Origin of the sequence: Neisseria sp. 27098_8_158 (assembly GCF_041433145.1) — a bacterium.
In the GTDB taxonomy this organism is placed as follows: Bacteria; Pseudomonadota; Gammaproteobacteria; order Burkholderiales; family Neisseriaceae; genus Neisseria; species Neisseria subflava_E.
Map to the genome: position 1 here is coordinate 229,320 of NZ_JAPWAZ010000002.1, position 228,034 is coordinate 457,353.

229 protein-coding genes, 4 tRNA genes and 3 pseudogenes (1 of these 236 running past the window's edge) are annotated in these 228,034 nt (G+C 49.6%); 140 read left to right on the top strand and 96 right to left on the bottom strand.

The genetic code is table 11. From position 1 onward, the window contains the following. Positions 1–383, top strand: partial view of a pyridoxamine 5'-phosphate oxidase family protein gene (locus O3681_RS06575; RefSeq protein ID WP_371459565.1) — the 3' portion only. Its footprint begins 52 nt before the window's first position; the window shows 383 of its 435 coding nt (coding positions 53–435); its start codon lies beyond the left edge, outside the window; it ends in the stop codon at positions 381–383. Between the two features lie 53 nt (positions 384–436). Here O3681_RS06575 and ppk2 read toward each other — a convergent pair whose 3' ends face one another. Further along, positions 437–1,366 (bottom strand): polyphosphate kinase 2, encoded by a 930-nt coding sequence (gene ppk2, locus O3681_RS06580; protein WP_004519010.1) that lies wholly within the window; start codon positions 1,364–1,366, stop codon positions 437–439. 167 nt (positions 1,367–1,533) lie between these two features. Here ppk2 and O3681_RS06585 point away from each other — a divergent pair, with 167 nt between their 5' ends. The 11 genes from O3681_RS06585 (at position 1,534) to O3681_RS06635 (ending at position 11,483) form a co-directional block, all read left to right on the top strand. Further along, complete coding sequence (locus O3681_RS06585; RefSeq protein WP_371459566.1) at positions 1,534–3,318, top strand: chorismate-binding protein; 1,785 nt, start codon at positions 1,534–1,536, stop codon at positions 3,316–3,318. Between the two features lie 101 nt (positions 3,319–3,419). Further along, positions 3,420–4,280 carry a ParB/RepB/Spo0J family partition protein gene (locus tag O3681_RS06590; RefSeq protein ID WP_371459567.1) on the top strand — a complete coding sequence of 287 codons (861 nt, stop codon included), beginning with the start codon at positions 3,420–3,422 and terminating at the stop codon, positions 4,278–4,280. 280 nt (positions 4,281–4,560) lie between these two features. After that, complete coding sequence (locus O3681_RS06595; RefSeq protein ID WP_049331704.1) at positions 4,561–4,914, top strand: ATP synthase subunit I; 354 nt, start codon at positions 4,561–4,563, stop codon at positions 4,912–4,914. Then, entirely contained in the window at positions 4,904–5,770 is an 867-nt protein-coding gene (gene atpB / locus O3681_RS06600) for a F0F1 ATP synthase subunit A (protein WP_003748099.1), read from the top strand. Before O3681_RS06595 ends, atpB begins: the two co-directional genes overlap by 11 nt. 64 nt (positions 5,771–5,834) lie before the next feature. Beyond that, positions 5,835–6,071 carry a F0F1 ATP synthase subunit C gene (gene atpE / locus O3681_RS06605; protein ID WP_004519005.1) on the top strand — a complete coding sequence of 79 codons (237 nt, stop codon included), beginning with the start codon at positions 5,835–5,837 and terminating at the stop codon, positions 6,069–6,071. A 73-nt stretch (positions 6,072–6,144) separates the two neighbouring features. After that, entirely contained in the window at positions 6,145–6,615 is a 471-nt protein-coding gene (locus O3681_RS06610; RefSeq protein ID WP_003708446.1) for a F0F1 ATP synthase subunit B, read from the top strand. Positions 6,616–6,619: 4 nt separating this feature from the next. Further along, a complete protein-coding gene (locus tag O3681_RS06615) occupies positions 6,620–7,153 on the top strand; it encodes a F0F1 ATP synthase subunit delta (protein WP_107723813.1) in 534 nt (177 codons plus the stop codon). 10 nt (positions 7,154–7,163) lie between these two features. Continuing rightward, on the top strand, positions 7,164–8,711 hold the full coding sequence (gene atpA / locus O3681_RS06620) for a F0F1 ATP synthase subunit alpha (protein WP_003676111.1): 1,548 nt from the start codon (positions 7,164–7,166) through the stop codon (positions 8,709–8,711). A gap of 24 nt (positions 8,712–8,735) precedes the next feature. Beyond that, entirely contained in the window at positions 8,736–9,611 is an 876-nt protein-coding gene (gene atpG / locus O3681_RS06625) for a F0F1 ATP synthase subunit gamma (RefSeq protein WP_371459568.1), read from the top strand. Positions 9,612–9,649: 38 nt separating this feature from the next. After that, positions 9,650–11,047: a F0F1 ATP synthase subunit beta gene (gene atpD / locus O3681_RS06630; protein ID WP_003683789.1), complete on the top strand. Its 1,398-nt coding sequence runs from the start codon at positions 9,650–9,652 to the stop codon at positions 11,045–11,047. 10 nt (positions 11,048–11,057) lie between these two features. Then, positions 11,058–11,483, top strand: a complete 426-nt coding sequence (locus tag O3681_RS06635) for a F0F1 ATP synthase subunit epsilon (protein WP_049331696.1) — start codon at positions 11,058–11,060, stop codon at positions 11,481–11,483. Between the two features lie 366 nt (positions 11,484–11,849). Here the strand turns inward: O3681_RS06635 and O3681_RS06640 are convergent, their stop codons facing one another. The 5 genes from O3681_RS06640 to O3681_RS06660 all read right to left on the bottom strand — a co-directional run bounded on the left by O3681_RS06640 (position 11,850) and on the right by O3681_RS06660 (position 16,191). Further along, on the bottom strand, positions 11,850–13,562 hold the full coding sequence (locus O3681_RS06640) for a flotillin family protein (protein ID WP_070826409.1): 1,713 nt from the start codon (positions 13,560–13,562) through the stop codon (positions 11,850–11,852). A gap of 206 nt (positions 13,563–13,768) precedes the next feature. Then, the gene (locus O3681_RS06645) at positions 13,769–14,434 is read right to left on the bottom strand and encodes a YqiJ family protein (protein ID WP_371459569.1); all 666 of its coding nucleotides are present in this window, start codon (positions 14,432–14,434) and stop codon (positions 13,769–13,771) included. A 98-nt stretch (positions 14,435–14,532) separates the two neighbouring features. Next, positions 14,533–14,967: a hypothetical protein gene (locus O3681_RS06650; protein WP_371459570.1), complete on the bottom strand. Its 435-nt coding sequence runs from the start codon at positions 14,965–14,967 to the stop codon at positions 14,533–14,535. Between the two features lies 1 nt (position 14,968). Next, positions 14,969–15,637, bottom strand: coding sequence for a PspA/IM30 family protein (locus O3681_RS06655; RefSeq protein ID WP_371459571.1), 669 nt, complete (start codon positions 15,635–15,637; stop codon positions 14,969–14,971). Between the two features lie 53 nt (positions 15,638–15,690). Beyond that, positions 15,691–16,191: a hypothetical protein gene (locus O3681_RS06660; RefSeq protein WP_371459572.1), complete on the bottom strand. Its 501-nt coding sequence runs from the start codon at positions 16,189–16,191 to the stop codon at positions 15,691–15,693. A 181-nt stretch (positions 16,192–16,372) separates the two neighbouring features. Between O3681_RS06660 and polA the strand changes: the two genes are divergently transcribed. From polA to O3681_RS06680, 4 genes and pseudogenes are all read left to right on the top strand, one after another. Then, on the top strand, positions 16,373–19,168 hold the full coding sequence (gene polA, locus O3681_RS06665; protein WP_371459573.1) for a DNA polymerase I: 2,796 nt from the start codon (positions 16,373–16,375) through the stop codon (positions 19,166–19,168). A gap of 45 nt (positions 19,169–19,213) precedes the next feature. Then, a complete protein-coding gene (locus O3681_RS06670) occupies positions 19,214–21,334 on the top strand; it encodes a sel1 repeat family protein (protein ID WP_371459574.1) in 2,121 nt (706 codons plus the stop codon). Between the two features lie 115 nt (positions 21,335–21,449). Beyond that, positions 21,450–24,792: pseudogene (locus O3681_RS06675) on the top strand (DUF2339 domain-containing protein). A 261-nt stretch (positions 24,793–25,053) separates the two neighbouring features. Beyond that, a complete protein-coding gene (locus O3681_RS06680; RefSeq protein ID WP_036493928.1) occupies positions 25,054–25,434 on the top strand; it encodes a putative zinc-binding protein in 381 nt (126 codons plus the stop codon). A gap of 142 nt (positions 25,435–25,576) precedes the next feature. On the opposite strand, the gene uvrD is transcribed toward O3681_RS06680, so the two are convergent. Both uvrD and gap read right to left on the bottom strand, forming a co-directional pair. Further along, positions 25,577–27,784 (bottom strand): DNA helicase II, encoded by a 2,208-nt coding sequence (uvrD, locus tag O3681_RS06685; RefSeq protein WP_371459575.1) that lies wholly within the window; start codon positions 27,782–27,784, stop codon positions 25,577–25,579. A 100-nt stretch (positions 27,785–27,884) separates the two neighbouring features. Beyond that, positions 27,885–28,913 carry a type I glyceraldehyde-3-phosphate dehydrogenase gene (gene gap / locus O3681_RS06690; RefSeq protein ID WP_371459576.1) on the bottom strand — a complete coding sequence of 343 codons (1,029 nt, stop codon included), beginning with the start codon at positions 28,911–28,913 and terminating at the stop codon, positions 27,885–27,887. A 775-nt stretch (positions 28,914–29,688) separates the two neighbouring features. On the opposite strand from gap, the gene O3681_RS06695 reads away from it, so the two are divergent. From O3681_RS06695 to O3681_RS06705, 3 genes are all read left to right on the top strand, one after another. Beyond that, positions 29,689–31,224, top strand: coding sequence for a sodium-dependent transporter (locus tag O3681_RS06695; protein WP_371459577.1), 1,536 nt, complete (start codon positions 29,689–29,691; stop codon positions 31,222–31,224). Next, positions 31,224–31,316 carry a methionine/alanine import family NSS transporter small subunit gene (locus O3681_RS06700; RefSeq protein ID WP_036493939.1) on the top strand — a complete coding sequence of 31 codons (93 nt, stop codon included), beginning with the start codon at positions 31,224–31,226 and terminating at the stop codon, positions 31,314–31,316. Before O3681_RS06695 ends, O3681_RS06700 begins: the two co-directional genes overlap by 1 nt. A 309-nt stretch (positions 31,317–31,625) precedes the next feature. Continuing rightward, positions 31,626–32,003 carry a hypothetical protein gene (locus O3681_RS06705; protein ID WP_036493933.1) on the top strand — a complete coding sequence of 126 codons (378 nt, stop codon included), beginning with the start codon at positions 31,626–31,628 and terminating at the stop codon, positions 32,001–32,003. Between the two features lie 80 nt (positions 32,004–32,083). Here the strand turns inward: O3681_RS06705 and O3681_RS06710 are convergent, their stop codons facing one another. Both O3681_RS06710 and O3681_RS06715 read right to left on the bottom strand, forming a co-directional pair. After that, complete coding sequence (locus tag O3681_RS06710) at positions 32,084–32,779, bottom strand: LrgB family protein (protein WP_314458775.1); 696 nt, start codon at positions 32,777–32,779, stop codon at positions 32,084–32,086. Between the two features lie 15 nt (positions 32,780–32,794). Further along, a complete protein-coding gene (locus O3681_RS06715) occupies positions 32,795–33,268 on the bottom strand; it encodes a CidA/LrgA family protein (RefSeq protein ID WP_250615074.1) in 474 nt (157 codons plus the stop codon). Between the two features lie 14 nt (positions 33,269–33,282). Between O3681_RS06715 and O3681_RS06720 the strand changes: the two genes are divergently transcribed. After that, positions 33,283–34,176, top strand: a complete 894-nt coding sequence (locus O3681_RS06720) for a LysR family transcriptional regulator (protein WP_371459578.1) — start codon at positions 33,283–33,285, stop codon at positions 34,174–34,176. A 244-nt stretch (positions 34,177–34,420) separates the two neighbouring features. Next, positions 34,421–35,893, top strand: a complete 1,473-nt coding sequence (gene mgtE / locus O3681_RS06725) for a magnesium transporter (RefSeq protein ID WP_371459579.1) — start codon at positions 34,421–34,423, stop codon at positions 35,891–35,893. A gap of 149 nt (positions 35,894–36,042) precedes the next feature. Here the strand turns inward: mgtE and O3681_RS06730 are convergent, their stop codons facing one another. After that, the gene (locus O3681_RS06730) at positions 36,043–36,309 is read right to left on the bottom strand and encodes a SemiSWEET family transporter (RefSeq protein ID WP_004518970.1); all 267 of its coding nucleotides are present in this window, start codon (positions 36,307–36,309) and stop codon (positions 36,043–36,045) included. A gap of 218 nt (positions 36,310–36,527) precedes the next feature. Between O3681_RS06730 and O3681_RS06735 the strand changes: the two are divergent. Beyond that, positions 36,528–37,057 (top strand): annotated as a pseudogene (locus O3681_RS06735) (IS1595 family transposase); the annotation flags it as partial. Between the two features lie 20 nt (positions 37,058–37,077). On the opposite strand, the gene O3681_RS06740 reads toward O3681_RS06735, so the two are convergent. Beyond that, on the bottom strand, positions 37,078–37,461 hold the full coding sequence (locus tag O3681_RS06740; protein ID WP_004518967.1) for a hypothetical protein: 384 nt from the start codon (positions 37,459–37,461) through the stop codon (positions 37,078–37,080). A gap of 207 nt (positions 37,462–37,668) precedes the next feature. On the opposite strand from O3681_RS06740, the gene thiE reads away from it, so the two are divergent. The 4 genes from thiE to O3681_RS06760 are packed head-to-tail and all read left to right on the top strand — an operon-like array spanning position 37,669 to position 39,718. Next, positions 37,669–38,286 carry a thiamine phosphate synthase gene (gene thiE / locus O3681_RS06745; RefSeq protein WP_371459580.1) on the top strand — a complete coding sequence of 206 codons (618 nt, stop codon included), beginning with the start codon at positions 37,669–37,671 and terminating at the stop codon, positions 38,284–38,286. A gap of 42 nt (positions 38,287–38,328) precedes the next feature. After that, positions 38,329–38,523, top strand: a complete 195-nt coding sequence (gene thiS / locus O3681_RS06750; RefSeq protein WP_004518965.1) for a sulfur carrier protein ThiS — start codon at positions 38,329–38,331, stop codon at positions 38,521–38,523. A 58-nt stretch (positions 38,524–38,581) separates the two neighbouring features. After that, positions 38,582–38,875 (top strand): YciI family protein, encoded by a 294-nt coding sequence (locus O3681_RS06755; RefSeq protein ID WP_371459581.1) that lies wholly within the window; start codon positions 38,582–38,584, stop codon positions 38,873–38,875. Positions 38,876–38,929: 54 nt separating this feature from the next. Further along, complete coding sequence (locus O3681_RS06760) at positions 38,930–39,718, top strand: thiazole synthase (RefSeq protein WP_371459582.1); 789 nt, start codon at positions 38,930–38,932, stop codon at positions 39,716–39,718. A gap of 71 nt (positions 39,719–39,789) precedes the next feature. Here O3681_RS06760 and O3681_RS06765 read toward each other — a convergent pair whose 3' ends face one another. The 9 genes from O3681_RS06765 to O3681_RS06805 form a co-directional block, all read right to left on the bottom strand. Then, complete coding sequence (locus O3681_RS06765) at positions 39,790–40,551, bottom strand: uracil-DNA glycosylase family protein (protein WP_371459583.1); 762 nt, start codon at positions 40,549–40,551, stop codon at positions 39,790–39,792. Continuing rightward, positions 40,545–40,988 carry a ribosomal protein S18-alanine N-acetyltransferase gene (rimI, locus tag O3681_RS06770; protein WP_371459584.1) on the bottom strand — a complete coding sequence of 148 codons (444 nt, stop codon included), beginning with the start codon at positions 40,986–40,988 and terminating at the stop codon, positions 40,545–40,547. The genes O3681_RS06765 and rimI overlap by 7 nt, the downstream gene beginning before the upstream one ends. After that, a complete protein-coding gene (tsaB, locus tag O3681_RS06775; protein ID WP_371459711.1) occupies positions 40,985–41,692 on the bottom strand; it encodes a tRNA (adenosine(37)-N6)-threonylcarbamoyltransferase complex dimerization subunit type 1 TsaB in 708 nt (235 codons plus the stop codon). Before tsaB ends, rimI begins: the two co-directional genes overlap by 4 nt. A 129-nt stretch (positions 41,693–41,821) precedes the next feature. Then, entirely contained in the window at positions 41,822–42,496 is a 675-nt protein-coding gene (locus O3681_RS06780; RefSeq protein WP_371459585.1) for a glutathione S-transferase family protein, read from the bottom strand. Between the two features lie 8 nt (positions 42,497–42,504). Next, complete coding sequence (locus tag O3681_RS06785; RefSeq protein ID WP_371459586.1) at positions 42,505–42,900, bottom strand: hypothetical protein; 396 nt, start codon at positions 42,898–42,900, stop codon at positions 42,505–42,507. Next, a complete protein-coding gene (locus O3681_RS06790) occupies positions 42,901–44,067 on the bottom strand; it encodes a beta-ketoacyl-ACP synthase III (protein ID WP_371459587.1) in 1,167 nt (388 codons plus the stop codon). It lies immediately after the preceding gene. Positions 44,068–44,086: 19 nt separating this feature from the next. Beyond that, complete coding sequence (locus tag O3681_RS06795) at positions 44,087–44,332, bottom strand: GNAT family N-acetyltransferase (protein ID WP_036493959.1); 246 nt, start codon at positions 44,330–44,332, stop codon at positions 44,087–44,089. A gap of 34 nt (positions 44,333–44,366) precedes the next feature. Beyond that, positions 44,367–45,275, bottom strand: a complete 909-nt coding sequence (locus O3681_RS06800; RefSeq protein WP_314596119.1) for a dialkylrecorsinol condensing enzyme — start codon at positions 45,273–45,275, stop codon at positions 44,367–44,369. Between the two features lie 308 nt (positions 45,276–45,583). After that, positions 45,584–45,659, bottom strand: a tRNA-Phe gene (locus O3681_RS06805). Between the two features lie 204 nt (positions 45,660–45,863). Here O3681_RS06805 and O3681_RS06810 point away from each other — a divergent pair. Next, positions 45,864–46,424, top strand: coding sequence for a hypothetical protein (locus tag O3681_RS06810; RefSeq protein WP_315039560.1), 561 nt, complete (start codon positions 45,864–45,866; stop codon positions 46,422–46,424). A 47-nt stretch (positions 46,425–46,471) separates the two neighbouring features. Here the strand turns inward: O3681_RS06810 and coaD are convergent, their stop codons facing one another. The 3 genes from coaD to O3681_RS06825 form a co-directional block, all read right to left on the bottom strand. Then, positions 46,472–46,984: a pantetheine-phosphate adenylyltransferase gene (gene coaD, locus O3681_RS06815; protein WP_371459588.1), complete on the bottom strand. Its 513-nt coding sequence runs from the start codon at positions 46,982–46,984 to the stop codon at positions 46,472–46,474. 106 nt (positions 46,985–47,090) lie between these two features. Continuing rightward, positions 47,091–47,777, bottom strand: a complete 687-nt coding sequence (locus tag O3681_RS06820) for a Bax inhibitor-1 family protein (protein ID WP_371459589.1) — start codon at positions 47,775–47,777, stop codon at positions 47,091–47,093. Between the two features lie 164 nt (positions 47,778–47,941). Then, positions 47,942–48,217 carry an oxidative damage protection protein gene (locus O3681_RS06825; RefSeq protein ID WP_039861863.1) on the bottom strand — a complete coding sequence of 92 codons (276 nt, stop codon included), beginning with the start codon at positions 48,215–48,217 and terminating at the stop codon, positions 47,942–47,944. A 128-nt stretch (positions 48,218–48,345) separates the two neighbouring features. Between O3681_RS06825 and glnE the strand changes: the two genes are divergently transcribed. The 5 genes from glnE to O3681_RS06850 all read left to right on the top strand — a co-directional run bounded on the left by glnE (position 48,346) and on the right by O3681_RS06850 (position 56,017). Continuing rightward, positions 48,346–51,030 carry a bifunctional [glutamate--ammonia ligase]-adenylyl-L-tyrosine phosphorylase/[glutamate--ammonia-ligase] adenylyltransferase gene (gene glnE / locus O3681_RS06830; protein ID WP_371459590.1) on the top strand — a complete coding sequence of 895 codons (2,685 nt, stop codon included), beginning with the start codon at positions 48,346–48,348 and terminating at the stop codon, positions 51,028–51,030. A 282-nt stretch (positions 51,031–51,312) separates the two neighbouring features. Continuing rightward, the gene (locus O3681_RS06835; RefSeq protein WP_371459591.1) at positions 51,313–52,407 is read left to right on the top strand and encodes an FAD-dependent oxidoreductase; all 1,095 of its coding nucleotides are present in this window, start codon (positions 51,313–51,315) and stop codon (positions 52,405–52,407) included. 167 nt (positions 52,408–52,574) lie between these two features. Then, entirely contained in the window at positions 52,575–54,638 is a 2,064-nt protein-coding gene (gene glyS, locus O3681_RS06840) for a glycine--tRNA ligase subunit beta (protein ID WP_003748191.1), read from the top strand. 164 nt (positions 54,639–54,802) lie between these two features. Next, a complete protein-coding gene (apbC, locus tag O3681_RS06845; RefSeq protein ID WP_003748192.1) occupies positions 54,803–55,882 on the top strand; it encodes an iron-sulfur cluster carrier protein ApbC in 1,080 nt (359 codons plus the stop codon). Between the two features lie 59 nt (positions 55,883–55,941). After that, a tRNA-Lys gene (locus O3681_RS06850) sits at positions 55,942–56,017 on the top strand. Positions 56,018–56,199: 182 nt separating this feature from the next. On the opposite strand, the gene O3681_RS06855 is transcribed toward O3681_RS06850, so the two are convergent. From O3681_RS06855 to O3681_RS06875, 5 genes are all read right to left on the bottom strand, one after another. Next, a complete protein-coding gene (locus O3681_RS06855) occupies positions 56,200–57,453 on the bottom strand; it encodes an ABC transporter permease (protein WP_371459592.1) in 1,254 nt (417 codons plus the stop codon). Continuing rightward, a complete protein-coding gene (locus O3681_RS06860; RefSeq protein WP_107723782.1) occupies positions 57,450–58,364 on the bottom strand; it encodes an ABC transporter ATP-binding protein in 915 nt (304 codons plus the stop codon). Before O3681_RS06860 ends, O3681_RS06855 begins: the two co-directional genes overlap by 4 nt. Before the next feature lie 27 nt (positions 58,365–58,391). Further along, positions 58,392–59,135, bottom strand: coding sequence for an SH3 domain-containing protein (locus O3681_RS06865; RefSeq protein ID WP_107723781.1), 744 nt, complete (start codon positions 59,133–59,135; stop codon positions 58,392–58,394). An 81-nt stretch (positions 59,136–59,216) separates the two neighbouring features. Next, positions 59,217–60,215: a BtrH N-terminal domain-containing protein gene (locus O3681_RS06870; protein WP_070606141.1), complete on the bottom strand. Its 999-nt coding sequence runs from the start codon at positions 60,213–60,215 to the stop codon at positions 59,217–59,219. A 70-nt stretch (positions 60,216–60,285) separates the two neighbouring features. Then, entirely contained in the window at positions 60,286–61,134 is an 849-nt protein-coding gene (locus O3681_RS06875) for an RnfABCDGE type electron transport complex subunit B (protein WP_371459712.1), read from the bottom strand. Positions 61,135–61,344: 210 nt separating this feature from the next. Between O3681_RS06875 and O3681_RS06880 the strand changes: the two genes are divergently transcribed. Beyond that, on the top strand, positions 61,345–61,812 hold the full coding sequence (locus O3681_RS06880; protein WP_371459593.1) for a YchJ family protein: 468 nt from the start codon (positions 61,345–61,347) through the stop codon (positions 61,810–61,812). Positions 61,813–62,076: 264 nt separating this feature from the next. On the opposite strand, the gene O3681_RS06885 is transcribed toward O3681_RS06880, so the two are convergent. Then, positions 62,077–62,865: an inositol monophosphatase family protein gene (locus tag O3681_RS06885; protein ID WP_003684681.1), complete on the bottom strand. Its 789-nt coding sequence runs from the start codon at positions 62,863–62,865 to the stop codon at positions 62,077–62,079. A 180-nt stretch (positions 62,866–63,045) separates the two neighbouring features. Between O3681_RS06885 and O3681_RS06890 the strand changes: the two genes are divergently transcribed. The 4 genes from O3681_RS06890 to O3681_RS06905 all read left to right on the top strand — a co-directional run bounded on the left by O3681_RS06890 (position 63,046) and on the right by O3681_RS06905 (position 65,895). After that, entirely contained in the window at positions 63,046–63,771 is a 726-nt protein-coding gene (locus tag O3681_RS06890) for a 16S rRNA (uracil(1498)-N(3))-methyltransferase (protein WP_371459594.1), read from the top strand. A gap of 107 nt (positions 63,772–63,878) precedes the next feature. Then, entirely contained in the window at positions 63,879–64,169 is a 291-nt protein-coding gene (locus tag O3681_RS06895) for an acyl carrier protein (protein WP_003748215.1), read from the top strand. Next, the gene (locus O3681_RS06900; RefSeq protein ID WP_371459713.1) at positions 64,166–65,224 is read left to right on the top strand and encodes a beta-ketoacyl synthase N-terminal-like domain-containing protein; all 1,059 of its coding nucleotides are present in this window, start codon (positions 64,166–64,168) and stop codon (positions 65,222–65,224) included. Before O3681_RS06895 ends, O3681_RS06900 begins: the two co-directional genes overlap by 4 nt. Beyond that, the gene (locus O3681_RS06905; protein ID WP_107723775.1) at positions 65,206–65,895 is read left to right on the top strand and encodes a hypothetical protein; all 690 of its coding nucleotides are present in this window, start codon (positions 65,206–65,208) and stop codon (positions 65,893–65,895) included. Before O3681_RS06900 ends, O3681_RS06905 begins: the two co-directional genes overlap by 19 nt. 213 nt (positions 65,896–66,108) lie before the next feature. Here O3681_RS06905 and O3681_RS06910 read toward each other — a convergent pair whose 3' ends face one another. The 17 genes and pseudogenes from O3681_RS06910 to O3681_RS06990 form a co-directional block, all read right to left on the bottom strand. Beyond that, positions 66,109–66,549: a phage virion morphogenesis protein gene (locus O3681_RS06910; protein WP_049322359.1), complete on the bottom strand. Its 441-nt coding sequence runs from the start codon at positions 66,547–66,549 to the stop codon at positions 66,109–66,111. A 2-nt stretch (positions 66,550–66,551) separates the two neighbouring features. Continuing rightward, complete coding sequence (locus O3681_RS06915; protein ID WP_371459595.1) at positions 66,552–67,457, bottom strand: phage minor head protein; 906 nt, start codon at positions 67,455–67,457, stop codon at positions 66,552–66,554. Continuing rightward, positions 67,457–68,929: a DUF935 domain-containing protein gene (locus O3681_RS06920; protein ID WP_371459596.1), complete on the bottom strand. Its 1,473-nt coding sequence runs from the start codon at positions 68,927–68,929 to the stop codon at positions 67,457–67,459. Before O3681_RS06920 ends, O3681_RS06915 begins: the two co-directional genes overlap by 1 nt. A gap of 21 nt (positions 68,930–68,950) precedes the next feature. Then, complete coding sequence (locus tag O3681_RS06925; protein ID WP_254321784.1) at positions 68,951–70,465, bottom strand: terminase large subunit domain-containing protein; 1,515 nt, start codon at positions 70,463–70,465, stop codon at positions 68,951–68,953. Next, positions 70,462–71,007 (bottom strand): DUF3486 family protein, encoded by a 546-nt coding sequence (locus O3681_RS06930; RefSeq protein WP_371459597.1) that lies wholly within the window; start codon positions 71,005–71,007, stop codon positions 70,462–70,464. The genes O3681_RS06925 and O3681_RS06930 overlap by 4 nt, the downstream gene beginning before the upstream one ends. 2 nt (positions 71,008–71,009) lie before the next feature. Next, positions 71,010–71,327 carry a hypothetical protein gene (locus tag O3681_RS06935; protein WP_254321783.1) on the bottom strand — a complete coding sequence of 106 codons (318 nt, stop codon included), beginning with the start codon at positions 71,325–71,327 and terminating at the stop codon, positions 71,010–71,012. After that, the gene (locus tag O3681_RS06940) at positions 71,324–71,644 is read right to left on the bottom strand and encodes a hypothetical protein (protein ID WP_013448349.1); all 321 of its coding nucleotides are present in this window, start codon (positions 71,642–71,644) and stop codon (positions 71,324–71,326) included. Before O3681_RS06940 ends, O3681_RS06935 begins: the two co-directional genes overlap by 4 nt. A 2-nt stretch (positions 71,645–71,646) precedes the next feature. Continuing rightward, complete coding sequence (locus tag O3681_RS06945) at positions 71,647–71,856, bottom strand: TraR/DksA family transcriptional regulator (RefSeq protein WP_049332755.1); 210 nt, start codon at positions 71,854–71,856, stop codon at positions 71,647–71,649. Then, positions 71,849–72,067, bottom strand: a complete 219-nt coding sequence (locus tag O3681_RS06950; RefSeq protein WP_049322366.1) for a hypothetical protein — start codon at positions 72,065–72,067, stop codon at positions 71,849–71,851. Before O3681_RS06950 ends, O3681_RS06945 begins: the two co-directional genes overlap by 8 nt. Further along, entirely contained in the window at positions 72,048–72,443 is a 396-nt protein-coding gene (locus tag O3681_RS06955) for a hypothetical protein (protein WP_049322367.1), read from the bottom strand. The genes O3681_RS06950 and O3681_RS06955 overlap by 20 nt, the downstream gene beginning before the upstream one ends. Further along, the gene (locus O3681_RS06960) at positions 72,427–72,756 is read right to left on the bottom strand and encodes a hypothetical protein (RefSeq protein ID WP_070646918.1); all 330 of its coding nucleotides are present in this window, start codon (positions 72,754–72,756) and stop codon (positions 72,427–72,429) included. The genes O3681_RS06955 and O3681_RS06960 overlap by 17 nt, the downstream gene beginning before the upstream one ends. Continuing rightward, entirely contained in the window at positions 72,681–72,854 is a 174-nt protein-coding gene (locus tag O3681_RS06965) for a hypothetical protein (protein WP_049322420.1), read from the bottom strand. The genes O3681_RS06960 and O3681_RS06965 overlap by 76 nt, the downstream gene beginning before the upstream one ends. A 13-nt stretch (positions 72,855–72,867) precedes the next feature. Continuing rightward, positions 72,868–73,371: a glycoside hydrolase family 108 protein gene (locus O3681_RS06970; RefSeq protein WP_293198245.1), complete on the bottom strand. Its 504-nt coding sequence runs from the start codon at positions 73,369–73,371 to the stop codon at positions 72,868–72,870. A 77-nt stretch (positions 73,372–73,448) separates the two neighbouring features. Then, on the bottom strand, positions 73,449–74,456 hold the full coding sequence (locus O3681_RS06975) for a GTP pyrophosphokinase family protein (protein WP_293198248.1): 1,008 nt from the start codon (positions 74,454–74,456) through the stop codon (positions 73,449–73,451). Then, on the bottom strand, positions 74,453–75,532 hold the full coding sequence (locus O3681_RS06980; protein WP_371459598.1) for a nucleoid-associated protein: 1,080 nt from the start codon (positions 75,530–75,532) through the stop codon (positions 74,453–74,455). The genes O3681_RS06975 and O3681_RS06980 overlap by 4 nt, the downstream gene beginning before the upstream one ends. Positions 75,533–75,548: 16 nt before the next feature. Further along, positions 75,549–75,950 carry a helix-turn-helix transcriptional regulator gene (locus O3681_RS06985; RefSeq protein ID WP_371459714.1) on the bottom strand — a complete coding sequence of 134 codons (402 nt, stop codon included), beginning with the start codon at positions 75,948–75,950 and terminating at the stop codon, positions 75,549–75,551. A gap of 78 nt (positions 75,951–76,028) precedes the next feature. Beyond that, positions 76,029–76,196, bottom strand: a pseudogene (locus tag O3681_RS06990) (helix-turn-helix domain-containing protein); the annotation flags it as partial. Between the two features lie 142 nt (positions 76,197–76,338). On the opposite strand from O3681_RS06990, the gene O3681_RS06995 reads away from it, so the two are divergent. The 25 genes from O3681_RS06995 to O3681_RS07115 all read left to right on the top strand — a co-directional run bounded on the left by O3681_RS06995 (position 76,339) and on the right by O3681_RS07115 (position 90,953). Next, positions 76,339–76,539: a DNA-binding protein gene (locus O3681_RS06995; RefSeq protein ID WP_049322373.1), complete on the top strand. Its 201-nt coding sequence runs from the start codon at positions 76,339–76,341 to the stop codon at positions 76,537–76,539. Then, a complete protein-coding gene (locus O3681_RS07000) occupies positions 76,539–76,817 on the top strand; it encodes a DNA-binding phage protein (protein WP_049322374.1) in 279 nt (92 codons plus the stop codon). The genes O3681_RS06995 and O3681_RS07000 overlap by 1 nt, the downstream gene beginning before the upstream one ends. A 29-nt stretch (positions 76,818–76,846) precedes the next feature. Continuing rightward, a complete protein-coding gene (locus O3681_RS07005; RefSeq protein ID WP_141756559.1) occupies positions 76,847–77,689 on the top strand; it encodes a hypothetical protein in 843 nt (280 codons plus the stop codon). Positions 77,690–77,692: 3 nt separating this feature from the next. Then, a complete protein-coding gene (locus tag O3681_RS07010) occupies positions 77,693–79,471 on the top strand; it encodes a transposase (RefSeq protein ID WP_371459599.1) in 1,779 nt (592 codons plus the stop codon). 40 nt (positions 79,472–79,511) lie between these two features. Next, on the top strand, positions 79,512–80,657 hold the full coding sequence (locus O3681_RS07015) for an ExeA family protein (RefSeq protein WP_263341765.1): 1,146 nt from the start codon (positions 79,512–79,514) through the stop codon (positions 80,655–80,657). A 1-nt stretch (position 80,658) separates the two neighbouring features. Then, the gene (locus O3681_RS07020; RefSeq protein WP_371459600.1) at positions 80,659–80,871 is read left to right on the top strand and encodes a hypothetical protein; all 213 of its coding nucleotides are present in this window, start codon (positions 80,659–80,661) and stop codon (positions 80,869–80,871) included. Further along, entirely contained in the window at positions 80,868–81,062 is a 195-nt protein-coding gene (locus tag O3681_RS07025; RefSeq protein ID WP_293198286.1) for a hypothetical protein, read from the top strand. The genes O3681_RS07020 and O3681_RS07025 overlap by 4 nt, the downstream gene beginning before the upstream one ends. Continuing rightward, positions 81,059–81,346: a hypothetical protein gene (locus tag O3681_RS07030; RefSeq protein WP_293198289.1), complete on the top strand. Its 288-nt coding sequence runs from the start codon at positions 81,059–81,061 to the stop codon at positions 81,344–81,346. Before O3681_RS07025 ends, O3681_RS07030 begins: the two co-directional genes overlap by 4 nt. Continuing rightward, complete coding sequence (locus O3681_RS07035) at positions 81,343–81,828, top strand: hypothetical protein (RefSeq protein WP_371459601.1); 486 nt, start codon at positions 81,343–81,345, stop codon at positions 81,826–81,828. Before O3681_RS07030 ends, O3681_RS07035 begins: the two co-directional genes overlap by 4 nt. 4 nt (positions 81,829–81,832) lie before the next feature. Then, on the top strand, positions 81,833–82,273 hold the full coding sequence (locus O3681_RS07040) for a hypothetical protein (protein WP_371459602.1): 441 nt from the start codon (positions 81,833–81,835) through the stop codon (positions 82,271–82,273). Further along, positions 82,266–82,877 carry a DUF3164 family protein gene (locus O3681_RS07045; RefSeq protein ID WP_070712813.1) on the top strand — a complete coding sequence of 204 codons (612 nt, stop codon included), beginning with the start codon at positions 82,266–82,268 and terminating at the stop codon, positions 82,875–82,877. The genes O3681_RS07040 and O3681_RS07045 overlap by 8 nt, the downstream gene beginning before the upstream one ends. Before the next feature lie 175 nt (positions 82,878–83,052). Further along, the gene (locus O3681_RS07050) at positions 83,053–83,328 is read left to right on the top strand and encodes an HU family DNA-binding protein (protein ID WP_070646936.1); all 276 of its coding nucleotides are present in this window, start codon (positions 83,053–83,055) and stop codon (positions 83,326–83,328) included. Positions 83,329–83,475: 147 nt separating this feature from the next. After that, positions 83,476–83,955 carry a regulatory protein GemA gene (locus tag O3681_RS07055; RefSeq protein WP_315611709.1) on the top strand — a complete coding sequence of 160 codons (480 nt, stop codon included), beginning with the start codon at positions 83,476–83,478 and terminating at the stop codon, positions 83,953–83,955. Further along, on the top strand, positions 83,948–84,292 hold the full coding sequence (locus O3681_RS07060) for a Mor transcription activator family protein (RefSeq protein ID WP_079453739.1): 345 nt from the start codon (positions 83,948–83,950) through the stop codon (positions 84,290–84,292). Before O3681_RS07055 ends, O3681_RS07060 begins: the two co-directional genes overlap by 8 nt. 275 nt (positions 84,293–84,567) lie before the next feature. Next, on the top strand, positions 84,568–85,641 hold the full coding sequence (locus O3681_RS07065) for a 2-oxoacid:acceptor oxidoreductase (RefSeq protein WP_371459603.1): 1,074 nt from the start codon (positions 84,568–84,570) through the stop codon (positions 85,639–85,641). Between the two features lie 46 nt (positions 85,642–85,687). Continuing rightward, complete coding sequence (locus tag O3681_RS07070) at positions 85,688–86,623, top strand: hypothetical protein (RefSeq protein WP_371459604.1); 936 nt, start codon at positions 85,688–85,690, stop codon at positions 86,621–86,623. A 44-nt stretch (positions 86,624–86,667) separates the two neighbouring features. Then, positions 86,668–86,934 (top strand): Gp49 family protein, encoded by a 267-nt coding sequence (locus O3681_RS07075; RefSeq protein WP_070616079.1) that lies wholly within the window; start codon positions 86,668–86,670, stop codon positions 86,932–86,934. Beyond that, on the top strand, positions 86,935–87,267 hold the full coding sequence (locus O3681_RS07080; RefSeq protein WP_063068500.1) for a capsid cement protein: 333 nt from the start codon (positions 86,935–86,937) through the stop codon (positions 87,265–87,267). Between the two features lie 2 nt (positions 87,268–87,269). Then, complete coding sequence (locus O3681_RS07085; protein WP_063068501.1) at positions 87,270–87,536, top strand: hypothetical protein; 267 nt, start codon at positions 87,270–87,272, stop codon at positions 87,534–87,536. Continuing rightward, positions 87,536–87,964, top strand: a complete 429-nt coding sequence (locus O3681_RS07090) for a gp436 family protein (protein ID WP_070616075.1) — start codon at positions 87,536–87,538, stop codon at positions 87,962–87,964. Before O3681_RS07085 ends, O3681_RS07090 begins: the two co-directional genes overlap by 1 nt. A gap of 2 nt (positions 87,965–87,966) precedes the next feature. Further along, entirely contained in the window at positions 87,967–88,470 is a 504-nt protein-coding gene (locus O3681_RS07095) for a Gp37 family protein (RefSeq protein ID WP_049332827.1), read from the top strand. Beyond that, on the top strand, positions 88,470–89,864 hold the full coding sequence (locus O3681_RS07100; RefSeq protein WP_371459605.1) for a phage tail sheath family protein: 1,395 nt from the start codon (positions 88,470–88,472) through the stop codon (positions 89,862–89,864). Before O3681_RS07095 ends, O3681_RS07100 begins: the two co-directional genes overlap by 1 nt. An 11-nt stretch (positions 89,865–89,875) precedes the next feature. Continuing rightward, on the top strand, positions 89,876–90,391 hold the full coding sequence (locus O3681_RS07105; RefSeq protein ID WP_063068503.1) for a phage major tail tube protein: 516 nt from the start codon (positions 89,876–89,878) through the stop codon (positions 90,389–90,391). A 102-nt stretch (positions 90,392–90,493) separates the two neighbouring features. Further along, entirely contained in the window at positions 90,494–90,790 is a 297-nt protein-coding gene (locus O3681_RS07110) for a phage tail assembly protein (RefSeq protein ID WP_049322394.1), read from the top strand. A 22-nt stretch (positions 90,791–90,812) separates the two neighbouring features. Then, entirely contained in the window at positions 90,813–90,953 is a 141-nt protein-coding gene (locus O3681_RS07115) for a GpE family phage tail protein (RefSeq protein WP_232445004.1), read from the top strand. Here the strand turns inward: O3681_RS07115 and O3681_RS07120 are convergent. After that, complete coding sequence (locus O3681_RS07120; protein ID WP_371459606.1) at positions 90,950–91,156, bottom strand: hypothetical protein; 207 nt, start codon at positions 91,154–91,156, stop codon at positions 90,950–90,952. The genes O3681_RS07115 and O3681_RS07120 overlap by 4 nt on opposite strands. A 37-nt stretch (positions 91,157–91,193) precedes the next feature. Between O3681_RS07120 and O3681_RS07125 the strand changes: the two genes are divergently transcribed. The 14 genes from O3681_RS07125 to O3681_RS07190 all read left to right on the top strand — a co-directional run bounded on the left by O3681_RS07125 (position 91,194) and on the right by O3681_RS07190 (position 104,261). Continuing rightward, positions 91,194–93,464: a phage tail tape measure protein gene (locus O3681_RS07125; RefSeq protein ID WP_371459607.1), complete on the top strand. Its 2,271-nt coding sequence runs from the start codon at positions 91,194–91,196 to the stop codon at positions 93,462–93,464. Continuing rightward, on the top strand, positions 93,464–94,360 hold the full coding sequence (locus O3681_RS07130) for a phage tail protein (protein ID WP_263341268.1): 897 nt from the start codon (positions 93,464–93,466) through the stop codon (positions 94,358–94,360). Before O3681_RS07125 ends, O3681_RS07130 begins: the two co-directional genes overlap by 1 nt. Next, the gene (locus tag O3681_RS07135) at positions 94,357–94,575 is read left to right on the top strand and encodes a tail protein X (RefSeq protein WP_049322398.1); all 219 of its coding nucleotides are present in this window, start codon (positions 94,357–94,359) and stop codon (positions 94,573–94,575) included. Before O3681_RS07130 ends, O3681_RS07135 begins: the two co-directional genes overlap by 4 nt. Before the next feature lie 21 nt (positions 94,576–94,596). After that, positions 94,597–95,697, top strand: a complete 1,101-nt coding sequence (locus tag O3681_RS07140; RefSeq protein ID WP_371459608.1) for a phage late control D family protein — start codon at positions 94,597–94,599, stop codon at positions 95,695–95,697. Next, positions 95,663–96,289 carry a phage baseplate assembly protein V gene (locus O3681_RS07145; protein WP_371459609.1) on the top strand — a complete coding sequence of 209 codons (627 nt, stop codon included), beginning with the start codon at positions 95,663–95,665 and terminating at the stop codon, positions 96,287–96,289. Before O3681_RS07140 ends, O3681_RS07145 begins: the two co-directional genes overlap by 35 nt. Before the next feature lie 78 nt (positions 96,290–96,367). Further along, entirely contained in the window at positions 96,368–96,745 is a 378-nt protein-coding gene (locus O3681_RS07150; protein WP_049322400.1) for a GPW/gp25 family protein, read from the top strand. Then, positions 96,736–97,902: a baseplate J/gp47 family protein gene (locus O3681_RS07155; protein ID WP_049322401.1), complete on the top strand. Its 1,167-nt coding sequence runs from the start codon at positions 96,736–96,738 to the stop codon at positions 97,900–97,902. Before O3681_RS07150 ends, O3681_RS07155 begins: the two co-directional genes overlap by 10 nt. Continuing rightward, positions 97,895–98,473, top strand: a complete 579-nt coding sequence (locus tag O3681_RS07160; RefSeq protein ID WP_049332806.1) for a phage tail protein — start codon at positions 97,895–97,897, stop codon at positions 98,471–98,473. Before O3681_RS07155 ends, O3681_RS07160 begins: the two co-directional genes overlap by 8 nt. A gap of 2 nt (positions 98,474–98,475) precedes the next feature. Beyond that, positions 98,476–100,890 (top strand): tail fiber domain-containing protein, encoded by a 2,415-nt coding sequence (locus O3681_RS07165; protein ID WP_371459610.1) that lies wholly within the window; start codon positions 98,476–98,478, stop codon positions 100,888–100,890. Beyond that, entirely contained in the window at positions 100,887–101,510 is a 624-nt protein-coding gene (locus O3681_RS07170; protein ID WP_371459611.1) for a hypothetical protein, read from the top strand. Before O3681_RS07165 ends, O3681_RS07170 begins: the two co-directional genes overlap by 4 nt. Positions 101,511–101,512: 2 nt before the next feature. Then, the gene (locus tag O3681_RS07175; protein ID WP_371459612.1) at positions 101,513–101,980 is read left to right on the top strand and encodes a hypothetical protein; all 468 of its coding nucleotides are present in this window, start codon (positions 101,513–101,515) and stop codon (positions 101,978–101,980) included. Between the two features lies 1 nt (position 101,981). Then, positions 101,982–103,193: a hypothetical protein gene (locus tag O3681_RS07180; protein ID WP_371459613.1), complete on the top strand. Its 1,212-nt coding sequence runs from the start codon at positions 101,982–101,984 to the stop codon at positions 103,191–103,193. A 139-nt stretch (positions 103,194–103,332) separates the two neighbouring features. Further along, complete coding sequence (locus tag O3681_RS07185) at positions 103,333–103,440, top strand: Com family DNA-binding transcriptional regulator (protein WP_107831888.1); 108 nt, start codon at positions 103,333–103,335, stop codon at positions 103,438–103,440. A 50-nt stretch (positions 103,441–103,490) separates the two neighbouring features. Further along, positions 103,491–104,261, top strand: coding sequence for a DNA adenine methylase (locus tag O3681_RS07190; RefSeq protein WP_293198376.1), 771 nt, complete (start codon positions 103,491–103,493; stop codon positions 104,259–104,261). A 186-nt stretch (positions 104,262–104,447) separates the two neighbouring features. Here O3681_RS07190 and O3681_RS07195 read toward each other — a convergent pair whose 3' ends face one another. The 3 genes from O3681_RS07195 to cyaY form a co-directional block, all read right to left on the bottom strand. Continuing rightward, a complete protein-coding gene (locus O3681_RS07195; RefSeq protein WP_371459614.1) occupies positions 104,448–105,839 on the bottom strand; it encodes a hypothetical protein in 1,392 nt (463 codons plus the stop codon). Positions 105,840–106,023: 184 nt separating this feature from the next. Continuing rightward, positions 106,024–106,530: an S-ribosylhomocysteine lyase gene (gene luxS / locus O3681_RS07200; protein WP_004518928.1), complete on the bottom strand. Its 507-nt coding sequence runs from the start codon at positions 106,528–106,530 to the stop codon at positions 106,024–106,026. A 54-nt stretch (positions 106,531–106,584) separates the two neighbouring features. After that, on the bottom strand, positions 106,585–106,908 hold the full coding sequence (gene cyaY, locus O3681_RS07205; RefSeq protein ID WP_107723773.1) for an iron donor protein CyaY: 324 nt from the start codon (positions 106,906–106,908) through the stop codon (positions 106,585–106,587). 71 nt (positions 106,909–106,979) lie between these two features. Between cyaY and O3681_RS07210 the strand changes: the two genes are divergently transcribed. Both O3681_RS07210 and lysA read left to right on the top strand, forming a co-directional pair. Beyond that, positions 106,980–107,150, top strand: coding sequence for a lipoprotein (locus O3681_RS07210; protein WP_036472795.1), 171 nt, complete (start codon positions 106,980–106,982; stop codon positions 107,148–107,150). A 16-nt stretch (positions 107,151–107,166) separates the two neighbouring features. After that, positions 107,167–108,387 carry a diaminopimelate decarboxylase gene (gene lysA / locus O3681_RS07215; RefSeq protein WP_371459615.1) on the top strand — a complete coding sequence of 407 codons (1,221 nt, stop codon included), beginning with the start codon at positions 107,167–107,169 and terminating at the stop codon, positions 108,385–108,387. 102 nt (positions 108,388–108,489) lie between these two features. Here the strand turns inward: lysA and O3681_RS07220 are convergent, their stop codons facing one another. Next, entirely contained in the window at positions 108,490–108,717 is a 228-nt protein-coding gene (locus O3681_RS07220) for a SlyX family protein (RefSeq protein WP_004518924.1), read from the bottom strand. 1 nt (position 108,718) lies between these two features. Then, entirely contained in the window at positions 108,719–110,092 is a 1,374-nt protein-coding gene (locus O3681_RS07225) for a Na+/H+ antiporter family protein (protein ID WP_371459616.1), read from the bottom strand. 348 nt (positions 110,093–110,440) lie between these two features. Between O3681_RS07225 and O3681_RS07230 the strand changes: the two genes are divergently transcribed. From O3681_RS07230 to O3681_RS07245, 4 genes are all read left to right on the top strand, one after another. After that, positions 110,441–111,760: an MFS transporter gene (locus O3681_RS07230; protein ID WP_371459617.1), complete on the top strand. Its 1,320-nt coding sequence runs from the start codon at positions 110,441–110,443 to the stop codon at positions 111,758–111,760. A gap of 316 nt (positions 111,761–112,076) precedes the next feature. After that, positions 112,077–114,692 carry a bifunctional acetaldehyde-CoA/alcohol dehydrogenase gene (gene adhE / locus O3681_RS07235; RefSeq protein WP_371459618.1) on the top strand — a complete coding sequence of 872 codons (2,616 nt, stop codon included), beginning with the start codon at positions 112,077–112,079 and terminating at the stop codon, positions 114,690–114,692. Positions 114,693–114,817: 125 nt separating this feature from the next. Then, positions 114,818–115,072, top strand: coding sequence for a helix-turn-helix domain-containing protein (locus O3681_RS07240; protein ID WP_371459619.1), 255 nt, complete (start codon positions 114,818–114,820; stop codon positions 115,070–115,072). Beyond that, positions 115,059–115,757: a MutH/Sau3AI family endonuclease gene (locus tag O3681_RS07245; protein ID WP_371459620.1), complete on the top strand. Its 699-nt coding sequence runs from the start codon at positions 115,059–115,061 to the stop codon at positions 115,755–115,757. Before O3681_RS07240 ends, O3681_RS07245 begins: the two co-directional genes overlap by 14 nt. Positions 115,758–115,769: 12 nt before the next feature. Here the strand turns inward: O3681_RS07245 and O3681_RS07250 are convergent, their stop codons facing one another. From O3681_RS07250 to leuS, 3 genes are all read right to left on the bottom strand, one after another. Further along, the gene (locus O3681_RS07250) at positions 115,770–116,585 is read right to left on the bottom strand and encodes a site-specific DNA-methyltransferase (protein ID WP_371459621.1); all 816 of its coding nucleotides are present in this window, start codon (positions 116,583–116,585) and stop codon (positions 115,770–115,772) included. Next, the gene (locus tag O3681_RS07255; RefSeq protein ID WP_371459622.1) at positions 116,578–117,390 is read right to left on the bottom strand and encodes a DNA adenine methylase; all 813 of its coding nucleotides are present in this window, start codon (positions 117,388–117,390) and stop codon (positions 116,578–116,580) included. Before O3681_RS07255 ends, O3681_RS07250 begins: the two co-directional genes overlap by 8 nt. Positions 117,391–117,567: 177 nt before the next feature. Beyond that, entirely contained in the window at positions 117,568–120,198 is a 2,631-nt protein-coding gene (leuS, locus tag O3681_RS07260; RefSeq protein WP_371459623.1) for a leucine--tRNA ligase, read from the bottom strand. Between the two features lie 200 nt (positions 120,199–120,398). On the opposite strand from leuS, the gene O3681_RS07265 reads away from it, so the two are divergent. Then, on the top strand, positions 120,399–120,836 hold the full coding sequence (locus tag O3681_RS07265; RefSeq protein WP_254322264.1) for a hypothetical protein: 438 nt from the start codon (positions 120,399–120,401) through the stop codon (positions 120,834–120,836). Between the two features lie 216 nt (positions 120,837–121,052). After that, positions 121,053–122,204 (top strand): molecular chaperone DnaJ, encoded by a 1,152-nt coding sequence (dnaJ, locus tag O3681_RS07270; RefSeq protein ID WP_371459624.1) that lies wholly within the window; start codon positions 121,053–121,055, stop codon positions 122,202–122,204. A gap of 65 nt (positions 122,205–122,269) precedes the next feature. Here dnaJ and O3681_RS07275 read toward each other — a convergent pair whose 3' ends face one another. Then, positions 122,270–122,674: a MarR family winged helix-turn-helix transcriptional regulator gene (locus O3681_RS07275; RefSeq protein WP_049332004.1), complete on the bottom strand. Its 405-nt coding sequence runs from the start codon at positions 122,672–122,674 to the stop codon at positions 122,270–122,272. A gap of 188 nt (positions 122,675–122,862) precedes the next feature. Here O3681_RS07275 and O3681_RS07280 point away from each other — a divergent pair, with 188 nt between their 5' ends. The 4 genes from O3681_RS07280 (at position 122,863) to O3681_RS07295 (ending at position 125,046) form a co-directional block, all read left to right on the top strand. After that, positions 122,863–123,318, top strand: a complete 456-nt coding sequence (locus O3681_RS07280) for a hypothetical protein (protein ID WP_371459625.1) — start codon at positions 122,863–122,865, stop codon at positions 123,316–123,318. A gap of 30 nt (positions 123,319–123,348) precedes the next feature. Beyond that, complete coding sequence (locus tag O3681_RS07285) at positions 123,349–123,525, top strand: hypothetical protein (protein WP_293191805.1); 177 nt, start codon at positions 123,349–123,351, stop codon at positions 123,523–123,525. Positions 123,526–123,815: 290 nt separating this feature from the next. Next, complete coding sequence (locus tag O3681_RS07290) at positions 123,816–124,394, top strand: TMEM165/GDT1 family protein (protein WP_371459626.1); 579 nt, start codon at positions 123,816–123,818, stop codon at positions 124,392–124,394. 1 nt (position 124,395) lies between these two features. Further along, a complete protein-coding gene (locus O3681_RS07295; RefSeq protein ID WP_371459627.1) occupies positions 124,396–125,046 on the top strand; it encodes a TIGR01621 family pseudouridine synthase in 651 nt (216 codons plus the stop codon). 75 nt (positions 125,047–125,121) lie between these two features. Here O3681_RS07295 and O3681_RS07300 read toward each other — a convergent pair whose 3' ends face one another. Further along, the gene (locus tag O3681_RS07300; protein WP_003748251.1) at positions 125,122–126,048 is read right to left on the bottom strand and encodes a LysR family transcriptional regulator; all 927 of its coding nucleotides are present in this window, start codon (positions 126,046–126,048) and stop codon (positions 125,122–125,124) included. A gap of 175 nt (positions 126,049–126,223) precedes the next feature. Here O3681_RS07300 and O3681_RS07305 point away from each other — a divergent pair, with 175 nt between their 5' ends. The 6 genes from O3681_RS07305 (at position 126,224) to O3681_RS07330 (ending at position 131,084) form a co-directional block, all read left to right on the top strand. Beyond that, positions 126,224–126,973 carry a Nif3-like dinuclear metal center hexameric protein gene (locus O3681_RS07305; protein WP_107723764.1) on the top strand — a complete coding sequence of 250 codons (750 nt, stop codon included), beginning with the start codon at positions 126,224–126,226 and terminating at the stop codon, positions 126,971–126,973. Positions 126,974–127,095: 122 nt separating this feature from the next. After that, a complete protein-coding gene (gene petA, locus O3681_RS07310; protein ID WP_070504243.1) occupies positions 127,096–127,677 on the top strand; it encodes a ubiquinol-cytochrome c reductase iron-sulfur subunit in 582 nt (193 codons plus the stop codon). 18 nt (positions 127,678–127,695) lie between these two features. Then, complete coding sequence (locus O3681_RS07315) at positions 127,696–129,045, top strand: cytochrome bc complex cytochrome b subunit (protein WP_003681866.1); 1,350 nt, start codon at positions 127,696–127,698, stop codon at positions 129,043–129,045. Between the two features lie 14 nt (positions 129,046–129,059). Further along, positions 129,060–129,848, top strand: coding sequence for a cytochrome c1 (locus tag O3681_RS07320; protein ID WP_198341499.1), 789 nt, complete (start codon positions 129,060–129,062; stop codon positions 129,846–129,848). 214 nt (positions 129,849–130,062) lie between these two features. Beyond that, complete coding sequence (locus tag O3681_RS07325; RefSeq protein WP_039861850.1) at positions 130,063–130,668, top strand: glutathione S-transferase N-terminal domain-containing protein; 606 nt, start codon at positions 130,063–130,065, stop codon at positions 130,666–130,668. Positions 130,669–130,679: 11 nt separating this feature from the next. Beyond that, the gene (locus tag O3681_RS07330; RefSeq protein ID WP_107723763.1) at positions 130,680–131,084 is read left to right on the top strand and encodes a ClpXP protease specificity-enhancing factor; all 405 of its coding nucleotides are present in this window, start codon (positions 130,680–130,682) and stop codon (positions 131,082–131,084) included. Between the two features lie 146 nt (positions 131,085–131,230). Here the strand turns inward: O3681_RS07330 and O3681_RS07335 are convergent. The 3 genes from O3681_RS07335 to O3681_RS07345 form a co-directional block, all read right to left on the bottom strand. Continuing rightward, positions 131,231–131,306: transfer RNA gene (locus O3681_RS07335), tRNA-Ala, on the bottom strand. Positions 131,307–131,312: 6 nt separating this feature from the next. Then, positions 131,313–131,389 (bottom strand) — tRNA-Met (locus O3681_RS07340). A 106-nt stretch (positions 131,390–131,495) separates the two neighbouring features. Further along, complete coding sequence (locus O3681_RS07345) at positions 131,496–132,647, bottom strand: class I SAM-dependent methyltransferase (RefSeq protein WP_371459628.1); 1,152 nt, start codon at positions 132,645–132,647, stop codon at positions 131,496–131,498. Between the two features lie 401 nt (positions 132,648–133,048). Between O3681_RS07345 and mraZ the strand changes: the two genes are divergently transcribed. The 26 genes from mraZ (at position 133,049) to ftsZ (ending at position 158,864) form a co-directional block, all read left to right on the top strand. Further along, complete coding sequence (gene mraZ / locus O3681_RS07350) at positions 133,049–133,504, top strand: division/cell wall cluster transcriptional repressor MraZ (RefSeq protein WP_039861849.1); 456 nt, start codon at positions 133,049–133,051, stop codon at positions 133,502–133,504. Further along, positions 133,501–134,463, top strand: a complete 963-nt coding sequence (gene rsmH, locus O3681_RS07355; RefSeq protein WP_371459629.1) for a 16S rRNA (cytosine(1402)-N(4))-methyltransferase RsmH — start codon at positions 133,501–133,503, stop codon at positions 134,461–134,463. Before mraZ ends, rsmH begins: the two co-directional genes overlap by 4 nt. Before the next feature lie 61 nt (positions 134,464–134,524). Further along, positions 134,525–134,788 (top strand): cell division protein FtsL, encoded by a 264-nt coding sequence (ftsL, locus tag O3681_RS07360; RefSeq protein ID WP_003681879.1) that lies wholly within the window; start codon positions 134,525–134,527, stop codon positions 134,786–134,788. A 74-nt stretch (positions 134,789–134,862) separates the two neighbouring features. Continuing rightward, positions 134,863–136,611: a penicillin-binding protein 2 gene (locus O3681_RS07365; protein ID WP_150536900.1), complete on the top strand. Its 1,749-nt coding sequence runs from the start codon at positions 134,863–134,865 to the stop codon at positions 136,609–136,611. Between the two features lie 26 nt (positions 136,612–136,637). Then, positions 136,638–138,116: a UDP-N-acetylmuramoyl-L-alanyl-D-glutamate--2,6-diaminopimelate ligase gene (locus O3681_RS07370; RefSeq protein WP_371459630.1), complete on the top strand. Its 1,479-nt coding sequence runs from the start codon at positions 136,638–136,640 to the stop codon at positions 138,114–138,116. Between the two features lie 180 nt (positions 138,117–138,296). Beyond that, positions 138,297–138,818: a M23 family metallopeptidase gene (locus O3681_RS07375; RefSeq protein WP_308882145.1), complete on the top strand. Its 522-nt coding sequence runs from the start codon at positions 138,297–138,299 to the stop codon at positions 138,816–138,818. 24 nt (positions 138,819–138,842) lie between these two features. Continuing rightward, complete coding sequence (locus O3681_RS07380; RefSeq protein WP_107723757.1) at positions 138,843–139,697, top strand: peptidase; 855 nt, start codon at positions 138,843–138,845, stop codon at positions 139,695–139,697. A gap of 21 nt (positions 139,698–139,718) precedes the next feature. Beyond that, a complete protein-coding gene (locus O3681_RS07385; RefSeq protein WP_107723756.1) occupies positions 139,719–140,222 on the top strand; it encodes a hypothetical protein in 504 nt (167 codons plus the stop codon). After that, positions 140,219–141,583, top strand: a complete 1,365-nt coding sequence (gene murF / locus O3681_RS07390) for a UDP-N-acetylmuramoyl-tripeptide--D-alanyl-D-alanine ligase (protein WP_371459631.1) — start codon at positions 140,219–140,221, stop codon at positions 141,581–141,583. The genes O3681_RS07385 and murF overlap by 4 nt, the downstream gene beginning before the upstream one ends. Before the next feature lie 15 nt (positions 141,584–141,598). Beyond that, complete coding sequence (locus tag O3681_RS07395) at positions 141,599–141,748, top strand: hypothetical protein (RefSeq protein WP_049335337.1); 150 nt, start codon at positions 141,599–141,601, stop codon at positions 141,746–141,748. A gap of 101 nt (positions 141,749–141,849) precedes the next feature. Further along, the gene (gene mraY, locus O3681_RS07400) at positions 141,850–142,932 is read left to right on the top strand and encodes a phospho-N-acetylmuramoyl-pentapeptide-transferase (protein WP_371459632.1); all 1,083 of its coding nucleotides are present in this window, start codon (positions 141,850–141,852) and stop codon (positions 142,930–142,932) included. A 116-nt stretch (positions 142,933–143,048) separates the two neighbouring features. Next, complete coding sequence (locus O3681_RS07405) at positions 143,049–143,528, top strand: group II truncated hemoglobin (RefSeq protein ID WP_070633156.1); 480 nt, start codon at positions 143,049–143,051, stop codon at positions 143,526–143,528. Positions 143,529–143,846: 318 nt separating this feature from the next. Further along, positions 143,847–144,338, top strand: a complete 492-nt coding sequence (locus O3681_RS07410; protein ID WP_371459633.1) for a hypothetical protein — start codon at positions 143,847–143,849, stop codon at positions 144,336–144,338. A 22-nt stretch (positions 144,339–144,360) separates the two neighbouring features. Next, positions 144,361–145,434: a hypothetical protein gene (locus O3681_RS07415; protein WP_371459634.1), complete on the top strand. Its 1,074-nt coding sequence runs from the start codon at positions 144,361–144,363 to the stop codon at positions 145,432–145,434. A gap of 24 nt (positions 145,435–145,458) precedes the next feature. Then, positions 145,459–145,983 (top strand): hypothetical protein, encoded by a 525-nt coding sequence (locus tag O3681_RS07420; RefSeq protein WP_314513402.1) that lies wholly within the window; start codon positions 145,459–145,461, stop codon positions 145,981–145,983. A 61-nt stretch (positions 145,984–146,044) separates the two neighbouring features. Continuing rightward, positions 146,045–146,536 (top strand): tetratricopeptide repeat protein, encoded by a 492-nt coding sequence (locus O3681_RS07425; RefSeq protein WP_371459635.1) that lies wholly within the window; start codon positions 146,045–146,047, stop codon positions 146,534–146,536. Positions 146,537–146,579: 43 nt separating this feature from the next. After that, positions 146,580–147,917 carry a UDP-N-acetylmuramoyl-L-alanine--D-glutamate ligase gene (gene murD / locus O3681_RS07430; RefSeq protein WP_371459636.1) on the top strand — a complete coding sequence of 446 codons (1,338 nt, stop codon included), beginning with the start codon at positions 146,580–146,582 and terminating at the stop codon, positions 147,915–147,917. Positions 147,918–147,930: 13 nt separating this feature from the next. Beyond that, positions 147,931–148,491: a murein L,D-transpeptidase family protein gene (locus O3681_RS07435; RefSeq protein ID WP_371459637.1), complete on the top strand. Its 561-nt coding sequence runs from the start codon at positions 147,931–147,933 to the stop codon at positions 148,489–148,491. A gap of 204 nt (positions 148,492–148,695) precedes the next feature. Continuing rightward, positions 148,696–150,192 carry an amidase gene (locus O3681_RS07440; protein WP_371459638.1) on the top strand — a complete coding sequence of 499 codons (1,497 nt, stop codon included), beginning with the start codon at positions 148,696–148,698 and terminating at the stop codon, positions 150,190–150,192. 271 nt (positions 150,193–150,463) lie between these two features. After that, on the top strand, positions 150,464–151,726 hold the full coding sequence (locus tag O3681_RS07445) for an FtsW/RodA/SpoVE family cell cycle protein (RefSeq protein WP_107723745.1): 1,263 nt from the start codon (positions 150,464–150,466) through the stop codon (positions 151,724–151,726). A 4-nt stretch (positions 151,727–151,730) separates the two neighbouring features. Then, a complete protein-coding gene (gene murG / locus O3681_RS07450) occupies positions 151,731–152,798 on the top strand; it encodes an undecaprenyldiphospho-muramoylpentapeptide beta-N-acetylglucosaminyltransferase (RefSeq protein WP_063069305.1) in 1,068 nt (355 codons plus the stop codon). 165 nt (positions 152,799–152,963) lie between these two features. Beyond that, positions 152,964–154,373 carry a UDP-N-acetylmuramate--L-alanine ligase gene (murC, locus tag O3681_RS07455; RefSeq protein ID WP_070826291.1) on the top strand — a complete coding sequence of 470 codons (1,410 nt, stop codon included), beginning with the start codon at positions 152,964–152,966 and terminating at the stop codon, positions 154,371–154,373. 87 nt (positions 154,374–154,460) lie between these two features. After that, entirely contained in the window at positions 154,461–155,375 is a 915-nt protein-coding gene (locus O3681_RS07460) for a D-alanine--D-alanine ligase (RefSeq protein ID WP_371459639.1), read from the top strand. Further along, the gene (locus O3681_RS07465) at positions 155,365–156,084 is read left to right on the top strand and encodes a cell division protein FtsQ/DivIB (RefSeq protein ID WP_371459640.1); all 720 of its coding nucleotides are present in this window, start codon (positions 155,365–155,367) and stop codon (positions 156,082–156,084) included. Before O3681_RS07460 ends, O3681_RS07465 begins: the two co-directional genes overlap by 11 nt. 74 nt (positions 156,085–156,158) lie before the next feature. Continuing rightward, positions 156,159–157,412: a cell division protein FtsA gene (gene ftsA / locus O3681_RS07470; protein ID WP_003682483.1), complete on the top strand. Its 1,254-nt coding sequence runs from the start codon at positions 156,159–156,161 to the stop codon at positions 157,410–157,412. Between the two features lie 252 nt (positions 157,413–157,664). Then, positions 157,665–158,864, top strand: coding sequence for a cell division protein FtsZ (gene ftsZ, locus O3681_RS07475; RefSeq protein ID WP_003682480.1), 1,200 nt, complete (start codon positions 157,665–157,667; stop codon positions 158,862–158,864). 121 nt (positions 158,865–158,985) lie between these two features. Here the strand turns inward: ftsZ and ispH are convergent, their stop codons facing one another. From ispH to carA, 19 genes are all read right to left on the bottom strand, one after another. After that, positions 158,986–159,954: a 4-hydroxy-3-methylbut-2-enyl diphosphate reductase gene (gene ispH, locus O3681_RS07480; RefSeq protein WP_107723742.1), complete on the bottom strand. Its 969-nt coding sequence runs from the start codon at positions 159,952–159,954 to the stop codon at positions 158,986–158,988. A gap of 13 nt (positions 159,955–159,967) precedes the next feature. Further along, positions 159,968–160,474: a signal peptidase II gene (lspA, locus tag O3681_RS07485; RefSeq protein ID WP_167382871.1), complete on the bottom strand. Its 507-nt coding sequence runs from the start codon at positions 160,472–160,474 to the stop codon at positions 159,968–159,970. A 148-nt stretch (positions 160,475–160,622) separates the two neighbouring features. Continuing rightward, the gene (glyQ, locus tag O3681_RS07490; protein ID WP_004518869.1) at positions 160,623–161,522 is read right to left on the bottom strand and encodes a glycine--tRNA ligase subunit alpha; all 900 of its coding nucleotides are present in this window, start codon (positions 161,520–161,522) and stop codon (positions 160,623–160,625) included. A gap of 81 nt (positions 161,523–161,603) precedes the next feature. Further along, entirely contained in the window at positions 161,604–161,786 is a 183-nt protein-coding gene (gene yacG, locus O3681_RS07495) for a DNA gyrase inhibitor YacG (RefSeq protein WP_003682475.1), read from the bottom strand. After that, positions 161,783–162,403, bottom strand: a complete 621-nt coding sequence (coaE, locus tag O3681_RS07500) for a dephospho-CoA kinase (RefSeq protein WP_371459641.1) — start codon at positions 162,401–162,403, stop codon at positions 161,783–161,785. Before coaE ends, yacG begins: the two co-directional genes overlap by 4 nt. After that, positions 162,403–163,290 carry an A24 family peptidase gene (locus tag O3681_RS07505; protein WP_107723738.1) on the bottom strand — a complete coding sequence of 296 codons (888 nt, stop codon included), beginning with the start codon at positions 163,288–163,290 and terminating at the stop codon, positions 162,403–162,405. The genes coaE and O3681_RS07505 overlap by 1 nt, the downstream gene beginning before the upstream one ends. A 1-nt stretch (position 163,291) precedes the next feature. Then, positions 163,292–164,533: a type II secretion system F family protein gene (locus O3681_RS07510; protein WP_107723737.1), complete on the bottom strand. Its 1,242-nt coding sequence runs from the start codon at positions 164,531–164,533 to the stop codon at positions 163,292–163,294. Between the two features lie 79 nt (positions 164,534–164,612). Beyond that, positions 164,613–166,292 (bottom strand): type IV-A pilus assembly ATPase PilB, encoded by a 1,680-nt coding sequence (gene pilB, locus O3681_RS07515; protein WP_371459642.1) that lies wholly within the window; start codon positions 166,290–166,292, stop codon positions 164,613–164,615. A 392-nt stretch (positions 166,293–166,684) separates the two neighbouring features. Then, positions 166,685–167,746 (bottom strand): DNA polymerase beta superfamily protein, encoded by a 1,062-nt coding sequence (locus O3681_RS07520; protein WP_371459643.1) that lies wholly within the window; start codon positions 167,744–167,746, stop codon positions 166,685–166,687. Positions 167,747–167,760: 14 nt separating this feature from the next. Continuing rightward, positions 167,761–168,528, bottom strand: a complete 768-nt coding sequence (locus O3681_RS07525; RefSeq protein ID WP_371459644.1) for a DNA polymerase beta superfamily protein — start codon at positions 168,526–168,528, stop codon at positions 167,761–167,763. 51 nt (positions 168,529–168,579) lie between these two features. Continuing rightward, the gene (locus tag O3681_RS07530; protein WP_371459645.1) at positions 168,580–171,711 is read right to left on the bottom strand and encodes a type I restriction endonuclease subunit R; all 3,132 of its coding nucleotides are present in this window, start codon (positions 171,709–171,711) and stop codon (positions 168,580–168,582) included. Between the two features lie 78 nt (positions 171,712–171,789). Beyond that, positions 171,790–172,395: a restriction endonuclease subunit S gene (locus O3681_RS07535; RefSeq protein WP_371459646.1), complete on the bottom strand. Its 606-nt coding sequence runs from the start codon at positions 172,393–172,395 to the stop codon at positions 171,790–171,792. Continuing rightward, positions 172,364–173,017: a restriction endonuclease subunit S gene (locus tag O3681_RS07540; protein ID WP_371459647.1), complete on the bottom strand. Its 654-nt coding sequence runs from the start codon at positions 173,015–173,017 to the stop codon at positions 172,364–172,366. Before O3681_RS07540 ends, O3681_RS07535 begins: the two co-directional genes overlap by 32 nt. A gap of 163 nt (positions 173,018–173,180) precedes the next feature. Continuing rightward, entirely contained in the window at positions 173,181–174,191 is a 1,011-nt protein-coding gene (locus O3681_RS07545) for a virulence RhuM family protein (protein WP_371459648.1), read from the bottom strand. Beyond that, the gene (locus O3681_RS07550; protein ID WP_371459649.1) at positions 174,188–175,729 is read right to left on the bottom strand and encodes a type I restriction-modification system subunit M; all 1,542 of its coding nucleotides are present in this window, start codon (positions 175,727–175,729) and stop codon (positions 174,188–174,190) included. Before O3681_RS07550 ends, O3681_RS07545 begins: the two co-directional genes overlap by 4 nt. 200 nt (positions 175,730–175,929) lie before the next feature. Then, positions 175,930–179,145: a carbamoyl-phosphate synthase large subunit gene (gene carB / locus O3681_RS07555; RefSeq protein WP_371459650.1), complete on the bottom strand. Its 3,216-nt coding sequence runs from the start codon at positions 179,143–179,145 to the stop codon at positions 175,930–175,932. 6 nt (positions 179,146–179,151) lie between these two features. Further along, positions 179,152–179,811 (bottom strand): hypothetical protein, encoded by a 660-nt coding sequence (locus tag O3681_RS07560; RefSeq protein ID WP_371459651.1) that lies wholly within the window; start codon positions 179,809–179,811, stop codon positions 179,152–179,154. 290 nt (positions 179,812–180,101) lie between these two features. Then, the gene (locus tag O3681_RS07565) at positions 180,102–180,359 is read right to left on the bottom strand and encodes a SemiSWEET family transporter (RefSeq protein WP_016687622.1); all 258 of its coding nucleotides are present in this window, start codon (positions 180,357–180,359) and stop codon (positions 180,102–180,104) included. Positions 180,360–180,497: 138 nt separating this feature from the next. Then, complete coding sequence (gene carA / locus O3681_RS07570; protein WP_371459652.1) at positions 180,498–181,628, bottom strand: glutamine-hydrolyzing carbamoyl-phosphate synthase small subunit; 1,131 nt, start codon at positions 181,626–181,628, stop codon at positions 180,498–180,500. Between the two features lie 480 nt (positions 181,629–182,108). On the opposite strand from carA, the gene pilC reads away from it, so the two are divergent. Further along, the gene (gene pilC, locus O3681_RS07575; protein WP_371459653.1) at positions 182,109–185,600 is read left to right on the top strand and encodes a PilC family type IV pilus tip adhesin; all 3,492 of its coding nucleotides are present in this window, start codon (positions 182,109–182,111) and stop codon (positions 185,598–185,600) included. A 275-nt stretch (positions 185,601–185,875) separates the two neighbouring features. Here the strand turns inward: pilC and O3681_RS07580 are convergent, their stop codons facing one another. From O3681_RS07580 to tal, 3 genes are all read right to left on the bottom strand, one after another. Further along, the gene (locus tag O3681_RS07580) at positions 185,876–186,610 is read right to left on the bottom strand and encodes a LytTR family DNA-binding domain-containing protein (RefSeq protein ID WP_036493381.1); all 735 of its coding nucleotides are present in this window, start codon (positions 186,608–186,610) and stop codon (positions 185,876–185,878) included. A 238-nt stretch (positions 186,611–186,848) separates the two neighbouring features. After that, positions 186,849–187,736, bottom strand: a complete 888-nt coding sequence (gluQRS, locus tag O3681_RS07585; protein ID WP_371459654.1) for a tRNA glutamyl-Q(34) synthetase GluQRS — start codon at positions 187,734–187,736, stop codon at positions 186,849–186,851. Between the two features lie 152 nt (positions 187,737–187,888). Continuing rightward, on the bottom strand, positions 187,889–188,944 hold the full coding sequence (tal, locus tag O3681_RS07590) for a transaldolase (RefSeq protein ID WP_371459655.1): 1,056 nt from the start codon (positions 188,942–188,944) through the stop codon (positions 187,889–187,891). Positions 188,945–189,078: 134 nt separating this feature from the next. Between tal and O3681_RS07595 the strand changes: the two genes are divergently transcribed. The 7 genes from O3681_RS07595 to hpf all read left to right on the top strand — a co-directional run bounded on the left by O3681_RS07595 (position 189,079) and on the right by hpf (position 194,452). After that, positions 189,079–190,053 (top strand): SIS domain-containing protein, encoded by a 975-nt coding sequence (locus O3681_RS07595; RefSeq protein WP_371459656.1) that lies wholly within the window; start codon positions 189,079–189,081, stop codon positions 190,051–190,053. Between the two features lie 66 nt (positions 190,054–190,119). Then, positions 190,120–190,656, top strand: a complete 537-nt coding sequence (locus O3681_RS07600) for an HAD family hydrolase (protein WP_070645892.1) — start codon at positions 190,120–190,122, stop codon at positions 190,654–190,656. Continuing rightward, positions 190,653–191,234, top strand: a complete 582-nt coding sequence (gene lptC, locus O3681_RS07605; protein ID WP_070608492.1) for an LPS export ABC transporter periplasmic protein LptC — start codon at positions 190,653–190,655, stop codon at positions 191,232–191,234. The genes O3681_RS07600 and lptC overlap by 4 nt, the downstream gene beginning before the upstream one ends. After that, a complete protein-coding gene (lptA, locus tag O3681_RS07610; RefSeq protein ID WP_070748465.1) occupies positions 191,215–191,745 on the top strand; it encodes a lipopolysaccharide transport periplasmic protein LptA in 531 nt (176 codons plus the stop codon). Before lptC ends, lptA begins: the two co-directional genes overlap by 20 nt. A 70-nt stretch (positions 191,746–191,815) precedes the next feature. Beyond that, positions 191,816–192,550: an LPS export ABC transporter ATP-binding protein gene (lptB, locus tag O3681_RS07615; protein ID WP_003679854.1), complete on the top strand. Its 735-nt coding sequence runs from the start codon at positions 191,816–191,818 to the stop codon at positions 192,548–192,550. Positions 192,551–192,732: 182 nt separating this feature from the next. Then, entirely contained in the window at positions 192,733–194,088 is a 1,356-nt protein-coding gene (rpoN, locus tag O3681_RS07620) for an RNA polymerase factor sigma-54 (protein WP_371459657.1), read from the top strand. Between the two features lie 49 nt (positions 194,089–194,137). Further along, complete coding sequence (gene hpf, locus O3681_RS07625; RefSeq protein ID WP_003686778.1) at positions 194,138–194,452, top strand: ribosome hibernation-promoting factor, HPF/YfiA family; 315 nt, start codon at positions 194,138–194,140, stop codon at positions 194,450–194,452. A 73-nt stretch (positions 194,453–194,525) separates the two neighbouring features. Here hpf and O3681_RS07630 read toward each other — a convergent pair whose 3' ends face one another. Together O3681_RS07630 and O3681_RS07635 are read right to left on the bottom strand one after the other, a co-directional pair. Then, entirely contained in the window at positions 194,526–195,803 is a 1,278-nt protein-coding gene (locus O3681_RS07630) for an AmpG family muropeptide MFS transporter (protein WP_371459658.1), read from the bottom strand. A gap of 257 nt (positions 195,804–196,060) precedes the next feature. Beyond that, positions 196,061–196,234 carry a hypothetical protein gene (locus tag O3681_RS07635; RefSeq protein WP_224783520.1) on the bottom strand — a complete coding sequence of 58 codons (174 nt, stop codon included), beginning with the start codon at positions 196,232–196,234 and terminating at the stop codon, positions 196,061–196,063. A 913-nt stretch (positions 196,235–197,147) separates the two neighbouring features. On the opposite strand from O3681_RS07635, the gene ftnA (O3681_RS07640) reads away from it, so the two are divergent. Further along, complete coding sequence (gene ftnA, locus O3681_RS07640) at positions 197,148–197,633, top strand: non-heme ferritin (RefSeq protein WP_003686837.1); 486 nt, start codon at positions 197,148–197,150, stop codon at positions 197,631–197,633. A 16-nt stretch (positions 197,634–197,649) separates the two neighbouring features. Beyond that, entirely contained in the window at positions 197,650–198,147 is a 498-nt protein-coding gene (gene ftnA / locus O3681_RS07645; RefSeq protein WP_003686798.1) for a non-heme ferritin, read from the top strand. 171 nt (positions 198,148–198,318) lie between these two features. Here the strand turns inward: ftnA (O3681_RS07645) and pgi are convergent, their stop codons facing one another. After that, positions 198,319–199,959, bottom strand: a complete 1,641-nt coding sequence (pgi, locus tag O3681_RS07650) for a glucose-6-phosphate isomerase (protein ID WP_371459659.1) — start codon at positions 199,957–199,959, stop codon at positions 198,319–198,321. 251 nt (positions 199,960–200,210) lie between these two features. On the opposite strand from pgi, the gene O3681_RS07655 reads away from it, so the two are divergent. The 7 genes from O3681_RS07655 (at position 200,211) to O3681_RS07685 (ending at position 210,154) form a co-directional block, all read left to right on the top strand. Beyond that, positions 200,211–201,254, top strand: a complete 1,044-nt coding sequence (locus tag O3681_RS07655) for a LacI family DNA-binding transcriptional regulator (protein WP_371459660.1) — start codon at positions 200,211–200,213, stop codon at positions 201,252–201,254. 200 nt (positions 201,255–201,454) lie between these two features. Beyond that, positions 201,455–202,777: an MFS transporter gene (locus tag O3681_RS07660; RefSeq protein ID WP_107723718.1), complete on the top strand. Its 1,323-nt coding sequence runs from the start codon at positions 201,455–201,457 to the stop codon at positions 202,775–202,777. A 208-nt stretch (positions 202,778–202,985) separates the two neighbouring features. Next, positions 202,986–205,289, top strand: a complete 2,304-nt coding sequence (gene parC / locus O3681_RS07665) for a DNA topoisomerase IV subunit A (protein ID WP_107723717.1) — start codon at positions 202,986–202,988, stop codon at positions 205,287–205,289. Positions 205,290–205,359: 70 nt separating this feature from the next. After that, positions 205,360–206,946: a nitrogen regulation protein NR(II) gene (locus tag O3681_RS07670; protein ID WP_371459661.1), complete on the top strand. Its 1,587-nt coding sequence runs from the start codon at positions 205,360–205,362 to the stop codon at positions 206,944–206,946. Then, the gene (locus tag O3681_RS07675) at positions 206,939–208,567 is read left to right on the top strand and encodes a sigma-54 dependent transcriptional regulator (protein ID WP_063069330.1); all 1,629 of its coding nucleotides are present in this window, start codon (positions 206,939–206,941) and stop codon (positions 208,565–208,567) included. The genes O3681_RS07670 and O3681_RS07675 overlap by 8 nt, the downstream gene beginning before the upstream one ends. A gap of 48 nt (positions 208,568–208,615) precedes the next feature. Beyond that, positions 208,616–209,368 (top strand): class I SAM-dependent methyltransferase, encoded by a 753-nt coding sequence (locus O3681_RS07680; protein WP_371459715.1) that lies wholly within the window; start codon positions 208,616–208,618, stop codon positions 209,366–209,368. Positions 209,369–209,470: 102 nt separating this feature from the next. Beyond that, positions 209,471–210,154 carry a 2,3-diphosphoglycerate-dependent phosphoglycerate mutase gene (locus tag O3681_RS07685; protein ID WP_049337039.1) on the top strand — a complete coding sequence of 228 codons (684 nt, stop codon included), beginning with the start codon at positions 209,471–209,473 and terminating at the stop codon, positions 210,152–210,154. A 137-nt stretch (positions 210,155–210,291) separates the two neighbouring features. Here the strand turns inward: O3681_RS07685 and O3681_RS07690 are convergent, their stop codons facing one another. After that, positions 210,292–211,083, bottom strand: a complete 792-nt coding sequence (locus O3681_RS07690) for a DsbC family protein (protein WP_371459662.1) — start codon at positions 211,081–211,083, stop codon at positions 210,292–210,294. Between the two features lie 135 nt (positions 211,084–211,218). On the opposite strand from O3681_RS07690, the gene O3681_RS07695 reads away from it, so the two are divergent. Beyond that, a complete protein-coding gene (locus O3681_RS07695) occupies positions 211,219–213,408 on the top strand; it encodes a primosomal protein N' (protein ID WP_107723711.1) in 2,190 nt (729 codons plus the stop codon). Between the two features lie 80 nt (positions 213,409–213,488). Here the strand turns inward: O3681_RS07695 and O3681_RS07700 are convergent, their stop codons facing one another. The 3 genes from O3681_RS07700 to O3681_RS07710 all read right to left on the bottom strand — a co-directional run bounded on the left by O3681_RS07700 (position 213,489) and on the right by O3681_RS07710 (position 215,656). Continuing rightward, positions 213,489–214,163 carry a hypothetical protein gene (locus tag O3681_RS07700; protein ID WP_308882091.1) on the bottom strand — a complete coding sequence of 225 codons (675 nt, stop codon included), beginning with the start codon at positions 214,161–214,163 and terminating at the stop codon, positions 213,489–213,491. Between the two features lie 335 nt (positions 214,164–214,498). Then, positions 214,499–214,837: an iron-sulfur cluster insertion protein ErpA gene (gene erpA, locus O3681_RS07705; RefSeq protein ID WP_003680162.1), complete on the bottom strand. Its 339-nt coding sequence runs from the start codon at positions 214,835–214,837 to the stop codon at positions 214,499–214,501. Positions 214,838–214,969: 132 nt separating this feature from the next. Next, positions 214,970–215,656: a helix-turn-helix transcriptional regulator gene (locus tag O3681_RS07710; protein ID WP_070645871.1), complete on the bottom strand. Its 687-nt coding sequence runs from the start codon at positions 215,654–215,656 to the stop codon at positions 214,970–214,972. A gap of 261 nt (positions 215,657–215,917) precedes the next feature. Between O3681_RS07710 and O3681_RS07715 the strand changes: the two genes are divergently transcribed. Beyond that, entirely contained in the window at positions 215,918–216,193 is a 276-nt protein-coding gene (locus tag O3681_RS07715) for a hypothetical protein (protein WP_003680156.1), read from the top strand. Positions 216,194–216,268: 75 nt separating this feature from the next. Here O3681_RS07715 and argC read toward each other — a convergent pair whose 3' ends face one another. From argC to O3681_RS07735, 4 genes are all read right to left on the bottom strand, one after another. Beyond that, complete coding sequence (gene argC / locus O3681_RS07720) at positions 216,269–217,315, bottom strand: N-acetyl-gamma-glutamyl-phosphate reductase (protein WP_371459663.1); 1,047 nt, start codon at positions 217,313–217,315, stop codon at positions 216,269–216,271. Between the two features lie 383 nt (positions 217,316–217,698). Further along, entirely contained in the window at positions 217,699–219,402 is a 1,704-nt protein-coding gene (locus O3681_RS07725) for an ABC transporter ATP-binding protein/permease (RefSeq protein WP_371459664.1), read from the bottom strand. Positions 219,403–219,539: 137 nt separating this feature from the next. Continuing rightward, the gene (locus tag O3681_RS07730) at positions 219,540–221,747 is read right to left on the bottom strand and encodes a TonB-dependent siderophore receptor (RefSeq protein ID WP_371459665.1); all 2,208 of its coding nucleotides are present in this window, start codon (positions 221,745–221,747) and stop codon (positions 219,540–219,542) included. 430 nt (positions 221,748–222,177) lie between these two features. Beyond that, positions 222,178–224,382: a TonB-dependent siderophore receptor gene (locus tag O3681_RS07735; protein ID WP_371459666.1), complete on the bottom strand. Its 2,205-nt coding sequence runs from the start codon at positions 224,380–224,382 to the stop codon at positions 222,178–222,180. Between the two features lie 321 nt (positions 224,383–224,703). Between O3681_RS07735 and serB the strand changes: the two genes are divergently transcribed. Then, positions 224,704–225,534 (top strand): phosphoserine phosphatase SerB, encoded by an 831-nt coding sequence (gene serB / locus O3681_RS07740; protein ID WP_371459667.1) that lies wholly within the window; start codon positions 224,704–224,706, stop codon positions 225,532–225,534. 71 nt (positions 225,535–225,605) lie between these two features. Here serB and lpxH read toward each other — a convergent pair whose 3' ends face one another. After that, the gene (gene lpxH / locus O3681_RS07745; protein ID WP_371459668.1) at positions 225,606–226,313 is read right to left on the bottom strand and encodes a UDP-2,3-diacylglucosamine diphosphatase; all 708 of its coding nucleotides are present in this window, start codon (positions 226,311–226,313) and stop codon (positions 225,606–225,608) included. 156 nt (positions 226,314–226,469) lie between these two features. After that, entirely contained in the window at positions 226,470–227,855 is a 1,386-nt protein-coding gene (locus O3681_RS07750) for a PIG-L deacetylase family protein (RefSeq protein WP_371459669.1), read from the bottom strand. Between the last annotated feature and the right edge of the window lie 179 nt (positions 227,856–228,034).

A 228,034-nucleotide genomic window follows, 5' to 3' on the forward strand; every position in this document is an offset into this window, starting at 1 on the left:
TCAGTATTGCCGCTGCGGCAGACGGCGAAATTTGGGCGGCTTGCTGTTTTTATGTGTTTGATGAAGCCAATACCCGCCTAATTGTGCTGACTTCTTTGAAAACAAAGCATGGCGGACTGATGAGCCGTTCTGCCAAAGTAGCCGGCACCATCGCCGGTCAGCCTGACAGTATCACGAAAATCAGTGGTGTTCAGTTTGCGGCGACTGCCGCCTTGATTGAAGATGAAGCGGATTTGAAAGCGGCGCAGTCTTTATTTTACAAAGCGCATCCTGCTGCTCGAGTGATGAAAAGTGATGTCTGGGCGTTGAATTTGGACAGTGTGAAATTCACTGACAATAAATTGGTATTTGCACAAAAAACGTACTGGAATCGCGAGGATTAAGAAAAGGCCGTCTGAAAGATGAAATTTCAGACGGCCTTTGGTAATGTTACAAATTAATCGTGTCCGAGCTCGACAGTTTTGTCTTTGTAACGTGTATCAGGAACCAAAACGATTTTCTCGTCCACTTTGCCGATGGCTTTCACGTCTTTGCCCGGATAGTCCAGCTGGTGCAGGAAGTAGCGGATACAGTTCAAACGTGCACGTTTTTTGTCGTCGGAGCGGATGATGACCCAAGGCGCGTCGCCGGTATGGGTGTGGAAGAACATGGCGTTTTTGGCTTCGGTGTAGTCGTCCCAGCGGTCGAGCGACTGGATGTCCACAGGGGACAGTTTCCAGTGTTTCAGTGGGTCGTCACGGCGGGAGATGAAGCGACGGAGTTGTTCTTCACGGGATACGGAGAACCAGAATTTGAACAGGTGGATGCCGCTGGCAACAAGCATACGTTCCAATTCAGGGGTTTGACGCATGAAGAGCAGGTATTCGTTAGGTTCGCAGAAGCCCATTACGCGTTCTACGCCGGCACGGTTGTACCATGAGCGGTCGAAGAATACCATTTCGCCTGCGGTCGGCAGGTTTTGGATGTAGCGTTGGAAATACCATTGGCCGCGTTCGGTAGTGGTTGGTTTCTCCAAAGCAACCACGCGCGCGCCACGCGGATTCAGGTGTTCCATGAAGCGTTTGATGGTACCGCCTTTACCGGCTGCGTCGCGGCCTTCAAACAGGCTGACAATACGCTGACCGGAATCTTTAACCCAGCTTTGTACTTTCAACAATTCGATTTGCAGCTTCTGTTTTTCTTTTTCGTAAACAGAGCGGCGCATACGTTGTTTGTACGGGTAGTTGGCAGGAAGCGGTGCGCTGCTGGAATCTTCGTCAGTGCCGCGTCCTTCGTGTTCCAAAACAGCCTTTTCGAATACTTGCAGCTGGTCTTGTTTCTCGCCCAGTTCAACATTCTCGAACGGTTCTAATTGGTGGTCTGCCATAAAGTCTCCTTATCGATTAAGTTTTAAATGATATGGTGTGGTATGACTTGATTTTACCTCTTTATGCTGTGTTAGCCTACATAAAATTACACATAAGCGATTTTTTCCGACTTATTTGATAATTTTTGTAAAACCAGCGTATAATCAGCCTATTTGTATCATACATCATGCCTTATTTCGCCCTGTTCGACGATGCCGTGAGCGGCCGAGCAAAACTCTATCAAAATCATGTAGAAAGCCATCGGTTTTATCATAACGAACTGGATTCGTTAACAAGTATTTTGCAAGCCGGCTGGAAAAAGGGTTTGCATGCAGTGTTGTTTGTAGACTACGAATTTGGGTTGCCGCTGATGGATATTCCATCTGGCCGCAGTGGCAGTCTACGTTTGCACTGGTTTGCCGATTGTTCTGAAATCGATGCCGAAAGCTGGTTGGCCAATCATTCAGACGGCCTGGCGGCAGGTATCTCCACTCCCCGATTCTCCGTATCCGAAGCCGATTATCTCGAGCATATCAACCAAATCCACGAGGCCATCCGCCGTGGAGATACCTATCAAATCAATTACACCGAGCGCCTACACCTGCAAGCTTACGGCAATCCGATTCAGCTTTACCGCCGCTTGCGCCAGCCTGTGCCATATGCCGTTTTGTCTTGTCTGCCCGACGGGGCAGGGCAGGAAGCGTGGACTTTGTGTTTTTCTCCCGAACTTTTCCTCAAAATCGATTCAGACGGCCTGATCACAACCGAGCCGATGAAAGGCACTGCGCCGATTCTTCATGACGGACAAGATGAACGCCGCGCCGTTGAATTGCAAAACGATCCGAAAAACCGCGCCGAAAATGTGATGATTGTCGATTTGTTGCGCAACGACCTCGGCAAAATCGCGCAAACGGGCAAAGTACGCGTGCCTGAACCATTTAAAGTTTCACGTTTCGGCAGCGTTTGGCAGATGACCAGTGCCATCGAGGCACAGGCGCTACCTGATGTTTCGGTTGCCGATATTCTTCATGCAGCCTTTCCGTGCGGCAGTATTACCGGCGCGCCAAAACGCATGAGTATGCAGATTATTGAGTCTCTTGAATCCGAACTGCGCGGTTTGTACACAGGCAGCATCGGCTTTTTGCATCCGTGTGATACGGGTTTGGGATTTGAAGGCGTATTTAATGTTGTGATTCGTACCTTATCCCTGAAACCGGTTTTAGACGGCCTTTATCAAGGCGTTTATGGCGTAGGTTCGGGGATTGTGATTGATAGTGATCCTGAAGCCGAATATCGTGAGTGCGGTTGGAAGGCGCTTTTCCTCAATGACTTGCGGCCTAATTTCGGTATCTTTGAAACCATGCGCGTGGAAGATAAACAATGCCGTTTGCTCGATTTGCATTTAGGCCGTCTGAACAGCTCGGCACAAGCGCTCAACCTGCCTTGGCATCAAAATACGGCAGAGCAAATTCAACACTATATAGATGCGTTGCCAAGTAGGTTATTTAGAGTCAAAGCCGCCTTGTTTTCAGACGGCCTTGTATTGAGTCATGCGGCTGTTTCTGAATTAGATGGGCAGCAATACGTCATCTTGAGTGAGCACACATTAAGTCAACGCGATTATCTGCGCCGCTTCAAAACCACACGCCGTGAAATTTTTGACCAAGCATGGAAAACGGCAGAAGGGCAGGGCGCATTTGACAGCCTGTTTTTCAATTCAGACGGCCTTTTGTTAGAGGGTGGAAGAAGCAATGTGTTCGTCAAATATCAAGGACAATGGTTCACGCCGTCTTTGGATTTGGATATTTTGAACGGGGTAATGCGCCAAGCGGTATTGAAGCAGCCGCAGCTATATTTAGGTGTGGATACAATCAAGGAAACCCACATCACGCGCGCGATGTTGGAAAATGCGGAAGAAATCCGTTTGAGTAACGCTTTAAGGGGCATGTTTGCGGTTTCGCTCCGTAAATAAATGGCAATAGTCAAATCATAGTGATTCAAATTGTCGTAAAGCGGCAATATCCGATAGAATACGTCATTTCAACAATGAGGCCGTCTGAAAGGGAAAACAATATGGCAAAAGCAAAAGGTGGATTGGGGCGCGGTTTGGATTCGCTGATTTCCAATGCGGTGGACAGCAGCAGTAGCGACCGCCTGACAACGGTTGCCATCGCCGATATTCAGCCCGGCCGCTATCAGGCGCGTGTGCAAATGGATGACGAAGCCTTGCAGGAATTGGCCGATTCCATTAAAGCGCAAGGCATTATCCAGCCGGTTATCGTACGCGAACGTGGTCTGTCTCAATATGAATTGATTGCCGGCGAACGCCGTTGGCGCGCTTCCCAGTTGGCCGGTTTGACCGAAATTCCCGTCGTCATCAAAACCATCAGCGACGAAACCGCGTTGGCCATGGGTTTGATTGAAAACCTGCAACGCGAAAACCTCAATCCGATTGAAGAAGCGCAAGGTTTGAAACGCCTCGCCGACGAATTCGGCCTGACTCATGAAACCATTGCAAAAGCCGTCGGTAAAAGCCGTAGTGCCATCTCCAACAGCCTACGTCTGTTGAGCCTGCCTGAGCCGGTTCAGGAAATGCTTTACCAACGCCGTCTGGAAATGGGTCATGCCCGTGCGTTGTTGACCTTGCATGTGGTCGATCAATTGGAATTGGCGCAAAAAGCCGTCAAAAACGGCTGGTCGGTGCGCGAGGTAGAACGCCGCAGCCAATTGGCGCATCAAAAAGCCAAGCCCGAAGCGGCTAAAACCGTCAGCCCGGATATCCGCCGCATCAATGATGCATTGACCGAGCATTTGGGCGTTAATGCCGAAGTCAAAACCAGTAATCAGAAAAAAGGCAAAATCGTGCTGCATTTTGATACGCCGGAAACATTCGAATATTTGCTGAAGCAGTTGGGCATCAATCAAGCGTTCTAACGGCTTTATAAACAGAACGGGCCGTCTGAAAAAAGTTTTTCAGACGGCCTGAATTTTTGAAAAAGCGTAGAGCGTATAAATGTTTACAATACAAATCAAAATCTTCTGTAAAATCTATGTAACAACATGTAATTTGTGTTAAACTCCGTTCCAGCAAAGATTTGTTTTATATGTGTTAATCATTTATTTGTGAAAGGTTCACAAAGATTAACATATTGCTTGACGTTAACAAACTTCTTGATTATATTAGCCTGCCTTGCTTTTTGGGGTACAAAGTACAATGAATCAGATAGTCCCATTGCAAGTGATTGTATTATTAATAATTTCAGTTGTTTGTGCGTTATTTTCCGGATTGCCCGGCTTCCTCTCTGCTTTGGCGGGAGGATTTTCGTACATTTTGCCTACCCTAGTTGCAGTTTTACTTTTAAAGTTTTCCCGACGAAATCCCGATCTGCAAAGTTCGATGTTTATCGGCGGAGAGGTTTTAAAAGTAGTGCTGTCGCTGGTATCTATGTTGGTCGTTTTTGCGATATGGCATCGATCACTGGTATTTTACCCATTTTTATTGGCGTTTCTTGGCGTCAGTCATTTGGTTTTTTTAGTATTGTTGAGAGTAAAACACTATGGCAGGTGAAACTATGACCGCTGCCGACTACATCAAGCACCACTTGCAAAGCTTGACCAGTATGTCGGATGTTACTCAGGGTCAAGGACTGAAAAACATTGCTGATTTTTCGTTCATTAACCTTGATGCAATCTTTTTTGCTGTTCTGTTGGGCGTAATCGGCAGCTTCCTTTTGTGGCGCGGTGCCAAAAAAGCGACGGCCGGTGTTCCCGGTCGTTTCCAAGCGGCTGTTGAAATTCTGTTCGAATTCGTGGATGACATGTGTAAGAGCATTATCCATAACGAACAATCGCGTAAAGCCGTTGCCCCATTGGGTCTGACCTTGTTTGTCTGGATTCTCTTGATGAACGCCATGGATATGCTGCCGGTTGATTTGCTGCCGATGGCATGGCAAGGCATTACCGGTAATCATCATGCCCTGTTGCGCGTCGTGCCGACAGCTGACTTGAATACGACTTTGGCTCTGGCGATTGGCGTATTGCTGATCTGTATTTACTACAATGTCAAAATCAAAGGCCTTGGCGGTTGGATTCACGAGTTGTTCTGCGCACCTTTCGGTCCGTGGCTTGCTCCGGCCAACTTCCTGCTGAACTTGGTAGAGTTTTTGTCCAAAACCGTATCCCACGGTATGCGGTTGTTTGGTAATATGTATGCCGGCGAGCTGGTGTTCCTGTTGATCGCTCTGTTGGGCGGTGCATGGGCGTCAACCGGCAGTGTCGAAACTTTGGATCCGATTTTATTTGTGTTCCACCTGATTGCCGGTTTGGCTTGGGCGATTTTCCACATTTTGGTCATCACCTTGCAGGCATTTATTTTCATGGCGTTGGCGTTCGTATATATCGGACAGGCGCATGATGCACACTAATCAAGTAGTTTTTTTGTAGTTTGTTTTTTGTAGTTTAACCTTTACTATTTTAAGGAGTTTAAAAATGGGTTTGATTGCTATCGCATGTGGTTTGATCGTTGCCTTGGGCGCATTGGGTGCCTCTATCGGTATCGCAATGGTTGGTTCTAAATACTTGGAATCTTCTGCTCGCCAACCTGAGCTGATCGGTCCTCTGCAAACCAAACTGTTCTTGATCGCTGGTCTGATCGACGCGGCTTTCTTGATCGGTGTGGCTATTGCCCTGTTGTTCGCCTTCGTTAACCCGTTTAGTGGTGCGTAATCAAGACGGAGCGATCCGTTCAGATACAGGCTTGCCGTCTGTTTGATTAACCCAGATACGAAGGTTAAGTAACGTGAATATTAATGCAACCTTATTTGCGCAAATCCTAGTTTTCTTTGGCTTGGTATGGTTTACGATGAAATTCGTATGGCCTCCGATCGCCAAAGCATTGGATGAGCGTGCCGCAAAAATCGCCGAAGGCTTGGCTGCTGCCGAGCGCGGTAAGAGCGATTTTGAGCAGGCAGAGAAAAAAGTTGCAGAACTTATGGCCGAAGGGCGTAATCAGGTAACCGAAATGGTTGCCAACGCCGAAAAACGTGCTGCAAAAATTGTAGAAGAAGCCAAAGAGCAAGCTTCTCATGAAGCAGCACGCATTGCAGCCCAAGCAAAAGCTGATGTAGAGCAAGAAGTTAACCGTGCACGCGAAGTGTTGCGCGAACAGGTCGCTTCATTGGCTGTTAAAGGTGCGGAATCTATCCTGCGTAAAGAAGTCGATGCTTCCAAACATGCAGATCTGCTCAGTGCCTTAAAACAGGAGCTGTAATCTTATGGCAGAGTTCGCAACGATTGCCAGACCTTATGCGAAAGCATTGTTTAGTCTGGCTCAGGAAAAAAACCAAATCGAGTCTTGGTTGGGCGAACTGAAAGAACTCGCAGCGGTTGTTCAAGATGAGAAAGTCATTGCTTTCATCGAGCAACCGGAAACGGGAGCTTCCGAAAAAGCAGAAACGCTCAAAGGTCTTGTCGGTATCAAAAATGTCGAATTGGCAAATTTCATTACCGTTTTGGCCGAGCAAAAGCGTTTGCTGGTATTGCCGGAAATTTATGCCCAATATCAAGATTTGACCTTGATACACAACAATACGAAATCGGCAGTAATTTACAGCGCGTATGAGCTCAGTTCTCAGCAGCTGGCCGATGTTGCCGATATCCTGACAAAACGCTTTAACAGCAAATTGGATGTGGTAGCTAAAGTTGCCCCTGAATTAATCGGCGGCATCAAAGTAGAAGTGGGTGATCAGGTCTTGGATTTGTCCGTACAAGGCAAACTGAATGCTTTGTATGCGACTATGACAAATTAGGAGAGTTTTCATGCAGCTTAATCCTGCTGAAATTAGCGATTTGATTAAAGCCAAAATCGAAAATCTGTCCGTCAATGCAGAAGTGCGTACCCGTGGTACCGTTGTTTCTGTTACAGACGGCATTGTGCGCATTCATGGCTTGTCAGACGCGATGCAAGGTGAGATGCTCGAATTCCCCGGTAACACTTTCGGTCTGGCCATGAACTTGGAGCGTGACTCCGTCGGTGCCGTAGTGTTGGGTGAGTACGAACACATTAAAGAAGGCGATACAGTTACCTGTACCGGCCGTATTTTGGAAGTGCCGATCGGTCGCGAACTGGTTGGTCGCGTGGTTGATGCATTGGGTCGTCCTATCGATGGTAAAGGCCCAATCAATACAACATTGACTGCTCCAATCGAGAAAATTGCACCAGGTGTGATTGCGCGTAAATCGGTTGACCAACCAATGCAAACCGGCCTGAAAGCCATTGACTCTATGGTTCCGGTTGGTCGTGGCCAACGTGAGTTGATCATTGGTGACCGTCAAACCGGTAAAACAGCCGTAGCACTGGATGCCATCGTCAACCAAAAAGGTACAGGCGTTATCTGTATTTATGTGGCTATCGGTCAAAAAGCATCTTCTATTGCCAACGTAGTACGCAAATTGGAAGAGCATGGCGCGATGGAACATACTATCGTAGTTGCTGCAACTGCTTCTGAAGCCGCTGCACTGCAATACATCGCTCCTTACTCCGGTTGTACTATGGGTGAATTCTTCCGTGACCGTGGTGAAGATGCGTTGATCGTATACGATGACTTGTCTAAACAAGCCGTTGCATACCGTCAAATTTCTCTGCTGTTGCGCCGTCCTCCTGGCCGTGAAGCATATCCTGGCGACGTATTCTATCTGCACTCCCGTCTGTTGGAACGTGCGGCCCGTGTCAGCGAAAACGAAGTTGAAAAACTGACCAATGGCGAAGTAAAAGGCAAAACCGGTTCTCTGACTGCGTTGCCAATTATTGAAACCCAAGCTGGTGACGTATCAGCATTCGTACCAACCAACGTAATTTCGATTACAGACGGCCAAATCTTCTTGGAAACCGACTTGTTCAACGCCGGTATCCGTCCTGCAATCAATGCCGGTATTTCCGTATCGCGCGTAGGTGGTGCAGCACAAACCAAAGTCATCAAAAAACTGGGTGGCGGTATCCGTTTGGCGTTGGCACAGTACCGTGAATTGGCGGCATTCTCGCAATTTGCTTCCGATTTGGACGAAGCAACACGCAAACAGCTGCAACACGGTGAAGTGGTTACTGAATTGATGAAACAAAAACAATTCAGCACATTAAACACTGCCGAAATGGCATTGACTTTGTGGGCGATCAACAACGGTTCTTACGCAGATGTTCCGGTATCCAAAGCCTTGGCTTTCGAAGCAGAATTCTTGAGTTTCGTACGTACGCAACATCCTGAGGTTCTGGAAGCGATTAATGCATCAGGCGCAATGTCTGACGAAAGCGAAAAAGCATTGACCGAAGCCATGAAATCTTTCAAATCTTCTTACGCTTACCAAGCATAAGTATTGAGATGAAAGGAGTCTGAAATGGCAGTTGGAAAAGAGATTCTCACCAAAATCCGTAGTGTTCAAAATACCCAAAAGATCACTAAAGCGATGCAAATGGTGTCGACCTCTAAAATGCGGAAGACTCAAGACCGGATGCGCTTAGCGCGTCCGTACGCCGAAAAAGTGCGTACAGTGATGAGCCATCTTGCACAGACTAATGCCGATCATGGTATCAAATTGTTGGAGCCGCACCGCGAAGTGCGTCGTGCCGGTTTCATTTTGATTACCTCGGATAAAGGTTTGTGTGGTGGCTTGAACGCAAACGTACTGAAAAAGTTTTTGGCGCAAGTTCAAGAGTATCAGGAACAAGGCATCGAAGTCGAAGTCGTGTGCCTGGGTAGTAAAGGTTTGGCTGCATGCCAAAGCATCGGTTTGAATGTTATTGCCAGCGCAATCAATTTGGGCGATACCCCAAAAATGGAATTGCTGCTCGGCCCTCTGACCGAAATCTTCCAACGTTATGAGAAGCATGAATTAGACCGTATCCATATGGTTTACTCACGTTTCGTCAATACAATGCGCCAAGAGCCGCGTATGGAAGTTTTGCTGCCTATCGGTGAAAACGTTATTGACGACGGAACAGGTCATTCTTCATTTACTTGGGAATACCTCTACGAGCCGAGCCCTATCGCCGTATTGGAATATTTGGTTCGCCGCTATTTAGAGTCTGTGGTTTATCAGGCATTGAGCGACAACATGGCATCTGAACAAGCCGCACGTATGGTAGCGATGAAAGCCGCAACCGACAACGCAGGCAATGCCATTAAAGAATTGCGCTTGGTGTACAACAAATCGCGTCAAGCCGCGATTACCACAGAATTGTCAGAAATTGTAGCAGGTGCAGCGGCAGTTTAATGCCGTCTGAAGCCTGAACAGGAAATTAGGATACGATAATGAGCCAAGGCAAAATCGTACAAGTTATTGGTGCGGTGGTTGACGTGGAATTTCCACGCGACGCTATCCCGCATGTTTACGATGCCCTGAAATTGGACGAGAACGGTCTGACTCTGGAAGTTCAACAGCTTCTAGGTGACGGCGTTGTCCGTACTATTGCAATGGGTAGTTCAGACGGCCTGAAACGCGGCATGTCTGTAAGCAATACTGGTGCGCCAATCACTGTGCCGGTAGGTAAAGGTACATTGGGTCGTATTGTCGACGTATTGGGTACGCCTGTTGATGAAGCAGGTCCGATTGATACCGACAAGAGCCGTGCCATTCACCAAACTGCTCCGAAATTCGACGAGTTGTCTTCAACTACCGAATTGTTGGAAACCGGTATTAAAGTGATCGACTTGCTGTGTCCGTTTGCTAAGGGCGGTAAAGTAGGTCTGTTCGGTGGTGCCGGTGTGGGCAAAACCGTGAACATGATGGAATTGATCAACAACATCGCCAAAGCGCACAGCGGTCTGTCCGTGTTCGCAGGTGTGGGTGAACGTACCCGTGAAGGTAACGACTTCTACCACGAGATGAAAGATTCCAACGTATTGGATAAAGTAGCCATGGTGTATGGCCAAATGAACGAACCTCCAGGCAACCGTCTGCGCGTTGCTTTGACCGGTTTGACTATGGCCGAATACTTCCGTGATGAAAAAGACGAAAACGGTAAAGGTCGCGACGTATTGTTCTTCGTTGACAACATCTACCGTTACACTCTGGCCGGTACCGAAGTATCTGCACTGTTGGGCCGTATGCCTTCTGCAGTGGGTTACCAACCGACATTGGCTGAAGAAATGGGTCGTTTGCAAGAGCGTATTACCTCTACCCAAACCGGTTCCATTACTTCCATCCAAGCCGTATATGTACCTGCAGATGACTTGACTGACCCATCTCCAGCGACAACTTTCGCCCACTTGGACGCGACCGTCGTATTGAGCCGTGATATTGCATCTTTGGGTATTTACCCGGCAGTTGACCCGCTTGACTCTACTTCACGCCAATTGGATCCGATGGTATTGGGTCAAGAGCACTACGACGTAGCGCGCGGTGTACAGTCTACTCTGCAAAAATACAAAGAATTGCGCGACATTATCGCCATTCTGGGTATGGACGAATTGTCTGACGAAGACAAACTGACTGTGATGCGTGCCCGTAAAATCCAACGCTTCCTGTCTCAACCGTTCCACGTTGCCGAAGTATTTACCGGTTCTCCAGGCAAATACGTTTCATTGCGTGACACCATCGCCGGCTTTAAAGCCATCTTGAACGGCGAATACGACCATCTGCCTGAACAAGCGTTCTATATGGTAGGCGGCATCGAAGAAGCGGCTGAGAAAGCGAAAACCTTAAACTAAGGAGGCCGGCATGAGCACCATGCAAGTTGAAGTGGTTAGTAGCGAGCAAAACATCTATTCGGGCGAGGCCAGCTTTGTGGTGGTTCCGACCGTTCAAGGTGAGCTTGGTATTTATCCACGACACGAGCCGATTATGAGTTTGGTACGCCCCGGCGCATTGCGTTTGACTGTTCCGGGTGAAGCTGAAGAAGTGCTGGTTGCTGTTTCCGGCGGTGTTTTAGAAGTACAGCCTGACAAGATTACCGTATTGGCAGACGTTGCCGTCCGCAGTACCGAAATGGATCAGGCGCGTGCTGAAGCAGCTAAAAAAGCAGCCGAGGCAGGTGTTTCTGCAGCCAAAGATGATAAATCTCTGGCCGAAGCGCACAAAGCATTGGCAGCAGCCATTGCCCAGCTGAAAACTTTGGACTACCTTCGTTCGCAAAAAAACAAGTAATGTGGGTTCATCAAGAAAAAGCACAACAAAATGTTGTGCTTTTTTATTTGCCTGAAGATAAGCGGTTTGATATTAAAATGTCGATAGATGAGTAGATGGCAAGCTTGAAATCGAAACGGTAGAACCGGCTTTTATGACTAAATTGTTGGTGGATCATTATTGAAGCAGTTAGCCTTGTGATTCACATTTAAAATAGCCCCCAATCTTTTAACCTCAAAAACAGATTGGATAATTCCTAATTTATTGCAACCGCAATAGTATTGAATTTATCAGTATTGAAAATATTAGCGTTTTTCTGAGCTTGTATACAAAAAAGGCCGTCTGAAAAGTTTCAGACGGCCTTTAAATCATTATTGCGGCATTCGTTTATGATTGGTCGATGGTTTTATCCAGTCCTTGGGTCAGACCGTTGATATCGCCACCATTCAGTCCCAACTCTTTCAAGAGACCGTCGACCAACGGGGCTTGGCTGCGGTAGCGCAGGGCGCTGTTGACCATTTGGTCTGCAAGGCTGGCTTGTGTGGTTTGGCCGTCTGAAACACCTTCCGCACCGTTTGCACCACCGGCAAAGCCACCCAGACCATTGACTTGCAAGATTTTGATGTCTTCGATTTTTTCCATTGGGCGGACGGATTCGCGGATGATGTCCGGCAGGTGTTTTAAGAGGGCAAGGCGGACTTGCATTTCAACCTGTTCAACGCTCAGGACGTTGGCAGCTTCGTTCACAGCGCGGGTACCTTCTGCATCAACCTTGTATTGTTGCTCTTGCGCTTGCGCCAACAGAATTTTGGCATCGGCCTCACCTTTGGCTTGCAGGCGTTGTTTCTCGGCTTCGGCTTCGGCGGCGATACGCACGGCTTCTGCGCGGTCTTGTGCAGCTTGTTTTTCAGCTTCAGCGGCAACGGTGAGCGAAATTGCGTCTTTTTGCGCGGCTTCTTCTGCGGCAATCAATTCAACCGCTTTGGCACGCTCGGCGCGTTCGGTTTCGCGTACGGTAATCACGCTTTCTTCTTCACGAACGGCGGCGGCGCGGGCTTTGTCGGCTTCGGCTTTGGCTTCGGATTCGGCACGGGATTTTTCAGCAACGGCGATGGCGCGGTCTTGTTCGGCCAATTCGATGGCTTTGCGGCGTTCAACCTCTGCCTGCTCAACGGCTTGGGCTTTTCTAATGTCTTCGTTTTTAATGTCGCGTTCGGCGGCAATACGTTTCAAATCCACTTCGCGTTCAGCGGCAATTTTGGCTTCTTCCGCTTCACGTTTTTTCTGAGATTCTTGTTCGGCAATGCTGGCCTCTTGTTCGGCGCGGCGGACAGCAATTTCACGCTCTTGTTCAAGTTTGGCGTATTCTTCTTCGCGCGAGATTTTCAGGCGTTGCTGCTCGGCTTCGAGGTTTTTGGTTTTGATTGCCAAATCGGTGTCTTGTTCGATTTCGTTACGTTTTTTGCGGCGGCCTTCGATGGTTTCGGTCAGTTTGGTCAAACCTTCCGCGTCAAAGGCGTTTTGCGGGTTGAAAAATTCGAAGCTGGTTTGGTCGAGGCCGGTCAGGGAAACGGTTTCGAGTTCGAGACCGTTTTTGAACAAGTCTTCACTCACGACTTGTTGCACTTTCTGTACGAAATCAACACGTTTTTCATGCAGTTCTTCCATCGCCATTTCGGCGGCAACGGCGCGTAGGGCGTCAACAAATTTACCTTCGACGAGGTCTTTCAACTCATCGGGAGACATGGTTTTCATACCCAGTGTTTGTGCGGCGGTCGCAATGCTCTCGGCGCTGGGTTTAACGCGGACGTAAAATTCAGCCATCACGTCAACGCGCATCCGGTCGCGGGTAATCAGCGCTTGTTGGGCTGCGCGGCGCACTTCAAGGCGCAGTGTATTCATGTTGACGGGGATGATTTCGTGCAATACAGGCAGCACCATCGCACCGCCGTTCATGATGACTTTTTCGCCACCAAAACCGGTGCGGACAAATGAGACTTCTTTGCTGGCACGGCGATACAGACGGGTCAGGATGAGGCCGAGTACAAACAGCGCGACGAGTATGACGCCGGCGATAGTGCCGATGGAGACCAAATTCATGGTTTTTCCTTTCTTCTTGTTAATATGCCTTTGGGGCGGTGGATTCAGAAGGCTTTGAGAGAAAGAGGCCGTCTGAAAGGGTTAAAAATATGTGAAATAATAGGGGGTGTTTTTTCTAATTTTTATCTCAAATTTCTAGATAGTGAGAATAGGGCGGTGAAGTATCTATTTTTCCCGTATCGATAAATCAGCGGTTTCAGACGGCCTTAATCAACCAAGCTGCCGCTCGGATTCAAAATCGCTTTAAATGTATTTCCGTTCAACGACACCAGCAATACTGCATCACCTTGTTTTAATACATCTTCAGAGTCAGGCTCTACCATCACATAATGCTGTTGGCCGTAAGCATCTTTCACGCGCACCTGCGCCGCATTGCCTACCCGAGCTTCGCCCAATACCACCGTGCCGACGCGGCCGATTAAACTTTCCTGCAAAACGGCAGTGGTTTCATCTTTCGGCATAATTTTGTACAAACCGCTAGCCGTCACGCGCACCAAGGGTAGGGAAATAAACCAAACAATGACTGCTGCCAGCGTGCCATTCAGATAACTGCCGAATACAGTGGCAAAGGCCGTCTGAAACAGATAACCCGTCAGTCCGTATACGGCAAGAAACACCACCATCAACATCAACACCGGGATACGTCCGACATACAGCCAGCTCAGGAAACGCACGAATATGCCTGCATCCGCCACATCCAATCCGACCTCGGCGTGCGCAGTTTCGGTCAGGCTGTCGGGCAACAGGTTGTCCAACCAGTCGCTGATACCGCCTGCCAGCATGGAAATGACTTCCAACACACCGAGCAAAACCATCAGCGCAATGGCAATGCCGAAGATTTCAGTTTCGGGGGCGTTGATTAAATTCCACATATTGCATTTCCTTATTCTTTTTAATTTTTCTTTATTGGAGTTGTATTTGGAATAATACATTTTTAATGTTGATGGGGTTTATTTGGATTTTATCTATTTCATCTAAGTAAATCTAAAAGCATCCATCCCCAAAAGATATATGCAATCCAAAATAAACGGTATTTGAAGAAGTTTTTAAACTTTATTTGAGTTAGGCATTTCTTCTCCAATAAATCTAAGAGTTTTTGCTGCTCTTGTTTGTCACAGTTTTCCAAGATTTCGGTTTTTAACAATTTTATGGCTTTTTTAATAGAAACTTTCCATCCATCTGCAATTAATTTGTCTCCATATTTTGCCTTCACGTCATTCATAATGATAACAACATAGAATCCCATGATTAAAATAGCAGCAACTATTGCGGGTATGGGGTGATTATCACCAAGAGACCAAACCGCGATAGTTGATAACAGCAACCATGCAGCATGGTGATTCAACATCTTATGGTAGTAAGCAATCTGATCAGCAAGCTCATAAATCTTATTAACAAAATTCATCTTATTTCCCTGCTTTCAATGCCGCCAATCGTTCGGCAATACGGTTGTTGCGGCTCAAGTCTTCCAATTCCTTCAATTTTGCCAACTGCGCCGCATCAGTACTACTGTGTATTGAGTTTTGGCGACCCATCACACGGTCGAAGGCATTGCCGCTTTTTTCGGCATCACGGGCAATGCGGTTGAGGTCGCTGCCGTTGCCACCGGCTGTTTTGCCTGTCCCCATGCTTTGCTGTGCGGCACGCCAGTCTTGCAACTGCTGCTGCATCTCGCGTTTTTTCGCCTGCAGGGCGGCAATAAAGCCTTCGAGCTCTTTTTCTTGTGCGGCACAATCGGCGATGGTGTTTTCCAAGATGGGCAGACGCGCTTCGATGTCCATCTGCTCGGCGATACCCGCTTCGGCAAGATCATCGCGACCGGCATCTACGGCAGCTTGCAGATTGGCATCGATGGCTTCGTGGCGGTTGCTTTCATCGGCCATTTTCTTGGCGGCAAGGTGTTTCTGCGCCAACACTTTGCCCAATTCGGCACGCACTTCATCTACTGCGCGCTCGATTTCGCGGATGCTTTCGTTCATGATCGCTTCAGGCGCGAGGTTTTCCGCTGCATCAATCAGGGCATGAAAACCGCCGCTCACCAGACGGCCTACTCGGCGGGATAGGGTTTCGCTCATTTGGATTTTCCTTTCGCTAAAATGTGTTTGTCTCATTTGGTATGGAGGCAGTCTTAAACTTCATTTGCCTGCTGTACAATCTTTGCCAGTTTCAATGTGTTTTCAAGCTGTTGCAATACGCTGTCGTCGTATGCCGCGCCTTTGCCGGTTACGGCGAGTTGCAGGATGCTGTCGGTGAGTCGGACGATGCGCCACATCAGTTCGCGCTCGTATTTTTTCAAATCGTCGAGGTCAGTTTCTTCGGGCAGGTCGGCAGCGAGTGTTGCGCCTAAGTCGGGCAATTGTTCAAACAACCTCGCCACGATATGCGAATGCACTCCGGCCTGTTTTTCAGCGTGCAAGATTTCGTGTTTCGCCGCTTGGAAAAATTGCTCCTGCGCCGTCAGTGCGGAGCTGTAATCGCGTGTCTGCGTATGCGCCAAGCGCGCCAGCTTGAGCAATTCGCGGATTTTTTCAGATGGTGTATTCGCTCCTTCGATTTTAAGTTCAGCAATAAAATCAGCATCTTCCTGAGTGATGCGCACACTAATTGGGATACGGTTCGTTGCATTCATATTCATTTGCTTTGGTTTGTATTCATTTAAATACAAATATACAAGATGGGATTCTGAGGCGCAATACCTGAAACCGTATATTTATGTAAACATCAGGCCGTCTGAAACTTGATTTTCGGTTTTCAGACGGCCTTTTCCTTTATAATCCGTACATTATTTTCATACACACAGCAGGTTCTCCATGTCCAACAAACCCACACTCCTTCTCGTTGACGGCTCTTCTTATCTTTATCGCGCCTATCATGCTATGGGGCAGAATTTGTCCGCGCCCGACGGTGCGCCGACTGGGGCGATGTATGGCGTGTTGAACATGCTGCGCCGGCTGCGGGCGGATTATGTGCATGACTATTGCGCGGTGGTGTTTGATGCGAAGGGCAAAAATTTTCGCCACGAGATGTTCCCCGACTATAAGGCGACGCGTCCGCCGATGCCGGACGATTTGCGCCCGCAGGCGGAAGCCTTGCCGGATTTGGTGCGCCTGATGGGCTGGCCGGTATTGGTGATTCCGCAGGTGGAAGCGGACGACGTTATCGGCACTTTGGCTAAGATGGCTAGCGAAGCAGGGTGGAACGTGGTGGTATCTACCGGCGATAAGGACATGGCGCAGCTGGTGAACGAGCGCGTGACGCTGGTGAATACGATGAGCGGCGAAACGCTGGACATTGAAGGCGTAAAGGAAAAATTCGGCGTGCGCCCCGACCAAATCCGCGATTATCTCGCGCTGATGGGTGACAAGGTGGACAACGTGCCGGGTGTGGAAAAATGCGGCCCGAAAACCGCGGTGAAGTGGCTGGAAGCCTACGGCTCGCTGGTTGGTGTAATGGAACACGCTGGCGAAGTCAAAGGCAAGGTCGGCGAAAACCTGCAAGCCGCTTTGGAACAACTGCCGCTGTCGTATGATTTGGTAACGATTAAAACCGATGTGGACTTGCACACCGAGCTTTCAGACGGCCTCGAAAGCCTGCGCCGCACTTCGCCGAAATGGTCGCAGCTTGCGGTCGATTTCAAACGCTGGGGCTTCCGCACTTGGTTGAAAGAAGCGGAAAGCCGTATGCACGAAGTGGCGGACGGTGATTTGTTCGGCAGCGATACGATAGGCGAACAGGCGGCGTTGGACATGGAAACGTCGTCTGAAAAAATCATAGAACATGCCCCCGCCCCCGAAAAGCTGGATTATCAAGCCGTTACCACCGAAGCACAGTTTGCCGCCTTGTTGGACAAACTGGCTCAGGCGGACAAAATCGGCATCGATACGGAAACCACGTCATTAGATGCGATGAATGCCACGCTGGTCGGTATCAGCATTGCGTTCCAAGCAGGTGAAGCGGTTTACATTCCCGTAGGACACAGCCTGACTGCCGCACCTGAACAACTTGATTTGCAAGACGTATTAGGCCGTCTGAAACCGCATTTGGAAAACCCAGCCCTGAAAAAAATCGGGCAAAACCTCAAATACGACCAACACGTTTTCGCCAACTACGACATCGCCCTGAACGGCATTGCCGGCGATTCCATGCTCGCTTCCTACATCATCGAGAGCCACCTTGGACACGGCTTGGACGAATTGTCAGAACGCTGGCTCGGCTTGGAAACCATTACCTACGAATCGCTGTGCGGCAAAGGTGCGAAGCAAATCAGTTTTGCTGATGTCGCTATCGGGCAGGCGACCGAATACGCCGCCCAGGACGCCGATTTCGCCCTGCGCCTCGAAGCGCACCTGCGCGCGCAGATGGATGCCAAACAGCTTGAAATGTATGAAAAAATGGAGCTACCCGTCGCGCAAGTATTGTTTGAAATGGAACGCAACGGCGTGCAAATCGACCGCGCCGAACTCGCCCGCCAAAGCGCCGAACTCGGCGCCGAGCTGATGAAGCTCGAACAAGAAGCCTACGCCGCCGCAGGCCAGCCGTTCAACCTCAACTCGCCCAAACAGCTGCAAGAAATCCTGTTCGACAAAATGGGCATCCCCACCAAAGGCCTGAAAAAAACCGCCAAAGGCGGCATTTCCACCAACGAAGCCGTGCTCGAACAGCTTGCGCCCGACTACCCCCTGCCCAAAATCATCCTGCAAAACCGCAGCCTAGCGAAACTCAAATCCACCTACACCGACAAACTGCCCGAAATGATTTCACCCAAAGACGGCCGCGTGCATACTACTTACGCCCAAGCCGTCGCCATTACCGGCCGCCTCGCCAGCAATAACCCCAACCTGCAAAACATCCCCATCCGCACCGCAGAAGGCCGCCGCGTGCGCCGCGCCTTTACCGCACCGCAAGGCAGCGTCATCGTTTCCGCCGACTATTCCCAAATCGAGCTGCGCATCATGGCGCACCTCTCCGGCGACAAAACCCTGATTACCGCGTTCCAAAACGGCGAAGACGTACACCGCCGCACCGCCGCCGAAGTATTCGGCATCGTCCCCGAAAACGTCTCGTCCGAACAACGCCGCTACGCCAAAACCATCAACTTCGGCCTCATTTACGGCATGGGCCAATATGGCCTCGCCAAATCGCTGGGCATCGACAACATCTCCGCCAAAAACTTTATCGACCGCTACTTCGCCCGCTATCCCGGCGTCGCCGAATACATGCAGCGCACCAAAGAACAAGCCGCCGCGCAAGGCTTTGTCGAAACCTTGTTCGGCCGCCGCCTCTACCTGCCCGACATCCACAACAAAAACGCCAACGCCCGCGCCGGAGCCGAACGCGCCGCCATCAACGCCCCCATGCAAGGCACCGCCTCCGACCTCATCAAACGCGCCATGATAGACGTATCTCGCTGGCTTTCATACGACCTCCTGCAAAGCAAACTGATCATGCAGGTGCATGACGAATTGGTATTGGAAGTACCCGAAGCCGAGCTGGATTTAGTCAAAGAAAAACTGCCGCAGATTATGGCGAAAGTGGATGAAGGGATGTTGAACGTGCCGCTGGTGGCGGAGGTTGGTGTGGGTATGAATTGGGAAGAGGCGCATTGAGATTGTGTGGCAGTTAAGAGATTGTTTTGATAAAGGGGTAAAGTGATGAAAGTTCAAGCTTTAATTAATGAAGGCTTTGAGTTATTAGGGAGCAAAAAATTTGACGAGGCTATTGAGAAGCTGAATCAGGCTTTAGATGGAATTGAAGATAAAAGTAGTCAAATTCAATGGCAAGACCGTATCCAGTTTTTGCTTGGTCGTTGTTATTTAGAGCAGGCGCAAAAAGCCAAAGGGAAGGCTTCGGAACAGTTATTTGAACAGGCAATTGAGCATTTTCAACAGAGATTGCGTCTTATCAAGCGACTGAGGGACGAAGACGGTATTCAAAAACAGTGCAGTACTGAATCTTTGCTAGGAGGTTGCTATTTTGAACAAGCAATGAGAGCTGAAGGCAAGGTTGCGGCTACGTTGTTTGTGCAGGCAGTTGAGCATTTCCAACAGTGGTTGAGTCTTGCTAAACAGTTGAAGGATAAAAACAGTATTCAGAAAGCCTTATCTTGGCTAGGCCGCTGTTATTTAGAGCAGGCGATGAAAGCCGAAGGAGGGAATTCTGAAAGATTGTTTGAGAATGCCATAGAACAGTTCAAAGAGAAATTACGTCTTGCTGAACAGCTGGGGGATGACAACGGTACTCAGAAACAGATCAATGCCCTATCTTGGCTAGGCCGCTGCTATTTAGAGCAGGCGATGAAAGCTGAAGGAGGGGGTTCTGAAAGATTGTTTGAGAATGCCATAGAACAGTTCCAAGAGGGATTACGTCTTGTTGAACAGCTGGGGGATGAAAACAGTATTCAGAAACAAATTATTGCCCTATATTGGCTAGGTCGTTGCTATTTAGAACAGGCCATTTCAATTAAAGATAAAAAAACTTCTCAAGCTAAAATATTGTTTAAGCAAGCCGAGGGATATTTTTCATCTGTTGACAAGCGTTTATCACAATTGATTGATAAGTCTGAAAGAGAAAAATTAAAAAAGAGAATTAATGAATTATTACGAGAGTCTTATTTTCTTCAAGAAAAATGGCAACATTATTTTGATCTGAAAAAGAAGGGTATACGGGAAAAACTATTCGAAAATATTGAAAATAAAAAAGATAATTTAACCGATGCTATCTCGACCATTCTGGCGGTTTTAAATATTCCGCCTTTAGAATTGAGAGAGATTCCTCTTGCCCATTACACTTCACCTTCAGTATGCGAAAGATTATTCGGTATTGTCAGTGATAAAACTAATGATAAAACCGATGATAACTATCCTGTTGACAATAGCAAGGTTAGTCCGATGAGAATCGGTAGTTCTACTTATATGAACGACCCGACTGAAGGGGAAGGGCTATTGGAGTTGTTGAATCTGCAGGATTTGGAATTGGAAAACAAGGCCGATTGCCCCGTCTATAATGCTTTCTTTACCTGTTTTTCCAGTCGCGTAAATGACTTGAATCAGTTCCGTCTGTATGGCAAAGAAAATGGCGTGGAAGCATCGGGCTGCTGCTTGGTATTTAATAAAAGCGAGGATTGGTTGAAAGATCCTGATATTTCTGCTTCGTTCGGAAGTTTTACAAATAAGCTGAATGAAGATTTTGAAGAATCAGTAGAGGCAGATGGAGCGGATTCAGAAGATGAAAACCTACCGCTTTATCAGGTAGCTTATATCGCTTATCAAGATGAATATGTTGCTAAAGAAAAATGCAGTATATGGTTGCAGAATAAAAATAACTCAAAATTTGGCATCCGTTTAAAATACTTTGGAAATAAGGGTTGGCATGAGTGTCGTATCGGTAAGCTTGAAGAAGCATTGAAGCAGTTAATTAAAATTTTCAAGGGTAAAGCTAAAATCGATGATGAAGACAGAAAAGCTTTGGAATACATCCGCTATCTGTTTAAGGATTTTGCATTCCGAGATGAAGAAGAGTTCCGCCTGCTGAAAATCGAACAAATCGGCTCGGATAAAATCGAATATTGCGAAGCCACAAAATCTATTTATCTGCCTTATGCCGATGTGCGTGATATTGTGGATGAAGTGATTTTGGGAACGAATTACGAAAAGAGTGGAAATCATCGCAAGGCTGAAGTGTTTCAGCACTTAATGCGGAAATATTATCCAAATGTTAAAGTGTCCCGCTCATCGTTGCCGATCAATGCGAATCCGCCGATTAAGAAGGATTAATCAATCTCATGTCGTCTGAAAATCCCTAAACATTTTCAGACGGCCTTTTTTATGCTGATTCTCTATATTCTATTCGCCGTATGCTTTTGTTTGCGGCCTTTTATCTCTTTTTTTCATGAATAATGTTGCCGGTGTTACAATCGGCATATTCTTATTGTTATCAAACAGGTGTTTCATGCAGTTTTTCGGCCTGCTTATTCCTATTATTATCGGCTATTTTCTTGATGAGATGGCCACGGGCGTCATTATTGGGTCGTTGTTTTGGCTGGTTGCTTGGTCAATCGCCAAACAACGCCAAGAAGAGCGTTTGGCTGAATCTGCTACGGCAGGCGACAGGATGCAGAAGCTGGAGCAGGAAATCGAGCTGCTGAAACGGCGTTTGTCGGTGTTGGAGCATGAGGCTATCCGTGATGAGGCGAAGGTAGGGCAGGGGCTTGAGGCTTTGCCTGTTGCCGATGTTCAGACGGCCTCAGAGCCGCTTCATGTTCGGGTTGAAGCGGAAGCTGCGCCGGTTAAGCATAAGATTGAAGAGGCGTTTGCCCCTTCTTTTTCTATACCTATTGATCCTGTTTCTGCCAAGGCTGCTGCTTCGTCTGAGCCTGTTGTGGAAGAAGTTGTCGAGGCGGTTGCTCCGGTTGCTGCTGAACAAGAAGAGCAGTCTAAGGAAGAGGCTGTTGTTGCTTCGATGCCGTCTGAAAGCGAAGAAGCGCCAATCGCGTCAATTCGTTATCCATAAAGATAAGGTGGAAGGCGGAGAGTATAAGTTTTCCGACAATCCGATTGTTGCTTGGTTCTTGCGCGGCAATCCGTTGTTGAAAACCGGTATTGTGGTGCTGTTCCTCGGCTTGGCGTTCCTCTTGCGCTATGCCTCTGAGCGGGTTCATGTGCCGGTGGAGCTGCGTTATCTGACTGTGGCAGGCGCGGGTTTGGCGGCGGTGGTCGGCGGCTGGAAGCTGCAAAGCCGTAAGCGTGAATATGGCTTGGTGTTGCAGGGTTTCGGCGTGGCGGTGATGTATTTAACGGCCTTGGCAGCGTTGAAACTGCATCCGCTGCTGCCTGTGTCGGTCGTGTTCGGGCTGATGGTGACGATGGTTGTGCTGATGGCGTGGCTGGCGGTAAGGCAGAATGCGCAAATTATGGCGCAGGTTGCTTTAATCGGCGGTATGGCCGCGCCTTTGCTGACTTCAGACGGCAGCGGCAATTATTTGGTGCTGTTTTCTTATCTTGCCCTGCTCAACGGCGGTGTGGCCGCGATTGCTTGGTTTAAGGCATGGCGTCCGCTGAATCTGACGGGTTTTGCCGCTACTTTTGCGATTGCTGCGTTGTGGGGCATGCGAAGTTATACGCCGCAACATTTCGCCACTACCGAGCCTTTCCTGATTTACCACTGGCTGCTCTATACCTTTATCGCTTATCTGTTCGCACGCCGTAAGCTGACGGAAAACAGCGAAGACAGCGTTACGCCGATTGCAGACAATGCGACTTTGGAAGAAATCGGCAAGAGTATTTATACACACGGCCTGCGCGTGCATGTCCTCGACCATACTTTATTGTTTGGCACGATGGCGGCGGCGTTCGGCCTGCAATACCGCATGGTGGAGCATTGGCCGTCTGCGGATGCGCTTTCCGCATTGGGTTTTGCCGCTGTTTACGCACTGGCCGCGCTGCTGCTGAAACGCCAGCAGGGGCTGTATATTTTGCGTCAGGCGTTTTTTGCGTTGGCGGTGTTGTTCCTCACGATTGCCGTTCCGCTTTATTTTGAACCGAGCAATACGGTCATTTTGTGGAGTGCTGAATCCGCATTGGTTTATTTCTTCGGTTTGCGCCAACAGCGTCCGCATATCCGTTTGGGTGCGCTGATGGTTTATCTCTTGGCGGCACTGATTCAGCTGGGCAATTATCAGGGCTTCGGCACGGATACCGTTCTGGAAGGGCAGTGGTTTACAACGGTTGTGGTGTTGCTTGGCGGAGCGGCGATTTACTTGCTGTGGTATTTCTCGCGTCGCGAAGGTTCGGCGCAATGGGAAAAATCCGTTCAGACGGCCGTCTTGTCTGCCGCCTTGCTGTACATCTCTATTTTGCCTTTGCTCTTCTTGGCCGACCAAGGCAGCATTGTCGCTCTCTCCGCTTTGGCGGCGGCGTGGGCATTCTGCCGGCGCAAACATGAGCCGAATGTATTTATCACATTTGTCTTGGGCAATGTATTGTTCGCCCTGTTGCTGCAAGCCGGTATTATTTATGAATCCCAAGGCTTCCTGAGCCATCTGTACCTTATTGCCGCTACGCCTTTGCTGTTTGCGGCTGCCTACGCGCTGCAATATCCGCGTATGCCGGTTGCAAGCGAAAAGCCGGAAGGAAACGAGGTTTACTTTGCGCAGATTTCAGGCTGGATCATCCTGCTTACTGCGTTGGCAACAGGCAGCTACGCCCTTTATATGCAATGGACAGGCGAGGAAACCCTGTTTATCGAGTTGTGGATGTGGCCGATATTTGCCGGCTTGCTGCTGTTTGCAAAACGTTTGAAATGGGAAGAGTTGCTGCAGGCAAACTTGGCATTCCTGCCCGTGTTTGCCATGCATTTCGTCTTCTACCATACCGAACACGCATGGACAGCCGCCGCAGCCTTGCCGCTTGTGGCCGCCACCGTGTTGAACTTCATTATTTTGAACAACTATCCGCGCCATGATCTGATTTGGTTGCACAAACTCAATATCACAATACTCGGCGTACTTTGGACGCTTTGGACGGCGCTGTATGTCGGCGGCCTCCTCTCCGGCGTTTGGTCGCAGCTCTCATGGCTGGTTGTGCCTTTGGCGATGTGGATTGTTTTCCATACGCAGCGCCAACGCGAATTTTTCAGACGGCATCAAGCCATTTATCAGCATTTTGCTATGCCGTTGTGCGCCCTTGCGGCTGCCTGTTGGATGCTGTGGACCAACTTCTCCACGCCGTTCCAACCTTCGCCGTTGCCGTATGTTCCCGTGCTCAATCCGGTGGAACTCGCCAGCGCCGGCATGCTTTGGTTTGCACTGAAATCCCTGCCTGAAGCCTTACCGCCCGACCTTCGCCGTACCACGGCAACCACAGTTTCCGCCTTGGCATTTATGCTGATCAGCGCAGGCGTGATGCGCGTATGGCATTTCTACGACGGCATCACTTGGCGTCTCGACATCATGCTCCAATCCTTCGGCCTGCAAGCCAGCCTCTCCGTCGTTTGGGCAGTAACCGCCATCATCTTGATGGTACTCGGCAACCGCCGCAAACAGCGCTCCTACTGGATGACAGGCGCGACGCTGATGGGCATCGTGGTCGTCAAACTCTTCCTGATCGAGCTTTCCAACAGCGGCGGTATCGAGCGCATTGCCTCCTTCATCATCGTCGGCCTGCTGCTGCTTCTGGTCGGCTGGTTTGCCCCTGTTCCGCCCAAAGCAGAGAATGATGGCGAATCTAAAGCCTAATCATTAATCTCAAATAAAAAGGCCGTCTGAAAAAGCAGCGTTATCTGTTTTCAGACGGCCTTTATTTTTTAGAAGGTGCAATCTGCTTTGTTCTAGAATGTCTAATCGTATTGAGTTATGATGCCTTTTAATATATAAATGGATAAGCCGTAGGCCGTCTGAAAAAAAGAAAATGGGTCTGCATACCACGCATGATGCACTCGACAGACTGACCATGGGTGGACACATAAAGATAAAAACCGCTACCGAAGGAAATAGAAAATGCCCAACCGTAATGAGCTTCCCTTGATTTATTCTTGTTCCGGATGCTCCGATGTGGCGCAGCTGGCCAATAACACTGCCGTAGCGCTCGACCATGCCGGAGAATTTGAAATGTCGTGCATTTCCGGTGTGGGCGGCAAAGTCGCGCCGTTGGTTCGCAAAGCGCAGTCCGGACGGCCGATGTTGGTTATTGACGGCTGTCATCTGCATTGTGCCAAATCGTGTTTGGAAAATGTGGGCGTCGAAATCCCGGAAGGGCATCATGTGAAACTATACGAACTGGGCTACAAAAAACGCTTTGGCAAAAGCTATGACGAGGCTACGGTAGAAGAAGTTTATCAATATGTTTTGACGAAGAAGAAAGATACCTTCAGCAGCTAAATGCCTTGATTTGCGATTGTTATTTAATATGAAGGTATGATTTAAAAGTGGTTTGAATGTAACAAAGGCCGTCTGAAAACGGATAGCAATTTTGAGCTAAAACGTTTTCAGACGGCCTTTATCATTCCAAGCATTCTAATTTCTACATCTCTTCCAATTTTGCAAACTTGGTGTCCAGCTCTTTCACGCCCTGTTTGCCGAAGTTGATGGTCAGTCGGGCGGATTCGCCTTTGTCCACGGCATCGATGATGACGCCGGTGCCGAATTTGGCGTGGCGGACGTTTTGGCCGATGCGGAAGCCTGCGTAGGTTTGCGGCTGTTTGAAGTCATCGATGATTTTGTCCCGTTGTACGGTAGTTGGGCGTGTATTGCCGTAGCTGTCGTAGGCGGGTTTTTTGACGGATAGGTAGTGCAATACTTCGGGTGGGATTTCTTCGACGAAGCGGGAGACGATGCCGAATTGGGTTTGTCCGTGCAACATGCGTTGTTGTGCCATGGTGATGTAGAGGCGTTTGCGGGCGCGGGTGATGGCGACGTACATGAGGCGGCGTTCTTCTTCGAGGCCGCCGCGTTCGGCGAGGCTCATTTCGCTGGGGAAGCGGCCTTCTTCCATGCCGGTGAGGAAGACGGCGTTGAATTCCAAGCCTTTGGAGGCGTGGACGGTCATCAGTTGGACGGCTTTTTCACCTGCGCCTGCTTGGTTTTCGCCGGATTCGAGGGCGGCGTTGCTTAGAAAGGCGAGGATGGGGAAGGCGGGGTCGTCTGAAATGTTTTCAGGCAGGGTTTCAAAGTTGCTGTCTTCGGGTTTGAACTCGATGGCGGCGTTGACGAGTTCGTCGAGGTTGTCGAGACGGTCTTGGTTGTCGCCTTTTTGGGTTCGGTAGTGTTCGGTCAGGCCGCTGTCTTTGAGGATGCCGACGATGATTTCGGACAGGGGCAGTTGTCCGACTTGGTTGCGCAGGGCTTCAATCAGGCGGACGAAGGCGGCGATTTTGGTGGCTTTTGCGCCGGCGTTGCAGGCTGCCTGCCAGAGGGTGATGCCTTGTTCGTTTGAGGCCGTCTGAAGGTTTTCGATGCTGCGTGCGCCGATGCCGCGCGGTGGGAAGTTAATCACGCGCAAGAGGGCGTTGTCGTCGTCGGGGTTGACGGCGAGGCGCAGGTAGGCGAGGGCGTGTTTGATTTCTTGGCGTTCGTAAAAGCGCAAGCCGCCGTAGATTTTGTAGGGGATGCCGCTGCGGAACAGGCTTTGTTCGATAACGCGGGATTGGGCGTTGCTGCGGTAGAGGACGGCGATTTCGTCCAAATCCCAGCCTTCGCGTTCGAGGGCTTTGGTTTCGTCCACGATGAATTGGGCTTCTTCGAGGTCGGTAAAGGCGGAGTAGTAGCGGATTTTGTCGCCAGCTTCGGCGTCGGTGCGCAGGTTTTTGCCGAGGCGTTCGTCGTTGTTTTCGATGACGGCGTTGGCGGCGGCGAGGATGTTGCCGACGGAGCGGTAGTTTTGTTCGAGTTTGACGGGCGCGTCGATGTGGAATTCTTCCATCAGCGCGGTCATGTTGCCGACGTTTGCGCCGCGGAACCGGTAGATGCTTTGGTCGTCGTCGCCGACGGCAAAGACGGCAGCATTGTTGCCGGCAATCAGTTTCAGCCAGGCGTATTGCAGCTTGTTGGTGTCTTGGAACTCGTCGACCAGAATGTGATTGAAGCGGTTTTGATAGTGTTGGCGCAGGATTTCGTTGTTTTGCAGCATTTCGTAGCTGCGCAGCATGAGTTCGGCAAAATCGACCACGCCTTCGCGTTGGCAGATTTTGTCGTATTCGGCGTAGCACTCAATCATGCGGCGCGTGTGCGGGTCGGGCGCGCTCAAGACGGAAGCGCGCAAGCCGGATTCTTTTTGCGCGTTGATAAAGCCTTGCAACGAACGCGGCGCGATGATTTCTTCGGCGATGTTGAGGCTTTTGAGCAGGCGTTTGATCAGGGAAAGCTGGTCGCCGCTGTCGAGGATTTGAAAGGAAGACGGCAAACCGGCATCGCGGTGGTGCAGGCGCAAAAAGCGGTGGCAGAGGCCGTGGAACGTGCCAAGCCACATGGCGCGGACGTTGACGGGAATCATTGCGCCCAAACGGGTTTGCATTTCTTTGGCGGCTTTGTTGGTAAACGTTACCGCCATAATGCTGTGCACACTTGCCTGACCGGTTTGCAAAAGCCATGCGATGCGCGTGGTCAGTACGCGCGTTTTGCCGCTGCCTGCGCCTGCCAGAACGAGGGCGGATTGCGGCGGCCAGGTTACGGCGGAGAGTTGTTCGGGGTTTAAGCCTTGCAGGAGGTTGGGGGCGGATTCGTTGGGAAACATGAAGAGGCCGTCTGAAAATAAATGGGAATGCGATATTTTAAAGGAAATACAAAAGGCCGTCTGAAAAGATGTTTCAGACGGCCTTTGTGTTAGAAGCCGATTAGAACGGACGTACTTCCAAACCGAACATACGGCGCGCGGTGTTCAGCATTTGGCAGCTGAAGCCCCACTCGTTGTCGTACCATGCGAACACTTTAACCATTTTGCCTGCGGTGACTTTGGTCAGCGTAGAGTCAAATGTGCTGGCTTGGGTAGTGTGGTTGAAGTCCATGGAAACCAGTGGTAGGGTATTGTAGGCCAATACGCCTTTCAGACGGCCTTCTTCGGAAGCGGCTTTCATCAGCGCATTGATTTCTTCGACAGAAGTCTCGCGGCTTGCTTGGAAGCTCAGGTCAACCAGGGAAACGTTGACGGTCGGTACGCGGATGGCGAGGCCGTCGAGTTTGCCTTTCAGGGCAGGCAATACCAAGCCGACGGCTTTTGCCGCGCCGGTTTTGGTCGGAATCATGTTTTCCACGCCGCTACGCGCACGGCGCAGGTCTTTGTGGCGTACGTCGGTTACGGTTTGGTCGTTGGTCAGCGCGTGGATGGTGGTCATCACGCCGTTTACGATACCGATGTTTTCGTTCAACACTTTGGCCACAGGTGCCAGGCAGTTGGTGGTACAAGACGCGTTGGAGATAACGGTCATGTCGTCGGTAATCACGTCGTCGTTTACGCCGTAAACGATGGTTGCGTCAACGTCATCGCCGCCGGGAGCGGAAATCAGCACTTTTTTCGCGCCGCTTTCCAAGTGGATTTTGGCTTTCTCTTTGCTGGTGAACGCGCCGGTACATTCCATGACCAGGTCAACGCCCAATTCGCCCCATGGCAATTCGGCAGGATTGCGGGTGGAGAAGTAAGGGATTTTTTTACCGTTGATGATGAGGTGTTTTTCATCATGGGAAACATCGGCGTCAAAGCGGCCGTGAACAGTGTCAAATTTGGTCAGGTGGGCGTTGGTCTCGATGCTGCCGCTGGCGTTGATGGCAACGATGTCGAGTTGGTCTTGCAGTTTGTAGTCGAAAATAGCGCGCACTACTTGGCGGCCGATGCGGCCGTAACCGTTGATGGCAACTTTGATACCCATGGCTTTTCCTCTTCTTTTGGGTTTGGGTTGTGGATTGAATGGCGGCAATTATAGCAAAAATGTAGTGTTGTGTAATTAATGTTTTATTGAAATTTTTTGGTTTGATTATTTTTGATTGTAGATGATTAGAGTAGAAATACAGGTTTAAATTTAATGTTATTTAATATTTTCTGAAATTTTATTTTTATTAATTCCATTTTTTGGTGTTTCATGTCTGTTTTAAATCATGGTAATGAAGAAAACGGGAAAAGGCGGATTGTTTTTGTTTATATTAAACGGAATTTTGGGACGGTTTCTTGATTACAACATGCAACAGTGAAATTTTCAGACGGCCCGGATTGGACGGAAGGAAAACAGGCCGTCTGAAACATTTTGATGACGGGGGATTTGAATGCGTTGGGTTGCCGCTTTTCCTTACGGGATAAGGGAAAGGCGGTTTGCGGCGAGGGCGGTTGTCAGTGGGAAGGGAGGGAAAAACGGGGCTTAGGTGTTGCGTTTGGCTTGTATATAAAGAAGTGTATGAAGATTTTAGTCGTAGTGCATGAAGATTTTCCTTGCGATTTTAATGCAATACTGACTTGCCAACAGTGTTAAATTTTTTTACGATAAGGTCAGATTATGTTTGCATGGCCATAAGCGGTGCATTCTTTAAATACCGGATATTATCCTTGTCCGAATATCTATTTTAACCGGCCGGTTTGTCCGACCTGATTCCTAAATATATACGCGCAAGGCCGGGAGGCCTTGACGACACTCGATTTTTAAGAGGTTCATTGTGTCAAATTCTCAATCCAGCGAACGCGCGACGTTTAGCAGTCGCCGTGCCTTTATGTTTGCCGCCATCGGCTCGGCCGTGGGCTTAGGCAACATTTGGCGTTTCCCTTACATCGCCTTCGACAACGGCGGCGGTGCTTTCGTCCTCCCTTACTTGGTTGCGCTGTTGACGGCAGGTATTCCGCTGTTGCTGCTCGACTACGCCATCGGCCACCGTTACCGCGGTTCGCCTCCTTTGGCCTTCCGCCGCCTCGGCCGTTGGTTTGAGCCGGTGGGTTGGTGGAACTTCCTGACCAACGTCATCATCTGTATCTACTACGCCGTGATTGTCGGCTGGGCGGCAAGCTATGCCTATTATTCTTTGACTTCGGCATGGGGTACGGATCCGCAGGCATTCTTCTTCAAAGACTTCCTGCAAATGGCCGATGCCAAAGACTTGGGCTTGGATTTTGTCGGCAAAGTGGCCGGCCCACTGATTGCCGTTTGGGTGTTTACGCTGGCGATTATGGCTTTAGGCGTGCAAAAAGGCGTAGCCGGTGCGTCCACATTCTTCATGCCTTTGTTGGTAGTGATGTTTGTCATCATGGTGGGCATCGCCCTGACCCTGCCGGGTGCGGCAAAAGGTTTGGACGCTTTGTTTACGCCTGATTGGAGCCGCTTGGCGGATCCGAAAGTCTGGGTAGCCGCATATGGCCAGATCTTCTTCTCGCTCTCCATCTGCTTCGGCATCATGATTACTTATTCTTCTTACCTGAAGAAAAAAACCGACTTGGGCGGCACTGGCTTGGTTGTCGGCTTTGCCAACAGCAGCTTTGAGTTGCTCGCCGGTATCGGCGTATTTGCCGCATTGGGCTTTATGGCTCAAGCCGCAGGCAAAGAAGTCAGCGAAGTGGCATCCAACGGTATCGGTTTGGCGTTTATTGCGTTCCCGACCATCATCAACCAAGCCCCTATGGGTGCGTTGATCGGCGTGTTGTTCTTCGGCTCGCTGGTGTTTGCGGGGGTAACTTCTATGATTTCCATCGTTGAAGTGATTGTGGCCGCAATTCAAGACAAAATGAACATCGGCCGTGTCAGCGCAACGATGATTGCAGGCGTTCCCATGGCGATTATTTCCACCTTGCTGTTCGGTACGACCACCGGCCTGCCTGTGTTGGACGTGTTGGACAAATTCATCAATACTTACGGCATTGTGGCTTCCGGTTTTGTTTACGTTTTGGCGATTGTCTTGTTGAACAAGCTGCCGGAACTGCGTAATCACTTGAACGCGCTGTCTTCCATCCGTGTCGGCAAAGTGTGGACCGCCAGCGTGGTGGTTACCGTTGCTATGCTCGGCTATATGCTTTATCAGGATACTGCCGGCCTCTTAAAAGAGAATTACAGCGGTTATCCTGACAGCTTCCTCAATATCTTCGGTTGGGGTATGGTGGGCGCCATCCTCGTATTGTCGGTCTTGCTGTCGTTCTTGCCGTGGAAACACGGTCAGGGCTTCAACGTCAAAGACGAACATGAACACGAACGTGAAGGAGAAGAATAATGAGCACTTCAGCTATTGTCATGATGCTTGTCGCACTGATTGTCATTTGGGGCGGATTCATCGTCTCCGTCCTGCGCCTGCCTAAAGAATAAGACTTGAGCAAATGAAAGGGCCGTCTGAAAGTCATTTTTCAGACGGCCTTTTTGCCGCATAGCAAGGGGACGGAAGAGGGTGAATCATCTTGGTGGACGGCATGGGCGAGATTTTTGATAATGGATGACCGGGTATGATGTATAAATTATATCTATTTGTTTTAAAAAGATTTAAATCCGATTATCGTGTTAATAAACCGTTGTTCCCTTCAATCTTTGCCCACTGTTTTCTTTATTCTAGAATAAAGTCCGCAATGCCTTTTATGAGGCATTAGGTACAGTATCCGTTTATTTGTTAAGGAGAATTTCATGGCTAAAGTACATCAACCAAGTAAAGAAAGTGATTCTGAAGATTTTGTTATCCGCCTCGATCCGCGCGAGTGGGACGGTACTTTTTCAGGGGAAGGCAAAGGTCCTAATGACGGTTATGATGATGACCATATCATCCGCCTTGATCCGCGTGAGTGGGAAGGTTTTGAGCCTGCACAACCGGCCGCGAAGCCGATATTGGAATCCAAAGCTTTTGATGGCGATGAACTTTTGAGCCGTGTGTTTGGTGAGGCTGATCCTCTTGATTCTTCTGCCGGTCTTTCCTCAGACAATGCGACCTATTCAAGCAATGGTACAGGTTCATCTGCGTTGGATACCATTCATGATTTAGCAGAGGCTTCTATTTTTAAACTGTAATCGTTCCATAATATAAAAGGCCGTCTGAAACCGATATGTGTTTCAGACGGCCTTTTTGTGTATGGTCATCGGGACGAAGCCTAACTCATCATCCAAATTACCAAATGCACCATGGTTGGTCCAAACAATACCATAAACAGTCCGGCCAAAATCATGGTCAGACTCGCCATGACGCCTTCGGTTTCGTGGCGTTGTCCGGCGCGCGATGTGCCGAAGCCGTGGGCGGCATTGCCGAATGCCACGCCGTTGGCAGTGTGGAAACGGATGCGGGTAAAGGCCAAAAACAGGTCGCCGAATATCATGCCGACAAAGCCGGTGATGATGGTGAACAGGGAAACGAGCGAAGCGGAGCCGTGGATTTCGCTGGCGAGGACGACGGCAAACGGCGTGGAGATAGAACGCGCCATCAGGCTGTTGGTCACTTCGTTGTTGAAGTGGAACATATGGCTCATGAGGAATGCGCTGACTACGCCGACAAACATACCCACCATAATGGCGATGGAGAGGATGGGCAGCTGGTGGCGGATGACTTCGCGGTTTTCATAAATGGGGACGGCAAAGGCAACGGTAACCGGAGTGAGCAGGAAGACGATGCCTTGGGTATATTTGTGGTAGGTGTCGTAATTGATGCCGAATGCCAGCAGCAGGAGGATGGTGCTGACGGAGACGGTAACGACGGGGGAGAAAATCATTAAGGGTTTTTTGCGGTGGATTTTTTTGGCAACGACATAGGCAAAGCAAGTCCAGATGAAGCAGGCAAGGGCGGTGTAGTCCATTTTTATTCTCTATTTTTAGGAGTGGAGTTTTTTGTAGAGGCGGCGTTTCCAGCGGTAGCAGAAATCGAGGGTCAGGGCGGTGCTGATCATCACGAGCGCGGTACCGACGGCGATGGTCAAAATCAGCTGCCAGCCTTCGGACATCAGCAGGTCTTGATATTGCAAGACGGAAACCATGATGGGGATGAAGAAAAAGACGAGTTCGCCCAATGCCCATTTTGCGCCGCGGTCAACCATGCCCGGGCGGATGATGCCGAGCCCCAAAAGGGCGAGCATGAGGAACAAGCCCAATACGCCTGAAGAAATAGGCAGATGCGTGAAGCGGACGATAAGGTCGGAGACGCCCCATACTGCGCCGATAATGGCAAGCTGCAAGGCCGTCTGAAAAAATCTGGTGAAGGAATCCATGATATGGGTGTGTGTTGAATGAAAGGCTTGATTATAGAAACCTGGTTTCTGCATAATATGAATTATTAAACGAATAATCATGCCTTAGAGGAATAATGGATTTCAAAAGCCTGTATTGTTTTGCCGAACTCATCCGCCTGCAAAGTTTTTCGGCCACGGCTTCAGCGTTGAATTTGACGCAGCCGACGGTCAGCAAAATCATTCAGGCTTTGGAAGAAGAATTGGGCGTGCCGCTTTTGTGCAAAGAAAACGGACGCAAAAAGCGGCAGGTGCAGCCGACCGCAATCGGCGAAGAAGTCTATCGCCACGCTTTAAACCTTTTGCACGAACGCGATTTATTACTTGCGCGCATTGACGATTACCGCCATGTCAAAAGCGGGACGCTGCGTTTGGGTTTGGCCTTGTTCGGCAGCGATTTGCTCGGGCAGGCTTTGTTTGATTTCCACCACAAATGGCCGGACATCGAATTGTCGTTTTTGGAACAAGGCTCACTCGCCATCGAGCAATCCCTGCGCAACAACGAACTCGATGCCGGGCAGCTGCTTGCGCCGGTTCACGAAGACTTCGACAGCATTACTTTATGCGACTATCCGTTGGTGGTTTTGATGCCGAAAAATCGGGCGAGACACGCTGCGCTGACGCTCAAAAGCCTGCAACACGAGCCCTTCATCCTGTTCGGTGCAGGGTTTTCCCTCAACGAAACCATTCAGACGGCCTGCCGCAATCAAGGTTTTACGCCCAACGTTGTCTGCCGTACCGGACAATGGAATTTGGTCGCCGACATGGTGGCGCACAATATGGGCATTGCCCTACTGCCCGAATACTATGCCCGAAAAATCAATCCCGATGTCTTTGCCGCCATTCCTTTGGTCGACCCCGAGATCCGCTGGCAGCTCACCATGGCATGGAAAAAACACCAACGCCCGACGCCGGCCTTAAGGGCTTGGTTGGACGTGGTCAGGGAAGCGTTCGGCAGGCGAAACAAATAAAATCAAATCATCAGGCCGTCTGAAAAAAAGGGTGTCGTTATCACCCGGTTTCAGACGGCCTTTCCCGTTAAAAATGGTAAAACGGCCTAAAAAAGAGTAGAATATGCACCGTTTACAACTCTGCGCCTCTCAGCAGGCTCGAATTATGGACCTTCCCAGTTCGCCTTTGAACTTCCCATCTGATACACAACAACAATAATCATCCCGCCGAAATGCCTTCCCGCGTCCGGCGGGCGGAGCATTTATGAGCATCGAACAAACCCCTCCGAATCTCGACAATACCCCCGACAATGATGTGGTAGAAGACCGCATTTCTGATGATCGCATCTCTGACGATATCGACCGCATCCACGTCTTATGTGAAATCCTCGAGCCGTCCTTTGAACAAATCGAAGCAGGCGTGCCGATTGAAGACGAAAGCCTGCGTGACAAGTTCACCGAGCTGACCGTCCTCTTGGCCGAGTTGCACCCTGCCGACGTGGCCGCCGTCTTGGAATCCCTGCCGCCGCGCGAGCGTAACATCGTCTGGCTTTTGGTCGCCCCTGAAGACGACGGCGAAGTCTTGCTGGAAGTATCCGACGCCGTACGCGAAACGCTGATCGAGTCCATGGACAAAGACGAGCTGTTGGCCGCCGTCGATGATTTGGACGCAGACGAATTGGCAGAACTGGCAGACGACCTGCCGCACCAAGTGGTGTACGAAGCGCTGCAAACGCGTGATGAAGAAGAACGCGAGCAGGTCAAAGCGGCGATGTCTTACGAAGATAACCAAGTCGGCGCGATTATGGACTTTGAATTGGTCAGCATCCGCGCCGATGTGGCGTGTGAAGTCGTGTTGCGCTACTTGCGCCGTTTCGACAGCCTGCCCGACCATACCGACAAGATTTTCGTGGTCGATGAAAACGACGTGTTGCAAGGCGTGCTGCCCATCCGCAAACTCTTGGTCGCCGACCCCGAAGACATGGTGGCGGACGTGATGGCCACCGATGTCGTGCGCTTCCGTCCCGAAGACGACGTGGAAGAAGCGGCACAGGCGTTTGAACGTTATGACTTGGTCACCGCGCCGGTTGTCGATGAAAACAAAAAGCTGATCGGCAGGATCACCATTGACGAAATGGTGGACGTGATCCGTGAAGAATCCGAAGCCGACATGTTTAACATGGCCGGTTTGCAAGAAGAAGAGGACTTGTTCGCCCCGATTTGGGACTCGGTGAAAAACCGCTGGATGTGGCTTGCCATCAACCTGTGTACCGCCTTTATCGCCAGCCGCGTAATTGGCGCATTTGAAGGCAGTATCGAGAAAATCGTCGCACTGGCTGCGCTGATGCCCATCGTCGCCGGCATCGGCGGCAACTCCGGCAACCAAACCATCACCATGATCGTCCGCGCCATGGCAATGGGACAAATGACCAGTACGCAGGCAGGCCGCCTGCTGAAAAAAGAAGTCGGCGTCGCCCTCGTCAACGGCATTATTTGGGGCACGGTAATGGGCGTGATTTCATGGCTGCTCTACGGCAACATCGGCATCGGTTTGGTCATGGTGGCCGCGATGACCTTGAACCTTTTGCTGGCCGCGACCGTCGGCGTCCTCATTCCCGTCATGATGGACAAAGCCGGACGCGACCCGGCATTGGGCAGCTCGGTGCTGATTACCGCGGTTACCGACTCCGGCGGCTTCCTGATTTTCTTGGGATTAGCAACCATGTTCCTGTTGTAATAGGAAAAAAAAGACGTGTTCGATACGTCCTTTTCAAACCGTTTAAAAGGCCGTCTGAAATTTCAATTTTCAGACGGCCTTTGCTGTTTTTTAAAGCTTTACATCATGAGGGCGTTTAGTTTTGGGGCTGACGTAGATTAGCCCCTTGTTTAAAGCGAAGTCAGAAAAGTCAGAAATCCCAATATCACGCCGACTGCGTTGGGTATAATCAGAATCCAGTCTTTCCGGGGTTCTTTGCTCCAACCGTACAAAACCCAAATCAGACAGGATACTGCTGCAAACAGGGGTTGCCACGGCTGCGCCTTTGCCCCTTGCATATTGGCGATAATTTGGGGGATATAGGCGACAAATACGAAAATACCTATTGCCGCTCCTATGCTGCCGACAACGGTATTGAATTTTGCTTTGCTTATCATGCTGGTAAGTCTCCTTTTAATATGAAAATCGAGGCGGTAGATAATATGGGCAGGCTGACTCAGCCGAGGGAACAGCCGCAGCCGCAATGATGTTCGTGGCCTTGGCCATGTTCGTCCGGATCTTCGGCAAGCAGGGCTTCGTAGTCGCCGCTTTCAATCAGGCTGACCAGTTCTGCCGGACTTTCCGCGCCTTCTACCTAGTCGCAGGATAAATAACTCTATTCTACCGCAAAATATGTATGTCATCATCCATCATTTGGCCTTGGCTGCCGATGAGGTTTTCGAGGGCTCTGTCGAGCTGGACGAAAGCTATTTCGGCGGACAGCGTAAAGGCAGACGTGGTCGAGGTGCGGCAGGAAAAGTGGTTGTCTTCGGCATTCTGAAACGCAACGGACGGGTCTATACCGTTGTGGTGGATAATGCCAAGTCTGAAACGTTATTCCCTGTCATCAAAAAGAAAATCATGCCGGACAGCATTGTTTACACGGATAGCCTGAGCAGCTATGATAAGTTGGACGTGAGCGGTTTTATCCATTACCGCATCAACCATTCCAAGGAATTTGTCGACCGTCAGAACCACATTAACGGCATTGAGAATTTTTGGAATCAGGCAAAACGTTTCTTGCGAAAATACAACGGAATCGATCGCAAATCTTTCCCGCTGTTCTTGAAAGAATGCGAATTTCGATTTAACTTCGGCACACCGTCTCAACAGCTTAAAATCCTGCGAGATTGGTGTGGAATTTAGGGCTAATCTACGTCAGCCCCTTAGTTTTTGATGACGTTTACGGCGTAATGGGCAGTAGTGTTACGGCGGGCTTGGGCGCGCATCATATAGACCTGCACTTTATATTTGCCCGATTGGGTAGCGATACCGTCAAATTTATCGCCTTGTGCCGAACCGTTAAATACGGCTTCATCGTCTTTGGGTGCCCATACGTTGAAATAGGCGTTAGGGCTGCCGGTTTTACTGATGCGCAGGCGGTCGCCCTTGCGTACGGAGAACAAATGCTCGGCGGTTTGATAGCCGGTGATTTTGCCGGAAAAACGCTGCTTGGTTTGTTTGTGTGCCGAAGCTGGTTTTGAAGCTTCCGCTTTAGGCGTGGCGGCATTTGAATAAGTGGTAAACAGTAAGGGAAGGGCGGCTAACAAGAGAAATTTTTTTCATGGGTTGGGTCTCCGAATGTGGGGCGCCAATATGGCACTCATTTTGATAACCCATCAGTATGTTCATATTTTTATAAAGCCAAAGCCGAATAGGGCAATATTCATTTTTTCAATCAGGCCGTCTGAAAACAAATATTATTCAGACGGCCTTTTCTGATAATATAACAACGAATTATTCCTTTCGGAGCCGTTATGACCTTCCCGCCACTCAAATCTCCCCTGAAATTTTACGCCGTTGTTCCCACTGCTGACTGGGTCGAGCGCATGGTCAAAGCAGGTGCCGACACGGTGCAACTGCGCTGTAAAACCCTGCATGGTGACGAGTTGAAACGCGAAATCGAACGTTGCGTCGTAGCCTGTCAAAACAGTGCAACCCAGCTTTTCATCAACGACCACTGGCGCGAAGCGATTGCCGCAGGTGCATACGGCGTGCATCTCGGGCAGGAAGACATGGACACTGCCGACCTAGCCGCGATTGAAGCTGCCGGTTTGCGCTTGGGCTTGAGCACCCATTCCGTTGCCGAACTCGACCGCGCCTTGTCCGTATACCCCAGCTATGTCGCCAGCGGCGCGATTTTCCCGACCACGACCAAGCAAATGCTGACCGCCCCGCAAGGTTTGGATAAACTGCGCGAATACGTCAGACAGGCACGCGGCACGCCCGTCGTCGCCATCGGCGGCATCGATTTGAACAACGCCGAAGATGTGCTGGCAACAGGCGTTTCCTCACTTGCCGTCGTCCGCGCCGTGACCGAAGCGGAAAATCCCGAAGCGGTGGTTAAAGCATTTCAGGCTTTGTGGAATGAATAAGGCCGTCTGAAAATAAGAAGTCTGACAAGAGGAGCAAACATCATGAAGATCATATTAAACAATGAAGCCATCACATTAAACGGCACAACCGTTGCCGACCTTATCGCCCAAACCGCGCCGCAAAAACCGTTTGCCGTTGCCGTCAATACCCAATTTGTCGCCAAAGGCGCGTATGCGGAAACGGTTTTGAACGAAAACGATAAAGTGGACATTGTGCGCCCGGTAGTCGGCGGATAAGCGGTTTTACTGCGTGTATAGCTGCGCTATTGGTTTAATGCTGAGAAAAGGAAAAGAAATGTTTATCGCATCGTTGGAATATATGAAAGACTTGGCTGCGGTTGAAACCTACCTGGCCGAGCATATTGCGTATCTCGAACGGTATTATCAAGCAGGTGTATTTGTGATGTCTGGACGCAAACAGCCGCGGACGGGCGGCGTTATCCTGATGAAAGCATCAGGTAGGGAGCAGGTGGAAAAGTTAATTGCAGAAGACCCGTTTCACCGAGAAGGCGTGGCGAAATACACGATTACCGAGTTTATTCCGACCAAGGTCGCCGAAGGACTTGAAAATTATTTGGAAACTATCTAAACCGATTTTTCAGAAGGCTATTGCCCCAAAAATAATATTACAAAGGAATCCATCATGTTTACCCTATATGGAGAAACTTTCTCTTCACGGCTGCTGCTCGGTACGGCTGCTTATCCGACGCCGGAAATCCTCAAGCAGTCTGTCCAAATCGCGCGACCGGCGATGATTACCGTTTCATTGCGCCGTGCCGGCAGCGGCGGCGAAGCGCACGGGCAGGGTTTTTGGTCGTTGTTGGAAGAAATGGGTGTGCCTGTGTTGCCCAATACAGCAGGCTGTCAAAGCGTGCAGGAAGCCGTGACTACTGCGCAAATGGCACGCGAAGTGTTTGATACCGATTGGATCAAGCTTGAACTTATCGGCGATGATGACACGTTGCAGCCCGATGTGTTCCAGCTTGTCGAAGCGGCGGAAATCCTGATTAAAGACGGCTTCAAAGTGCTGCCTTATTGCACTGAAGACCTGATTGCCTGCCGCCGCCTGCTCGACGCAGGCTGTCAGGCGTTGATGCCGTGGGCGGCGCCGATTGGCACGGGTTTGGGCGCGGTTCATGCTTATGCGCTGAAAGTCCTGCGCAAACGCCTGCCCGACACGCCGTTGATTATTGATGCCGGTTTGGGTTTGCCTTCGCAGGCGGCACAAGTGATGGAATGGGGCTTTGACGGCGTGTTGCTGAATACCGCCGTTTCCCGCAGCGGCGATCCGGTCAATATGGCACGTGCTTTTGCGCTTGCGGTCGAGTCGGGCCGTCTGGCTTATGAGGCGGAACCTGTGGAGGCGCGTGAGAAAGCGCGCGCCAGTACGCCGACGGTGGGCCAGCCTTTCTGGCATTCGGCGGAATATTGATAAACATTAGGGCGTGTCGAACACGCCCTTTTTTATTGGTGGAAAACCTGATTTTAGGTTGAACAGAATGTTCAGACGGCCTTGGCCAAAAGCTGTTTCAATGGCTTTAAGATTTGCCATGCCTGCGCTTTGAGTTGCGGCTGCATCAGCAGGCGGGCGGGGTGGGGAATGACGAAATGCGGCCGCTTCCCGCACAATTCGTTCATCAGTCCGATCATGTCGGGGCTGTCGAAGATTTTGCCGAGAAACAAGACTGCGCGCGCTTGCGATGCGGTCAGCTCGTTTTGCATTTCGGCAAGCTCGGAGCGGATGTGTTCGGCATCGGGCAGGGCGGTGAACACGGGCGCGGTTTTGACCCATGCGGTTTTGTGCGCCTGCTCGGGTTTGAGGCCGATGGCGGCGAGGATGTTGTCGAGAAGCGTGCCGACGTCGCCGCTAAAGAGCGTGCCGTGCAGGCTGTCTTCGGTGGACGGACAAATGCTGACCACCATGATTTCAGACGGCCTGATGGTTACGTCAAGACGGGGCAGATTGTCTGAATGCGCGGCTTTTTCTGTTTTTGCCGGTGTTTCGGCCATGGCTTTGGGCGTCGCTTCGGGAACGCGGACAGCAGGTTTGGCCGTTTGCGCAGTGGCAATGGCGGCGGTGCGTGCCTGATGGGAGCCTGCGGATAAAGTGCGCACGGCTTGCGCGGTATCGGCGGCAATGGTTTTGGGGCGGACGGGCGCGGCTGCGGCTTGGGGCACGGCATGGATGATTTTGGCGTTTCGGTTCAGCCACATCGGGCCCAAGCCCAAGGCTTCGTGCAGGTGCAGGTAGCGGCTGCTTAACATGATTTCTCCATCAATACGGCATCTTCGCTGCCACCGTCGGGCAGGGCGTAGTAGTTTTTGCGGCGGCCGCAGGTTTGGAAGCCGTGTTTTCGGTAGAGCTGTTGCGCGGTTTCATTGCTTGCGCGGACTTCCAATAATAATCGGGTTGCGCCTTGCTGTTGCACTGCGTTTTGCCAGTGTTGCAGCAGGGCGGACGCAATGCCTTGGCGGCGGTATTCGGGCGCGACGGCAATCAGGTGCAGCTCGGATTCGTCAAACACGGTTTGCCATACGATAAAGCCGGTAATTTGGTGGTCAGTCTGGCTGAGCCAAACGCTGTCGGGATGGTGTTGAACCGCCGATTCAAACTGCTGCGCCGTCCACGGCGAAGGATTGCCTTGTGCGTCGATGGAGGCAAGGGTGGGGCAGTCGGCAAGTAAGGCTGGGCGCAGGTTCACGGTTTGGCCTTTTGTTGGGCTTGCTCTTGCGCGGTCAGGGCAATTTTGTTGCGGACGTAGAGCAGCTCGGCGTGCGCCGCGTCAGTAGCAAGATAGCGGCCGCTGCGGGCAAGTTTGAGATAGTCGGCGGCGGTCGGCATATCGGCTTGACCGTCAAAAGGCGGTTTGTCGGCGAGGGCAAAGGCATTGCCGATGCCGCCGCTAGGCGTTTTGCCTTCGGGCGCGTTAATGGCGGCGGCTTTGCCAACCGTGTAATCGCTCAAGCGGACGTGGTTTTGCGTATCAAACCATGCGTAGAACACTTCGCCCATACGCGCATCGGTGGCCGCCAGTACGCAGCTTGATGGCGGCAGCAGTGAAGCGGCAGCGTCGAGGCAGGGAATGCCGATCATGGGCGTGTCAAACGGCGTGGCCAGACCTTGTGCAACCGCCGCGCCGATACGCAGGCCGGTAAATGCGCCGGGGCCTTGTGCATAAACGATGCAGCCCAAATCGGCGGCCGTGATGCCCGCTTCTTTGAAGAGGCGTTCGATTTGCGGCAGGATTTGTTCGGATTGCTTGGTGCCGACGTTTTCGTGAAACAGGCAGATTTCGCCTTGATGTTCCAATGCGATGGACAGAAAGGATGTGCTGGTGTCGATGGCAAGAGTCGGGCGGTTGTCGGTTGGCATGGTGTTATTTTTTAGAAGGATATAGGTTGCCATTATAGTGGAACGGCGAGGGGGAACAAAACATTCGGGCGGCGCGTTGGTAAAAACGCCGTTTGCCGCAAAGCTATTCGATAAGTGAACCAAGGTTTCAGGCCGTCTGAAAATATTTCAGACGGCCTTGTTTTATTTGTCGAGTTTCAATAAAGGCGAACCTGCTTTTTCAACGGCGCGGCGGTAGGCTTCATGCGCCTCGATGCGTTGCAAATAGGTGCGGATATTGGGGTAGTCGGCAAAATCGAAGCGGTCGGCCGCGGCTTGCAGCGGATAGCTCATCATGATGTCGGCACCGCTGAGACTGTTGCCGACCAACCATTCGCGGTTTTCCAACTCGCTGTTGATGTGGGAAAGATGCAGCGCGGCTTGCGGATGGATAAAGCTGCTTTTGACGCTACCGCTGATTTTGCGGGCAATCGGTTTGATGAAAAACGGCATGGGCGCGCTTTCAATCCGGCGGAACACCAGCCCGAGCAGCAATAACGGCATCAGCGAACCTTCGGCGTAATGCAGCCAGCGTTGATATTGCCAGTATTCGCGGCTGCCGCGTTCGGGCATCAGACGGCCGTTGCCGTAGGTCTGAATCAGATAGTCGGTAATCACGCCGCTTTCCGCCAAGATAAAGCCGTCATCATTCAATAAAGGCGATTTGCCCAAGGGATGGATGGCCTTGAGTTCGTCAGGGGCGAGCAAAGTGTCGGGATGACGGCGGTAGGTTTGCAGGCGGTAAGGCGTACCGAGGATTTCAAGCAGCCAAACAATGCGCAGGGCGCGGGATTGGTCGAGCGAATGCAGGGTAATCATGAGGGACTTTAAATATCGGTTTGTTTGAGGCCGTCTATGCTGATTTGGCAGGCATCGGCGTATTTTTGCAGGGTTTTAGCCGGTAGTTTGGCGAATACTTCGGGACGGAAATGCCGACGAAGCTGCCATTTCCATACGCCTGCCGCCATGGACAAGCCGGTTTCATCATAACGGCAGCGAAACATATGGTAGTACAGCGGCGAATATTCGCCTTTTTCGACAGCTTCGCGCGCGGCCTGCGTTTGGGCATCGAGTTCGCACACCGCCATTTCGGTGGCGTAGGATTCGTCCTGCCAACCGTTGCTGGTGGCTGCTTCGTAGTGGCCGTCGCGGGTGCCGTAGATGACTTTGCGGTGGCCGTGGTAGCTGGCGCTGTTGTCTTGAGGGATGTCGTCAATCTTCATTCAGACGGCCTTTACTGCTTCCAAAAGCATGAAACATGTTGAAAAACGGCCGCTTTCTGGAACGTAACACAGGATTTTTTGGCCGTGTTCGATGGGGAAAGTGCGCAAAAATTCTTCAAGGATGATGTAAATCGAGGCCGAACCCGTGTTGCCTTTGTTGTGCAGATTGGTAAACCATTTTTCCTGCGGAATATCGAAGCCGATGTTTTTCAGGCCGTCTGAAAGGCGGTCGCGGAAAAAGCCGGAAGAGTAGTGGGGCAGGAACCAATCGATTTCTTCGGCGCGGATGCCGTGTTTGGCGGCGATTTGGGAGAGAGGTTTTTCCACTGTATAGCGGACGATGTTTTCGTTTAGCAGTTTGACGTCCTGCTTGACCGCCATCAGGCTGTGGCGGCGGCCGTAATCGGCATCGGTGTGTTTCCAGCCTTCAAATACGCCGTCGCGGAATTCTGCGCCGGCATACATGCAGGGCGGCATTTCGTTGGCGTAGGAAAGCAGGTCTATCCAATGGATTTTCAGGCTGAGGCCGTCTGAATTGGGGCGGTCGGACAGATACACCGCGCCTGCGCCGTCAGACAGCATCCAGCGCAAAAAGTCTTTTTCAAAACCGATTTCGGGAGAGGCGTTTTCCAGTTTTTTATGGTCGGTTTCACTTTGGAACACTTCGCCGCGCATGACCGCCGAGGCGTTTTCGGAGGCAACGGAAACCGCATGTGCGTGTTCGCCGGTACGCACGGCATTGTAGGCGTGTTTCATTGCCGCCATCCCTGCCGCGCATACGCCTGCCATGCTGAACACTTCGCAAGGCGGCATATCCAGCAAACCATGCACCATTACGCCGTGTCCGGGCATGGTTTGGTCGGGATAGGAAGTGGCGCAGGCCAGGCTGCCGACGGCTTCTGCTGGAACGCCTTGGGCAAACAGGCCGTTGACCGCTTCGGCGGCCAACTCGGCATTGGTGTGCGTCGTGCGGCGGCTTTCGGGATTGATGGCGTAATGGCGCGACAAAATGCCGTTGGAACGCAAAATCATGCGGCGCACGCGTGAAGGCACATCGCCTGCCATGCCGAGGACGGCTTCCATTTCGTCGTTGCCGACGGGGGCGTTGGGCAAGAAGGCAGAAACGCGGTTGAGATAAACGTCTTTGAGTGTGTTATTCGATGTCATGATGTGTTTGTCAAAATAATCAACCGATAAACCGCGCCGCGTAGTCGCAGCTTGCAGTCAACGGGATATGGTGTGTTTCGGCATATTCCATCAGCGCGTCTACCAGCAGTTTGGCAATGCCGCGATGACGGAAGTTGGGCGAGACCTCGGTATGGTTTACGTCCCAGCCGCCGTTGTGTTCGGTATAGCTGATATAGCCTGCTTCCAAACCGTCAATATCGATTTGAAAGCGACGGCGTTCGGGGTAGTGGATTACTTCGGGCATGATGGGTTCCTGGTTTGAGGCCGTCTGAAACAGATTATCTGCCTGACGGTTGCTCATAATAATCTGCCAGCTTTTTCAGACGGCCTTTGAGCAGCGGATGCAGCAGTTTTTTCAAAATCACGCTGACAGGCAAAACCACCAAAATCATCACCAATAAAAAGACGATGTAGAAGCACAGCAAGGCACGGCGCAAAAGTGGAGAAATACGGCCTGCCGCCATCAAAAGCCTGCCCCAGACGAAGAAGCTGCGGCCGGCGGCGCGTTCGCTGAAAATCAGTTTTTCATTCACTGTCACTGCGCCCATGTTTTGAAACAGGGTTTCGTCCAAAGGCTGTTGGTTTAACAGCGCATCGCGCAATTTCGTCCCAAACCGCGCCGTATCCGCCAATTCTTCTTCAGCAATGCCGGCGGAGGGCAGGGAGCGGAAATAGCGTTTGTCGCCGGTCAGCATCCAGGCAGGCGTGGTAATGAAACTTGCCGCGCTGTTGCAGGCATCGATTTTTACGATGTTGCCGATGAGTTTGGCGCCGTTTTGTTTCAGCAAAGATTTCATTTTTTCCTGCGCGCCCAGCCACATATTGCGGCAGCCGATAAGCGTGATGACCGGTTTGCCGTCCAGCAGCCGGCGCGTTTCTTCGCGTTGTAAAAAGGCGGTCATCGGTTGCGAAGGGGAGAGGAACCAAACAGTGTAGGCAATAACCACCACATCGTAATTTTCGGACGGAATGTGCGGCGGCAGAATCGGAGCGGGTTTTAAATGGACGGTTTCCGGAAAGGTATCGAAAAAACGCCAAAACGGCCACGGAAACGGAAACGCCTGCTCCGGTACGATATTGACGCAATCGACCTGTATGCCGGTTGTTTGCAACGGCGCGGCAAAATTTCGCGCCAGGCTGGAGAGCTGCCCCGTTTGCGAGTAATGCACAATCAGCACTTTTTTCATTATCTTCCCTGCAATGAGTAAGTTATGGTTGGTTTGGACGGTATTATATAGTAAACCGACCGGCCTTGAACTTTATTCATATTCAGTATGTTCGCGAAGGTTTCAGCCGATTTGGATGGAAGCGCCGTATTCTGTCGGAATGGGGCGGTAAAGCGGATTTTTATGCCATGCCAACATGAACAACGGCCGTCTGAAATTTTTCAGACGGCCTTGTGTGGAAATCGGGACGCATGGTCTGGGACGTGATTTGCGCTAAGTATGGCGTGCAAATCGTATAGATAAAAAAATAACCGCTTCAAGGCGGTTGGTGGTGGCCAGAGGCGGAATCGAACCGCCGACACACGGATTTTCAATCCGTTGCTCTACCAACTGAGCTATCTGGCCTTCGCGTGTTTCGTTGCGAGATGTGAATTAAACCAAATTTCGTTGCCTTGTGCAAGCGTTTGTAGGCTTTATTTTTGAGGCGGTAAATTAAGATTTTGTTTTGTATTGAATTATTTTTCGTTGTAATTGGCGGTTTTTAGGTTTGCCGGTTTGATTTTCAGACGGCCTAAGATACAATCGGCTTTTTTGCTTTGGATTTATGCCATGCTGTATGTGTTTGTTCGTGATATGTGGGATGTTTTGCGTTTGCGCTATCGTTCGCCGGAGACGTATTTGTATTCGCCTTTGGTGATGGCGGCGGTGTTGCTGCTGTTGGGTGTGGTGAACGCGGCCAACATGTCGCCTTTGTTTGGCAGCGGTGCGGCGGCGGTGTGCCTGTCGGTGATTTTGGTGATGGTGAAATGGTTGGTGTTGAGCCGCTCGATGCGCAAGGTGCTGCATTATTACGGTGCGCCCCGGCTGCCTTTGTGGGGCTTTATTTTGGTGTCTGAGGCTTTGCTCTTGCCGCTGTTGCTGGTGTTGTATGTGCCGGCGTTGGCTGCGTTTGCGCTGTTGTGGCAGGCTTGGGTGTTTGTGGTGCAGGTACGCGGTTTGATGTGGATGGGGAATGCAACGGTAGGCCGTGTTTTGGTGGGCTATGTGTTGTATGGTATCGGCGTGCTGTGCGTGGGTACGGTGATTTTGATGCTGTTTATTGCCGCCGGTTGGTTGGACATGGAAACGTTGAATCAAAACCTGCAGGCGTTGACGTCTGCCCGTAAATAATCAATGAAAATTGGAAGGCCGTCTGAAATGTTCGGACGGCCTTTGTTTTATGTGTTTGTTTCGTGGTCTTGCAGGATTTTTTGATAGACGGGGTCGGGGAGGTAGCGGCCTATCATGTCGCGCCAGCCTTGTGGGCCGACCAGGCCTTTGACCATGGTGGAGGATACTTCGGCTATTTCGCGCGGCGGCATCAGGAAGACGGTGGAGATTTCGGGGGCGATGTCGCTGTTGATGTAGCGCATCGAGCGTTCGTATTCGTAGTCGGCGGCGGAACGGATGCCGCGGACGATAAAATTGGCTTTGGCTTCGCGGGCATAATCGACCAAAAAGCGGTTTTCAAACACGCTGATGCGGACGTTGGGGAAGGGGTGGGTAATGGCATCGAGCATGGCGCGGCGTTCTTCTATGGTGTAGGTGTTGCGCTTTTCGGGGTTGGTGCCGATGGCGACGATGAGTTCGTCAAAGAGGGATTGGGCTTCCTGTATCATCCACAGGTGGCCGAGGGTAGGAGGGTCGAAGCTGCCTGCGTACACGGCACGGCGCGGAGTGGTCGTGGTCATTTTGAGTTGGGAATGGGGTTTGTGTACGTTCAGGATAGGGGAGTTTGCCGGTGATGTCAAAAATCAAAAAGGCCGTCTGAAATTTCAGACGGCCTTTGTGGCTTTATCAGTCGTCACCGCTAATAGAGATGAGGATTCTCAAGAGGCTGCTGAAAATGTTGTAGATGGAGATGAAGATGGTCAGCGCCGCGCTGATGTGGCTGTCTTCACCGCCGTCGATAACGGCACGCACCTGCCACATAATCATCAGGGAGCTGAAGACAACGAAGCCGGCCGCGATGGTCAGGCTTAGGGTAGGGATGTTGAGGAAGATGTTGGCCACAACGGCAATCATGAGCACGATCGCACCGGCACCGAGGAAGCTGCCGAGTTTGTTCATGTTCATTGTGGTGCGGCGTGCCATGGCGGACATGGTGAAGAATACACCGGCGGTCATGGCGGCGGCCGTACCGACGATTTGCGCGCCGTTGTTAATCGCCAGGGCGTATTGCAACATAGGGCTGATGGCAAGGCCCATGCCGAAAGTGAAGATCATCAACAGGGCTACGCCGACGTTGCTGTAACGGTTTTTCTCGATCAGGAAGGTCATGCCGTAGAAGAAGCCGAAGAAGGCAGCCAGGGCAATCCAAGATGAACCGAACATGGAGAAAATGTTAAAGCCTGTTTTGGCGGAAAAGAATGCGCCGGCAACGGCAGGAATGAAAGACAGGCCGAGCAGGCGGTAGGTTCTTTGCAGGACGGTATTTTTGGCAACCGAGCCTTGCGAGGTATAGTCGTAAACGTCGTTTTGCATGGCGTTTGCTCCAATATAGATTGAGAATGAATGAAATTTGGATTCTAACAGAGAATCATGGGTTTGTATGATTTATCTGTTCTATTTGCCTAATATGCGGGGCAATCGGGAATTTTAAAGGCCGTCTGAAAATCGGGTTTCAGACGGCCTTGGCTTTTCAATGCTTATTTAGGCTCTTGCGGAACATAGCCTTGTACGGCATCTGCTCCGTCGCCGAAGAAGTATTGTTCCATCTGCTGTGCGAGATATTCGCGTGCGCGCGGATCGGCAAGGCTTAAGCGGTTTTCGTTGATCAGCATGGTTTGGTGACGGGTCCAAGCCGTCCATGCTTCTTGGGAAACGTTTTCAAAAATGCGTTTGCCCAATTCGTTGGGCAGCGGCGGAAATTTCATGCCTTCGGCTTCTTTGCCGAGTTTGACGCAGTGAACCATACGGGTCATGGCGGTTTCCTTATGATGGGTTGCAAAGGTTGGTATTTTAGCCGATTGCACGGATAGGGGAAAGCGTGGGTTTCAGACGGCCTGAAACCTTGCTATGATGGTCTTTTCTGTTTATTCAGGCAAAGATTATGAACCGCCTCGATACTGCCCGCCGTTATTCCCTTTTTCTCGCTCGCAACCTTGATTCCGGCAAACTCAAGCCCGAAATTTTCCTGCCCATGCTGAACAAGGTGTTGACTGAAGCTGATTTTCAAGCCTTTGCCGACTGGGACAAAATCCGCGCGGAAGAAAACGAGGAGGAATTGGCACGGCAGTTGCGCGAGTTGCGCCGCTATGTCGTGTCGCAGATTATCGTGCGCGATATAAACCGCATCAGCGATTTGAACGAAGTAACCCGCACGATTACGCTGTTTGCCGATTTTGCCGTCAATACCGCGTTGGACTTTTCATACGCCTATTATCAGGACATGTACGGCACGCCGATCGGGCGTTATACGAAATCGCCGCAACATTTGAGCGTGGTGGCGATGGGTAAGGCAGGCGGCTATGAGCTGAACGTGTCTTCCGATATCGATTTAATTTTCATCTATCCCGAATCGGGCGATACCGACGGCAGGCGAGAACGGGGTAATCAGGAGTTTTTCACCAAAGTCGGGCAGAAATTGATTGCATTGTTGAACGACATTACCGCCGACGGGCAGGTGTTCCGCGTCGATATGCGGCTGCGGCCGGACGGCGATTCGGGCGCGCTGGTGTTGAGTGAAACCGCGCTGGAGCAATATCTGATTACACAGGGGCGCGAATGGGAGCGCTATGCGTGGTGCAAAGGCCGCGTGGTTACGCCGTATCCGAACGACATCAAATCGCTGGTGCGCCCCTTTGTGTTCCGCAAATATCTGGATTACAGCGCGTATGAGGCGATGCGCAACCTGCACCGCCAAATCCGCAGCGAAGTCAGCAAAAAAGGCATGGCGGACAACATCAAACTCGGCGCGGGCGGCATCCGCGAAGTCGAATTTATCGCCCAAATTTTCCAAATGATACGCGGCGGACAAATGCGCGCGCTGCAACTGAAAGGCACGCAGGAAACGCTGAAGAAACTTGCCGAGCTGGGCATCATGCCGTCTGAAAACGTCGAAACCCTGCTGGCCGCCTACCGATTCCTGCGCGACGTCGAACACCGCCTGCAATACTGGGACGACCAGCAAACCCAAACTCTGCCCACCTCGCCCGAACAGCAACAACTGCTCGCCGAAAGCATGGGTTTCGACAGCTATGCTGCTTTTTCAGACGGCCTCAATGTGCATCGGAACAAAGTCAATCAGTTGTTCAACGAAATTTTGAGTGAACCCGAAGAGCAAACGCAAAGCAACAGCGAATGGCAATGGGCATGGCAGGAAAAACCCGATGAAGAAGAACGGCTAGGCCGTCTGAAAGAATATGGGTTTGATGCCGAAACCATCGCCACGCGGCTTGACCAAATCCGCAACGGCCATAAATACCGCCACCTTTCCGCCCACGCCCAGCCGCGTTTCGACGCCATTGTGCCGCTGTTGGTACAGGCGGCGGCCGAGCAACCCAACCCGACCGACACATTAATGCGGCTGTTTGACTTTCTCGAAAACATCAGCCGCCGCTCCGCCTATCTCGCCTTCCTCAACGAACATCCGCAAACCTTGGCTCATCTGGCACAAATCATGAGCCAAAGCTCATGGGTGGCGGCGTATCTGAGCAAATATCCGATTTTGCTGGACGAACTCATCAGCACGCAGCTTTTGGATACCGCGTTCGACTGGCCGGCCCTTGCCGCCTCACTTTCAAACGATCTCAAAGCCTGCGGCGGCGACACCGAAGCACAAATGGACACACTGCGCCATTTCCAACACGCCCAAGTCTTCCGCCTAGCCGTTCAAGACCTTGCCGGATTGTGGACGGTAGAATCACTTTCCGACCAGCTCTCCGCACTTGCCGACACCATCCTTGCCGCCGCCCTGCCGTGCGCGTGGGCGGATATGCCCAAAAAACACCGTGATGCGCCGCAATTTGCCATCATCGGCTACGGCAGACTGGGCGGTAAAGAGCTCAGCTATTCCTCCGATCTCGACTTGGTCTATCTTTATGACGACCCTCATCCCGATGCAGGCGACGTGTACAGCCGCCTCGCCCGCCGCCTAACCAACTGGCTTTCCGCCGCTACCGGCGCAGGCAGCCTCTACGAAACCGACCTGCGCCTGCGTCCCAACGGCGATGCAGGTTTCCTCGCCCACAGCATCGCTGCCTTTGAAAAATACCAACGTGAAAACGCATGGACATGGGAACACCAGTCCCTCACCCGCGCCCGTTTTATCTGCGGTACGCCTGATGTTCAGACGGCCTTCGATCGTATCCGTACTGAGATGCTGACCGCTGAACGCGACCAAACCGTTTTAGCAGGCGAAATCATCGAAATGCGCGAAAAAATGTTTCCCATCCACCCGCCTGCCGACAGCAACGTCAAATACGCGCGCGGCGGCGTGGTCGATGTTGAATTTATCGTCCAATATCTGATACTTGCCCATGCCCGCCAGTATCCGCAACTCCTCGATAACTACGGCAACATCGCCCTATTGAACATCGCCGCCGACTGCGGCCTCATCGACAAAACCCTCGCCGAACAAAGCCGCACCGCCTACCGCTTCTACCGCCAGCAGCAACACAACACCAAACTGCGCGATGCCAAAAAAACCGAAGTAACGGACGAGTTGCTGACCCACTACGGCAATGTGCGAAAACTATGGCAGGAAGTATTCGGGGCAGAAGTGAAGTTCGGATAAGCAGGCAGGCGTATTTAACGCGTCAATATAATTTGATTTGCCGTCGCAACACACTCACTTCAAATAGTAGGTTTTATGTAAGGAAGATATTTTTATAAAAGCTGATTGGCAGCTTGAAGCGGTAACTGTCGGGTATAGAGGGAAGCTTTTTGTTTGCGTATTACTGATTCAGTTTGAGCATGGTATGCAAAAACTGTTCTCATTTTGTGTCGATATTGTGATATAGCAAAACAAGTTCTAAAATATGCTGCTTATTTATATATTAAAAACAAGGAGAAACTGATGTCTAAGGTTACGGTACTCGGTGGCGGTCTGTCGGGCCGTCTGATGGCGTTCCAACTGGCAGAGCAGGGCATTTCGGTCGAGTTGTTTGAGAAAGGCGAACGCAACGGCGCGCAAGCCGCCGCTTATGTTGCCGCGGCCATGCTGGCGCCGTCTGCCGAAGCGGTGGAGGCAACGCCCGAAGTCATCCGTTTGGGCAAACAAAGCATTGCGCTTTGGCGCGCGATTGTCGGCCGCCTGAATACGCCGGTGATGATGCAGGAAAACGGCAGCCTGATTGTCTGGCACACGCAGGACAAGCCGCTTTCTGCCGAGTTTGCCCGTCATTTGAAGCGCGGCGGCGTGGCGGAACATGAAACCATACGTTGGAACGCGGATGAAATCGCAGCCAACGAGCCGCAACTGGCAGGGCGGTTTTCAGACGGCCTGTATCTGCCGACAGAAGGGCAGTTGGACGGACGGCAGGTATTGAATGCGTTGGCCGATGCTTTGGAGTCGATGAATGTAGCGTGTCATTGGTCGTGCGAACGCGAAGTCGAAGATTTGGCAGCGCAATACGATTGGGTCATTGACTGCCGCGGTTATGGTGCAAAGAGCGCGTGGAACAGGCCGTCTGAAAGCGTTTTGCGCGGCGTTCGCGGCGAAGTGGCGCGCGTTTACGCCCCCGAAATTGAGCTGTCCCGCCCCGTGCGTCTGCTGCATCCGCGCTATCCTTTGTATATCGCGCCGAAGGAAAACCATATTTTTGTGATTGGTGCGACCCAAATCGAAAGCGAAAGCCAAGCGCCGGCCAGCGTGCGTTCCGGTTTGGAACTTTTGTCTGCGCTGTACGCCGTGCATCCGGCATTTGGCGAGGCAAACCTTTTGGAACTGGCCACCGGCCTGCGCCCGACTTTAAACCACCACAATCCTGAAATCCGCTTCAACCGCGAACGCCGCCTGATTGAAGTCAACGGCCTGTTCCGCCACGGCTTTATGATTTCCCCGGCCGTGACCGGTGCGGCCGTGCGTTTGGCCGGCGCGCTGTTTGCCGGAAGCGACATTCCCGAATACGACGAAACCAGCGGTTTGCCGTATATCCGCGCTACGAATTGAAGCCGTTGCGGACGAAGTGGCTTGAAAATCAGGCAAATTGTTTGTGAAAGACAGCCACAGGCCGTCTGAAAATGATAAAATCGCCGTCAATTCAATTAACCTTGCGTCTGAAAACCGCATGATGCCGTTTTCAGACGCCAACCAATTTCCTATTTAACGATAAGCACATGACAACCCAAACCCTCTTAATCGAACTTCTCACTGAAGAACTCCCGCCAAAAGCCCTCAATAATCTGGGCAACCATTTTGCTGCTTCCGTTGCCGAAGGCTTGGAAAAAGCGCAACTGATTGACGGCGCAGCCGAATACACTGCCTACGCTTCTCCGCGCCGTTTGGCCGTTCAAGTCAAAAATGTGAAAGCCGTTCAAGCCGACCAAAAAATCGTGAAAAAAGGCCCGGCCGTGGCCAATGCCATGAAAGACGGTGCGCCGACTAAGGCTTTGGAAGGTTTTGCGCGCGGTGCGGGTGCGAAAATCGAAGACTTGACCGTCATCAACGACGGCAAGCAAGACGTGTACGCCTACGAATACGTCCAAACCGGCAAACCGCTGGGTGAGCTTTTGGAAGACATCATCAATGCCGCAGTGAAAAAACTGCCGATTCCTAAAGTCATGCGTTGGGGCAGCAGCACATTCACCTTCGTGCGCCCGGTACACAGCCTGATCGTGCTGCACGGCGGCGACATCGTCAACGTCAGCGTTTTGGGTCTGCAAAGCGGCAACAAAACACTGGGTCACCGCTTCCTCTCCAGCGGCAAAATCGCTATTGAAAACGCCGACAGCTACGCCGCACAAATGCGTGAGCAAGGCAAAGTGGAAGCATCGTTTGCCGAGCGCAAAGCCGCCATTCAGACGGCCTTGAACGAGCAGGCAGGCCGTCTGAACGCGACCGTTGCCGCCGATGAAGCATTGTTGGACGAAGTGACTGCATTGGTCGAATGGCCTGTGGTATTAGAAGCTGGTTTTGAAGAACACTTCCTCGCCGTACCGCAAGAATGCCTGATCCTGACCATGCAGCAAAACCAAAAATACTTCCCGCTGCTCGACCAAAACGGCAAGCTGATGAACCGTTTCCTGCTGGTTTCCAATCTGCAAACCGAAGATCCGTCACACATCATCCAAGGCAACGAACGCGTCTTGCGCGCGCGCCTGTCTGATGCCGAGTTCTTCTACAAACAAGACCAAAAAGCGACTTTGGAAAGCCGCCTGCCGAAATTGTCCAGCGTGGTTTACCACAACAAAATCGGTTCGCAAGCCGAGCGCATCGAGCGTCTGCAAAGCATCGCCGCCCACATCGCCAAAGCTTTAGGCGCGGACGCTGCCGCAGCCGAACGTGCCGCACGTTTGGCCAAAGCCGACTTGGTCACCGAAATGGTCGGCGAGTTCCCCGAATTGCAAGGCACTATGGGCAAATACTATGCCCGCTTGGACGGCGAAACCGAAGAAATCGCCGAAGCCATCGAGCAACACTACCAACCGCGTTTTGCCGGCGACAACCTGCCGAACGGCAAAGTGGCAACCGCCGTTGCTTTGGCCGACAAATTGGAAACCTTGGTCGGCATTTGGGGTATCGGCCTGATTCCGACCGGCGACAAAGACCCATACGCCCTGCGCCGCGCCGCCTTGGGTATTTTGCGTATGCTGATGCAGTACGGTTTGGATGTAAACGAACTGATTCAGACGGCCTTCGACAGCTTCCCCAAAGGTTTGCTCAACGAGAAAACGCCGTCTGAAACCGCCGACTTCATGCAGGCGCGTTTGGCCGTGTTGCTGCAAAACGATTATCCGCAAGACATCGTTGCCGCCGTACTCGCCAAACAGCCGCGCCGTTTGGACGATTTGACCGCCAAACTGCAAGCCGTTGCCGCGTTCAAACAGCTTCCCGAAGCCGCCGCGCTCGCCGCAGCCAACAAACGCGTGCAAAACCTGCTGAAAAAAGCCGATGCCGAGTTGGGCGCGGTTAACGAAAGCCTGCTGCAACAAGACGAAGAAAAAGCCCTGTATGCCGCCGCGCAAGGTTTGCAGCCGAAAATCTCTGCTGCCGTTGCCGAAGGCAATTTCCAAACTGCTTTGTCCGAACTGGCTTCCGTCAAACCGCAAGTCGATGCCTTCTTCGACGGCGTGATGGTGATGGCCGAAGATGCCGCCGTGAAACAAAACCGCCTGAACCTGCTGAACCGCTTGGCAGAACAAATGAACGCAGTTGCCGACATTGCGCTCTTGAGCGAATAAGGCCGCGTTTCAGTTGCCCCTCTTTTCAGGCTGCCCGATGATTCAGGCAGCCTGAAGTTTTTCGGGCGTATCCCTTACATGGCGTTCAAGGGTATAATTCAGCAGATTTGTCAGGCAGGCAAATCGCGCACATCAAACAATTTCCCACATTCAAGAGGCAGATTATGAATATTCCAGCCATCCGAACCGCACTCGATGCCGTGTTGATTCCCACCACAATACGCACTTTGGGCAGCGAAAAAGCCGTTTCGCTTCTGGAAGAGCGTTCAGACGGCCTGCATATCGGTCTGAAATTCGCGTTCCCGGTTGCCCATATTGCCGCAGACATTGCCAACGCCGTTCAAGAAGCCGTCATTTCACATACCGGCGATACCCACATTCACTTGAGTATCGATACCGAAATCGGTACGCATAAAGTCCAACCCGGCGTAGCAACCATCAAAGGCGTGAAAAACATCATCGCCGTTGCATCGGGCAAAGGCGGCGTCGGCAAATCAACGACCACTGCCAACCTTGCCACCGCAATGGCCAGAATGGGCGCGCGCGTCGGCGTACTCGATGCCGACCTGTACGGTCCAAGCCAGCCCACCATGCTCGGCGTACAAGACCGCAAACCCGATCAACAAAACAAAAAACTCATTCCCGTTGAAGCCGAAAGCGGCATTCAAGTGATGTCCATCGGTTTCCTGGTCGATACCGACCAAGCCGTCGTTTGGCGCGGCCCGATGGTCAGCCAAGCCTTGCAACAGCTTATGTTCCAAAGCGAATGGGACAATGTCGATTATCTCTTCATCGACCTGCCGCCCGGTACCGGCGATATCCAATTGACCCTGTCGCAAAAAATCCCCGTGACCGGCTCCGTTGTCGTCACCACGCCGCAAGACATCGCCCTGATTGATGCACGCAAAGCCGTGGATATGTTCAACAAAGTTAATATTCCGATTTTGGGCGTTTTGGAAAACATGTCTGTCCATATTTGCACCAACTGCGGCCATGCCGAAGCAATCTTCGGCGCAGAAGGCGGCAAAAACTTGGCAGAGCGTTTGAATGTACCGTTGCTCGGCCAACTTCCCTTGAGCCTGCCTGTACGCGAAGCCATGGACAGCGGCACATCTTTAGCCTTGTTTGAAAACAACCAAACCATCGCCGACATCTACACCGAAGCCGCCTTCCAAATCGCTCTGGCCATTGCCGATAAAGGCAAAGACTTCAGCAGCCGCTTCCCAAAAATCGTCGTCGAATAAAAAAGTTTAAAAAAGGTGTTGACAGCTGTGTGACCTGTCTCTATAATGCACAGCTTATCGGGTCGTTAGCTCAGTCGGTAGAGCAGCGGACTTTTAATCCGTTGGTCGAGCGTTCGAATCGCTCACGACCCACCAAATATAAAAACCTGCTTTGAAAAAAAGCAGGTTTTTTTACGTTTGGATTTTAGGATTTGTTGAAAATATTTTGTTATTGAAACAATCCATAGCGCATCAAGCTTCAGGCCGTCTGAAAATATCTTTCAGACGGCCTGAAGTTTTATAGGAATGGTTTTGAGAAATAAGTTTTCTACCTAGGTTTAAAACCTTACCTGCGTCTGCAACTGCCTCCGATAAATCAATACGGCAGCAGTCAGTGTGGTAAAAGAGAATGCAGACAATAAGAGCAGATACTGGCCGATTCCATTCAAGCCGCTGCGGTTGAGCAGTAATTCCTGAAAAGCCTTCAAGCCCCAAGCCATCGGGGAAATCCAAGTAAGTTGCTGCATGGTTTCGGGCATGACGTGTGCAGGCACCATAATGCCGCCGATTGCCGCCATCAGGATAATGCCGCCGCCGCCGAGGACGACGGCGTGTTCGGTGGATTTGGAGCAGACGCTGATTAATAGCGCGTAGCCAAGGGCGGAGGCACTGACGGCAGCGGACAGCAACGCGTAGGGAACAAGGCTGCCGTTGAGTATGAGGGCGGGTACGCCGATTTCGGGTAATAGGTAGCGGCCGAGCAGCAGCATTCCGACAAACTGAAGCTGGTTAATCAGGAAATAGGGAACGAGTTTGGCGGCAATCAGGCCGGACGCGGAGGCGCGGGCGAGACGCAGGCGGGTGATGGTGTTGGTCTGGCGTTCCAGCGCCATAACGTTCGACAGCGGTATCATGATGAAAAACATACCGAAAATCAGCCATGCGGGAACGCTGTGTTGTACGGCGTTGGGTTTTTCCACCGTGCCGCTGCCTGCACTCAGATAGTGTTCTTCCAGCATTTTTTTATCTAAAAAGCTGCGCACGGCGGCGAATTGTTCGTCGTTTTTTTCATCGACTTTTTTCTGGATGTCTTTACGGATGGAGCGGGGCAGTTTTTTGTTGTCGATTTTGATGCCGTCGTTGTTGTCGAAATAGGCGTCTAGCCGCGTTTCGGTGTAGTGCTGCTGCAAAACGCCTTTGACAGCCGCCAGCCATGAAGGCTCGGTATCGGGCGGTACATAGATTTGCAGGGCTTTGTCGTCGGCGATTTTGCCGGAAGCGGGGTTCGGGTTGTGCAGCACCAGTTGAAAACGCTTGTCGTGTAGGCCGTTTTGCGCGTCGGTCAGTTTTTCAGACGGCGTCCGCGTAACATGAATCTGCTCTTTTTCCAGAGCGGCGGCCAGCGCGGTATTGATACTGTCGTTTGTTGCACCAACCAGCGCGATACGGCTGTCAGTGTGCGGATCTTGGTCGCGGCTTAGCGCCAACGACATAATCAGCATGAAGGCGATGGGCATCACAAACAACACGGCCAAACCGTGCAGGTCGCGGCAGAGCAGTTTGAGTTCTTTGAGGAGGGAGGAAATCGTCATTGTGGATTTTGCTTATCTGTTGCCGGTTTGTCTTTGCGCAGGAAATCAAGGTAAAACGTTTCCAGCGAACCGTGTCCCTGCTGGAAGTAGCGGATTTGTGCGCCGCTTTGTTGCAGGGCGGCGTAAACGGCGGCGGCATCGTGCGTCGTTTCCATCATGCCGCGGCTGTCCACTTGCTTGGCACCCAAAGCAGTCAGCGTTTGAGGCGGCAGTGGCGGTTCGACGGTAAAGAGCACGACACCTGTTTGCGTACTTAAAAGCTCGTCCAAACCGCCGTGGTACACCAGCTTGCCGTGCTGCAGCAGCGCGATTTTGTCGCAAAGCTGCTCAATTTCCGACAGATAGTGTGAGGTATAAACCACGGTTACTCCCTGCCGTGTCAAATCCGCCACGCTGTCGAGGATAAAGCGGCGCGACTGCGGGTCGATGCCTACCGTGATTTCGTCGAGGAACACCAGTTGTGGAGAGTTAATCAGGCCGATGGCAAAATTCAGACGGCGTTTAAGCCCGCCCGAAAGATGCTTTGCCGCTTTGTTTTTGTGGGTGGTCAGGTCGGTCTGCTCCAACAGCGTGTTCAGACGGCCTTTGTCGCGCACTTTGTAAAGTGAGGCGAAAAACAGCAGGTTGTCCCACACCGAAAGCTGCGGATAAAACGCGAAATCCTGCGGCACCAAACCGATTTTTTGCCGCTCGTTGCGGCTTAACAGGCGCAACGGCTTGCCGTCAAACAAAATTTCGCCCTGCCGTACTTCCTGCAAGCCGGCCAAAAGCGACATCAGCGTCGTTTTCCCCGCACCGTTGTGGCCGAGCAGCCCCAAACATTCGCCGTCGGCAATATCGAACGACACATTGTCCAGCGCGGCAGTTTCGGCTTTGGGATAATGGTGGGAGAGGGATTGGATTTGAATCATGGTTTCAGACGGCCTTTCGAGCGATATTTAAATCGCAGCACCCCATAAATAACGGCGCTGGAATTTGCTGTCCTTAAATATAAAGCAGACGCCGAAAGGATCACCGTCCGAACCTTGTCTGCCGAACAGGTAAAGCGTCTTATCGCTGTGGCGGTAATAGGCTTTCCAGCCTTGATATACATTGCTGCCGCGTGCGGTGGCGGCAAAATCGGGCGAGAACAGTCCTTGCAGTTCGGCAGCGGGAACCGCTTGACCGTTTAGCGTGATACGCTCAAGCGCGAACACGCTTTTGGGGATGACGTAGTCTGTACCATAGAAAGGTTTGCCTTGATAGAATCGCGCGGTGTATTTGTCTTTGCTGATACCCGAGAAATCACTGCGTTTTGGGTGAATGCGGCGGGCTACGATGTGTACCTTTTGACCGTTGCCGGACAAAGTCAGTGTATCGTCATGACCAGATTGTTCGCGCAGGCGGACGAAGTTTTTGTCGGAGGCGGGAAATGTTAAACGGCTGTAATGGATAAAGCCAGAATCGTCGGCGTTTGCCTGTTGCAGCTGAACAAAACAGAAGTCCGACCTGTTTTCACTGAGTTCTTCTATACATTCCAACGGTGTGCCGTTGGGAATTTTTGCCAAGACTTTGGCTTTCAAATCGGGGCGTTCGCGTAAGTTGGTGTGTCCGTCGGCATCATGAACCAAGGCAAAGCCGTTTTGCGGCGCGGCATGGGTTAAGGCGGAACACAATAATAAGAGGGAAGCTAAGTAACGCATTTTTTTATTTCTTTTAGTTTTTAGACGGCCTGAATGTCAAAATAATTCACGGTAGATTAATCGGGATCGAATAAATCCTGATTATTTCAATAATCCCCGCCATAACGCTTCTTCATCATCCGCAATTTTGCGCAGAAATTCGGCAATGTTGCGGCAACCATTTTCAGACGGCTTTTTGCACTGTTTCACACACATTGCTGCGAATTGGCGCCATTGGTCGCCGATGGCGGTCATTTGTTCTGAGGCCGTCTGAAACGCAGGTTCGTTGCAGATATGAGCGGCTTGTTCGAGGAAGTAGGCGTAGATATAGCGGAAACCTGCGCCGCCGGTACCGATTTCTTCCTGCATCCGCACCAAATGGCCAAGAAACAGTTTTTGGTATTTGTCGTTTTGTTTGGCAGGCAGGGATTCGATTTTTTTTGCCAGCGTGCGGATGCCTTTTACGCCGATGAAAAAGACCGGCGCGAGCATATGTTTGGCGTTTTTGCGTATGGCTTTGCGGATAATGGCGGGTAAGTCTGCCATGATTTTTTCAGACGGCCTGTTATCTTCCAAGGTGTACATCATGCCTTTTGCCGCCAATACACCTTTGGCGAAGCGCGCACGCTGCAAATCTTCGGCGGCGCAGCGTTGCACGGTTTCAAATACGGGGTCACTGATGAGGTAGTCGTTGCCGTCTTTGCCGTACACTAAAAGATTGTGTGCGTTGAAATGGAAGCGCATTTGCGGCGGGAAGTAGGGCAGCCAAAAGACGGAGGTTTGCAAACCGGCCAGTTTGCCTGAGGATAGCGCGGCATCCAATGCGGCTTGTCCTCTTTGTGCGTCGGAAAATTTGCGGACAGACAATTTCAGCCCCAATGCCTTGCAGGTGTTTTTGATGATGCTGCGCGGCGCGGTACGGTAAGAAACCAGCGGCATGCCGTTTAATTTGATCAGCGGCATCCAGACAAATGTCAGCGCATGGGCAATGCCGAAAATCATGGCTTCATCTAAATTGTGGCCATGGTATTTGAGCAGGGTGGACATCACACCGCTTTCGCAATGGGCGGTATGCTGGTGTGGAAATTCTTGTGTGGTCATAAAGTTATTGGTTTTCGTGCAATGTTTTCAGATGGCCTGATGCGGTCGGAATGGTTTGTTGTTTTGGAAATCAGCGGGCTTCTTTGGCCGCTTCCTGCTCGGCTTTGTGACGGCGCAGAAATTCGATGGCGGCGGCTTTTTCGGCTTCGTTGCCGTATTTGGCATCACGTTGGGCGCGGCGCAGTTCGGCGCGTTCTTTAGCTTCTTCGATTTGTCGCGCTTTGAAGTCTTCGCGGTTGTCGGAGGAGACGAGTTTATCCTGTTGTGATTGCGCTTTTGCCATGGCTTTGGCAATCAAATCCATGGGGTTGAATGCGGCGCTTGGTGCGGCTGTTTGGGTTTGTGCCTGTGCGGCCTGTTTGGCTTTGACGGCGGCTTCGCGTTGCGCCAGCAGGGCTTTGCGTTCGGCATCGTCGCGCTGTTTGCGCGCGGTATGGCGTTCGAAACGGCTTTGTGCGTGTTCGGCGGCGGCAAAGCGCGGTTCGGCAGAGGTGCTGAAACGGCGTGCGGACGGCAGGAAGGGCTGCGATACGGGAACCATGTCGATGCAGTCGACGGGGCAGGGGGTAACGCACAAGCCGCAGCCGGTGCATTCGTCGCTGATGACGGTGTGCATCAGTTTGGACGCGCCCATAATGGCATCGACAGGGCAGGCGCGGATGCAGGCGGTACAGCCGATGCAGACGGCTTCGTCAATCAGGGCTACGGCTTTGATTTGTGTTTTTGCCGGAGCGAGGTATGGCTTGCCCAACAGGTTGGCAATGTCTTTCATGACGGTTTCCCCACCCGGCGCGCACAGGTTTACCGGCGCTTCTCCTGCCGACAGGGCGCGCGCATAGGGTAAGCAGCCTTCATAGCCGCACTCACGGCATTGGGTTTGCGGCAACAGGCGGCTGATGCTTTGGATGGGAATGGTCATCATGGATAGTCAAAATCGAAAAGGTGCATTATATCAGATTGTTGCGTTTATTTTGGCGAAACCCGTTTTGCTTATTTTAGTGAACCTTTCCACGCTCGTTTTGGTAAACTCGTTACACTCGTTTTAGTGAAACGCGCTACGCCCATTTTCAGACGGCCTGAGTCGGGTTTGCGTTATAATTTTGAAATGGATTTATTCGGGTAATTAGGAATGACGGCTACACTTTGCCCCTGTCAGTCGGGGCGCGGTTATACGGAATGTTGCGCACCGTTTCATGCGAGTGAGGCGACGGCTTCAACGGCGGAAGAATTGATGCGTTCGCGTTACAGCGCGTATGTTTTGCAGGAAATCGACTATATCTTGGACACGACTGTCCCTGCGCAGCAGAATTTGTTGGGCAAGCAGGATTTGGCGGCATGGAGTAAGCAGACGCAGTGGTCGGGATTGAAGGTTATCCGTCATGTGCCGTTTGGCAAGCTGCATGCTTTGGTTGAGTTTGAGGCGTATTTTGAAGAGAACGGGCAAACTGAGTGCCATCATGAATTGTCGGCGTTTGTGAAAATAGATGGGCGTTGGTACTTTATTGATCCGACCGTTGCTTTGCCGACGATGAAACAGCCTTGTTTGTGTGGCTCGGGCAAAAAGTTTAAGGCGTGTTGCGGACAGTTTTTCAAATAGTAGTGTAAACAGGCCGTCTGAACGTTCAGACGGCCTGAGCTGTTTTTGCAGATAAAAAAAACCATTCATACTAAGGGAGAAGTATGAATGGCCAATACATTGCGGGAAAACGTCTTACTTGCTGCACCGCCCAAAAGGGATGAAAGAGCGGTGTTGTGTCAGCGATTGATATTCTACCGTTTTTAGTATTAAATGCTGTTAAGAAGTGAAATAATTTCAATAAGTTGCAAGATAATCGTGATTTTTTGAAGATAAACGGTATTTTTACTGATTTTCTCGAATCCATTTTACCCATTGCTGAAACAGCTCGGGTTGCAATGCGGCAATGACGGAACGCTTGAATACATGTTCGCCGCTCCAAAAATCGTCGCCTTCCAGTGTGGTCAGGCAGCCGCCGGCTTCTTCAAAAATCAATGCGCCGGCAGCGTAGTCCCACAGCTTTTGTCCGCCATGGATGTAAATATCGTAGCGGCCGCTGGCGAGGTAGCACCAATCGAGCGTGCTGCTGCCCATGCTGCGGATTGTGCCGAATGGGGCAAGGGTATTCATGCGGCTGGCGAGTTTGCCCGAACGCAGGTATTTGATTTCTACGCCGGCAATGGATTCGTTGAGTTTTTTGTTTTCGGAGCGCAGCGGCAGCGGCGTGCCGTTGAGGAATGCGCCTTTGCCGCGTTCGGCATAGAAACATTCGCCGCTGACTGGATTGTAAATCACGCCCAATTCGGCGTGGCCGTTTTTAACCAGCGCGACGGATACGGCAAAATGCGGCAAACCGTTGACGAAGTTGTTTGTGCCATCGATAGGGTCGACAATCCACAGGCCGTCTGAATGTTCGTTCCACAAACGGGTTTGCTCCTGAACGCTCATCTCCTCGCCCAACATCGGACAATCCTCCAATAAGGGCAGGGCGGCGGCAAAAGCGGTTTGTGCGGCCAAATCTGCTTCACTCAAAACCGAGCCGTCTTCCTTGCGTCGTGACGGCGTGTTCAGAAAACGCGGCATGACTTCGGTTTGGGCGATGTGGCGGACGACTTTCTGTAAACGGTATAGCACGGCGTATCCTTGTTTTTTGCAGTTTTGCGTGACAGTGGATTAAAATTCGGGAAGTTTTCAAATTATAGTGGATGCAATCGAAATCAGGCAGGAGTATGTCGCCGTGTTTCAACTTCATTCATGAAATTTTAAATTTAAATTATATACATTAAATTATATACATGAATAAAGCAGGAAACCATGCCCCGATTTTATGTTGATTTTGCCTTAAGCCCCGACAGCGTGGTCGAATTACCCGATAATGTGGTGCGCCATCTGAATGTATTGCGCGTGAAAAATACGGAAGAAATCGTGTTGTTCAACGGCAATGGCAAGTCATATCCGGCTTTGCCCGAAGTTTTGGAAAAACGCCGCGCCAGCATGCGGATTTTGCGTGAAGAGGCAACGGACAACGAATCGCCGCTGAACATTACGTTGGTACAGGCGGTATCCGCCGCCGAGCGCATGGATTTCACTTTGCAGAAAAGCGTGGAATTGGGCGTGGCAGAAATTCGTCCGGTCATCAGTGAACGCTGTGTTGTCCGCTTGAGCGGCGAACGCGCTGAAAAGCGGGTGGCGCGTTGGCAGGAAATTGTTGTTTCGGCGTGTGAACAAAGCGGCCGCAATATTGTGCCGAAGGTTTTGCCGCTGTCGACTTATGCCCAGGCATTGCAACAGTTGCCGCAGGAAACGGCCAAACTGTTAATGAGCTTAAACCGCGCACAAAAACTGAGCGATGTTCAGCCGCAATTCGGCAAAGTCGTGTTTATGGTCGGCCCGGAGGGCGGCTGGACGGAGAAGGAAGAGCAGCAGGCATTTGATGCTGGTTTTCAATCCGTTACGCTCGGCAAACGGGTGTTGCGTACCGAAACCGCCTCACTTGCGGCCATTGCCGCCATGCAGACGCTTTGGGGCGATTTTGCATAAAGTTCGGGCCGTCTGAAAACGAGCGTAGCGAGTTTCGCTAAAACGAGTGTAACAAGTTTCGCTCAAACAAGCTGTTGCTTCATGAGATAAAAATGGGAGTTTAAAAAATGTCTTACACCTTTACGCTGGCCGAGCACGAGCTGGAAGCGGAATTGAAAAAGTTAATCGTGCAAGAGGCCGATAAGGCCGACGATGTGGATATGGATGATTTCACCGACGATGCGCTTTTGTTTGGCGATGACAGTCCGGTCGGTTTGGATTCGCTTGATGCACTGCAAATCAGCGTTGCCTTGCAACAGTATTTTCAAGTGCGCCTGCAGGGCGACCGTATGGTGCGCAAACATATGATGTGCGTACGCGATTTGGCGGCGTTTATCCGCGCGGAGCATGGCGCGTGAGTTGGGTTTGCGGTACGGCGGCCACGTCTGCCTTGAATCCGCAAACGGATTTCAGACGGCCTGATGCGGTGTCTTATACGTTTTTAAACCAGCCGCAGCAGGCTGCTTATTTCCGTGCATTCGCCGGCAACCACTTGGGGCGGAAGAAACTTGCGGATATTGCTGAACAACATTTGCGCCTAGCTGCCGAAAATGCAGGCTGGCCATCTGAAAGTTGGCATGATGCGCCGGTGTTTATCGGGTCTAGTTCCTATTCCATCTCCGAATATGAAAACTGCCATTTTGTGGGCAATAGGGCGGAAGAAGAACACAATCTGCTTTATCTCGCCGAAGATTTGCGCCGGCGCAGCGGCAATCGGCAGATTTTCAGTTTCGCTACTGCCTGCACTTCATCCGCCCATGCGCTCATTCAGGCGGATAACTGCTTGCGCGGCGAGGCGGAGCGTGCCTTTGTGCTTGGGATTGAAAACCTCAACCGACTGACTTTGCTGCATTTTCACAGTTTGGGTTTGCTGGCAGAACACTATCAGCCTTTTGGCGGAAACGGTTTGATTTTAGGCGAAGGTGTTGCCGCACTTGCCTTATCTTCCGTTGCTCCCGAATCTTCTTCAGGCCGTCTGAAACTTATCGGACACGCTGCCAATACAGGCAATGACCTGATTCAAAGCGATGGCCAAGCGCAAGAGCAGGTGATGCGCCGTGCGTTAGATATTGCAGGCATCGCTCCTGAAAGCATTGCAGCCGTTAAAACACACGGCATCGGCACGGCTGACAGCGATGCCGCTGAATTGGCCGCACTGGAAAATATATTCGGTGCACTGCCGCCTCTGATGGCGTTTAAGCCGCAAATCGGACACACGCTTGGCGCAACGGCAGCCCTTGAAACAGCCCTGCTTTTATCCGCTTTAAAACAAGGTGGAAACAGCGATTATCAGGGGCGGGAAATTCGTTTTTCCGAGTGCGCAGCTTCACAAAAAGGCGGTTTTTTCTGTTTGGCCAATCAGTTTGGTTTTGGCGGCAGCAACACATCTTTGGTATGGAAATGGCAACCGTAAATCCTAATATCCGCATTACCGCCGCCGTGCGTTTTGATACGGACGCTGGCACCGGTGGTAAAATTCTCAAACAAACCTTAAAGCAGCAAAACGGTATAGATACCCGCCGCCTCAGCCGCTTGAGTTTGATTGCCGCGCTTGGTGCAGGGCAACTGAAGGAACAAAGCAAAATTTGCCCTGATTGCACCGTTTTTCTCGGTACGCTGTTTTCTTCGCCATCCGTGTTTGAAAAAATGGCAGACAATGTACTGAACCATCACGCTGCGATGCCGTTTGACTTTATTGCCAACCTGCACAACGCTCCCGTTTTTCATGCTGCTCAAGCGTTAGGAACGCATGGTGCAACTTTGGTCGTAGCTGTCGACAACAATATGGATACCTGCTTTCATCCATTGTTGCTGGCGATGCAATCTGTGCAAAATGGCGGACAGGCTGCGGTTGGCTGGGCATATGAACATCAAGCAGCACATGCCGATACCCATGAAGGCAGTATTTGGATTGTGCTTGAAGCCGGTGCAGAGCAGGGTGTTCCCGTTGTGTTGAATGATGAAGTGATGCAGACTGATAGGTCGTCTGAAAAGCCGCAATATTATTGGCAAAATATCGCCGATTGGATAGAAGCAGTAATGGCGCACGAGGGTAGGGATGTGAAGAAATGTACTTTGGCGTGATCAGCAAATGATTTTAGAGAAAGTATTTGTCTGTTGAATAAATAAGGTTTGTACCATTAAAAAGGCTGAAACCCAATGAGATAAATATATAGAGTCTCTGAGATAATTGGGATTATTTTGGATAGAGCGGGATTTGGTGGGATTGGTTTTGTGAAAAGTAGTTTCATAGAGTGCAATAAAAAGACGAGTATAATTTGCTCGTCTTTTTTTTGTTTACAGGCCTGAACTGAGTGACTCGATTGCAATGTCAAGGATGCGTTTATCTGCTCCGTTTTGAAGTTGACCACTGCCGTTGATTGGTAGATAGGGTCGGGCTGGAAGTTGGACGCTATGGTTTCTGCCTGCGGAGCCACCCAAGTGGTGGATTGCCGCATATGGTTTGTTGCTTCCGATACGTGCAAAGTCGTTGCCTACTTGTGTGGAGATGCTGGCTGCAAGTTGGCCGGTCAGTTGCAGAGTCTGCCCGCCTTGAGCTGCGCGTTGGCTTTGTTTCCATCTGTTGCCACCGAAACTTTCGCTTTCGAAGTTTTCTTCGGTTAATGAAGTCATTTCGGTCGCGATGGCTTTCATCATTTTGCGCGGATGGCTTACGTTTTGTAGAAGCTGGCTCAAGCCGCGATCTAATGATGAAGTATCAAGATTAATTTCAAGCATATCTAACCTTTGATTAATTTTAGTACCCATGCCAAATCGACAGCAGATAATGAGGATTTGAATTTGCTGTCGGTCATCATGGTTTTTAAGGCTACACGTGCAATATCGGGATGAACGGATTGTGCTTTTTGGACGGCTACGGAAGCCATTCGCGAGAGCATGGCTTTTCCTTGGTTGGCATTGAAGCCTGCGCTTGGGGCAACAAACTTTCCGTCAATCCGCAAGCCGGTGCGTTGGGCATAGCGGGCTTCTCCGGTGTATTCGTTGCTACCGATGTCGACGGTTTGAGTCTCAAGTGTCGGACTAGGTAAGGCACGGCTTTCTCCTGCGGCGCGTGATAATGGACGCACGCGGCAGCGGCAGCGGAAATCCAACGGCGGATACATGGTGTCCCAAACCGGGTCGGCTGCTGCATAGACACGGCCGTGCATTCTACGGTGGCTGTCACGGGTGCGGCTGTCGTTTATAGCGACGTATTGCCAATACGGGTGGGTGTCGACAGAATCCATCATTTCAGCGTAGCGTCCAGCCATGTAGGCTGACTGCATATTGGTCAGATAGATGGTTTTCAGGCGGTGCGGGCTACCGAGTTGAACAGTTTGGGCTTCGCCAGTGTCCGGATTGGTTGTTGGGGTGCGTCCCCACCAACCTTTGCTTTGCAATACCGGCGTGAGTGTTTTCTGAAACTGCTCCAGCGTTTGTCCGGTCTCTGTAGCTTTGACGACTGCGCGATAAATGTCGTTGGCCACGTCCATGCCTGCGGTTTTGGCCACGGTAAAGGCGGTGGCGTGGGCATCGTCCAGCATGTCCTGCCAATCCCACGAAACGGCCACACCTTTCTGCTTCAAATATTCGACCGCTGCTTCCGGCTCTAGGCCGAAAATTGCCTTGATGTCTTCCGGATTCATCAGCTCATCTCCTGCGCCGCTTCAATGCGGCCGACCAAACCGGACAGGAAAATCACACGCGCCAGCTCGTTTTGCAAGGTGGTGTCATCCATATTCGGGAACTGCTCGGCCAAGCGGTCGAGAATATTGTCTTCGGTTTCGCCGCGCTGCAAATCCTGCACCAATAAGGCAGTCAGGTCGCGGCCTTGTTGGTTCAGACGGCCTGCATTGGGCGCAAGCGTATCTAAAATCAAGCCTGCATCGGTTTCTGTGCCATCCCAACCTTCGGCAAAGTCAGCAGCGGTCGGGATAATGGCATCTTCTTCAACGATATCGCCGTCTTCCAAACCATAAGTGCGTTTCCAATATTGCGGGGTGAATTTCACACCCGCACTGAACAGCATACTGTCACGCTCGGCACGCTCTTTCGTCCCCGCCTCCTCGTTTTCAAACAGTTCGAATTTCGGACAAGCCACATCGCCGAAATTCAGTTCCACCACCCATTCAATCAATTCGTTAAACGCCGCTTCGACAATACGGCGGTCACCGTCACGGATATCGTCGGCAATTTCCAAGCCCGCGCTGGCACTGGCATGGTTGGTTTCTTTGTCGGTGGTTTGGTCTTGGCCAAGCAAGGCAATGTTGATGCCGGACTTACACTCTTTCAGCAGCTTGTCGAATGCATCTACTGATGATGACTTGCCGCTGGCTTCGTGGATTTCGACGCTGGAATCATTCGGAATCGTGCCGACCGAATTACTTATTAAAGCTTCCAATGCGTCGAGCAACTTTTCGGTGTCGCTATGGGTATTGGAGCGTGGCTCTTTGCCAATGAGCCAAGGTGCGCCGTATTTTTCGGTGAAACTTACCCAAAATTTCATGCCGCCGCGTTTGAAAGTTACCAGCCAAAACACCAAACCCAAATCACCTAGGCCATAAGGGTTAAGATAGTCGTCCTCATGGCGCGGACACAGAAATTTATAAGGCGGTAGCGGTTTTTGGCTCAAGCCGTTTTCGGTAAAAACCAACTCACGCTCATCATTGAATCCGAACCATTCCTGCGGCTTGGCCACAATTTCAGACGGCAGCCATTGACTGCCTTTTTGCCAGATAATTTCGATAGGCTGATAGCCGAAAAATGCGGCATTCATGATGTCTTTGCAGATCTTATAAACATCTACATCAGCAGCCAGCCAATTTTCGACAAAATCCAATACACGATCTTCGACTTCATCGCCGCTGAGTTTCCAATCCAGCCTTGCCACAGCGGCTTTGCGGCGGCGCACGAAGCTACCGACCAGCTCGTCGCGCAACAATTCGCGGTAAACATGGATTTGCTTACCCATCTTACGCAAAATCGGGTCCGGATTAGGCAACCAACCGCCGAAACCGCCTAAAAATTGGCGTGAGACGGCGATATGGCCGGTCAGATCATCGGGTTTGAAGGTGATGTTGCCATGATTGGTTTTGAGTTTGAAATGCGGTTTTTTCATGGGATTCTCTTTTCAGACGGCCTAAAAGCCATGCGTTGTTCTGCTAATTCGACGCACGCGGCGGCTGGCCACGCGTACCGGTCCAGCATTGAGTTCGCGGCTAGCGTAATGGGCAAGGACAAAGGCAATCGCTGCGTCGCCGTGGCGTTTTTTGCCGTCTTGACCTTTGGTTCGGGTGTCCGGAATACGAGGCACGCCTTTGACTAATTCGAACGCACGTAAATCGGTGAGGATGTCTTCATCTCGCGGCAGGCCGTCGAGTGTGCCGTCTTCAAGGGCGGCTTTGAACGGAGCGGTATGGGTGCGGTACCAGTTTTCCGACAGCATCACGGCTTCCACCACTTCTGCGCCGAACGCATCGCGCATGGCTTCTGCCAGAGATTGACCGTTGCCTCGTGCATCCAAGGCCGCGCCGCGCAGATTGGGTAGCTTGGCCAACAGGTGCTGCATAATTTGCTCCTGCTGGGCAAACGGCATATTGCCCAGCTCCAAAACAAACGGCGGTTTTAAAATCAGGTCTTTGCTTTGTAAGAGCGGCACAATCACGGTGCGGTCGCCCGAGCGGGCAAAGTCTTCGCCTACAAAAGAAACACAGGTTTTGTCCAAACTGTCGAGCAGCGGCTGCAGGGTATCGGCTATCCAGTCCGCCACTTCGGCAGCACGGCGCGGTTCGGGCAGCAGGCCGAAGTCGTCGGTCTGGTCGTAGCGGATAACCGGCGTGTATGGGGTCATACGGCTTTCGATTAAGGCACGGTTCAGCCATTTGCCGCCGCCGTTTTTCGGGATACAGTCCAACTCTTCGCTGGCATCTTCACCGTAGAAATCGCGGATTTCCTTACACCACGAGGCTTCGCCTTGGGGTGTCCAATCCTTGCCCAAACGCAGACAGATGCGGCGGTACAAGCCTTGTTCGACCGCTTCGTCAAAGGTAATGCGGTGGACGGAATAAGGTTTTTTCCCTGCACGTACATCGTTAATCAACTCGTTGAACGGGTTGTCTACGCCGTCATGCGTAGAGATGATATGCACCTGGCCGCCCCACATCAGCAAGGCCATTGCCGCTTTAAGCAACTCGCCAAGCTGCTCGTGGAACGCCGCCTCATCAATGATCACACGGCCTTGTTTACCGCGCAGGTTAGAAGGCCGGCTAGATAAGGCTGTAATGCGGTAGCCCGAGGCAAAACGGATGACAAACGCCAGCACCGACTGGCGGTCGTCGCCTTCGACAAACACTTCCTCGGTTTCTTCGATTTCGCCTGCCGCCAGCTGATAATGCTTCGCCCAGCCTGCACAGTCGCGGATAAACTCCAAGGCCATGTCTTTGTTATAGCCGATATACCATGCATCCATACCTTTGGCGGACGCGGCCAGCAGCGCGGTGTCCGCTGCTTCGCCCCAGCTCAAACCGATACGGCGCGATTTTTCGCATAGTTTCACGGGCGACTGGTCGGCGCACCAAGCCTGCTGATACGGCAATAAGACCGTAGGGGTACGGTCTTCTGATGGGCGGGTATTTCGGATTTCAGACGGCGTCATGATGCAATCCCTAAAATATGCTTGCGGATGGCCTCGATCGATTCTTCAGACAAGCCGCCTTTCTTGGCCTGCTTGGCTACATCTTCGGCGGCCGCCTGTACTTTGGCTTTGACCTTGGCCTGATACTCTTTCAGGCGTGTGCTGGCGGAAATCAGACCGCTAATTTTCTTCGCACCCTCGGCCATCACGCCGAAACGGTCGAGCGCGTTTAATTCTTCGCTGTCCATCTCGCCTATGGCTACCAATGCGTCGAACAGTTCGGTTTGCAGCATGGCCATCAGGGCTTCGCTACGGGTATCGCCTTCATCGGCTGCGCCTTCGGCAATCAGTCGCGCGGCTTCGGTGCTGGATTTGATGGCAGCGAAACGACGTTGCACTTTTTGGCCGTAGCGATGGGCGGCTGAGCGGCTGATTTCATAGCCTTGGTCTTGCAGCCATTCGGCAATGGCTTGGTAGTCTGAAAAACCGTTTTCTACCAGCTTCCGTTCAAATTCATGTCGGATGGCTTCGGGGAGTTTTTCAATGCTGCTGCGTTGCGCCATGCCTAGCTCCATACTTTCTCAGGCCGTGCAATACCGGCACGGCACTCCACCGTATATTCGGCAATATCGACACCTAAACTGGTCAAGTCGGCAAACCACAGGCCGTGCGGGGCTTTATTGAGGTCTACCATTTTGCGGTCAGACAGATAATCAAGTTGTTGGCGTAGCTCCAGTGCGGTGGTTTGCGGGTAAATCGCGTTCATGATGTCCAACAAGAAGGTTTCGCTTGTCGTGTGCGGTCGGGCTTTATTAAGGGTGTTGATAATGTTCCAACGCATACCCTCGCGCCGTTGTTTGGCGATCAGTTCCTGGCTAATCATTTTTTTACGCTTTCCATTTTGTAGATTTCAGTGAGTTTTTCTGCGACGTTGTCGAGTTTGGCTTCGAGGACGACTTGATTACGGATGTAGTCTTCGCGCAGGACGTATGTGAGCGGCAGGCCGGCATTGAATTCCGCCAGTTTGTTTTCCATGATTTCGACTTTACCCTGTAGGCGTTCCTGCTGTTTTTGGCGTTCGTCCTGCTGCTCGCGGAATTGCGCCAGCAGCATTTTGCCGAAGGTGAAACAGATGCCGAGGAATGAGAGTAAAAAGCCGACAAGTTGCCAAAACTCGATGTGAATAAAGGTTTTTTCCATTTTTATGGCCATCCGTGTTCAAAATATTCTTGGCAGACAACGCAGCGTGTACAGCCTTTGACTGCCTGTTGTCTTGCTTTTGGTATCGGCGCACCGCAATCTTCACAATGACTGAGGCTGGCGGTGGTTTCAGACGGCGGTTGATGCTTTGCCAGTGATGCTGCGAGAAAGATGGCTTCGCGTTCGGATGCGCGGTCGGCAAAATCAGTCATTTTTCAGACGGCCTTTCTTGTACCATGTCTGCCAGCCAGAAATTTGTTTTTCCAGTTTTTGGCAGTATTCGCCATAGCGGACGGCGTGGTTTAAAAGTTGTTCGGGAGAGCCGCCACTCAGACGCTCGGGGCGTTCGTGAACGAGCAGCAGCTCGGAAGAGACGGGGGGGATTTCCGCTACGGTAACGGTTTTAATCGTGGCCGAGGGCACGGTTGTAGAGTTGCACGCTGTTAGTGCCAAGGCCGTTAAAACGGTTGCCGTCTTTTTGTACAGTTTCATCAATCTGCTTCTCCAATTGAGCCGCTTGGCGGCCGATTTGCTGATAGGCGGTTGCCAAATCGCGGCTTTGTGCTTGTGCGAAATCAAACCAACGCTGTTTTTCTTCATTAGCCGCTTTGAGCTTTTCGGTATAGAGCTGCTCGGCGACCAAGGCTGAAGCCTGATAAGTAGCAATGACTTCGGCTTTTTCAGCTTCCGCCTTCTTTGCCGAGGACTTATAGCCGCAGAAATAAATCGTTGGTACTGCACCTGCTATCAGCAAAATCAGAATCAGGGTCTGCCAAATAGGGTTAAGCGTTTTCCACATCGTCTTTTCCTTTATGGATTTCAGCGACCTGCGGAATCGCCGCGATGCCGCGTTTGATTAATGCATACCCGCCGACCAATGCGCCATAAGCCCACCAGAGCCATTCCGGCGCATCCGCTGTTTGCGAGAACTTATAGGTCATAGAGGCGGCTGCCACGTTTGCCCATAGTTTGGTATGGCTGATTTTCCCTGTGGCCGGATTAGATACCAAGCCGCCCAACCATTTGAAAAAGGCGGTTATTTGCGACGCTTTTTTTTGGCTGCGCGTTTCGCGGCGGCTACCCCGCTCTTGCGGTGGGCTTGAGTCCAACACCCCTGAGTCGGCATGGCGTAGCGAATGCCCAGGTCGCTGTGGCTGAAATCGGGCAGCATGGCTGCGGTCATTAGGGCGATGAGTGACTTTTTTGACATGGTTTGTCTCCCTTTAATCGGTGTTATCTGCAGACGCATGAATCAGGTTTTGTGCCACGCGGCGAATCCAGCCTTTGCCAAATGATGTGAACGTGCCGAGCTTGGTATAAAACACCAAACGTTCGGCATTGAAACGGAGCAGAAGGTCATTCTCCGGAAGTGAATTGATGGCTTTGAGGCTGACTGCTCCGATAACGCCGTCGTCCGGCACGCCTGCGGCGCGTTGCAGCATACGGGCAGCATTACCATGGCCGTGGTTGATGCAGGCATCGAAGAATTGGAACGCAACCGCTTCCGGCATTTGATCGGCGTGATAGCGTTCCCAAAATGCTTGACGGTAAATGCCGATAGCTTGTTCGCGTGTCATGGCACGCATGGAGCCGTTGTAGCCGTTTGCCTGTGCGGTGCGCTTGGTGATGCCCCAGTTGGTTTCTCCTCCGGGGTCTTTGGGATGATTGACGTAGCCGCCCTCGTGGGAGAGGACGCGTTCGATGAATTGGTTGAATTTGTCTGACATGGAAAAATCCCTGTATTGAGTTGGAAATCAATACAGGGATTGTAGGAAAGGCCGTCTGAATGGGCTTTTAAAGGGGGTTAAAAGAGTTCATGGGATGGTTGTTTATCCAAATCAGTACAAATGAATTTCAGGTTTTTGTTGTATGCAGGCAAAGGCCAGTTTTTACATACTTCATCTGCACCAACTTTCTCAATCAGCCAATAAACCAACAAAGCTGCTGGCTGACTGAAAAAATACATTTCTTCAGCATTTTCTTTTATCCGATTAGCAAGATATTTCTTCTCATTCAAAAGTGACCGGATATTAGCAAGAATATTTGAAGGGTCAATGCTGGATTGAAATGTTTCTAGAAAAATCATATTGGTTTTTTTATCAACTTCAGGAACAAGCCCTATTTCCTCTTGATAAAGCTGTGATAATTGGGGAAGAAGTTCTTCTTGTGGTTGATTTGCTTCTTTCAAAATTGCCAGAGTACGACTAAATAAGTCATCTGTAGTTTCCATCAAAGCCATGCTCTTCGCGACTTCGCGCTCTGCTTTCTTTGGAACATTGCCGTCAGGCTTGTATATATTGTCATGAACCAGCTCTGCATAAGCATGTTGGAGTAAAGAACGCACCTGAACTTCACAGCACAAATCAGCAGGGATGCTGACATTTTCGGGTGTAATGAATGCTTGTTTAGGACGAATCTCGTAATGTTTGGATTGATAGTCAAATGCTTTGGGATTTTGCTGAATTTCATCTGCAAAATCTTTCGAAACTTTAGCATTCCACTGAGATGAGGATTCAATGATTTCACAAACTATTTGAATATGTTCCGCAAGCAATACCACAAAACGTACGCCGACCAAGTCAGTCATTTGAGTTTGAGGTGAAGTGTAATTTTTTCGGCCAATCTTGGCCAGAGCTGAAGAAATCTCTTTGACTCTAGGCTTTGCTTCAATTTTTAGAAAATTGGCAACCGGAACAGGAGAAATGACATTGGATAATTGATTTTGAATTTCTTCAGCCACAAATCTACCCCAAGCGGCAAATGCCGCTTGATGGCTTTCTAAATAGTTTTTGAAATCATCAATATCACTCATTTTTGTTGTTGTAACTGTCCTTTAATTGTGACAACAGTATATTCCCCATCTTCCGTTGGCGCAATTTCCATATAGTCTTGAGTATGCTCGGGAGGAGTCAAGATAACTACACCGTTACTAAATCCGTAAGACCTCCGTTTGCGTAAACGAGTTTTAATATATTCAATATCTTTACTTACGGCATTTTGAGGAAAGTCCTTTGCCACCATAAAGTCTGTATAAGCTGTTCGTTTTTCTTGAGGTAAATGATTTTGGGCAAAATTATTTACACTAATGGTTGCTTCCGCACTTTTCAATGTAACGCGCAATGCTTCATGCGCATCTAATTTTGCATCATCACTTAAATCAGAGTTATCGATAAAATTGCGTGTCCACTCAAAAAAATTCTGCGTCAATTTACGGGAAGAAGCAGCTATACTCATACCCAAGAATACTTGATAGAAATAGGAAGCTGCCGGTTTAGTTTCCGTTTGTGTCATCAGATGGTCATACAAAAAAGCTCGATAATTCTCAGATTGTATTTGCTCTAGCGGCCTTACTGTTTCAGCCACCAAAAAACCTATCTTGAATAATCTTGCTGAATCGGTCAGTAATAATTCTTCTAAGAATTCAATCGTGATAAAGTCATCCTCTTCTTTGGTCCTGAACCCATCTTGAGGCTCAGCCTTAATCACACATAAAAATGGCTTACCAGTATCTCCAACTCTACCTTTTAAAACCAACAAAATACCACCCGGTGCATTTGTATTCAGTTGTGCATCGGTCAACATGTGAGCAAATTGTGCGGAATCTTCAATAAACTCTGCTTCGTCTTTGAGTTGTATGGCTGCTGCTATCTGAAAAAAACTATTTTCAGCCGTATTGGCAATAGACATTTCAATGCCATGAGATTTATTACCCAAAGCTTTGGTCAGCCTGTTTTCCAATGTTCTTCTTGCCGTAATAGGCAAATTAATCAACTGTGTACTGATTTTAGGTTCTACACGCTCTCTATTTTCATTTTTCGGATAAATACGATGGGTAATAATTTTTTCAATTACCAGCCCTTCAAAAGAGTAATTCGTTTCTGTCATCATTTTTTCCTATTGTAAGTTAATTAAGGTCTTTTGAGATTTGAACCACTTGGCCGATGACCTGAATATCGGGGTGGTCTGCCAACATCAATGACATCGGCGGATAGGTTTCGTTGTCCGAAATCAGCAGCAGGCTGCCGTCAATCTGTTTTTGGATGCGTTTGACCCAAAGCGTTTCTCCTGAGCGGATAACGTAAATTTGTCCGTCTCGCGGATTGTTTTTTGAGGTATCCACCAAGAGCATGTCTTTACTATGGATGGTGGGCTCCATACTGTCTCCACGTGCGGTGACACAGTTGAGGTCTTTGGCAAACAGGCCGCGTAACTTAAGCCAGTCTTTGCGATAAGCCAAGTGGTTGGCCGGCTCTGCCACTCCATAGGCGGCCGCGCCATTCCCTGCGGACACTTCTACGTCATACATGGGAATGTATGCGTATTCATCTTTGTCAATTTCCTCTATTGGGTGGAAATTCCCTCCTTTTCCAATCAGCCAATTTGCATCTATTTGAAAATTTTCCACTATGGATTGGATCATTTCTAGCGGTGGACGCTGCTTTCCTCGCAGTACATCCTTCAATCTGGTTGGTTTTTCTCCAATTTTTTCGGCAAATTCATCAAGTGTAATCTTATTAAATTCAATAACCTGCCTAATTTTCTCCAAAACCATGCCTAAAATTCCTCAAATAAGTGGAAATAAACCTTGCAATAGTGGGATATTTCCACTATTATTTACACAACATTTAACCAAGATTGTTTAAATCTTTAAACAATCAGGAATTTTAACACGAGAACGAAACAGGAGATATTCCGTGAAAGCAGAAAAAATAAAAGCAGGTTTCCGAGAGCGCGGTGAAACGATTAAGGATTGGTGCGATGCGCGTGGCTATGACCCGACTTATGTGTCTCGGATTTTGAATGGAAACGTTAAGGCAAGCCGTGGTAAGGCGCATGAAATCGCGGTTGAGTTGGGGATGAAGTCCAAATTGGATGAAGTGAAACGGAGTGCGTGATGAGTGCCAAAGGCGTACGACTTTTAAAAGTCTTTAAGGCATTGGAAGCCCATCCGATTATCGGCATCAGTAACAAGGAAATTTCAGACGGCCTCGGTATTTCGCCGGTACATGTCAGCCGGGACTTGGAAGACTTGATTGCCGAGGGCTTAGTGGTCAAGCTGGATAACGGAAATTTTGCTTACAGCATTAAAACCTTGCAAATCGCGGAACGTTTCAGACAGCAACAAGAACGTTTGACTGCACGTTTGCAGGAAATTGAACAACGAGTTTATTAAATGCGACGACGTCGTCGCATTTGCAGGAGATAAAAATGGAAGTATTAGGACACGCGGTTGGCGCAACGGCAAACGAACTGGCAATACACAGCATGGCGGTTATGGATCGTTTTTCAAATGGCGAGGCTTACAACGAGGCTGTTTGGATTGAACGTGGACGTTTTGCGGTACGCCAAACAATGGAAGGTATGTTTGAGCTGGGTCGCGCACTCATCATCATCAAAGAGCATACGCCGCATGGCCGTTTTGCTGAGATTGCCGAAAAAGAGTTTGGCTTAGGCCGACGTGAATCGCAACGCTTAATGAATGCCACGTTGCGCTTTATTGACCCAAAAATGAAACAGGCGCAGCCACAGCTGATGAAACTTGGAAAGTCCAAACTGCTGGAGCTACTGGTGGAAGATGACGACACCTTGTTGGAGTTTGCCGAAGGCGGCGAAATCAACGGCAATACGCTTGATGATGTTGACCGTATGACTGTTAAGGAGCTGCGTGTGGCCTTGCGCGAGAGCCGCGAGACGGCGGAAGCGAAAGACAAAGTCATTGCCGACAAGAACAAGAAGGTCGACGAGCTGGCCGAAAAGCTGGCTAAGAAGCAAACCGGTGTAAGAGAGCCGAAGGCGGAAGATGTGGGCAGTGAATTGACGATGCAGTTATCAAGTCTTGAGGTCGGTATCCGCAGTCAAGTTAGCCGTCTGAAAGATTTGTTCGACCAACTTAATGCGCACAGTGAGGCGCACGGGATTAGTCATCAGGCAAAAATGGTCGGGGCGTTGAATCAGATTATTTTGGATTGCAACGGCATCCGCGAGAGCTACGCTCTACCGATGGAAGCCCCTCAAGATGAGACGCCGGAGTGGTTGGGAGAATAAATCATGAACGCCGGATTGGTAGAAAGACTGACTGAAATCGAGGCTCAAGCCGCTTTGCTTGGACGGGGAGAACGGTCGGAGTATCTGAAACGGTCGGCACAGGATTTAGGGGTATCGCTCGCTACGCTCTATCGGAAATTGGAGTCTGTGAGTGTTAAGCCGAGCCGAAAACGGCGAAGCGATGCCGGTAAAACGGAACTGAAGCTGGAAGAAGCCAAACTGATTTCGGCTGTACTGGTGGAGGCCATGAGGCGCAACGGCAAGCGGTTGATGTCGGTCAAGCAAGCAGTGGAGATGCTGCGAGCCAACGGCAAAATCGAGGCGGCGCGGATTGATGAGGAAACGGGGGAAGTAAGTCCTCTTTCTGAAAACACCATTACCCGGGCTTTACGAGAGTACAAGCTACATCCCGACCAATTACTTCAGCCTGATCCTGTCAGCCGTATGAAATCTGAACATCCGAATCATTGCTGGCAAATCGACCCTAGTTTGTGTGTTTTGTATTACCTGCCGCGACACGGCAAGGATACGGGGCTTAGGGTGATGAAAGAGGAGGAATTCTACAAAAACAAACCTAAAAATGTTGTGAAGATTGAGCAAGACCGCGTGTGGCGTTACACCGGCACCGACCATGCCAGTGGAACGATTGTCGCCCGGTACTACTTCGGTGGCGAGACGAGTGCGAACTTGTGCGATTTCTTCATCTTCATGATGCAAGCCAAGGAGGATGTGCATAAGGATCCTATACGCGGTGTGCCGCGCATGGTCATGCTTGACCCGGGAAGTGCGAATACGTCGTCTGCTTTTAAAACGCTGTGCAAGTCGCTTGATGTGCATGTGCAGATCAATAAACCCGGCAACCCCCGTGCCAAAGGTCAGGTAGAGAAAGCCAATGACATTGTGGAAACATCTTTTGAAAGCGGTTTGCGCTTTACCGAGGTGCACGATATCGACCAACTGAATGCCCTGGCAGAGCGTTGGATGCGTTACTACAACGGTACGCAGATTCACAGCCGTCACGGTATGACCCGCTATCAGGCGTGGAACAAAATCAAACCGGAGCAGCTGATCCTGCCGCCTCCTGCGGAATATTGTCGTGAGCTGGCAATCAGTGCGCCAAAAGAAGCCAAGGTATCGGCTGATTTGGAAATACGCTTCGGCGGTCGTTTCTACAGTGTGAAAGCCATTCAGGGCATATTAGTTGGGCAGAAGGTTTTAGTAGCCAAAAACCCTTGGGAAGAGAACGGAGCGCGAGTGGCAACGTTTGATGCAGACGGCCGTGAAACATGGGTGGCTGTGCCGGAAGTGGTGTTTGACGATATGGGCTTCAGAGCCGATTCGGCAGTCATCGGTGAGGAGTACAAGGCACCGGGGAATACCGATGCCCAGCAATATGCTAAGGAACTCGACAAGATGGCTATGGGAGCGGAAACGCTGGAGCAGGCGGCAGCCAATCGAAAAGGCAAGGCTGTACCGTTCGGCGGATCTATAGATCCATTCAGACACCAGGAAGATACGCTCGCTACACGCAATACGCTCTATTTGGATCGTGGCGGCCAGCAGATGGAATACAACCGGATGGAAGTCGCCGAGCAGGTATTGAGCAAGGTGGGAATAGCGAAGCTGTTGAAGCCGCGTATCGAAGCCGAAGGTGGAGACTGGAAACAGGCTGTTGTGCTCATTACCAAACATTATCCGGACGGTGTGGCCGCCAGTCAGTTGGAAGCGGTTTTTGACAAGCTGAAAACGGCAGGCCGTCTGAAATTACATAAAACCGGTTAGGCAAATGCGACGACGTCGTCGCATTTGCGGAAAGGAAACGATGAAACAAAGTTTTCAAAAAATCGGCAAATCCTATGCCGCCGTCGCAGCCGAAATCGGATGCAGCAAGCCAATGCTGGTAGCGGTAGTCAATCACGGGCAATGGCCGAAAAAAAACGCAGCCGAGCTGCGAAGGAAATTGAAACAATTTTTTGAAAAGAATGGTGCGGAAATCCCAGCGAGCCTGAGAAACGAGCCGGAAACCGCACCTGCCCAAGCAACTTACGAAGACAAGGACAATGAGATGTTACTACGAAAAGCAACCCTGAACCAAGCCGCAAAACAGCATTTTGGATTATTCCGCGACCCGTTCAACGATGAAATCCAGTCGGCAGACGATGTGTATATGACGTCAGATGTGCGTTATGTACGTGAGGCAATGTTTCAGACGGCCTGTCATGGCGGTTTTGTGGCAGTGGTCGGTGAAAGCGGCGCGGGTAAATCTACACTGCGCGAAGACCTGCAAGACCGTATCAACCGCGAAGGCCGTCAGATTGTGTTGATTGAGCCTTATGTGCTGGCAATGGAAGACAACGACCAAAAGGGCAAGACACTCAAAGCGGTACATATCGCTGAGGCAATTTTGGAGGCGGTTGCGCCTGGAACAAGCCCGAAACGCAGTCCGGAGGCTCGTTTCCGCCAAATCCATCGCGCTCTGACTGAAAGCGCAAAAGCCGGTAACAAGCACCTGCTGCTGATTGAAGAGGCTCATGGCCTGCCTCTGCCGACCCTGAAACACTTGAAACGCTTTTTTGAGCTGAAGAACGGTTTTGAACGACTGCTCGGCATCGTCTTAATCGGTCAGACGGAGTTGGCGCAAAAGCTCAGCGAAAACAATCCTGCTGTGCGCGAGGTGGTGCAACGTTGCGAGGTAGTTACCCTCCTGCCTCTGACTGACGGCAAGCTGGAAGGCTATTTGAAACACAAGTTTGCCCGGGTCGGTGCGGATGTTTCAAAAATTTTGAACCAAAGTGCGGTGGATGCGGTTGCGGAACGTTTGACTGTGAAGAGCAGAACGAGCAAAGGGATTGAACAGAACAGCCTGCTCTATCCGCTGGCCGTCAACAATCTTGTGGCTGCGGCGATGAATCAGGCGGCGGAATTGGGGTTTGAACTTGTTGACGGCGATGTGGTACGGGGGGTGTGAGATGAATATGCGTACGAAAATTAAAGTTATCTGTTTGTGTTTCATCGTTGGGGCTGGTCAAGCTTTTTTGTGGGAAACCATTAGCAGTAAATCTGTACAGCCAAACTGCGATAAAGAGGTTGCCGACCAGTTATGGGAGGCGGTGTATGGCGGAATGAGCGATACGGACAAAATGGCAGGCGTAGTTTTGGAGCCCATCGGAGCGGAAAAATGAACAGGGATTACAGCAAAATCAAAGTGTCGGTATGGCGCGAAAAAGGCGGTCATCTTGTCACTGAGCTGACAACGGTGTCGGGTAAGTTTGTGATGATGTATGTGTCGTCTCGGCTATCGGATGAAATTGAGGATGTGGTTCAGACGGCATTGCGGTGTTTGAGCCGTAAGGATTTGGAGGCAGCGATATGACAATTTATCTAAATATAGCCCGTGACGGCATTATCAAGGTTACTCAGGATACTGCTTTGGGAAACCAAGAAGGCGATACAGATTACCTAAGTAAAGAGCTGAATGAGGGCTGTACGCTTGAAGAAGTTTATGCGGTTGTCGCTGCAAATACATCTTGGAGAAACGGGTTGTTTTATTTCCCTCCGGTGGATGTAGAAGATGGTGATCAGGCATGTGATGCGGCTATTGATTTTTCCGACTTGGTTTATTGCAGCCTCAAAAGGCTGATGGAGGCAAGAACATGAAAGTACGCTGCCCTACCTGCGGTGCGGTGATGAGCTTGGATGTATTAATCGCCCATGATGATGCCCGCGAAGCCCTGATTGCCCTGACCGGCATTTCGGACGAGCTGGTCAAAGCGATATTGCGGTATTTGACACTGTTTCGTCCGGCTGAAAAGGATTTAAGTTTTAACAGAGTTTCAAAGCTATTGGGAGATTTGCTGCCTATGATTCAGGCAAGGATGGTCGAGCGCAACCGTAAGCAATATGCAGCTCCCCGTGAAGCATGGATTTGGGCTGCAAACCGGTGTATTGAGGCGCGTGACTCAGGCCGTCTGAAAACTCCACTGACAAGTCACGGATTTTTACTGGAAAACATTACATTTTGGCAGCCGGAAAGAATGGCTTCAACTCCTGCTGTCTGTAATGCGGCTGAATCAGGGACAAAGCTTCGTACCGGTGTGGGGAATTTGATGGAGTGGGCAGGAAATGGAGAACCAGCATGAATGGTTGAAAAAGGAAATCGCCAAAGGGTTTATGTTGCTATCTGCCTTAAATCTAAAAGGCCGACCGGCTGCTAAAGACCTGACGGCGGTAGCCCAAGTGTGGTACGGCCTTCTGCTCAAACAAAAATGGCAGCCTGATCGTGATGTATCAAGGGTAAAAATGGCGTTTGAGAGTATCGCTGTCTCACAGAACGAATGGCCGAATCCATCTGACTTAATCCGCTATCTGCCGCCTTTGGAAATAAAGATGGCGCCTAGGTTGGATGAAAAACATACTCCTACTACATACGGTAAACAGCAAGCAAAAGCATTGAAACAGAAGTTGGCAGTATTGAAAACTGCACCCTGTATGAACAGGGATTGGATACACGGCCAACGCCACCGGACGGTGGATGAATGTAGAAAGATATATGCCGACAGGCAGAAAGGTATTAAAAATGAATGAACTGGATTTGAGCAAATACCGCAAAGATGCAAAAGGTAATTTGGTGCCGGTAGACAATATTAAGGAAATGGATTTATTGCGCGACGAGCTGGTCATGGAGCTGGCAGGAAAGGCTCGGTCGGTACAAGAAAAGATTGTGGATTTCAAACGTGGTGCTGTCGAGGATATTGCGGCGTTTGTACAGCTCTCCGCCGACCGTTACGACGTATCGTTGGGCGGCAAGAAAGGCAATGTCACTCTTCACAGCTTCGACGGGCAATATCGTGTAAATCTTGCTATGCAGGACACGCTGGTCTTTGATGAAGGTCTGCTTGCCGCCAAGGCTTTGATTGATGAGTGCATCAATGAGTGGACTGAGGGCAGCCGGACGGAGTTGAAAACGCTCATTAATGCGGCATTCCAGGTTGATAAAGAAGGCAATATCTCTACTGCTCGTGTTCTTGGGCTGCGCCGGTTGGCAATTAAAGATGAGAAATGGCAACGCGCTATGGATGCTTTGAGCGATAGTTTGCAAGTTCATACAAGCAAGCAATTTGTACGAATTTACGAACGTGGTCAAGACGGCGAGTATCAGCTGATGAACTTGGATATTGCGAAAGTGTGATTATGCTGCTGTTTTTATTTTCTGCCTCAATCTTCGTCTATTGGTTAATCCACTTGGTATTTCGGGTAGACGATTGGAAAGACCAAGATGAAGACAACTGGCTGGACGGAAAAGATTAAAGAGTTTAACCGCGCGGCACGGTCTGCCGTTTTTATTAAATCATTTGGAGTTAATCATGCATAAAACTGAATTGGTGGCCGCATTGGCCGAAAAAGCAAACGTAAGTAAATCTACTGCAGCTGATGTCTTGAATGCCTTTGAGACTGTTGTGACTAACGAGCTGATTGCCGGTGGCGAGGTTCGATTAACCGGTTTCGGTACGTTCTATGTTGTAGACAAGGCAGAACGTCAAGGTCGTAACCCTAAGACCGGCGAGGCATTGGTCATCGCTGCCCATACTACGCCTAAATTTAAAGCCGGTACGGATTTGAAAAAAGCAGTCAATCCATAGCCAGGCTATAAAAAAGGCCGTCTGAAACTTTCAGACGGCCTTTTTTATTTGCCAAATGACTACCGGCAAATGTAGAATCATGCATAATATATTGATTTATTTAAATATATGAAACAGCGTTTCAGTATGTGAAAAGAAAGGATTAGCATGGAAACGGCAAAAGCGAAAAAACAGCGTTTAATCCGTCTGATTCACGTCGGTAAAACGCAGTTGATGATGGCCGATAGCGAGTACCGTACGCTATTGGCCAATATTTCGCGCGGGAAAACGAGCAGCACTAAGTTGTCGGTCGATGAGTTAGAACTGGTGGTAACGGCTCTGAAGGCGCGTGGTTTTGTAGTAACGACAAAAGCGCAGGCTAAAAGTGACAAGCTGGATATTAAAGTCCGGCCTGCCCATCCTGCGGTTGATGGCCAAATTAAAAAAATACGTGCGTTATGGCTTGAGCTACACGGTATCGGTGCAGTAAGAAATCCGTCCGAGCTGGCTTTGGGTAGGTTTGTAAAGCGTATGGTCGGCGTTGATTATCATGGCTGGCTTGATATTGATAATGCACAGAAGGTCATTGAACACTTGAAACAATGGTTGTTACGCGAGGAAAGAAAACTGGAGGTGCTAAGTGGCTGATGAACGCGTACCCGAGCTGGTGACCGATTTGGAAGACCAAATGTCTGCCTGTTTATGTTCTGAGCTGCCGATGTTGGATAAAACTCAGGCGAAGGTGGTAAGTAAGAAGGTGGCAAGATTCATTACGGATAACTGGGGAGGCCAATTGATTTATATCCCGAAGAACCATATCGGCAAGGTATCGGAAAGAGACCAACAGGTATATCGGGAATTTAATGGTAAGAATCATGCAGCGTTAAGTAAGAAATTTGATTTAACTGTTCAACAAATCTATCGCATTGTGAAAGCAGTCGGAGATGCGGAAAGGTCGAAAAGACAGACTGATTTGTTTGGATAAGTCTCGTAATAAAACGGAATGGCGGTCAGGTTTTGTCCTGACCGCTTTTATATCGCGTTTCTCGGCTCGGTCGGGGGTTTGCCTACACTGAGCCATAAACTCGCTAAAAATGCCGTTTTTGCGCATTTTGAGGAAAACATGTTTTAAACCGCATTAAAAGCCGTTTCAGACGGCCTTTGTCAAAATAGCCTCATCAATCCGATGGGGCTTTTTTTGTGAAAAAGTTGTTTGAAATTTTTAAATCCGGCACGCGTACTGACAATAACGGCCGAAAAGTGACGATTACCGATGCGGATGTGGCTCAGGCAGCTGCTGCATATGATCCAAAGCTGCATGAAGCACCACTGGTTATCGGCCATCCGAAGACCGATGCTCCGGCCTATGGCTGGGTGGGCAGTCTGCAAGCCGATGGTGGTGTGCTGTCGGCCGATTTTGCGCAAATGGACGATGATTTTGTCAGTCTTGTACAAAGCGGCCGTTACAAAAAAGTGTCGGCCAGTTTCTATCCGCCCGACAGCCCGAGTAATCCGAAGCCAGGCTCTTGGTATCTGCGCCATGTCGGTTTTCTCGGTGCGCAACCACCTGCGGTAAAAGGTTTATCCGCCATTAATTTTGCTGAAGACGATGAGTATGTCGAGTTTTCCGAATATGCACACCGCCGCACGGCCTCGATTTTCCGCCGTCTGCGTGAGTGGCTGATTGAGCAGTACGACGCGGCCACCGCCGATAAAGTCGTTGCCGATTGGGGAATTCGCGACATTGAAGAATCGGCAGACTGGCAGCCCGAACCGCCCACACCGGCATTTGCCGACCCTGTAACCCCAAACGAATCTCAAACCCATGAAAACAAGGAGACCTCTATGTCGCCCGAAGAACAACTGGCAGCCGAAAAAGCCGCCCGTGAAGAAGCCGAAGCTAAGGCAGCCGCTGCGGAAGCAGAGCTGAAACGCTTGCAAGACGAGCAAGACCAAGCCTTGCGTGAAGGTCAACATGATCAGAATGCCGAATTTGCCGAAGCCTTGGTAAAAGAAGGCCGTCTGAAACCCGCTGATAAGGATTTGGTGGTGCAGGTATTGGACTTCACGGAATACCCCGAACATACCAGCGTCGATTTTGGCGAAGGCAGCACCATTGGCGAAGCGTTGCGCCAATTCTTGCGCAACCTCCCGGAAGTATTGCCAAGCGGCCACTATACCAAAGGGACTACTCCTATGGCCGCCGCTGGACTGCCAGCCGATTTTGCCGAAGCGGCTAATCCTGATGCGCTGAGCCATCACGAACGTGCTGTGGCTTTGGCAGCCAAAGAAGGCATCACCTACGAAGAAGCGGCACGTCGTACCGCCGTTTAACCCAAAAGCGACGATGTCGTCGCATTTCAATTTGAAAGGATGAACGATGAGTTCTCATTTGCGCCGCCTTCGCGGTCAGGTCGATCCAGTTTTAACCAATCTGGCAGTCGGTTATAAAAACGCGGAATTTATTGCCGAGAAAATTTTCCCTCAAGTATTCACTGATAAAGAAGGCGTACAGGTGCCGGTGTTCGGCAAAGGCTCTTTTGTCGAATACGACACCAAGCGTGCCGTCGGCGCAGCGTCTAACGTGATTACTTTGGATGCGCCGAACTATCTGCCGATTGTGTTGGAAGAACACGATTTAGCGGCTGGTGTGGATTACCGTGAGCAAGCGGAATCGCTGTTTAACGAGCAAGCCAAAGCTACCCGTCGCGCTACCAAGGGTGTGCAACTGCGCCAAGAAATCGAAACGGCTGCTTTGCTGCAGGCGAAATCTGCTTATCAGAGTGGCCACACTAAAGATTTGGCGGCTACGAAAAAGTGGAGTGCCGATAATTCAGACCCGTTGGCCGATATTGAAAGTGCACGTGAAACCGTCCGTGCAGCTTGCGGTGTGCGCCCCGGCGTATTGGTAGTAGGTGCCAGCGTGTTGTCTCAACTCAAGCGCAATAAGGCTCTCCTCGCTTCTCTGTCCGCCAATGACCGTAAATCTCTCTTGACTGTTGAACAGTTGAAAAACCTGCTGGAACTGGATGACATCATTGTCGGTCAGGCTGTTTCATCTGTTGCAACCGGCAAACCCACCAAGGACGTTTGGGGCAAATTTGCCAGTCTGATTGTTCGACCCGAATTGGTTTCAGACGGCAATGACGAAGGCGAACCTGCATTCGGCTATACCTTCCGCCGCCGTGGCATGCCTGTGGTCGACCGTTATGAAGAAGTTGGCGGCAAAGTCGAATATGCTCGTTATACCGATATCCGCAAAGCGGCTGTGGTGGGTAGTGCGTGCGGTTTCTTGTTTGAAAACACCGTAGATTAATTGACAAGGCCGTCTGAAGTGCCTAGACGGCTAGGGAGAAAAATATGAGCTTAAAGATTACACCTCAAGAAATCGAAAACAAGATTGATAAGGCTGATTATCACCGTGTGGGTGAGACAACTGCAATCGTTTGCTCGTTGACCCTGAAATCGGGTTTTGTCGTGATTGGTAAGGCGGCTTGTCTTAGCCACGATATTTTTGATGAACAGATGGGCTGTGAATTGGCATACCAAGATGCTATTCGCCATCTGTGGGAATTGGAAGCTTATCGTTTGAAAGAAAATGCAGTTATGCAGAAAGTAGAGGTTTAAATGGCTCAAACCAAACAAGTGGTACTGGTAACTACCATTACCGCGACAGGCGCAATTGTGAAAAACCGCTTTGTTAATTTTAAAGGTGCACAGGCTAAAGCCGGCGAGGCCGTTTTGGGTGTCGCTCCATATGATGTTGAAACTGGTGATACTGCTGCAGTCGATGTGGTCGGTATTGCTGTTGTCGAATCAGGTGGCGCAGTGGCTATCGGTGCCGAAGTAGGTGCAGACGCACAAGGCTGTGCAGTATCCGGTGCGGCAAAAATTGCCGGTACGGCTCTGACTGCTGCAACCGCCGCAGGTGAAACTGTTCGTGTATTGTTGAAAGGTTAATCATGGCTAAGGTTTATATCGCAAACACTGCATTGATTCTTGAAGACGAAGCCGGTAAGCAATTCCGTGTGGAAGCAGGTGAAGCAGTTGAGTTGACACCTGAACAATACGAATCAGTGGCCGCTCATGTGACGCCGACGGCAACTACAGGCGAAGAGCTGGATGCACAACAGGCAGAAGCTCAAGAGAAAACGCCGTCTGAATCTAATCCGACTGAAGATCCTGAGTCCAAAACCAAAACGCAACGCAAAACAAAGGCGGACGCGTAATGTACTACATCAACGCCGAAAATATGCTCAAGGCTATGAGTAAGCCGGAATTGGTGCAGTTGACCAACGATGAGCCGCGCGCGACTGACCCTGACTGGGATGTGGTCGATGAAGCGATTCGGTATGCCTGTGATTTGGTTGACGGCTACTTGCGCGGACGCTACCCGCTGCCGCTCAAGTCAGTGCCGACTGTGTTGCCGCCATTGTGTATCAACATTGCCCGCCATTTCCTGCACTCGCGCCGCATCAATCGGGCGGATTTTCCGAAAACGTTGGAGACTGCCTACAACGCGACTCTGAAAACGTTAGAAGCCATCCGCGACGGAAAAATACATATCGGCGTTGATACTTTGGACAAAGAGGCGCAGCCGGAGCCAGGTGCGTACCACACGCGTGGCGGTTCGCGTATTGACATGACGGGGTATTGATTGTGAGTGCGACACGTCCTGTTATTGACGCGGTAGTTGAGCATTTGCAGACGGCCATTCCATGGGTCATCGTGGAAGCGTTCCCCGAAAGGCCGTCTGAATACCAGTTTATCCACCCGACCGGTGCGATTTTAGTGGGCTACGGTGGCAGTAAGTTCACTGATTTGGAACATTTGGGCAACATTGCCCAGCAGCGCGACATGACGCTGGTGTTAACCGTTATCGGCAGCAATCTGCACGGCGATGAAGGCACACTGGCAATTTTAGACGAAGCTAGGTTGGCGATTGTCGGCTTCCGCCCTCCAAACTGTCTTCCGTGTCATTTATTGCAAGAGCGTTTTTTAAACGAAGATGCCGGTGCATGGCAGTATGAGCTGACCGTTCAGACGGAAACTCAACAAGTCGAAGTTTGTAAGCCCAATACCAATCCCTTGCTCATTAAGGTGCATGGCCGCTTGAATGGAAATGCATTAAACCCTGATTTAAAAACTAAGGAGAATTCATAATGGCAGCAGCCTATCATCATGGTACGGAGACCATCCGTATTGACGGTGGTTCTAATCCTGTCTATACCGTTGACGGTGCGATTACGGCTATTGTCGGTACTGCACCAGTCGGTGCGGTCAACGAATTGACTGTGTGTCAAACCAAGAAAGACTTTGCACAATTTGGCGGTGAGCTGACCGGTAAAGGCTTTACATTGCCTGACGCGGCCAATATTTGGACACGTTATGCTTCTGGTGTGGCTTATGTGATTAACGTGTGCGATCCCGCACGCCATAAGACCCAAGTACAGGACGAAGTATTGACCGTCGACAGCAATACCTTGACGGCCTATACCGACAAACCTGCACTTCTGATCGGTTATGCCCTGACTGACGGCGCAGCCGCACTGATCGAAGGCCAGCACTACACCATCAACGCGCTAACCGGCGAGATTGTGTATAAAACCAAACCGACCGCCCCGAAAATCAGTTACAGCTACGTAGACCCGACCAAAGTAACAGAGGCCGACATCATCGGTGCATATGTCGCGGCTACTGGACAGCGCACGGGCTTGGAGCTGCTCTCAGAAGGCTACAATCGCCAAGGCGCAGATGCCAAAATCATTATTGTGCCGAATTACGACAAAACGGCTACCGTCGCCGCCAAAATGATTGCCGTGGCCGACAACCTGAATGCAATTGCCTATATCAACGCACCTGAAGGCACGACCTTGAGCAAAGCTCTCGAAGGCCGTGGGCCATTGGGTACGATTAATTTTCAGACATCAAGCGACCGTGCCGAGCTGTTTTTCCCGCATGTGATCGGTCTGTTGGGTATGGAATCACTGGCTACCCACGCTGCCGGTCTGCGCATGAAGACCGATGTTGAGCAGGGTTATTGGTTCAGCAAATCTAACCGCGAACTCTTGGGCGTAACCGGCGTGGGAATCGGTCTGACTGCTCGCGCCGACGACCCGCAGTCCGAAACCAACCGCCTCAATGAAAAAGGCATTACTACCGTCTTCAATAGCTATGGTACTGGGTATCGTATGTGGGGCAACCGTCTTGCCTGTTTCCCAACTACTTCTCACATCAAGAACTTTGAGGTAGCCCAACGTACCGGCGACTTGATTGACGAGTCCATCCGTCGCGCTGAGCTGCAATATGTCGACCGCCCGATTGACGAAGCCTTGCTTGACAGCCTGCTGGAAACCGTCCGTACCTACATGAGTACGTTGCCATCCATCGTCGGCTTCTCTCTGAGCTTGGACTACGACTACGATTTAGTCGACGCATTCAGCAAAGGCCAAGTCCCCATCGTATATTCCTACACACCGAAAATCCCGGCCGAACGTCTGACCAATACCTCGGTCATGACCCGAAAATATCTGGCCAACTTGGTCAGCGGCAATTAAGGAGCTGAAACATGGCGCAATTAAATGCAATCTACAATGCCAACGTCTATATCGACGGCAATAATCTGTTGGGCAAGGCCTCTGAAATTACCGCGCCCGAAGTCGAGTACACCATGGATGAAGTCACTGGCTTGGGTCTTTTCGGCACCATCAAGCTGCCTAGCGGCATGGAAGCATTGGAATCCGAAATTAAATGGAACAGCTTCTATCCCGAAGTGGCTGCGCGTAGTAAAAATCCGTTTAAAGCGGTGCAGCTGATGATTCGTTCCAACCTGCAAACATTCGACGCAGCAGGTTTGCAGAAAGAAGTGCCGATGGTCACTACCATGACCGGCACATTCGGCAAAGATGCGTTGGGTGGCTTTAAACCAAAAGAAAAGGCAGAGTTTTCCAGCACCTTCCATGTAAATGAAGTACGCCAAGTCGCTGATGGTCGAGAGCTCTTCTACTACAACTCCTTCAATAATATTCTGCGCGTGGACGGCGTAGATGTATTGGCACAGATGCGTAAAAACATCGGTGCATAAGTATTAAAACACATTAAAAGCCGGTTCAGACGGCCTTTGGCAGAATTGCTGTATCTTTCTTGGGTACAGCAATTTTTTATTGATTTTCAAAAGGATTAAATGATGACTGAAGCACAAAAACTGCAAGAAAACTTGGGTGCAACCAAAACTGTAAAGCTTAAATATCCTGTACGTTTGGCGACGGGCGAAAACCTGACTGAACTGAAACTGCGCCGTCCGCGTGTGGGTGATTTGCGTGCTGTGGCGCACTTGAGCAGCGATGCCGAGCAGGAGTTGACGATTTTCGCGCGCATCACAGGTTTGGTGCCTGAAGATTTGGACGAGCTGGATTTGTATGACTATAAACAGGTGCAAGACTGGTTTCGTCGCTCACAAGAAGACGAAGCCGCTGCTGAGTAATGAAGAAGCTGATGAGCAGCTTTTGAATGCTGTTGCTGATTTGGCTTGGTGGTTTGGCTGGAGCGTACAAGAGGTGTATGCCATGCCGCTTGATGAGTTTGAAGACTGGCAAAAAGAAGCAGCCCGCCAAATCAAGGCGGGCTACAGGAAGTCTTCAATTTAGTTTCGGGTAAAAAATTTATAGAGAACACCCAAAAAGGCGATGAGTAATATTACTGGGATTAAAGTGAGCGGAGCGAAAATGCCGTAAGCAATCCCCATCGCCCAATTTCCTTTAATGCTACCGATTATGAATCCTAGAAGGATTGCTGCTGAAACCAGTTTTTCAGCTGGGAAGTCGATAGCAAAATCAAAAAATTTATTCATTTTTAAATCCCTCAATATCTACTTAGGATAATAAATCATGTCCGCAGATTTGGCAATCGGTGTAAAGGTCGGTTTTGCTGCCGGTGCAGCGATTTCAGGTCTGAAAAATCTTAAAGGTTCAATCAAAAGTCTGAATGACGAACAACAACGCTTGTCTGCACGGCAACGTTTGATTGGTCAGACTTTGCAAAATCCGCTGCGGATGTCACGGCAACGCGTAAATGAATTACGGCGTGAATATACCCAACTTGGCACAGCTATCGATAAAGTTCGTAAAAAACAACTCAAACTTTCCAATATTGATACAAAACTTGGTCATCTGAAAGAACAGCGTGGAAAAATGCGCGAACAGGTAATGTCAGTTGTATCAATTGGTGCGACGGCTGTTGTCCCGGTCAAATTGGCCATGGACTTTGAATCTTCAATGGCTGATGTGAAAAAAGTTGTGGACTTTGATACACCACAGCAATTCAAGCAAATGGGCAATGATATTCTCGCCCTAACCCGCAAAATTCCAATGGCGGCAGAAGAATTGGCCGCTATTGCTGCTTCGGGCGGTCAACTTGGTATAGCTCGGAACGATATTATTGGCTTTACGGAAACGATTGCCAAGATGTCGGTTGCTTTTGATATGTCCGCAGATCAGGCCGGTGAAAGTATGGCTAAGCTGGCCAATGTCTATAAGATTCCTATTGAGCAGATTGGTAAGCTTGGCGATGCAATTAACCATTTATCCAATAATAGCCCCGCAAAAGCTTCAGATATTGTCAATGCATTAGGACGTGTCGGTGGTGTGGCCAAACAGTTTGGATTGACTGAGCTACAGACTGCCTCTTTAGCAAATACTTTTATCAGTTTGGGTAAGTCTCCCGAGGTTGCCGGTACGGCAATTAATGGGATGCTGACCAAGTTGATGACTGCCGACAAACAAGGGAAAAAATTTCAAGCAACCTTGCAGATGATGGGTCTGGAATCAAAAGATTTGAAAAAAGCGATTTCCGAAAATGGGGAACAAGCTTTACAGGATTTTTTGAAGACATTGAATAAGCTGCCCAAAGAACAACAAATGGGTGCATTGGTTGATTTATTCGGATTGGAGTACGCGGATGACATCGCAGTCTTGGCTGGTAATGTAGATCTTTACGAGAAATCAATCAGAGCTTTAAAGGATACAGGAAAAGATGGCAAATTGAGTTTCGAAGGTTCGATGAGTAAAGAGTTTGCTGCTCGCTCAGAGACTACAGCTGCCAATTGGGAAATCTTTAAAAACAGCTTGAAAGAGTTGGGGATTGTTATTGGCTCGACATTACTACCAGCGATTAATTCTTTAATGTCATCTATCGCGCCCATTATTCATAGTATTTCTGATTGGGCGGCTGCCAATCCTACATTGACCCGTACTCTGATTGGTTTTATAGGTGGTTTGGCCTTATTTAAAACCACGCTCCTTGGCGGTATGTTTATCGTCAATATCTTCCGCACGGGGATTTTACAGATTACCGGCCTGTTCATGCGTTTAGGTATGTTCTTGATGGCCAATCCTATTGGTATTGCTATAGGCTTATTAGCTGTGGCTGCATATTTGCTTTATGACAATTGGTCTGCTGTCGTTGGTGGTGCAAAGGCATTATGGCAAAGCTTGGTAACATTTTTCAGTGGACTTTGGGCAAAAATCACAGCCTTTTTCAGTAGTGGCATAGGCAATATTGCAGAAACCATTCTCAATTTTTCACCACTCGGTTTGTTCTATCAGGCATTTGCTGGTGTGATGAGCTGGTTTGGAGTAACCCTACCGTCAACCTTTTCCGGCTTTGGTCGGATGCTGATTCAGGGATTGATCAATGGCATTAAATCAGCGGCGGCAGCTGTATATAACACAATTGCATCTATCGGTAATTCAATTAAGGCAAAATTCCAGGCGGTAATGGATATCCATTCTCCAAGTCGTGAATTCCGCCGTTTCGGTGGCTTTATCACTCAAGGTTTGGACATCGGTATCCGTCGCACGGCCAGTCGGCCAATCGGTACTATCGGCACATGGGCAGGCCGTCTGAAAGACAGTTTTACGAACCGTGTCGGTCAGTTACGTGCTGATGTCGCTGCGCGTGTATCCGGTCATCGTGCAGATTTCGAGCAGGCGCGGCAGGCTGCGTCCGCCACTGGCGGTGTGACCATCCATTTTAATCCGACCATCAACGCGCCAGGTGGTAACCCTGCACAAATTCAGACGGCCTTGCAAATGGGCTTACGCGAATTTGAAACGCTGTTTCAACGTATGATGGCCGACCGTGAACGGAGGGCTTTCTGATGTATGCAATGTTGGGCGACGTGAGATTTGAGACCTTGCAAAGTTTTTCCAGCCTGGAAGCGCAGCACTCGGCCAAGTTTGCCAAGCATGAAGTGCTTAAGGGAAGACCACGCCTGCAGGCGATGGAAAATGAGCTGACCACGCTGAGATTTGGGTTAAAGCTGCATTGGATGTTGGGCAATCCTGACACGGCCTACAAGGGCTTGCTGGCTGCTCTGGAGGCGCAGCAAGCGGTGTCGTTGGTTTATGGTTCAGGTCGATTTGTCGGCTGGTTTGTAATTGAAAGCCTGACCGAGCGCACGTTGATTCAGGACAGTAAAGGCCGAACGGCCGCGCGTGAGTTGGACGTTGAGTTGACTGAATTTGTCGGCGACCCAAATAACCCACTGCCAACACCAGCGATTATCAGCGGCAAACAAAATCCATTACTGTCCCTGCTGCCCGAGTCGGTTCAGGCACAGGCGTCTGAGGTAATCAAAGCGGTTGAGACAGGAGTAAAAATTTATAGGGCTGCAGAAAGTGGCATTGAACAAGTGCAAGGCATTATTACAGCGGCGAAAGAGCTAAAAAATGATCCTGCCGGACTTTTGCACTTGGTCGGTGATGCACTTGGTGTTGCTGCGCCGGTTCTACAAAACTTGAACGGCATTGGAGAAGTGACGGCTGTTGTTGGTGACTTGACGAGCGCAACAAAACTGGCAGAGCAGCTCGGTATGGCTGGAAATGCACTTGGTAATACGGTTGCAAGCCTAAGATCGGGTTATGAGAGCGGTTCAGTCGGAGGTTGGTTGGATGCCGCCGGGTCATCCATTATGACGGCAACAGAGGCGATGGCGAATGGAGCGTCAGCAGTTGAAACTTTGACTGGATGGCTTGCAACACGGAGTGATTCATGAGTGCAGTTTTACGTTATATAACTAAAGACGGTGACCGCTGGGATTTGATTGCCCATAAGCACTACGGCAATGCGCTGCTGATTGACGGCCTTATTGCGGCAAATCCGCATTTGCCGTTGGCTGAAGAGTTTGTCAGTGGTTTGACAGTATTTGTTCCAGTATTGGAAAGCAAACCTAAAAACAATCAGGCCGATTTACCGCCTTGGCTGCGTTAAGGCCGTCTGAAAAGGAAGACTATGAATATTTCGTCTTTATTGTCCGGCTTGGCCGTGCAAGGCGGTTCGGGCGGTACACACCCGGTAACCAAGCCGGATTTCACACTGAGCTACGAAAACAAAGACATCACCGGCGACATTGCACCGTATCTGATTTCCTTCGTTTATACAGATTATCTTGAGGGGCAATCTGATGAACTACAGGTAGAATTTGAAGATACCGACGGCCGCTGGTTGCGTGGCTGGTATCCTGAGCAAGGCGATGCACTTGCGTTGAGTTTGGGCGACCAATTTACCGGTTTGGTGGCATTGGGCAGCTTTGAAATCGCTGAAATTGAGTATAACCATCCTCCGTCAACGGTAAGCATAAAGGCATTGGCAGCTGGTATCAGCAAAGCCAGCCGTACCTTAAAAGGTCGTGCGTATGAAAATACCACGCTTGCAGAGATCGTTCGTCAAGTGGCTGCCCGTCTTAAATTGGAGCCATCCGGTCAAGTGAAAGACATAAAAATTAAGCGTATAACCCAGTATCAGGAGCGTGATATTGAGTTTCTGAGTCGCTTGGCCAAAGAGTATGGCCACACTTTCAAGATTGTTGGGAATAAGCTGGTGTTTGCAGATAATGCCACGCTGAAAGAGCGTGAAGTAGTGGTGGTATTGAGTCCGGAAGATATGACGCGAATTCGGCTGCGAGATCTGATTAAAGGTGTGCCGACTCAGGTAGAAATGCGTGGTTATGACCCGAAGACCAAGAAAACGGTGTCGGCCACGCGTAAAACCAAGTCTTTGCGTCCGAAATCTAAACGTGGCCACACTGGTGACACTTTAAAAATTGTGCCGAATAAAGGCGAGAGCCAAGCGCAGCTTAATGCTCGTGCCGATGCTAAATTGGCTGAAGCACAAGACGATCAATGTGCCGGAAACATCACCTTGTTCGGCAACGCGCTGCTGGTTGCAGGGCAAACCGTTCGGCTGAAAAACATAGGTAAGTTTTCCGGTAAGTATCTGGTGAAGCAAGCGCGGCATGAATATCGCAGCAACAGTGGCTACACGACAGAGCTGGAGATTAAGATGATTGAGTATATTGATGACGAGGAGCAGCAGGATGCAACAAACCCATGATTTCGGGGCAACCCTACAATTCGGCGTGGTATCGGCGGTAGATGAAGCCGGTCACAATCTGCGCGTCAAAATCCCTGCTCTGGAAGACATGGAAACTGACTGGCTGCCGATGGTTACACCGGCTGCTGGTGGCAATCAGTTTTACAGCCTGCCCGACGAAGGTGAGCAAGTTGTCTGCTTGCTGGACGCTCGCGGCGAAAACGGCTGTGTGATTGGCGCAATTTACAGCACGGCCGATAAGCCTCCTGCAAGCAGTAAAGACAAATGGATACGCCGATTTAAAAATGGCACTGTGATTGAGCATGACCGTTCCAGCGGGGATGTTTCTGTTCAGACTGACGGAGTGGTTAAAATTAAATCTGGAGCCAAAGTGTCTATCGAAACTCCAGAAACGATGGTTAGCGGAAATACGACTGTCAATGGATTGTTGACTTATACAGCTGGTCTGTCAGCAGTTAATTCAGGTGGTGGTGATGCTGCAAATATTGAGGGTACTATGGTAGTGAATGGTGAGATTATCCTCAATGGAATTCCTTTGTCCAAACATAAACATCCCGGGGACTCTGGTGGTAAAACTGGTTTACCTGAATAGTCTTTAATCCGTTTTAAAATCAGTTTTAGACGGCCTTTCATAAAATCCCTGTATTCATTACGGATACAGGGATTTCTTATGCAATTCGACACGCCGATTTCCAAACACTGGCAGCTCGCCCCCGGCGACAGCGGCTTGGCTCAGGGCGTGGACGATATTGATCTGTGTATTCATAACATTTTGTCTACGAGAAAAGGCTCGGATGTAACTCGTCCGGACTTTGGCAGCAACCATTTCGATTACATCGACACGCCGGAAGACGTGTTTGTGCCAAATATCGTACGTGAAGTCGTATTGGCTATTCAGACATGGGAAAAACGCGCCGACGTCGAAGACGTAACCTTTAGCGGCCACGCCCCACACATCACCATGACCGTCCGCTGGCGTGTGGCCGATGATGTATCGGGCGAGGTCTATAGCACGGCTGTGAATTTGGAGAATGCAACGTGGATTTAAGCAATTTAAAGCGTGAAGACGTCAAGGTCGTAGATGATGATTTGCAGACGATTTTGGCCGATACCATTGCTAGATATGAGCGCGACAGTGGCAAAACCTTGCAACCGGCTCATATCGAACGTTTGCTGATTAATGTGTACGCCTACCGTGAAGCATTGACTCGTCAGCAGGTGAATGAAGCCTACCGCCAACAGCACGTGCGCTTTGCGACCGGTTTGATGTTGGATTTATGTGGCGACGATGTGGCCACGCCACGATTGGAGGCACAACCTGCTCTGACAACATTGCGATTTTCGTGTGATGCCAACTTGTCTGCAGAACAGGTTTTTATACCGGTTGGTACTCAAGTCAGCGTAGGTGAACTGACTTTTAAAACGACCACATCGGCAACTTTGTCATCCAGCCGTAATACGGTCGATTTACCGGCGCAATGCACAATAACCGGAACAGCCGGAAATGGCTGGACAATCGGTCAAATCAATACTTTGGTCAAGCCACTGCATGATGAGATTGATGTTGAGGTCAGCAATATTACTGTATCGTCCGGCGGAGTTGTTATTGAGAGTGACGACTCCTACCGAGAGCGTATTTTGCTTGCCTTTGAAGCATTTTCAGTCGGAGGACCGAGAAAGGCTTACGAGTATTACGCGCGCAGGGTTTCACAAGCGATTGTTGGTGTCCACGTCGGCAACGATGTTGATTCTTCCGGAAACGCGATTGGCGGCACGGTAGCCGTTACGTTGCTGACGACTGACGGACTGCCCGGCCAAGAATTGATTGACAAGGTGTCAGCGGCATTGAGCGATGAGACGGTACGTCCACTCTGTGACACTGTGATCGTGCGTGCGCCAGAAGTGGTGGAATACAAAATTGATGCTCGCTTGGTGCTGTTCAAAGGAGCTGATTCAAAATCGGTCTTAGCTGCAGCCAGCGCGGCTTGGTCAGACTATGAAACCGCCCGCTATTCCAAGCTCGGCAAAGATGTTGTGCCTTTGGATATTCAGACGGCCTTAAAGGTAAGCGGCGTGTACAACGTCATTTTGTCCAATCAGTATGGCGAATTGCGCGACAGCGATGTCATTTTGATTGCACCTAATCAATGGGCGCGGTGCGTGTCATTTGGGCTGTCCGTCGATATGGAGCAGCAGGATGGCTAAGCTCAAATATGCCTTAATTATCGACCAAGACCCACGCTTTACGCGTTTGGCTAATCTCAGTAATGGTTACAGACGACTCACACTCACTAAGCTCATGCCACGTTTGCTTGAGCAAGTAGATGATAAACACCTTGAGCTGTTGGCCGAGAGCCGAAGCATGGTTGGCTCAGACGGTTATTGGTTGGCCAAAGACAATAAAACCCGTCGCAAGCTCATTAAAGATGCCGTATTTTTGCACCGCCGCAAAGGTACACCTTGGGCAGTACGTGAAATTTGCCGCCGTTTGGGTTTCGGCGAAATCGGTCTGATTGAAGGGCTTGGTGGCCAAATCTACGACGGCAGTATTAATCACAAAGGCATTTATATGTATGGCGACCACCGTTTGTGGGCGCATTACTCAATTACTTTCAGTCGACCTATTACCAATACAGAAGCCCGTCTGTTGCGGGAAACACTTCCGGCCTTTGCACCAGCACGCTGCGTGTTGGTGCGTTTGGACTATCAGGACACGCCGCTTTATTACAACGGCAAAGTCAATTTTGACGGCGATTACAATTTCGGAGCAGCTTAAAGATGGCAACAATACAAGAAAATAAAGTCACCCCAGAATGGGTGGACGACTTATATCAAATCGAAATGACCGACCCAGTTATGGGAGGGGCAGATGGTGTAGCGAATCGCCAGGCCAAGCAGTTGGGAGCGCGAACACAGTGGCTGAAGAAGAAGTATGAAAATCAAGAAGATGAATTTAATAAATATAAAAAATCCGTTGAATCAGCTACAGAGCTCGAAGCGGGGGTTACTAAACTAACTTCTGACATCGTTAGACATAAGGATGATGGTGGTTATGCAGTCACTCCTAAAGCTGTTGTGGATTACCTCGCTTCCCAAAGTGCATCAGTCAAAGATGTAAATGAATTAAGAAGCTACGAAAGTAACGGTTTATATGTCAATGTGAGTGGTTATTACGCGTCTACCCCTGGTATTGGTGGTGGGCTGTTTGTCGCAGCCCCAAATGACAAAACCAGTGTCGACAATGGCGGTACCATTATCGTTGCCTCCAACGGTATGCGTTGGCACCGTCTGCATTTTGGTGTCTTAAGTTTACGTGATTTTGGATATGACTCCAACCGCAACAATGAAGTTTCCGCATTTAACGCTGCTGATACTGCTGGTTTAAATGTGGTGATGGATTGTTTAGGATTGACTATTGATGTTGGCAATAACTATCCGCATGGCAATAAATATACAAACGGAAAATTTAACATCAACGGAAAAATTGTTGATGTGCAATATCAGACACCCCGCACGGGCATTGGCCGTTTTATTACTGGTTCTGGTGCAGCAGCCAACCTCAAATCGAATGAATGGACCGGTGCAGGTTTAATCGCTATTGGCGAAGGCGCAATGGAGCAGATGGAAAAATGCGTTTCCGCAATCGCTATTGGTGACCGTGCGCAGGGCTTTTCTAAAGTAAGCAGGGATAATATTGCTATTGGACCTGACAGCTTAATCAACGTACAAGCTGAAACAGAATGGTATGACCAGTCAAAAATGGCTGGCACGCGCAACATCGGCATTGGCGGCAATGCAGGCCGTGCAATCACAAGTGGCTTTTCAAATGTTGCAATTGGGCGCAACGCCGGGCAAGGCTTAGGCGAAGGCTCATCAAATATTGCACTTGGCGCAGGTGCGCTGGCTGGTACTGCCCCAGTCGGATTAACGGGCGACATCGAAGTTTTCTGGCCATCCCAAACCTCAAAAACAATCGCAATCGGCGAAGCTGTACTGCAATCATATCAAGGCCGCGCAGCTCAAACTGCCATTGGCGGGAGCGCGGCGCGAAATACAAAAATGGCCGAAAAAGTTACCGTAATCGGCGCGGCGGCAATGGAGAACCTGGAAAGAAACCGCGCTCCAAATGGCGGAGATGTTGTCTGGACGGGAACCGAAGTAGGTACCTACGCCCAATCTGGAAAAAGTATTACGCTTACATTTCCCAATATTCGCGGTGTGCAAGCGACTTATTGGGTGGGCATACGCCTTACATCAGGCACGGCGCAAACCTTACAAAACGACGTCGTACCGGCTCAGGTTGTATCGGTGAACGGCAATACATTCACTATTCAAAGCTCTAAAGAGCTGACCGCCGCCGGCGCAGCTGAGCTGAAATATGTCTATTCTGCAAATTCAGCTGCTACTAAAAACGAAGAGTTGACCATCATCGGCTCCAACGCGATGAATAAGGCTTTGACTGCAGGATATTCAACAATCATCGGCGCCGACGCTGCATTGACGGGAGAGAATTATCAAAAAACGACCGCAATCGGGGCGTCATCATTGCGAACAGGCACCCATACTTCAACCACCGCTATTGGGTATTGGACAATCCCTACTGCAAGCAGTGAGCAATGCGTTGTTATTGGTGATAGTGCCGGGTATCGAAATGTACAAGGCGATATTTTAAAAGGCAAAATCACAAACTCCATCGCCATCGGCTATGGCGCAAGAATAAACGGCGACAACGAAATCCAAATCGGCACGACAGGGCAGACTTTATATGCTCCGACCGCGGTGAACATCCGCTCAGACGGCCGCGATAAAGCCGACGTCAAACCGCTGGAAAACGGCCTGAAATTTGTCATGAAATTAAAGCCGGTCACAGGCTACTACGACCGTCGCGATGCTTATGTTGACGAATTGTTTGCCGATTTCCCAGAAGAAGAACGCGCAGCCAAAGTGCGCGAATGGTGGGCAAACCCGAATAAAGACGGTCGACACAAAGAAGACCGATTACAGCATTGGTTTATTGCCCAAGACATCGCCGCCCTAGAGGCAGAATATGGCCGCCTGCCAATGGTCAACATCAAAAACGACACATATACCATCGAATATGAGACTTTTATTCCAGTTTTGACAAAGGCGATACAAGAAATGGCCGACAAAATCGAAAAATTGGAAAATGAAATCAAGGAATTGAAAAAATGACAAGATGTGTAATTGATTCAGACGGCCTGTTCGTAGAAGAGCAATATTTTGACGACGGCCGACAAAGTATCGAGGCCGAATTGCCGACGTCGAAAGAATTTCAATCAGCGAGATGGACGGGAGAGAACTGGGAGATTATTCCCGATTATCGCGGCGTCTTGGTATTTACCAAAGATGGTGAGCAAATCTGGCAACAAATTGGCAGCCTGCCAGACGGCGTCAGCCTGACCCCGCCTGAATCGGCAAATATTGACGGCGTAAAATCCGGAAAACTCGTCGCATTAAATGCTGCCGCTCAGGCTTTTATTAACAAGCACGCCGGTATCGACAGCGTACCTGAATTTGAGTTTGCAAGTTGGTCAATTCAGGCTTCCGAAGCAAAAGCTTGGCAGCTAGATAAAAACGCGCCAACTCCGGTGCTTGACGGTATTGCCACAGCTCGCGGTATTCCCGCTGATGTGCTTAAGTCTGCTGCTTTACGTAAAACGCTGGCCTATGAGCAACTTGCCGCCCATGTGGCAGGCCAGCGCCAAGCACTGCAAAGCAAGATTGAGGCTGCTAAAAAACAATCTGATTTAGACAAAATCGAGATTGCATTCTCCTTGCCGGAGGCTGTCTGAAAATGGCAAAAGTCTATTTGTCTTTATATAAAGGCCGCAAGACGATAAAAACACCCAATGACTTAGCTTTCCGCATCGTCGAATGGGTAATACGCAAAGTTACCGGCGGTCAATATTCTCACTGTGAAATTGCGGTGCCGGTAGCGTTTTCAGACGGCCTCTTTGATTGCTATTCATCATCTTTTCGTGATGGTGGTGTGCGCTGCAAACGTATGCCGTTGCCTGCCGAAAAGTGGGATTTGATTGTGCTGGATAATCAACAAATTGTCATGGAACGTCTGTTTTCTTTGTGGAGAAACACAAAGGGGAAACGCTATGATTTATTGGGTGTGTTATGCGTGACATCGTTTTTCCGTCGTTTTTTGAGGCAGTCGGCAGATAAATGGTTCTGTTCGGAATGGTGCGGGGAAGTAATGGGAATAGCCGAGCCATCATTATGTTCGCCGGTTGACTTGAGAAAGGCCGTCTGAAATGCAGCCGAAAACAAAAAACTTCACTCTTTATCGCGGCGACACGCACTTGTTTAAGGTGAGATTGACCGCTGAATCAACTCCGTTGGATTTGTCTCAAACGCATTTTCAAATGGATATCGTGGCCGGGGATGGTTCGGTAGTTCGTCCTGAAATCAAGGTTGCGGACAATTTGGTTGTATTACTATTTCCGGCCGCCTTAACCCGTAGTTTAACCTGGCTCCGTGCATCTTATGACTTACGTGCGGTTTGCGGCAATGTGGTTAAAACCTATCTGCAAGGCGAGATTCAAGTTAAACCGAGTGTAACGAATGTTGTTGTTGATTTGTCGGATGATGAGCCGGCCTCAGAGACAGTTAATGTTGATGTCAGCGGTCAGGCAATTATTGTGTTGCCGTCAGCTGGTAGCACAACTGATTCTGCGGTTATTGACGGTTTATTGGCCAAGATTCAGCAGCTTGAGGTAGCCGTTAAGGAGGCCGATGAAAGCTCTGAAATCGCAGCATTGTCTGAACAATTGGCCGTTGCTCAAGCGGCAATTAAGTCTGCTGGTTCATTAGAAGGCCGTCTGAAGTTATTGGAAAGTAACAGTGCGAATATTTCTGAACAGGCGGTGGAACTGGCGAAACAAAAGGCTGAGCTGGATAATGCATTGAATAAACTGGTTGAGTCTGATGCAACAGTTTCTGCTTTGAAGAGTCAATTGGAGATCTTGCGTATCCAGTTTGATTCAGCCAAGGGCAGTGATGAGATTGAAGCCCTACATCTGAAAATTTCTAAAGTAATGGCCGACTTGGAAGTTGCAAAGCAGTCCGCCGCCGCAGCTGAAGAAAGTGAGGAGTTGGCTGCGTTACAAAAGAAAATCGAAGACCTACAGACATTATCGGAAACACAGAGCAGTATTACTGCTGAAATTGCAGAACTCAGAAGACTTCTCGGTTTACGTAAATGTGAAAAGATTCATTTGACCCAAGATTTATGGGCAGATGGCGGATATACATGGTTGGAGGCTAAGTTCAAGAATACTTACAATGATCCAAAGGTATATCTGGCTCTTGAACATAAAACGATGGTCGTCTTGTTCCTCAATCATAACTTTGGGGCAAAAACTGACCGTAGCGTCAGAATTCGCACTAATTATGACAAGCCTAAGATTGACGTTGATTACTCTGTCTTCTTATATGTAGAAGAATGGAGCGATTCAATTAGTTAAAAGAGAAACGGCTGCGCGGCGGTGTCCTACCACCGTTCTCCGCGCCAGCCTCAGCAGTCCAGACCTGCGTTAGCCTTTTTTACCGTACCTCGCGCGAGGCACGGTGATTCTATCACTAACGATAAGGGAACTGTGAAAAATGAAATGCCGTTGCAAAAATTGTTTTAAACTTTTGGCTGTTGGCCGTGGCTGCTTTGAAATTAAGTGCCCACGCTGTAAATTGCTGAATCAATTTAAAACGGAGTAATCCAAATCTGAGTGCCTTTGAGTACCTATACTTATATATAAGGAGTAGTTATGACTCAAAAGCCTCTGCCTATCGTCCCATGGATGGGTGGCAAACGCCGTTTGGCAAAACATTTGTTACCCATGTTCCCCGAGCATACTTGTTACGTTGAGCTGTTTGCCGGTGGTGCAGCATTATTCTTTATGCGACCGCAACCAGCAAAGGTTGAAGTATTGAATGACTTGAATGGTCAACTTATCAATCTATATCGTGTTGTACAGCACCATTTTGATGAATTTGTGCGCCAATTCCAATGGACACTAACCAGCCGAGAAGTATTTGCAAGACTCCAATCAACACCTCCTGACTGCATGACCGATATTCAGCGTGCCGCACGTTTTTTCTATCTGCAACATAATGCCTTTGGAGGCAAAATTTGCGATCAGCACTTTGGAACAGCTACAACTGGTAAGGCATGGAATGCAGCTCAAATTGCAGATAAACTTCAAGTTGCTCGTAATCGGTTGAGTGGCGTATATGTGGAAAATGAATCATGGGAGCGTTGTTTTCAACGGTACGACCGAGAGCATACATTTTTCTACGCAGACCCACCGTATTGGCAAACTGCAGGTTATGATCGTTCATTTGATTGGTCTCAGTATGAGCTGCTGGCCAAAATGATGCGCGAATGCAAGGGTAAAGTCATGCTCTCTATTAACGACCACCCAGATATCCGTGAATTGTTTAAAGGCTTCCGGATAACCGAACTTAACCTGGCATATTCTATTAGCCGAGAAAAGACACAAAAAACAAGTGGAGAACTGGTTATCTGTAATTGGTAAAAAGCGACGGTGTCGTCGCGTATAGGAAAAAATCCTGCCTAAGATTGGCAGGATTTGAAAATAGCTTTCACATTATGAAATAAAACAGCACTTCATTTTTCTCAAAAAATCGTCTTATTTATCTCGGCGCGCTTCAAAAGGCCGTCTGAAAATGTTTTCAGACGGCCTTTTTGTATAAAAAACCAATCAACGAGACATCTCGCCTTGAATAGCGCGGATATTTGCTTTACGGGCGTTGATGGTACGGGTCAGTTGTTGGATTTTAATCTGATCGCCTTTTTGTTTGGCCGCATTCAGCTGTGTTTGAAGGCGGGTAATAGCGGCCTGTTCGTTGCGTACTTCGGTCTGCAATATTTGTTTGCGGGTTTCCTTAGGACTTGGCTTAGGAGCCGGCGTAACCACAGGAGCAGTACGGATCACAGGGGCTTTGTATTTGCTGTATGAAGAAGCGCGTGATTTACCCGGACGGTTGCGCAAGATAATATTCAGACGCGGATTGGCGGCTTCGGCTGTGTTGGTTACGCTGGTAATCGGAATATGGGGCAGAATTTTGATATCGTTGTAAACATTGCTCGGATCGAACGGAATATCGGCAGCCGGCTTATATGCATTAGGGAAAGGCGTTTGTACGGATGTTTTGCTTTGATCTACCGGGGAAATCGTTGCAGCAGGTTTATTTGGTACATTTGATTCTGCTGTTGGTGTAACAACGGTTTTAATCGTTTGTTCGTTAGCCGTGTTTGTGACGGCTATTTTTACAGTTTTGGTGTTTTTTGCATTACGTAGGGTTGGAGTTTGGGCTTTGCCTTTACGCTTGGTTTCAACTTTGATAGGTGTTTTGTCAAGTGCTTCATCTGAGGCAGTTACGGTTTGGTTATTTTGTTTGGCCGTAGTGCGATCAGGTGTTTTCGGTAAAACAACAGGATTCTGAATAATTGTTTGGGGAGCTTGAATCGCAGATGCTTTCGGGCGGGTTTGCGTAATAGGAGTGGTAATGGAGTCGGGTATATTGTTTGGAGTTTGATCAGCCGCAGTTTGAGGTTGTGTGGTATCAGGCATGACGTTGAGAACGTCAGTAGTGTCAATTTCAGGTTTTATTGTAGATGGGGTTGTATCACCGAGAATGGCAAGGCCGTCAGCAACATTTTTATCAATTTGAGAAGTTAGACGTGCTTGTGCCATCGGAATGGAAATAGGTGCAGGGATACCGTTTTCATTTCGAGTAACAACGACTGGGGTTTGTACCGCAGGCATTGCTTGAGAAGCATGAACGTAGTCAGTGGCAGATGCTTTAAATTCTGTTGTTTGTACCGTTTTTAAAGCGGACATATCGTTGAGGATAGCAGAACCATTTGTAACGGATTTATTAGTTGGTTCAGATTCAGTGAATACGTTAGGTTCTGCAACAATGCTGCTCTCTGTGGTGGTGTTTGTGTCAACTACGCGGCAGGTATTGTTGAGTGGGTATGAAGCATAAACAGAGATGCCTTCAACATTGCAGACATACTCGGCAGCGTTGGCGGCGGCGGGGAGGGTCAGGCTGAGGGCAATGGCGGTTTTGCAGAAAAACGGTTTCATAAAAGCAATAGAATCAGGTTGTTTGTTTAAAGTGTAATTATACTATGTACACTGTCAGCATCCGCCAACTTATTTTTAGGCGGTGTAAAACTGTGGCTGAAAGGTTGAAAATTGGAATAAAAGGTCTTAGGCCGTCTGAAACTTGTCATATAAAGTTTCAGACGGCCTTTGCTGTCATAGCGTATTAGGCGTTTAACAGGCTTTCGTCCAATGTCAGCTCTTCGTTTTTATTGACGGCTACTTTGCGTGCCAAAACGTTTTGGGCGATTTCGTGCGCTTCGGCAAGCGAGTGCATCAGATAAGTACCGCATTGGTATTCGTTCAGCTCGGGAATTTTGCTTTGGTCTTGAACGGTCAAAACATCCTGCATTGAAGCGAGCCATGCATCGGCCACTTTTTGCTCGTCGGGCGTACCGATGAGGCTCATGTAGAAACCGGTACGGCAGCCCATCGGGGAAATGTCGATGATTTCGACGCCGTTGCCGTTTAAGTGGTCGCGCATAAAGCCTGCGAACAGGTGCTCCAGCGTGTGAATGCCTTTTTCAGGCAGGATTTCTTTGTTGGGAATGCAGAAACGCAGGTCAAACACGGTAATAGTGTCGCCTTTGGGCGTGGTCATGGTTTTTGCCACGCGTACGGCAGGGGCGTGCATACGGGTGTGGTCGACTTTGAAACTGTCTAGTAGGGGCATTTGGGTGTCCTTTGAGGTAAATAGATTTTTAGCTAGGGATATTTGGAGACTGAATCACAATTCCGCAATCTCAACTGCTTCGCCCGAAGCCGCGCTTAGTGCTTCGTTCAAAACGTCGTAGAAATCGCGGCTGTCGCGTGTTGCCAGCCATTTGCCGTTTTGCTCGGCGAAATGGTAGCCACCGCTTTTTGCGGCAATCCACAATTCTTGGTTGGGCGTGTGGCGGTTGACGATGATTTGCGTGCCGTTTCCGGCTTCGATGGTCAGGACGTTTCCGGCAAACTGGCAGTCGAAATCCCAGCCGTTTTCGTCGATTTGGTCTTCGATGTGTTCGAATAATTCTTCGCTCATGCGGATGAATTCGCTTTCGGTCATCATGGCTTTTTGTGTGGTTTTTGTTTAAGATACCGAATCTTGCCACATTCGTAATGATGAAGAAAGTTTTACTGATGAAATACGGCGTATTTTTTGCAGCGGCAACGGCTCTGCTGCTCTCTGCCTGCGGCTACAAAGGCGACCTCTACCTGCCCAAAGAAGGCGACAAGGCGCGCTTCGGCGTGATTCAGACCGGCTTGAAATTCGATACGGCAAAAGAGCCGACCACTCAAACCAACGATTAAAAAAGACTTCACAAACATGACCTTATCCTGCGAACAAATCCCTTATTCCCACCTTGCTGAAGAGTTTGGTACGCCGCTTTATGTGTACAGCAAATCTGCGCTGACCGAGGCGTTTGAAAACTACCAAACCGCGTTTGCTGCTTTAAATCCGCTTGTCTGCTACGCGGTTAAAGCCAATGGCAACCTGAGCATCATCAAGCACTTTGCTTCTTTGGGGAGCGGTTTTGACATTGTGTCCGGCGGCGAGTTGGCGCGTGTTTTGGCGGCCGGCGGCGATGCGGCGAAAACGATTTTTTCCGGTGTGGGCAAGAGTGAGGCAGAAATTGAATTTGCGCTGAATGCAGGCGTGAAATGCTTCAATATGGAAAGCATTCCCGAAATCGACCGTATTCAAAAGGTTGCCGCGCGTTTGGGTAAAGTCGCTCCGGTTTCCCTGCGTGTCAACCCTGATGTCGACGCTAAAACCCATCCTTATATCTCCACCGGCCTGAAAGCCAATAAATTCGGTATTGCCTATGCCGATGCGCTTGAGGCCTATCGTCATGCTTCTCGACAAAGCCATTTGAAAATCGTCGGTATCGACTGCCATATCGGCTCGCAACTGACCGACCTCAGCCCGCTGGTCGAAGCCTGCGAACGTATCTTGGCCTTGGTCGACCAATTGGCAGACGAAGGCATTGTGTTGGAACACTTGGACTTGGGCGGCGGTGTCGGCATTGTTTACCAAGATGAAAATGTGCCTGATTTGGGCGCGTATGCCAAAGAAGTTCAAAAACTGATCGGTACACGCCGTCTGAAACTGGTTCTCGAGCCAGGCCGCAGTTTGGTTGGCAATGCAGGCGCGTTGTTGACGCACGTCGAGTTCGTCAAATATGGCGAAGAGAAAAACTTTGTGATGGTCGATGCGGCGATGAACGATTTGATGCGTCCGGCGCTTTATGATGCCTATCATCACATTGAAGCGGTCGAAACCAAAGACATTGAGCCATTGACGGCCAATATCGTCGGTCCGATTTGCGAAACCGGCGACTTCCTCGGCAAAGACCGCACCATCGCCTGCGAAGAAGGGGATTTGCTGCTTATCCGCAGCGCCGGTGCGTATGGCTCAAGCATGGCGAGCAACTACAACACGCGCAACCGTGCGGCGGAAGTATTGGTTGACGGCAACGAATGCAAACTTATCCGCCAACGTGAAACCGTCGAGCAGCAAATGGCCAACGAATTGGCTTGTTTGTAAGGTTTGATTGTTTAAAAGGCCGTCTGAAAACTTGATTGGCTTTCAGACGGCCTTTGCTATGAAAGAAAAGGGCATGTATCAAACACGCCCTTTTTTAGCTAATCAATAATGCGGCGGAATCTCGTCGCGCAGGCTGTACGGTTCGCGTTCGCCGTTTGCGCCTTTGTCCTGCATCCGTTGATACAGAAGCCGCAACTGGCCTTGCTGCAAATCTAAAGCCTGCTGCATCTTGGCGATGGTGTCGTTCAGGCTGCCGATTAAATCTTCCTGCAAGGCCGTCTGAATTTCCAGCTCCGTGACGCGGTGTTCCAATTCCTGAATATCGCTCATATTACAGCACCATCGCGGCAATCCAGCCGGCAGCCATCAGCGGGATATTGTAGTGGATAAAAGTCGGGATAACCGAATCGCGGATGTGGTCGTGTTGACCGTCGGCGTTCAAACCCATGGTCGGGCCGAGCGTTGAGTCGGAAGCAGGGGAACCCGCATCACCCAGCGCGCCTGCCGTGCCGACAATGGCCATGGTAGCCATTGGGGAGAAGCCCAAGCTGATGCACAAAGGCACATAAATCGCGGTAATAATCGGCAAGGTGGAGAAAGACGAGCCGATGCCCATGGTTACCAGCAAGCCGACGAATAACATGGTCAATGCGGCCATGCCTTTATTGCCGCCGAACAAAGCCATGCTGTGTTCGACCAAAGGCTGAATCTCGCCGGTTGCGTTCATTACTGCGGCGAAACCTTGTGCTGCAATCATAATAAAGCCGACCATCGCCATCATTTTGATGCCTTCGCCGAACACATCGCTGGCGGCGGAGCGGTTCATCACGCCCAGCATCATAAACACGGCAAAGCCCAACATAGCGCCCAATACCAGTGAACCATCATACAAAAGCTGAATGGCAAAACACACGGCAATCGCCACGGCCGCCACCAAGCTGCGATAGGTTGACGGCTCTTGCTGCTGCACTGCCGCGCGGTTGTCTTCCGTGTCAGTAGTATTGTTCTGATAAATGCGCGGCTTGCGGTAGTGCAAAAAGGCCAGCAGCAAGCCGGAAACCATGCCCAAAGCCGGAATCGCCATTGCGTGCATCACATTGATGCCGCTGGTGTCCATGCCTGCCGAGCGGATATTGCCCAACATGATGTCGTTCAAGAAGATGGCGCCGAAACCGTAAGGCAGGAACATATAAGTCGTTACCAAGCCAAACGTAATCACGCAGGCCACCAAGCGGCGGTCGAGTTTCAAACGGTTGAACACCAACAGCAGCGGCGGAATAATCATCGGGATAAACGCGATATGAATCGGCACAACGTTTTGGCTCATCACGCCCATGCACAAAATAATCGCCAGCAGCAGCCATTTGACCGCGCCTTCGCCTTTCGCATTGCCTTCGTCGCCGTTTAGCTTGCGGATAATCACGCCGGCGAGCTGTTGCGGCAGGCCGGAATGCGTGATGGCCATGGCAAACGCGCCGAGCATGGCATAAGACAGCGCGATTTGCGCCCCGCCTTTCAGGCCTTCGTTAAAAACAGGAATAATCCCTTGCTGCACCACATCGCCAGCCGCGTTGGTTACATTCTCCAAAGGCATACCGGCCACCAAGCCGCCGACAAACGCGCCGACAGCCAAGCTGAGCACCACATGCACGCGCGATAAAGACAGCACAAGCATGATGATGACCGCAATTACAACCGCATTCATATCGTTCTCCGTTGTTCAGACGGCCTGTTATGTAAAAACAGGCAATCATCTGTTTACATATTACAAATAAACATCATAACCCAAGCATGAAGCCTTTGCAAAAAACGGCAGGCCGTCTGAAAACCAGACCATCGGTTTCAGACGGCCTGCCGTGAACCCTTATTCAGAGTTTTAATAGGGCGTGCGGTTCTGGCGATAAAAATATCTAAAAAACACGCGCTTCCTATTCTTTGCATATGGTACCAATGTTAAAATCGACACAATGTCTCGGTTTCAGGTTTGTCACTGAAATTAAAGCATTTATTGCTAAAACCCAATTCAATCATACACAAACAAAGGAAAGAAGTGATGGATATTCTGACGCGGCTGCACAATCTGCCGCCCTCCCGCTTTCATTACAAACTTCTAGTGTTGGTCGGCATAGGCTGGCTGTTTGATGCCATGGATACAGGCTTGGTGTCGTTTGTATTGCCGGCTTTGGGCAAAGATTGGGCGCTGGCTCCGGCGCAGTTGGGTTGGATTGTCAGCATTGCCTTTGTCGGCATGGCTCTGGGCGCAGTATTCAGCGGCTGGCTGGCGGACAGGTTCGGACGGAAAACCGTTTTTGCCGGCACGATGGTGGTGTACAGTATTGCCACAGGTTTGTGCGCGCTTGCGCCTGACTTGACGGTTTTGCTGGTGTGCCGCTTTTTTGTCGGTGTCGGTTTGGGCGGCCAACTGCCCGTCGCCGTGTCGCTGGTCAGCGAATATGCGCCGCCGAAAGTACGCGGCCGTTTTATTGTGTTGCTGGAAAGCTTCTGGGGCTTGGGCTGGCTCTCAGCCGCGCTGGTGTCTTATTTCTTTATTCCGCAAACCGGCTGGCACAGCGCGTTTTTATTCGGCGCCTTGCCCCTGTTTTATGTGCCGTTGGTGTTGAAATTCGTTCCCGAATCCGTGCCTTACCTGCTTTCCCGCGGCAAAACCGACGAAGCGCACCGTTTGGTATCCGCGCTGGAAATTCAATCGGGCATCACACCGCCGACAGAAGCCGTTGCCGCACCGGCCGCCCCGCGCGAACGCATCCGCTTCGTCCAACTTTGGCAACATCCGTTTGCACGGCGCACGCTGATGCTGTGGCTGGTTTGGTTCGGCATCGTGTTTTCGTATTACGGCATTTTCACTTGGTTGCCCAAACTGCTGGTCGAGCAGGGCAATACCGTGGTCAAAACCTTTGAATATGTACTGGTGATGATTGTTGCGCAACTGCCCGGCTATATAGCCGCCGCGGCTTTGGTGGAAAGAATCGGCCGCAAAGCAACGCTGGCAGGCTTTCTGGCCGCGTGCGCCGCGTGCGCATGGTTTTTCGGGCAAAGCACAACTGCGGCCGAAGTCATGATCTGGGGCAGCCTGATGTCCTTCTTCAACTTGGGCGCATGGGGCGTTTTGTACACCTACACCCCTGAACTCTACCCCTTGCGCTTCCGTGCCTTCGCATCCGGCTGGGCAGGCGCCATCGGGCGCGTCGGCGGTATACTCGCCCCCATGGTAGTGGCGGCGATGGTGGGCAATAGTGGCGGCTTCGGCAATATCTTTATGATGTTTGCGCTGGTTATGCTGCTGATTGTGGCGGTAATCTTGGTATTGGGTGAAGAAACCAAAGGCCGTACGCTGGAAGATATTAGCCAATAAACGGCAAAGCAAAAAAGGCCGTCTGAAAAAGATTTTCAGACGGCCTTTTTCATTTACGCTCGTAATTTTAATACATCGATTTTCTGTTTTTATCTTAATTACCGAGGAAAGCGACGAAGAATAACCGTTTTTGTTTTTGTGTAGATAAAAATATTATACGTCAAAGAATTAAAATGAATAAACGATAAAATGGCCGTCTGAAAAGTTCAATCATGGTTTGTGATGTAGGTCAAAGCAGAATGTAACTAAATTACCTATAGTCATCGTAGTGAAAATTTATTGACCTTATTGCCACCTTTTATTAAGGAGATACACCATGAACGCATCAGCCGACAACGTCGTCAGCCCAGCCGTAGCCGAGGTAAACAGCCTGGTTGACAAGGGTTTACGGGCATTGGACGAGTTTCTTAAGCTCGATCAGGAGCAGATTGACTTTATTGTTGCCAAAGCCTCCATTGCCGCGCTGGACAAACATGGTGTACTCGCCATGCACGCGGTAGAAGAAACGGGACGCGGCGTGTTTGAGGATAAGGCGACGAAAAACCTGTTTGCCTGCGAAAACGTTGTGCGCCGCCTGCGTGATTTGAAAACCGTGGGTGTCATCAGCGAAAACGATGTAACCGGTATTACTGAAATTGCCGATCCGGTCGGCGTGGTTTGCGGTATTGTGCCGACGACCAATCCGACTTCCACCACCATTTTCAAATCCCTGATTGCGCTGAAAACCCGCAATCCGATTATTTTCTCGTTCCACCCGTCCGCCCAGCAGTGTTCCGCCCATGCCGCGCGTATTGTGCGCGATGCGGCGATTGCGGCCGGTGCGCCGGAAAACTGTATCCAGTGGATTGAAAAGCCGTCTATGGAAGGCACTTCCGCGCTAATGAAGCATCCGGGCGTGGCAACGATTTTGGCGACCGGCGGCAATGCGATGGTGGAAGCCGCGTATTCCTGTGGCAAACCTGCGCTCGGCGTCGGGGCGGGCAACGTACCTGCTTATGTTGAAAAAACGGCGGACATCAAACAGGTGGCGCACGATATTGTGATGTCGAAATCTTTCGACAACGGCATGGTGTGCGCCAGCGAGCAAGCGGTGATTGCCGATAAAGAGATTTACAAAGGGTTGGCCGAAGAGTTCAAATCTTACGGCGTGTACTTTGCCAATAAAAAAGAAAAAGCCATGCTCGAAGAGTTTATCTTCGGCGTAACGGCGAATTGCGCCAGCTGTGGCGGAGCAAAACTTAATTCCGCCGTCGTGGGCAAACCGGCGGCATGGATTGCCGAACAGGCCGGGTTTAAAGTGCCTGAAAAAACCAACATCATTATCGCCGAATGTCGCGAAGTCGGCCCGAACGAGCCGCTGACCCGCGAAAAACTTTCACCTGTTTTGGCCATGATTAAGGCGGACTCGACCGAACAAGGTTTGAAGTTCGCAGAAGAAATGGTTGCCTTTGACGGCTTGGGACACTCCGCCGCCATCCATACCGCTGACGAAGAATTGGTCAAAACGTTCGGCTCCCGCGTCAAAGCGTTGCGCGTGATTTGGAATTCACCTTCCACCTTCGGCGGCATCGGCGACGTGTACAACGCCTTCCTGCCTTCTCTGACCCTCGGTTGCGGCTCTTACGGTAAAAACGCCGTCGGCGGCAACGTCAGCGCAGTCAATCTGTTAAACATCAAAAAAGTAGGCCGTCGGAGAAACAACATGCAATGGTTCAAAGTGCCCGCCAAAATCTATTTTGAACGCGATTCCATCCAATATCTGCAAGACATGAAAGACTGCGAAAAAGTCATGATTGTGACCGACCGTTCGATGGTTGATCTGGGCTTTGTCGATAAAATCACCTACCAACTGCATCAACGCAAAAACAAAGTGACCATCCAGCTGTTTACCGATGTCGAAGCCGATCCGAGCGTCCAAACCGTCTATAAAGGCACGGATTTGATGCGCAGCTTCCAACCCGACACCATCATCGCACTGGGCGGCGGTTCTCCAATGGACGCGGCCAAAGCCATGTGGCTTTTCTACGAGCAGCCGCAAGTCGATTTTGAAGACTTGGTGCAAAAATTCATGGACATCCGCAAACGCGCCTTCCGCTTCCCCGAATTGGGCCGCAAAGCCAAATTTATCGGTATCCCTACCACATCGGGCACAGGCTCCGAAGTAACACCGTTTACCGTCATCAGCGACGGCGACAAAAAATATCCGATTGCCGACTACTCGCTGACACCGACTATTTCGATTGTTGATCCTGCGTTTACCATGACCGTTCCGGCAGGCGTAACCGCTGATACAGGTTTGGACGTACTGACCCACGCCGTAGAAGCATACGTTTCCGTACTGGCGAACGACTTTACAGACGGCCTCGCCCTGCAAGCCATCAAGCTCGTGTTCCAATACCTCGAACGCTCCTACAAACACGGTGCGGCCGATCCTGAAGCGCGCGAGCATATGCACAATGCCTCCACCATCGCAGGCATGGCGTTTGCCAATGCGTTCTTGGGCATCAACCACTCGATGGCACACAAAATCGGCGGCAAATATCATGTTCCGCACGGCCGTGCCAACGCCATCCTGTTGCCGCACGTCATCCGCTACAACGGTACGCGTCCGCAGAAAACCGCCACTTGGCCGAAGTACAACTACTACAAAGCCGACCTGAAATATCAGGAAATCGCCCGTACCTTAGGCCTGCCATGCAGCACACCGGCAGAAGGCGTCGAATCCTTCGCCCGCGCCTGCCATGAGCTGGCAGTCAACGTCGGTATCAAAATGTCTTTGAAAGAGCAGAGCATTGATGAGAAAACCTTCCTCGACGGCAGAAAAGAGCTGGCTATGATGTCTTTTGAAGACCAATGCACCCCGGCCAACCCACGCCTCGCCATGGTGGCCGATATGGAAGAAATCCTGACCAAAGCCTATTACGGCGAATAAAATCGGGTAGATAAAAAGGCCGTCTGAAACCTGACTATAGGGTTTCAGACGGCCTTTCGTATTAGAACTAAAGTTGATACTTATTGTATGTGGAATTTAATTTGCAAACATTAAGAATAGGCATCATGAAATCAGAAATTTTAAAACAATTTGGCAAACATGTTCGTCATTTAAGACAACTCCAGGATTTAAGTCAGGAAACATTGGCTGAAAAAGCGAATATGCACCGAACTTATATCGGAATGATAGAACGTGGAGAGCGTAACCCCGCTCTATTAAATCTTATTCGTTTGGCTAGCGCATTAGATATTTCTTTGCCTGAACTTTTAACTTTTAAGGACTATGTTAATGACGGGGACTGTGATAATGAATCTAACTGATTCGTATGATTTTTTTAGAGAAAACGCCGGAAGGACGCTAGGAGATCTAAAACTTGAATATCAAACCAAATTTCCCAAGTTCACCGCTGAAATGAAGATAAATAAAGGCGGGGTAGGACAGTTTATCGAGAAATTAATAGGACTTAAGAATACAAATGCTTTGACAGATTTTTCTGATGGTGAGCTGAAAACCAATAAAGCAGATGCAGATGGTGCACCACTAGAGACTATGTTTATCTCGCAGATTTCCAGTAACTTTGATCAGTTAATCAGCGATCAGATAAGTTTTGAAGATAGTTGGATATACCAGAAGATAAAGAATTTGCTATATGTTCCTATTTGTAAAGCCGACAACGATCCTGACAAATGGTACATACAGTCAGCCTATCATGTGCAAATAAATGAAGAGGGTGAACTTTTCAGACAGTTATCTGCTGATTTCACGCAAATTAAAACTAAGCTGTTAGCTGATATTAATTCCGGCGACGGATACATTCATACATCAAACGGTAGTTTTATACAAATCAGATCAAAAGATTCCAAGCCATACAGTCCTATATTTTCTGCGCAATATAATCGGAATATTTCAAATAAGAATCATGCATTTTATTTTAAGAAAGAATTTATGCGGGAAGTTCGTGAAATGGCCAGACAGGGTAGGGATGGTGTTGTTCGAATAATTTAAAATAAGATGGGGCTACAGCTTTTGTTGTAGTCTTTTCTTTGCTAATTCAAAAAAATCTTCTTCTAGTTCGCAACCACAAAATTTTCGACCATGTTTTAAGGCAGCAACGCCTGTTGTGCCGCTGCCCATGAAAGGGTCAAAAATTAAATCTCCGATATTTGAAGCCGATAGTATGCAGCGTTCAAGTAAGGGGAGTGGTTTTTGTGTCGGATGTTTGCCGAATGTTTTTTCGGTTTTATTTGGTGGAGGAAATGTCCAAACACATTTCATCTGTTTGCCATTATTTTGTGCTTTCATCATTTCATAATGAAACGTATGTTTGGCTTTTTTATTTTTCTTTGCCCATAAGATTGTTTCTGTCGAATGGGTAAAAAAACGGCAGGACAAATTAGGGGGAGGATTGGGTTTTTCCCAAGTAATATTGTTCAAAATATGGTATCCGATGGTTTGCATCAGGTAGCCGATTAAATAGATATTATGGAATGTGCCGCAAACCCAAATTGTGCCGTTTGGTTTTAATAAGGCGTGACACAGTCGGAGCCATTCTTCGTAGAATTCCAAATCTGCCGCCATTCCTTTGGATTTATCCCAGTTGCCTTTATTGACGGAAACCATTTGTCCGTTTTGACAACTGAATCCATTATTAGAAAGAAAGTAAGGAGGGTCTGCGAAAATCATATCAAAACAGCCATTTGGATGTTTTTCCAATATCTTCCGCATGACGTTAAGGGAATTTTCGTTGTAGAGAACAAGGTCGTCTAAAACGATTTTTTTCAAACGACTTTGATAAATGGCAGCTTCTTCAGCCAGTTTGTCGAAATCACTCATAAATTGCCAATAATTCTCCGACTTTTTTGCGACTACTGCCCTTTGCGGCAATATTGCGTTGCACTTCAACCGTTTTCAGAATGGCAGAAGAATAAATATTTCTCGTAAATTCAGTATCATGATTTGAAATCAAAACGCCTTGAGAGTTAGGTGCAATTTGTTGGGCTGTCTGGGAAAGGCGGATTTGATCGTCCAAATTGAAACCTTCTTTGGCATAAGTGGTAAATGAAGCAGTCGGACTTAAAGGTGCATAAGGAGGATCACAATAAACAGTATCGGTATTGTCTATCAGAGATAGGGTCGTCTGAAAATCTCCGCACATTAATTCAACTCTACCAGATTTTTGAATGAAACCTTCCATTTCTTGTTGTGGAAAGTAAGGAGATTTGTAGCGTCCAAATGGCACATTAAATGCACCTTTGCTGTTGTAGCGGCATAAACCGTTAAAAGCATGGCGATTCAGATAGATAAATAGAGCGGAACGTTCGTGCAGATTTTTGCTAGAGTTGAATTGTTCCCGCAATTCATAAAATTTTGAATCGTTATTGTTGTCGGAATTAAAGAAAGAGCGGGCATAGTCGATGAATACGGACTTTTCTTCTTTTAAGATACGGAATAAGCCGATTACGTCAGCGTTAATATCATTGAGCAGATAATGTTCGAAATCTAATGCAAGAGACAAAGCGGCAGAACCGCAAAAGGGTTCAATCAGGCGTTTTCGTGCAGGAGTAGGTAGATTGTGTTCGATAAAGGGGACAAGTTTATGTTTGCCGCCCGCCCATTTTAGGAAGGGTTTTGAAGCCATTAGGATGCCGAGTACAAGCGTGGTTGATTGACTTGGAATTGTGCCAAAACATCGTGAGGAATACAACGGATTGTTGGACTTATCAACTCAATCTACCTTAAAAAGGTCGTCTGAAAACCCTGTTTCCAAGTTTTCAGACGACCTTTCCTAATTACAGCAATCAATGCCGAATCGGCTTTACACCACGATGTTCACCAGCCTGCCCGGTACGACAATGATTTTCTTGGCGGGCTTGCCTTCCATGAATTTCACTGCGCCTTCGTTGGTAAGGGCGGCTGCTTCGAGGTCGGCTTTGGATGCGTCGGCGGCAACGGTGATTTTTCCGCGCAGTTTGCCGTTGACTTGAACCATGACTTCGATTTCGGATTTGACCAAGGCGGCATCATCGACTGTCGGCCAGCCAGCTTCCCACAGTTTCGCGCCGTTCAATTCGCTCCACAAGGTTTCGCAGATGTGCGGCACAATCGGCCACAGCAGGCGTACGGCGGCTTCCAATACTTCTTGAGCGACGGCGCGGCCTTGTTCGCCGCTAGTGTCGGTTTTGTCGTATTGGTTGAGCAGTTCCATCACGGCGGCGATGGCGGTGTTGAACTGCTGACGGCGGCCGTAGTCGTCGCTGACTTTGGCGGTGGTGGCGTGCAGTTTGTGGCGCAGGTCTTTGAGTTCTTTAGACAAACCGTCTTGGTTACCTGCAAATGCTTTGACCGCACCGCCTTGTTTCAGGTATTCGTAAACGGTACGCCACAGACGACGCAGGAAGCGGTGTGCGCCTTCGACGCCGCTGTCGCTCCATTCGAGGGACTGTTCGGGCGGTGCGGCGAACATCATGAACAGGCGGGCAGTGTCCGCGCCGTAGGCGTTAATCAGCTCTTGCGGATCGACGCCGTTGTTTTTGGACTTGGACATTTTTTCCGTGCCGCTGATGACGACTGGCAGTCCGTCTGCTTTCAGAACAGCGGAAACAGGGCGGCCTTTGTCGTCAAAAGTCAGCTCGACATCGGCGGGGTTGATCCAGTCTTTGCTGCCGTTGGCATTTTCGCGGTAGTAGGTTTCGCAGACAACCATGCCTTGCGTGAGCAGGCGTTCAAACGGTTCATCAACATTGACCAAACCTTCGTCGCGCATCAGTTTGGTGAAGAAGCGCGCGTACAAGAGGTGCAAAATCGCGTGTTCGATACCGCCGATGTATTGGTCAACCGCGCCCCAGTATTTTGCGGCTTCAGTCGATACCATGCCTTCTGCGAACTTGGGCGACATGTAGCGGAAGAAATACCAGCTCGATTCCATGAAGGTGTCCATGGTGTCGGTTTCGCGTTTTGCCGCGCCGCCGCAGCATGGGCAGGTGGTTTCGTAAAACTCGGGCATTTTTGCCAAAGGCGAACCCATGCCGTCGGGTACGACGTTTTCAGGCAAAACGACGGGCAGTTGGTCGGCTGGGACGGGGACGTCGCCGCATTTTTCGCAATGGACGATGGGAATCGGGCAGCCCCAGTAGCGTTGGCGCGAAATACCCCAGTCGCGCAGGCGGTATTGGGTTTTCGGTTCGCCTGCGTCTTGGCTTTGCAGTTTGGCGGCGATGGCGTCGAAGGCCGTCTGAAAATTCATACCGTCCAAGTCGCCGCTGTTGACCAATACGCCGTTTTCTTTGTCGCCGTACCATTCTTGCCATTGGTTTGCGTCGAATGTGTTGTCGCCGACGGCAATAACTTGTTTTTTCGGCAGATTGTATTTGGTGGCAAACTCGAAATCGCGTTCGTCGTGTGCCGGAACCGCCATTACCGCGCCGTCGCCGTAGCCCCACAATACATAGTTGGCAATCCACACTTCCAGTTTGTCGCCGTTGAGCGGGTTGACGACGTAGCGGCCGGTCGGCACGCCTTTTTTCTCCATTGTCGCCATATCGGCTTCGGCAACCGAGCCGGCTTTGCATTCGGCGATAAATGTCTGCAATTCGGGTTTGTCGGCGGCTGCGGCGGTTGCCAGCGGATGCTCGGCGGCAACGGCGACATAAGTCGCGCCCATCAGCGTGTCGGGGCGGGTGGTATAAACTTGCAGGAATTTCGCGTAATCGCCTTCCAAGCCTTGTTTGCTGTCGTCTGAAACGGCGAAGCGCACGGTCATGCCGCGAGATTTGCCGATCCAGTTGCGCTGCATGGTTTTGACTTGTTCCGGCCAGTGTTCCAGCTTGTCCAAGTCGTTGAGCAGCTCTTCGGCGTAATCCGTGATTTTGAAGTAATACATCGGGATTTCGCGTTTTTCGATCAACGCGCCCGAACGCCAGCCGCGCCCGTCGATGACTTGCTCGTTGGCAAGGACGGTTTGGTCGACCGGGTCCCAGTTCACCGTGCCGTTTTTGCGATAGACGATGCCTTTTTCAAACAGCTTGGTAAACAGCCATTGTTCCCAGCGGTAGTATTCGGGTTTGCAGGTGGCGACTTCGCGCTCCCAGTCAATCGCAAAACCCAGGCTTTTGAGCTGGGTTTTCATGTATTCGATGTTGTCGTAGGTCCAAGCGGCGGGGGCGACGTTGTTTTTCATCGCTGCATTTTCCGCCGGCATACCGAACGCGTCCCAACCCATAGGCTGCATGACGTTGAAGCCGTTTAAGAGTTTGAAGCGGCTCAATACGTCGCCGATGGTGTAGTTGCGCACATGCCCCATGTGCAGCTTGCCGCTGGGGTAGGGGAACATGGAGAGGCAGTAGTATTTGGGTTTGGAAGCGTCTTCGGAGACGTTGAAAATACGGGCGTCGTCCCATTTTTTCTGCGCCGCAGGCTCGATGGCGGCGGGCTGGTAATGTTCTTGCATGGTCATTCTGTTTTTCGCTTGAAAATGTGAGGGAATTCAAAGGGGGGATTATAGCAGGTTCCCAAAGGATTGGCCTGTGGAACAGGCAGGATGGGCGGTCTTCAGCAGCCGCAAGGCGGAGTATCCTTGACAAGGATTTAGACTTCTATAAGAATAAGGCGAATATTTGTATTTCAACCATAACAGAAGAAAGGATCGCCATGATGAACAAAAACCTCTTAGCAGTTACCCTGAGCGCGATATTTGCCCTGGCCGCATGCGGCGGCTCGGACAACAGTGCGTCTGTCGCCCCGCAACAAGCATCCGCAGCTTCTGGTGCTTCTTCCCCTGCATCCGACGCAGCCGCACCGTCTTCCGAAGCCGTAGCATCGGAAGTGTCCCCGGTGGAAATGGGTTCGGCGCCAGAAAATCCCCTGCCAGCAGAGTGCGCCGACGTCGTTCGCAAACAAGAGGCATGTTGGTCGAAAATGAATTTTGACAAAGACGGGCTTGCCCAGGCCGAGATGGATTTGTCGCAATGGAAAAAACAGTTGAACGCTTTGGGCAGCAGCGAAGCACAGGTTGAAGCTTGTCAAAAAGCGGCGAAACTGTTTGATGAGGCAAAAGACGGAAGCTGTCCGAAAATAGAGCTTAAATAAGCATTCCCCCGTATCCGTTGCCGATACTTCCCCAAGGCCGTCCGAGATATTCAGACGGCCTTTTTGCCGCAAACGGCGATACCGTTTGGAGTTGATTCGTCAAAAAACACCCGCCCGGAAAAACAATAATCGCCATGCCCGCACGCCTCTTGAGTTTTCCTTTATCCGCCCATATATCCGGTCTAGTTTTTACACATATCAACAACCATCACTATCATGAGCAACCAAGATTTTTATGCAACACTCGGCGTGGCGCGCGGCGCGACCGACGACGAAATTAAAAAAGCCTACCGCAAGCTGGCGATGAAATACCATCCCGACCGCAATCCTGATAATAAAGAGGCGGAAGAAAAATTTAAAGAAGTCCAAAAAGCTTACGACACCTTGTCTGACAAGGAAAAACGTACCATGTACGACCAATACGGTCATGCCGCGTTCGAACAGGGCGCAGGTGCGGGCGGATTCGGTGGCTTTGGCGGTTTCGGCGGCGCGCAAGGCTTCGATTTTTCCGATATTTTCAGCCAAATGTTCGGCGGTGGCGGCAGCGCAGGCGGCCGTCAGCCGGATTACAGTGGCGCGGACTTGCAGGTCGGCATAGAGATTTCGCTTGAAGAAGCCGCCAAAGGCGTGAAAAAACGCATCAATATTCCGACTTACGAAGAATGTGATGTCTGTCACGGCTCAGGTGCCAAACCGGGCACATCCGCATCGACTTGTTCGACCTGTCACGGCTCAGGCACGGTACACGTCCGCCAAGCCATTTTCCAAATGCAGCAGACTTGTCCGACTTGTCACGGTACCGGCAAAGAAATCAAAGATCCTTGCGTCAAATGTCGTGGCGAAGGCCGCACCAAGACCAGCAAAACAGTTGAAGTCAACATTCCGGCAGGCATCGACGACGGTCAACGCATCCGCTTGAGCGGCGAGGGCGAGCCTGGCCAACACGGCGCACCGGCAGGCGATTTGTACGTCAATGTCCGCGTGAGACAACACAAAATCTTTGAGCGCAACGGCTTGGACCTGCATTGCGAACTGCCGATCAGTTTTGCCATTGCCGCATTGGGCGGTGAAGTCGAAGTGCCGACTTTGGACGGCAAAGTCAAACTGCACATTCCGAAAGAAACGCAAACCGGCCGCCGTATGCGCGTGAAAGGCAAAGGCATCAAGTCTTTGCGTTCCAGCTCGACCGGCGATTTGTACTGCCACATTTTGGTTGAAACACCGGTTAACCTGACCGACCGTCAGAAAGAGTTGCTGGAAGAATTTGAAAAAATCTCCTCCGGCCTCAATCTCAGCCAAACCCCGCGCAAAAAATCGTTTTGGGAAAAAGTAGGCGAAAAAGTAGGCGATTTGTTCTCCGATAATTAATCGCTGTGAAAAAGGCCGTCTGAAACCTGTTTACATTGGGTTTCAGACGGCCTTTTTTATATTTTTCAGACTTTTATCATCTTTTGTTGCTTCAATATAATCTTCTGTGCCATTTCCAAAAACAGTTTCTGCTCGTCTGCAGACAGATCAGCCAAGGATTCTTGGTTGATGGCTTTGGCAATTTCGGTGGAGCTTGATTGTAAAGCACGCGCGTGTTCTGTCAGCATAATCAAACGGCTGCGTGCATCTTCAGGATTAGGCTCCCGTGTAATCAATCCGTCTCGCTCCATCCGTGCCAGAGTGTTGGCAATCGTTGCCTGCTTCAAATCGGCACGCTCAACTAATTCCTGTTGGCTCAAGCCGTCTTTATTCCATAGCTCGATCAAAATTGGAAATTGTGCAGGCGCAATCCCCAGTGGTTTTAAGCCTTCGCTCAATAAAATGGCAAATTGGCGGGCAATATGGTTCATCAAATAGCCTGCCGATTCAGTTTTGAAAACTTCGTTCACTTTGTTTCCTTTAAAATCAAATTATTGCGGATTATATCACAAATATAGCTTGCTATCTTAATTAATAGCAAGCTATACTTATTTTAACTCGATAGCTTGCTATTTAAATACTTTCAGACGACCTCTCTTAAATGTTCAAGGAAACCATAATGAACCGCAATACTTTACGCAAAATCCACGCCGCCGCAGGGGTGGGCGCATTTTTATTCATCGCTTCGTTTTGGAGCAGCACCGTGTTCAGCGAACTCTTCGGCTCGCACGAAACCGTCGCCGCCGTGAAGCAAATCATTGTTTATGCGCTGTTCGGGTTGATTGCCTGCATGGCAACCGCAGGCGCAACAGGCATGAAAATGGGTGGGAAAAGCAAACATACTGCGATTGCAGCGAAACGCCGACGCATGCCGTTTATCGCCGCCAACGGAATGTTGATTTTGCTGCCTTGTGCCTTTTTCTTGAATAACCGCGCTTCTGCCGGACAGTTTGACATCGTGTTTTATATCGTTCAAATCGTAGAACTGATTGCCGGTATAGCTAATCTGACGCTGTTGGGACTGAGCATGAAAGACGGATTTTCTATCCGTAAACCCAAATTGAAATCCGCTTAATTGTTAATTAACGTAGCCCGTTGGCGCAATATGGAAGATTTTAAAGCCGCTACTGCCAAGATGCGTCAGGCCCTGCCGGATAATATGCCTGAAGGGGTTACAGCCAGCCCGGGTTTGTTTAAAGTGATTGAAAACGATATGCCGCATGGTTTTGGCAGATATAATGGCAAAGGATTCGGCCGTAAATTTGAAGTATGCGGCAAGTAATCACAGGCCGTCTGAAATCTGCTTTACATTGGGTTTCAGACGGCCTTTTGTTTTTCTTTCTGTTGCTTCAAGCCATGGTTTGCCTTACAATTCGCGCTTCACTCTTACGGGAGTAGCCATTCGGCGCAATGCCGAAACCGTTGTCAACATAATCGGCTTGTGCGGCCGTGGCAGCGGTATCTTCTCTGCTTTATCGGAAGACAGGCAAGACGTAAGCGTTGTCCATACCCTTGCGGGCGGTATGCACAGCGCTTTTTGTTTGCCCGCTTGTCGGTTGAGTATCTTAAATCATGGAAGCTTTTTTCTCCTCGACGCTGGGCGTTGCCATTGCCGAAATCGGCGATAAGACGCAATTGCTCGCGCTCTTTTTGGCAGCACGTTTTGCCCACAAAAACGCGATTGTTGCCGGTATTTTTATTGCAACCCTGTTGAACCATCTTGTTTCAGCCGCACTCGGTGTCTGGCTGGCATCCGCTATTTCGCCCGAAGTCATGAAATGGGTGGTTGGCGGCAGCTTTATTGCGGTCGGATTATGGCTGCTGTTGCCTGACAAAGACGAAGACCCTGACGACAAGTGGCTGAAATACGGCGCATTTACGGCGACGGTCGTCCTGTTTTTCTTGGCGGAAATCGGCGATAAAACGCAAATTGCGACGGTTCTTTTGGCAGCCAAATACCAATCTATCCTGCTGGTCGTGGTCGGCAGTATTGCCGGTTTGATGATTGCTTCTGTGCCTGCCGTGTATTTGGGCGAAATGTTGATGCGCAAGATTCCGGCCAAAGCAGTGCGCATTGCTGCGTGTATCTTGTTCTGCCTGCTGGGTATTTTGACCCTGCTTGGCGATGGTATTGTGTTGAAGGTCGTCTGAAATGTGGGATATTGTTTTTGAACACGAAGCCTTTGTGGTCATTAATAAGCCTTGCGGCGTATCGGTGCATAGCGAATCGGAAGGGGATGTTTGCCTGACCGCTTCGCTGGCGCAGCAGCTCGGCGTTGAACGCGTGTGGTTGGTTCACCGTTTGGACAAAGCCACCAGCGGCCTGTTGCTGTTTGCGCTCAACCGCGACAGCGCGGCCGCTTTGTCGGCGCAATTTGCCGAGAAAACCATGCGTAAAACTTATTTGGCACTCGGTACGCACAAGCCGGCGAAAAAGCAGGGCTGGGTGAAAGGCGGTATGGCGCGTTCGCGGCGCGGTACATGGAAGCTGACGCGAGACGAGGATAATTTTGCCGTTACCCGTTTCAGCAGCCAAAGCCTGAAGCCCGGTTTGCGCCTGTTTGTGTTGCAACCGTTTACCGGCAAAACCCATCAGCTGCGCGTGGCCATGAAAAGCATAGGTAGTCCGATTTTGGGCGATACGCTGTATGGCGGCGATGAGGCGGGACATCTGTTTCTGCACGCTTGGCGTTTGGTTTTCGACTATCGCGGCGAGCATTTCGATATTCGGGTTGCGCCTGATAAAACATGGCCGTCTGAAATCGATTTGTCGGCGTGTTTGGGTTTGGATGAGTCCGAATAGAAGCAGTGAAATTTTTGTGTATATTAGAAAAGGCCGTCTGAAAATTGTTCAGACGGCCTTTTGATTGTTTCAAGTTTACATTTCCAATTCGCTCAAGCCCGGCAAGTCGGCAAAACAGCGGTCATGCGTAATTTGGCAGAAGTTGTCCAGATAGCCTTTGTTGGCGTCTTCCGTACGAATGGCGGCATAAAGTTTGCTCTGCAGGCCGTCTGAAGTGATTTTGCGGTGGACGACGTAGCCTTTTTCCAGATACGGCATGACCGTCCAATAGGGCAGGGCGGCGATGCCGCGTTTGCTGGCAACCAGTTGAATAATGGCAATGGTCAGCTCGCTGTGGCGGCGCGGCGGATTAATGCCTTTGGGCAGCAGCACTTTTTTGGGCAAATCCAGCATTTCGTCGGGGACGGGATAAGTAATCAAGGTTTCGTCGATAAAATCTTCCGCTTCCCAAACGTCTTTGTCGGCAAGCGGGTGGTCTTCTGCGCAGATGCCGACCATTTCATAGGCAAACAGGGGGCGGTAGCTGATGCCGTTGAGCGGCTCGGCTTCGGAAACGATGGCAAGGTCAGCGCGGTGTTGCAGCAGCAGCCCGACCGGATCGGCTTGGAAACCGGAAACGATGTCTAATTCAACTTGCGGCCATAAGGGGCGGAACTCGCCCATGGCAGGCATCAGCCAGTCGAAGCAGGTGTGGCATTCGACAGCAAGTCTGAGTTCGCCCGCTTCGCCTTCGATAATCCGCACCAGGTCACGTTCGGCGGCGGCAACCTGCGGCAACAGCTCGCGCGCCAGTTGCAATAGGCGCATACCGGCCGGAGTGAAGCGCAAAGGTGTGGATTTACGTTCAAACAACGGCGTTTCGTAATAATTTTCCAAGGCGCGGATTTGGTGCGATAGGGCGGATTGGGTCAGGAAAACCCGTTTGGCGGCAAGGGAAACGCTGCCGGTTTCTTCTAAAGCCAGCAAGGTTTTGAGATGACGCAATTCGATAATAGAGTCCATGTGTCTTCAGACGGCCTGTGGGTAAGGTGGGGTATATTAAAATAATTCATGATGATGTGCAAATGATTAATGTTGGGAATGATTGCTGAAATCGGAATGTAAGAATTTGAGGCATAAACAGATTTTGCGGTTAGAATGCGAAGCTGTTTTTGAAGATAGATATAAGGAGCGGAATATGGCTTTACGCCGCGAAATTCTGGCTTGGTGTGATGAGACTTTGCAGGTCGGGCTGTTTAAGGACTATGCGCCCAATGGTCTGCAGGTCGAAGGCAAAGAAGAAATTGCCAAAATCGCCACTTCGGTTACCGCCAGCAAAGCAGCAATCGATTTTGCCGTAGCGCAGGGAGCGGATCTGCTTTTGGTCCACCACGGTATGTTTTGGAAAAGCGAGCCTGTCACGATTACCGGTTGGAAAAAAGCACGCATTGAAACCTTGCTGCAACACCAAATCAATATGGCGGGCTACCACCTGCCGCTGGACGCGCACCCGCAATTAGGCAATAACGCACAGTTGGCTGAGAAACTCGATTGGGTACTCGAAAAACAATTCGGCGAGCAAAACCTGTTAAATACAGGCCGTCTGAAAACCACGCAAACGCTGGTGCAGTTATCTGAACGCATTGAGGCGGTATTCGGCCGCAAGCCGACCGTTATCGGCGATCTTGAACGTAAAATCAAACGTATTGCCTGGTGCAGCGGCGGTGCGCAGGGATTTTTTCAGACGGCCGTAGACGAAGGTGTCGATGCGTATCTGACCGGTGAAATTTCCGAAGCGCAATATCATCTTGCCAATGAAACAGGTGTGGCATTTATCAGCGCTGGCCATCATGCGACAGAACGCTACGGCGTACGTGCCTTAGGCGATGCCGTGGCAGAAAAATTCGGTATCGAAGTGGTTCACTTTGATGAAAACAATCCTGCTTGAGTATTGAGCAATATCATAAAACTTTACCTTATTTTAAATAATGCTTTGAGTATTACAACAAACTAGGTAGAATTACGCTGTTTAATGGCTCGGTATTCCCAAAATTTTAGGACGACTGAATAATGGATAATCAAGAAATCAACAACGGTCGCCGCCGTTTCCTGACACTGGCTACTTGCGGTGCAGGCGGTGTGGCGGCTCTGGGCGTAGCTACGCCTTTCGTGGCCAGCTTCTTCCCATCGGAGAAAGCTAAGGCTGCCGGTGCTGCTGTCGAAGTAGATGTCAGCAAAATCGAAGCAGGCCAAATGCTGACTGCCGAATGGCAGGGTAAACCGATTTGGCTGGTCAACCGCACAGATCAACAGCTCAAAGACTTGAAAAGTTTGGATGGTGCAGTTACAGACCCTAATTCCGAAGTGGATCATCAGCCCGAAAATTGTAAAAACGAGACCCGTTCGATCAAGCCGAACCTTCTCGTCGCTATCGGTATCTGTACCCACCTGGGTTGCTCTCCGACTTACCGTCCCGACATTGCTCCCGCCGACTTGGGTGCAGACTGGAAAGGCGGTTTCTTCTGCCCTTGCCACGGTTCGAAATTCGACATTGCAGGCCGAGTATACAAAGGTGTTCCTGCACCGACCAACTTGGTTGTACCGCCTTACAAATATCTGAGCGATACAACTGTTTTGGTGGGCGAAGACTAAAAATAAGGAACGATAATTATGGCAAACCAAACCAATAGCAAAGCAAAAGCATTGTTAGGCTGGATGGACGCTCGCTTCCCTCTGTCTAAAATGTGGAATGAGCATTTGGCTCAATACTATGCGCCGAAGAACTTCAACTTCTGGTATTACTTCGGCTCTTTGGCCCTGCTTGTCCTTGTAATTCAAATCGTCAGCGGTATTTTCCTGACCATGAACTACAAACCGGACGGCAACCTTAACGCCTACCATCTGCCTGCTGCCTTTACCGCAGTAGAGTACATCATGCGCGACGTGTCCGGCGGCTGGATTATCCGCTACATGCACTCCACCGGCGCATCTTTCTTCTTCATCGTCGTTTATCTACACATGTTCCGTGGTCTGATTTACGGTTCATACAAAAAACCTCGTGAATTGGTGTGGATTTTCGGTTCCCTGATTTTCTTGGCATTGATGGCAGAAGCCTTTATGGGTTACCTGTTGCCTTGGGGTCAAATGTCCTTCTGGGGTGCGCAGGTAATTATTAACCTGTTCTCCGCCATCCCTGTTATCGGTCCTGATTTGTCCACTTGGATTCGTGGTGACTTCAACGTTTCCGACGTTACTTTGAACCGCTTCTTCGCCCTGCACGTTATCGCAGTACCTCTGGTATTGCTCGGCTTGGTTGTGGCTCACATCATCGCCCTGCACGAAGTGGGTTCTAACAACCCTGATGGTGTTGAAATCAAGAAAAACAAAGACGAAAACGGTATTCCACGCGATGGTATCCCATTCCATCCTTACTACACCGTTAAAGACATCTTGGGCGTCGTTGTATTCCTGATTGTCTTCTGTTCTGTGTTGTTCTTTGCACCTGAAGGCGGAGGCTACTTCTTGGAAGCGCCAAACTTCGATGCAGCTAATGCGCTGAAAACACCTCCTCACATTGCGCCGGTATGGTACTTCACTCCGTTCTACGCAATTTTGCGTGCGATTCCTTCCTTTGCCGGTACTCAGGTATGGGGTGTAATCGGTATGGGGGCAGCAGTTGTACTGATTGCCTTGTTGCCTTGGTTGGATAAAGGCGAGGTTAAATCTGTCCGTTATCGCGGCCCAATCTTCAAAACTGCGTTGGTTCTGTTCATCATTGCCTTCATCGGTTTGGGTATTTTGGGTGCAATGGTAGCAACTGATACTCGTACTTTGGTTGCACGTATCCTGTCTTTCGTCTACTTTGCATTCTTCCTGGGTATGCCGTTCTATACCAAACTGGATACCAACAAACCAGTTCCTGAACGCGTAACCATGAGCACTACTAAACAAAAAATTATGTTCTTTGTTTACGTCGGTATTACCGTTGTTGGTGCTTATTTGTTTGCAACCAATATCTGATGAGGGCAGCGAAAATGAAACAAACTCTGAAAAACTGGTTTGCTGCCTTATTGCTGGCAGTGCCTATGAGTGCAGCCGTCGCCAGCGGCGGCCATGCAAACTACGAAAAAGTCGATATCGACCTGCGTGATCAAGTCAGTCTGCAGCACGGTGCGCAAATCTTTACAAACTACTGTTTGTCTTGCCACTCTGCAAGCGGTATGCGCTTCAACCGTCTGAAAGATATTGGTTTGACTGAAGATGAAATCAAGAAAAACCTGATGTTCACAACAGACAACGTTGGTGACGTAATGGTAGCGGCAATGGATCCGAAAGATGCCTCCAAATGGTTGGGTGCGCCTCCGCCGGATTTGACCCTGATTGCTCGTTCTAAAGGTGCAGACTACCTGTACGCCTATATGCGCGGTTTCTATAAAGACCCAACTCGTCCGAACGGTTGGAACAATACTGTTTTGGCCGGCGCGAGTATGCCTCACCCATTGTGGGAGCAACAAGGTATTCAAGCCGTTGAGTTGGATGCTAAAGGTCAGCCTGTTATGATTAAAGACGAGCATGGCAACCTGACTCCTAAGCTGTATTGGGAATCTACCGGTCTGCACAGCCGTCGCCTGCCTAACGGTAAAGTGATCCAAAAAGAGTACGATGCGTATGTGCGCGATTTGGTAAACTACCTGGTATACATGGGTGAGCCTGCTCAATTGCAACGCCACCGTATCGGTTACATGGTTTTGACATTCCTGTTTGCCGTAATGTTGCCGTTGGCGTACTTCCTGAAAAAAGAATTCTGGAAAGACGTTCATTAATTCTTTTGAATCAAAAAGGCAAACCTGTTTCAGGTTTGCCTTTTTTGTTTGCTTAATCAATTTATGTCGGATTAATGCAAATCTAAAAATTGCTTAATGTAAACAGTGTGTTATTTTAAATTTCTGGATTAAGTATTTGAAATTATGTATAATTCTTTCTGAATTTTTATAAGGCTTAAGGCCGTCTGAAAAGATTGATCAGGAGTAGAAGATTATGATGACTTTGTATTCGGGTATTACTTGTCCATTCAGCCAACGCTGCCGTTTTGTGCTGTACGAAAAAGGCATGGATTTTGAAATCAAAGATGTGGACGTGTTCAATAAACCTGAAGACTTGGCTTTGATGAATCCGTATAACCAAGTACCGGTTCTAGTTGAGCGTGATTTGATTTTGCACGAATCAAACATCATCAACGAATACATTGATGAGCGTTTCCCTCATCCTCAGTTGATGCCGGGTGATCCTGTTATGCGCGGTCGCGGCCGTTTGGTGCTGTACCGTATGGAAAAAGAATTGTTCAGCTTGGTACAAGTGTTGGAAAACCCTGAATCTACCAATAAAGAACAAGCTAAAGCGCGTGAAGCCATTGGCAATGGTTTGACATTGTTGGCACCATCTTTTACTAAAAACAAATACATCTTGGGCGATGACTTTTCTATGATTGATGTTGCCTTGTCTCCGCTGCTGTGGCGTTTGGACTATTACGACATCAAACTGGGTAAATCTGCTGCGCCTTTGCTGAAGTACGCCGAGCGTATTTTCCAACGCGAAGCCTTTATTGAGGCATTGACGCCGGCTGAAAAAGCCATGCGCCGCTAAAGGATGGATATATGGCAACTTCAACCAAACCGTATTTGTTGCGTGCTTTGTATGAATGGTGTTTGGACAATAACCAAACACCGCACATCGTTGTTTGGGTAAATGAACATACCCGTGTGCCGATGCAGTATGTGCGTGACAATGAAATTGTTTTAAATATTGGCCCTACTGCCAGCCATAACTTGAATATCGACAACGAGTGGGTCAATTTTTCTGCACGCTTTTCCGGCGTAGCGCACGAGATTTGGATTCCGGTCGGTCATATTGTCAGTATATTTGGCCGCGAAAGTGGAGAGGGTATGGGGTTTGAGGTAGAACCATATCAGCCTGCTTCTATCGAAGCTGCAGTGGTCGAAGATAAAAAAGCTGAATCTGCGGAAGAAAAACCGAAAAAAGTATTGAAGCTTGTGAAGTAATTAAAAGACAAGAGGCCGTCTGAAATGTTTCAGACGGCCTTTATTGATTGGGTATTGAGATGGCAAAATTAATGAGCAATCAGTTATTAATTAAGATTAAGCCAAACAAAAAAGCTCTTGTGTTTAACAAGAGCTTTTTTGTTTAGTGGTGGAGGTAAGCGGGATCGAACCGCTGACCTCTTGCATGCCATGCAAGCGCTCTACCAACTGAGCTATACCCCCGAAATTTGGTGGCGAATCAGGGACTCGAACCCCGGACACAAGGATTATGATTCCTCTGCTCTAACCGACTGAGCTAATTCGCCGTTTCGTGAAGTCGCTATTATAGTTTTTTTTGAATATTTGGCAAGCGCTAATTTTGCTTTTTTTTATTTCTTATTGTTTTTAAAAAATAAAAAGTAGGTTGTCAGGCTATAACTTATGGCAAATATCGCCGTGGCTGAAGCCTGTCCAATCGATATCAATGTCTTTGCCAAAAGCGATCACTTTAAAAAGTTCGCCCATTTCGTGCTGATGTATCAGTTTCTGTACTGCGGCGGCGGCTTGGATATATTCAACCGAATCCGGGCTGCCGATTTGTGAAAGTAGATCAGTGATGCCGAGATTGAGCAGGAAATAGGATTGGGGCAGGTAGCCGATTAAGTCCAAACCTGCTTCCGTGCCGGCGCGTGCAATATCGGTGAAATTGACGTGCGCAGTCAAATCGGTTAGGCCGATATTGAAAAATGGGTCGTGGATGGTGTGGTGGCGATAGTGGCCGATAAATGTGCCTTCTTTGCGTTGCGGATGGTAATACTGGGCGGCGTCGAAGCCGTAATCGATAAATATCATGCCGCCGCGCTGTAATTTAGCGGCCAGGGTTTGGATAAAGGCATATTGTGCCGGATGCAGCTCGCTTGTGTATGAAGGGAGGGGAGGAAAATATAAGGCGGCTGTTTGTATCAGTTCGGATTGGGTCAATGGTCTGATGGCTTCGATTAGCTCGTCATTCTCTAGGCTGACGCCGATTTGTTGAAATCCTCCATCTTGATAAATTAAGCGTTCAACCGGCATGGCATCCAATACTTCGTTGCCGATGATGATGCCGTCAAAGTGTTCGGGTAATGCGGTGAGGTGGATGATTTTGGCGGCTGCTTCGGGAGATGTGTGCTCAAGAATATGTTGACGTTGTCTCTCTGCAAGCTCTGCTGATAGCTCAATAATGTAGTAATGACTCAGGTCGTCTGAAAGATTTTGTAACAAAGTAGCGGCAAGATGGCCTGTACCTGCACCAAATTCATAGATATTGCCTGCTGTTTGCGGCAGTAATTCGGCAAGTTGTTTGGCAAGGGTTTGTCCGAATAGGGGGGAGAGGGTTGGGGCAGTAATGAAGTCGCCGTCTGTGCCGATTTTATGGCTGCCTCCACTGTAATAGCCGTATTGAGGTGTGTAAAGGGCAAGCTCCATAAAACGGGAAAAGGGTATCCAGTTTTGATGTTGTTCAATTTCGTTTTTTATGAGCTTCGTCAGGTGTGCTGAAGAGGCTTGTGCATCAGTGGAAGGGAGGGGGAGTTGTGGCTTCATGACTGTTAGATAATGTAAAAAATTTGAATTTGTTTGTATATTATAGCCCCTTGTGAGAGGGGTGATAATCGGGTGTAAAAATACTATATGTAGTATTTTAAAAATATAAACAATACTAGATATGGTGTTTTATGCTATATAAAATGGCTGGCATATTAATTTGTCATGCATTTTTATATATATAAGCTATTGAATTTTAAGTGTTTAGTGTTTCATTTCAGATAAAGGGTTGATTTGACCTGATTGCCAAAATTTCTTATAGTGTCGGTTAGTGGGGCATAGTGGGTGAAAGTGGTTACTTTTCCCAAAAAGTGTTCCGTAGAAGTGAAAACGAAATATTTTAGGAAGGTGGGATTTTTAATCCCACTCTAGTTTTATTTTAATCGAATTTGGGGTGTGATGTGTTTGGTGGTGCTCATGAATTGAGTATGGACAGTAAAGGGCGGTTGGCGATTCCTGCCAAATTCCGCGATATTTTGCTGCGCCGTTATACGCCTGCAATTGTGGTCACACTGGATTCCCGAAAAAAATTATTGATGTACCCCGAGCCCGTTTGGGAAGAAAAAGCCGAGCAGATTTTGAAGTTGAAAGTTGCCGGCAATGAAGCTTTGCAACGGTATCAAAATCTGCTGCTGCACAATGCGGAGATTTTGGAGTGGGACAGTGCCGGACGTGTTTTGATTCCGGCCAATCTGCGCAAACGTGTGGATTTTGAAAAAGAAGTTACTTTGGTTGGCCGTGCAAACCGTATGGAGTTGTGGGGTCGCGAACATTGGGAAGAGGAAATGAATCAGGCTTTGGATATCGATCCTGATGAATTGGCTTTCCAATTAAGTCAAACGGATTTGCAATTGTGAGTAAAGTTGAAAATTATCAGCATGTTACTGTCTTGTTGCATGAGGCGGTGGATGCGTTAGCAATCCGTGAAGACGGGATTTATGTGGACGGTACGTTCGGTAGGGGAGGGCATTCCCGGCTGATTTTGTCACGTTTGGGTGAGCAGGGTCGTTTGGTTGTTTTTGATAAAGACCCGGAGGCGATTGCGGTAGCTAATGAGCTGGCGGCCCAAGATAAACGTGTCAGTGTCGTACACAATGGTTTTGAAACATTTCAGACGGCCTTGGATGAATTAGGCATCGATAAGATTGACGGTGCGCTTTTTGATTTGGGGATTTCGTCGCCGCAAATTGACGATGGCAGCCGCGGATTCAGTTTCCGCTTTGATGCGCCGTTGGATATGCGGATGAATCCGACTCGCGGGATGTCTGCGGCAGAATGGATTGCAACCGCATCCGAACAGGATTTACACGAGGTCATTAAGAATTATGGTGAAGAGCGGTTTAGTCGCCAGATTGCGCGCGCCATTGTTGCGCAACGCGAGGAGAGTCCCATCGATACAACCCGCAAGCTGGCGCAGCTTGTGGCGCAAAACGTCCGTACTCGTGAGCGCGGACAAGACCCTGCAACGCGCACCTTCCAAGCAATTCGCATCTTTATTAACCGCGAGCTCGAAGAGGTAGAGGCAGTTTTGCCGCAGGTTGCAGGCCGTCTGAAAGAGGGTGGACGCTTGGCTGTCATTGCGTTCCATTCGCTGGAAGACAGAATTGTGAAGCAGTTTATTAAAAAATATTCGCAACATGCGCCATTACCCCGTTGGGCAGTGGTCAAAGAGGCGGATTTGCCTCAGCCGCCTTTGAAGGCTGTGGGCAAAGCAATCAAACCGGGTTCGACAGAGACTGAAGCTAATCCGCGTGCACGCAGTGCAGTTTTGCGTGTGGCGGAGCGCAGCAGCGACGAATTTTCGGTTGTTGACTAGGGAAGCGTTTCGGCATTGTCGCAAGGGATGTTTCTGTTGACAGGCCGTCTGAAAGTTTGAAATGGGTAAGTTGAATATTTTATTACTGGTTTTGGTGACGGTTTCGGCCTTTGCCGTAGTGTTTAAGCAAAACCAGTCGCGCTTGCACTTTATCGAGTTGGATAAGGCACAAAAACGGGAAATTCAGTTGGAACAGGATTACGCGCGCTTGAAATTGGAGCAGGCAAGATTGGCCAACCACAAACTGATTAAAGTGGCGGCCGAAAAGCAACATCTGCTTCCGCCTGGTGCGCATAATACGGCTATGCTGGAACGCAAAAAATAAGAATATAGCCTTGTTTTCAAGGTGTTTACGGGAATTAATAGCTCACTGAGCAGCTAAGTCATGAGAAGTCCAACATGTTAATTAAGAACGAATATAAACCTCAAATGCTGTCTGGAACAACAAAAACGAAAAAGCCGCTGACAAGTAACGGGCGAATCGGTTTGGTGCTGGGCGCTGTTGCGCTGGCATTTACCGGTCTGTTGGTACGCGGGGTTTATCTGCAAACCAGTCAGCATGAATTTTTGAAAAATCAGGGCGACCAACGTTTTGTGCGTACGCTTCCGCTGCCGGCATCACGCGGTATGATTACCGACCGCAATGGTGCCACATTGGCTTTGAGTGCGCCTACTGAATCATTGTATGCCATGCCTTCCGGTATGGAGGAAATGCCGACTGACGAGCAGTTGGAAAAATTGTCGGCCATTGCCGATGTGCCTGTTGAAGTTTTGAAAAATAAATTGTCTAAAAAAGACAAAGGCTTTATCTACCTGAAACGTCAACTCAGCTACGAGAAAGCAGAAGAAATCAAGGCATTGGGCATTAAAGGCATCGCATTCCAAAAAGAATTGAAACGCCATTACCCGATGGGCAATCTGTTTGCGCACGTTATCGGTTTTACCAATATCGATGGCAAAGGTCAGGAAGGCTTGGAGCTTTCCCGTGAAGACAGCCTGCGTGGTGAAGATGGTGCGAAAGTCGTATTGCGCGACAACAAAGGTAATATCGTTGACAGCCTCGACTCTCCGCGCAACAGCGTGCCTAAAAACGGCCAAGACATGATTTTGTCTTTGGATCAGCGTATTCAAACGCTGGCTTATGACGAGTTGAACAAGGCTGTGGCTTATCACAAAGCCAGAGCGGGTACAGTTGTGGTATTAGATGCACAAACTGGCGAGATTTTGGCGTTGGTCAACAGCCCGGCTTACGATCCGAATCAGCCGGGTCAAGCCAATAGCGAACAGCGCCGTAACCGCGCCGTAACCGATATGATTGAACCCGGTTCTGCCATGAAGCCGTTTACCATTGCCAAAGCATTGGATTCAGGCAAAGTGGATGCAACCGATACGTTCAACACCCTGCCTTACAAAATCGGTCCTGCTACCGTACAAGATACCCACGTTTATCCTACTTTGGATGTGCGCGGCATTATGCAAAAATCTTCCAACGTCGGTACCAGTAAACTTTCTGCCATGTTTACGCCTAAAGAAATGTACGATTTCTATCACGACTTAGGTGTGGGCGTGCGTATGCATTCAGGCTTTCCTGGCGAGACTGCAGGTTTGTTGAGAAGCTGGCGCAGATGGCAAAAAATCGAACAGGCAACCATGTCTTTCGGTTATGGCCTGCAATTAAGCCTGCTGCAATTGGCGCGAGCCTATACTGTCTTGACTCATGATGGTGAATTGTTGCCAGTCAGCTTTGAAAAACAAGCGGTTGCTCCTAAAGGCAAGCGCGTCATCAAAGCCTCTACTGCGAAAAAAGTGCGCGAGTTGATGGTTTCCGTTACTGAAGCCGGCGGTACCGGTACTGCCGGTGCGGTGGATGGTTTCGACGTAGGTGCGAAAACCGGTACGGCGCGTAAACTGGTCAATGGTCGCTATGTGGACAACAAACACGTCGGTACGTTCATCGGTTTTGCTCCGGCTAAAAATCCACGCGTGATTGTGGCCGTTACCATCGACGAACCGACTGCCAACGGCTATTACGGCGGCGTGGTTGCCGGTCCCGTATTCAAAGAAGTCATGAGCGGAAGCTTGAACATCTTGGGCGTTTCCCCGACCAAGCCTTTAAGTAATACCGCTACTGTCAAAGTACCGTCATAATCCAAACAATCAAAGAGATATTGTTTATGTTCAGCAAGTTAACCCCCTTGGCTGAAACCAACTTTCCGCCTCTGCTGTGTGAAAACGCAGCAGGGCGTTTGTTGCATTCAGACAGCCGACAAATTAAACAGGGTGACATTTTCGTTGCCTGTCAGGGCGAATATACAGACGGCCGCAACTATACTCCTGCCGCCATCGCCAACGGTGCGACCTTTGTTTTTTGGGATGATGACGGCAAATTTACATGGAATCCCGAATGGAACGTTCCTAATCAAGGCATTAAAGATCTGAAACATCGCGCCGGTATGTTGGCGGCACAGGTTTACGGCAATGTTTCAGACGGCCTTAAAGTTTGGGGCGTAACCGGTACCAACGGCAAAACCTCTATCACACAATGGCTGGCGCAAGCTGCCGATCTGTTGGGCGAAAAAACCACCATTATCGGCACAGTAGGCAACGGTTTTTGGGGCGCATTGGAAGAGACCACGCATACCACGCCAGCTCCCGTTGATGTTCAAACCCTGCTCTACCGCTTCCGCCAGCAAGGCGCAACAGCCGCCGCGATGGAAGTTTCCAGCCATGGCCTTGACCAATCGCGCGTCAACGGCGTGCCGTTTTGCAGTGCAATCTTTACCAATCTCACCCGTGACCACCTCGACTATCACGGCACCATGGAAGCCTATGGTGCCATCAAATCGCGCCTGTTCTACTGGCATGGTCTGCAACACGCCATCATCAATGTCGATGACGCATACGGTGCAGAACTCGCAGGCCGTCTGAAAAAAGACTGTCCCGATTTAGCCGTTTACGGCTATGGTTTCAGCGAGCAAGCCGATATCCGCATTACCGATTTCACCGCTTCTTCAAACGGCATGGAAGCCGTATTCCAAACCCCGTGGGGCGAAGGAAAATGCCGTACCCGTCTGCTCGGACGATTCAACGCGCAAAACCTCGCCGCCTGCGTTGCCTTGCTGTGTGCCAACGGTTATCCACTCAATAACGTTTTGGAAGTACTGGCAAAAATCCGTCCCGCTTCAGGCCGCATGGATTGCATTATGAACAGCGGCAAACCTTTGGTTGTTGTCGATTATGCCCACACGCCCGATGCACTGGAAAAAGCACTCTCCACTTTGCAGGAAATCAAACTGCAGGGCGCGGCTTTGTGGTGCGTATTTGGCTGCGGAGGTAACCGTGACCGTGGCAAACGCCCATTGATGGGTGCGGCAGCCGTGCAGGGTGCCGATAAAGTTGTCGTAACCAGCGACAACCCACGCTTGGAAAATCCTCAAGACATCATCAACGATATTTTGCCTGCCGTGCCTCATCCTGAACGCGTCGAAGTTGATCGTGCCGTTGCCATCCGTTATGCGGTTGAGCAGGCTGCCGCAAACGACATCATTCTGATTGCCGGTAAAGGGCATGAAAACTATCAGGATGTACAAGGCGTGAAGCACCATTTCTCCGATTTTGAAATCGCAGAAAAAGCATTGGCAGCGCGCGGATAGACCATATCGCAAATGTTCAGACGGCCCGAAACCTTAAGGCCGTCTGAAAAAGATTTAAACATATACAATAAAAGCAAAACGACACACGCATTACGGCACGTCAGCCATTAAACCCATCACAGTTGTTTGTTTCGGAGGACTTTTTAACAAGGCCGTCTGAACAACAAGGAGACCGATTTGATGCTGAAAATGCCGACAAAAACCTTATTAATCAGTGCAGCCGTAGTTTTATTTGCAGGCTGTACAACCAAACAACTTCCGCGTCCTACTGCCGAAATCGAGCAGTTGAGAGCGCAACAGCCTCCGGCCGAGCAAAGCCTGCCCAATCCCGTTAAAGGCAAACGGTTTGACGATACTTGGGGCGCGGCGCGTAGTCAGGGGCGCAGGCATGAAGGTGTGGATATTTTTGCTAAGAAAAACACGCCGATACGCAGTACTACGCCCGGCATCGTAACCAAAATCGGGCGCAACCGATTGGGCGGTAAAGTTATCGGTGTCCAAGGGCCGGGTGCTTGGCATTACTATGCCCACCTCAATAAATTTGCCCGTATCCGTCTGTATGAACGAGTAAAAGAAGGGCAGGTCATCGGCTATGTCGGCAAAACCGGCAACGCCAGAACCACACCGGCCCACCTGCATTACGGCGTGTATCTGCCGAACGGCGCGGTGAATCCGTATCCGCTGATTAATCAGAACAGATAGGCCGTCTGAACAAGATTTGAGAATATGAACGCAAAGAAATTGGTTAAGGCAACGAATATCGTCGGTATGGTGGCAGTCGTGCTGCTGGTGTATTGGGTATTTGTTCTGATTTTATCCAATGTTTTCGGGCTTAAGGTATTCCGCGAATACATTACGGAAATTTTCCTGATGAGTATTTTGGGAATTTTTGCCGTGATGGCGGGTGCCTTGATACTGAACATCATGCTGAATTTGACCCGTATTGCCGAGCGAGGACAAGAGGAAGAAAGCAAAGGTGGCCGGAAAACCTTATATTTGTTGTTGGCAGTGTTTCCCGTTTTAGCAGCCCTGTTATTTGGCGGAAATTATCTGACTGTTCAGAAAAAACGTCAGATTTTGACTCAATCTCTAGAGCGTATCGTCAAGGATAATCCATCGCAAATCAATGCGTTGGCAGATTATCGTTTTGACTTGGCGTACATCAAAAAAGCGGCGTTAATTCTTGAGCTGATGTCGAAGGAAGATTCTGCCTTTAAAGCCGCTACGGTGATTGTGCCGGATACGATAGGTAATAAACAGGTTTATCTGGCTTTCTCAGCCGATTCCTATTTAAGCGGGATTGATGAGCAGACACCCAATGCTCAGGGAGTAGGCGATGATAATGGTTTTGTCGTTACTCGGAATGGCAATAAAGAAATAATCAGCAAAACGCAATATCTTTATGCCCCAAATCTGAGCGAGCGTGAATACTTGCAAAGAATATTTGCCGGACAAACAAATGAAATACGTTATGAGGCAAAAGACGGTAATTACAGCCTTTGCCACCCCTACCGACAAAACGGTAAAACCATTGTATTGTGTTTTTCCGATTACCAGCAGTACGGGAAAATCGGCAGTTGATAAGAGAAAGTGATTTGTAGTATGAAAAGTTGGTTTTCCAATACATTTCCTGAATATAAAAAATTGCCCAAAAGCGGCAAATTTATGGCATGGCTGACTTTTGTGCAGGGCGTGGTTTGGTTGATTCTGGCATCAATTCAGAGTGTGCAAGGACTGATTAACAACATAGCATGGGCTGTGTTTTTTGGGATTTTACTTTTCATTTTGGGTGTGTTGGCGTTGTCTGCAGCATGGAATGCGTTTAAATTCCGTGAAATAGGTTTTAATAGAATGATATATGTGTACACGCCATGCTTGTTGCAAATAGTCTTTGTAGGAGAGGCATTTTCTTTTACGTATTATATAGAAAGTGTACTGCAATTATTATTTAGCCTTACGGTACATAAGCTTACTGTCGGTGTAAATTTTGCCGCTATTCTTTTTATTGTGCTGGCAGGACGTAATTATCGTCATTTAAAAATGGTTTCCCAAAATACGGATAAAAATGTGGAGCCGTTAGAACAAGGACAAGAAACACAATCATGAAACCACTAGACCTTAATTTTATTTGTCAGACCCTCAACCTTCCGATGCCGTCTGAAAATCAACCTGTTTCGCGTATCGTTACAGACAGCCGCGATATTCAGGATGGCGATGTATTTTTCGCGCTTGCCGGAGAGCGCTTTGACGCGCATGATTTTGTTGAAGATGTGTTGGCAGCGGGGGCAACGGCAGTTGTGGTTTCGCGCGAAGATTGCGCGGCTCTGGAAGGCGCATTGAAGGTTGACGATACGCTTGTGGCTTTGCAAAAACTGGCGAAGGCGTGGCGTGAAAATGTGAATCCGTTTGTCTTTGGCATTACCGGCTCTTCCGGCAAAACGACGGTTAAAGAGATGTTGGCCGGTGTATTGCGTCATCGATTCGGTGATGAAGCCGTGTTGGCGACTGCCGGTAATTTCAACAACCATATCGGCCTGCCGCTGACTTTGTTGAAACTGAACGAAAAACACCGCTATGCCGTCATTGAAATGGGTATGAACCATTTTGGCGAATTGTCTTTACTGACCCGAATCGCCGGTCCGAATGTTGCTCTGGTCAATAATGCTTTGCGCGCGCATGTCGGTTGCGGTTTTGATGGTGTTGGCGATATTGCCAAAGCCAAAAGTGAAATCTATGAAGGTTTGCTTTCAGACAGCATCGCGCTGATTCCGTGCGAAGATGCCAACATCGCTACATTTGAAGCTGCTACTGCACAATTGAACGCTCAGACTTTCGGCGTTGCCAGTGGCGATATCCATGCGGAAAATATTGAGTTGAAACCGTTGTCCTGCGAATTTGATTTGGTGCGTGGTAATGAACGTGTTGCCGTGGTATTGCCAATCCCCGGCCGTCACAATGTGCATAATGCCGTAGCAGCGGCGGCTCTGGCTTTGGCGGCAGGTTTGAGCCTTGCCGAAGTTTCAGACGGCCTGAAAAATTTCAGTAATATCAAAGGCCGTCTGAATATCAAGCAAGGCATTAAAGGCGCGACTTTGATTGACGATACTTATAATGCCAACCCCGACAGCATGAAGGCCGCCATTGATGTGCTTGCCGCTATGCCTGCGCCGCGTATTTTTGTGATGGGCGATATGGGCGAATTGGGTGAGGATGAAGCCGCTGCCATGCACGCCGAAGTTGGTGCGTATGCACGGGATAAAGGCATCGAGGCCGCATATTTTGTCGGCGACAACAGCGTTGAAGCAGCGGAAACGTTTGGCGCGGAAGGTTTGTGGTTTGCTGACAAAGATCCGCTGATTCAAGTGTTGAGCCACGACTTGCCTGAACGCGCTACTGTGCTGGTCAAAGGTTCGCGCTTTATGAAGATGGAAGAAGTGGTCGAGGCGTTGGCAACAACAACTGCGTAAAAGGCCGTCTGAAATATGAAAAAGATTTTACTATTGACTGGTTTGCTGATTGCCGCGTTTTATGCCGGAATGAAAGTACAGGCATTTATCTATGAAGATACCTGCTTGGATTTGGGCGGCGGAAAGAACCCTGGAAACTATCCAATTTGCGTGGTAGAGAAATAATCTTACTCAATAAGGTCGTCTGCAATTTCAGACGGCATACCGTTTTATTTTTAATTGGGCGATAAGCCCGCTGTAACAACAAAAACAAAAAAGGAAGCCCCATGTTTTTATGGCTCGCACATTTCAGTAACTGGTTAACCGGTCTGAATATTTTTCAATACACCACATTCCGCGCCGTTATGGCGGCTTTGACTGCTTTGGCGTTTTCCCTATTGCTTGGTCCGTGGACCATCCGCAAACTGACTGCGCTTAAAGTCGGCCAAGCCGTCCGTACCGATGGCCCTCAAACCCACCTGATCAAAAACGGTACGCCAACCATGGGCGGCTCGCTGATTTTGACCGCCATTACCGTGTCCACAATCTTGTGGGGCAACTGGGTAAATCCTTATATTTGGATTCTCTTAGGCGTCCTGCTTGCTACCGGCGCACTCGGTTTTTACGACGACTGGCGCAAAGTGGTTTATAAAGACCCTAACGGCGTGTCTGCCAAATTTAAAATGGTGTGGCAGTCCAGCGTTGCCATCATTGCCGGTTTGGCATTGTTCTACCTTGCGACAAATTCCGCCAACAATATCCTGATTGTTCCCTTCTTCAAACAAGTTGCCTTGCCGCTTGGCGTGGTCGGCTTCTTGGTATTGTCCTACCTGACCATCGTCGGCACATCCAATGCCGTTAACCTGACCGACGGTTTGGACGGTCTGGCCGCATTCCCTGTTGTACTTGTTGCCGCTGGCCTTGCCATCTTTGCTTATGCCAGCGGACACTCCCAATTTGCCCAATACCTGCAATTACCTTACGTTGCCGGCGCAAACGAAGTGGTGATTTTCTGTACCGCCATGTGTGGCGCATGTCTTGGCTTTTTGTGGTTTAACGCTTATCCGGCACAAGTCTTTATGGGCGACGTCGGTGCGCTCGCGCTCGGTGCGGCACTTGGTACCGTTGCCGTCATCATCCGCCAAGAATTTGTCCTCGTCATCATGGGCGGCCTGTTTGTTGTTGAAGCCATTTCCGTTATGTTGCAGGTCGGTTGGTACAAACGCACCAAAAAACGCATCTTCCTGATGGCGCCGATTCATCACCATTACGAACAAAAAGGCTGGAAAGAAACCCAAGTTGTTGTCCGTTTCTGGATTATCACCATCGTCTTGGTGCTGATCGGTTTAAGTACCCTCAAAATCCGCTAAATCTCCAAAGGCCGTCTGAAACTTTCAGACGGCCATTATGTAATGGTAAGCATGCTTGCCTGAATTCTACGTCTCAAAATAAATCCCGTAATAATCCACACAGGAAGTCCCCAAACATGTACCAATCTTTTGGCGGCGCAACCGGCATCCGCACCCTGACCGACCGTTTCTACGATTTGATGGAACTTGAGCCGCAATACCAAGCCTTGCGCCAAATGCACGGCGAAGACATGACCCTGATACGCGAAAAGCTCTACGAATTTTTCAGCGGCTGGCTCGGCGGCCCGCAACTTTTTGTCGAAAAATACGGCCATCCCCAACTGCGCGCCCGCCATATGCCTTTTGCCGTCAACGTACAAGTCCGCAACGAATGGATCGCCTGCTTTGCCCAAGCCATGAGCGAGCTGGACATCGACAAAGCACTTGCTGAGCCGGTGTTAATCCAAGTTTTTGCCATGGCAGATTGGTGCCGTAATCAAAACGAAGACGGTGTCGAACCGCCTATGCCGCCGATGGCGGTTGATCCCGTAATCCGCATTCCCGAATTGAAAAACGTTTTAAAGCAATATGGTGTGGATAGTTATTTTGAAGGTTGAGGTCGTCTGAAAAGTGATTGTGATGTGGGCTGAATACTTGTATTCATCAAAATATCTGATATTCAGCTGTTCCTTTTTCTCTTGTTGCGGGAATATTGAAATTTCAGATTCAAGAATCCGAGCTATGGTAAATTGAATAGAGAGGAAATTTCTAAAGTTCCAGTTACGTATATTTTTAAAATTGAGGAAAAGATATAAGAAAGGATAGTTATGTTGAGATTTCTACTTGGAATTAGTTTTTGTATAACATTATCAGCTTGCCAAACAGAAACTTTGGTAAAAGATGTGAACATTTTGAAAAAACAGGAGTTGCATAATATGAATATGAATACTTATTTTGCTAAGAATACAAAAAAATTAGATGAGGTGATACAAATTCCTAGTGAGGGTGTTAAATCTATCGATGTATATGCTCTCTATGGATTTGTTGAATCATTTTCGCCCATTTCTACTGCTGAGCAAATTAAACAAAGAGTAGGGGATGGTTTAGGTTATAAAGACTTATTTGGTACAAAATCTGTCCATTACCGTTTAGAACCAAAAGACTTTTCTCATTTTTTCTCTGGTTTTAATAGAATTAAAAGTACATTAAATCCCTATGATAAATTTGATTCAGTATATTTGATATTGATTGAAATTAAGTATAACACCCATTCTATCCAAATACTTACTCGAGAGGCAGCAGAGGGAGAAGCTTTTTTATTCAGTAAAATTATTAAAAATGACGAGAGATTTTTGATTTTATTGGATTCAAAAGGATTAAAAGAGTTATTTAATACGATAGACCCAAATCAAAATATCCTGAAATGATTAATTTAAGTTGGAGCTGTTTATGACAAGCGGTGTGGATTTTAATAAAAAAGGTTTTGTTGCCAGTGTGCAAAATAAGGAAACTTTTGGGAGAGTTTTAATAGAAAATAACGCTTACAATAATGAGACGAAAGAGTTTGATAAAACAAAAGTGAATGCTTTAATGCCTGCAGATTCGGATGATGTCAAAAAATTAGACTTGGCTTTGCAATATTTGCAGCAAAATGAAAAAGCTAATTCGTTGATTCAAAATGCTTCTGATATGGGTATTCATATCGTAATCTTTAAAGAGGGAGATAACACTTTTTATCCACTAAGACCCAATAATACTGATGGGATTATCTTTTGGAACCCTAATCAATCGGCAGAGATTTTTTCTGAAATTAATGGGAAAAAAGTTTCATTAGGAGTCCAATCTGCTGCTAATGTTTTGTTTCATGAGTTGGTTCATGCAACTGATCCTAATTTGGCAAAATCTGATGTTGAAATGGACAGTTATAACAAGCCTTTTGCATCAGATGACGTGAAACATAAATTTTATAACGCTCCTGAATATTTGGCTGTAACGATGTCCAACGAAATAGTCAGTAAATTTCATAATGAGCCAATAAGACCTGATTATATCGGTGATTCAATGTTTGTTTCTGTACCTAATCCCATCAATTCTCAAACCAATCATTACGATCAAGATGGCAACCTTATAGGTAAAACAGTCAAAACTTACGACGAAAAAAACGAAACTATCAAGACGGTAAATACTGATTATTTGCGTCAAGATGAACGTGGTTTGCCAGTGGAAAGTGAGACGGTCACTGATATAAATGGAGAGCCTGTCAAACAAATTCAAGATAAGTCCTCTTTCAACTATAATTTGCCTGACTGGAACAATTTGAACGGCAGTGATTTATACGCTGCAGTTTTGTCTGCGGACAGCAGTCAGTTGGATATGTTAGGTAAAAGTCTGGCGCAGTCGGAAGAAGGTCAGCGTATGCTGAGGCAGGGAGAAAATCTGTTGGCTGAATATAAAGAACAGCAGGAATTGGAGCGGCAACAGGAGTTGGTACATTCAAGCCGGGCAATGGTCAGAACGCTTTAAATCCGTATATCAGGGAAGGTTTAAATGGACGATAAGAAATTTGATGAGGCTATAAAGGTGTTGGTAATGTTGCGGGCGGACGTTATCGAACAGGGGAAGAAAATTGATGGCCGAATTAATGAGCAACAGCGTGCTTTGTCGGAGGAGTCTGACCGGTTCAGACGACAGGTTGGTAATATAGTTGACAATGCAGGGAAGACTATCCGACAAGAAACTGAGCAGTCGTTGGGCTTAGCAAGTGAAGGGTATAAGAAGGCAGTTGATGAATTAAATCGTGAAGTGGGAAAGCTCAATAAAATTATCAAAAGCTGGTATATCGGCATAGGCGTAGTATTAGCTATTGCTGTCATTATATTGTTTGTGGTGGTGCGATATACGGTTGTTGATTTGGCTGATAGGCGTGCGGAATTGGAGAGTTATGAACATGCCATTGAAACTGTCAAAGCATTTGCTGAGTCGGATGCCTACATATGTGAAGGGCGCATTTGTATCAATACAGGTAAAAATGTCGGTAACGGCTATCGTCAGGCAAAACCGAGAAAGAAATAAAACGTCGTCTGAAAAACTAGGATAAAACAGAAACAATAATTTGAAAGAAATGGATTTTAGAATGAATAAATTATTAAAAAAAATGATGGTAGCCCTGCTGTCTTTAGGCTTAGCACAGGTTGTTTGGGCTGATAATGTGCCGGATTTTAAGGAAACGCTTCAAGTTGCGGAGCAAGGAAATGCTAAAGCCCAATTTAGTTTGGGTAAGATGTATTACGAAGGACAAGGAGTTCGTCAAGATTATGCAGAGGCAGTGCAGTGGTATCGCAAAGCTGCAGAACAAGGGTATGCAGAAGCTCAATTTAATTTGGGTAATATGTATGCCGATGGGCAAGGAGCTCGTCAAGACTATGCACAGGCGGTGCATTGGTATCGTAAGGCTGCGGAACAAGGGGTTGCAGAAGCTCAATATAATTTGGGTGTGATGTATACCAAAGGAGAAGGTGTTCGCCAGAACTATAAGATTGCCAAAGAGTGGTTTGGTAAGGCTTGTGATAATGGATTCCAACCAGGTTGTTATGCTTATCGAGAATTGAATCAGGCAGGATATTGAATTTTTCTAAAGGTCGTCTGAAAAAACTTAGGACAAAACCAAAATGATGTTTGAAAACAAAAAAATCCTTGTCGCCGGACTCGGCGGCACGGGTATTTCTATGATTGCCTATCTGCGCAAAAACGGCGCGGAGGTTGCCGCTTATGATGCGGAGCTGAAAGCTGAGCGCGTGTCGCAAATCGGTAAGATGTTTGACGGACTGGTGTTTTACACAGGCCGTCTGAAAGATGCGTTGGACAATGGTTTCGATATTCTGGCGCTCAGTCCCGGCATCAGCGAGCGGCAGCCGGATATCGAGGCCTTTAAGCGAAACGGCGGACGCGTGTTGGGCGACATTGAATTGCTGGCGGATATTGTGAACCGCCGCGGCGACAAAGTGATTGCAATTACCGGCAGCAACGGCAAAACCACGGTAACGAGCTTGGTCGGCTATCTCTGCATCAAGTGCGGGCTAGATACCGTTATCGCGGGCAATATCGGTACGCCGGTTTTGGAGGCGGAATTGCAGCGCGAAGGCAAAAAGGCTGACGTGTGGGTGTTGGAGCTTTCCAGCTTCCAACTGGAAAACACCGAAAGCCTGCGCCCGACTGCGGCGACGGTATTGAACATTTCCGAAGACCATCTCGACCGCTACGATGACTTGCTTGATTATGCGCATACCAAGGATAAGATTTTCCGTGGCGATGGCGTGCAGGTTTTGAATGCGGACGACGTGTTCTGTCGTGCGATGAAACGGGCAGGGCGCGAGGTGAAATGGTTTTCGTTGGAACACGAAGCCGATTTTTGGTTGGAACGCGAGACAGGCCAACTGAAACAAGGCAATGAAGATTTGATTGTCACGCAAGATATCCCTCTGCAAGGCTTGCACAACGCCGCTAACGTCATGGCTGCCGTTGCTTTGTGTGAAGCCATTGGCTTGCCACGAAACGAGTTGCTCGAACACGTCAAAACCTTCCAAGGCCTGCCGCACCGAGTGGAAAAAATCGGCGAGAAAAACGGCGTGGTGTTTATCGACGACAGCAAAGGCACGAATGTCGGCGCGACCGCCGCCGCGATTGCCGGTTTGCAAAATCCTCTCTTCGCGATTTTGGGCGGCATGGGCAAAGGGCAGGACTTCACGCTCCTGCGCGACGCGCTTGTCGGCAAGGCAAAAGGCGTGTTCCTGATCGGCGTCGATGCTCCGCAAATCCGCCGCGATTTGGACGGCTGCGGCTTGAATATGACCGACTGCGCCACTTTGGAAGAAGCAGTTCAGACGGCATACGCCCAAGCCGAAGCGGGCGATATTGTGTTGCTCAGCCCTGCTTGTGCGAGCTTTGATATGTTCAAAGGCTATGCGCACCGTTCGGAAGTGTTTATCGAAGCGTTCAAAGCTTTGTAAGGCCGTCTGAAAGATGAAAGTCGGGTTGAAAATCGGCTTGTCGGCAGCTGTGCTTTTGGCTGTCGCCGCTTCAGTAGTTTGGTTTGCCGCGCCGATTCGTTCCACGACAACTGTTACCATGTCAAGTGAAGCGCCGTTGCCTGAAAATGCGGTTATCGACAGATTGGTCGTGTATAAAAGCAAACGCACCATGTCGGCGTACTCGCAAGGCAGGTTGCTGAAAACCTATCCTATTTCGTTGGGCAAGCAACCGGTCGGGCATAAACAGTTTGAAGGCGACGGCAAAACGCCCGAAGGAAAATACCGCATCAATGAGCGTAATCCCAATAGCGGCTACCATAAAAACCTCGGCGTTTCCTATCCCAATGAAGCCGACAAAGCCTACGCGGTGGCACAAGGCAAAAGCCCGGGCGGGCTGATTAAAATCCACGGCATGAAAAACGGCTGGGGTTTTATCGGTAAAAAACACCTGAAAAAAGACTGGACCGACGGCTGCATCGCGGTCACGGACGAAGAAGTCGACGAACTCTACCGCAGCGTGAAACACAATGCGGAAATTGAGATTCTGCCGTGAACATCGTGTCAACATCGCCTCAAAGGTAGTCTGAAAACGTCAAGGCGGTTTCAGACGACCTTTTTGCAGCAACGGCAAACTTGTTCTTTGCCTTTATCCGGTGTTGCTGTTTCTTAAAATTTGCCTATGCGGGCAAACGGCGAGGCGGCGGGCAGCCATGCCTGACCGAAAAAACGTGTGTTCATCAATCCGAAAGGAAAACCCATGAATTTTCAAGACTACATCCGTTACGATGCCGTCGGTTTGGCAGAGCTGATCCGTAAAAAAGAAGTCTCCGCCGATGAAGTGTTGCAGGCTGCTTTAAACCGCTTGGACGAAGTCAATCCCAAGCTCAATCTGTTGGCGCATGATTTGCGCGAACGCGCGGCGGCATGGCAGGGGTCGTCTGAAAATGCCGATACGCCGCTGGCGGGCGTGCCGTTTTTGCTCAAAGACCTGCTGGCGGATTGGGAAGGCGCGCCGACATGGTCGGGTTCGCGCATGATGCAGCATTACATTGCCAAGCAAAACAGCGATTTGACCCAAGCCTATCTCGATGCGGGGCTGCGCGTGTTCGGCAAAACCACCACGCCCGAATGGGGCGCGTATCCTGTTACCGAAACCGAAATTTACGGCATCACGCGCAATCCGTGGAATTTGGACTACACCGCGGGCGGCAGCAGCGGAGGCGCGGCGGCGGCAGTGGCTTCGGGCGTCGTCCCCGCAGCGCACGGCAGTGACGGCGGCGGTTCCATCCGTGTACCCGCGCACAACTGCGGCGTGTTCGGGCTGAAACCCACGCGCGGCCGCAGCAGTTACGCGCCGAACGCATCGGAGGCGTGGCAGGGTTTGGTATGCGACCATGTGTTGACCCGCAGCGTGCGCGACAGCGCGGTTTTGCTGGACATCGCCGCCCAAACCCAAGCCCGCGCCCTATATGCCTGCCCGCCGCCGCCCGAAAACGGTTTTGCAGACAGCCTGAAACTAGAAACAGGTCGTCTGAAAATCGCTTTTTGGAAACAGGCATGGTTTGGCGGCGGCAACGACGAAGGCACGGAAGCCGCGTTTGCCCATAGTTTGAAACTGATGCAAGACGCGGGACACGAATTGGAAGAAGCCACCCCAAATTTTGCGCCGCCCGAACAATTAAACCGAGCCGCCCGCATCATCGTCATGGGCGAAACGGCAAAACTGTTCTACCAATATCAATACGAAACCGGACAAAAACTACCGCACTGCCTGCTTGAACCGACAACGTGGGCAATGATTGTGCAGGGGCGGCAAATCAGTGCGGGCGAAATGGCATGGGCGCGCGACGTGATGCTGGCGCAGGAACGTGCCGCCAAAGCATTTTTCACACGCTACGACGTGTTGATGACGCCCGTCTGCCCGCGCACCACGCCGAAAATCGGCGAGATGATGCCGCCGCCCGCCGCACAAAAAGCCATGCGCCTGCTGTTTGGCACGCTGCGCTTGGGTTTTCTGTTGAAAAACAACCCGTTTTTAGAAAAAGAAGCCGCCGCCGCGCTGCAATACGTCGGTTATACGTCGCCGCTGAACATGAGCGGCAACCCCGCCATGAGCGTGCCGCTTTACCGGCATAACGAGCTGCCCGTCGGTACTCAGTTTGCCGCCGCTCACGGACGCGAAGACACGCTGCTCCGCCTTGCAGCGCAGTTGGAACAGATACAGCCGTGGGCGGAAATACCGCAGTTGGCTTAGGGTTTGTATTGGATAAAAAGTAGCCTATTTTTCTGAAGAAAAAATTTATACAAGGCCGTCTGAGAACATAAAAGCGTTTTCAGACGGCCTTTTGCCGGTATCAAAGGGTAGGGGAGGGCGCAAAGAACGTCGGAATCCGGCATCTTTAAAGATTCTGAATTGTTGGTTTGGAAATAAACCTTTAAAATAACGTTAATTCATTTTTTCAGACGGCCTCTTGCCCATTAGCAGGCCGTCTGAATATTTTATTCAAGCCGTTACGGATGTTTTCATGATTAGTCTTTCCAAAATGCTTGACCGGCCGATTGCGCGCGATGGTCGGAAGTTTGATGTTTCTCTCTTGTGGATGGTCGTCTTAATGACGGTCTTCAGCCTGATTATGATTTATTCGGCTTCTATTGCGTATGCGGCATCGGAAGGGGGCAGCCAGTTTTCTTTTGTGTCTAAGCAGGCAATGTTTATCCTGTTTACGGTGGCCATATGCTTGCCGCTTTTCCTGCTGAAGATGAGCTTCTGGCGGCGGATTATTCCGTTTTATTTTGCTGTTTCAGGTTTGCTGTTGCTGCTGGTTTTGTTTGTCGGCCGTGAGATTAACGGCGCGACGCGCTGGATTCATATCGGACCGCTCAACTTGCAACCGACTGAATTTTTCAAATTGGCGACGGTCTTGTATTTGTCCAGCCTGTTTACGCGCCGTGAAGAAATGTTGCGTGATTTGGATTCTTTGGGTTGGTCGTCTTTGTTTACCGGTATTGGCGATTTGGTGTGCAGCCCCTTTAAAAGTGAAGCTTGGGTAAGGGTAAAGGAACGCTTCCGCAAGTTTAAGACCTTGATTCTGCCGATTATGTTGGTGGCGGTCGGTTTGGTTTTGATTATGGGTCAGCCGGACTTTGGCTCGTTTGTCGTGATTGTCGTAATTACCATGGGTATGCTGTTTTTGGCAGGTTTTCCGTGGAAGTATTTTGCCGTATTGGTGGCGACCGTTGTGAGCGGTATGGGCTTGCTGATTTTGGCTGCGCCTTACCGTATGGCGCGTGTGGCGGCGTTTTTGGACCCTTGGAGCGATCCTCTGGGTAAAGGCTATCAGCTGACACATTCCTTGATGGCGATTGCGCGCGGCGGCTGGTTTGGCGAGGGCTTGGGTGCGAGTTTGGAAAAACGTTTCTATCTGCCTGAAGCGCATACGGACTTTATTTTTGCCGTTATCGGTGAAGAATTTGGCTTTGTCGGGATGCTAGTTTTGGTGTTCTGCTACGGCTGGCTGGTGTGGCGCGCGTTTTCCATCGGCAAGCAGGCGCGTGATTCGGGCTTGATGTTCAGCGCGTACATTGCCAACGGTATCGGTATTTGGATTGGTATTCAAAGTTTCTTCAATATCGGTGTAAACATCGGTATCCTGCCTACTAAAGGCCTGACTTTGCCGTTTATGTCTTACGGCGGTTCGGCTGTCTTTATCATGCTGGTGTGCATTACTTTGTTATTGCGCATTGATTATGAAAACCGCCAAAAAATGCGCGGTTATTCGGTGGAGTAAAACCATGAGCGGTAAAACTTTTATGCTGATGGCCGGCGGTACGGGCGGTCATATTTTCCCTGCATTGGCGGTTGCCGAGTCGCTGCAAAAGCGCGGCCATCATGTGATTTGGCTGGGCAGTCAGGATTCGATGGAAGAGCGTATCGTGCCGCAATACGGCATACGCTTGGAAACGCTGGCTATTAAAGGTATCCGCGGCAATGGTATCAAGCGTAAGCTGATGTTGCCGTTTACGTTGTATAAAACCGTCCGCGCGGCGCAGCAGATTATTAAGAAACACCGTGTCGAGTGCGTTATCGGTTTTGGCGGTTTCGTTACTTTCCCCGGCGGCTTGGCGGCAAAAATTTCCGGTGTGCCGATTGTGATTCACGAGCAAAACGCCGTAGCCGGTTTGTCCAACCGCCAACTGTCGCGTTGGGCAAAACGTGTTCTGTATGCTTTCCCCAAAGCCTTTCAACATGAAGGCGGATTGGTGGGTAACCCTGTCCGTGCCGATATTGCGGCATTGCCTGTACCTGAAGAACGCTTTGAAAACCGTCAAGGCCGTCTGAAAGTTTTGGTGGTGGGCGGCAGTTTGGGTGCGGATGTGTTGAACAAAACCGTTCCGCAAGCTTTGGCATTATTGCCTGAGGCGGCCCGTCCGCAAATGTATCATCAGTCCGGCCGCAATAAATTGGGTAACCTGCAGGCGGATTATGATGCATTGGGTGTGCAAGCCGAGTGCGTCGAATTTATTACCGATATGGTATCCGCCTACCGCGATGCCGATTTGGTAATTTGCCGTGCCGGTGCGCTGACGATTGCCGAGTTGACGGCTGCCGGTTTGGGCGCATTGCTGGTGCCGTATCCTCACGCAGTGGACGACCATCAAACAGCCAATGCGCGCTTTATGGTGCAGGCTGAAGCTGGTTTACTGCTGCCGCAAACTCAACTGACGGCAGAAAAACTGGCCGAAATCCTCGGCGGATTAAACCGTGAAAAATGCCTGAAATGGGCGAAAAATGCCCGTACCTTGGCACTGCCGCACAGTGCGGACGATGTGGCGGAGGTCGCCATATCCTGTACCGAATAAGCAGGCAGACTTTGTTCAAGGCCGTCTGAAAAGTTGATTAACGGCGTTTCAGACGGCCTTTATTGCTTTTGTTAAAATTCCTTTACAATAAAAGCATAGCGCAGAAGCGGATAGCCCTTTAAAATAACGCTTTTACGCACTAAAAACCAACCGGAACGCAACGTTATGATGAAAAATCGAGTGACCAACATCCATTTTGTCGGAATCGGCGGCGTCGGCATGAGCGGTATTGCCGAAGTTTTACACAATTTGGGCTTTAAAGTTTCCGGTTCGGATCAGGCGCGTAATGCCGTTACTGAGCATTTGAGCGCTCTCGGCATCCAAGTTTACCCAGGTCATACTGCCGAACACGTCAATGGCGCCGACGTGGTTGTTACCTCTACTGCGGTTAAAAAAGACAATCCTGAGGTTGTTGCCGCGTTGGAACAGCAAATCCCCGTCATTCCGCGCGCGTTGATGTTGGCAGAATTAATGCGCTTCCGCGATGGTATCGCTATTGCCGGTACGCACGGCAAAACCACAACCACCAGCCTGACCGCTTCCATCCTCGGCGCGGCAGGACTCGACCCGACTTTCGTTATCGGCGGCAAGCTCAATGCCGCTGGTACCAACGCCCGTTTGGGTAAAGGCGAATACATCGTCGCAGAAGCCGACGAATCCGATGCTTCTTTTCTGTATCTGACGCCGATTATGTCCGTCGTGACCAATATCGATGAAGACCATATGGACACTTACGGCCACAGCGTTGAGAAGTTGCATCAGGCGTTTGTGGATTTCATCCACCGTATGCCGTTTTACGGTAAGGCATTCTTGTGTATCGACAGCGAACACGTCCGCGCGATTTTGCCCAAAGTGAGCAAGCCTTACGCCACTTACGGCTTGGACGATACTGCCGATATCTACGCGACCGATATTGAAAACGTTGGCGCGCAAATGAAATTTACCGTTCATGTTCAAATGAAAGGGCATGAGCAAGAGCCGTTTGAAGTTGTTTTGAATATGCCCGGCCGCCACAACGTCCTCAATGCGTTGGCGGCTATCGGCGTTGCGCTGGAAGTTGGTGCATCGGTTGAGGCCATTCAAAAAGGCTTGCTCGGCTTTGAAGGTGTCGGCCGCCGCTTCCAAAAATATGGCGACATCAAATTGCCAAACGGCGGAACCGCGCTGCTGGTGGACGATTATGGCCATCATCCTGTCGAAATGGCGGCAACTCTGGCCGCCGCACGCGGTGCATACCCTGAAAAACGCTTGGTCTTGGCTTTCCAACCACACCGCTATACCCGTACACGCGATTTGTTTGAAGACTTCACCAAAGTCCTCAATACCGTTGATGCGCTGGTGTTGACCGAAGTTTATGCCGCAGGCGAAGAGCCGATTGCCGCGGCCGACTCCCGCGCTTTGGCGCGCGCCATCCGCGTATTGGGCAAACTTGAGCCGATTTACTGCGAAAACGTTGCCGATCTGCCGCAAATGCTGCTGAATGTTTTGCAGGACGGCGATGTTGTGTTGAATATGGGTGCCGGCAGCATCAACCGCGTTCCGTCTGCATTGGTGGAATTGTCGAAACAATCATAATAAACAGGCATATTGGCCTTTGAGGACAGATAGGTCGTCTGAACAATATTCAGACGGCCTGTATCAGTATTTAAGAAAGTGGAAATTATGCAGAATTTTGGCAAAGTGGCCGTGTTGATGGGTGGCTTCTCCAGCGAGCGCGAAGTTTCGCTGGATAGCGGCGCCGCTATTTTGGCTGCCTTGAAAAGCAAAGGTGTCGATGCCCATGCGTTCGACCCCAAAGAAACCCCGTTGTCTGAATTGAAAACACAAGGTTTTCAGACGGCCTTCAATATTCTGCACGGCACTTTCGGCGAAGATGGCGCGATTCAAGGCGCGTTGGAATTGATGGGTATTCCTTACACCGGCAGCGGTGTGGCCGCTTCTGCGTTGGGTATGGACAAATACCGCTGCAAACTGATTTGGCAGGCTGTGGGCTTGCCTGTTCCTGAGTTTGCCGTATTGCATGACCACAGCGACTTTGATGCCGTTGAAGAAAAATTGGGCCTGCCGATGTTTGTGAAACCTGCCTCAGAAGGCAGTAGCGTCGGCGTAGTAAAAGTAAAAGAAAAAGGCCGTCTGAAAAGCGTTTACGAAGAATTGAAACACTTGCAGGGCGAAATCATTGCCGAACGCTTTATCGGCGGCGGCGAATATTCTTGCCCGGTATTGAACGGCAAAGGCCTGCCGAGCATTCATATTATTCCGGCTACCGAGTTTTACGACTACGAAGCCAAATACAACCGTGACGATACGATTTATCAATGCCCGTCGGAAGATTTGAGCGAGGCGGAGGAAAACCTGATGCGCGAACTGGCTGTGCGTGGCGCGCAGGCGATTGGTGCGGACGGCTGTTCGCGCGTGGACTTTCTGAAAGATACAGACGGTAAACTGTATCTGTTGGAAATCAATACCTTGCCTGGTATGACCAGCCATAGTTTGGTGCCAAAATCTGCAAGCCATACCGGCGTAGATTTTGCTGATTTGTGTATTGAGATTTTGAAGACCGCTCATGTGGGATGATGCAGGCGCACTGGGTCGGCTGACCCGCCGGCTATTGTTGCTGATGACCTTTCTGCTGATAGGTTCGGGCATAGCTTGGCTTTACAATTCCAAATATTTCCCTGTGAAACAGATTGCCATTCAGGGTAAGCTGAAATATGCCTCCAGCAAAGAATTGCAAACTGTTGCACGAGAGCATATCAGGGGTAATATGTTCCGCGCCGATATTGATTCGGCGCAGGCCGCTTTTCAGGAATTGCCTTGGATTGACTCGGCAATGGTACGCCGCCGTTTTCCGGAAACCGTGGAAATTATCCTGACCGAGCGCGTGCCGGTTGCACACTGGCGTGCTGGCGGCTTGGTCGACAGTAAGGGCAATGTGTTTGCCGCAAGCCTGAAACAGGACCTGCCTATATTTGAAGGGCAGCAGGGGACAGGCAAAGACATGGTCAAACATTATGCGGACTTTTCCGGTATTTTGAGTCCGTTGAAGCTGACCATCAAAGAATTGATCTACACGCCGCGTTCGGCATGGCTGCTTGTATTGGACAACGGCATTACCGTGCGCTTGGGGCGTGAAAACGAAATTAAACGTTTGCAGCAGTTTGCCCAGATTTGGCCGTCGCTGCTGCGTAAAAAACAAAGTCGTATCGAGTATGTCGATATGCGTTATAAGGATGGTTTTTCAGTCCGTTACAGGCCGTCTGAAAACCCTTCCAACAGTGAATAGCCGATTAGACGTGAAGCAATCTTGTTTCAAAAATAATCAAACCGTCAGTCAGACAACATAGCGAACGAGCAATTATGGAACAACAACAAAATAAATATATCAGTGCCTTAGACATTGGTACGTCCAAGGTCATCGCCTTAATCGGTGAGATTCGGGAAGATAACGAAATCCACATTGTTGGCTTGGGTCAAAGCCCTTCACGCGGTCTGCGTGCAGGTATGGTGACCAACATTGACGCTACCGCGCAAGCCATTCGTCAGGCGGTAGAAGATGCCGAGCTGATGGCAGATACCAAAATTTCCCACGTCGTCACCGGTATTGCCGGTAACCATATCCGCAGCCTGAATTCACAAGGCGTGGTAAAAATTAAAGATGGCGAAGTATCACAAGCCGACATCGATCGTGCCATCGAAACGGCCAAAGCTATCAATATTCCGCCTGATCACAATATCTTGCATACTGTGGTTCAAGAGTACATCATCGACAACCAGCCAGGTGTGAAAGAGCCTATCGGCATGAGCGGCGTGCGTTTGGATACCCGTGTTCACATCATTACCGGTGCGAACACTGCTTTGCAAAATATCCAAAAATGTATCCAACGTTGCGGCCTGCAAATGGATCAAATCATGCTTCAGCCTTTGGCAAGCGGTCATGCTGTTTTGACTGAAGACGAAAAAGATTTGGGTGTGTGCGTCATCGATATCGGTGGCGGTACAACCGACATTGCGGTTTATACCAATGGTGCAATCCGCCATACTGCGGTTATTCCCGTTGCCGGCGATTTGATTACCAAAGACTTGGCACAAGCCTTGCGTACGCCGCACAGTGCAGCCGAGTACATCAAAATCCATTACGGTGCCGCGATTCCGACTATGGACGGCTTGGACGAAATGATTGAAGTTCCTAGCGTTGGCGACCGTCAATCACGTCAAATTTCACGCCGTGTATTGGCTGAAATCATCGGCCCGCGTGTAGAAGAAATTTTGGAGTTGACGCTGAACGAATTGCGCCGCTCCGGTTTCCCAGAAGAAGTGCTGACTTCCGGTATCGTTTTGACCGGCGGTGCTTCTATGTTGACCGGTATTGTTGAGTTGGCGGAAGAAGTCTTCAACCTGCCGGCGCGTATCGGTGTTCCACAAGAAATGGGCGGCGTATCCGAGCGTATTCGTAATCCACGCTATTCAACAGCGATCGGCCTGCTTCAGACGGCCTATGCTGCCGAAGAGGGTGAGCAAACCAGCCGAACCGGTGCGATTGCACTGAATGATTCAGGCAAAAAAATGGGTCTGTGGGAAAAAATCCAAAGATTCTTCAGAGATAATTTCTGATAAAAGTTTTCAGGGCAGGCGGTGCAGCAACCGTTTGTCCTGAATATTTAAGTGAAATTAAACAGTTTTAAATAATTGCCAAGTGAATAATTTAAAACTTGTATATTTTCTGTTAAAAAATGTAGTAAAAATATAACGCCGACAGCCGAATGGTAAGAAGATTTTTGCCAGTATCTGAATACTTCTTATATAATACGGATAATGAGTTATTTTTGAACCGTCCTTATAAAGCGGGGCGCGGAGGATTATTGAATGGAATTTGTTTACGACGTAGCAGAATCAGCAACGAGCCCTGCTGTTATTAAAGTTATCGGTTTGGGTGGCGGCGGTTGTAATGCCATCAACAACATGGTTGCCAACACTATTCATGGTGTTGAGTTCATCAGTGCCAATACCGATGCGCAATCATTGGCTAAAAACAATGCGGCTAAACGCATTCAATTGGGTACAAACCTGACTCGCGGTTTAGGTGCCGGTGCAAATCCTGAAATCGGCCGCGCTGCTGCCCAAGAAGATCGCGAAGCCATCGAAGATGCCATCCGCGGTGCAAACATGCTGTTCATCACTACCGGTATGGGTGGCGGTACAGGTACCGGCTCTGCTCCTGTTGTGGCTGAAATCGCTAAAGAAATGGGTATCCTAACCGTTGCGGTTGTGACCCGTCCGTTTGCTTACGAAGGCAAACGCGTACACATCGCTCAAGCAGGTTTGGATCAGCTCAAAGAGCGCGTTGATTCCCTAATTATTATCCCGAATGACAAATTGATGACTGCCTTGGGCGAAGACGTGACCATGCGTGAAGCTTTCCGTGCGGCCGACAATGTATTGCGTGATGCGGTTGCCGGTATTTCCGAAGTAGTGACTTGCCCGAGCGACATGATCAACTTGGACTTCGCCGACGTGAAAACCGTGATGAGCAATCGCGGTATCGCCATGATGGGTTCAGGTTTCGCACAAGGTATCGACCGTGCCCGTTTGGCTACCGATCAAGCTATCTCCAGTCCGCTCTTGGATAACGTTACTTTGGATGGTGCACGCGGCGTATTGGTAAACATTACCACTGCTCCTGGCTGCCTGAAAATGTCTGAGTTCAATGAGATTATGCGTATTGTCAACCAAAATGCACACCCTGAAGTGGAATGTAAATTTGGTGCTGCCGAAGACGAGAGCATGAGCGAAGACGCTATCCGTATTACCATCATTGCTACCGGCTTGAAAGAAAACGGTACTGACAACCAACTGCGCGCTGCTGCCCGTACCCAACAATTGGTACGTGGTGCGGAAGAAGCGCCTCAAGCTCAAAGCCAAAGTAGTGCTGAAAGCCTGGTTCGTACCAACCGCAATATCCGTTCTATGAATTTGACTGCGGCTGATTTCAGCAACCAGTCTGTACTGGATGACTTTGAAATTCCGGCTATCTTGCGTCGTCAGCAACATACTTCTGAGAAATAATCAGGATAATGTATGAAAAGACCTGCCTTTAAGGCAGGTCTTTTTTATTAGCAAAATAAACTTAAGGCCGTCTGAAAATTTTCAGACGGCCTTAAGTTTTCAAATAAAGCAAATAACAAGCCTACCCTTTATTGAGAATTTGTTTGTTTTCGCCCTCGCGGCGCAATTCTTTAGGCAAGACAAATACAATGCTTTCTTCTGCACCTTCTCCTTCGCGTATGGTCTCGTGCCCCCAATCTTGAATGGTTTGTAAGACTTCTCGAACTAAGACTTCGGGCGCAGATGCACCGGCAGTGACACCAACCTTGGTTTTGTTTGCAAACCATTCTTTTTTCAGATAGGAAGCATTATCGACCATATAGGCATCAACTCCGCGTAATGCGGCTACTTCACGCAAGCGGTTGCTGTTGGAAGAATTGGGCGAACCGACAACAATTACGATATCGCATTCTTCGGCCAATTCTTTAACAGCAGTTTGGCGGTTGGTTGTGGCGTAGCAGATGTCTTCTTTATGCGGATTACGGATATTGGGGAAGCGTTGGTTTAAGGCCGCAATAATGTCTTTGGTTTCATCTACCGATAAAGTGGTTTGGCTGACGTAGGCAAGTTTGTCAGGATTTTTGACGTTCAGTCCGGCTACATCTTCCACTGTCTCAACCAGAAACATTTTACCCGGAGGCAATTGTCCCATCGTGCCTTCTACTTCGACGTGGCCTTTGTGGCCGATCATAATGATTTCGTAATCTTGCTCATCGAGGCGGGCTACTTCTTTATGGACTTTGGTTACCAGAGGGCAGGTGGCATCAAAAACGCGGAAACCACGTTGTGCCGCTTCTTCCTGTACAGCTTTGGATACGCCGTGAGCAGAGTAAATCAGCGTTGCGCCCTTTGGGACATCCGCCAAGTCATCGACAAAGACGGCACCTTTTGCCCGCAGATTGTCCACGACGAATTTGTTGTGAACGACCTCATGGCGGACGTAAATGGGCGCGCCGAACTCTTCGAGTGCACGTTCAACAATGCTGATGGCGCGGTCAACGCCGGCACAGAAGCCGCGGGGATTGGCAAGGATAATGGTTTTTTGAGTCATGTGTGTTCCGTTTTCAGACGGCCTTTGTGTCGTTTGAAGGTGTTTTTTTGTGCAGCAAACCATCTAATACCAAGCAAACTGCGCCAACGCAGATAAAGCTGTCGGCAATGTTAAATGCTGGGTAAAACCAGTTTTGCCAATAGAAAAGCAGAAAATCGACAACGTGGCCGTGAATCAGACGGTCAACCACATTGCCAATCGCGCCGCCGATAATCATAGCCGCCCCCAATTTGCCCCAGCGGCCAAACTCATCACGCCAGATAGCACGGGCCAAATACAGGCTGATGACGACTGCCAGACCTAAAAAGAAGAATTTTTGCCAGCCGCCTTGGTCGGCCAAAAAGCTGAATGCCGCACCTGGATTATAGGCAAGGGTCAGGTCAAAAAAGTCTGGAATGATATTGAGGCGTTCGCCTTCGGTAAAGTGTTTCAAGATTTCCCATTTGCTCAGTTGGTCAAGAATGATGGCAACGAGGGAAAGTAAGAAAAAGGGCGTTTTTGCAGGAGAGGATGAACTCATGTTTTCAGACGGTTTATGTAGTAAAGGGCTTATTTTACCTGAAAGCAGGCTGGAAGTGTTTGCAATGGCATCGACGTCAAGGCCGTCTGAAAATAGAAACGCCGCCACTTGAATGTATCAAAGGGCGGCGTGGTAAGTATGTGCGGGCTTATTGGTTTTTAAGCAATGGGAAGCCCAGTTTCTCGCGGCTTTCAACGAATTTTTGAGCAACAATACGGCTCAGCGCACGAATACGGCCGATGTAGGTTGCGCGTTCGGTAACGGAAATGGCGCCGCGTGCATCCAAGAGGTTGAACGTATGGCCGGCTTTGAGTACAAGCTCGTAAGCAGGCAGGGCAAGACTGGTGTCCTCAACTGCAAGCAGGCGTTTGGCTTGTTCTTCATAGTTGTTGAATTGGCGCAAGAGCCAATCGGCATCGCTGTATTCGAAGTTGTAGGTGGATTGTTCGACTTCGTTTTGATGATAAACGTCGCCGTAAGTGACGATGTTGCCATCAAGGGTTTTTGCCCAAACGAGGTCGTACACATTTTCCACGCCTTGCAGATACATGGCGAGACGCTCGATACCATAGGTGATTTCGCCGAGTACGGGGGAGCAGTCGATACCGCCGACTTGTTGGAAGTAGGTGAATTGGGTTACTTCCATGCCGTTGAGCCAAACTTCCCAACCCAAACCCCAAGCGCCGAGAGTAGGGTTTTCCCAGTCATCTTCGACAAAACGGATGTCGTGTACTTTAGGGTCGATACCCAATTCGCGCAGTGAGTCGAGGTATAGGTCTTGAATATTGGCGGGAGCTGGTTTGAGCGCAACTTGGAATTGATAGTAGTGTTGCAAGCGATTGGGGTTGTCGCCATAGCGGCCGTCTTTGGGGCGGCGGCTGGGTTGAACGTAAGCGGCAAACCAAGGCTCCGGGCCTAACGCGCGCAGGCAGGTGGCTGGATGCGAAGTACCGGCACCGACTTCCATATCGAAAGGTTGGATAACGGTGCAGCCTTTGTCTGCCCAGTAGTTTTGTAATTTGAAAATAATTTGTTGGAAGGTGAGCATGGTGGATGGAATAGATTGGAATAAAGAGGGTATTTTACTGTTTTGAGCCTGTTTTGGATAGGCTGAAGGAAGCGGCGCAGTTTATTTGCCGTCCAATAGGTCTGAAAAGGGGTCGTCTTCCGAAGAAACGGTGTATTTTTCTTGCGCCCATTCGCCTAAATCAATGAGTTTACACCGTTTGCTGCAGAAAGGGCGGTAGGGGCTGTCGGTGTTCCAAACGACTTCTTTGTGGCAGGTTGGACATTTTACAACAGGAGCGGTCATGCAGTTTCTTTCAGTGATTGTGCAATGGATTGATAGTATTGATGCAAACGGGCAACCTTGATTTTTGCTTCTTCCAAGCTATGGGTATTGTCCAACACATCGTCGGCATGAAGCAGTCTGTCAGAGCGAGAAGCTTGGGTGGCCATGATTTGACGCGTTTGTTCGTCTGAAAAACCATTGCGTTGGTGTACGCGTTCGATTTGGACGGACTCTGGAACATCTACAACCAAAATGCGGTCAATCTCCGCTTTAAATGCTGGATTCTCAATTAAAAGCGGTACATCGACAATGCCGTAGGTGGAGAAGGCAAGTTGTTGTTTCTGCTTTTGGATTTTGTTTAAGATTAATGGCAGAAGCAGGTTTTCCAGTTGTTTTTTGGATTGAGGCCGTCTGAAAACTTCTTCCCGTAAAGCCATACGATTCAGACGGCCTTCATGATCAAAAACCTCATCGCCGAAAAGTTGGCGGATGGCTGGAAGGGCTTCACCGTTTTCAGCGGTCAGTGAACGGCTGATGGCATCGGCATCGATAATGGGTACGCCAAGTTCGGCAAACATTTGGGCAATAGATGATTTGCCGCTGCCGATACCGCCGGTCAAGCCTATCCATAATGTCATTATCGGAATCCTGATTGTACGAGCCACCATTGTACCAGTTGGGTAATAGGTGCATTGGCAACCAAAATAATCCATCCTGCCACAGCAAGGCTGGGACCAAAAGCAAAATATTGGCCTTTGCCGACGCGGGCAATGAGTGCGCCCACCAGTCCGACCAAGGCAGCCATGAAGATCAGAACAGGCAAGATACCTACGCCCAGCCATGCACCGAGCGCGGCCAAAAGTTTGAAGTCGCCATTGCCCATGCCGATTTTACCGGTCAGAAATTTATAGACAGCGCATAAAGTATAAAGGCTCATATAGCCTGCGATCGCACCCCAAACGGCTGAATGCAGGGGTACGAATGTGTCATTCAGATTAAACAGCAGGCCGATCCAAATTAGGGGCTGAGTCAGGCTGTCGGGTAAATATTGAGTATCGGCATCGATAAAGGTCAGCGCAATCAATATGGCAGTCAGAATGAATCCGCCAATAGTCGCCCATGACCAGCCGTATTGCCACGCGACAATACCGAACAAGACGCCTGTCAGTAGCTCAATCAGCGGATAGCGTATGCCGATAGCGGTTTTGCAGGAGTGGCATTTCCCACCCAGTAAAATATAGCTGAGGATGGGGATGTTTTGCCAAAGTTTGACTGGGCTTTTGCATTTTGGGCAGCGTGAATCCGGTTTGCGCAGATTAAATGGCTGTTTTTCTTCATCTGTCAGATCGATGCCCAAATGCTCTTTAGAAAATTGTGTCCATTCGCGTTCCATCATTATCGGCGTGCGATAAATAACAACGTTTAGAAAGCTGCCAATCAGCAATCCCAAAATAACGGCTAAAGGAATGGCGAATGGTGCAAGAACGGAGAGGGCGTCGATGGCAGAGTAAATACTATCAAGCATATCAACCTACGACATTACCCAAGTTAAACAGCGGCAGATACATGGCAATCAGCAAGATACCGATGAGCGAACCCAATACCACCATGATGATAGGTTCCATCAAGGCAGATAAGCGGGAGACGGAGTTGTCTACTTCATCTTCGTAGAATTCGGCTGCTTTGTTCAGCATATCGTCCAAAGAGCCTGACTCTTCGCCGATGGCCGCCATTTGGATCACCATGTTGGGGAACATATCTGTACTTTGCATACTGGATGTCAGTGACAGACCTTGGGTTACCTTGGCGCGGATGTCTTGAGTGGCTTCTTCATAGAGAATATTGCCGGATGCGCCTGCAACTGAATCTAATACTTCCACCAAAGGAACGCCGGCTGCGAAGAGGGTAGAAGTCGTACGCGCCCAACGGGCAATGGTCGCTTTACGGACGATGGTGCCAAAAACAGGCAGTCTCAAAATCAAAGCATCGATTCGTTTTTGGAAAGTAGGCGATTTTTCATGGAGTTTGTACAGACCGAAGGCGGAAACAATCAAAAGGATGATCATAATCCAGCCGTAGTCGACGAATAAATCGGACAAGCTCATGACAAGTTGGGTAAGGCTTGGTAACTCTGCACCCATATTGGCATAAACTTCTTTAAAGGCAGGTAGCACAAACATCATCATGATGAAGATAAGCGCAATCGCCACCACGATAATGGCAATCGGATAGGTCAGTGCGGTTTTGACTTTTTTCTTAATGGCTTGGGTTTTTTCTTTATAGACAGCCAGTTTGTCCAATAGGCTTTCCAGTACGCCGCCGGACTCGCCTGCGCTGACCAGATTGCAATAGAAGCGGTCGAAATATTTTGGATATTTGGAGAATGATTTGCCTAATGCGCTACCTTGTTCGACATCGGAGCGAACCTGCATCAGCATTTCGGTCATGCTCGGATTGGAGTGGCCGCGAGCAACGATTTCAAAAGCCTGCATCAGCGGCAAGCCTGCCTTCATCATCGTTGCCAGTTGGCGCGTAAACACCGTGATGTCTTCTTGGGTAATACGGCGTTTGCGTGCGGTTTTGACTTTGCTGATACGTAAAGGACGAATGCCTCTGCGTTGGAGTTTTTTGCGTGCTTCTTCTTCGTCTTTGGCAACTACTTCACCACGGACAAGACGTTCGGTCTCGGTATTTTTTCCTTCAAATGTAAAACGCTTGCCTTTACTTCTTGAGCTGAACAGACTTCTTTTTTGCTCTGCTTGAGCCATGAGTTATCCCTTGTTAGTAAGAAATAAAGCGGACTGTTTCCCCGTGCCGCTTTATTTTAATTTTCGAAAATATGGCAGTTTAGTCATTGGTATGAGCAGTCACTTCTTCCAACGAGGTCAGGCCTTGCATGACTTTCATGAGGCCGGCGCGACGCAAGTCTACCATGCCTTCCTGATAGGCCATGTTCATGATATCAACTTCTGTACCGTTGTTCATAATGACTTTTTGCATTTCATCGCTGACCGGCATGACTTCATAAATACCGACGCGGCCTTTAAAGCCTTTGCCACGGCAGCTGTCGCAACCAACCGGGCGGTAGAGTTTCCAATCTTGAGCCAAGTCCGCATCGGTAAAGCCGGCTTTTTTCAATGCCGGAACCGGCGGGCGCTCAACTTCGCGTTTGCAGTTCGGGCACAGTCTGCGCAACAGCCTTTGCGCCATAATCAGGCTGACCGAGCTGGCGATGTTGAAAGGCGCAACACCCATGTTCAAAAGGCGGGACAGCGTGGCCGGTGCATTATTGGTATGCAGGGTCGAGAAAACCATGTGGCCGGTTTGTGCGGCTTTAATGGCAATGTCGGCGGTTTCCAAGTCACGAATCTCACCGACCATAATAATATCAGGATCTTGACGCAAGAAGGATCGGAGTGCGGTGGCAAACGTCAGGCCTTGTTTTTCATTGACGTTGACTTGGTTGACGCCTGGTAGGTTAATCTCGGCCGGATCCTCTGCCGTTGAAATGTTGACATCTTCCGTGTTCAAAATGCTCAGGCAGGTATAGAGCGAAACGGTTTTACCCGAACCTGTCGGACCGGTAACCAACACCATGCCGTAAGGGCGGTTGATGGCCTCAAGCAGCATTTCTTTTTGGAAAGGCTCTAAGCCGAGTTGGTCGATATTGAGCGATGTACCATCGGAATTTAGGATACGCATCACCACTTTTTCGCCGAATAATGTCGGCAAAGTGCTGACACGGAAGTCAATCGGACGGCCGTGTTTGTGGAAGGCAATTTGAATTCTGCCGTCTTGCGGAATACGTTTTTCAGAAATATCCAAACGCGCCATCACTTTGATGCGCGATGCCAACTGGCTGCGCACGGCGACAGGCGGCTGTACGACTTCGCGTAATTGTCCGTCCACGCGGAAACGGACGCGTGCCATTTGCTCGTAGAATTCAAAGTGGATGTCCGATGCGCCCGCGTTCAGGGCATCGGATAAGGTTTTGTGGATGAAACGGGGGATAGGACCGTCTTCAGCTTCTTCATTGTCGATATAAAGCGATTGAGATTGCTGCGTTGCTTCATGTTCGTCGTTGATTTCTTTCAGAATGGTGGTCGAACGTTGGCCCAACCATTCCAGCAATGAGCTGAGCTGGTCGTCTGGAACCACTACCAAGTCGACACTTAAACCTGAAGCAAAAGCGATTTTTTGAAAGTTTTGGATTTGGGTCGGATCGGATACGGCGAAATAAACCTTGCGTCCGCGTTTGAAAATCGGAATGCAACGATTTTGCACCATTTGCTCTTCCGTCAGAATGTCGCTGACTACATTATTGCGCGGGTAGTAGTGCAAATCCAAAAGAGGATAGCTGAATATGCGCGCGACTAACTCTCCCAAAGCTTTAGGGGAGATGATGCCGTCTGAAAATAGGTTGGGCAGGATTTCTTTGCCCGATTGTAAAAGGCTGTTGTAATGTTCCGCTTGTTGATTTGAGATGGTCTGGCTTTGAACCAAAACACGCAATAATCCGACACTCATTTTATTTTCCGTTTCTTGTGCAGTTTTCCCTTTAATTTAGAGGAAAGCCGTATTATTTTATCATTATTATGATTAAAGCATATATTTAATTATGCAAATCTGCTTAAGTTGCAAAGACATGCTTCTGCTTTAATTGTATTTTTATTTCAGACGGCCATTATAAAGCAAGGGGAATAGGCGTTAAACTCGATATTTTGGGATTATGATGAAAAAACAACAATTTTGTCGTATGAATCCAATCAATAACGAAATTATATTTCATGTTGCTATTGCTTGTTTGGAGATGGCAGAAAAGGTTGTTTTGATGGACAGACGGTTGGAATTTGAAATATGAAAAGGCCGTCTGAAAAGAGGAAACACATAATTTCAGACGGCCTTTGTTTTTGATTCTCTTATCCGTAAATCTTGGTTCGGATTCCAACAAGGGAATTGATTGCCAAACTGCTGTTTACAGCTTCCGGTAGATCGGACTGGGCGAACAAATTTTCTACTTCGTTAACCAATGTTTCTGCACGCGCCAACAGTTCATTGTAAGGAAAAGAACCGCGCTTGATGGCCAGTAATTCGTCACGATTGGGACGGCGTGGCCGGATTTCGCCATAAAGGGCAATATCGCGCGCGGTTTCAAGCAGGCGGAAGATGTGCATCATATTTTTTGCATCGTAACCTTGGCCGTGCGCCTGCGTGCCTTGATAGCGTGTTTCGTTGCGTTCTGTCAGCCATTGTTGATAAGAGGCATATTCGCGGCAGTAGCTGCTGTATCCGTCTTGGTTGAAGGATAGATGGGCAAGCGGTGTTTCGCCTTCTGGAATGGTGCTGAGTGAAAGCGTTGTGGCTTCGGGTTTGGGTGCAATACCGTGGTAGCCAAGTGTGCCGTCGGTATCGTAAAACAGGGCATAAAGTTCTCGGGCGTGGGCTATTTTGATTAAGCCTACACGCCTTTGTTCCATTCCGCGTTGTGCAAGCCAGTACTGTAACGGTACGGTTTGCCTGCCTTCTATGATGTGGCAGAAATCAAGGATGCTTTTCTTTTCAGACGGCATCGGATTGCTGATTTTTTTATTCAATCCCCGTGCTTTTTTAATTTGTCCGTAAGCATAACCTGCAAAACTTTGCTGGCAGGTTTTGGAGATAAACCATTCGGTTTTGAACGCATCCATCAATGGCGAACGGTATCGCACACAGTCGGAAGGGGAAGCCAGCAGCTCCAGCGTGTTCGGATTGCTTTGCAGCAGCAATTCGATAAACCGTCCCAGTTCGTAATACACAATGTCGTTGGTTTCATTGCTGATTTGTGGGATGTATTCCATGCCGTAAAACATGAATTTGGGCAGATAAAACACGCCTTTGATGTCGGTATCGGACTCGGGCGTTGCCAAACCGTAGGCACGGCTGCCGGATACGGCTTCGAGCAGAATCAGGTTTTGCGTGTGCAAGTCTTCGAGGGTCAGCATATTCAGACGGCCTTTTACGGATAAATGGTTGCCAAGGTGGAACGGAATAATTCGTTCAAAGGCCCGCTATCGGCAGGTTCGGCAGGTTCGGCAGCAGAGGCAGACAAGGCAGAAACTTCGTTATATAGGTCAACAGTCAGCTTTTGCAGATCTGGTGATAATGTGTGCAGATAACTTTCGTCCTGTCCTGCTTTTAATGCAACCAGATCAGTAATTTGGGTAGCACAATCTGTCTGCCACTCATTCATCAACTCAACCAAAGTCATTGGTGGAATACCGCCTTGTTTCGCCGCCCAGCGTGCCGCCAATAAAGGGCGTAAGACGTAAAACCATTTTTTCAATTTAATCGGCTGTGCCAAATCCATGGCTTTCAAAGCATTGCCAGCGATACCGCGATAATGGTGCAACAACGCGGCGGCTTGGACGTATTGGGGAGCAAGTTCGTTCAGACGGCCTATGAATGCCTCATCTTGTGTATAAACAATCGGAGAACGCAGCCATTCCAGCAATACGGCATTGCTTTTTCTCAACAGGCGCAAAGCCTTGCGGATGTCCCAACCGCCTACGTCAAACCATTGGTTTTCAATAAATTCAAAAGTATCTTTTGCTTCATCAATTTGCAGATAATATTCTTGCGGGCGGATATAAATGGTGCGAACGTCATAATCGCTGTCGGGCGAAGCAAAGCCCCATGCGCGGCTTCCGCTCTCCGCCGCCAACAGAAAATGCAGTGGTTCGGCAAGTGAAATTTGAGTCAGTTTTTCTTGAATAGTTTGTTTCATGATGTTTCCAGAAAAAAGCCGTCTGAAAACCTAAAGTTTCCAGACGACATTTTAAATATTTTTCCCTATGCCTTTAAATTTCTCTACAAACACAGAAATTTTTTGGAAGACACTTTGTTTCTTCGTTAAATACTGTGGGTTGAGCGGACTCATTTTAGGCAGGGCTTCGGTTAGTTCCGTTCCGTTTTCACTGGCATAGCCGCGTTTGAGTGAGCTGGTTAAATAGCGTTTGGCGGCGGTTTCGTTCAGGCCTTCGGCGGCAATCAGCTCTGCTGCTTCGCTCTTCATCACTTCTTGCGCGTATGCGTAAAAGGTTTCTAGTATGGTAGGAACGTCGGGAACTTTGTCCAAATCCGTATCGTTGATGAAATCCACAATCAGGCTCTCTTTGGCGCGGTGGCCGATGCTGGCGCGGATGATACGGCGGATTTCTTCTACCAGCTCCGTTTTGCCTTTGATTTTTTTGTGGTGCTCGAAAACCAGTTGCAGGATGTAATCCAGATTGATTTCCTGCGATTTGAGCAAATCCACCTCAAAAACCACATCGTCCCAATCGATTTTTGATTGCTCTTTCTGTTCGCCTGCTTTTTGGCGGCGCAGCCAGTCTCGGATGTCGTTATAGGCGGAACGGTAATCCTGCACGGCTCTTTCAGACGGCATCGGCACTTGCCGCATTTCCTGCACGTCTTCATCGCTCAAGTAGTATTTTTCCTGAAACGCCTTCATAGCATCTTCGTCCGCCGCATCCACATTCTGCAACTCACACAGCGCGGCAAATTCATCGTAGTTCTGCAATACGTTTTCCGCTCTCAGGTATTCGCCGAAGAGTTTGGCAAAATCTTTTTTGTCTTTTTCCGTTTCGATTTTGTCGGGATCGGGGAAACGCTCGTGTAATTCTTTTGCTACATCCAGATAACCGCGCCGTGCTTCGCCAGTCTGATCATCGGTATAGCCGTTCATGTATTCTTCGTAGCTTTTTTCCAGTACGACGTTTTTGGTGTTTTTGTCGCCGAATAGAGTTATCGCATCAATGGTTGCCTGCTCCAAATCGCGGAAGCAGACAATATTGCCGAAGGTTTTGGTGGCATCGTAAATGCGGTTGGTGCGAGAAAACGCCTGCATCAGGCCGTGATAGCGCAGATTTTTATCGACGAACAGCGTGTTCAGTGTCGGCGCGTCAAAACCCGTCAAAAACATGCCGACCACAATCAGCAAATCCACTTCCTGTTTTTTCACCCGTTTTGCCAAATCGCGGTAGTAGTTCTGAAAGGCTTTGCTGTCCGTGCCGAAATTGGTTTTGAAACAGGCGTTGTAATCGTTGATGGCAGCCTGCAAAAATTCTTTCGCGCTGCTGTCCATCGCTTCCGGTTCAAAGGTTTCATCGACAATTTCACCGACGGCATTTTGCTCTTCGTTGGCCGCAAAGGAAAAAATGGTGGCCACTTTCAGCGGGTTCAGGCTGCCTGCCTGTTGTGTTTTGAACGCTTCGTAATAGCACTTCGCCGCATCCACGCTGCTGACGGCAAACATGGCGTTAAAGCCTTTGCCCCCCGCATTCAGCCGGTGCGTTTTCTGCCTGAACTGGTTCAGGATATATTGCGTGATCTCGCGGATGCGTTCAGGATGCAGCAGGGCTTGGCGGTTTTCGGCGGCACTCAGTTTCTTCTCGTCCTGTTCCGCTTCCACGGCTTTGAACTGCGGGCGCACATCGTTGTAATCCACTTTGAATTTCAATACTTTTTCATCGCGGATGGCATCGGTAATCACATAAGAATGCAGCTGTCTCCCAAATACGCTTTCCGTACTCTCCGAACCAAGCGCATTGCCTTTCATAATCAGTTTGCCATCAACGATATGGTCATGAAAAATCGGCGTGCCGGTAAAGCCGAACTGGCAGAATTTCTTGAATTTCTTTTTCAGATTTTTTTGCGCTTCGCCGAATTGCGAGCGGTGGCATTCGTCGAAAATAAAGACAACCTGCTGATGGTAAACCGGCAGATTATCTTCACTCTTCATCAGGTTGTTCAGCTTTTGGATGGTGGTAACGATGATTTTGTTGTCGTCTTTTTCCAAATTGCGTTTCAAGCCCGCCGTACTTTCCGAACCGTTTACGCTGTCGGGCGAAAAACGTTGGTATTCCTTCATCGTCTGATAGTCCAAATCCTTCCTGTCCACCACGAAGAAAACCTTGTCGATAAACGCCGATTCCGTCGCCAGACGCGCCGCCTTAAAGCTGGTCAGCGTTTTGCCGCTGCCCGTGGTATGCCAAACATAGCCGCCGCTTTCCGGCTTGCTCCAATTCTTCGCCTGCGCCGAACTGTTGATTTTCCACAAAATGCGTTCGGCGGCGGCAATCTGGTACGGCCGCATAATCAGCAGCGTATCATTCGCATCGAACACGCTGTAATGCAGCAAAACGCTCAGCAATACGCTTTTCTGCAGGAACGTGGCGGTAAAATCTTTCAAATCCTTAATCGGATGATTGTCCGACCGCGCCCAATTCATCGTGAAATCGAAGCTGTTTTTGTCGCGCTTGGTGGTGTTGGCGAAATAGCGCGTGTCCGTGCCGTTGGAAATCACGAAGATTTGCAGGAATTTGAACAGCGAATTTTCGCTGTTGAAGCTCTCTTTGCTGTAACGGTGCACCTGATTGAATGCCTCCCGCACCGCCACGCCGCGCTTTTTCAATTCAATCTGCACCAGCGGCAGACCGTTTACCAACACGGTAACGTCATAACGGTTTGCATGCGTGCCCGTCTGCTCAAACTGGTTGATAACCTGCACATGGTTGCGGGCAAGGTTTTTCTTGTCCAGCAGATAAATGTTTTTCAGACGGCCGTCATCAAAAGCGAAATCATAAATATGGTCGTCGTGGATTTTGCGGGTTTTATCGGTAATGTTTTCAGACGGCCTGTCCAGATATTCCGTCAAAAACCGCGCCCATTCGCTATCTGAAAACACCACATCGTTCAGCCGCTGCAACTGGGCGCGCAGGTTTTCCAGCAGCCTGCTTTGGCTGTTCAAATCCTTGCGGTATTCGTAACCCTGATTCTGCAAATCGGCGACGAACTCCGCTTCCAACTGGTTTTCCGATTGGTAGCTGCCCGACTGTTCGATTTTTTCATATTGGTCGAGCACGATGAAATTCGGCGTTTCGGCGATGGGTTTGGTTTCGAGGTTCATGGGTCGTCCTTTGCAGGGTCGGATTTTAAACGGTTTGATGTTCGGATTGGGCTGCCTGAAAATGTGCAGGCTGCTTTTTCAGGCAGCCTTGGGGAAGGCAAGCAGCTGTTCGCGGTAATATTCGTATTGTTTGCGGCGCAGGGCGATTTCGTACGGCAGGCCCTCGCTGATGGAGTGGGTCAGGGTGTCGAATTTGTCGAGGATGGCGACGATTTTTTCTTGTTCGGGGAGTGGTGGGATGGGGATTGAAATATCTTTTATCATTGGTTTCGTTAGCTGTGGAATACCGCTTTCAGGAACTTTATAATTTGATTCAATACTTTTCATAAAGTAGTAGGCATATTTTAGGTTTAATTCAATTTTTGGTGTTAACACTAACAGGCGTACTATTGGGAAAAAAGGTTTATTCTGAAAGCTAGCCCAGCCTATCGTTCCTCTAGCTGATATAGTTAAGCTAGGTTGATTGATTTTAGCAACATTAGTCCAGCCATACAGTGCCTTACTTCCTATACCATTAGATAAAATGGGGATACAAAATTCTTCCGTTTCCACTTCAGAGAAAGCGTCTTTTGGTACGTCGCCTCCAGCAAAAATATTAAATACCTCCCCCAACGTCTTCCAAACTACATCTTTCAGACGGCCTTTATAGCCATCAACTATCCCCCCCCCCGATTTGATTGTCAAAATCTAAAAGAAAGTCGCGATAATACCGGTATTGGCGTTTGCGCAGGGCTAATTCTGCTTCCAGCGTAGCTTCTAGCTCGGTGAATTTGTCAAGTATTTTTACAATTTTTTGCTGAGTTTCCAGGGGCGGGATGGGGATTGGAAAGCGTTTAAAGCCGTTCATATCAACCGAAGCAAAACTTGAAGTTGTCGTATTCTTTTTGCACCATTCACTAAGGTTAAAGCAATAGTAATAAAGGAAATAAATATTAAATTTATCAGTAAATTCAGGTTTTAAGGACAAATTAGTAAATCTCTGATTGGCTAAGAATGGGACGGTTATTAGGGCATGCTCCCCAATGGTTGCCGATGTTGCCATAATAATTGAATTAGCTGGAAACAGTTTCCCACCTTTAATGGCACTTTCAGATATTTGTTGTAATGCACTATCTAAAATCCGACCGTTTTCCCTAATATCCTCCATTCTAAACCAAGGGATTGAACCATTTTCCCAGTATTCTTTGATAGATTTAGATGGTGTATAACCATTTTTTAAATCGAAAACCTCCCCCAACGGCTTCCACTCCACCGATGCCGTCTGAATCATCTCAATCAATTTTTTCGCTTTGCTTTGCATATCCATGGTTGTTTTCCGTTTCTTTCCCGCTGCGGCGGGATGTGGGGCGGTTGTGGGGGGGTCAGCCCGCTATGTTCGTTTGCCGTTGTTTCTGCGGGCTGAAGCCCGTCCTGCTTTCAGGCTGCCTGAAATGGTGTGCAGGCTGCTTTTTCAGGTAGCCTGAATGCGGTTATTTTTTGCCGTCTTTTTTCTGTTTAAGCTGTTGCACGGCTGTTTTTTCCAACGCTTTAACGCTTTCCAGATAGGCTTGCTCCACCGGCGACAGGATGCGCGCTTCATAGGCGCGGTATTCGCGTTCGGCTTTCTGCTCTGCCTGTTTGCGGCTGATGCTGCCTGCACCCTGTAATGTGCCTTGGCCGTACAGCCCGGAAAATTTGTCCAATTCGGCTATCCAGTCGCGCATATACATGGGGCTTTGCTCCTGCGCTTTGATTTCCGCCAGGTCGAAGAAGGCGGAAACCAGACGGTTCAGGCGGAACAGTTCGTCTTCGGTCAGGTAGTTTTTGGCAATTTTGGCTTCATTCAGTGTGGGCATTGCGCCTTGAAAGGTGGTCAGCCCCATAAAGTCTTTGCTGCTGTCGGCACGGCTGTATATCAGTTCGGCTGCGGTTTGCCGGCTGGCGGCATAGTGCAGTTTATTTTGAACGGCGGCAAAAAAGGTTTGGCTTTCGCTGCTTTTGGGGTTGTAGTCTTGGCTGGTGGCATATAAATCAAGCACTTGCCGGTATAGGGCTTTTTCGCTGCTGCGGATGTCGCGAATGCGGTTGAGCAGTTCTTTCCAATAGTCGCCGCCGCCTGTGCCTTTCAGGCGTTCGTCGTCTATGGCAAAGCCTTTGGTCAGATATTCGTCAAGCCGTTCGGTTGCCCATTGGCGGAATTGGGTGCCGCGCGCGGAACGGACGCGGTAGCCGACGGCAATAATCATGGGCAGGGAATAATGGGCGATTTTGCGGTTTACTTTGCGCCCGTTTTCATTTTGAACTGTCAACTGGAAGTTGACAGTTGCCTCCTCTTCCAATTCTTGCTCTGCAATAATGGTTTTGATGTGTTTGCTGATATTTTGCTTGGTGGTTTGGTACAGTTCTGCCATGTCCGCCTGCGTCAGCCAAAGCTGTCCGCCAAATTCCTGCAAGGCAAATTGGGCAGTGCCGTCGTTGGCGGTGTATAAAATGATGCTCATGCTTCAATCTCTGCAATCACTTCGTCAATTTCACGCCGCAGCCGTTCGATTTTGGCGACGGTTTCACTGATTTCGGCGTTGAGCTGTTTGATGTCGACGGCCTCGCGGGTGTCTTCGGCTTCGACATAGCTGCTGACGGCGAGGTTGTAGCCGTTGTCTTTGACGGTTTGCTGGGCAGCGTTTTGGGCGATATGCGGCACATCGGCTTTATCGGCGAAGAGTTTGACGATTTCGGCAATGTGTTCTTCGGTTAAGACGTTGTTGTTGGTTTCTTTTTTGAAGAAGCTGCTTGCGTCGATGAATTGGATGTCGGTATTGTCTTTGTGTTTGGACAAAACCAGGATATTGACGGCGATGCTGGTGCCGTAAAAGAGATTGGGCGCAAGGGCAATCACGGTTTCCACGTAGTTGCCCTCCACTAGATATTGGCGGATTTTCTGCTCTGCACCACCGCGATAGAAAATGCCGGGGAATGAGACGATGGCGGCGCGGCCTCTGCCGGAAAGGTAGTTCAGTGCGTGCAGGATGAAGGCAAAATCGGCTTTGGATTTCGGGGCGAGCACGCCTGCGGGGGCAAAGCGGTCGTCGTTGATTAAGGTGGGGTCGTCGCTGCCTATCCAGTTGATGGAATAAGGCGGATTGGAAACGATGGCATCAAAAGGTTTGCTATCTTTGAGCTTGGGATTGGTCAGTGTGTCGCCCAATTCGATATGGAATTGGTTGTAATTGACATTGTGCAGGAACATGTTCATTCGGGCGAGGTTGTAGGTGGTGTGGTTGATTTCCTGCCCGAAGAAGCCTTCTTCGATGATGTGCTCGTCAAACTGTTTTTTCGCCTGCAAGAGCAGGCTACCCGAGCCGCAAGCGGGGTCGTAGATTTTGTTGACTTTCTCCTGCCCGTGCACCGCCAGCCGCGCAATCAGCTTGGATACGCTTTGCGGGGTGAAAAATTCGCCGCCGGATTTGCCTGCATTGGCAGCGTAGTTGGAAATCAGATATTCGTAGGCATCGCCGAAAAGGTCGATGTGGTGGTCTTCAAAACTGCCGAAATCGAGTTCCTCTACGCCTTTGAGGACGGCGGCAAGGCGTTTGTTCTTGTCGGCAACTGTGCTGCCGAGCCGGCTGCTGGTGGTGTCGAAGTCATCAAACAGGCCTTTGATGTCTTGTTCGGACGGATAGCCGGAGGCGGAGCTTTCAATCGCAGTAAAAATTTCTTTCAGCTTGGTGTTGAGCTCTTCGTTTTGATGAGCTTCGGCGGCAATATTGCAAAAAAGCTGGCTGGGGTAGATGAAATAGCCTTTGACTTTGACGGCATCATCTTTGATTTCAGGCGTGATGATGCTGTCGGACATGGCGGTGTAATCAATACTGCTGTCGCCAGCCTGCATATAGTCGGTGAAGTTTTCGCTGATAAAGCGGTAGAAAAGTGTGCCGAGAACGTATTGTTTAAAGTCCCAGCCATCCACCGCACCGCGTACTTCATCGGCGATTTTCCAAATTTGGCGGTGTAGTTGAGCGCGTTGTTGTGTGGCGGACATTAGACGTTTCCTTATTGTTGTGAGAGGATAAGTTTGGCCGTCTGAAAAGTTGGGAACCAGCCTTTCAGACGGCCTCATATGTAATAAACGTATGGGTAACTATCAAGATGAATTTCAGTAATCATGGATTCAGTCATAAATCCAATCTGTGGATCTGAATTGCATCTTCTTGGGCTGAATTAAAACAGTCCAAATTTCCCTTACTTCATTGCTTTTAATCGGCCATGCAATTCCTGTACGCTGTACACGCCCAAGTGTTCACGGCTTTTTGCGCCTTCGCTCATGGCTTCGCCGCCAGCGATGGTGGTGTATTGCGGTACGCGTTGGGTGAGGGAGGTGCGGCGGATGCTATGGCTGTCGGTAACGGATTGTACTGTGCTGCCGACGGTGTTGACCACCAGTGCGATTTCGCCGTTTTTAATTGCGTCCACGATGTGTGGGCGGCCTTCCTGCACTTTGTTGACCGCTTGCACGATGATGCCGTGTTCTTTCAAGTATTCGGCGGTACCGCGAGTGGCGCAGACACCGTAGCCGAGTGCTTGGAAGTTTTGTGCGGTTTTGACGATGAGCGGTTTGTCCTCGTCGCGTACGGCGAGGAACACTTTGCCTGTTGTGCTCAAGCGTTCGCCTGCGCCGAGTTGGGCTTTGAAGTAGGCTTCGCCGAAGCTTGCGCCTACGCCCATGACTTCGCCGGTAGAGCGCATTTCAGGGCCGAGAATGGTGTCCACACCCGGGAATTTGATGAATGGGAACACGGCTTCTTTAACGGCGTAGAAGTCCGGGATGACTTCTTTTTCTACGCCTTGCTCTTTCAGTGAAATGCCTGCCATCACGCGCGCGCCGACTTTGGCGAGCGGTACGCCGGTGGCTTTGGATACGAACGGTACGGTACGGCTGGCGCGTGGGTTCACTTCCAGTACGAAGACCACGCCGTCTTGTACGGCAAACTGTACGTTCATCAAGCCGACTACGCCCAGTGCGTATGCCATGGCTTTGGTTTGACGGCGGATTTCGTCTTGAATTTCTTCGTCCAATGAGTATGGAGGCAATGAGCAGCCTGAGTCGCCGGAGTGGATACCTGCTTGTTCGACGTGTTGCATGATGCCGCCGATCACGACATCTTGGCCGTCTGAAACGCAGTCTACGTCCACTTCGATGGCGTTGTTCAAGAAGAAGTCGAGCAATACGGGGCTGTCTTCGGAAACTTGTACGGCTTCGCGCATGTATTTTTGCAACTCTTCGGCTGAGTGAACAATCTGCATGGCGCGGCCGCCGAGTACGTAAGAAGGACGGACAACCAACGGATAACCGATTTCTTCGGCTTTAACGAGGGCTTCTTCTTCGTTGTGGGCGATGCGGTTAGGCGGTTGACGCAGACCTAAGTCGTTCAATACTTTTTGGAAGCGTTCGCGGTCTTCGGCGGCGTCGATGCTGTCGGCAGATGTGCCGATGATGTTCACGCCGTTTGCAACCAAGGCATTGGCCAGCTTGAGCGGGGTTTGGCCGCCGTAATGAACAATCACGCCCCATGGGTTTTCGGTGCGGACGATTTCCAATACGTCTTCCAAGGTCAGCGGCTCGAAGTACAGGCGGTCGCTGGTGTCGAAGTCGGTGGATACGGTTTCGGGGTTGCAGTTGACCATGATGGTTTCAAAACCGGATTCGCGCAGGGCGAGTGCGGCATGAACGCAGCAGTAGTCAAATTCAATACCTTGGCCGATACGGTTTGGACCGCCGCCGAGAATCATCACTTTTTTACGGTCGGAAGGACGGGATTCGCATTCTTCTTCGTAAGTGGAGTAGAGGTAGGCGGTTTCGGTGGCAAACTCGGCGGCACAGGTGTCGACGCGTTTGTAAACCGGATGCAGGTTCAGTGCGTAGCGGTGTTCGCGGACTTCTTTTTCGCTTACGTTCAACAATTGTGCCAAACGTTTGTCAGAGAAGCCTTTGCGTTTCAGACGGCGTAAAGCGGCGTAATCTAAATCTTGCAACTGGCCGTCTGAAACCGATTTTTCGTCTTTTACCAAGTCTTCGATTTGCGCCAAGAACCAAGGATCGATGGCGCAGATTTCGTGGATTTCTTCCAGCGTGAATCCTGCGCGGAACGCATCGGCTACAAACAGCATACGCTCAGGGCCAGGGTTGGCCAGTTCGCGACGGATTTCCGCTTTGTCTTCACTGCGCGGATTGAAGCCGCACAAGCCGGTTTCCAAACCGCGCAAGGCTTTTTGGAAGCTTTCTTGAATGGTACGGCCCATCGCCATTACTTCGCCCACAGATTTCATCTGCGTGGTCAGGCGGTCGTCAGCGGCGGGGAATTTTTCAAACGCAAAACGCGGGATTTTGGTTACCACATAGTCGATGGAAGGCTCGAATGACGCTGGGGTGCGGCTGCCGGTAATGTCGTTGCGCAACTCGTCCAGCGTAAAGCCGACAGCCAGTTTGGCCGCTACTTTGGCAATCGGGAAGCCCGTTGCTTTAGAGGCCAACGCGGAAGAACGGCTTACGCGTGGGTTCATCTCAATCACAATCATCTCGCCGTTTTCAGGGTTTACCGCAAACTGAACGTTCGAGCCGCCCGTATCCACGCCGATTTCGCGCAATACTGCCAACGAAGCATTACGCATGATTTGATATTCTTTGTCGGTCAATGTTTGTGCAGGTGCAACAGTGATGGAGTCACCGGTATGCACGCCCATCGGGTCGAAGTTTTCAATCGAGCAAATAATGATGCAGTTGTCGTTTTTATCGCGTACAACTTCCATCTCGTACTCTTTCCAGCCGAGAACGGATTGCTCAATCAGCAACTCATGAGTAGGCGACGCATCAAAACCGCGTTCGCAAATCGCCAAGAACTCATCTTTATTGTAGGCAATGCCGCCGCCCGAACCCCCCATCGTGAAAGAAGGACGAATCAGGGTAGGGAAGCCAACCTGTTCCTGCGCCGCCAAAGCTTCGTTCATCGTGTGGCAGACAAAAGATTTCGGGCAGGAGAGGCCGATTTTCTCCATCGCCTCCTTAAAGCGGCCACGGTCTTCTGCTTTGTCGATGGCGTCTTCGGTCGCGCCGATCAGCTCGACATTGTATTTCGCCAGCACGCCGTTGCGCGCCAAATCCAGCGCACAGTTCAGCGCGGTCTGACCGCCCATCGTGGGCAGAATCGCATCAGGCCGCTCCTTGGCGATAATCTTCTCCACCGTCTGCCACATAATCGGCTCGATGTAGGTAACATCCGCCATTTCAGGGTCGGTCATGATGGTGGCGGGGTTGGAATTCACCAGAATGACTTTATAGCCTTCTTCACGCAAGGCTTTGCAGGCCTGTGCGCCCGAATAGTCAAATTCGCAGGCCTGACCGATAACGATAGGGCCGGCGCCGATGATAAGGATGGATTTTAGGTCGGTACGTTTGGGCATGGTGTTTTAACTTTCTTTGTTTTCAGGGTTTTCAGTTGATAATCCATATTTATTAGAGATTATTGCCTCCAATGTATTTGAAAGTACAAATATTATCGTTGAAATAATAGTTCCAAAAAATGTAAATACCCACTTATTTGTGTTTGGCTCTTTAATATCACAGTAAATCAAAATAATGTTAGAAAACAGTATGATGAATGATATTACACAAAGAATTAGAGGCCAACAATCTGGTGGAATGCCCAAAAAATTATTTATATTTTTTGTTTTTTTAAGCTCTGAAATGTATCCTCTAAGTTTGTAGTATGTAGGAATACTAAAAAATGAAACATACATTGATATTGCTGCGTATGCCTGAAGCATAGAAGATGTTTTTATTCCATCAAGTAAAGAAATATATCCATATACTAAAATCGCAAAGACAAAAACTTGTGAAACAATTAAATTCTGCGAACTATATATTGAATTTCGGATAGGGTCTTCATTGGGATTGTCTATTTTATAGTATCTGTATGTAGAATATATTGCCGACAAATAGAATATTACCGAACTGAACCAGTGAGACCATAATGTCCTAGTATCAGTTGCTCCAAAAAAAGGTAGGGTTGTAAGTAAAAACGCTGCTACCACTAAGCTTATACATTGTAGGCCATTTACTTTTTTCATAAGATTTCCACATAAACAAAAAATGTAGCAAGCCGTAACTCGCATGTAGGGTGTGCGCGGTACGCACGCGTTCACCATTTTCCCTCCAGCCTAAACCCACCGCGTGCGTGCCTTGCGGCACACACCCTACCGATGGATTCAAAGGTCGTCTGAAAAAACGCTCGCGGTGTTTGTTCCATCTGCCTTTCGATAAAAAGCTACCTGAAAAATTCCTGCCGTTGATATTTTGGTGACTCTTTTTCAGACGACCTTTTGCGTTTTTATGTTGCACAGGCCGTCTGAAAACTTCCTTAAAAACTAGTGATAAATGTAATCAAACCCAAAATAATGCCCGGGGCGTTTGCCAGCATGACGGGGTAGTCGCGTTTTTCTTTTAAAAAGCCGTAGGCAACCCATAATGTGCAGTTGATGGCGGCGACGAGGGGTTGCAACGGTGAGCCGGGGTTGCCGGCAAGGTTGTTTTGGATTTGTGGGATATAGGAAACATACATACCGACGGCGGTCAGGGTGGCGACGACGGAAAGAATGCGCATTTGCTTTTCTGTCATGGTTTTTCCTTTCTGATTTGAGGGCTGAGTTTTCAGACTGTGTAGATGTTGAGAGTGTGCCTGAATTTATATTTTTTAAGATTTGGTTTTCAGACGGCCTGTTGTTGAGTTGAGTGTGGCCGTCTGAAAAAATCAGCTTTATTGTTTTGCTGCTTTGATATTGTCAATGAATTTGTCGAACAGATAACCGACGTCTTGCGGACCCGGGCTGGCTTCGGGGTGGCCTTGGAAGCAGAATACAGGTTTGTCTGTCAGTTCGATGCCCTGCAAAGTGTTGTCAAACAAGGATTTGTGGGTAATGCGTGCGTTGGCAGGCAGGGTGTCGGCATCGACGGCGAAACCGTGGTTTTGGCTGGTGATGACGACTTTGCCGCTGTCCAAATCTTGTACCGGGTGGTTGGCACCGTGATGGCTGAAACGCATTTTCAGGGTTTTTGCGCCGATGGCGAGGCTGATCAGCTGGTGTCCCAAACAAATGCCGAAAATCGGTTTGCCGCTTTCCATCAGTTTTTGTACGGCTTTGATGGCGTAGTCGCAAGGCTCGGGGTCGCCAGGGCCGTTGGACAGGAATACGCCGTCAGGATTGAGTGCCAATACTTCTTCCGCGCTGGTTTGTGCGGGAACAACGGTCAGGTGGCAGCCGCGCGAGGCGAGCATACGCAGGATATTGGTTTTGACGCCGAAATCGTAGGCGACGACGTGGTAAAGCTGTTCGGAAGGTGTAACGAAACCTTTGCCCAACTCCCATTCGCCTTCGGTCCATTCGTAAGTTTCCGTACAGGAAACTTCTTTTGCCAAATCTTTGCCGACCATGCTGCCGAATGCGGCAATCAGTTCTTGTGCTTTTTCAACGGTGGCATCTGCACCGGTCAAGATTGCACCGCCTTGCGAGCCTTTTTCACGCAACAGGGTGGTCAGGCGGCGGGTATCGATGTCGGCGATGGCGACGGTTTTGTTGCGTACCAAATAGTCGTGCAGGCTTTCGGATGCGCGGAAATTGCTGTGCAAGAGCGGCAGGTCGCGGATAATCAAACCGGCGGCGTAAACGCTGCGGCTTTCTTCATCTTCGGCGTTGGTGCCGGTGTTGCCGATGTGTGGATAGGTGAGGGTAACGATTTGTTTGCAGTAGGAAGGGTCGGTTAGGATTTCCTGATAGCCGGTCATGGAAGTGTTGAACACGACTTCGCCGGAAGTCGAACCTTCGTAACCGATTGATGTGCCGTGAAATACGCTGCCGTCAGCGAGAACGAGAAGAGCCGGAGTGGTCATGATGGAATCCTGTTTGCCTGATGATGGTCGGTTCGAAAAAATGGGTCAGGCCGTCTGAAAAATAAAAATTGTTTACAAAAAAGACAGCCTTCGGAAATCTCGGCTAAAAAAAAACACGCTCCGCAGCTTTGATTTTGCTGTGTAACGTGCTTTTTCAGACATAGAGGTCTATGCCGTAGAAGCAGTGTATTTTAAGTCAAAGTAATAGGAATTTCAAGCATAGAGTAGATAATCGATAATTTAAAAACGTTTTATCTTTACGGTACAGTCCCTTGCTTTTGGAATGCTTGATGAATAAAGTTGAACTAAATATTCAGTCAGGCCGTCTGAAAACTGAGCAGGCAGATTGTTTCATTTTTGTTGTGTTTGAAATGCAGGTGTAGGGAAATTCAGCCGAATCAAACATGAAACAGGCTGTTTATGCTAAAATCGTAGTCTATAAAAAATAAAAACAACGTCATTTTTAACTGAGATTATCCGATGAAAAAAGAACACATTATGCAAAACGCTCCATCAGGCCGTCATCGCCTCATTCATGCAAGCGTCGCTTCCGCTTTAGCACTCATCAGTATTTCCGTTCAGGCAAATACGCAGCAATTTGCCCAAACTCCTTTTTACCTGCAAAACAAAACCGACGTCAGTGGCCAACCCAAAGTCAAACACAATATTATGTTTTTGATTGATGACTCGGGCAGTATGTTGGCTAATGCCGGGGGTAATTATAATGTTCCGAATAAAGACAGGAAGATCAATATTGCCAAATCTGCATTAAAGCAGGTTTTGCGTGAATACAAAGATCAGTTTAACTGGGGCTTGCAGACTTTACACAATAATCCTCGGTATTTGAAATGGGATGAGGAAAAAAGGAAAAAGAATAATGCTATTTACGCATATGCAAAATTGCCTAGCCCCGACAATACCAAAGGCGATATGAAGGATTCTGAAGGCTTTACGGATGGTTCTGCCGGTCGAAACTGGGAATATGTCAGTAAGAAGGTAGACGAAATGTTGGCTTACAAAGCTACGCCGACAACGCGTCGTTATTATGAAGTCGTCAAAAATTTCGTCATGCCGAATATCAAATACCGCTGTCAGAAATCCTATGTTGTTGTGGTTTCTGACGGTGATGCCAATATGAGTTGTAGCAATCAGGCCCCAGGAGAAAATCCAAGTAATTCTGACAATACTAACTTCAATTATGACCGAAAATATTATTATTCAAACTATTACCGTGCTATTGAGCGTAGCTCTGATGAGGTCTATGAATATTTCGGGCCGTCTGAAGCAAAAGCTTATGAAGATAAACATAAGCAAGGACAATATTTTTCAGGAAACGGCCTTGCAGGATATTTTGATCTGCCGATTTATGACCCAAGATCGAATACTCCTGAAGGGGAGAAAAAGTTTCAATGTCAATATGCTGAATATGCAAAAGATGCTTCAGGAAATTGGGTGCTTTTAGGTGAAAAAGATGGTAAACGAGAAGTCCAAGGCCTTGGCGACCCCTTTGTTCCTTATTGGGATAGAAACTATGGTAATGAGAAACGCGGTATGCGTTTCTTTAGCCAGACTTTGGCAGAAAAAGATATTAAAACTGCAGCAAAAGATGGTGTAGATGCTGCGGGTAAGAGCTGGGATGGCGATCCAAACGATCCTAAAGGCGTAGATTACAGCAAGCAATTGGTTCAGACTTTTACTGTGGGCTTTGGAGAGGGATTCTCTGAAGTTGGTAAGAATTACCTGGAAAAGGGTGCCAGTCGCCCAGACTGGTATTTCAATGCCTCAAAACCGGAAAAGTTGCTTGATGCCTTTAAAACGATTGTCAGCAATATTGAAAATGACAGTAAAAATACGAAATTTGAAGGAGTATCCTCAACTGCACCGGCAACGACCAGTACCGGTATTCCCGATATGGCGGCAACGGTTCACCTGAATACCGGCTCTTGGAGCAGTCAGTTGCGGTTTTATAAATTAAACCGCGATGGTACGCCTATCAATACGACAAAGTTTGACCAGCCATCATTTAATAACCGCCTCACTTTGGTTAATGATGGCAGGAAGACCTATTTCATTGATGGAGTTGCAGACAATGGGGCTTCAAATGCTGATTTTGGCATTTCAGACGGCAGTGCGAAAGATAAGTTGGAATGGAAAAATGCATTGCTGAAATGGACTGGTCGAGTAGGTAGTGATGAAATCATCAAAGCGGATGCGGAGACAAAAGGTTATAGCCAGTCTTATCGAATTCGTCCGACAGATTCTGCTGATTCAAGTAAAGATGAACGTAATTTAGGCGATATTTTAGATGGTTCGGTTGCAGCTATTGGCGATAAGCGCGACAACCATCAAGAGTTTTTGGTCGCTGCTGCCAATGACGGCATGGTACATATTTTCCGTAATGGTACGCCTAGCAATCCTTATGACTTGAAACTCAGCTATATTCCGGCAGGCATGGAGCGTGAGGACGATCAAGGTCAAGCGACAACTTTGGGCAAGGTTCTGAAAGATATTGCACGCGATGGTTACGGCTCCAGCACGCCGCACCGCTATATGGTCAATGGTGGCTTTGTTCTCCGCCAAACACCTGATAAGCAAACCTTTATGTTTGGTGCGATGGGCCAAGGTGGACGCGGTGCGTATGCGTTGAATATTGGTGCAGTAGCTAACAGCGATCGTAGTGGTTGGAATACGACTGTGCCTTTGTTTGAAACAAAAAAAGGCTCTGACAATAAGCTGGGTTATACCATTGGTTCGACGCAAATCGGCCGTGTCTCCATTAAACGTAATGCTACTCCGGTTAATCTGGAATCTGACGTGCGTTATGCAGGCTTCTTGGCCAGCGGCTACCGTACTGAAGATGTGAACAGTGCCGATAATGAAACGGCTTTGTATGTCTATGATATGACGGGTAAAGAGGCTGGGACGAAAGGTACGGGAAGCAATGTTTCCGACGCCGGTAAGCTCTTGGCTAAAATTCCTGCGCCGAATGGCAAAGGTGGACTTTCTACCCCCACTTTGGTGGATACCGATTTTGACGGTATTGTCGATATTGCCTATGCAGGCGACCGTTACGGCAATATGTTCCGCTTCGACTTGAGAGGTAAAACCGAGTCTGAATGGTCGGCGCAAATGATTTTCCAAGGCTCGGGTAATCAACCGATTACGTCTGCGCCTGCGGTATCACGTCGCAGTAAAGATAAGTATGTCGTTATTTTTGGTACGGGTAGCGAGATTTATCAGAATGAATTGAATAATACCAACGGTCAAATCAATGCCGTTTACGGTATTTACGACGATGTGTCTACTGATGAATCCAAAAAAGCAGTTTTGGCAAACAGCAGTGAGTTGGAACAGCAAACCAGAGAAAATGACGGCGAACATATTTATGTTAGCGACAATAAGGTTGGCGAAGGCAAAAAAGGCTGGAGTCTGACTTTGGGTCCGAATGAACGTGTGACTGTTAAACCGACGATGATTTTGCGTACAGCCGTTGTAACCATCCGCAAGTATGAAACCAAAACAATTCATACTGATTCTTCCAGTACCGATGTTTGTTTGCCGGACAGTACGTCCACACAAACGACAGCGAAAACGATTATTCTGGGTGTAAATGCCGAAAATGGTGGCCGTTTGGGCTTGCGTGATGCTCGTATCTCCAGCAAGGATCGTACGTTTATCAAACGTGAAAATAATGGCCAGATTTATTACGCCAACGGTATGACTTTTGATGGCGTTATCAACTTTACTTATATGAATTCCAGCAAAGCCGACGATTCTCCGGTAACTGCCGATGGCGATAGCGGCGGCACGGGTACGGATAAGGAGTTGAACGCTACGCCGAGCGTGCCAAACAATAAATGTTTTGCAACCAAAGGCGATCGCAGTCTATTGTCTAACCAACTGGTCAGCCTGGAAGTACAAGGCCGTACATGCGGACTCAAACGCATCAGCTGGCGTGAATTGTTCTTTTAATTTGTAAGGCTTGAATATCGAGGCCGTCTGAATTTTTCAGACGGCCTTTTCTGTTGAATGGTAGTAATTGAGAGATGCTGGATTAAAAAATGGAAAACCTTGTTTGTGGATATAACAAGGTTTGATCAAATTGAGAGCTTGGATAAAGCTAAACGACAGACTTGGACTATTCTTTTTTTTAAATTTCTACTATTGAGCTGAGAAGTTAAAAGGCCGTCTGAAAATATCTTTTCAGACGGCCTTTGATTTAAAAAGAGCCAATCAAGGAGTGCATTTTAGATGCTGTTTTTAATGATTTTCCGCAGGGTGGACAGTTGTCGGCGGCTGACGGGCAACGGGGTTGGAATATCGAGAATTTTAGCGCCCCATGTGGATGCGGATTCGTCGTTTTCATCATCATCCAGTCGAATCAGGCTGTCGAGGGTGTGGCGGAAGACGAGGGCATTGCGGTGGATGCGGATGACTTTGTCGCCTAGCAATTCTTCCCAGTAAACCAAGGTCTTCGGTAATTCGTAGCTGTGGCCGTCGCCGGTAAACAGATAGACGGTTTTGTGTTCCGCCATCAGGTAACGCGCCTGTTGCCATGGGATTTCAACCATGCGTTCGCGGTTGTACACTTTGAAGTGGGTGAAACTGTCTGCTTTTTCGCGGTTTTTCTCGATGATGCGGTCAAGCGCGGTTTGCAGGCGGGTCATTTTGATTGGTTTGAGCAGATAGTCTGCGGCAGCCAGCTCAAACGCGCGCAGGGCGTGTTCTTCGTAGGCTGTGGTGAATACAATTTCCGGCTGGCGCTTGGCGGTACGCTTAATGCGTTCGACAAATTCGAGACCGTCGATTTCCGGCATGCCGATGTCGGCAAAGACGATGTCGACTTCGTGGACGCTCAGCCACTCCAATGCTGGCATGGCATGGTGAAAGACGTTGAGCAGTACGACATTGCACTCTTCCAATAATACACGTAAGCGTTCTGCTGCTAATACTTCGTCTTCTACAATAATGGCACTTGGCATAGCGGTATTCTTTTTGTTGTATCGTGGGAGATCTGCCGCGCTTTGTCATCCTCAATAACGCGTCAGCCGTATGTTGTTACAACCTTGAAATTATCAGTTTGTGACAATTTTAGGAAATTTTTGAAATATACATGATTTTTCGCTTCTTGGGCATGGTTTGGGATGAATCGGAAGATTACTTACATAATTTTATGAAATATTGTAATACCTAGAGTAATTTTGTTGTAATCGTGCTAATTCAGTCTGTGATAATGGACGATTTTGGGATTTTGTCCATTTGCCAGTGTGCCACCGCCCAATCGAGCAATTCTTGAGGATGGTTCACGGTAGGTGCATCGGGTAGGTTGAGGTAGGTTAGGACTTGGCGGAGAAGCTGTTCTTTTTGATTCAAATCCAAAGCCGGGGCAAGGGTTTGTTTCGACCATTTTTGCCCTTGGTTGTTGGTCAACAGGGGAAGGTGGGCGTAGGCCGGTGTGGGAACGCCGAGGCATTGTTGCAGATAGATTTGGCGCGGTGTGGAGACGAGCAAGTCCTGACCGCGGACAATATGCGTTATGCCCTGATCGGCATCGTCGGCAACCACGGCAAGCTGATATGCCCAATAGCCGTCGGCACGAAGCAGGACGAAATCGCCGATGTCGTGTGCCAGATTTTGTACGTAATGTCCGACAATGCCGTCTGAAAAACCGATCACGCGATCGGGCACTTGAATACGCCATGCCGGCGTTTTGTTTTGCGTGTCGGGCCTTTGCTGAGGATTGCGGCAACGGCCGTTATACACAAATCCGTCTGCGCCATGTGTTGCCGCCGCCTGCCAGTCTTTGCGGCTGCAATAGCAGGGATACACCAGCCCGGCCGCTTTGAGGCGGTCGAGGGTGTCTTGATATAGGTCGTAACGGCGGCTTTGATAGGCGACTTCGCCGTCCCACTCAAAACCGAAAGCTTCAAGCGTGCGCAAAATGTCGGCAGCGGCGCCGGGCATTTCGCGCGGGGGGTCAAGGTCTTCAATGCGGACCAGCCATTTGCCCTGATGAGCGCGCGCATCGGCATAGGAGGCGACGGCGGTCAGTAGGGAGCCGATATGAAGCAGGCCGGTAGGGCTGGGGGCGAAACGTCCTATATACATGGCAGGGTGGTTTTGTAGGGCAGGGGAAGTATGCCTGCACGGTATTCAAATCGTGATAGAAAAGGGCGTGCCGTACACGCCCGAATTTGGGTTTCAGACGGCCTGAGACGTTTCAAAATGATTTAAGTTTCTCGGCCGTCCGTTCAATCCGCTTAAGCCAAGGGAGCAAGCAGTTTGGCAAAAGCGTCTTCAAATTGTTTCAAACCGTCTTCCTGCAAACGCGTTGCCAAAGTTTCGACATCAATGCCGAGTTTCGCGGTTTCGGCAAGCTGCGCTTGGGCTTCGTCCACACCTTCGGTCAAAGTGGCTTTGGCGGTGCCGTGGTCGATAAAGGCCTTGAGTGTGGCATCGGGAACGGTGTTGACGGTATGGGCGCCAATCAGGCTGTCAACGTACAAAGTGTCAGGATAGGCAGGGTTTTTCACGCCGGTAGATGCCCACAGAAGTTGTACGCGGTTGGCACCTTGTTCGGCAAGTGCGGCAAATTCGCTGCTGCCGAAGTATTGCGCCCAATCTTGATAGGCGGCTTTGGCCAGCGCAATGGCGACTTTGCCTTTGAGGTGGTCGGGCAGGGTGGCGTCCAATGCGGCATCGACACGGGAAATAAAGAAGCTGGCGACAACTTGGATATGGGAAACGTCGTGTCCTGCTTCCAAACGTTTGGCAATGCCGCGCGTGTAGGCCGCATAGGCTTTGAGGGTTTGGGCGCGGGAGAAGAGCAGGGTCAGGTTGACGCTGATGCCGTCTGAAACGAGGGTTTCGAGTGCTTCGATGCCTTCGTCGGTTGCCGGTACTTTAATCATGGCATTTTTACGGCCGATGGCGGCATGCAGGCGGCGCGCTTCTTCAACCGTGCCTTGCGCGTCTTTGGATAATTCGGGCGAAACTTCAAGGCTGACGAAGCCGGTTTTGCCGCCGGTGGATTCATGTTCGGCAAGGCACACGTCGCAAGCGGCTTGTACATCGGCAACCGCCATGGTTTCGTAGCGTTGTTTCGGGGTCAGGTCTTGCTGTTTGAGCGCGGCTACTTCATCGGCGTACAGGGCGTCTCCGGCAAAGGCTTTTTGGAAAATGGCAGGATTGGAAGTTACGCCGCACACGCCTTGTTTGAGCATTTCGGCCAATTCGCCGCTTTGTACCAGCGAACGGGAGAGATTGTCCAACCAGATTTGTTGTCCTAATGCTTTAACGTCCGATAAAATAGTCATCTCTGATTCCTTTTACATAATAGGTTTGTTTGTGAAGTGGCGGTAATGCTACGCCGATTCGATGAATTTGAACAGTTTACAGCCGATTAATTTGGGCAAAACAAACCTAAATTCAAGCACGAAAGGTGGCTTTGATGGCGGAAAACACACTTTATCTCGACTGGGCGCGCGATGTATTGGATACGGAAGCCGAAGGTTTGCGTGAAATTGCAGCGGCTTTGAACCATGATTTTGTCCGTGCGGCGGAAGCGTTGTTGCACTGCAAGGGCAGGGTCGTCATTACCGGCATGGGCAAGTCCGGACACATCGGCCGCAAAATGGCGGCGACCATGGCTTCCACCGGCACGCCTGCGTTTTTCGTCCACCCTGCCGAAGCGGCACACGGCGATTTGGGCATGATTGTGGACCACGATGTCGTGATTGCCATTTCCAATTCCGGCGAAAGCGATGAAATTGCGGCGATTATTCCGGCGTTGAAGCGCAAAAACATCACGCTCATCTGCATCACTGCCCATCCGACTTCCACCATGGCGCGTCATGCCGATATCCATATTACCGCGGCGGTTTCCAAAGAAGCCTGCCCGCTCGGCCTTGCACCGACTTCCAGTACGACCGCCGTGATGGCCTTGGGCGATGCGCTGGCGGTTGTATTGTTGCGCGCACGCGCGTTCACGCCCGACGATTTTGCTTTAAGCCATCCGGCCGGCAGCTTGGGCAAACGCCTGCTGTTGCGCGTGGCGGATATTATGCACAAAGACGAAGCCCTGCCAGCCGTTTTGTTGGGCACGCCGTTGAAAGAGGCCATTGTCCGCATGAGTGAAAAAGGCTTGGGCATGTTGGCGGTAACCGATGCCGAAGGCCGTCTGAAAGGCGTATTTACCGATGGCGACTTGCGCCGTCTGTTTCAAGAACGCGACAGCTTTGCCGGTTTGAAAGTGGACGACATCATGCACGCTTCGCCGAAAACCATCTCCGCCGACCGCCTGGCCACCGAAGCCTTGAAAGCCATGCAGAGCGGCCATGTGAATGGTTTGCTGGTGGTCGAAGAAAACGGCGTGCTGATTGGCGCGTTGAACATGCACGATTTATTGATGGCACGAATTGTCTGAATCGACGGCAAAAACGTTTTCAGACGGCCTTATGCTAGAATAGGCCGTCTGAAATAAGGAAACCTTATGCAAAACCTCTCTTCCGACCTGCAACAACGCGCTTTGGGTATCAAGCTGCTGATACTGGATGTGGACGGCGTTTTGACCGACGGCCGCATTTTTATCCGCGACAACGGCGAAGAAATCAAATCGTTCCACACTTTGGACGGACACGGTTTGAAAATGCTTCAGGCCAGCGGCGTGCAAACGGCGATTATTACCGGCCGCGATGCGCCTTCCGTCGGTATCCGCGTGAAGCAGCTCGGTATCAACTATTACTTCAAAGGCATTCACGACAAACGTTCCGCCTACGCCCAATTACGCGAACAGGCCGGTGTGGAGGAGCATGAGTGCGCCTTTGTCGGCGACGATGTTGTCGATTTGCCCGTGATGGTGCGTTGCGGATTGGCGGTCGCCGTCCCTGAGGCACATTGGTTTACTTTGCAATACGCCCATTATGTAACCCGACGTTCCGGCGGCGCAGGCGCGGTGCGTGAAGTGTGCGATTTGATTATGCAGGCGCAAGGTACGCTTGAACCTGCTTTGAAAGAGTATGTACGATGAAAATCAGATGGCGTTACGGAATCGCCTTTCCGCTGGTGTTGGCCGTTTCACTCGGCGCACTGGCGGCGTGGCTCGGCCGCATCAGCGAAGTGCAGGTTGAAGAAGTCGTCCTCAATCCGAATGAGCCGCAATATTCGATGAAAGGCATCAACGGCAAACGTTTTGACCAAGAAGGCCGTCTGAAAGAAAACCTGAGCGCGGTCGATGCCGTCCAATATCCGAATAGCGCAGACGTGCATTTGGACAAACCACATCTTTCGTTTTACCGCGACGGCAGCCTGCTGTATGAAGTCGGCAGTGACAAGGCCGTGTACAATATTCAAAACAAAAAAGTCGTTTTTGAACAGAATGTTGTCTTAAATAAAGCGGCAGATGCCAAGCGTTTGGCCGGCATCGTCAAAACCGAACGCTTGAATGTCGATACCGAGGCGCAATACGCCCATACCGACAGTCCCGTTACTTTCCAATACGGACAGTCCGGCGGTCAGGCAAACGGCATGACTTATGACCACAAAACCGGTTTGCTGAATTTCCCTTCCAAAGTGAAAGCCACAATTTATGATACAAAAAATTTGTAAAACCTTAGCCCTTGTTGCCGTTTTTGCCGCCAGCCCGGCCTTTGCACTGCAAAGCGACAGCAAGCAGCCGATTCAAATCGAAGCCGACCAAGGCTCGCTTGACCAAAACAACCAAAGCACCACCTTTTCCGGTAACGTCATCATCAAACAAGGCACGCTCAATATCCGTGCCGGCAGCGTAACCGTTTCACGCAACGACAAAAGCGAGCAGTTGATGAAAGCCACCGGTTCGCCCGTCAAATTCAGCCAAGAGTTGGACAGCGGCAAAGGCGTGGTCAACGGCCAAGCCAATACTGTGACGTATTCTTCCGCAGCCAGTCTGGTTACCCTGACCGGCAATGCCAAAGTACAGCGCGGCGGCGATGTGGCCGAAGGTGCGGTCATTACCTACAACACCAAAACCGAGGTTTACACCATTAACGGCAGCGCCAAATCCGGGGTGAAATCCGCCGCGAAATCCGGCCGCGTCAGCGTGGTCATCCAGCCGTCCAGCACGCAGAAAAATAAATAAGAAAACACACAAAAAGGCTGTCTGAAAAAGGTTCAGACGGCCTGAGGTCAATATCGAAAGTCAACAGAATATGAGCGCAAACAACAGCCGTCTTGTGGTTCAAAACCTGCAAAAAAGTTTCAAAAAACGCCAAGTCGTCAAAAGCTTCTCCCTTGAAATCGAAAGCGGCGAAGTCATCGGCCTGCTCGGCCCCAACGGCGCGGGTAAGACCACCAGCTTTTACATGATTGTCGGCCTGATTGCTGCCGATGCAGGCAGCGTGATGCTGGACGGCCAAGAGTTGCGCCACCTGCCGATTCACGAACGCGCCCGTCTCGGCGTCGGCTATCTGCCGCAGGAGGCCTCGATTTTCCGCAAAATGACCGTGGAACAAAATATCCGCGCCATTTTGGAAATCAGCATGAAGGACAAAAGCCGCATCGATGCCGAACTTGAAAAATTGTTGGCCGATTTGAACATCGAACGCCTGCGCAACAACCCTGCGCCGTCTTTGTCCGGTGGCGAACGCCGCCGTGTCGAAATCGCACGCGTGCTGGCCATGCAGCCGCGTTTCATTTTGTTGGACGAACCTTTTGCCGGCGTTGACCCGATTGCCGTGATCGATATTCAGAAAATCATCGAGTTCCTCAAATCACGCGGTATCGGCGTATTGATTACCGACCACAACGTGCGCGAAACCCTCAGCATCTGCGACCGTGCCTACATCATCAGTGACGGTACGGTATTGGCTTCAGGCAAGCCGGATGATTTGGTCAACAATGAACAAGTCCGTTCGGTTTATTTGGGCGAAAATTTCAAATATTGAATGCATATTTGACGGTAATCGTAAAACCGGTTTCACACGAGGCTCTCATTTCAATTGAGGGTATCTGTAAATATTGAAATAATTACTAAGAATATAAATATAATACCTATAACCTAGTTTTTCAGACGGCCTGTCGTATAAAGGCCGTCTGAAAAACTATCCATACACTTCGAAAAAACGCTATGTCTTCACTCGTCCTTAAACTCAAACAGACCCAGCAGCTCAACCAGCGGCTGCAGCAGTCTTTGCGCATCTTGCAGATGTCGGGTCTTGAGCTTGAGCGCGAAGTGGAAGACTGGTTGTCAGACAATCCTCTGCTTGAGCGTCCGGAAACCGATGAGTTTGCCGATAGCGGGCTCAACCGTGCGGTAACCATGCCGCGCGCAGGTCAGCAGTTAAGCGGCGACGATGCCGAAGATATTTGGAGTAACATCGCCGAAGAAGAGGATTTCAAACACTATCTGCATGCCCAAGTGTGCGAGCATCCGCTCTCGCAAGTGGAAGCGGCCTATGTTCACGTCTTGATTGATTTTTTGGATGAACAAGGCTACCTCACTGACAGTCTCGAAGAAATCATCGACCACACGCCGTTAGAATGGATGCTGGACGAAGAGGCCCTGCAAAACGCGCTGGATGTATTGCAAACCTTTGAGCCGCCCGGCGTGGCGGCGGCGGATTTGACCGAGTCGCTTATGTTGCAGTTAATGCGTTTGCCGGCTTCTCCTGCCCGACAAATGGCCGCGCATTTGGTGCAAAGTTCGCTTCAAGACTTAGGCAAAAACCGCAAACAAAACGTTCTGCGTTTCCGCAAACTTTATCCCGATACCGACAGCAAAACCATAGAAGCCGCGCTCGATATGATTGCCGGGCTCAATCCCTATCCAGCCTACGGCTTCGCCTCTGCCACGCCTACGCCTTATATTCAGCCTGACGTTTGGGTCAAAGAGGGCAAGGACGGCTGGGAAGTCATCAGCAACGAAGCGGCTTGGCCGAAGCTGCAGCTCAATCAGGAATATTGCGACCTGATGAAATCAGAGGAAGAGGGCGCACCGGAGTGGAAGGAAAAAATCAACGAAGCCAAGCAGCGCATTGATTCTTTGGAGCTGCGTAAAAGCACTGTCCTCCGCCTTGCCGAGTATATCGTCAAAAATCAGGAAAATTTTTTCATCTTCGGAGAAATCGGCCTGTCTCCCATGCTGATGAAAGATGCCGCCGCCGAATTGGGTTTGGCGGAAAGTACCATCTCGCGTGCCGCCAATCAGAAATATTTGTCTTGCCCGCGCGGCCTGTTTGCGTTACGCTATTTCTTCACACAGGCAGTCAATGCCGATGATGATGGCGAAGGGTTCAGCCAAGGTGCAATCAAAGCTGTCTTGAGCCAGCTGATTGAAAGCGAAGACAGCAGCAAACCCTATTCGGACGAGACCCTCGTCAAATTATTAAAACAACGCGGCATTGAAATCGCCAGACGTACAGTTGCAAAATATAGAGAATCATTAGACATCCCACCGGCACACAAACGAAAATTTACCGAGTAGATATATTCCGATCCGTTTTGACGGACTAATCAACCGAAGGAGCTGTATCATGAATCTGAAAATCACCGGTCTGAATTTTGATGTTACCGAAGCCATCAAAAACTACGTTTCCGACAAGTTGGCACGAATCAATCGCCATGCCGACAACATCATTTCTGTGACCATTACGCTCTCGGTGGAAAAAGTCAATCAAAAAGCCGAAGCTGATGCGCATCTGGCAGGCAAAGATTTGCACGTTGAAGCGATTGAACAGGATATGTACGCCGCGATTGATGTTTTGATGGACAAGCTCGACCGCGCTGTTTTGAAACATAAAGAAAAAAGCGGCGATGTCCGCAGTACTGTCAAACCTGAAGCAGAATAAAATTTTTGTATGATAAAGGCCGTCTGAACATTCAGACGGCCTTTTGTTTTACTAGAAGTTTTAGACTGGCAATCTAGTTACTCACTTTTTCGCCATTCCACGGTGCCACTTTAAACAGCAGCAACATACCCGGTATGCCCAAAGCGAAACACAGCCAGTAGAAATTAAAGTAACCCATCGCTTCAATCAGATAGCCTGTAGAGGCGTTGATAAATGTACGCGGTACAGCGGAAAGGCTGGTAAAGAGGGCTAATTGTGTGGCCGTAAATGCAGGATTGGTTTCACGAGCCATATAGGCAACAAACGCCGCTGTACCCAGACCTACGCCCGCTGCTTCTGCACCAATCACTGCCGCAAGCATCATTTGTTCTGTCAGTGTGATGGTTTCAAACTTGCCAAAATTTGCCAACCAGGCAAAGCCTAGAATAGTAACCCATTGCGCCACGCCGAAAACCCATAATGCCCTGTTGATCCCGAGTTTCAACATCCAAATACCACCGGCAATGCCGGCAATCACAGCAGGCCACAGGCCGGCATTTTTGGCAATGAGGCCGATGTCGGTTTTGCTGAAGCCCATGTCCAGATAAAACGGTGTAGCCAAAGAAGTGGCCATGCTGTCGCCCAGTTTGTAGAGAAAGATAAACAGCAATACCAATATGGCCTGTTTGATGCCTTTGCGGGAGAAGAACTCACTGAAAGGGTCAGAGACTGTTTGGGCAAATGTACGAGGCACAGTTGGCGGAATGTCAGGCTCTTTAGCTAAAAACAGGGTCATCAGCAGACCGGGCAGCATAAATAGTGCAGTAATGATGAATACGTTGTGCCAAGGCATTAAATCAGCCAGAATCAAGCTGAGTGAGCCAGGTACCAAAGCAGCAATACGGTAGGCATTGACGTGGATGGAGTTGCCCAAGCCTAATTCTTCATCTGACAAAATTTCGCGGCGAAATGCATCCAATACAATATCTTGGCTGGCAGAGAAAAAGGCAACCACCAACGATAAGCCCATAATTACATATAAATGCTGAGCAGGATTTAGGAAGGCGTAAATGAGCAAGGTCAGCAGCAAACCAATTTGCGTAACCAGCATCCAACCGCGCCGCCGTCCTAAAAAAGGTAATCTGACCAAATCAATGACGGGAGACCAGATAAATTTCCAAGTGAAAGGCAGCCCGATAAGTGCCATCAGGCCGATGGTTTTCAAATCGACATGTTCGCTGCGCAACCATGCAGGAATAAGGTTGATCAGAAAATAAAGCGGCAGCCCCGAAGTGAAGCCTGTAAAGATACAAATCAGCATACTGCGCGAGAAAATCTTGCGCCAAGTGCTGGTTTGGGGTGCGGTGGTCATAGTGGAATCAATAAAAAAGGAAAGGGATATTGTAGCAAAGATGGGGGATATGGCGAATTAACTTCTGCTATCTTTATTGAATAAAGGCCGTCTGAAACTTTGACAAATTAAGTTTCAGACGGCCTTTTGTTGGAACAACTGGTTTGGCGGGCAACGGAGACTTCAGGACGGAAGAAGGGTTGCTTGGGTGTATTCATAAAATTGAAGTTAAGAAAGTTTCAGACGACCCCTAGAGATCGTTTGAACGATGAGAAATATCAGTGGTAATTTGTGCCGTCAGTGTAGCCGTTTCCTGATTTGTCCACAGCAAAAGCAGAAATCGGACCGACCGTTACTGTCCCTTTAGGCTGAGTTTCTTGGTAATACTCATATGCTGCAACACCCATACCAGTTGCAGCACCAACAGCAGCACCAATTGTGCCACCGACCATAATAGCTGGTCCGGCAGGAATACTGCCAAAAGCTATACCGACACCCAGACCAATACCTGCACCAATTGATCCTCCTATTTATGCACCATTTGCTCCTCCTTGAAGGATTCTCTCTCCTAAGCCTCCTCCATAAATTAGTTCCAGATCCTCAATGGATAGTTCAATCATGTTATTTTTCCTTTTCAAAAAAATTAGATGTAGAATATTGAGTCAATACACCCAATATGGAAAAAATAATAAAAGCATGAATATAAATCATAAAATCAACATTATCTCCTTGGTAGCTTTCATAAATAAAAACGATTGGTATTGATATACAAATTAAAATGTACAGGTACTTTGAAATTACCAGTAACTTATACACAAATTTTGATTTCATAGCCTAGTCTTTCATTTGAATAAAATCTACCCTAATCAACTTTCCAACCAACTTCCTAACTTCTTCATGCTTTCCCTGATTGAAGTTAACCAGTAGATTTTTCAACAATATGTATATTATGTTAAATAATAAATGGTAATTGTCACATTCAAATATTAAGGATAACCTACTTTGAAACTATATCGCTTTGATGCGTAATTCTATAAAAAACATTGAATTTTCATGTTTTCTATTTATCCAGTATTTTGGAGTTGATAAGTGAGAGCAAAAAACTTTGGAAATCTACGATTCTCCTTCCAACACCTCATCATTTCTCTAGAGAATTTAGGCAAAGGCGATATTGATAACTCATTTCATTAAATGGAACCAAATGAGAATAATTTATTTATAAAATCCTTTTAAATTAATGGGTTACAATAAAAATTGATAAAATAAGATTGACTATTCTCAATAAAATGAGTAAAATTCATCCGCAAATACAAATTTTGTATTGTGATACATCTATCATAACCGCATTAAGAAAAGGAGTTAGTTATGCTAAGTAAGTCAATTACAGCAAAATTAAACGAACAAATTAATCTCGAGTTGTATTCATCAAATGTCTATTTGCAAATGAGTGCATGGTGCCATAAACATGGTTATGAAGGCGCTGCAGCATTTTTACTTCGTCATGCCGATGAAGAATTGGAACATATGCAAAAGTTGTTTACTTATGTGAGCGAAACCAGTGGAATGCCTTTGTTAGGTAAAATTGACGCCCCTAAACACGATTACGCTTCATTAAAAGAAGTTTTTGAAACAACACTTGAACACGAAAAACTAGTGACATCTAAAATTAATGAGTTAGTTGAGAGTACTTTTGCAGAAAAGGATTACTCTACTTTTAACTTCTTACAATGGTATGTAGCTGAACAGCATGAAGAAGAAAAATTATTTAACAGTATTGTTGATAAATTCAAACTTCTTGGTGAAAGTGGTACAGCGCTCTACTACATTGATCGTGAATTAAAAACTTTATAAGAATAGGAGAAATAAAATGTTATCAAATAGCGTGATTAAACTATTAAATGATCAAATGAATTTAGAGTTTTATTCTTCTAACTTATATTTACAAATGAGCGCCTGGTGCGAACAACAAGGTTTCGAAGGAGCTGCAAAATTTTTATCAGAGCATGCGGCTGAGGAAATGCAGCATATGCGTAAACTCTTCACTTATTTAAATGAGACCGGCGCATTGGCTATCATCACACAAATTGATGAACCACCTCATCAATTTTCATCATTGAAACAAGTACTTGAATTAACTTATGAACATGAAAAGTTAATTACCTCTAAAATCAATGAATTAGTTGGTAGAACTTTTGAAGAGAAAGACTACTCTGCCTTTAACTTCTTACAATGGTATGTGGCTGAACAACATGAAGAAGAAAAATTATTCAGTGGAATTTTGGATAAATTAAATCTTCTTGGTGAAGATGGTAAAGGTTTGTTCTTAGTTGATAAAGATTTAGGCGCATTAACAACAAACAACTAATCAAGTCTGATGAAAAAGGCTAAGTCATTATCGATTTAGCCTTTTTTTATATCAAAATCTAGCTACTTTTGTCTAAAAGTGCGGTGCTTTAACGGTTCATTCTTACCGCCGATTAGGTTTTGAAATGCCCGTAAGACAGGCAGATATGCTTGTCTTACGGGCATTTTATTTTCAGACGGCCTTCGATCTTGCGTTGCAGTTGCGGTAGAAGGCGATCAGACCGTTGGTGGAGCTGTCGTGTGCAGGCGTGCCGCGTTCGAGTTCGGGTTCGATGGTTTTGGCCAGCTCTTTACCGTATTCCACGCCCCATTGGTCGAAGGGGTTGATACGCCAAATCACACCCTGTACGAAGGTGCGGTGTTCGTAAGCCGCCATCAGCATGCCGAGGTTGAAAGGCGTCAGGCTGTCGATGAGCAGGCTGTTGCTCGGGCGGTTGCCGGGGAATTCTTTTTGCGGCGCAAGGCGGTCGCGTTCTTCTTGGGGCAGGGCGGCCAATTCGATTTGCACTTCGTCTAAGGTTTTGCCTTTCATCAGCGCTTCGGCTTGGGCGAAGGCATTGGCAACGGTAAAGCGATGTTGGCGGTGGTTGCCGTAGATTGTGGTCATGGGGACGATGAAATCGACGGGAATCAGACGCGTGCCTTGGTGCAGAAGCTGGAAGTAGGCATGTTGGCAGTTGACGCCTTCATCGCCGAAGACAATGCCGCCGGTGGTACAGGAAACGGGTTGGCCGTCTGAAGTACGCTGTTTACCGAGGCTTTCCATATCGAGCTGGTTGAGCCATGGGGTAAAGAGGCGCATGTTGTGGCTGTATGGGACAACGGTTTGGCCGTCTGAATGTTGGAAGTTGTTGTACCAAACGTTGATGAGCGCCATCAGGACGGGAATGTTGTGACGGAATGGTGTCTCGAAGAAATGGGTATCCATCGCGTGTGCGCCGGCCAGCATTTTGCGGAACGCTTTTTCGCCGACGGCAATCATCAGCGGCAGGCCGATAGGCGACCAGACGGAATAGCGGCCGCCGACCCAGTCGGACATGGCGAAGACTTTGTCGGGGGAGATACCGAAGTTTTGGGCTGCGGCCACATCGGCGGAAATGGCGCAGAAGTGGCGGTAGATGCCGGAATCAGGCAAACCTGCATCGCGGTACCAAGTACGCGCAGCGTAGGCATTGAGCAGGGTTTCCGGTGTGCGGAACGATTTGCTGGCAATGCTGAATACGGTGGTTTCGGGGTTGAGGCCGAGAAGGGTTTGGGTCAGGTCGGCATCATCGGAGTTGCTGACAAAGTGGACGCGGATGTTTTGCCAATAAGGTTGCAGCGCCTGTGTGGCCATACGCGGGCCTAAATCGGAGCCGCCGATACCGATGTGAACCAAATCGGTAATGGGTTTGCCGGTAATGCCTGCGTGGGTGCCGTCTAAAAGTTGGCGTGCGAATTCGAGGGTGCGGTTGAGTTCGTGATGAACTTTGGACACGATGTTTTCGCCGTCGACGTAAACAGGTTTGGCATTGGCAGGCAGGCGCAGGGCAGTGTGGAGGACGGCGCGGTGCTCGCTGGTGTTGATTTTTTCACCGCTGCTCATGGCCTGCATATATTGTGGCAAATCGGCTGCTTCGGCCAGTTGACACAATAAATCCAGGGTGTTTTCATCTAGACGGTTTTTGCTGTAATCAAATAACAAGCCGTGCAGAATTTCGTGCATATTGTTGAAACGTTCGGCATCTGCGGCGAAGCGTTCGCGCAGGGTAACGTGTTGAGTATCGGCATGATGGGCTTCCAAGGCTTGCCATGCATCTGAGTATGCGGACATCTCGTTTCCTTAGTATGTAACGGTAAACAAGCAGGGTATCTATTTTCTGCTTTTTGTAGTTGTTTGTAGTTTAACAAATTTGGACAACTTTTGGGAGATGGTAGGGGTGGTTTTGTTTAAGAAATGTATGCAAAATGCAATAGAAATGGTTGATTATCATCAAGTTTCTGTAAAAAAAGGGGTATGACACCGATGTCTGCTGTGTTATCCTATGTAACATTATTGAAATCTTGTCGGGGCGGGTTCGTAAGATGGCTACAATTTATGATGTCGCTGCTTATGCCGGGGTGTCTCCCAAGACGGTCAGCCGGGTAATTAACGGCGATGCGCCGGTCAGCGATAAAACCCGTTCCAAAGTAGAAACAGCGATTGCCGCTTTGGGCTATATCCCGTCTTCTGCGGCGCGGATTATGCGGTCCCACCGTTCTGGCTTGGTCGGCCTGATTACTGGCGCCATTTCGCGGACAGGCGAGAATACGGGCGGGCACGGCATTCCGGATATGTTCTTGATTAAGGGCATTCAGCAGCGGATTCGTGCACAAGGCAAGATTTTGATGATTGCTGACATCGATAATAAGCCGGGTCAGCCCGGTCAGATGGAGTCGCTGATCCGTACCTTTATGGAGCATCGTGCCGAGGGGATTTTATATGTGGCAGGTTTCCATCAGGAAGTATTGCTGCCGGAAGTGCCCAACCGTTGCCCGATGGTGTTGGTCAACTGTTTTGATTTGGCAGGTACGCCGTCGGTTTTGCCGGACGACGAAGCAGGGCAGTATGGCTTGGTGCGCCGGATTATCCAAAGCGGGCACAAACGGATTGCTTATGTAACTTTGCAGCCGGGCGTGGAAGCGACGAGATTGAGATTGGCCGGATACCGCCGTGCTTTGGCTGATGCGGATATTGTCTTCGATCCTGATTTGGTGCAAACTGGTTATCCTGACTTCAGCAATGACAGCGGATCTTTGATTTCGGCTATTTTGAAACTGTTGTCTTTGCCGCTTCCGCCGACGGTAATTTGCTGTGGTAACGATGAAATGGCAGTACGCGTGTACGGGATTTTGAGGACGCGCGGCGTGCGGGTTCCCGAGCAAGTTTCGGTTGCCGGCTATGATAATCACAGCGCGATTGCGGAGACGCTGTTTCCGCCGTTGACCAGCACCGAGCTGCCGTATCTGCGTATGGGTGCGATGGCGGCGGATTTGCTGTTTCGACATATTGAACACCCGGCCGGTGCGGTTCAGCCAGTCAAGGTCGTTGGGGAAACCATCTGGCGTCAGTCTGTGATTAATAAATAGTTTCAGACGGCCTGAAAATAATAAGCTTTAAACAACACAAACACACATCAAAATAAGATTCATGTAAACGGTCAAAATAAAGGCCGTCTGAAAACGGAGTTGCTTCAGTAAAAAGGGCAGCCCAAATACAATAAAAGCGTCATACCGCTGAAATTGGAGTTTGTTGTTTCCATAGTTTATTACCCAGGAGTAGCCTTCCTATGAAAATCTCCCCACAAGTGGCGATGACACTTCGCCAGATTATGCTGATGAACTTCGGTTTCTTCGGTATTCAATATAGCTTCGGGTTGCAGCAAACTGCGATTAATCCGATTTTCAGCTTTCTTCATGCCGACCCGAGCCAGTTGCCGATTTTGAATATGGCAGGTCCGATTACCGGTTTGCTGGTGCAGCCGATGATTGGTGCGATGAGTGACCGCACTTGGGTGCCGGGATTAGGTCGCCGCCGCCCGTATTTCTTGATTGGCGCCATCGGTTGCAGCCTCTGTCTCTTTATCTATCCGCACGTTACCGCATTATGGGTGGCTGTATTGCTGCTGTGGCTCTTGGACATCAGCAACAACACGGCAATGGAACCTTTCCGTGCCTTTATTGCCGATACCGTTCCTGAACACCAGCAATCCACCGGTTTCTTGATGCAGTCCGTGTTTACCGGTTTGGGTATTACCCTGGCCAACGTTTCCCTCTACATCTTCCAACAAATCGGCTGGTTGCAACAAACCTCCGAAGCGGGCATTCCGTATTGGGTATTCGGTTCATTTTATATTGGTGCGGTCTGCTCCATCGGTTCGGTTTTGGTTACCGTTTTATCAACGGCCGAACGCGAGCCCAGCCCTGAAGAAATGGCGGCCATTAAAGCCCAGCCGAGCGGTCCGGCCCATGCTGTTAAAGATATTGTCGTTGCCGTGCGCGAAATGCCGACTGCCCTGTGGCAACTGGCCTTGGTGTATCTCTTCCAATGGTACGCGCTCTTCATCTACTGGCAATATATTTCCCACAGTATCGTCCAATCCGTCTGGGATTCGACCGTTGAAAATACCGAAGCGTATAGCCAAGCGGTTGCATGGACCGGCCTGGTAAACGGTTTTTACAACGTGGTAACCTTTATCTCCGCTTTCGGCCTGATGTGGATGGCGCGCAAATACGCCGCCAAATATGTTCACGCCTTTGCCGTAACCCTTGCCGCGCTGGCATTGCTTACCATTCCGCACATCGGTAATAAATACCTGATGTTTGCGCCGATGATTGGTTTCGGTGTCGGTTGGGCAAGTATGATGGGCGTGCCGTTTATGATTGTGGTCGGCTCTATCCCTAAAGAACGTTACGGCGTGTACATGGGTATTGTGAACATGATGATTGTGATTCCAATGCTGATTGAAACCGTATCTTTCGGCTGGGTGTACAGAACTTTCTTGGGTTCAAACCCTGCCAACGCGATGACTTTTGCCGGTGTTTCCCTGGCCATTGCCGCAGCGGTGACCTTAACCATTAAAACTGCGGCCAAACCGGCTACTGCAGAATAACGAAGTTTTGATTTAAAACCAAAATGAAAAGGCCGTCTGAAACATGAAATGGTTTCAGACGGCCTTTTTGGCAGAAACGGATTCCATTTGCTGACCTGATTCGGCAAGCCTTATTGTCGTTGCACTACCGTTCATCACTCAAATTGGCTATGACTACCGATTTTGCTTTACAATATCCTCCTTTAATTTATTTCGTTTTACCATCCTGATGACAGAACACATTTCCGCTCCAAGCCCATCTCCTATCGGCGAAGACTACCTGCTGTTAGGTCAATACGCCGAACGCGCCTATCTCGAATACGCCATGAGCGTGGTCAAAGGCCGCGCGCTGCCTGAAGTTTCAGACGGCCAAAAGCCTGTACAACGGCGTATTTTGTTTGCCATGCGCGATATGGGTTTGACGGCGGGGGCGAAGCCGGTGAAATCGGCGCGCGTGGTCGGCGAAATTTTGGGTAAATACCACCCGCACGGCGACAGTTCCGCCTATGAAGCGATGGTGCGAATGGCGCAGGATTTTACCTTGCGCTATCCCTTAATCGACGGCATCGGCAACTTCGGTTCGCGCGACGGCGACGGAGCGGCGGCGATGCGTTACACCGAAGCGCGACTGACGCCGATTGCGGAATTGCTGTTGTCCGAAATCAATCAGGGGACGGTAGATTTTGTGCCGAACTACGACGGCGCGTTTGACGAGCCGCTGCACCTGCCCGCCCGTTTGCCTATGGTGTTGCTCAACGGCGCGTCGGGCATTGCGGTGGGCATGGCGACCGAAATTCCGTCGCACAATTTGAACGAAGTCACGCAGGCGGCGATTGCGCTGTTAAAAAAACCGTCGCTGGAAACCGCCGACCTGATGCAATATATCCCTGCGCCCGACTTTGCCGGCGGCGGTCAAATCATTACGCCGGCGGATGAATTGCGCCGGATTTACGAAACCGGTAAAGGCAGTGTGCGCGTGCGTGCACGTTACGAAATTGAGAAGCTTGCGCGCGGGCAATGGCGCGTGATTGTGACCGAGCTGCCGCCGAACGCCAACTCCGCCAAAATCCTTGCCGAAATTGAAGAGCAGACCAACCCGAAACCGAAAGCGGGTAAAAAGCAGCTGAACCAAGACCAGCTCAACACCAAAAAGCTGATGCTGGATTTAATCGACCGCGTGCGCGACGAGTCAGATGGCGAACATCCCGTGCGACTGGTGTTCGAGCCGAAATCCAGCCGCATCGATACGGATACCTTCATCAACACGCTGATGGCGCAAACTTCGCTGGAAGGCAATGTGTCCATGAACTTGGTGATGATGGGTTTGGACAACCGCCCTGCGCAGAAAAATCTGAAAACGATTTTGCAGGAATGGCTGGATTTCCGCGTCGTGACCGTAACACGCCGTCTGAAATTCCGTTTGAACCAAGTGGAAAAACGGCTGCACATCCTTGAAGGCCGTCTGAAAGTCTTTCTGCACATTGACGAAGTGATTAAAGTCATCCGCGAGTCAGACGACCCGAAAACCGATTTGATGGCAGCGTTCGGGCTGACTGAAATCCAAGCCGAAGACATTTTGGAAATCCGCCTGCGCCAGTTGGCGCGTTTGGAAGGTTTCAAACTCGAAAAAGAATTGAACGAGTTGCGCGAAGAACAAGGACGTCTGAATATCCTTTTGGGCGACGAAAACGAAAAACGCAAGCTGATTATCAAAGAGATGCAGGCGGACATGAAGCAGTTCGGCGACGCACGCCGCACACTGGTGGAAGAGGCTGGACGCGCCGTGTTGACTCAAACCACCGCCGACGAACCCATCACGCTGATTTTGTCGGAAAAAGGCTGGATACGCAGCCGCGCCGGACACAACCTTGATTTGAGCCAAACCGCGTTCAAAGAAGGCGACCGCCTCAAACAAACCCTCGAAGGCCGCACTGTTTTACCCGTCGTCATCCTGGATTCATTGGGCAGAACCTACACGCTCGATGCCGCCGAAATCCCCGGCGGACGCGGCGACGGCGTGCCGGTTTCATCCTTAATCGAGCTGCAAAACGGTGCAAAACCCGTCGCCATGCTCACCGGTCAGCCCGAACAGCATTACTTGCTTTCAGGCAGCGGCGGCTACGGTTTTATCACCAAGTTGGCCGATATGGTCGGGCGAGTGAAAGCGGGTAAAGTGGTCATGACCGTGGACAGCGACGAAACCGTCCTGCCGCCAGTTGCCGTCTATGCTTCTTCGCTGATCAATCCCGACTGCAAAGTCGTACTGGCCAGCAGCGACCACCGTCTCTTGGCGTTTTCCATCGGCGAACTCAAAGTCATGCCTAAAGGCCGCGGTTTGCAGCTGATGTCGTTGGCTGAGGGTGCATCTTTGGAACACATTATGGTGACGACCTCTCCTGAGTTTACCGTTGTATCGGTCGGCCGACGCGGCGCCGAGCATCAGGAAAAACTGCGGATTGCCGATATTGACGGTAAACGCGGTAAAAAAGGCAAGGTATTGGAAATATCAGGCCGTCTGAAAAGTTTGTCCTGAAACAAGAACAAATATATTCAAATAAATTAAATTTACTACGACATTGCATGAAAATAAAAAAGGTTCACTTATGAACAGAGCCAATCTTCAAGAGCTGGGTAATCTGAGGGAGCGAATTCCCGGCGTCATCAACATTTCCCGAATAGCCATCGTCTTACCGCTTTTGGTTTTGCACGCTTTCGGCAGCTACACAGGCGGCAACCTGATTGGCGTTTCGTTGCCGGACGTTGAGTTTTATATCTGGGTAACGCTGTATTTCTTCCTGATTATGCTTTCCGTGTTCCGTCCGGGCTGGCAGTGGCAGTCTTTGGATTTGCCCAATGCCAGTGCCGTGGTCGACATCACCATGATGATGGTTTTGGTGTATATCTCCGGCGGTACGGCTTCCGGTTTCGGGATTTTGGTTTTGCCGTTTGTGGCCACGTCGTGTCTACTCAGTTATGGCCACTATCCTATGCTGTATGCAGGCTATACGGCAATGTTGTTTATTTTGAACCTGTTTTTAGACGGCAGTATGCGTTTCGATTCGTTTAATTGGGACGCGAAATCAATGGCGAATTCTTTAATGCTGATCGGCGCCAGCTATCTGGTGGCGATGCTGACCTCGTTTGCCGCCCGTTATCTCGAACAGGCCACAGAGTCCGCCAGCCGCCATCAACTGGCCTACCGCCGTATCAGCGGTTTGAACCATTTGGTTTTGAACCGAGTACAGGAAGCGGTTGTGGTGATTGATGCGACCCAACGCGTGTGGCTGTTTAACAAACAGGCAAAAATCTATTTTCCCAGCCTGATTATCGATCAGCAGGAAATCGTGTTCGGCGAACTGGTGGCCCGCTGGCAGCGCCAACCCGACAAACCTTTTGAAACCGATATCCATATTTTCCAACACGCCATGCACGTCCGAGCCGTTCCGCTGATTCAGGAGCAAACCGAGCTGCTGATGCTGTACGTCCGCTCATTGCGTGAAGTGGCTGCAGAGGCCATGTCCACCAAACTGACTTCGCTCGGACAGTTGACTGCCAACCTTGCCCACGAAATCCGCAACCCGATGTCCGCCATCCGTCATGCCAGCGATTTGTTGCAAGAGGGCGATGAGGCAGACCCGCTCAAGGCCAAGCTCTACAACATCATCGACAGCAATATCCAACGCATCGACAAGATGTTGGAAGACGTATCCCTGCTTAACAAACGAGACAACATCAGCCGCCAGCCGATTAATCTGATGAAATTCTGGTTGGAGTTCAAGCAGGAATTTACCTTGAACAATCCCGATGCCATCGGCTGTCTGCGCATGAATATGGACGGTAACAACCTGACCGTATTGGTTGACCCCGTGCATTTGCAGCAAGTGATGTGGAACTTGTGCAACAACGCTTGGCGACACAGCCGTCAAGATGAAAACGCTATTACCGTCCTTATCCGCCCTAGTGGCAGGATGCATATTTCCATCGTCGTGGCGGACAACGGCAAAGGCGTGCCGCCCGATGTACGAAATCATCTGTTCGAGCCGTTTTACACCACCGAAAAACAAGGTACCGGCTTGGGGCTTTACGTCGCACGCGAGTTGGCACACGCCAATATGGGGCAGCTGCATTATCACCCTGAAATGAACGGGTTTGAACTGATTTTACCGAAGGAGCAAGCGCAGGATGAATAAATTGCAAGAGCCGGTTTTGGTTGTCGATGACGAGGCAGACATCCGCGACCTGATGGAAATGACCCTGATGAAAATGGGTCTGCGCGTCGATACTGCGGCTGGTGTTGAAGAAGCCAAAGACAAGCTGGACAACAACGATTATTCGCTGGTGTTGACTGATATGCGTATGCCCGACGGCTCCGGCCTAGAGGTTGTTCAATACATTGATGAACTGATGCTCGATACGCCCGTCGCCGTGATTACGGCCTTCGGCAATGCCGACCAAGCCGTTGAAGCCTTGAAAGCAGGGGCGTTTGATTATCTGCAAAAACCGATTACGCTGTCGCAGTTGCGTTCATTGGTTAAATCGGCAGTGTCGGTTTCAGACAATACTGCCGAACCCACGCCGTCTGAAAAAGTCAAATCGCAGCCTGCGCCTGTTTCTGCCGCCCTGTATAAACCCGAACCTCAGCCGGCCAAGCCTGTCGTTACGCCGCCTAAGAGCGTACAGAGCGAATTTAACCGGCCTTTGACTGTTCCGGAAGGGCTCAATTCCTTAAAAGAGCGTTTTTCGGCCGGCAGCATCAATCCTGCTCTGCAACAAGATGCACCTATATTGGAAGGCGAGGACGATATGCCGCGCCTGTTGGGTACTTCGCCGCAAATGGTCGAAGTGCGCCACCTGATTCGCAGATTGGCCCACAGCCTTGTTCCTGTTTATATCTCCGGCGAGTCCGGTACAGGTAAAGAGCAGGCGGCGCGCACGATTCACGAGCTGTCCGACCGTGCCGACAAACCGTTTATTGCCGTCAACTGCGGTGCTATTCCTGAAAACCTGATGGAAAGCGAATTTTTCGGTTACAAAAAAGGCAGCTTTACCGGCGCGGATCAAGACCGTTTAGGTTTTTTCCAACACGCTGACGGTGGCACTTTGTTCCTTGACGAAGTTGCCGATTTGCCGCTTGCCATGCAGGTTAAACTCCTGCGCGCCATTCAAGAAAAAGCCGTGCGCCGTATCGGCGATGCGCGGGAAACCTTTGTGGATGTGCGCATTATTTGTGCAACCCATAAAAACCTCGAAGCTTTGGTCGAAAGCGGCGCATTCCGTCAGGACTTGTATTACCGCCTCAACGTTGTCTCCCTGCATATGCCGCCTTTGCGCGAAATGCGCGAAGACTTGGGCGCGCTGATTCTGTATCTGCTGTATAAACACCGTCACGGCAATCAAACCTACAAACTCAGCCCGAAAGCCCAAGAAGCCCTGTTGCATTACAGCTATCCCGGCAACTTCCGCGAGTTGGAAAACATCCTCGAGCGCGCCGTTGCGTTGACGGTTGGCCAAGTGATACAAGTGGACGACTTGCAGATTCAAAACGCCCCACAGGTTAAGGCAGAACGCAGCGGCTTCTCCTTTGACGATATTGCCGAACCTGACGCGCGTGAAACTACGCTCAATCACAGCCCCATTCCGCCGTTTGATCCGCGTACCATGCAGATACAGGATTACCTCGACCAAGTGGAACGCAGCATCATCGAGCAGGCTTTGCAGCAAACCCGTTACAACCGTACCCAAGCCGCCAAGCTTTTGGGCATCAGCTTCCGCTCTATGCGCTACCGCATGGAACGCTTGGACATCAATTAAAACGTTCAGACGGCCTGAGTTTTCAAGGCCGTCTGAAACATGGGCATCATGTACAAGATTTATTTTGACGAAACCGCATCTGCCGAACTTCGCAGCCTTGCCGAGCCGTTCGGGCTGACCGTTATCGACCGGCAGCCTGAAGAAGACAGTTTCCTTATCGCTGACGAAAGCGGCATCAGCTTGTGCCGCGCAGGTGAAAAAGGCCGTGTCCGCGTTGATTTTGATGGCGGTGCCTCCCATTACCGGCGTACTAAAGGCGGAGGCGAGTTGATTGCCAAAGCCGTCAACCATACTGCGCAACCGACTGTCTGGGACGCTACCGGCGGACTGGGGCGCGACAGCTTCGTGCTTGCCTCGTTGGGTTTGAATGTACAAACTTTTGAACAAAATCCTGCTGTCGCCTGTCTACTTTCAGACGGCCTCAACAGGGCAGGGCAAAGTGAAGAGACACGGGAGATTGCCCAACGCATTACTTTGCATTTCGGCAATTCCGTTGATTTGATGCAGAAATTGGCTACTCAAAACGGCAGACCCGATGTGGTGTACCTCGACCCGATGTATCCGGAGCGTCGCAAAACCGCCGCCGTGAAAAAAGAAATGGCCTATTTCCACGACTTGGTTGGCGTGGCACAAGACGAAGCCGAGTTATTGGATGCGGCATTGAATACCGCCAAAAAACGCATTGTCGTCAAACGCCCGCGCTTGGGCGAATTTCTCGACGGGCGCAAACCTGCTTATCAATACACAGGCAAAAGCACTCGTTTTGACGTTTACCTTCCGATAAGGCCGTCTGAAGACTAGAAGCAAACTTGCAACATATCAAAAGAAACCGCCGGCGTTATCAGCGCGGCGGCAAAGTGTGATATAAATACCTTTTCCCAAACTTCATTGGAGCAAACTATCATGGAATTAGTATTCATCCGTCACGGACAAAGCGAATGGAACGCGAAAAACCTTTTCACCGGCTGGCGCGACGTCAAGCTGAGCGAGCAAGGTTTGGCAGAAGCCGCGGCAGCAGGTAAAAAGCTGAAAGAAAAGGGCTACGAGTTTGACATCGCCTTTACCTCCGTTCTGACCCGTGCCATCAAAACCTGTAACATCGTTTTGGAAGAATCCGACCAACTGTTTGTTCCACAAATCAAATCATGGCGTTTGAACGAGCGCCACTACGGCCAGCTGCAAGGTATGGATAAAAAACAAACCGCAGAAAAATACGGCGACGAGCAAGTCCACATCTGGCGTCGCAGCTACGATACCCTGCCTCCGCTGCTCGATCCTAAAGACCCTAATTCCGCTCACAACGACCGCCGCTACGCCAACCTGCCTAGCGATGTTGTACCTGATGGCGAAAACCTCAAAGTGACCCTCGAGCGCGTCCTGCCTTTCTGGGAAGACCAAATCGCTCCGGCCATCTTGAGCGGCAAACGTGTATTGGTTGCGGCACACGGCAACTCCCTGCGCGCGTTGGCCAAACACATCGAAGGCATTTCCGACGAAGACATCATGGGCTTGGAAATCCCAACAGGTCAGCCGTTGGTGTACAAATTGGATGAAAACCTGAAAGTGATTGAAAAATTCTACCTGTAAGGTAAAGGAAAAAAAGGATGTGTTGGACACGTCCTTTTTTTATATTTGTCTATATCGAGGCCGTCTGAAGGCAGTTGATGGCGGGCGACATGAAAAAAGGACGCGTAAAGCGTCCTTTATGGAGATTAAACCCTGTATTACTGGTTTTTCTCGATGATTTCTTTGAGTTGAGGCATAGGGCTGTAACCGCTTTGGCTGCGGCCGTTAGGAAAGACCAGGGTCGGCGTGCCGTTGAAGCCGAATTGTTCGCCCAATGAAGTGGTTTCAGCAACAGGGTTTTCGCAGTTTGTTTTGCCGCTTGGGAGTTTGCCTTTGCGCATCCAGTCGGTCCATGCTTGGGTCGGATTAGGTTGGCACCACAACAACTCGGCTTTGCGCGCGGCATCAGGGTGCAGGCTTGGAATCGGCATCATGAAGGTGTAAATCGTGATGTCGGTCATTTTTTCAAATTCATGCTCCAAGCGTTTGCAGAACGGGCAGTCCGGATCGGAGAAAACAGCGACTTTCAATTTGCCGTTGCCGCGAACTTCTTTGATGGCTTTGTCCAAAGGCAGCGAAGCGAAGTCAATTTTGTTCAAATCGGCGGCACGTTCTTCAGTCATGCTTTGGCGCGTGTTGACGTTGATGAGGTCGCCAACGAGCATATAGTCGCCTTTGGCGTCGGTATAGATGATTTGTTTGCCGCTGACGACAACTTCATAAATGCCTTTAATCGGTGTTTCACTGACGCTCAAAACTTTCAAATCTTGGGCGGCATAGACTTTTTCCAGACGTGCTTTCAAAGAAGCGGCAACGGATTTGTCGGCAGGCGCTTCCGCTTTGGCAGCCTGTGCAGGCGCCGCGTTGGCGTTGGATACGGCAGGTTGACCGCATGCCAACAAAGGAAGGACGGCAAACGGTGTTAAGATTTTGATTAACTTGGTTTTCATGCGAGAGACTTGCGTGTGTTAAAAGTAAGGTATTGTATCAAACCTCTGTCATGCCTGCATTGTATTGAGGCTCAATTTATCGTCTGAAAATAGCTTTCGGCTGTTAAAATACGAAAAAATGATTTGATTGTTTGTATGTTCTACCACCGTATTGCCGTAAACGTGCCGCTTTCAGACGGCCTTTTGACTTATTCCTATTCCAAGCCGCTTCCTCCGGGAACGCGGGTACTCGTGCCTTTCCGCAATAAAACCGTCGTTGGGATTGTGTGGGAAACGGATATTGCGCCCGATATGGATACGGCGCGGATTTTGAGCGTTCAGACGGCCTTTGTGGAAGAAAAGCCGTTGCCTCAAGGCTGGCGTGATTTGTTGGCGTTTACGTCGCGTTATTACCACTATCCGACCGGGCAGGCAGTATTTACCGCATTGCCGCAGGGTTTGAAGGAAACGCGCGCGGTGGAAATGCCGCAGCCGCCGTTGTTTTACGCTTTGAACGAAGCGGGTAGGGCGCAAACGCCGCCGTCGTCTCGGTTCAACAAAAAAGCGGCTTTGTGGAGCGCGCTGCTGTCGGGCGGGATGACGATGGTGGCGTTGAAGCAGGTGAATGCGCAGGCGGCGAAGTTAATCGAAGATTGGGCGAAGCAGGGTTGGATTGAAACGATGGAAGCGGCAAAGTCCGTTTTAGAGTCGTGCCATGGGCAGGCTTCGCACTCTGAATTTGTGTTGAATGCCGACCAGCAGAAGGCTTCCGATGAAATTCAGACGGCCTTTGGTAAATTTCAGCCGTTTCTGCTGTACGGCATCACCGGCAGCGGCAAGACTGAGGTGTATTTCGATGCGATGGCGAAAGTGTTGGCGCAGGGGCGGCAGGTGTTGTTTCTGTTGCCAGAAATCAATCTCACGCCGCAGCTTTTGAAGCGGGTGGAAAACCGTTTTGCCGACGTGCCGACCGCCGTGTTGCACAGCCAGATGGCGGCAGGCAGGCGCACGCAGGATTATCTGCGTGCCATGTTGGGGCAGGCGAAGCTGGTGATCGGCACGCGGCTGGCGGTGTTCACACCTTTGCCTGATATCGGGCTGATTGTGGTCGATGAGGAACACGACGGCTCGTTCAAACAGGACAACGAATTGCGCTACCATGCCCGTGATTTGGCGGTGTGGCGGGCGAAGCAGAGCGGCTGTCCCATCATATTGGGCAGCGCCACGCCTAGCCTAGAGAGCTGGCACAAGGCGCAAAGCGGCGCGTACTGCCTGCTGCAACTGACCGAGCGCGCCCATGCTTCCGCGCAACTGCCGCAAGTGGATATCCTCAACGTAGGCCGTCTGAAACTCGACAACGGCTTCTCGCCGCAAGCCTTGCAGCTTTTGAAACAGAACTTTGAAGCAGGAGGTATGTCGCTAGTGTACCTCAACCGGCGCGGTTTTGCGCCCGCGCTGTTTTGCGGCGACTGCGGTCATACCTTCGGCTGTCCAAACTGTTCCGCCAAAATGGTGCTGCACCAACGCGCCCGCCAACTGCGCTGCCACCACTGCGACCACCGCGAACCCATTCCGTCCAAATGCCCCGACTGCGGCAACCAAGACCTGACCGCCGTCGGACACGGCACGCAGCGCGTCGAAGAAACACTGCGCACCTTCCTGCCCAAGGCCGCCGTCGTCCGCGTCGATAGGGACAGTACGGCGCACAAAAACGACTGGGCGGATTTGTACCGCCGCATCGCCGACAACGAAATCGACATTCTGATCGGCACGCAGATGCTTGCCAAAGGCCATGATTTTGCGCGGCTCAACCTCGTTATCGTGTTGAACGCCGACGGCAGCCTGTACAGCGCAGACTTTCGCGCGCCGGAAAGGCTGTTCGCCGAGCTGATGCAGGTGTCCGGCAGGGCGGGGCGCGCCGACAAACCCGGCAAGGTGTTGATACAGACCCAACTGCCCGAACATCCCGTCTTCGCCGCCGTTAAAGCGCAGGACTACGCCGTGTTTGCCGAAAACGAATTGAAAGAGCGGCAAATGTTCGCCATGCCGCCTTTCGGTTTTCAGACGGCCGTCCGTGCCGATGCGCCGCGCGTTGCCGATGCGATGGAATTTCTCAACGCCGCCAAAGAAACCCTGGCCCCGCTTTTGCCCGAAAGCGTCTCTCAGTTCGGCGCCGCACCCATGCTGATGGTCCGCCTCGCCGAACGCGAACGCGCGCAAATCTTCCTCGAATCCCCGTCCCGACAGGATTTGCACCGCGCCGTGAGTTTATGGGTGCAAGTGTTGCAGCAAAACCGCGATGGTAAAATCAGATGGTCAGTGGACGTTGATGTGCAAGAGGCTTGATTGAAATGATTCAATCAATAAGGAAATAAAAGGCCGTCTGAAAATCTGTTTTTCAGACGGCCTTGAGTTTTGAAATCAGGTTAGAAGAATTTTGCAGCGATATAGCCGAGTGCAAGCAGACTCAAAACGGCGAATACGATAGCCATTGTAAGCAGAAATTGTGTTTTCTTCCTTGCTGCAAGTGCGGCCAGCTCAGGATTTTGGCCTAACTCTTCGCGTAGTTGGGATTCCAATTCAGCACGGATTTTCTTGCGCAGCTTTTTCTCTTCCTGCTCGCGTTCATATTTGAGCTTGTGGGCAATTTCGGTTTGTTTTTTATGCTCGAAAGAGATTTTTTCCTGCCATTCAATGCGCTTGCGCTGGATGGCCAGCTCATTTTTTTCTGTCAAATCAAAGTGGCAGGTTTTACATTCCTGTGCGTCGAGTTCGTCGATAATCGTCATGCAGACTGGGCATTGGATAGGGTCGGGAGTGTTGACTGCCAACACGGGTTCTTCTTCGACTGCTTCCAACTCCATAGCCTGACGGACGATTACGTCCAAACCCAAATAGCTGAAGTAATGCTGCGCATTTTCGCGCTCGTCTTGGGTACATTTTTCGGCCACAATGGCTTGCGGACGCTCGGCCAAGGCTTGAATCAGGCTCTCGACTTCGTTTTCAGGCAGGTTGTCATACAGGCAGGCATGGATGCGCTCCTTATCCGTGTTCGGCGGATAGGAAACATATACGTCGAAAAATTTTTCTTGTTTGCTCATTGATATCCCATGAATATTTCGACTGCGTCAACCAAATGGGTTGGGCCTGAGGTTTTGTTATTGTGTTTGAGCTGTTTTGGCTTGCGATGCAGGCAAAAACAGAGGCCGCAGTCTTAGGCAGACCGGATAGGAGGTGCCTTTGTGTCGTTAATCGGCTGGACAATGATTTTTTATTTATATGGCAATATGCATGTCCAATGTTATGTCTATTGTAGAGTAAATATTCACGCCCGATATTATTATTATAAGATAAATCCAATATTGTTTAAAATAAATTCACACAAAAGGCCGTCTGAAGATACAGACGGCCTGTTTTTCATGAAGAAACGGATTATTTATACGGAGAAGGACGAGCCGCAACCGCAAGTCGTTTCGGCATTCGGATTGCGGATGACGAATTGAGAACCTTGCAGGCTTTCGGTGTAGTCGATTTCTGCACCAACCAGATATTGGTAGCTCATCGGGTCGACCAAGAACGTCAGGCCGTTTTTCTGGATTTCGAAATCGTCGTCGTTTTTGATTTCATCAAAGGTAAAACCATATTGGAAGCCGGAGCAACCGCCGCCGTTGACGAATACGCGCAATTTCAAATCGGGATTGTTCTCTTCGGCGATCAGGTCGGCAACTTTGGTGCAGCAGCTGTCAGTAAAGATAATAGGGCTTTCGTCTGACATGATGTGATTCCTTTTATATGAATATTTTTACTATTGTCGCGCAAACCGTTAGTCAAGGCAAGTTTGTGCAGACAGGGTCTGCCAGCTTACATGGAGGGCATGGCAGAAATTTCAAGCACCAGTATGTCAGATTTAGATACTTCTGCCAAACCATTCGACACGGCCGATGATGGCAACGTCGTCGGTCGGATTTTTAAAGTCGATTTCAAAAGTAGGGTAGGCTTCGTTGGCAGAAATGACGTTGACGATGCCGCCGGGTATCAATTGCAGGCGTTTGACCAAAAGGTTTTCGTTGAGGCGTAAAACATAGAGGCCGTCGCGCGGCGTGGTTTGTCCGTGATTGATGAGGATGGTGTCGCCATCATTCAGCACGCCTTCCATCGAGTCGCCTTTGACTGAGATAACGGAAAGGTTTTTGATGTCGCGCGTTACATAATTTTCAATCCAATAACGTCGGAACGCCATGGCGAACATCGGCTGTTCGTCGCCGACGAGCTGGCCGTGTCCGGCTGCGGCCTGGATGTCGTAACGCGGTACGAAGACAAATTCGTCTATATCGACTGGGTTGCCCAGTGTGTCGGTTGCTGTGGCTTTTGGGGCTTCGGAATCGGGGAAGGGGGAACCTTCGCCTGTTAAAAGCCAGTCTATGCTGCAGCCTTTAAGTTGTTTGATTTTTTTTAGCGTTTCCGATTTCGGCAGGCCGCCTTCGTTCCAGATACGGCTGAATCCGGCGATGGTCATATCGATGTCGGCGGCGATTTTGGCTTGGCGGGCTTCATCTTTCCATAAGAAAGCTAGGCGGTCTTTAAAGGTATCCATGTTTATGCCTTTATGAAGGTATGTTTTTTATATAGTTTGGACGATTTGAGTGTATTTTACCTTAGTTTTTATAAAATTGTAAGAAAAAAATTACCTAATCTAAGAAAAAGTATTGCACATTCTATTTTTTCTTAGTATTATTCGTTTTGTCTTAGATAAATCGATATTTCTAATTTTCTATTCGATTTTTCTTAGTTTAATTTTATTTGGTTTAGTTTTTCTGATTTAAACCTGCTATATGATTATGATGAGAGGTGTGAAATGACTCGTTCGCGTAAAAATACTTTTTGGGTGCTGCTGGCGTTGGTACTGGGTTTTTTTGCTCTGCCTTTCGGATCTTCGGAGGCGCATGAGGCGGACGGTAATCTGACGGCTTCGGAATGCGAACGCTTGGGCAGCTTGAGTTTGGATCAGATGGACGGCAGGTTGCTGGCTTTTGCCAAAGAATGCGATATGGTGGAGGCTACCCACGATTGGGAGCAACAGTACGGCAACTTGAATGAAGAAGAAATGCTTGCCGGCGTGGTGTATGAGTGATGTTTGCGTATGAATTAATAAAGGCCGTCTGAAAACCATTGTTTCAGACGGCCTTGTGTTTTTAATAAGGATGGCTTAAGGCATCAATGGTGCATTAGTCAGGCCGGTGGTTTCGGACAGGCCGAACATAATGTTCATATTCTGCACGGCTTGACCGGCTGCGCCTTTAACCAAGTTGTCGATGACGGAAAGAACAATCCACACATCGTCTTGATCGGGCGCTTTTTGAACGCTGATACGGCAGAGGTTGGCACCGCGCACACTGCGGGTTTCAGGTGTCGAACCTGAAGGCAAAATATCGACAAAAGGACTGTCGCGGTAGTATTCGCGCAGTAAGGCTTCAGGATCGGTATGTTCTTGCAGGTGCAGATACAGGGTGGCGTGCATGCCGCGTATCATCGGAACAAGGTGTGGCACGAAAATCAGGCCGTCTGAAACATGGTCTTGCAGTCCGGACAGGGTTTGTCGGATTTCAGGCAAATGGCGGTGGCCGCCGACACCATAGGCTTTGAAGTTGTCGCCTGCCTCGCACAATAGGGCGTGGGTGCTGGCTTTGCGACCCGCACCGGAAACACCGGATTTACAGTCGGCAATCAGCGGCGCATTGGCTTTCAGACGGCCAGCCTGAAGCAGCGGCAATAAGGGCAGGGAAACGCAGGTAGGGTAGCAGCCCGGATTGGCCACCAACATGGCTTTGGGGATGTCGTCTTTGTAAAGTTCGCACAAACCATACACTGCTTGGGAAACGAGTTGCGGCGCTGCATGGGTCATTTTGTACCATTTTTCCCATGTGGGGATGTCGCGGATGCGGAAGTCGGCAGACAGGTCAATCACGCGTACGCCTTTTTCCACAAGGGCCGGTGCTTCTTTCATGGCCACGCCGTTGGGTGTGGCGAAGAACACGAGGTCGCAACGGTCAAGTTCGGCATCTTCGGGCGTTTGGAATGCAAGGTCGTAAATGCCGCGAAGGCTGGGAAAGTAGTCGGCAACCGCAATACCGGCTTCGCTTCGGCTGGTGACGGCAGTGACTTCTGCGTTGGGGTGGCTGCTGAGCAGGCGCAACAATTCGACGCCTGTATATCCGGTTGCACCGACAATACCAATTTTAATTTTTGTGGTCATGGTGTGGCTCCTTTGTAGGGGTAACAATGCGTTTGATTATATAGTAATTAATTGCAGTCGGTCAGCGGTGCTTGTGCCAAGCTTTGCAATAGACAGTTAAACAGGCCGTCTGAAATATGGGATTAACGACATCATGGAGAGGATTTCAGACGGCCTGAGCGTTTGGAAAACGCAGTTTGCGGTTCGATTTGTTTGTTGATTTGTGGTGGGTGTTTCGTCTTTATCCTATTCATACAAACATAAAATAAAAACGCAAAAAAATGCCCCCGGGTTGGAGAACCGGAGGCAAGTATCCAAGGAGTAGCTCTCATCAATAAGAACTAGTTACTTGGTACTATATCTCTTGTTAGGATTGAAAGCAAGCGTTTTGCACATTTTAACATTTAAATAATTTTTTCATTCAAATTCAGTGAGCTATCAAACAGGGCTTTAATCTTGGGTTGGTGGCTGATGCCGATGACCAAAGTATCGGGCAAATGTTGCTTGAGGGTCTGCATTAACATCAGGGCTGATTCATCATCGAGCTGGTTGGTGGCTTCATCTAGGAACAGGATTTGCGGTTTGTGCAGCAGTGCGCGTGCAAGGCTGAGGCGTTGCTGTTCGCCGCCGGAAAGGATGCCGTGCCATTCGTATGAAGTGTCCAAATCGGTCATCAACGTGTGCAACCTACCCGTGGGGCTGCTTAAGCCGACTTGTTCCAAAACGGTTTGAATCAAATGGTCGTCTTGGCAGGCCGCATAGGGATAGCTGACAGTTTGACGCAATGTGTCCGCAGGCAGGTAAGGGCGTTGCGGGAAGAACAGGCGGCTGCCTTCAAGGGAAAAACTGCCGTGATAATACGGCCATAAACCGGCAAGCACGCGAAGCAGCGTGGATTTTCCGATGCCGCTTTTGCCTTCGAGCAATAGCCATTCAGGGGCATGGGCTTCAAGGCTGATGCCGGAGAGCAGGGGGATGCCGGTTTGGGTGTGGATGGTAAGGTTTTGCAGGACTGCCTTGCCGCGATGATGCGGCAAATCTGTTTGGTGTGACTGAAGGGAGGGGCTTTTTTGTTCTGCTTGTTCTAAGGCCGTCTGAAAACCGGAAAGCCGCTCGATGACTGCCGCCCATTCAATCAGGCGGCGGTATGCGTCAGTAAACCAGCCGAAACTGTCTTGAACGCGGGCAAACGATGTGCGCGTCTGCATCATGTCGCCGAAGGTCATGGTTTTGGCGAGGTACATGGGCAGGGTGGCGAGAATGGGGATGAAGATGCTGATGCGCACATAGGTCGCCCAGAAGGTTTCTTGGCGGAATTCGCAGTTGGTCAGCCGTCGCCAGTTGTCGCGGATGCGTAGATAACGCTGTTTCAGACGGCCTGTTTCGGCTTCGCCGCCGTTGTAGAAGGCGATTTGTTCGGCATGGTCGCGTACACGTAAAAGGGCTGCGCGGTAGTCGGCTTCGCGGTGCTGGCGGTCGATATTGAGGTTTTTCAGTTTGCGGCCGACAAGGTGGGCGATGACGGTGCTGAAGATGGAATAAATCAGTGCAACCCAAACAAGGTAGCCGTGTATGGTGATGTTGTGTCCGCCGATGTTGAAGGTCTGCACGCCGGAGAGTGTCCACAATACGGCAACGAACGCACTGAATTTGGCAATATTATTGATGAAGGAGCGAAAGAGGCTGATGCTTTTGTCGGCAAGGAGGTAGATGTCTTCGGCGATACGTTGGTCGGGGTTGTCCGGTTCGCCTGTCAGGCGCAGGCGGTAGTGTTTGTGGCCTTCGAGCCAGTTTTTTTGAAATTGATCGGTCAGATGGGTGCGCCAACGGAAGATGAGGCGTTTTTGCAGCCAGTCGCCGCAGACGATGCAGCCGATAATCATCGCCATGTAGCCGAGGTATTCAACGATGAGCGTGGGCATGGATGCGCCGTCAAACGCGGCCAGCGCGTCGTAGAAGCGTTTGTCCCATGCGGCAATCCAAACGCTGATGGTGATGGAGAATAGGGTAAACCCTATCAAAACGGCGAGCATCAGCCATTGGAGGCGACCGTGTGCTCCTGACCAAAAAGGGCGGGCAAGGTAAAAGAATTTTTTGAGCGTATTCATAATGAATGCTTGTGAATGTGCGTGATAGGCCGTCTGAAAACAGAATTTGGTTTTCAGACGGCCTTGTTTATAAGCAATGATTGGTTTTTATATGCTTTTGAAGAGTAGAGGAAAATCTACTTTCGGTTTGCCGCTATTTACATCTTCCACTTCAGGCTGAACACGGCGTTGCGTGGTTCGCCGTAGAAGTTGCCACTGTTTAAGCCGCGGCTGTATTGGTTTTCGTAGTAGCGTTTGTCGGTCAGGTTGTTGACTGCCAGCCCCAGTTGCAGGTTTTTGCTCGGGCGGTATTGGACGTTGGTGTTCCAAATGGTGTAGCCGCCTTGCTTGAGTGAGCCGGAAGAATTAGCGGTTTTGCTGCTGCTCTTCAAGCCAAGACCGACTGTCCATTTGCCGTCATCCACCGGCAGGATATAGCTGGTGTAGAGGCGGAACATATGCTTCGGCGTATGGCTGCTGAAGTTGTAGCCTTTTCGGCGCGATTCAACATTGCCGGTAACGCTGCTGCGGTTGGTGCTGCGGTTGAAGGTGTAGCCTGCGTAAACTTGCCAACGGTCGCTCAGGCTGCCGGAGATTTCGGCGTCCAAGCCGCGGCTGCTTTGGTTGAGCGATTCCCAGTAGGCGTGCGGTTTGGCATTGACGCGTTGATTGTTGTTGTCTTTGTCGGTTCGGTAGAGGGCGACCGAGGTGTTCAGACGGCCTTCGTTCCATTCGCCTTTCCAGCCGAGTTCGTAGTTGCGTCCCATAATCGGCGGCAGCAGGTTGTCGTTGTAGTCGCGGTTCATTGTTTGTTTAAAGATGGACGTATAGGCGGCGTAAATACTTTGTTTAGGCGTGATATCGTAAGTGATGCCGGCATAAGGAACGAAGCGGTTGCGTTTGAGCGAGTCTGATGAACCTGCTACCCCGTCTTTGAGGTCGCGATCCCAATAGTAGTCGCGTTTCCAGCTGGTATAGCGTCCGCCTGCGATGATGTGCAGTTTGTCGGTAGGATTGATGCGCGCGCCCAAACCAAAGGCATGGGTAGTATAACGGCCGTCGCCGCCACGGGCTTTGGCTGTGGCAGAATCCCAATCGGGTTTGGCTTTCTCGCTGCCGTTAAAGGTATCTGCGTCATAGTTGCTGCTGTCGTTGAGCCAGCGGTTGCTTGAATTCACGTTCTCTTTGGAATAACTGTGCATGAAGAAGAGGTCGTGATTTTGGCCGAAAGCGAAGATGCGGCCGGTCAGGTTGTTTTGGAAAGTAAACTGGCGGTTGCCTGCATCGTAACGGTCGAAGCTGTATGTGGTCCCCAGGCCGTCTGTACCGATGCCGTTACCTGTGCCGCCCAGCGTGTAATATTCTTTTGAACTGGTGTTCTTGCGCCAGTCCAGTTTGCTGCTCAGTTTCCAGTTGTCGTTGAAATAATGTTCTAATTCGGCAAAAAGATTGTATTTTTTCAGGCGGGCTTCGTTCCAATCCGCACCTAGATAGCGGCTGCGTTTCCACTCTTTGCCGTCTGCACGCATCGGCAGGCCGTCGGGGTCGGGTGTTTCAGTTTGGTTGAGATAGCTTGCGCCCCAGGTAAGTTTGCTGTTGTCGCCGATGTCTTTGTCCATCACGCCGTAAAGCAGGATGTCGCGGCCGCCGGATTGGTCTTTGAAGGTTTTGTTACTGCCAACCGAGCCAACAAAGCGTCCACGCAGGCCGTGCTCTTGGCTTAAGGTACCGGATGCATCAAAGACGCTGTTTACTTTGCCCCATGAGTTTGCCATCAAATCGGCGGAAAGCTGGCGTTTTGCAGTCGGTTTTTTGCGGACGGCGTTTACCGTGCCGCCGGGTTCGTTGTTTGCCTGTGTCAAACCTGCCGCACCGCGCACTACTTCAATGTGGTCGTACATTGCCATATCGGTTGCACTGGTCGGGTCGCCGGCCGGGCCACCTAAGCCGAATCCGCCGGGTGAGCCGAGTTGAGTGGCAATACCGTCTTCTTCAAACTGTTCGATAAAATAGCCGCGCGACATGAAATGCGTGCGTCCGCCGCTTTTGAAAACATTGATGCCGGTAGCGTTTTGCAACGCACCTTCTAAGTCGATGATGCCTTGGTCTTCAATTTGTTTTTTAGTAATGACGCTGACGGATTGGGGAATTTCCCGCGGAGAGAGAACCAGCCCTGTGGTTGAGCGCAGGGCGGATACGGTGTAGCTGTTTTGACTTTCAGTGCGCAGGCTTTTGTTTTTACCCACTACGGTAACTTGTTCCACTTCAGCCTGTTGTACCTCTTCGGCAGCTTGTGCGGCTTGGGGCAATGCGGCAAGGCAGAGAGCAAGTGTGCTCAGTTTGAATAGTTTCTCAGAATGATGCATTTGATGAGGTCCTTGATAAAGAAAGATCTGTTTGTTTTTAAATATTGGCGGCAATATCTGTTTAAATTGAGCAGTTATTTTTTATAATCCGTTTTGTTTTAAAAATTAAATTTAAATCTCCGAATCATTTTATTTGATTCAATTTCGATTTTGCCAAACCATCGGGTCAAAAAAAGGTTGCCGCCGGAAAGGGAGCCGTTGGCAACGAATGGAGGTGGTAATGCAATGAAAGCTAGATACAAAGGGTAGTATCAAACTAGCTATAAATAACTATATCGAGACGGTGAAAAAAATCAACAGGAATTTTTTTCGGTTGAGAAAATTTTTTAGACTGTTTGCTTTATATCAAGATTTAAAAAAAGGTTTGATTGGAAAAGGCCGTCTGAAAACGGAAAGAATCGGTTTCAGACGGCCTTTGAATCAAGTGGGATTAGAACTTGTAATCGACTTTGAACATGACGTTGCGCGGTTGGCCATAAATATTGTTAATGCCCATTGTGCGAATACGGTGGTTTTCATAGTAGCGGCGGTTGCCCAAATTGCTGCCGATCAAACTGAGGTTGAGATTTTTGGTCGGTGTGTAATGAACATCGGCATTCCAAAGCAGGTAGCCGCCTTGGCCTACATTCCACAAACTGTTGGTTTTGCTTTGTACGGTCATGCCGCCGCCGATGGTCCATTTACGGTCGGTAAAGGGGAGGCGGTAGCTGGTGTACAGGCGGAACATATGTTTGGGCGTATGTTTGCTGAAGTTTGTGCCGATGGGGTAACGCGCCCCTTCACTTTCTTTATATTTGCTCATATTGAAAGCGTAGTTTGCCGATATTTTCCAATCTTCGGTGAGGTCGCCGGAGAGTTCGGCTTCAAAGCCGCGGCTTTGAACTTTGCCAATGGCCTGATATGCCCATTCGCCCATAGCGTTGCGTTTATCTAAATCATACGGACGGTTTTTTTGAATGATTTGGTAGAGGGCAAACGAGCTGTTGAGCCTGCCGTTGCCGAACCAGTCGGATTTGAAGCCGATTTCGGTATTGGTACCGGTAATCGGGTTCAGGAGGTTGTTGTCCATATCGCGGTTGGTCTGCGGTTTTTTGATTTGGGTGTAGTTGGCATAGATGCTGTGGTTTTTGTCGACATCGAATGTAATGCCCAAGTAAGGGACAAGGCTGGATTTTCGGTATTCGGACAGTTTTCCTGTTTTGCGGTTGTCGAAGTCGTATACCCAGTGTGTGTAACGCAATGCGCCCAAAATGTGGAGTTTGTGCCAAGGGGTAAAGAGAACGCCTGTCGATACGGCATGGTTGGTGATGGTACGTTCGGTATCGGTATAGTTGGCGTTGCCGCTTGTCCAATCGGTGCGCGCCACGCTCTTCCAGTCGTAATCGAAAATATTGTATTCGTTAGAGGTACGGACTTTCCATAGGTTGTAGGAGCTGTTGTTTTCCCGTGAATAAGTGTAGTTGGCAAATGCCTGCTGTTCGTTGCCTAAGGCTTGGAATTTGCCGGATACGCCGGTTTGGAAGGCAAATTGTTTGCCGGTATTGTCGTATTTTTGGATGTTGTCGGTTGCACCGGTAAAAATACCGTTCTGTCCGATGCCAGCGAACCTGCCGCCTGTATTGGCTGCGGTGGCGAAGTTTTGGGCGGATGAAGAACGGTTGTAGTTGAGCTTGCTGCTCCATTTCCAATTGTCGTTGATTTGATGGTCGAATTCGGCAAAGACATTGCGTTTGTAAAAGCGGATTTGATTCCATTCCGCGCCCAGATAGGTATCTCTCGGAAGGTTAAGGTCAAAGCCATTGCCCATCGGTACGCCGTAAAAATCGGGTGTTTCTTCGGTGCGTTGGTACAGGCCGCCAAGTGTGGCTTTGCTGTTCTCGCCGATATCGGCCTCTAAAATCCCGTACAGCATTTGACCTTTGGTTGGGTTTTTGTCTTGGAAAGTTTTATTGCGTGTCAGGCTGGAAACCAAACGGCCGCGGACGCTGTGACTGCTGTTTAAACTGCCCGATACGTCGCCGATCAGGCTTGCTGCGCCGAAACGGTCGGCCATAAAACTTAAGGTTGCCTGCGTATTGGCGGTCGGACGTTTACGTACGGCATTGATTGTGCCGCCGGGTTCGCTGTTGGATTGGGTCAGGCCAGTCGGACCGCGGACAACTTCGATATGGTCGTAGATGGCCAGATTGCTCATGCTTTGAGGGTCGTTGTACGGGTTGCCGGACGAACCTGCAACGGTAGTGGATAAGCCGTCTTCTTCAATTTGATCGATGTAAAAGCCGCGCGACTGATAACGCCAACGGCCGGAATCGGGAATCACGTTGATGCCGGTTGTGGTTTTTAAGGCTTGTTCCATATTGGTCATGCCTTGGTTATCCAGCTGCGTTTTGGTAATCACGCTTACCGACTGCGGCGTTTCTTTCGGAGACAAGGCAAGCCCGGTGGTGGTGCGCATGGCAGAGGTGGTGTAAGAGTCGCGGTTTTCGGTGCGGGTGGAACGGTTTTTGCCGGTTACATTGACGGTTTGCAGCTCGGCAGTTTGTTCTGGCCGGGGTGTTGCAGTGTTTTCTGCTAAGGCTGCATAAGGCAGAGTGGCAATAATGAGTGCTAATGTTTTAAGGGCTGGGGCGTTCATGAACGTCTTTCTATAATTAAAATTTAATCGAACCAAAATAAGAATAATTATATTTTACGATAATTTTGTTGTTTTGTAATTTAAGAACAAGGTTTTGAGGTTTTTTAGCGGATTTATGTTGTTTCTATGGTTTTTGAAGGTGTTTTTGAAATTAAACTAGCTAAGGGAATCAAGCGACAGGCCGTCTGAAAATTTTCGGGGTGGTTCGGCTATAATGCTGTTTTGGTTTTTTATGGCCTTTGCAAAAATACGGTTTTGTTGTTTTAAGCTGAATGTGTACCCGATATGTTTGCAAAGGTTTTGGGGTATGAGGAGAATGAGATGAAGAAAGTTTTGGTGTTGCAACATGGAGATTTGGGCGCTTGCGACTGGTCGGCGTTTGGCGGTTTGGTGTCTGCGTCATCAGGGAAGTCGGTATTGCGTGTGCCGGTTGATGATGATTTTGAATTGACGGACGAGATGCGGGCTGCGTTGATTGCGCAGCAGATAGATGGCGCGGTGTTGCCGGATGTGGCTTTTGCTGATTTGGGGCTGATTGTCAGCGATATGGATTCGACGCTGATTACGATTGAGTGTGTGGATGAGATTGCGGCCGGTGTTGGGCTGAAGGATGAGGTGGCGGCGATTACGGAGCAGTCGATGCGCGGCGAGCTGGACTTTGAGCAGTCTTTGCGTAAGCGTGTGGCTTTGCTGGCCGGTTTGGACGAGTGCGTGTTGGAAGAGGTGTACGAGAATGTGTTGCAGCTGTCGCCGGGCGCGGAATTTTTGTTGGAAGCGTGTAAACGGAATGATGTGAAGTTTATGCTGGTGTCGGGCGGATTTACGTTCTTTACGGAACGTCTGCAACGGCGTTTGGGCTTGGATTTCCATTTTGCGAATGTGTTGGAAGTGGAAAACGGCAAGCTGACAGGCCGTCTGAAAGGGCGGATTATCGATGCGCAGGCTAAGACGGATTTGTTGCGTGAATACCGTGAGCGTCTGGGTTTGGCTCCATGGCAGGTGGTGGCGATGGGAGATGGTGCGAACGATATTCCGATGATACGGGAGGCGGGATTCGGCATTGCTTATCGGGCGAAACCGAAAACTGAGGCGAATGCGGATGCGTGTGTGCGCTTTGGTGGTTTGGAGCAGATACGCGGTTGGTTTGCGTAAACCGATTGAGGATATTTGTCAGTCAGGCCGTCTGAACAATCGGGAAACCGGTTTTCAGACGGCCTGATGTTTTATAAGGCGATAAAACGGTAGCCTTCGGCATCGACTTCGAGAATGGAGGCGTAATTGTCGCGCCAGTCACCGAGTACGATGCGAGTGTAGCCGGCGTTGCGATGGATGTTTTCGCGGTGGGTATGGCCGTGGATGAGCAGGGGCGTGTGGAAGCGTTGGACGGTTTCGTGGGTAAAGGCCGGATTGACGTCCATGATGTCGGCGGTTTTGTGTTGCTTGTCCTGTTTGCTCTGTTTACGGATTTTGGTGGCGATGTTCAGTCGGAGTGTGAGCGGCAGGAGCAGGAACAGGCGTTGCAGCCATTTTTGATGGACGGTGCGGCGGAATTTTTGATAAGAATGGTCGTCGGTGCAGAGGGTGTCGCCGTGACAGAGCAGGGTGGGTGTGCCGAACAGGTCGATAACGGCATACTCGGGCAGTAAGGTTATGCCGGTATCGCGGGCGAAGGTTTTGCCGATGAGAAAGTCGCGGTTGCCATGGATAAAATAGCAGGCAATGCCGCGCTCGGTCAGGCTGTGGATGGTTTGTTTGATGGTTTGAACCAAAGGGCTGTTTTCGTCATCCCCGACCCAAAAATCGAAAAGGTCGCCGAGGATATACACGGCTTGGGCATGAACGGCTTTTTCTTGGATAAATTTCTGGAAGTGTGCGGTCAGTTGAGGATGGGATTCGCTCAGGTGCAAATCGGCGATGAAGTAAATCGGCATGATGATGTGGGACGTGTGGGAAGAGTTTTATTATAACTTGGGTTGTCGCGTTTGGATTTGGGCTTGGTGTTTTTCGTTTGTAATGCGGTGATTTTATTGTTTTGATTTGGTGTGATAAAGGCCGTCTGAAACATCTTTTCAGACGGCCTTTGTGGTTTATTGGGCTTTGCCCTGATAAGTGATTTGTTTCAGCGTATCTTCTTGGTACAAGTCGCTGATGGGGACGGTATAGAAGAATTCGTTGCTGCGGACGAAGCGGTTGACCAAGTCTTTGTCGAGATGGAGGACGTGGTGTCGCAGTTTGTTTAGGCCTTTGAATATCATGGTGCTCCAACGCATATAGCCGTCTGAATTAGGACGGATGTCGTTCATGGCATCAAGGGCGAGAAGTTTGCGGTTTTGCTCTTCTTTATCCAAGGGATGGGAATAGATGCTTTGGAAGTAAAACGGTTGCTCGGAGGGCGGCGGCAGGCTGAGGGAAGAACCTACTTTGCCGATAGGAAAGTCGTCGCTCAGATAATGTATGGTGTGTAAAAACAGATTGCCGCGGCGGTAATCGATTTTACGCAGGGCTTCGATGGCGGCCAGCGCAGTATGTTGGTGGTCGGGATGCGCATCGATATTGGGGGATGGCGTCACGATAACATCCGGCTGGAACGTTTCTATCAGATAGCCAAGGTTGTCCACCAAGCTGTTCCAAGTCGAGCCGGGCTTGAGGTGTTTCGCCAATGAGGAGGTATTGGCACGGCGGAAAATGTCGACGTCGGTCGTATCGATTTTGGTCGATTTAATCTCTTTTTCCGGATTTTGGCGCATGGCGGTCAATGTGCTGTCGAAGTAGCCCAGTTGCAGGATGTTTTCAGACGGCACGCCGGCCAAAAGGGGAACGGTCAGGCTGTTCCAAACGCGCATTCTGCCTTTTTGCAGATATTGTGCTTGAGTATCGCAGTCGCACGTGCTATAAAGGTTGCCATAGTGGAAGCTGCCACCTTCGCTGGCGGTTAAGGTGCAGATCATTGAATTGGCGGCGTGTTTTTCATACAAACCGTATGCACTTAATTCGGCATCGTCAGCATGAGGTGCGAGGACAAGGATTTTTTTGCCGTCGAGGTTTTCTCGCGGATAAACAGAGAGTTCGATTTCTTGATCGGACAAGGTTAGGTATTTGCCTTCCAAGCGGATGGTTTTGTCGCTGTCGGAGAAGGTGTCGCTCAGATTGATATAGCGCACGCCTTTTGCGCCGTATTCGAAATATTGCTTCCATTTGCCCTTAGATGAAATGGTTTCAACAAAAGGCAATACCAGCAATCCTGCCCAAGTGGATTTGATACGGATTTTGGCAATAACGGTATCTTGCCCGCTGATAGTGGCAGGTAAAGTCAGGCTGCCACCCTTGAGGGTAGTATGCGCGGTAGAGGGGAGGGAGGGATAGTTATAGTCTTGGTGTGTGTTATAGGCAAACTGTTTTTTGTGAATAATTGAAGTAATAATAAACAACAAAATAAAAAAAGTCAGTATCAGCCCCGTCAGTATCAGAAACATTGTTTGGTTCCTTTATTGTTGTAACAGTCATGATAGTGCTTGTGGAGCTTATTTGTTTGTTTTTCTTACAAACGGTTGTTTTTTATACTCTAACGTCATTAAAGTGAACGTTTAAAATAAAACAGTTTATGAGTTGATTATATATAAACGACTAAAATACAGAAAGGCCGTCTGAAAAA

Excerpts from the sequence above, each read along its gene's own strand:
- ppk2 (WP_004519010.1), bottom strand. The coding sequence starts at position 1,366 with ATGGCAGACCACCAATTAGAACCGTTCGAGAATGTTGAACTGGGCGAG.
- O3681_RS06585 (WP_371459566.1), top strand. The coding sequence starts at position 1,534 with ATGCCTTATTTCGCCCTGTTCGACGATGCCGTGAGCGGCCGAGCAAAA.
- O3681_RS06590 (WP_371459567.1), top strand. The coding sequence starts at position 3,420 with ATGGCAAAAGCAAAAGGTGGATTGGGGCGCGGTTTGGATTCGCTGATT.
- O3681_RS06595 (WP_049331704.1), top strand. The coding sequence starts at position 4,561 with ATGAATCAGATAGTCCCATTGCAAGTGATTGTATTATTAATAATTTCA.
- atpB (WP_003748099.1), top strand. The coding sequence starts at position 4,904 with ATGGCAGGTGAAACTATGACCGCTGCCGACTACATCAAGCACCACTTG.
- atpE (WP_004519005.1), top strand. The coding sequence starts at position 5,835 with ATGGGTTTGATTGCTATCGCATGTGGTTTGATCGTTGCCTTGGGCGCA.
- O3681_RS06615 (WP_107723813.1), top strand. The coding sequence starts at position 6,620 with ATGGCAGAGTTCGCAACGATTGCCAGACCTTATGCGAAAGCATTGTTT.
- atpA (WP_003676111.1), top strand. The coding sequence starts at position 7,164 with ATGCAGCTTAATCCTGCTGAAATTAGCGATTTGATTAAAGCCAAAATC.
- atpG (WP_371459568.1), top strand. The coding sequence starts at position 8,736 with ATGGCAGTTGGAAAAGAGATTCTCACCAAAATCCGTAGTGTTCAAAAT.
- atpD (WP_003683789.1), top strand. The coding sequence starts at position 9,650 with ATGAGCCAAGGCAAAATCGTACAAGTTATTGGTGCGGTGGTTGACGTG.
- O3681_RS06635 (WP_049331696.1), top strand. The coding sequence starts at position 11,058 with ATGAGCACCATGCAAGTTGAAGTGGTTAGTAGCGAGCAAAACATCTAT.
- O3681_RS06640 (WP_070826409.1), bottom strand. The coding sequence starts at position 13,562 with ATGAATTTGGTCTCCATCGGCACTATCGCCGGCGTCATACTCGTCGCG.
- O3681_RS06645 (WP_371459569.1), bottom strand. The coding sequence starts at position 14,434 with ATGTGGAATTTAATCAACGCCCCCGAAACTGAAATCTTCGGCATTGCC.
- O3681_RS06650 (WP_371459570.1), bottom strand. The coding sequence starts at position 14,967 with ATGAATTTTGTTAATAAGATTTATGAGCTTGCTGATCAGATTGCTTAC.
- O3681_RS06655 (WP_371459571.1), bottom strand. The coding sequence starts at position 15,637 with ATGAGCGAAACCCTATCCCGCCGAGTAGGCCGTCTGGTGAGCGGCGGT.
- O3681_RS06660 (WP_371459572.1), bottom strand. The coding sequence starts at position 16,191 with ATGAATGCAACGAACCGTATCCCAATTAGTGTGCGCATCACTCAGGAA.
- polA (WP_371459573.1), top strand. The coding sequence starts at position 16,373 with ATGTCCAACAAACCCACACTCCTTCTCGTTGACGGCTCTTCTTATCTT.
- O3681_RS06670 (WP_371459574.1), top strand. The coding sequence starts at position 19,214 with ATGAAAGTTCAAGCTTTAATTAATGAAGGCTTTGAGTTATTAGGGAGC.
- O3681_RS06680 (WP_036493928.1), top strand. The coding sequence starts at position 25,054 with ATGCCCAACCGTAATGAGCTTCCCTTGATTTATTCTTGTTCCGGATGC.
- uvrD (WP_371459575.1), bottom strand. The coding sequence starts at position 27,784 with ATGTTTCCCAACGAATCCGCCCCCAACCTCCTGCAAGGCTTAAACCCC.
- gap (WP_371459576.1), bottom strand. The coding sequence starts at position 28,913 with ATGGGTATCAAAGTTGCCATCAACGGTTACGGCCGCATCGGCCGCCAA.
- O3681_RS06700 (WP_036493939.1), top strand. The coding sequence starts at position 31,224 with ATGAGCACTTCAGCTATTGTCATGATGCTTGTCGCACTGATTGTCATT.
- O3681_RS06705 (WP_036493933.1), top strand. The coding sequence starts at position 31,626 with ATGGCTAAAGTACATCAACCAAGTAAAGAAAGTGATTCTGAAGATTTT.
- O3681_RS06710 (WP_314458775.1), bottom strand. The coding sequence starts at position 32,779 with ATGGACTACACCGCCCTTGCCTGCTTCATCTGGACTTGCTTTGCCTAT.
- O3681_RS06715 (WP_250615074.1), bottom strand. The coding sequence starts at position 33,268 with ATGATTATTCGTTTAATAATTCATATTATGCAGAAACCAGGTTTCTAT.
- O3681_RS06720 (WP_371459578.1), top strand. The coding sequence starts at position 33,283 with ATGGATTTCAAAAGCCTGTATTGTTTTGCCGAACTCATCCGCCTGCAA.
- mgtE (WP_371459579.1), top strand. The coding sequence starts at position 34,421 with ATGAGCATCGAACAAACCCCTCCGAATCTCGACAATACCCCCGACAAT.
- O3681_RS06730 (WP_004518970.1), bottom strand. The coding sequence starts at position 36,309 with ATGATAAGCAAAGCAAAATTCAATACCGTTGTCGGCAGCATAGGAGCG.
- thiE (WP_371459580.1), top strand. The coding sequence starts at position 37,669 with ATGACCTTCCCGCCACTCAAATCTCCCCTGAAATTTTACGCCGTTGTT.
- thiS (WP_004518965.1), top strand. The coding sequence starts at position 38,329 with ATGAAGATCATATTAAACAATGAAGCCATCACATTAAACGGCACAACC.
- O3681_RS06755 (WP_371459581.1), top strand. The coding sequence starts at position 38,582 with ATGTTTATCGCATCGTTGGAATATATGAAAGACTTGGCTGCGGTTGAA.
- O3681_RS06760 (WP_371459582.1), top strand. The coding sequence starts at position 38,930 with ATGTTTACCCTATATGGAGAAACTTTCTCTTCACGGCTGCTGCTCGGT.
- O3681_RS06765 (WP_371459583.1), bottom strand. The coding sequence starts at position 40,551 with ATGTTAAGCAGCCGCTACCTGCACCTGCACGAAGCCTTGGGCTTGGGC.
- tsaB (WP_371459711.1), bottom strand. The coding sequence starts at position 41,692 with ATGGCAACCTATATCCTTCTAAAAAATAACACCATGCCAACCGACAAC.
- O3681_RS06780 (WP_371459585.1), bottom strand. The coding sequence starts at position 42,496 with ATGATTACCCTGCATTCGCTCGACCAATCCCGCGCCCTGCGCATTGTT.
- O3681_RS06785 (WP_371459586.1), bottom strand. The coding sequence starts at position 42,900 with ATGAAGATTGACGACATCCCTCAAGACAACAGCGCCAGCTACCACGGC.
- O3681_RS06790 (WP_371459587.1), bottom strand. The coding sequence starts at position 44,067 with ATGACATCGAATAACACACTCAAAGACGTTTATCTCAACCGCGTTTCT.
- O3681_RS06795 (WP_036493959.1), bottom strand. The coding sequence starts at position 44,332 with ATGCCCGAAGTAATCCACTACCCCGAACGCCGTCGCTTTCAAATCGAT.
- O3681_RS06800 (WP_314596119.1), bottom strand. The coding sequence starts at position 45,275 with ATGAAAAAAGTGCTGATTGTGCATTACTCGCAAACGGGGCAGCTCTCC.
- O3681_RS06810 (WP_315039560.1), top strand. The coding sequence starts at position 45,864 with ATGCTGTATGTGTTTGTTCGTGATATGTGGGATGTTTTGCGTTTGCGC.
- coaD (WP_371459588.1), bottom strand. The coding sequence starts at position 46,984 with ATGACCACGACCACTCCGCGCCGTGCCGTGTACGCAGGCAGCTTCGAC.
- O3681_RS06820 (WP_371459589.1), bottom strand. The coding sequence starts at position 47,777 with ATGCAAAACGACGTTTACGACTATACCTCGCAAGGCTCGGTTGCCAAA.
- O3681_RS06825 (WP_039861863.1), bottom strand. The coding sequence starts at position 48,217 with ATGACCCGTATGGTTCACTGCGTCAAACTCGGCAAAGAAGCCGAAGGC.
- glnE (WP_371459590.1), top strand. The coding sequence starts at position 48,346 with ATGAACCGCCTCGATACTGCCCGCCGTTATTCCCTTTTTCTCGCTCGC.
- O3681_RS06835 (WP_371459591.1), top strand. The coding sequence starts at position 51,313 with ATGTCTAAGGTTACGGTACTCGGTGGCGGTCTGTCGGGCCGTCTGATG.
- glyS (WP_003748191.1), top strand. The coding sequence starts at position 52,575 with ATGACAACCCAAACCCTCTTAATCGAACTTCTCACTGAAGAACTCCCG.
- apbC (WP_003748192.1), top strand. The coding sequence starts at position 54,803 with ATGAATATTCCAGCCATCCGAACCGCACTCGATGCCGTGTTGATTCCC.
- O3681_RS06855 (WP_371459592.1), bottom strand. The coding sequence starts at position 57,453 with ATGACGATTTCCTCCCTCCTCAAAGAACTCAAACTGCTCTGCCGCGAC.
- O3681_RS06860 (WP_107723782.1), bottom strand. The coding sequence starts at position 58,364 with ATGATTCAAATCCAATCCCTCTCCCACCATTATCCCAAAGCCGAAACT.
- O3681_RS06865 (WP_107723781.1), bottom strand. The coding sequence starts at position 59,135 with ATGCGTTACTTAGCTTCCCTCTTATTATTGTGTTCCGCCTTAACCCAT.
- O3681_RS06870 (WP_070606141.1), bottom strand. The coding sequence starts at position 60,215 with ATGACCACACAAGAATTTCCACACCAGCATACCGCCCATTGCGAAAGC.
- O3681_RS06875 (WP_371459712.1), bottom strand. The coding sequence starts at position 61,134 with ATGACCATTCCCATCCAAAGCATCAGCCGCCTGTTGCCGCAAACCCAA.
- O3681_RS06880 (WP_371459593.1), top strand. The coding sequence starts at position 61,345 with ATGACGGCTACACTTTGCCCCTGTCAGTCGGGGCGCGGTTATACGGAA.
- O3681_RS06890 (WP_371459594.1), top strand. The coding sequence starts at position 63,046 with ATGCCCCGATTTTATGTTGATTTTGCCTTAAGCCCCGACAGCGTGGTC.
- O3681_RS06895 (WP_003748215.1), top strand. The coding sequence starts at position 63,879 with ATGTCTTACACCTTTACGCTGGCCGAGCACGAGCTGGAAGCGGAATTG.
- O3681_RS06905 (WP_107723775.1), top strand. The coding sequence starts at position 65,206 with ATGGAAATGGCAACCGTAAATCCTAATATCCGCATTACCGCCGCCGTG.
- O3681_RS06910 (WP_049322359.1), bottom strand. The coding sequence starts at position 66,549 with ATGCTTGAAATTAATCTTGATACTTCATCATTAGATCGCGGCTTGAGC.
- O3681_RS06915 (WP_371459595.1), bottom strand. The coding sequence starts at position 67,457 with ATGAATCCGGAAGACATCAAGGCAATTTTCGGCCTAGAGCCGGAAGCA.
- O3681_RS06920 (WP_371459596.1), bottom strand. The coding sequence starts at position 68,929 with ATGAAAAAACCGCATTTCAAACTCAAAACCAATCATGGCAACATCACC.
- O3681_RS06925 (WP_254321784.1), bottom strand. The coding sequence starts at position 70,465 with ATGACGCCGTCTGAAATCCGAAATACCCGCCCATCAGAAGACCGTACC.
- O3681_RS06930 (WP_371459597.1), bottom strand. The coding sequence starts at position 71,007 with ATGGCGCAACGCAGCAGCATTGAAAAACTCCCCGAAGCCATCCGACAT.
- O3681_RS06935 (WP_254321783.1), bottom strand. The coding sequence starts at position 71,327 with ATGATTAGCCAGGAACTGATCGCCAAACAACGGCGCGAGGGTATGCGT.
- O3681_RS06940 (WP_013448349.1), bottom strand. The coding sequence starts at position 71,644 with ATGGAAAAAACCTTTATTCACATCGAGTTTTGGCAACTTGTCGGCTTT.
- O3681_RS06945 (WP_049332755.1), bottom strand. The coding sequence starts at position 71,856 with ATGACTGATTTTGCCGACCGCGCATCCGAACGCGAAGCCATCTTTCTC.
- O3681_RS06955 (WP_049322367.1), bottom strand. The coding sequence starts at position 72,443 with ATGTGGAAAACGCTTAACCCTATTTGGCAGACCCTGATTCTGATTTTG.
- O3681_RS06965 (WP_049322420.1), bottom strand. The coding sequence starts at position 72,854 with ATGTCAAAAAAGTCACTCATCGCCCTAATGACCGCAGCCATGCTGCCC.
- O3681_RS06970 (WP_293198245.1), bottom strand. The coding sequence starts at position 73,371 with ATGTCAGACAAATTCAACCAATTCATCGAACGCGTCCTCTCCCACGAG.
- O3681_RS06975 (WP_293198248.1), bottom strand. The coding sequence starts at position 74,456 with ATGAGTGATATTGATGATTTCAAAAACTATTTAGAAAGCCATCAAGCG.
- O3681_RS06980 (WP_371459598.1), bottom strand. The coding sequence starts at position 75,532 with ATGATGACAGAAACGAATTACTCTTTTGAAGGGCTGGTAATTGAAAAA.
- O3681_RS06985 (WP_371459714.1), bottom strand. The coding sequence starts at position 75,950 with ATGTATGACGTAGAAGTGTCCGCAGGGAATGGCGCGGCCGCCTATGGA.
- O3681_RS07000 (WP_049322374.1), top strand. The coding sequence starts at position 76,539 with ATGAGTGCCAAAGGCGTACGACTTTTAAAAGTCTTTAAGGCATTGGAA.
- O3681_RS07010 (WP_371459599.1), top strand. The coding sequence starts at position 77,693 with ATGAACGCCGGATTGGTAGAAAGACTGACTGAAATCGAGGCTCAAGCC.
- O3681_RS07015 (WP_263341765.1), top strand. The coding sequence starts at position 79,512 with ATGAAACAAAGTTTTCAAAAAATCGGCAAATCCTATGCCGCCGTCGCA.
- O3681_RS07020 (WP_371459600.1), top strand. The coding sequence starts at position 80,659 with ATGAATATGCGTACGAAAATTAAAGTTATCTGTTTGTGTTTCATCGTT.
- O3681_RS07025 (WP_293198286.1), top strand. The coding sequence starts at position 80,868 with ATGAACAGGGATTACAGCAAAATCAAAGTGTCGGTATGGCGCGAAAAA.
- O3681_RS07030 (WP_293198289.1), top strand. The coding sequence starts at position 81,059 with ATGACAATTTATCTAAATATAGCCCGTGACGGCATTATCAAGGTTACT.
- O3681_RS07035 (WP_371459601.1), top strand. The coding sequence starts at position 81,343 with ATGAAAGTACGCTGCCCTACCTGCGGTGCGGTGATGAGCTTGGATGTA.
- O3681_RS07045 (WP_070712813.1), top strand. The coding sequence starts at position 82,266 with ATGAATGAACTGGATTTGAGCAAATACCGCAAAGATGCAAAAGGTAAT.
- O3681_RS07050 (WP_070646936.1), top strand. The coding sequence starts at position 83,053 with ATGCATAAAACTGAATTGGTGGCCGCATTGGCCGAAAAAGCAAACGTA.
- O3681_RS07055 (WP_315611709.1), top strand. The coding sequence starts at position 83,476 with ATGGAAACGGCAAAAGCGAAAAAACAGCGTTTAATCCGTCTGATTCAC.
- O3681_RS07070 (WP_371459604.1), top strand. The coding sequence starts at position 85,688 with ATGAGTTCTCATTTGCGCCGCCTTCGCGGTCAGGTCGATCCAGTTTTA.
- O3681_RS07075 (WP_070616079.1), top strand. The coding sequence starts at position 86,668 with ATGAGCTTAAAGATTACACCTCAAGAAATCGAAAACAAGATTGATAAG.
- O3681_RS07080 (WP_063068500.1), top strand. The coding sequence starts at position 86,935 with ATGGCTCAAACCAAACAAGTGGTACTGGTAACTACCATTACCGCGACA.
- O3681_RS07085 (WP_063068501.1), top strand. The coding sequence starts at position 87,270 with ATGGCTAAGGTTTATATCGCAAACACTGCATTGATTCTTGAAGACGAA.
- O3681_RS07090 (WP_070616075.1), top strand. The coding sequence starts at position 87,536 with ATGTACTACATCAACGCCGAAAATATGCTCAAGGCTATGAGTAAGCCG.
- O3681_RS07100 (WP_371459605.1), top strand. The coding sequence starts at position 88,470 with ATGGCAGCAGCCTATCATCATGGTACGGAGACCATCCGTATTGACGGT.
- O3681_RS07105 (WP_063068503.1), top strand. The coding sequence starts at position 89,876 with ATGGCGCAATTAAATGCAATCTACAATGCCAACGTCTATATCGACGGC.
- O3681_RS07110 (WP_049322394.1), top strand. The coding sequence starts at position 90,494 with ATGACTGAAGCACAAAAACTGCAAGAAAACTTGGGTGCAACCAAAACT.
- O3681_RS07120 (WP_371459606.1), bottom strand. The coding sequence starts at position 91,156 with ATGAATAAATTTTTTGATTTTGCTATCGACTTCCCAGCTGAAAAACTG.
- O3681_RS07125 (WP_371459607.1), top strand. The coding sequence starts at position 91,194 with ATGTCCGCAGATTTGGCAATCGGTGTAAAGGTCGGTTTTGCTGCCGGT.
- O3681_RS07130 (WP_263341268.1), top strand. The coding sequence starts at position 93,464 with ATGTATGCAATGTTGGGCGACGTGAGATTTGAGACCTTGCAAAGTTTT.
- O3681_RS07135 (WP_049322398.1), top strand. The coding sequence starts at position 94,357 with ATGAGTGCAGTTTTACGTTATATAACTAAAGACGGTGACCGCTGGGAT.
- O3681_RS07140 (WP_371459608.1), top strand. The coding sequence starts at position 94,597 with ATGAATATTTCGTCTTTATTGTCCGGCTTGGCCGTGCAAGGCGGTTCG.
- O3681_RS07145 (WP_371459609.1), top strand. The coding sequence starts at position 95,663 with ATGACGAGGAGCAGCAGGATGCAACAAACCCATGATTTCGGGGCAACC.
- O3681_RS07150 (WP_049322400.1), top strand. The coding sequence starts at position 96,368 with ATGCAATTCGACACGCCGATTTCCAAACACTGGCAGCTCGCCCCCGGC.
- O3681_RS07160 (WP_049332806.1), top strand. The coding sequence starts at position 97,895 with ATGGCTAAGCTCAAATATGCCTTAATTATCGACCAAGACCCACGCTTT.
- O3681_RS07165 (WP_371459610.1), top strand. The coding sequence starts at position 98,476 with ATGGCAACAATACAAGAAAATAAAGTCACCCCAGAATGGGTGGACGAC.
- O3681_RS07170 (WP_371459611.1), top strand. The coding sequence starts at position 100,887 with ATGACAAGATGTGTAATTGATTCAGACGGCCTGTTCGTAGAAGAGCAA.
- O3681_RS07175 (WP_371459612.1), top strand. The coding sequence starts at position 101,513 with ATGGCAAAAGTCTATTTGTCTTTATATAAAGGCCGCAAGACGATAAAA.
- O3681_RS07180 (WP_371459613.1), top strand. The coding sequence starts at position 101,982 with ATGCAGCCGAAAACAAAAAACTTCACTCTTTATCGCGGCGACACGCAC.
- O3681_RS07185 (WP_107831888.1), top strand. The coding sequence starts at position 103,333 with ATGAAATGCCGTTGCAAAAATTGTTTTAAACTTTTGGCTGTTGGCCGT.
- O3681_RS07190 (WP_293198376.1), top strand. The coding sequence starts at position 103,491 with ATGACTCAAAAGCCTCTGCCTATCGTCCCATGGATGGGTGGCAAACGC.
- O3681_RS07195 (WP_371459614.1), bottom strand. The coding sequence starts at position 105,839 with ATGAAACCGTTTTTCTGCAAAACCGCCATTGCCCTCAGCCTGACCCTC.
- luxS (WP_004518928.1), bottom strand. The coding sequence starts at position 106,530 with ATGCCCCTACTAGACAGTTTCAAAGTCGACCACACCCGTATGCACGCC.
- cyaY (WP_107723773.1), bottom strand. The coding sequence starts at position 106,908 with ATGATGACCGAAAGCGAATTCATCCGCATGAGCGAAGAATTATTCGAA.
- O3681_RS07210 (WP_036472795.1), top strand. The coding sequence starts at position 106,980 with ATGAAATACGGCGTATTTTTTGCAGCGGCAACGGCTCTGCTGCTCTCT.
- lysA (WP_371459615.1), top strand. The coding sequence starts at position 107,167 with ATGACCTTATCCTGCGAACAAATCCCTTATTCCCACCTTGCTGAAGAG.
- O3681_RS07220 (WP_004518924.1), bottom strand. The coding sequence starts at position 108,717 with ATGAGCGATATTCAGGAATTGGAACACCGCGTCACGGAGCTGGAAATT.
- O3681_RS07225 (WP_371459616.1), bottom strand. The coding sequence starts at position 110,092 with ATGAATGCGGTTGTAATTGCGGTCATCATCATGCTTGTGCTGTCTTTA.
- O3681_RS07230 (WP_371459617.1), top strand. The coding sequence starts at position 110,441 with ATGGATATTCTGACGCGGCTGCACAATCTGCCGCCCTCCCGCTTTCAT.
- adhE (WP_371459618.1), top strand. The coding sequence starts at position 112,077 with ATGAACGCATCAGCCGACAACGTCGTCAGCCCAGCCGTAGCCGAGGTA.
- O3681_RS07240 (WP_371459619.1), top strand. The coding sequence starts at position 114,818 with ATGAAATCAGAAATTTTAAAACAATTTGGCAAACATGTTCGTCATTTA.
- O3681_RS07245 (WP_371459620.1), top strand. The coding sequence starts at position 115,059 with ATGAATCTAACTGATTCGTATGATTTTTTTAGAGAAAACGCCGGAAGG.
- O3681_RS07250 (WP_371459621.1), bottom strand. The coding sequence starts at position 116,585 with ATGAGTGATTTCGACAAACTGGCTGAAGAAGCTGCCATTTATCAAAGT.
- O3681_RS07255 (WP_371459622.1), bottom strand. The coding sequence starts at position 117,390 with ATGGCTTCAAAACCCTTCCTAAAATGGGCGGGCGGCAAACATAAACTT.
- leuS (WP_371459623.1), bottom strand. The coding sequence starts at position 120,198 with ATGCAAGAACATTACCAGCCCGCCGCCATCGAGCCTGCGGCGCAGAAA.
- O3681_RS07265 (WP_254322264.1), top strand. The coding sequence starts at position 120,399 with ATGATGAACAAAAACCTCTTAGCAGTTACCCTGAGCGCGATATTTGCC.
- dnaJ (WP_371459624.1), top strand. The coding sequence starts at position 121,053 with ATGAGCAACCAAGATTTTTATGCAACACTCGGCGTGGCGCGCGGCGCG.
- O3681_RS07275 (WP_049332004.1), bottom strand. The coding sequence starts at position 122,674 with ATGAACCATATTGCCCGCCAATTTGCCATTTTATTGAGCGAAGGCTTA.
- O3681_RS07280 (WP_371459625.1), top strand. The coding sequence starts at position 122,863 with ATGAACCGCAATACTTTACGCAAAATCCACGCCGCCGCAGGGGTGGGC.
- O3681_RS07285 (WP_293191805.1), top strand. The coding sequence starts at position 123,349 with ATGGAAGATTTTAAAGCCGCTACTGCCAAGATGCGTCAGGCCCTGCCG.
- O3681_RS07290 (WP_371459626.1), top strand. The coding sequence starts at position 123,816 with ATGGAAGCTTTTTTCTCCTCGACGCTGGGCGTTGCCATTGCCGAAATC.
- O3681_RS07295 (WP_371459627.1), top strand. The coding sequence starts at position 124,396 with ATGTGGGATATTGTTTTTGAACACGAAGCCTTTGTGGTCATTAATAAG.
- O3681_RS07300 (WP_003748251.1), bottom strand. The coding sequence starts at position 126,048 with ATGGACTCTATTATCGAATTGCGTCATCTCAAAACCTTGCTGGCTTTA.
- O3681_RS07305 (WP_107723764.1), top strand. The coding sequence starts at position 126,224 with ATGGCTTTACGCCGCGAAATTCTGGCTTGGTGTGATGAGACTTTGCAG.
- petA (WP_070504243.1), top strand. The coding sequence starts at position 127,096 with ATGGATAATCAAGAAATCAACAACGGTCGCCGCCGTTTCCTGACACTG.
- O3681_RS07315 (WP_003681866.1), top strand. The coding sequence starts at position 127,696 with ATGGCAAACCAAACCAATAGCAAAGCAAAAGCATTGTTAGGCTGGATG.
- O3681_RS07320 (WP_198341499.1), top strand. The coding sequence starts at position 129,060 with ATGAAACAAACTCTGAAAAACTGGTTTGCTGCCTTATTGCTGGCAGTG.
- O3681_RS07325 (WP_039861850.1), top strand. The coding sequence starts at position 130,063 with ATGATGACTTTGTATTCGGGTATTACTTGTCCATTCAGCCAACGCTGC.
- O3681_RS07330 (WP_107723763.1), top strand. The coding sequence starts at position 130,680 with ATGGCAACTTCAACCAAACCGTATTTGTTGCGTGCTTTGTATGAATGG.
- O3681_RS07345 (WP_371459628.1), bottom strand. The coding sequence starts at position 132,647 with ATGAAGCCACAACTCCCCCTCCCTTCCACTGATGCACAAGCCTCTTCA.
- ftsL (WP_003681879.1), top strand. The coding sequence starts at position 134,525 with ATGGGTAAGTTGAATATTTTATTACTGGTTTTGGTGACGGTTTCGGCC.
- O3681_RS07365 (WP_150536900.1), top strand. The coding sequence starts at position 134,863 with ATGTTAATTAAGAACGAATATAAACCTCAAATGCTGTCTGGAACAACA.
- O3681_RS07370 (WP_371459630.1), top strand. The coding sequence starts at position 136,638 with ATGTTCAGCAAGTTAACCCCCTTGGCTGAAACCAACTTTCCGCCTCTG.
- O3681_RS07375 (WP_308882145.1), top strand. The coding sequence starts at position 138,297 with ATGCTGAAAATGCCGACAAAAACCTTATTAATCAGTGCAGCCGTAGTT.
- O3681_RS07380 (WP_107723757.1), top strand. The coding sequence starts at position 138,843 with ATGAACGCAAAGAAATTGGTTAAGGCAACGAATATCGTCGGTATGGTG.
- O3681_RS07385 (WP_107723756.1), top strand. The coding sequence starts at position 139,719 with ATGAAAAGTTGGTTTTCCAATACATTTCCTGAATATAAAAAATTGCCC.
- murF (WP_371459631.1), top strand. The coding sequence starts at position 140,219 with ATGAAACCACTAGACCTTAATTTTATTTGTCAGACCCTCAACCTTCCG.
- O3681_RS07395 (WP_049335337.1), top strand. The coding sequence starts at position 141,599 with ATGAAAAAGATTTTACTATTGACTGGTTTGCTGATTGCCGCGTTTTAT.
- mraY (WP_371459632.1), top strand. The coding sequence starts at position 141,850 with ATGTTTTTATGGCTCGCACATTTCAGTAACTGGTTAACCGGTCTGAAT.
- O3681_RS07405 (WP_070633156.1), top strand. The coding sequence starts at position 143,049 with ATGTACCAATCTTTTGGCGGCGCAACCGGCATCCGCACCCTGACCGAC.
- O3681_RS07410 (WP_371459633.1), top strand. The coding sequence starts at position 143,847 with ATGAATATGAATACTTATTTTGCTAAGAATACAAAAAAATTAGATGAG.
- O3681_RS07415 (WP_371459634.1), top strand. The coding sequence starts at position 144,361 with ATGACAAGCGGTGTGGATTTTAATAAAAAAGGTTTTGTTGCCAGTGTG.
- O3681_RS07420 (WP_314513402.1), top strand. The coding sequence starts at position 145,459 with ATGGACGATAAGAAATTTGATGAGGCTATAAAGGTGTTGGTAATGTTG.
- O3681_RS07425 (WP_371459635.1), top strand. The coding sequence starts at position 146,045 with ATGAATAAATTATTAAAAAAAATGATGGTAGCCCTGCTGTCTTTAGGC.
- murD (WP_371459636.1), top strand. The coding sequence starts at position 146,580 with ATGATGTTTGAAAACAAAAAAATCCTTGTCGCCGGACTCGGCGGCACG.
- O3681_RS07435 (WP_371459637.1), top strand. The coding sequence starts at position 147,931 with ATGAAAGTCGGGTTGAAAATCGGCTTGTCGGCAGCTGTGCTTTTGGCT.
- O3681_RS07440 (WP_371459638.1), top strand. The coding sequence starts at position 148,696 with ATGAATTTTCAAGACTACATCCGTTACGATGCCGTCGGTTTGGCAGAG.
- O3681_RS07445 (WP_107723745.1), top strand. The coding sequence starts at position 150,464 with ATGATTAGTCTTTCCAAAATGCTTGACCGGCCGATTGCGCGCGATGGT.
- murG (WP_063069305.1), top strand. The coding sequence starts at position 151,731 with ATGAGCGGTAAAACTTTTATGCTGATGGCCGGCGGTACGGGCGGTCAT.
- murC (WP_070826291.1), top strand. The coding sequence starts at position 152,964 with ATGATGAAAAATCGAGTGACCAACATCCATTTTGTCGGAATCGGCGGC.
- O3681_RS07460 (WP_371459639.1), top strand. The coding sequence starts at position 154,461 with ATGCAGAATTTTGGCAAAGTGGCCGTGTTGATGGGTGGCTTCTCCAGC.
- O3681_RS07465 (WP_371459640.1), top strand. The coding sequence starts at position 155,365 with ATGTGGGATGATGCAGGCGCACTGGGTCGGCTGACCCGCCGGCTATTG.
- ftsA (WP_003682483.1), top strand. The coding sequence starts at position 156,159 with ATGGAACAACAACAAAATAAATATATCAGTGCCTTAGACATTGGTACG.
- ftsZ (WP_003682480.1), top strand. The coding sequence starts at position 157,665 with ATGGAATTTGTTTACGACGTAGCAGAATCAGCAACGAGCCCTGCTGTT.
- ispH (WP_107723742.1), bottom strand. The coding sequence starts at position 159,954 with ATGACTCAAAAAACCATTATCCTTGCCAATCCCCGCGGCTTCTGTGCC.
- lspA (WP_167382871.1), bottom strand. The coding sequence starts at position 160,474 with ATGAGTTCATCCTCTCCTGCAAAAACGCCCTTTTTCTTACTTTCCCTC.
- glyQ (WP_004518869.1), bottom strand. The coding sequence starts at position 161,522 with ATGCTCACCTTCCAACAAATTATTTTCAAATTACAAAACTACTGGGCA.
- yacG (WP_003682475.1), bottom strand. The coding sequence starts at position 161,786 with ATGACCGCTCCTGTTGTAAAATGTCCAACCTGCCACAAAGAAGTCGTT.
- coaE (WP_371459641.1), bottom strand. The coding sequence starts at position 162,403 with ATGACATTATGGATAGGCTTGACCGGCGGTATCGGCAGCGGCAAATCA.
- O3681_RS07505 (WP_107723738.1), bottom strand. The coding sequence starts at position 163,290 with ATGCTTGATAGTATTTACTCTGCCATCGACGCCCTCTCCGTTCTTGCA.
- O3681_RS07510 (WP_107723737.1), bottom strand. The coding sequence starts at position 164,533 with ATGGCTCAAGCAGAGCAAAAAAGAAGTCTGTTCAGCTCAAGAAGTAAA.
- pilB (WP_371459642.1), bottom strand. The coding sequence starts at position 166,292 with ATGAGTGTCGGATTATTGCGTGTTTTGGTTCAAAGCCAGACCATCTCA.
- O3681_RS07520 (WP_371459643.1), bottom strand. The coding sequence starts at position 167,746 with ATGCTGACCCTCGAAGACTTGCACACGCAAAACCTGATTCTGCTCGAA.
- O3681_RS07525 (WP_371459644.1), bottom strand. The coding sequence starts at position 168,528 with ATGAAACAAACTATTCAAGAAAAACTGACTCAAATTTCACTTGCCGAA.
- O3681_RS07530 (WP_371459645.1), bottom strand. The coding sequence starts at position 171,711 with ATGAACCTCGAAACCAAACCCATCGCCGAAACGCCGAATTTCATCGTG.
- O3681_RS07540 (WP_371459647.1), bottom strand. The coding sequence starts at position 173,017 with ATGGATATGCAAAGCAAAGCGAAAAAATTGATTGAGATGATTCAGACG.
- O3681_RS07545 (WP_371459648.1), bottom strand. The coding sequence starts at position 174,191 with ATGAGCATCATTTTATACACCGCCAACGACGGCACTGCCCAATTTGCC.
- O3681_RS07550 (WP_371459649.1), bottom strand. The coding sequence starts at position 175,729 with ATGTCCGCCACACAACAACGCGCTCAACTACACCGCCAAATTTGGAAA.
- carB (WP_371459650.1), bottom strand. The coding sequence starts at position 179,145 with ATGCCCAAACGTACCGACCTAAAATCCATCCTTATCATCGGCGCCGGC.
- O3681_RS07560 (WP_371459651.1), bottom strand. The coding sequence starts at position 179,811 with ATGAAAAAAGTAAATGGCCTACAATGTATAAGCTTAGTGGTAGCAGCG.
- O3681_RS07565 (WP_016687622.1), bottom strand. The coding sequence starts at position 180,359 with ATGACAGAAAAGCAAATGCGCATTCTTTCCGTCGTCGCCACCCTGACC.
- carA (WP_371459652.1), bottom strand. The coding sequence starts at position 181,628 with ATGACCACTCCGGCTCTTCTCGTTCTCGCTGACGGCAGCGTATTTCAC.
- pilC (WP_371459653.1), top strand. The coding sequence starts at position 182,109 with ATGAAAAAAGAACACATTATGCAAAACGCTCCATCAGGCCGTCATCGC.
- O3681_RS07580 (WP_036493381.1), bottom strand. The coding sequence starts at position 186,610 with ATGCCAAGTGCCATTATTGTAGAAGACGAAGTATTAGCAGCAGAACGC.
- gluQRS (WP_371459654.1), bottom strand. The coding sequence starts at position 187,736 with ATGTATATAGGACGTTTCGCCCCCAGCCCTACCGGCCTGCTTCATATC.
- tal (WP_371459655.1), bottom strand. The coding sequence starts at position 188,944 with ATGACTATTTTATCGGACGTTAAAGCATTAGGACAACAAATCTGGTTG.
- O3681_RS07595 (WP_371459656.1), top strand. The coding sequence starts at position 189,079 with ATGGCGGAAAACACACTTTATCTCGACTGGGCGCGCGATGTATTGGAT.
- O3681_RS07600 (WP_070645892.1), top strand. The coding sequence starts at position 190,120 with ATGCAAAACCTCTCTTCCGACCTGCAACAACGCGCTTTGGGTATCAAG.
- lptC (WP_070608492.1), top strand. The coding sequence starts at position 190,653 with ATGAAAATCAGATGGCGTTACGGAATCGCCTTTCCGCTGGTGTTGGCC.
- lptA (WP_070748465.1), top strand. The coding sequence starts at position 191,215 with ATGATACAAAAAATTTGTAAAACCTTAGCCCTTGTTGCCGTTTTTGCC.
- lptB (WP_003679854.1), top strand. The coding sequence starts at position 191,816 with ATGAGCGCAAACAACAGCCGTCTTGTGGTTCAAAACCTGCAAAAAAGT.
- rpoN (WP_371459657.1), top strand. The coding sequence starts at position 192,733 with ATGTCTTCACTCGTCCTTAAACTCAAACAGACCCAGCAGCTCAACCAG.
- hpf (WP_003686778.1), top strand. The coding sequence starts at position 194,138 with ATGAATCTGAAAATCACCGGTCTGAATTTTGATGTTACCGAAGCCATC.
- O3681_RS07630 (WP_371459658.1), bottom strand. The coding sequence starts at position 195,803 with ATGACCACCGCACCCCAAACCAGCACTTGGCGCAAGATTTTCTCGCGC.
- O3681_RS07635 (WP_224783520.1), bottom strand. The coding sequence starts at position 196,234 with ATGGTCGGTGGCACAATTGGTGCTGCTGTTGGTGCTGCAACTGGTATG.
- ftnA (WP_003686837.1), top strand. The coding sequence starts at position 197,148 with ATGCTAAGTAAGTCAATTACAGCAAAATTAAACGAACAAATTAATCTC.
- ftnA (WP_003686798.1), top strand. The coding sequence starts at position 197,650 with ATGTTATCAAATAGCGTGATTAAACTATTAAATGATCAAATGAATTTA.
- pgi (WP_371459659.1), bottom strand. The coding sequence starts at position 199,959 with ATGTCCGCATACTCAGATGCATGGCAAGCCTTGGAAGCCCATCATGCC.
- O3681_RS07655 (WP_371459660.1), top strand. The coding sequence starts at position 200,211 with ATGGCTACAATTTATGATGTCGCTGCTTATGCCGGGGTGTCTCCCAAG.
- O3681_RS07660 (WP_107723718.1), top strand. The coding sequence starts at position 201,455 with ATGAAAATCTCCCCACAAGTGGCGATGACACTTCGCCAGATTATGCTG.
- parC (WP_107723717.1), top strand. The coding sequence starts at position 202,986 with ATGACAGAACACATTTCCGCTCCAAGCCCATCTCCTATCGGCGAAGAC.
- O3681_RS07670 (WP_371459661.1), top strand. The coding sequence starts at position 205,360 with ATGAACAGAGCCAATCTTCAAGAGCTGGGTAATCTGAGGGAGCGAATT.
- O3681_RS07675 (WP_063069330.1), top strand. The coding sequence starts at position 206,939 with ATGAATAAATTGCAAGAGCCGGTTTTGGTTGTCGATGACGAGGCAGAC.
- O3681_RS07680 (WP_371459715.1), top strand. The coding sequence starts at position 208,616 with ATGTACAAGATTTATTTTGACGAAACCGCATCTGCCGAACTTCGCAGC.
- O3681_RS07685 (WP_049337039.1), top strand. The coding sequence starts at position 209,471 with ATGGAATTAGTATTCATCCGTCACGGACAAAGCGAATGGAACGCGAAA.
- O3681_RS07690 (WP_371459662.1), bottom strand. The coding sequence starts at position 211,083 with ATGAAAACCAAGTTAATCAAAATCTTAACACCGTTTGCCGTCCTTCCT.
- O3681_RS07695 (WP_107723711.1), top strand. The coding sequence starts at position 211,219 with ATGTTCTACCACCGTATTGCCGTAAACGTGCCGCTTTCAGACGGCCTT.
- O3681_RS07700 (WP_308882091.1), bottom strand. The coding sequence starts at position 214,163 with ATGAGCAAACAAGAAAAATTTTTCGACGTATATGTTTCCTATCCGCCG.
- erpA (WP_003680162.1), bottom strand. The coding sequence starts at position 214,837 with ATGTCAGACGAAAGCCCTATTATCTTTACTGACAGCTGCTGCACCAAA.
- O3681_RS07710 (WP_070645871.1), bottom strand. The coding sequence starts at position 215,656 with ATGGATACCTTTAAAGACCGCCTAGCTTTCTTATGGAAAGATGAAGCC.
- O3681_RS07715 (WP_003680156.1), top strand. The coding sequence starts at position 215,918 with ATGACTCGTTCGCGTAAAAATACTTTTTGGGTGCTGCTGGCGTTGGTA.
- argC (WP_371459663.1), bottom strand. The coding sequence starts at position 217,315 with ATGACCACAAAAATTAAAATTGGTATTGTCGGTGCAACCGGATATACA.
- O3681_RS07725 (WP_371459664.1), bottom strand. The coding sequence starts at position 219,402 with ATGAATACGCTCAAAAAATTCTTTTACCTTGCCCGCCCTTTTTGGTCA.
- O3681_RS07730 (WP_371459665.1), bottom strand. The coding sequence starts at position 221,747 with ATGCATCATTCTGAGAAACTATTCAAACTGAGCACACTTGCTCTCTGC.
- O3681_RS07735 (WP_371459666.1), bottom strand. The coding sequence starts at position 224,382 with ATGAACGCCCCAGCCCTTAAAACATTAGCACTCATTATTGCCACTCTG.
- serB (WP_371459667.1), top strand. The coding sequence starts at position 224,704 with ATGAAGAAAGTTTTGGTGTTGCAACATGGAGATTTGGGCGCTTGCGAC.
- lpxH (WP_371459668.1), bottom strand. The coding sequence starts at position 226,313 with ATGCCGATTTACTTCATCGCCGATTTGCACCTGAGCGAATCCCATCCT.
- O3681_RS07750 (WP_371459669.1), bottom strand. The coding sequence starts at position 227,855 with ATGTTTCTGATACTGACGGGGCTGATACTGACTTTTTTTATTTTGTTG.